This is a genomic window from Azospirillum oleiclasticum, from assembly GCF_013423485.1.
In the GTDB taxonomy this organism is placed as follows: Bacteria; Pseudomonadota; Alphaproteobacteria; order Azospirillales; family Azospirillaceae; genus Azospirillum; species Azospirillum oleiclasticum.
Genome location: NZ_JABFFR010000001.1, coordinates 112,270 through 339,761, shown reverse-complemented (window position 1 = coordinate 339,761; position 227,492 = coordinate 112,270). Strand labels below are relative to the sequence as shown.

The window sequence follows — 227,492 nt, the reverse complement described above, 5'->3', positions numbered from 1 at the left end:
TGAAGCTGTCCGGCGTCACCGAGGTGTGCCAGAAGGTCGAACAGGTCTTCCTGTCCAAGACGACGCTGGTCGGAGCCAACCCCTATAAGGAATACTCGCTCTACTCGATCATGGAATTGGCGTTGAATTTCATCAACGTCATCCGCTTCATCGAAGAGTTGCAGCGCGGCGAGTCCGGCGGCGGATCGGCCGAGACAAAACCCCCGATCACCCTGGAGGAGCTCGGCAAGCTCGAACGCTCCATGCAGATGTTCGACCTCTCACCCTTCCTCTTCAACCAAGCCATCTGCAACATCAGCGGCGAGGTCGAGGATGAGATGGAGTATTTCGAGCTCTACATCTCGATCAAGCTGTTGCAGGAACGCCTCTGCCCCGATTACGACATCACCGCGAATAAGTGGCTGTTCAACTATTTCACGGCGAACTTGGACCAGTCGGTGCTGCGGGCGCTGAACCACGGGCTGTCCTTCATGCGGGGACGGCGGATCGGCATCAACATCAACCTCTCCACCGTCATTTCCACCGGCTTCGTGAAGTTCGACGAGCGGCTGCCCATCGATTTCCGCGGACAGGTAGTGCTGGAGGTCGGCAAGGGCGACCTGATCGAGAATCTGTCCCTGTTCAACGAGGTGGTCGAGTTCGCGCAGGACCGCCGCTATCAGATCGCGGTGGACGGTTTGAACCCCTTCTGGGTCACCAACTTCGACCTGGAGTATCTGAACGCCAATTACGCGAAGATCTTCTGGTCCCCCGACATGCTGGAGATGGACCCGACCTTCGAGAAGTACTTCTTCGACCGGATCGCCGAGCAGGACCGTTGCAAGTTCATCCTGGCCCGCTGCGACACGGTGTCGAGCCTGGTCTACGCCCACAAGGCCGGCATCAAGCTGGTGCAGGGACGGGCGGTGGACAACATCCTGCGCAAGGGCGTCAGCGTCCGGGAGGCCATCGCCACCGCCAAGGGCATGACAGAGTAGCGGTCGGGCGCCGCGTTACACTCTGTTGCACAAAGGCGCGTCCCGGACATCCTGCGGTTACCCGGTGGAGCTATAGCTCGGCGGATCAGCATCGACCGATCCGGAGGCTCCCATGATCCCGACCCGCGACATCGTCACACCCGTCACCATCGTGACCTTCGTCGTTTCGACGGTGACCGGGGTCATGCTGCTGCTGCACTGGAACGCGGGGCTCGTCCGCTTCTCCCACGAATGGCTGAGCGTCGTCTTCTCCGCCGTGGCGCTGTGGCACCTCGCCCGCAACTGGAAGGCTTTCCTCGGCTATCTCCGGCGCAACGCGGCGCTCGCCGCCTTCGCGGTCAGCATGGTCACGAGCCTCGCCGTCACCGGCCTGACCGGCACCAGTTCCACCGCCAATCCGGCTGTCGTGTTCCGCAGCCTTTCCAACGCCACGCTCGAGTCGGCGGCACCCGCCTTCGGCATGACCGCGGATGGCGCCATCGCCGCCCTGCGCGGTGCCGGCATCGAGGCCGAGCCCGGCGAGACCCTGAACAGCATCGGCGGCCGCAGCGGCCGGGGTGGGGCCGGCATCGCCACCATCCTGGCCACCGGCGCCCGCCGCTGAACGGAACGCCCGCGCGTCAGCGCCCCGGCCCGACGATCCGCCCGCGGCGGTTGAGCGCCGCCGCCAATGCGTTCACCCGGCGCTCCACCACCTCCCCGGCCATCACGCTGCCGTCCTCCGGCAGCGTCAGCAGCAGGTCGTCCCCCGCGGGCTTCAGCGTCGTGCGGCTGAGCAGCGACGCAGCACCGCCGGTCAGCGTGTGGCCCAGCCGCAGCGCCAGCCCGAGGACCAGCGCCTTCGCCACCATCCCCTCCGACACCATCCCGCGCGCCGGCAGCAGCCCTGGGCTATCCAAGGATCCGGCGTAGCGGGCATGCCCCACCAGCGCCAGGAACGCCCGCTCGCCATGGTCCACACCCGGGAACGGGAAACGCAGGACGCGCAGGTAGGCCAGCTCGGCGCGATAATCGGGATGCTCCGCCCAGGCGATGTCGCTCAGATGGCAGGACGCCTCGCGCAGCCGCCGCATCGCCTCGTCCTCGCCGGCGAACAGCCCGCCAGTCCAGGAGAACAGCGCTTCCGTGCCACCCGATCGCCCCATCCGCTCCGCCAGATCGGTGCAGGCGGCGATCAGCGGGTCGCGCCGCTGTTCCTCCGGCGGCAGCAGCGAGAACATGTGCCCTTCCCGCAGGCCATAGGCCGAGAACACCACCCTCGCGGGGCCGGCGGCGCGCAGCAGCCGCTCGAACACCAGCGCGGCGTAGGGCAGCGTGTCGCTGCGCCGGCGCGATCCCCCCGGCATCTTCTCCAGCGACGACTTGCTCTGCGTCGCCAGGAACGCGGCGAAGTCCCGCGCGTCGACGGCGGCCATGGTGTAGTGATGGATGATGTGGACGGGGTGGTTCACATGTTCCATGTGCAGCTTGGCAAGCGCCCGCCAGCTCCCGCCCACCGGGTAGAAGGACTGGCCGCGGACCTGGGTCAGCCAGCCGCGCTCCTCCAGATGCTGGTCCACGTAGCGGACCAGCGCGTTGTGCCGGGTCGTCCCCTGCTCCATCAGCCGCAATGGTCCAAGCGGCAGCGTCACATGGTTGCGCATGCCGCCGGCGTCCACCTGGACCAGCTCCAGGCTGCCACCGCCCATGTCACCGACGAGGCCGACCGCCTCCGGGGTGCCGGACAGCACGCCCAGCGCCGCCAGCCGGGCCTCGTCCTCGCCGGCCACGATCCGGATGGTCAGGCCGGCGGTGCGCTCCACCTCGTCGATGAAGGCGGGACCGTCGGCGGCCTCGCGCACCGCCGCGGTCGCCAGCACGTCGATCCGCCCGACCCGCATCCCGTCGGCGAGCTGACGGAAGCGCGTCAAGTTCTCCACCGCCTGGCGCTTGCCGTCGGGGTGGAGCTGACCGGTGCGCGCCACGCCGCGGCCAAGGCCACACAGCACCTTCTCGTTGAACACCGGCAGCGGCGCGCGCTTCACCCCGTCGTACACCACGAGCCGGATCGAGTTGGAGCCGATGTCGATCACCGCGATTCGCTCGCTGGGGCTTTCCCCGACGACCGCCCGCTGCTGGGCCAAGGGCATGCCGATCGCTTTCCGTGCGTCTACGATATCGTCGTGAGCTTCAGCCTGGGCGGCGTCCGCTTGCTGGACAGCGCGCTGCCGCGTCCGGACAGGCTCGGGTTCGTCATGAAGTAGTTGTGTGCGCTGAACGCATCCGGAGCGGCGGTGTTCCGGTGATAGACTCCATCCGACTCGAGCTTCCAGGTGCTGGCCTCGTCCTTCAGGTTGGCGACCATGATCTGGTCGAGCACCTGCTCATGCACGGTGGGGTTCTCCACCGGCACCAGCGTCTCGATTCGCCGGTCGAGGTTGCGTGGCATCCAGTCGGCCGAGGAGATGAAGACCTTCGTGTGCGGGCTCGGGATGGGATGGCCGTTGCCGAAGCAGATGACCCGGCCATGCTCCAGAAAGCGGCCGATGATGCTTTTTACCCGGATGTTTTCCGACAGCCCTTTGATGCCCGGACGCAGGCAGCAGATGCCGCGGATGACGAGGTCGATCTGCACCCCCTTCTGCGAAGCGGCGTAGAGGCGGTCGATGATGTCCGGGTCCACCAGGGAGTTCAGCTTCACCCAGATCTGCGCCGGCCTGCCCGCCTCGGCGTGCGCCGCCTCCGCGTCGATCATCTCGCCCAGCCGCTGGCGCAGCGTCATCGGGGCGATGGCCAGTTTCTCCAACGACTTGGGCGTGGCATAGCCGGTCATGAAGTTGAACATGACGGCGGCGTCGTGGCACAGCGCCGGATCGCACGTGAAGAAGGACAGGTCCGTGTAGATCTTCGCGGTGATCGGGTGGTAGTTGCCGGTGCCGAAATGCACGTAGGAACGCAGCGCCTTGTTCTCGCGGCGCACCACCAGCGACACCTTGGCGTGGGTCTTGAGATCGACGAAGCCGTAGACCACCTGGGCGCCGGCGCGCTCCAGATCACGGGCCCAGCGGATGTTCGCTTCCTCGTCGAAGCGCGCCTTCAGCTCGACCAGCGCGGTGACCGACTTGCCGGCCTCCGCCGCCTCGATCAGGGCGGCGACGATGGGGCTGTCCTTGCTGGTGCGGTAGAGCGTTTGTTTGATGGCGACCACCTGCGGGTCTCGCGCCGCCTGCCGCAGGAACTGCACCACCACGTCGAAGCTCTCGTACGGGTGGTGGACCACGATGTCCTTGTGGCGGATCGCGGCGAAGCAGTCGCCGCCGAAATCGCGGATGCGCTCGGGAAAGCGCGCGATGAAGGGGCGGAACACCAGATCAGGCCGCTCGTCCACGATGAGCTGCTTGGTGTCCGACAGGCCGATCAGCCCGTCGAGGATGAACACGTCGTCGCTGGAGACGTGCAGTTCGTTGCGCAGGAACTCCCGCAGGTCCACCGCCATGCCGCTGTCGGTGGCGAGCCGGATGACGCTGCCCCGGCGGCGGCGCTTCAGCGCGCTTTCGAAGGTGCGGACGAGATCCTCCGCCTCCTCCTCGATCTCGATCTCGCTGTCGCGCAGCACCCGGAACACGCCGTGCCCCTTCACCTGGAAGGGCGGGAACAGCCGGTCGATGAACAGCCGCACGACCTTCTCCAGCTGGATGAAGCGGATGTCCGATCCCGGCAGGCGGATGAAGCGGTCGAGCTGGCTCGGCAGCGGCACCAGCGCGTCCAGATGCGTGCCCTTCACCGGATCGTGGAGCTGCAGCGCCAGCGAGAAGCCCAGGTTTGGCAGGAAGGGGAAGGGATGGGCCGGATCGACGGCGATCGGGGTGAGGATCGGGAAGATGTCGTCGAGGAACTTGGCCTCCAGCCAGTCCGTCTCGCCGTCGGTCAGCTCGTCGGGATCGACGACGGCGATCCCGGCTTCCCGCAGTTCGCCCTTGAGCTGGCGCCACACGATCTGCTGGTCGCGCATCAGCTCGGCGATGCGCAGCGTCAGCGCGGCCAGCTGCTGGGCCGGCGTCAGCCCCTCGGCGCTGGTCGAGGTGACGCCTGCGGCCACCTGTCCCTTCAGGCCCGCCACCCGGACCATGTAGAACTCATCGAGGTTGCTGGCGGAGATCGACAGGAAGCGAAGCCGCTCCAGCAGCGGGTGGTTTGGGTTGTTCGCCTCCTCGAGGACCCGCTGGTTGAAGGCCAGCCACGAAATCTCGCGGTTGATGAAGCGGTCGGGGGAATCGGCCTCGATCAGGATGGGGGCGACGTCGTGAGCGCTGGACACGGGGTGCCTCGATTCGCGTCAATGGGGGGTGCAACGGGTGACTCAAACCCAGGTTAGACCATCTGCGTTACGGTTTCAGGTTGGGCTTCGCACTTTCTGTACTATGGCACGCCGCCCACCGGATCAAGGGGCGGGCCGTGCGATGGAAGGGCACACCATGAAGACGCTGTTGCTGCTGCGCCATGGAAAATCCGCGTGGGACGATCCCGCCCTGGACGATCACGACCGTCCGCTCGCCCCGCGCGGCACACGGGCGGCCGGCCTCGTCGGGCGCCATCTGCGCGGACGGGGGGTGAGGCTCGACCTCGTCCTCTGCTCCACCGCCCGCCGCGCCGCCGACACCGCCGCGCTGACGCTGGCCGAATGCGCCCCCGACGCGCCCGTCGAACATGAACGCGGGCTGTATCTCTGCGGCACGCCGGTGCTGCTGCAACGGCTGCACGACGCGCCCGACAGCGCCACAAGCCTGATGCTGGTGGCCCACAACCCGGACATGGGCGCACTCGCCAACCTGTTGGTGGGCGAAGGCGATCCGCCCGAACTGACGGCGCTGGCCGAGAAGTTTCCGACCGGGGCCTGCGCCGTCCTGCTGTTCGGCGTCGCCCGCTGGCGCGACCTGGAACCGGGCAGCGGCCGGCTGGTCGAATTCGTCCGCCCGCGCAAACTCGCTTAACCGGAGCCGCGCCATGGGTTATCTCCACAGCGGTTCCCCCGGTCCAGCGAGGCTCCATTCCGTGACGACCGCCCCGCCGACCCCACCCCCGCCCGCCGCCGCCGCGCGGGAAGTCGAACTGAAGCTGCAGCTCGACCCGCGCGACCTGCCCCGCGTCGCCGCCCTGCCCGTCCTGCGCTCCTTGTGCGACGAACCGCCGCGGACGCGACGCCTGCGCACCGTCTACCACGACACACCCGACCTGCGGCTGGCGTCGGCCGGGGTGGCGCTGCGGGTGCGGCAATCCGGCGAGGGGCACATCCAGGCGCTGAAGACCATGGCCGGCGAAAGCACGGACGATTCGGCCGGTGTCGCCGTCCGCCGGGAATGGGAATGGCCCCTGCCCGGCGACCGTCCCGACCTGTCGCTGCTGGAGGGCTCCGGTGCCGGCGGCATGATCCCGGACGAGGCCCGCGCGCGGCTGCGCCCGCTCTTCGTCACCGACTTCATGCGAACCGTGCTTGTGGTGCGTCCCGACTCCGGCACGGTGATCGAGGTGGCGATCGACGACGGAGCCATCACCGCCGGCGACCGCACCGAGCGGATCAGCGAGGTGGAGCTGGAGCTGAAGGCCGGCCGGGTCGTCCGGCTGTTCGAGCTGGCGCTGGCGCTCCAGCGCTTCGTGCCCATGCGCATCGGCACGGAGAACAAGGCGGAGGTCGGCTACCGGCTGGTCACCGGGCGCAAGCCGCGGCCCGTGTTGCCGGAGCCGACGGCCCTGTCCCCGGTCGCCACCATGGCGGAGGCGTTCCGCCACGTGGTGCGGCAGGGCATCCGCCACACGCTGGCCAACGAGCCCTGCGCGCTCGCCGACGGCGATCCGGAGGGGCTGCACCAAATCCGGGTGGCGCTGCGCCGGCTGCGCATCGCCCTGAAACTCTTCCACCCCGTCACCCAGTCGGCGGAGACGGCCGAACTGCGGGCGGAGATCGGCTGGCTCTCCGACCGGCTCGCCCCCGCCCGCGGCTGGGACGCGCTGTCCGCCCTCCTGGACGGCGCCGACGCTGGATTGGTCGGCGCTGTGGCGGCGGCGCGGCAGGGCCCGCTGGAGGACGCCGTGGCGGCCCTGGGCTCGGCGCGCGCCAGCCGGCTGGTGCTGGCGCTCGGCACGTGGCTGGAGGATGGCGGCTGGCACGCCCGCGCCGCGGCGGAGACGCGCGCCCTGCTCGACCGGCCGATGAAGGACAGTGCCGGCCCCTGGCTGACCGCCTTGCACGCCAAAGCGCGACGCGCCGGGAAGACGGTGGGACCGTCGTCGGCCAAGGACGCGGAGAAGCTGCGGCGGCGCCTGCGCCGGCTCGGCTACGCCGCCGACTTCTTCCGCGGCCTCTACCCGCCGGCGGCGGCGCGCCCCTTCCTGGACGCCCTCCACCCGGTGCTGGCGACGCTCGACGCCCTGCACGACGCCGACACCGGACAGCACCTGCTGGCATCCCTGGCGGACGGCGAGCCCGCCTTGCGCAAACCCGCATCGGCCGCCGCCCGCCACCTCGACCGCCTCGCCGACACCCACCGCAAGGCCCTCCCCGACGTGTGGCGCGCTTGGCGCGACACGCCGGTGTTCTGGGGGTGAGCGAAGCGGCGGGCACCGGTGTGCCGGCCGGCCGTCAGACCACCGCCGGGAAGGCGCCGCCGTCCAGCAGGATGTTCTGGCCGGTGATGTAGCCGGCCTGGGTGGAGCAGAGGAAGGCGCACATGGCGCCGAACTCGGCCGGGTCGCCGAAGCGGCCGGTCGGGTTCTCGGCGCGACGGTCGGCCATCACGTCCTCGACGCTGCGGCCGCTGGCCTTGGACGCGCCGGTCATGGTGGCGCGCAGCCGGTCGGTGTCGAAGGGGCCGGGGAGCAGGCCGTTGATGGTGACGTTGTGCTTCGCCACCTGCCGCGCCACCACGGCGGAGAAGCCGGTCAGGCCGGCGCGCGCACCGGTGGACAGGCCCAGCGTGCCGATGGTCGCCGCCTTCACCTGGGCCGAGGTGATGTTCACGATGCGGCCGAACTTGCGGCCGATCATGCCGTCCACCGTCGCCTTGATCAGGAAGACGGCGGTCAGCATGTTGGCGTCCAGCGCCTTGATCCAGTCGTCGCGGTCCCAGTCGCGGAAGTTGCCGGGCGGCGGGCCGCCGGCGTTGTTGACAAGGATGTCGGGGTCCGGACAGGCGGCGAGTGCGGCGGCACGCCCCTCCTCCGTGGTGATGTCGCCGGCGACGGCGGTGACGCTCACACCCGTTTCCTTGCGGATCTCCTCCGCGGTCGCCTCCAGCGAGTCGACGCCGCGGGCGGTGATGGTGAGGTGCACGCCCTCACGCGCCAGCGCCAGCGCCGACGCCTTGCCCAAACCCTTGCTGGCCGCGCAGACCAGCGCGCGGCGCCCGGCGATTCCGAGATCCATGGTCCCGTCCTTCCCTTCTTGGTGTCATGTCCGGTCGAGGTCCGCCAGCACCTCCCGCACCAGCGGGACGGTGATGGCGCGGCGGGCGGCGAGCGACAGCCGGTCGGTCGCCGCCACGATGCGGCCCGCGGCGTCGAGCGAACGCTCCATGCGCGCGAGCAGATAGGTGATGACATCCAGTCCCGGGCGGAGCTGGCGGTCGGCGAACAGCTTGACCAGCACGGCGGCGAGCAGCGCGTCGTCCGGCGCCTCCACCCCCACGGCCGGGGCCGCCTTGACGCGGGAGCGCAGGTCGGCCAGCCGCATCCGCCAGCGCGACGGCGGCCTGCCCGACAGCAGCAGCAGATGGCCGCCGGCGTCGCGGGCGAGGTTGTAGAGGTGGAACAGCGCCTCCTCCCGCGCCCTGCGACCGGCCACGCGGTCGGCGTCGTCCACCGCGACGGCGCGGGCATTGCCCAACAGCCCCGGCAGGTCGGCGCGGTCGAGATCCTCCCCCGACACCAGCGTCGCGTGGCTGCGCGCGCGCCAGACATGGGCGAGGTGGGTCTTGCCGCAGCCGGCCGGGCCGAACAGCGTCAGCGCCGGGGCCGGCCAAGCCGGCCAGGCGTCGAGCCAGGCAATGGCCTCGGCGTTGCTGGGGGCCACCAGGAAGTCGTCCCGCCCGCTCGCCGGTCGGTGGCCGAGATCGAGGGGGAGCTGGGCGGGAAGGCTCATGGCAGGGGCGGACCGGCGTTCGTCCCCCGGTAGTAGGGGCTTTGCAGATATTGCCCCAGGGCGAAGCGCGTGAGAACACCGATGACGGCGGCCACCGGCACCGCCAGCAGCACGCCCACGAATCCGAACAGGCTGCCGCCGGCCAGCAGGGCGAAGATCATCCACACCGGGTGCAGCCCGACCTTGTCGCCGACCACCTTGGGCGTCAGCACATTGCCTTCGACCGCCTGCCCGAACAGGAAGATCGCGGCGACGACCACCACGCGCCAGGGGTCTTCGAACTGCATCAGTGCCAGCCCCACCGCCGACGCGAAGCCGAACAGCGATCCCACATAGGGAATGAAGGACAGGAAGCCCGACAGCAGCCCGATCACCAGCCCGAAGGTCAGCCCCGCCGACGACAGCGCGACCGCGTAGAAGCTGCCGAGCACCACGCACACCAGCGCCTGCCCGCGCAGGAACCCGGCCAGCGTGTCGTCCACCTGCCGGGCCTGCTCACGGATGGTGGATGCGTGCATGCGCGGCAGCCATTGGTCGACCTTCGCGACCAGCAGGTCCCAGTCGCGCAGCAGGTAGAAGGCGACGACCGGCGTGATGAACAGGACCGACAGCACATCGAAGAAGGCGAGCCCGCCCGACAGCACGCTGCGCAGCACCTTGGCCACCCAGCCGACCACGTCCATCGCGTGCTGCCCCGCGGCACCACGCAGACGCTCCACATCCTCCGGCGACAGGTTCTCCACGAAGCGCATGATCAGCGGCTCGACCCGCGCGCGGAAGGCGGCGGCGTAGCCGGGCAGCACCTCGATGAGTTGGGCGGTCTGCGCCTGGATCAGCGGCACCAGCAGCAGCGCGAAGGTGACCAGCACCACCACGAAGGACAGCAGCGACAGCGTGGTGCCGAGCCAGCGCGGCAGGCCCCAGTTCTCGAAGCGGTCGACCAGCGGATCGAGCAGATAGGCGATGGCGAGACCGGCCACGAAGGGCAGCAGCATGCCGGCCAGCACCCACAGCACCGCCACGAAGAGCAGGAAGCCGATCAGCCAGAACCGGATCTGCCGCGCCTGACTCATTCCAACCCTCCGTGCCGGCTGAACAGCAGGCCGCCGCGGGCCACATAGGCGATGCCGGAGGCGACGGTCGTCGCCGCGCACAGCCAGACCAGGGTGCGCACCCCGTCCACCCCGAACAGCTCCGGCTCCGGCAGGCCGAGCCCGGCCGGGGCCAGCACCGCGGCGGCCAAGGCGATCTGCATGGCGGTGTTCACCTTGCTGATGCCCAGCGGCTGCATCGCCAGGGATTCCTTCAGCGTGTAGAGCAGCATCACCCCGCCCACGATCATCACGTCGCGGAACACCACGAGGATGACCAGCCACAGCGGCAGTTCACCGATCGAGGCCAGGGCGACATAGACGCTGACCAGCAGAGCCTTGTCGGCGATCGGGTCGAGGTAGGCGCCGAGCACCGTGCGGGCCCGGAACATGCGGGCGATGGCCCCGTCCAGCGCGTCGGACACCCCGGCCGCGAAGAACACCCAGAAGGCGGTCGCCAGATCGCGCTGCAGGATGAAATAGACGGCCACCGGCACCGCCAGCAGCCGCGCGAATGTGATGATGTTCGGAATGCTCAAAACGCCCTCTCCCCAGCACCGGGCACGCTCACAGCCGCGTCGGCGTGCCGACGCCGGGCCCCGGAACCGCGGGCGACGGGGTGACCGGCACGCTGCCGGCACCGGTCAGCGGCGCGATCTGCCAGAGCTCCTCGACCGGCGGGGGCGGCGGCTGGATCTGGCCGGGGGGCACCGGCTGGTTGACCAGCGGCGGACGCGGCGGGGTGGGAAGCTGTTCCAGGCTGAGGTCGCGGCGGGCCAGCAACTGCTTCAGCCGCGGAATGTCGCCGCGGTAGGTCAGCGCGATGCGCGCCTCGTAGCGCGACAGGCCGAGCACATCGGTGCGGGTGATGGCGTTCACCCCGGTCAGGCGCTTGCGCACCTCCATCCATTCCGACAGGCCGCCGATCGGCACGCTCACCAGCAACCGCTGCTCGGGGCCGGCCACCGTGGTGTTCTCGCGGCGCCACGCCTCGTCGATGGCGGCGGAGGTCTGGATCACCGCGCGCGTCATCAGATCCTCGGGCCGGTCGGCGGCGTCGGCCTTCACGGTGATGGTCTGCTGTTCGCGCGGCTGATCGGCGGTGTAGCGGCTGATCTCGACCGAGAGCTGGCCAGCCGGCACGGCGCCGCCTTCGGCGAGGTCCGTTCGCACGACGATCGCGCCGGCGGCGTTGTATTTCTGGGTGATCCGCCGCATCGCCTCCGCATCGCCCTGCATGGCGGACTCGACGTTGATGGCGGCGATGTCGTCCAGTTCCCCATAGGGCACCAGCAGCGGAACCAGGGACCCGCCCTCCGGCCGCGCCTCCCACGCGTTGCGCCAGGCGCTGCGGTCCTCCCACAGCATCGGCCGGCCGCCGATCACGGTGACGGGCAGCAGCACGAAGGGCCGCGTCGGCGGCTCGGCGTATTGGGCGCCGGTGCCGGCGAGCACGTCGCGCACCGCGGCCGGGCGGAAGCGCACGGTCATGGAGCCGAGATAGCGGGTGGCCGACACCCGCTCCTCGTCGATGGAAAAGCCTTGCACCAGCCGGGAAAGGTCCACGTCCGACATGCGCGGGGCGTTGCCGCCGCCGGGCGCGATCCGGCGGTACAGTTCGTCCCACGCCTTCCGCTGGGCCTGGTTGATGGCCTCGTCGCGGGCGGCGTTGGCGTTGGCGGCGCTGACGTCCACGGCGATCCCGGACACGGTGAAGGCCTCCGTTCCGGCCGGGGCCGCCGGGGCCTGCGCCATCGCGGCGGGCACGGCCGCAAGGACCAGGAGCAGGGCGAGAAGACCCGTGAAAAGCCGGGGAACGCTGCGGTGGAGCATTGCAATGCCTTCCGGTTGGTATATGGTGCGGCCGTTTCGTTCGGCCCGGTATATAGCCCAGCCCAAGCGAGGATACCATCGGCACCCATCCCTATAACACGCCGGACGCCTACAAGCAGGCGGGCGTGGACATCGATGCGGGCAACGCGCTGGTCGATGCGATCAAGCCGCTCGCCAAATCCACCGCGCGCCCAGGGTCGGACGCCGGTCTGGGCGGGTTCGGCGCCTTCTTCGACCTGCGCGCGGCCGGCTTCACCGACCCGCTTCTGGTGTCCACCACCGACGGCGTCGGCACCAAGCTGAAGGTGGCGATCGAGAGCGGCCGGCACGACACCGTCGGCATCGACCTCGTCGCCATGTGCGTGAACGATCTCGTGGTGCAGGGGGCGGAGCCGCTGCTCTTCCTCGATTACTACGCCACCGGCAAGCTGGAGGTGGAGGCGGGCCGCGCCATCGTCGCCGGCATCGCCGAGGGCTGCCGGCAGGCCGGCTGCGCGCTGGTGGGCGGCGAGACGGCGGAGATGCCGGGCATGTACGCCCACGGCGACTACGACCTCGCCGGTTTCGCCGTGGGTGCGGTGGAACGCGACCGGGTGCTGACCGGTGCGGACGTGGCCGACGGCGACGTGGTGCTGGGCCTCGCCTCGGCGGGCGTGCACTCCAACGGCTACTCGCTGGTGCGCAAGCTGGTGGCGGACTCCGGCCTCGCCTACGACAGCCCCTGCCCGTTCGAGACGGGTACCACGCTGGGCGAGGCGCTGCTGACCCCGACCCGCATCTATGTGAAGAGCGTGCTGGCCGCCACCCGAGCCGGCACGGTGAAGGCGCTGGCCCACATCACCGGCGGCGGCCTGATCGAGAACATCCCGCGCGTGCTGCCCGACGGGCTGGGCGTGACCTTGGACGCGTCCTCCTGGCCGCTGCCGCCGGTCTTCGACTGGCTGATGCGCACCGGCGCCATCGCCCCCTTCGACGTGGCCCGCACCTTCAACTGCGGCCTCGGCATGGTGGTGGTGGCCGCTGCCGACAAGGCGCAGGAAGCGGCGGAGATCCTGGCCGAGGGCGGGGAGACGGTGTTCATCGTCGGTCGCGTCCACGCGGTGGCCGAGGGTGGCGCGCGCGTGACGGTCGAGGGAATGGACCGGGCATGGCGCGTCTGAAGGTCGGCGTCCTGATCTCCGGCCGCGGCAGCAACCTCCAGGCCCTGCTGGACGCCGCGGGCGATCCGTCCTTCCCGGCGGAGATCGCGCTGGTCCTGTCGAACAAGGCCGACGCCTTCGGGCTGGAGCGTGCGGCGCGCGCCGGGGTGGCGACCGCGGTGATCGACCACCGCGCCTTCCCCAAGGACAAGCCGGGCTTCGAGGCGGCGATGACCGCGGCGCTGGATGGCGCCGGCGTCGAACTGGTCTGCCTGGCCGGCTTCATGCGGCTGCTGTCGCCATCGTTCGTGGAGCGCTGGCACGACCGGCTGATCAACATCCACCCGTCGCTCCTGCCCTCCTTCAAGGGGCTGGACACGCACGAGCGGGCGCTGGCCGCGGGGGTGCGGCTGCACGGCTGCACCGTGCATTTCGTCCGCGCCGAGATGGACGACGGCCCGATCATCGTGCAGGCCGCCGTCCCCGTCCTGCCCGGCGACGACGCCCACAGCCTCGCCGACCGCGTGCTCGGCGCCGAACACCGCATCTACCCGCTGGCGCTCCGCCTGATCGCCGAGGGCCGGGTGACGGTGGAGGGCCAGCGGGCAACCGTGACCGGCCACCCGTTGCCGGACATTCCGGCGCTGGTCAACCCGGCCCCGTGACCGACGGCGCGCCGCCGCCCCCCTCCGCCCGCACCCGCACCAGCACCTCCACCCGCCCCGGCGGTGGGTCGCCCAGATGGCGCAGAAGCTCCTTCAGCCCCGGCGTGTCGGGCGGCAGATGCTCCATGCGGCCGCTGTCTTCGCAATAGAGGCGGCCGATGTGGGCGGTGTCGGTGTCGAACCAGGTCCGCTCGGAATCGATGGTGATGGCGCGCAGCAGCCCGTGCCGCACCAGCGCGTGCAGCGTGTTGTAGACGGTGGCGCGGGAAACCGGGATGCCGGCCTCCAGCGCCTGCTGGAACAGCTCGTCGGCGGTGACCGGCCGGTTGCCGCGGCCGAGCAGCAGGCCAAGCAGCATGAGACGCTGGCGGGTGGCCTTCAACCCCACGCCGCGCAGGCAGCGCACCGTGGCGCCCAGCGGGCGCGGCGGCGTCAGCATCGGTGTGTCTCCTCCCTCCCTGGACCGCGCCGTCTGACTTTGTGCCTAGGTCCCTACCCGCTGGTACCGGTCGCGATCCTTCTGGAACTGTTCTAAGCTAACGCACGGACACCATGTCCTGGAAATCGATTGGTTCGATCATGACCATCGACGCGCTCTATCGCCGGTCCACCATCACCCTGACCGATCTGCGCTATCTGGTCGCCGTTGCGGACCATGGGCATTTCGGCCAGGCCGCCGACGCCTGCGCCGTGACGCAGCCGACGCTCAGCATGCAGATCGCCAAGCTCGAGCGTTGCCTGGGCGTCGACCTGTTCCGGCGCACACACCGGCAGGTCCGTCCGACGCCGGCCGGCGAACCCCTGATCGACCAGGCGCGGCGCGTCCTGAAGGAAGCCGATTCCTTCCGCCGTCTCGCCGACCGTGCGGCGGAGCGGGCGGACGGATCCCTGCGGCTGGGGACGACGGCGACACTGACCGCCGCACTTCTGAGCTGGCTGGTGCCCGTGGCGCGGCGCTGCTGGCCCGACATGACATTGGCACTGCGCGAGGATTCGCGCCCCGCCCTGCTCGAACAGCTCGCCGGCGCGGATCTCGATGCCTGCCTGCTGGGGCTGCCGGTGGAGGCGGAGGGCTGTGCGGTCGTGCCGCTGTTCGACGAGCCGTTCCTGGTGATCCTGCCCGAGGCGCACCCGCTGGCCGCATCCGCGGCGCTGGATGCCGGCAGCCTTCCGCCGGAACCGCTGCTGATGCTGCCCAAGGGCCACGGGCTGCGCGCGCAGGCGATGGATGCCTGCCGCCGCTGGCTCCGCGGCATCGAGCCCGACGAGGACCAGCGGGCGACCAGCCTGGAAACGATCCGCGCCATGGTCGCCGCCGGGGTCGGCTGGAGCCTGTTCCCCGCCACCGCGCTGCACGGGCTGCCGCTGTCCGGCATCGCCGTGCGGCCCTTCCGCCACCCGGGGCCGACACGCCGCGTGGCGCTGCTCCACCGCGCCGACAGCCCGCAGGTGGACCGGCTGATACGGCTGGCCGACGCCGTCCGTGCGACCCTGCCGCCGGGCGTCCTGCCGGTCGGCGGGAGTGATGGCGACGGGCCGGCTCAGTCCGCGGCTGCTTCCTCCACCACCACGGCCGATGCGGGAGCCTCCTCCGCCCTGCGTTCCAGCACGGCGGCGAAGAAGCCGTCGGTGTTGTGGCGGCCGGGGGTCAGGCGCAGGTAGGGACCTTCCACCGGGGCGCGGCCCCAGCCGGCCTCGTCCCACACCGTCGAGGCTGGCATCACCGTGAACTCCGGATGAGTGGCGACGAAGCCTTCGATCTGGCGCTCGTTCTCCTCCGGCAGCAGGGAGCAGGTGGCGTAGATCAGCCGCCCGCCAGGCCGCACCAGCCGCGCCGCGCTGTCGAGGATGTTGGCCTGGAGCGGCACCAGTTCCGACAGACCCGGGCCGAGCGGGCGCCAGCGGCTGTCGGGGTTCCGGCGCCAGGTGCCGGTGCCGCTGCACGGGGCGTCCACCAGCACGCGGTCGAACTTGCGCTTGTGCCGCTTCACCCATGGGTCGCGCTCGCTGGTCAGCGGGTGCGGCTCGATGTTGTGGAGGCCGGCGCGGCGGAAACGCTCTGCCGCCCGCTTCAGGCGTCCCTCCAACACATCGCAGGCGACGACGCGTCCCTTGTTGTTCATCAGCGCCGCGATGGCCAGGGTCTTGCCGCCGGCCCCGGCGCAGAAATCCACCACCTGCATGCCCGGCTTCGGCGCCACCGCCAGCGCCACCAGCTGCGAGCCCTCGTCCTGGATCTCCACCAGCCCCTTCTTGAAGGCGTCCACCGCCGCCAGCGGCGGGCGGCCCTTCACACGCAGCCCCAGCGGCGACAGGCGGGTCGGCTCCGCCTGGATCTGGGCGGTGGCGAGCGCGCGGACGGCGGCCTCCCGGTCGGTCTTCAGCGGATTGATGCGCAGGTCGAGCGGCGCCGGTTCCAGCAGCGCCTGCATCTCCACCGCGAACCGGTCGCCCAGAGCGGCGCGCAGCGGCGCCTCCGCCCAGTCCGGACACTCCCCGCGCACCGTATCGGACATCGCCGGGTGTTCCAGGGTGTGGGTGTCGAGCGCCCGGGCCAGCTTCGCCTCCGCCTCGTCCCACGGCTCCGGCGCGAATTTGCCGCCGCTGAAGAGCTGGCCCACCTCGGCGGCGCGGCGCCCATCGCCGACGATGGCGTTGGCGATGACGCGGGCCCGCGGGTCGGCATTGTGCCCTTCCCGTTCCAACCACCAGGACAGCCGGGCGTGCCGGCGCAGGATGGCGTAGGCCGTCTCCGCCACCGCGTTGCGGTCCTTGGAGCCGATGTAGCGACGGGAGCGGAAATAGGCGCTCATCACCGCGTCGGCCGGACGCGGGGTGGCCTCGATTTCGGTCAGCAGGTCGATCACCGCCTGCAGGCGGGCTGCGGGAGTCATCCGGGATCCTCGGGAATGCAGCCGCGAAATCGGGCCGGAGGTGCGTGGAATTTGTCGATAACCCGTTTCGCTCCACCTTGTCACCGGCCGACTTGCGGACGCGGGGCTGCTCTGTGCCGATGGGCTGTACCCTGCGGCGCCGATCTCCCCCTGCGCGCGGCCGTGACAACGCGGCCGGATTACCCATTTCGATCGATGACGCGTTGACGCACCCCGTTCGGAGACAGCATGATGCCGGCCGGAACGTCCGCTCGCGCCCAAGTGGCGCCGATGCAGGGCGACTCCGCGTCTTGGCGAATCCTCGGGGACGGTATGGCGAGGCAGGCGATGGCGGCGTGCGTCGGCGGTGGCGTGATGCGTGCGCTCGGTCTTTGTGCAACCCTTGTGCTCGGCGCCTGCGCCGGTCAGCCCACCGTCAGCGGTATGCGCGATCCGGCGCACCGGCCCTCACTGGACCAGGTCGCACCCGATTTCCGCAGCCTCGCCGGCTGGGTCGACGACGACCATTCGCAGGCGGTGCCCGCGCTGCACCGCACCTGCTGGTGGGTGGACCGCCAGCCCGCCGAAAAGCCGATGGGCGACCACCCGGCCGCCGGTATCGTCGGCGACTGGAAGCCAGTCTGCACCGCCGCCCGCGCCCTGCCATCCGGCGACCCGGAGACAGCCCGCGTCTTCTTCGAGACGCATTTCCGCCCGGTCGCCCTGACCGCGGCGGAGGACGGGCTGTTCACCGGCTATTACGAGCCGATGCTGCGCGGAAGCTGGACGCGCACCGAACGCTACAACGTGCCCATCTACCGCATGCCACCGCGTGGCAAGAACGGTCTGCCCAGCCGCGCGCGCATCGCCGCCGGGGCTCTCGCCGGGCGCGGGCTGGAGCTTCTGTGGGTGGACGACGCGATCGACGCCTTCTTCCTTGAAATCCAGGGGTCCGGCCGGGTCCTGATGGCGGATGGCAGCGTCATCGGGCTGAGCTACGCCGGGCAGAACGGACACAGCTACTTCCCCATCGGCCGCCACCTGATCGACGAGGGCTACGCCACGCGGGAGGAGATGTCGCTGCAGTTCATCCGCCAGTGGCTGCACGCCCACCCTGGCGAGGCACGGCGCGTCACCAACCTCAACCCCAGCTACGTCTTCTTCAAGGTCCGAACCGAGGGTGAGCCGCGCGGCGCCCGCGGGATGGAGCTGACGGCCGGCCGCAGCCTGGCCGTCGATCCCGATTTCGTTCCCATCGGCCCGCCCCTGTGGTTGGAGTTGAAGGAGGCCCCGGTGCCCGGCGGCGCCATCCGCCGCCTCGTCCTGGCGCAGGACACCGGCGGGGCGATCAAGGGCGCGGTGCGCGGCGACCTCTTCTGGGGCAGCGGAACCGAAGCGGAGGCCGGAGCCGGCACCATGAAGGCGCGCGGCCGCTACACGCTGTTGGTGCCGCGCGCCACCACGGTGCAGACGGCGCAGCGCCGGTGATCCTCCGCCTGACCGACATGCCGGACCGCCCTGCGGCGCTCGATGCGCTGGCGGCGATCTTCTTCGCCTCGGCGCTGCGCCAACGCTTCGCCGACGACGCCGAACGGGCCGCGTTCCTGGACACCTGGACCGGCTGGTACGTGCGGGAAGCGCCGGGGGACGTGCTGCTCTGGGTCGATCCCGACGGCCGCATCGCCGGCTATCTGACCGGCTGCCGGGACAGCGCGGGTGCGGCGGCCCTGTTCGACACGATCCTGGGCTATGGGGTCTTCGCCGACCGGTTCGCCCGCTTTCCAGCCCACCTGCACGTCAACGTCCGTCCCGACCGCCGCGACGCCGGCATCGGGGCGCGGCTGATCGAGGCCTTCGCCCGACACTGCGGTACCGGACTGCACATCGTGACCGGTGCCGGCGCGCGGAATGCCGGCTTCTACCGGCGCAACGGATTCACCGAGGAGGAGACGCGCGGCCCGCTGCATTTCATGGGACGCGACGCATGACACGCCTTTTCGTCGCCGCCGCCCTGCTGCTGGCAGCCTGGCCGCTGCGCGCGGAGGAGGTGGGCTGGGTCGCCTCCCACGGGCGGGCCGGCTTCGTCACCGCGCATCTCTATCCGGGGGCCGCGATCACGCTGGCACCCCAGCATCTGGCGGCCCCGATTGTGGCGCTGACCTTCGACGACGGGCCGCACGGCACAAACGACCCGGCGATCCTGGAGATCCTGCGCCAGCACAAGGCCGCTGCCACCTTCTTCCTGATCGGCCGCAACGCCGCACACCATCCCGATCTGGTGCGGGCCATGGTCGCCGACGGTCACGAGGTGGGCAACCACACGAACGATCACATCCGCCTGTCCCAACACACCGCCGTCGAACAGGCCGCCACCATCGCGCAGGCCAACGCCGCGCTGGTGCTGGGCGGGGCGCAGCCGCGCTGGTTCCGTCCGCCCTTCGGCTCGCTGGACAGCGACACCGTCGCCATCGCCCGCGCTCAGGGGCTGGAGACCATGCTGTGGACCGTGGATTCCAAGGATTACCGCAACATCCCCGCGGCGACGGTGGAGGAGCGCGTCATGGCCGGCCTGACACCCGGCGCCGTCGTTCTGCTGCACAGCAACCACCACAACACGGTGGAGGCCCTGCCCAACATCCTGGCCCGCGGAGGGGCGCTGGGGTACCGGTTCGTCACGCTGACGGAATGGAAGGCTTGGATGGAGCGGGCAAGCTTCGTGGCGGCGGCGGTCAAGGCGCCGGGTCCGTAGGGTACGGACATGTTACAGCTCGCGAAGCGCGCACGCCGGTTCGCCGCGACGTTCTGGCGGGGCCTCCCCATCGACGGATGCGGGCTCCTGTGTGGCGGCGGTCCCACGGAGATGGCCCGGGTCCACCGTCGGGTCGCGGGGACGACATGGCGCCGGCTTCCCTGGTGGATCCGGCCCGTCGCAACGATCACGGCACGCGCGGCGTGGCTCGTCGCCTGCCCGATCAGGGCTTGGACAGTGGTGCGGCGGGAACCCGCCGATGCGGCCGGAACTCTGGTCGATCTGACACTCGTCGGCTGGACGCGCGGCAAGGATCCGGCGACGACGCTCCTGCATCGCAAGGCCGCGGGCGACCATCGGCGGTTGGCCGACTCCTGCCTCGATGACCGGCAATCGGTGCGGATCTGGTCCGTGCTGGCCGATCCGTCGGATCGGGCCGTGGCCAACGACAAGGCCGCCACGGCGCAGAGACTGGGCGCACTCGGCATCGCCACCCCGCGGACATTGGCGATCATCGCCGCCGGGTCCACGCCCGACCTCCGTCACGCCCCATGGGCCAGCGGGGATCCGCTCTTCGTGAAGCCGCGCGACGGGATGGGTGGGTTCGGAACCCTGTTGATCCGGCCGGCCGGGGCTGGGCAATTCAGCGTCGACGGCGCGCCCGCCCAGCCGGGGGCGACGGTCTCACGGCGGCTGGCCGGCGCGGCGCGGCGGTGGGATCTCCTGGTTCAGCCGTTCCTGCCGCCGCACGACGAGCACGCGGATCTCAGCCCGCATGCGCCGCTGGGTCTGCGGGTCAATGTGGTCCGCGGGGCGGACGGAGCGGCGCGCGTCTTCTCGACGAATCTCCGCGTCCAGCCCCCGGGACGGTTCGCGCTGACCGCCCAGCGGGGAGCCCTGATGGTCCCGTTCGAGCCGGCGGGGGACCGGCTTCTCGACGGCATGCTCTTCGTTCCGGGGTTTTCACGCGGCGGCACCGTTCCTTGGAACGGTGCCGCGCTGCGGGGGCGGCGGATCGGGGATGTGACCGAAGCCTGGGAGATGGCGTTGACGGCAGCTGCCGCATTTCCCGGCCTACCCGTCATCGGGTTCGACCTGCTGCTGACACGGGCCGGGCCGGTGATGTTGGAAGCCAACTGGGGGCTTGCCTGGAGCGGGATGCATCTCATGCATTTCCAGACCGGTCTGGAATCCGCTTTGCCACACGCCATCTGCGCTTGGCTCGACCGCGTGGAGCGGTCCTCCATCACCCCCCGGACTGCCCCGGCGTGATCACCGCGGGCGGCGGCACCGCCATCGGCTGGACCGGCAGGCGCGGGTCCTCGCGGACGGTCTGGGCGGCATCACGGTTGCGCTCGCGGACCCGCCGCAGGCTCTCGATGTCGGCTTGACGCTCCGTCAGGGAGCGGATGTCGGTGGGACGCGGCGGCACCGTGCCGAGGTTTGGGTATTCCCGGTTCTCACCGGTCATCGAGCGGATCAGGCCCGGCTCGTCCGGGGGTGGACCATCACCGGTCACATAACCGATGGGGCCGGCGTCGAGCATGCGGTCGCTGCAGCCGGCGAGCGGTCCGGCTGCCAGTGCCACGGCCAGGGCCAACGCGGCCGACCGCCACGCCCGCCCGATCATCCCCTGCCCTGCCCCGTCGATGCAGCGTGCCATGACCATCCTTGCCCGCATAGCGGCCGTGCCCTTGATGCCGCGACCGTTAAGCGAAATCTTAAGATCACAGGTTTACCACGCGCCCTGGGCACCTTTGTGTCGCGCCACGAACGCGTGAAAATCCGTCACAGGCTCTGTATAACCTCCGCCGGTGCCCCAACTAAAGTCCAAATCACAACAAGGACCAGCCCCATGGCCGAACCGCAGGCCCCCGACGTGAAGCTTCCCGATCCGGTGGAAATGTCGCGCGCCATGACGCGCATCGCCGAGCAGAGCCAGCGGCTCGTCACCGACTTCCTGTCGCGCCAAGCGGCGGACGGGAAGAGCGTGCCGTCGTCGCTCGATCCAATGGGCGTCGGGCACGCCTTCCTGGAGATGACGGCCCGCATGATGGCGGACCCGGCCAAGCTGATGAAGGCGCAGATCACGCTGTGGCAGGATTACATGACCCTGTGGCAGCACACCACCCAGCGCCTTATGGGGCAGGACCCGAACCCGGTGATCGCGCCGGCCAAGGACGACCGCCGTTTCAAGGACAGCGCCTGGGACGAGAACACGCTGTTCGACTTCATCAAGCAGTCCTACCTGCTGACCGCCCGCTGGATGCAGTCCACCGTGCAGGGTGTCGACGGGTTGGACGACCACACCGCCAAGAAGGTGGATTTCTACACCCGCCAGTTCGTGGACGCGATGGCACCGTCCAACTTCGTCGTGACCAACCCGGAGGTGCTGCGCACCACCATCGAGACGGGCGGCGAAAACCTGGTGAAGGGGCTCGAGCATCTGCTGAAGGACCTGGAGCGCGGCAAGGGCGAGCTGCGCATCTCCATGACCGATTACGACGCCTTCCAGGTCGGCAAGAACATCGCGGTCACGCCGGGCACGGTGGTCTTCCAGAACGACCTGATCCAGCTCATCCAGTACACGCCGACCACGGCCGAGGTGGCGAAACGGCCGCTGATGATCGTGCCGCCCTGGATCAACAAGTTCTACATCCTCGACCTGCGCGCCAAGAACAGCTTCATCAAGTGGGCGGTGGACCAGGGCCACACGCTGTTCATGCTGTCCTGGGTGAACCCGGACGAGCGGCTGGCCGCCAAGTCCTTCGAAGACTACATGATCGAGGGCGTGCTGGCGGCACTGGACGCCATCGAGAAGCAGACCGGCGAGCGCGAGGTGAACGCCATCGGCTACTGCCTGGGTGGCACGCTGCTGGGCTCCACACTGGCCTACATGGCGACCAAGGGCGACGACCGCATCAAGTCCGCCACCTTCTTCACGACCATGCTGGACTTCACCGAGGCCGGCGAGCTGTCCGTCTTCATCGACGAGGAGCAGCTCACCCACATCGAGAAGATGATGGGCGAGAAGGGCTATCTCGACGGTTCGCAGATGGCCACCAGCTTCAACATGCTGCGGGCCAACGACCTGATCTGGTCGTTCGTCGTGAACAACTATCTGCTCGGCAAGGACCCCTTCCCCTTCGACCTGCTGTACTGGAACAGCGATTCGACCCGCATGCCGGCGGCGATGCACAGCTTCTACCTGCGCAACATGTACCAGCGGAACCTGCTGGCGCAGCCGGGCGGGGTGACGCTGGGCGGCGTGCCGATCGACCTGCGCGCGGTCAAGACGCCGACCTTCTTCCTGTCCACCCGCGAGGACCACATCGCGCCGTGGAAGTCCACCTACGCTGGCACCCAGCTCTTCTCCGGCAAGAACAAGTTCGTGCTGGCCGCCTCCGGCCACATCGCCGGTGTCGTCAACCCGCCGGCGGCCGAGAAATACTGTTACTGGACCAACGCCAAGCTGCCCAAGAACTCCGACGAGTGGCTGAAGGGCGCCCAGCAGACCCCCGGCTCCTGGTGGCCGGAGTGGCAGAAATGGGTGAGCGGCTTCGCCGGCGGCAAGGTCGAAGCCCGCGACCCGGCCAAGGGCGGCCTGCCGGTGATCGAGGAGGCGCCGGGCGCTTATGTGAAGACGCGCATCGGGTAATCGAGCAAGCTTTCCGCACCCGGCTCCCACCCAAACCCTCCCCCGCTTGGCGGGGGAGGGCTTTTTTGTCCCCTCCCCCCGTCGAAGATGGGGGGAGGTCGGGAGGGGGGCGCAATGCGGACACGCACCAAAGAAAAAAGGCCCGGAGCCGAAGCTCCGGGCCTTTTCCTGGTCCGGACCGCGGGTCGTCTTAGGACGACGGAGCGCTGGCGCTGCGGTTCAGGATCTGCGCACGGCGGTTGGACGGCTCGCGCACGTTCGGGCCGGTCTGCACCAGGAGCTGGGTCTCACCCTTGCCCTCGGTGGTGACGTTGGCGGCCGGCAGGCCCAGGGCCACCAGACGCTGCTTCACGGCCTCGGCGCGGCGCATGGACAGACGCTGGTTGTAGGCGGGCGAGCCCGACGTGTCGGTGTGGCCGACGACGTGGATCTTCGTGGTCGCGCCACGGCCCCAGGCGGTGACCGCGTCGCCGATGGTGCGCTCGGCGGCCGGGGTGATGTTGGCCCGATCCCAGTCGAAGAAGACCAGGTATTCGGTCTGCGGGCGCGCCGCCGACGGAGCCGCCGGGGCGGCCGCGGTCTGGCAGGCGTAGGAGCCGGCATGGATGACCGGCACGCCACCGGCGCTGGTGACGGACGTGTCGCCCCAGCCCTTGGACGTCATGACCGGGTTGCACCAGCCGTTGAAGCTCTTCTCCTGAGCGGCGGCCGGGACGGCGGTGAGGAGACCGCCCGCGACCAGAACGGCGGTGGCGGCCAAAGCAGAACGAATGTGCATATTCATGTAACGACTCCCTCCGAGATCCCTCGAATGCGGCGGTGCGTGCGAAGGTCGCACTCCGGCGCTGGCGCCGCAATCAACGAGCACCATACCTCACACTATTCCCAAACACGCTGGCAAAATCCATGTTCCGGGCGCCTTTCCGGTGGTCGCCGTTGCGTTTTTGCGGCATGAGCGACCGAAAAGCCACGGTCGGTTGGACCACGGCGAGTCGTCGTCGAGCTTACGCTTTCCTGTAGACCTGCGCCAGTTCCACATAACCGCCGGACAGCACCGAAAAGGGCGCCAGATCCTCTTCGGTGAGCTCGCGGATGGCCCGGGCGGGCGATCCGGCCCACAGTTGACCGGACTTCACCCGCTTGCCGGGGGTGACAAGGGCACCAGCGGCCACCATCGCCCCCGACTCGACAACGGCACCGTCCATCACGCAGGCCTTCATGCCGATGAAGCAGCCCGATTCGAGCGTGCAGGCATGGATCAGCGCCATGTGCCCGATGGTGATGTCGTCGCCGATGTAGGTGCCCTGCCCCCGCTTCGACACATGGACGACGGTGCCGTCCTGGATGTTGGTGCGGGCGCCGACGCGGATTTCGTTCACGTCGCCGCGCAGCGTGCAGCCATACCAAACGCTCGACTCCGGCCCGATCACCACATCGCCGATGACCGCCGCGGTGTGGGCGATGAAGGCCGTCGGGTCGATGGTCGGCAGCACGCCCTGGAAGGGCAGGATCACACCCGTCATGGAACCATCCTCACGGGAACATCCTCATGGGAACATGGCCACGCCGTCGATCCCGGTCGTCTCGCCGAGTCCCAGCATCACGTTCATGTTCTGCACCGCCTGGCCCGAGGCACCCTTGACGAGGTTGTCGATGACCGACACCAGGATCGCCCCGCGCGGCGTGCGGTCGGGGACCACGCCGATCAGGCAGTGGTTGGAGCCGCGGACGTGCCGGGTCGCCGGCACCACGCCGGCCGGGGTGACACCGACGAACGCCTCGCCCTCGTAGCGGGCGGTCAGCGCGGCACGCAGGTCGTCGGCGGTCACGCCGTCGGCCATCTTCACGTAGATGGTCGCCAGCATGCCGCGGTTCATCGGCACCAGATGCGGCGTGAAGGACACGGTGACCGGGCGGCCGGCGGCCAGCCGCAGCTCCTGCTCGATCTCCGGCATGTGGCGGTGGTGGCCGACGCCATAGGCGTTGAAGCCCTCCGACACCTCGGTGAAGAGGTTGGCCTGCTTGGCGTCGCGGCCGGCGCCGGATACACCGGACTTGGCGTCGATGATGATCCCACCCGGCTCGATCAGGTTGTCGAGCAGCAGCGGCATCAGCGGCAGCAGCGCGGAGGTCGGGTAGCAGCCGGGATTGGCGACCACGCGCGCCTTGCGCACGCCCTGCCGGTTCAGTTCGGTGAGACCGTAGGCGACCTCCTTCTGGAGATCCTGCGCCCGGTGCTCATGCCCGTACCAGGTCTTGTACTCCTCCGGCTCGGTCAGCCGGAAATCGGCGGACAGGTCCACCACCCGCAAATTGCGCGGCAACCCGGCCACGATCTCCTGCGTGGTGCCATGCGGCAGGGCGCAGAAGACGAGGTCGAGCTTGTCCCACGACACATCCTCGATCTTCACGAGGTCGGGCAGACCCAGCCGGCCGAGATGGGGGAAGACCTCGCCCATCGGCTTGCCGGCCTGACGCTCGGCGGTCAGCGCGCCGATCTCCACCGCGGGGTGGCGCAGCAGGAGGCGCAGCAGTTCCGCGCCGGTGTAGCCGGAGGCGCCGAGGATGCCGGTGCGGATCTTGGTCGTGACGTCGGCCATGGACGGATTTCCCCAAAAAGGCGTGTCGGACAAGCGGAGGTGTGCACAAACGAAAGGGGCGCCCCTTGCGGGACGCCCCTTCCATACTCGAAGAACGATACGGGGTCGACCGCGGGTCAGCGCTTGGAGAACTGGAAGCTGCGGCGCGCCTTGGCGCGGCCGTACTTCTTGCGCTCCACGACGCGGGCGTCGCGGGTCAGGAACCCGGCGGCCTTCAGCGGCGGACGCAGGGTCGGCTCGAAGTAGGTCAGCGCCTTGGAGATGCCGTGACGGACCGCACCCGCCTGACCGGACAGGCCACCGCCGTTGACGGTGACCAGCACGTCGTACTGGTTCTCGCGCGCCGCGATCTCAAAGGGCTGGTTGATCATCATGCGCAGCACGGGGCGCGCAAAATAGACCTCGATGGCGCGGTCGTTCACGGTGATCTTGCCGGAACCCGGCTTGATCCACACGCGGGCGACCGCGTCCTTGCGCTTGCCGGTGGCGTAGGCGCGCCCGTCGGCACCGATCTTCGGCTGCGCCACGGCCTCCGACGCCGGAGCAGTCCCGGCGGTGGCCGCACCCGGCAGGTCCTTCAGGCTGGTGAGGGTGGTGGTGACCTGGGCCATGGGTTAGGCGCTCCGCTTGTTCTTCGGGTTCAGGGCGGCGAAGTCCAGCACGGAGGGCTGCTGCGCCTCGTGCGGGTGGGCCGGGCCCTTGTAGACCTTGAGGTGGGTCATCTGCTTGCGGCCGAGCGGACCGCGCGGAACCATGCGCTCCACGGCCTTCATGATGACCCGCTCCGGGAAGCGGCCGTCGAGGATCTGGCCCTTCGACCGCTCCTTGATGCCGCCGGGATAGCCGGTGTGCCAGTAGAACTTGTCGTCGCGGCGCTTGTTGCCGGTGAGCTTCACCTTCTCCGCGTTCACGACGATCACATGATCGCCGCAATCCATGTGCGGGGTGAAGGTCGGCTTGTTCTTGCCGCGCAGGATGTTCGCCAGCGTGGCGGCAAGGCGGCCGAGCACCACACCGTCGGCATCGACGAGAATCCACTTCTTGTCGATGTCGGTCGGCTTCAGATTGAAGGTCTTCATCGCCATACTCGTTCAGGTCAATACGGATCGGCCGGCCGCCGAATCCGCGGCACCGAAGCGGCGGTTCTTGTACGGTGCACCGGACGGTCTGTCAACGGAAATAATGCCCTTTGAAATCAATTGCTTATATGAGCGGTAAAATTATACCGCACAGGAATACGCATTGATTTCATTGGATTTTTTCTGGCGCATCCGATTCATGGTATCCGGATACCGCGATGGTGACAGGGGCATGCTGCGGAATCGAATAGGTGCCGGTGGCGTGCGCCACCGGCTCGTCGGAGCCGTCGGAGAAGATCAGCACCTCACCATAGGCCAGCCGCTTGCCGCATTTCAGCAGCCGCCCCTCGGCCCGCAGGTCGCGGGGCGGCGGCTTGGTCAGGAAGTTGATGGTCATGCTGGTGGTGACGGCCAGTTCCACCCGCCCGATGACCGACAGCACGGCGGCGTAGAGCGCCACGTCGGCCAGCGCGAACATGGCCGGCCCGGTCACCGTGCCGCCCGGCCGCACGAAATCCGCCTTGTAGGGCAGGCGCAGCGTGGCCCTCCCCACCCCCAGCTCGGTCACCGCCACCCCGAATCCGCCGGCCAGCGGCACCCCCTCGCGGATCAGCGTCTCCATCTCCGCGGCGGTCATAGCGGGGCTGTCGGCCTGGGTCATTCTTCCTCCCGGTTGGCGATTCGTTGGTTGGAAGGACAGTATACCGACGGTCGCGGAGGAGGCACAGCCGGCCAATCGCCCGGCTCCGGTGGCCGGCTATGCCGCCCGCAGCAGGTCGGCGAAGCGTCGGGCGGCGCGGATGTCGTCGCGCAACGCCGCCCGGCGTTTGGTGGCCTCGGCGTCCTCGCCCCACTGCTCGATCTGGAACGTCTCGTCCAGTTGCGAGACCTCGAAGGCCTCCGCCGCGTCCAGCCTGCGCTCGATCAGCGCCAGCGCCACCACCAGCGACCCGCTGGCGGCGGTGGCCGACTGCAGGGCCGTGAGCATCCAGTTGTCATACCGCTCCACCGCGCGGCGCAGGGCGCGGGTGGCGTGGGCCGGCTGCGGGTGCGGCATCAGCCCGACGCGGACCAACAGCGCCGCGTCGTACTGCAGGGTCGCCCAATCCAGCAGAGGCTGCCACTGCGCGGCCTGCCGCTCCGCCAGCTCGCGCGGGTGGTCGGCGCGGTAGCAGAGCAGGTCCGTGCCGCCATAGGCGGCGACGCCATCGACAAAGGCCTCCCTGCTCTTCGCCACCAGATCGACCGCGGTGCTGGCGAGTTGCATCATCGGCATGGTGTTGGGGTTCACGTCCACCGCCTGGGCGTCCCATTCCGCCGCGATGGCGGCGGCCAGCTCCCACGTCGGCAGCGACAGGCCGTTCTTGCCGGGGCTGCGCAGCGAGCGGCCGTCCAGCCGCACCTCGAAACCATCGTTATCGGCGACCTGCACGGTCACCGTCTTGTAGACACGCTTCATCGTCCGCCCGCCCGATCCTCAATGCCCATCCAGAATCGCCAGCACCGCGGTGGCGACATCCGTGCCGTGATGCACGATGCGGTCGGCCCCGGCCGCCAGCAGCTCCGGCACCTCGTGATAACCCCACGAGACGCCCACCGACGCCACCCGCGCGTTGCGCGCCATCTGGATGTCGTAGGTGGTGTCTCCGATCATCACCGTGGAGCGGCGATCGACGCCAGCCTCCTCCAACGCGCGGTGCACCATTGCCGGGTCCGGCTTGCCCGGTCCGCGGTCGGCGGTCTGGAGCGTGACGAAGCGCCCGGTCAGCCCGTGCCGCTCCAGCACGCCCTGCAGGCCGCGCATGGTCTTGCCGGTGGCGACGCCGAGCAGCACGCCGGCCGCGTCCAGCGCGTCCAGCGTCTCGCGGATGCCGCGGTACAGAGGCTCCTGCAACAGCCCCTGCGTCCGCATGGCGGCGAAGGCGTCCCGGTAGCTCTCGGCCACCCGGATCTGCATGGCGCGGTCGAGATCCGGGCGCAGCAGCGCCACCCCCTCCACCAGCGGCAACCCGACCATCCGCCGCACCTCCAGCGGATCGGGCACGCCCAGCCCGTGCGCCTCCCAAGCGGCCGTCATGCAGGCGACGATGCTGTGCTGGCTGTCCACCAGCGTGCCGTCACAGTCGAACAGGGCCAATTTCAACTGGTTAGGGTCGCCCACGTGTCCCGCCTTGGTCGATTATGTGCGAAATATGTGCGTTCCAGCCTACGCGCTCCACTCGAACGCGCCTAATCCGGGGCGCAAGGTAGATCGCGGCGCTTGTGCGGTCCAGCGCGACCAACGCCGACCCGGTATTCACTCTCAACGAGAGGCGAAACGGCTTCTCGGTCGCCTCGCCCGAGTCGTTATAGCTTTCACTGAGAGGACGGAAAGCCGAACCGAGCGGTACGGTTTGCCGCAAATGGTCCACATGCCCCACCGACGTGGCGTCGATCCGGGTATGTCGTCTTGTGATTATGGAAAATCACGCCGCTCAAACCGCCGGCGAAGGACGGCTCCGGCTCCAGCGCCACCGGCGAAGGGCGGCTCCAGGCCGGCGACGGAGGACGGAGGACGGCTCCGGCTTCAGGCCACCGCCGGAGGGCGGCTCCAGGCCGGCGACGGAGGACGGAGGACGGCTCCGGCTTCAGGCCACCGCCGGAGGGCGGCTCCAGGCCGGCGACGGAGGACGGCTCCGGCTTCAGGCCACCGACGGAGGGCGCTCCGGCTCCAGGCTGGTGACGGAGGACGGCAGCGGCTCCAGCGCCACCGGCGGAGGACGGCTCCGGCTTCAGGGTGGCGACGGAGGGCGGCTCCAGGCCGGCGACGGAGGACGGAGGACGGCTCCGGCTTCAGGCTGGTGACGGAGGGCGCTCCGGCTCCAGGCCAGCGCCGGAGGGCGCTCCGGCTCCAGGCCCCCGACGGAGGACGGCTCCGGCTTCAGGGTGGCGACGGAGGACGGCAGCGGCTCCAGGCTGGTGACGGAGGACGGCTCCGGCTCCAGCGCCACCGACGGAGGACGGCTCCAGGCCAGCGACGGAGGACGGCTCCGGCTTCAGGGTGGCGACGGAGGGCGGCAGCAGCTCCAGCGCCACCGACGGAGGACGGCTCCAGGCTGGCGACGGAGGGCGCTCCGGCTCCAGGCCAGCGCCGGAGGGCGCTCCGGCTCCAGGCTGGTGACGTAGGACGGCTCCGGCTTCAGGGTGGCGACGGAGGACGGCTCCGGCTTCAGGGTGGCGACGGAGGACTGGAGCGGCTTCAGGCTGGTGACGGAGGGCGGCAGCGGCTTCAGGCCAGCGCCGGAGGGCGGCAGCAGCTCCAGCGCCACCGACGGAGGACGGCTCCGGCTTCAGGGTGGCGACGGAGGACTGGAGCGGCTTCAGGCCAGCGCCGGAGGGCGCTCCGGCTCCAGGCTGGCGACGGAGGGCGGCAGCGGCGCCAGCGCCACCGACGGAGGACGGCTCCGGCTCCAGGGTGGCGACGGGAGGGCGGCTCCGGCTCCAGGGTGGCGACGGAGGGCGGCAGCGGCTTCAGGCCAGCGCCGGAGGGCGGCAGCAGCTCCAGCGCCACCGACGGAGGACTGGAGCGGCTTCAGGCCACCGACGGAGGACGGCTCCGGCTTCAGGCCAGCGCCGGAGGACGGCTCCGGCTCCAGGGTGGCGACGGAGGGCGGCAGCGGCTCCAGCGCCACCGACGGAGGGCGGCAGCGGCTCCAGCGCCACCGACGGAGGACTGGAGCGGCTTCAGGCCACCGACGGCGGACGGCTCCGGCTTCAGGCTGGTGACGGAGGGCGGCAGCGGCTTCAGGCCAGCGCCGGAGGACGGCTCCGGCTCCAGGGTGGCGACGGAGGACGGCTCCAGGCTGGCGACGGAGGGCGCTCCGGCTCCAGCGCCACCGACGGAGGACGGCTCCGGCTTCAGGCTGGTGACGGAGGGCGGCAGCGGCTCCAGCGCCACCGACGGAGGGCGGCAGCGGCTTCAGGCCACCGACGGAGGACGGCTCCGGCTTCGGGGTGGCGACGGAGGACGGCTCCGGCTTCGGGGTGGCGACGGAGGACGGCTCCGGCTCCAGGCCAGCGCCGGAGGGGCGCGGAAATGTACTGTGATCGCAATATAGACTTCTATTGGGGGAACAGTACATTTCCCCCCGCCCCCAGATGCACGGTGAAGACGGGGTGCCCCGCCGCCGGTGGCGCGCTATTTCACGCCGCTGCCCGCTCCCCGCCGGAGCACGTTGCGGACGGACGACGCATTCCAAGCCCCGCCCCGAGCCGCTTTCACGCCGCGCGCGTTGAGCGCCGTAGCGATGTCCCGAAGGCTGGTCGCGCCCGCCGCCTGGATTTCCCGGACGATGGGGAGCACGTTCGCGGCCATGCGATTGGCGTCGGCTTTGAGCGCCCCGACTGCTGCGGATCGCGCTTCCCCCAAGCGGGGGTTGCCCAGCACCACCCCGCGCGCCTTGGCCGCTGCCAGGGCCGCTTTCGTGCGGGCACCGATCTGGTCCCGTTCGTGCTCCGCGAACGCGGCCAGCATGTGAACCATGAGCTTGTTGGCGTGCGGGTTATCGACCGCGACGAACTCGACGCCGCTCTCCATCAAGGCCGACAGGAACGCGACGGATCGCGACAGCCGATCGAGTTTCGCCACCACGAGGGTGGCGCGGTGCCGCTTGCACGCGGCCAGAGCGCGCACCAGCTCCGGCCGATCGGCGCGGCGGCCCGACTCGACTTCGATGTGCTCAGCGACAAGTTGCCACTCCCCACCGTTCAGGTAGCCGGCGACGGCGGCCCGTTGGGCTTCGAGCCCGAGCCCGGATCGCCCCTGTTGATCGGTGGACACCCGCAGGTAGCTGACGAACTTTCCGGTTGCCATGGCGATTTCCTCCCCGTGAGGGCCGCTGTACAAAATCTAAACGAGCGTTTGGGGATTGAACACGAAGGCCGCGCGAAGCCCGCGCGCGCCAGGACCCGCTACCGCGGGGGCTTCCCGGCTTGCCTGATCCGCCGTTTGACGAGGAAACGCGCTATCCAGCGGCTCGCGTGGAGTTCAGCTTGTCGAAGCTTCTCCGCGTCGCTCAGGGGCTCGGGTTCCGGAGGTGGCGGTTTGCGCCCCTTTCCTTTCGCCTTCAGCTCCTCGATCTGGTCGCGTCCGAAACGAGCATGCCCGCCGGGAGTGCGCCAGGCAGGGGAGACCAGACCTTGCGACACCCACCGTTCAACGGATCGGGTGGACACGCCGAGTGCAGCCGCGAATTCGGCGATGGTGAGAAACGGCTTTTCGTCCATGACGCGCCCTCATGGGGAGAGAGGGGGTAAGCATGCGCACCGGCCGGCGCAGCGATGCACCGGCCAGCGTCCGCGCGTCCGCGCCGCGCTTCACGCGGGGCAGGTATAGGCGTGAAGCCCGTCCAGCTCATGCGCATCGAGCCGCGCAACGAGCTTCAGGACCCGCCGGGTGAGCGCAGCGCTCGCCCGGTCGAAGTCGGCATAGACGCGATTGTGAACCGTCCGCCCGTTCACGCCGACAAGCACCCGGTGCGGGCGCGCGGCGCGCGCTTCATAGCGCCGGGCCGCTTCGTCGGAGAGAAGCGCCATGTAGGCGAATTCGGTGCCTCGAACCGGCGACACGGTGCTTTGGATTTGGGCGCACGGTGAGGTATGCTGAACGACGTCCGCGATCATAGGTCACCTCTTTGGTCGGGATATGGCCCGCCGTGGTGTTACAGCACCCGGCGGGCCGCTTCGTGTTTAGACATTGAACAGCGCAGACGACGCTTCGTCAAATAGAAAATAGAACTCAGTCGAAAAAGATCGATGTAGAGTTGTCGGAGACTGCGGATCAACAACGCCCGACAACAGACACTTGACCCTACATGCCTTCGACTACGCACCCGGCCCCACCCCCGGGTAGGGGGGCGCCGCGTTCTGGCGAAACGCCCGCAACCCCCTCTCCTAAATTTTCGGATTTTGAAAACTTCGACCAGACGCAGATTTGACGAGACTAATTGGAGGGGTATTCCCCTCGCAGCAGGCGGAATATATCATGCCGCGTCCACTGTAACTCCATTATCAGGTATTCAACTCGCCACGCCAACGCGCCGCCAGCGATGGCGCCGATCCACGGATTGTTTGGCAAAGCGTACCAACCAGCGCACGCACAAACCCCCGTGACGGCGGCTGAAATAGCCAAGCCGACCGCAGCGTGCCCCGGACTCCTCGTGATCATGGCTGCACCTTCTATTCGTCTTCTCGTAGTGGCAATTCACCATTTCGACGAAAGCGGCGCATTCGTACAATCGAAAACCGTCTGTGCGTCGCGACGGGGCACAAGCCCCACCTCGATAGCGGAGCAACGTCACAACGGATTGCGTCAGCACCCCCCACCAGCCAACCGCCCAACCGCCGCCCGGAACCTCTCGGCTCCGACCCGGCCGGCCATCCATTGCACCATGGCTTTCTCCCGTGCGGCCCAGCCGAGCGTTCGCATTTCCTTCGCACCGAACGCCCGCCGGAACGTGTCGGGGTGGATGCCGAGCTCATCGCGGATTTCCGACAAGGTGAACGCCCGGGGCTGCGCGGCGGGCTTCTCCAGCTCCGCGGGGGCTCCACGAACCGGCTCCAGCCGCTCCATCATCGTGAGCGGCGCACCGTGCCCGTCCCACGCCCAATGGTGCACGCGCAGCCGATCGCCTACCCGGCACACCAGCTCGCCCGACGGGAGCACCGGGGGTGCCCCGGGCGCCCTGTGGTCCGTGCCCAGGATGGCGCGGAACACGGTCGGGGCGGGCTGCAACGCCCGCCAATGGGCCGCGGGGGCGGCACCCGACGCGAACAGCATCCGCCTCCGACCGGCGTATCCCAGCTCCGTGACAGGCGTGCCTAGAAGCGCCTCCAGCGCATCGCGGGTCTCGACGATCGTGCGATGCCGCGCCGGATCGACCCGCGCCGGGCTCGCCTGCCCTCGCTGCCCGGCGGCCCGGAACAGGACGTCGCGACCGCCGTGGAAATGTACTGTTGTCCCAATAGGAGTCCCGGCTTCAGGACGCTTATTGGAGGAACCGTACTTTTCCAGCAGCCAATCCGCCTTGGCCGGGGCGATGTCCAGCACCTCCGCCAACCGCCGCGCGCCGGTCGGGACGACACCCCAAGTGCGCCACAGCGTCGTGATCGCGTCTTCTTCGGCCATGCGGTCGCGCCACTCGATCACTTCGTCCACAACGATGTCGAGCGGGATCGCCGTCAGCACGAAAACACGTTTCGGAGCCGGGTTGTGGATCAAGCGCAGCCGGTCTAGGGCTTGCTCGATCTCGCGTTCCCGGGATTGTTCAAGGACGCGCTGGACCCGGGGATCGGGGTGCACGGGGGTCTCCACGACTTCCACCGAGCCGTCGCGCATCCTGTAGCGCCGCGACTGCAACACCGGTTCGCCTTCCCAAGCCGTCAGCGGCTCGGGATCGCGCGCGAAGACGGCGCGGGCGGCGTGCTCCGCATCCCGCGCCGGCTGTTCACGGCCGATGATGAACGCCATCGAACACGCCTGCGCGCCATTCTGCCCCCGCAGCTTTCCGAAGTGGAGCCCGATGGCGGGCACGCCGGCCGCGGTGAGTGCATCCGCCGCTTCTTCGGCATAGCCTTTGTACGACACCACGAGTACCGGGCCGTTCGCCCCCGCCGCGCGGGCAACCATGAACTCCAGGATTTGGCGGCGCAGCGTCGCCGCGTTCTGGTCCGCGGTTTGATTGGTGCTGCCGAGCACTTGCCCACGGCTCATGGTGCGCGATGAAATTTGCGTGAAATGGGCGTTGCGCGCGATCCGCCATGTGCGGCAGTCGAGCCCCCCAAGCCCCAGCGCGCGCGAAGCCAGCTCCGGGTCGCCGGAAGCATCGAGCAACAGGACCGGGGTGTCGTCGCGAACCGCCTGCGGACGCGCGAGATGGTGGCACCGGACACACGCGATCCGCCCGGCCGTGTCGCCGGGCTCGAACTCGACGCCGTTGAACGACGCGCGGGGCATGTCCAGTTCGGCCGCGACGGCGGCCAGCACCCGCCCCGCTCTCCGCAACATCCCGAGTTCCGGGGCGAGCTTCCGCGCCGCGGCGAGGTCGCGCCGGGCCAGCGCCTCCTCGACGTCGGCCCGCAGAGCCGATTTGCGGGCCGCCAGCAGCTCGCGGGCAGCGGCCAGCCTCTCGCCCCCGACGTCCCGCCGCACGGCCTCCAGCGCCCGCGGAGACGCCAGAGCGCACCCGAGGCGCGTCATCGTCTCCCGCCACTCCGGCCGGTCCAGAGCACCCACCAGGGCCTCCAGCTCCACGCGGGTGTCGCGGACGGCTCGGGGCCAGACGGCTTCGTCGATGATCAGCAGGTCCGGCTGCGGGACACCGGCTTGCCGTCCGGGCCTAGCCGCCACGTCTTCGTTGCGATCCTGCGCTTGCCCGCGGCGTCTGCGGGCGCGGACAGGACGGTGATATGCGTCGGTGTGCTCATCCAACACCCCCGGCATCGGTGAGCCCCCACAACCGATAGCCGCGCGCCGCGAACGTCGCTTCCCGGCTCGTCAACCTTCGGTAATCGGCCAGGGCTTCGCACGCGAAGATCAATCCGCCTCTACGGGATACGTAGCCTTCGAGCAGGGGACTGTTCAGCGTGTCGTCAGCGCATTTGCGTTCGACCGTGAAGGTGCCGATCTGGCGCGGAGTGGTGAAGAGGTCCTCGGGCAACTCGCCCCCGGGCACTCCCACCACGATGAAAGGAAAGTCGGCCTTCAGATCCGCGATGTGTTGGAAGACGGCGTTGCGCAACGCCTCGCCCCGAACGCGCAACGGATCGGTCGGCTGCGTGGCGATGATAGTCACGTTCTGCCCGGCCAGCAGCCAGGGCTCGATCATCTCCCGTGCCCCCGGTACGCCCGCCGGCCGGCAGCACATGAGGCTCGGGGGGCGCTTGCACACCTCCAGCACCCGCGCCAGCCACGGATCGGTCTGGGGCGGCTGCGTGGCGATGATGGCCACGTTCTGCCCGGCCAGCAGCCAGGGCTCGATCATCTCCCGTGCCCCCGGTGCGACGGCTTCGCCCGCCCACAGGACCACGCGGTCCGACGTTTCCAGAGCCCATTTGAGCGAAGCGGTGTCGAAGCCTGTCGGCCCGGCCGCGGTGGTGAAGCGGGGGTGCGCCGGGTCATCTTCTACGACGAGGAGACGCGGATTGATGCAGCCGAGCCGTCGCCGCACCCGCTCCGGGATCGAGGGATAGCGCGCCTGCGCCTCCAACCGGCTGCGCACCAGCTTCGGGGGCGACAAGTACACCATAAGGCGCGCGATGGTGCCAGGGCTCCCGGGCCGCAACCAACTGCCTTCCGTCAAGGCATCGAAATCGCTGATGGCCGCACTGGCATGATTAGGCGTCGTTGTTTGTTGACCAATCGGCGTGAAATGGATAGCCTTCATTTGCAAACCTCGCATTGATGGCGCACCTTGCCGATCCCGCCGATCGGCAGGGTGCGTATTTCTCGTTGATGTGTTGAAAAGTTCTGCGAGCGTTTCGGGCGCTACGCAGAACGGCGCCGGTCAGCCGACGAGATCGCCGCTCTTACGACGCGGCGCCCGGCTCTGCGTCCAGGCCAGGAACTCGGTTTCCCGCCACCCGTGAGCCCGCGCACCGATTTGAACCCGGCGCGGGAACTTCCCGGCCTTTTCGAGCCGCCACCGCGTGGAGCGCGACAACCCGCTGCGTGCCACCATTTCCTCTTCGCGGATGATCCGCTCTCCGGACGTCGGTCCGCCGGCTTCCGTTGCGTTGTGGGGGCGGCAATCCGCCCCGATGTCCAATGCTCTCATGGACCAAGGCCTCTCGTGATGAGTTAATGATGGTCACTGTGCGTCAGAGGCGGCCGCTTGTCCAGTAGTTCTGCGCGCGGATGGTCCTTTTTACCATCGTTGACGAGCATTTTACTACGACAACGAACTGAGTTCACTGTATGACGACAACGAATTGAGTTCACTGTATGACGACAACGCACTGAGTTCATGAATGCGAAGAAACACTACGAAGATTGATTACGCCCCACGATTGCTCACCGACCCCCACCGAAACGACACGGCGCAACGAGACGCTACGCACGGAGTGCGCAGCGTCCGCATAGACGAACTGATTTTGAAAGGTCGGGGTGACGCTATCGACGCAACGTCACAACGTTGGTCGTCTCGGTGTCGTCAATATCACCGACGACGCGAAGCAAGTGATCGGCCCAACGGCTCAACGCCTCGCGCTTCTCTGCAAGGTAGTCGTGACGGTCGTAGACCTTCACCAGCCCGCCGGCCGCGTGGCCGATCACCAGCTCCGCGACGTGGGGCGGCACGTTGATCCGCGACAGACCGGTACGGACGGTGCGGCGAAGGTCGTGCACCCGCCATCCCGGCCAGCCCGGAAGGAGTTCGTCCAGCTTCACCTTGGCGTTGGCGACCATCGATCGCGTGGGCAACCCGCCCTTGTCGCCGCGACGCTTGCCCCGGAAGACGGTCGCCGTGGTGCCTGTTGCCTCGTGGAGCGCCCCGAGGATGTCGACAACCGACTCGGACAGCGGAACCACGTGCGGTGCCCCGCGCTTGCTCCGCCCCGGCGCATCGGCCGGCAGCGTCCAGACACCCGCCGCGAAGTCGATTTCCGACCAGCGGGCGCCCACCACCTCCATCTCGCGTTGGCCGGTCAGCAACAGCAGCTTGAACGCCGCGCCGGATTGCGGGCTGATCCGCCCCAGCGTGCCCCACAGGGCTTTCAGTTCCGCATCGGTCAGCGCCCGCGCCCGGGGCTTCTCAACGGCCGGCTTCGCGATCCCCGCGGCGGGGTTCACCTCGATCCACCCTTGATCGACGGACCATGCCAGCATCTTCCGAACGATCTCCAGGGTCCGGTTCGCCATGATCGGGGCGCCGCGATCAAGCGCGCGGCGGAGCACCGCCTGGACGTCTCGCCGGGTGATGTCCACCAGCTTCCGGTCACCCAGGATCGGCGCGACGTCCTGTCGAAGCGCCAAGGCGTCCATGTTGCAGGTCACCTTCCGCGATGCGTAGGCGGACAGGTATTGGTCGATCGTGTCGCCAACGGTCGGGGAAGCCCGATAGGTGCGCTTGGCGGCTTGGGGGTCCGCGCCCTTGCGCGCGTCGGATCGCACCGTCTCCGCGGCCCTGCGCGCGTCGGCCAGCCCGGTTTCGGGGTAACGGCCCAGCGACACCCGCCGACGCTGACCGGCCGCGGTCGTGTAGGTCAGCGACCACGTGCGCGTCGTGGCGCCGATGATCAGGGACAACCCCGGCACCCGGCTGTCCCGATACTCGGTCTGCGCCTTCTCGGGATCGGGCTTCAGCGCCCGGATTTGCACATCGGTCGGGGGAAGCGCAGGCATGGGGGGACCACCTCGGGCCAGGGGCTGGTGCGCCCGAGCCTGCGCTATGTGCGCGTTATGTGCAAGCTATGTGCGGCACAACGAGGAACATACCGACCGCACAAGAGCCGACAGAACCGCCATTTTCCTGTGTTCTCAGTGAGATATGAGCTTACCGCGCGTGTCAGCACGTTTCGTCCGGTTCCAATCTCATTGGCTGTCCACCAGCGTGCCGTCGCAGTCGAAGAGAGCCAATTTCAATGACTTAGGCATGTTCACTTCGGCCATTTGACGGTTTCAGGTGTGCTCTGGGTGGGTTCATCGGATGAGATTAACAGACCGTCCAGAGCCTGTGCAGCCCATGTGCGGAGCGAAACGGGCGGAAACGCAACGGTCGCTCCCGGGGAGAGTGGTTGTCGAGGGGGATGCGTTGGTCGACCGGCCGTGACGCTCACGATTGACGCGCCCTCTGCGAATGGGCACGTTATTCCCATGGCGTCACCTGCACCCAAGCCCCCGGCTGGCAACACCCCCGACAACGCTGCGGTTCTCGCGGCCATCGGTGAACTTGGCGACCGGATGGAGCGGCGGTTCGAGAAGCTGGACGAGCGGATGCGGAGGCTGGAGACCGATGGGGCCGAGATGAAAGGCCGCGTCTCGCAGCTCCCCACCCTGTGGCAGGTTGCCGCGCTGATCTTCGCGATCTTCGGCGCGGCGTTTACCCTGATCCGGTTCGCGCCCCCGCACTGACGGGCAAGCCTTTGCCCTTCGGGCGAACCAGGCTTTTCCGACAGTCACCGGGGGCGCCGATCCTTCCTTTCCCCCCCTCCGGCCACCACGATCAGGACGGCTGGGCCGCGGCCTCCTCTCTCGCCGGGGTGGCTCGCCGCCGCCGCGCCCGCCAGTCGCCGAGGAACAGCAGGATCGGGGCGGCGATGAAGACGGAGGAGGAGGCGGCGATGACGATGCCGAACACCATCGGCACCGCGAAGCTCTCCACCGCGCTGCCGCCCCAGACCGCCATCGGCAGCAGCGCCAGGAATGCCGTGATCGAGGTGTAGAGGCTGCGGGCCAGCGTCTCGTTGATCGACAGGTCGATCATCGCGCGCAGCCCCATGCTCTTGTAGAGGCGCATGTTCTCGCGCATGCGGTCGTAGACGACCACCTTGTCGTTGACCGAATAGCCGATCAGCGTCAGCAGCGCCGCGATGGCGGTCAGGTTGAAGTCGATGCCGGTCAGCGCGAAGAAGCCCACCGTCTTGGTCACGTCCAGCACCAGCGTGGCGATGGCGCCGACCGCGAAGGGCCAGTCGAAGCGCACCCAGATGTAGGCCAGCATGGCGAGGCTGGCGAGGACCACCGACAGCATGCCGGCGGTCGCCAGCTCGCCGCTGACCTTCGGCCCGACCACCTCCGTCCGCTCGATGGTCGAGCCGGGTGCGATGGTGGCGAGCTCGGCGCGGATGCGCTCGACAGCCTTGCTCTGCGCCTCCTCCCCGCCGGGCTGGCGCTCGGCGCGGATCAGCACGCTGGACGGACCACCGAACTGCTGCAGGGCGATCTCGCCGAGCCCCATCCGATCGAGCCCGTCGCGCAGGGCGCCGAGGTCGGCCGGGCCGGCGGTGGAGAGCTCCATCTGGATGCCGCCGCGGAAATCCACGCCGTAGTTCAGGCCCGGGCTGATGAACAGGCCGATCGAAGCCAGCGACAGCAGCGCGGAGACGCCGATGCCCGCGAAGCGGCCCCGCATGAAGGGAATGCTGGTGCCGTCCGGGATCAGCTTCAGGCCGAACGGCGGCTCGATCCGCAGCACCGCAAGCCGGCGGCGGCGCACGATCTCCGTCATCACCACCCGCACGATGGAGACGGCGGTGAACATCGAGATGGCGATGCCGATGCCCATGGTCACCGCGAAGCCGCGCACCGGGCCGGTGCCGAACAGGAACAGCAGTGCGGTGGCGATCAGGGCCGTGACGTTGGAGTCGATGATGGTGGAGTAGGCGCGGCGGAAGCCGGCGTCGAGTGCGGGAAAGGCGCTGCGGCCCTTGCGCGTCTCCTCGCGGATCCGCTCGTTGATCAGCACGTTGGCGTCGACCGCCAATCCGATGCCCAGCACGATGCCCGCGATGCCCGGCAGGGTCAGCGTCGCCCCCATCAGGCTGAGCGCGCTGAGCGTCAGGACCACGTTGAGGGCCAGCGCCACGTTGGCCAGCAGCCCCCAGCGCCCGTAGAGCAGCAGCATGAAGCCGAACACCAGCGCGAAGCCGACGGCGCCGGTGACGATGCCCATCCGCACCGCGTCGCCGCCGAGGTCCGCACCCACCGTCCGCTCCTCGATGACGGTGAGCGGCGCCGGCAGGGCGCCAGCGCGCAGCAGGGCCGCGAGGTCGGATGCCTGCTGCACCGTGAAGCTGCCGCTGATCTGGCCGGAACCACCGGTGATCGGCTCGCGGATCACCGGGGCGCTCAGCACCTTGCCGTCGAGCACGATGGCGAAGGGCTTGCCGACATTCTGGGTGGTGATGTCGGCGAAGCGGCGGGTGCCGGAAGCGTCCAGCCGGAAGGAGACGATCGGCTCTCCGGTCCGCTGGTCGAAGGAGGCACTGGCGTCGCTCAACCGCTCGCCGGCCAGCGCGATGCGGTTCTCGATCGGGTATTGGCGGCCGTCGTCGGCCCCCGGCAGCAGGCGCACGCCGCGCCCGAGCTGCCCCGGGTCGCCCGACGCCAGCATGTGGAAGGTCAGCTTGGCCGTGCTGCCCAGCAGCCCGCGGATGCGCGACGGGTCCTGAAGGCCCGGAAGCTGCACCAGGATGCGGTCGGCACCGACCCGCTGGATGGTGGGCTCGGCGACGCCGACCTGGTCGATGCGCCGGCGGATGATCTCCAGGCTCTGCTCCACCGCGGCATCGACGCGGCTTCGGATGCCGCCGTCGGTCAGCGTCACCGCCAGGGCGCCCGGCCCCTCCGACGTGATGGCAAGGTCGCTCGGGGCACCCATGCCGGCGGGGGCGGCCAGCGCCTGCAGCGCGCGGGCGGCGTCGGAACGCCGTTCCATGTCGCGCAGGACGACGGTGATCCCGTGCTCGCGGGCGTCGATGCGCTGGATCGCGATGTCGGCCTCGCGCAGGCGCTGGCGGGCGTCGGCCGCCAGCAGCTCGGCGCGCTCGCGGATCAGCTCCTTGGCGTCCACCTCCAGCACGAGGTGGGAGCCTCCGCGCAGGTCGAGGCCAAGGGTGATGCGCTGTTTCGGAAACCAGTCGGGCAGACCCGCGAGTGTGGGCTGCGGGATGATGTTCGGCAATGCGGTGACGATGCCCGTCAGAATGATGAGGGCATAGGTCACGAGCAGCCAGCGTGGCGTGCGCATGGGCGAATTCCAGGATGCGCCACGGCCCGTCGCCACCACATCGGGCGGCGTCCGGGCGGGCGTCGGTTCGTCGGTTCTGGCGGAAGGCCGCCCGGCCGGGCGGAGGACTCAGGCCATCAACCGCGGCGGTGCCCTGGCGTCGAAGGCATGCGCCGGCACATCCGGTGCGGAATGATCGACCATGGCACGGTGCCGAAGCGGCTGGCCAACCGGTGGATCACACGGATGCGGCGCCGCGACGATGGCGGACGCGCCGTCGCCCCGGAGACCGGCGGGCCGCGCATCCCCCGCCGGCCGACCGAACACGGCCCGGAACGGATCGCGCGCCGCGAGCAGGTCCGGAGCGCCGCCGCCCACCCCTGCCAGTCCTGCAGGACTTCCAGCGGAGGGAGAGGACGGCTGTCCGGACGGGGTGCCATGCAGGCCGAGCAGCCCACACAGCAGCCACAGCGCGAGCGCGGCGGCTGTGCGGTGGGCGGCCGGCGGCATGGTCATGCGGCGCTGTCCGGTCTACGCCGGCACGCGCCTGTTCCGGCCGCGTCGGAGGTGAACATAGTCACGGCCGCTCACTCCAGCTCCGCGAACGGATCGCCGCCGAGCGACGGGTCGAAGCCCAGGTAGCTCCAGGTGGTCCGCATATGGTCCGGCAGGGGTGCCGTCACGTCGATGGGGCGCGGGTTGCGGGGGTGCGGGATGATGATGCGGCGGGCGTGCAGGTGCAGCTTCTTCGGCAGCTCGGCGCCGGGCAGGAAGGCGCCCTGCCCGCCATACTTGCCATCACCCAGGATCGGCGTGCCGATGGCGTTCATGTGGACGCGGAGCTGGTGGGTGCGGCCGGTGCGCGGCCACAGCGCCACGAAGGCCGCCTGCTTGCCCAGATTCTCCAGAACCGAATAGACGGTCAGCGCGCGCTTGCCTTCGTCCTCGTCCTCCGCCACACGCTCGCCACGGGCGCTGCCCTCCTTCGCCAGCGCGAGGTCGATCTTGCCCTGGAAGGGCTTCGGCACGCCCACCGTGACGGCCCAGTAGATCTTCTTGGTGTCGCGGCTGCGGAAGGCCTCCGCCAGCTTGGTGGCGGCCAGCGGGTTGCGGGCCAGCAGCAGCACGCCGGAGGTGTCCTTGTCCAGCCGGTGCACCAGCCGCGGCCGCTCGTTGGAGCCGAAGCGCAGCGCGTCCAGCATGGCGTCGAGGTGCTTGGTGGTGCCGGTGCCACCCTGCACCGCCAGCCCGGCCGGCTTGTCGAAGGCGATCACGTCGTTGTCGCGGTAGAGGACGCGGGCCTGGAGCGCCTCCTCCTCCTTCTTCGAAGGGGCGGGGGCGGCGCGCGGCATGTCGCGCACCGGACTGTCGGCGACGCCCAGCGGCGGCACGCGCACCGCCTGCCCGGCCTCCAGCCGCGTCGCGGCCTTGGCACGCTTACCGTCCACACGCACTTGGCCGGTGCGCAGCAGCCGCTCCAGATGGCCGTGGGTGACCAGGGGGTAATGGCGCCGGAACCAGCGGTCGAGACGGATGTCCGCCTCGTCCTCGGCCACGGTCTTGGTTTCGACGCTGCTCATGTCGGGACGCTCACCAGGGCTCGCACGATGGAAAGGCCGGCGAAGAAGCCGCCGACCGTCAGAATCAGGGTGCCCAGCGCATAGGCCGCGGCCTCCCCCAGCGCACCACGCCCGGTGAGGAAGCCGACGTCAAGCGCAAAGGACGAAAAGGTGGTGAATCCGCCGAGCACGCCGACCATGACCAGCGCCCGTATCTCCACCGGCGGCGACCACACATGCACGGCAAGCTCCGCCAGCACGCCCATCGTGAAGCAGCCGAGCGCGTTGACGATCATCGTCCCCCACGGGAAGCCAGTGCCGAACAGCCGCACCGCCGCGGTCGCCACCGCATAGCGCGCGACCGATCCCAGCGCCCCGCCGACGGCGACGGCAAGGATGGTGGACGGGGTCATGGTGCGGCAAAGCTCCCGGCGGATTCAGGTCGCCGGGATTAGAGCGGAGGATGGGGGGATTGTCACGGGGAGTTGCGGCGCGGTGCCCCCACCCCGGCCCTCCCCCATCTTCGACGGGGGAGGGAGAAACAGAAAGCCCTCCCCCGCCCAGCGGGAGAAGGTTGGGTGGGGGCCCTATACGAGAACGCCGCCTCAGTGCCCGCCGCCGCCGTCGAAGGACGGGGCCGCAATGCCGGACTTTTCGAGCTGGGCGATGACCATGCCCTTCAACCGCTCCAGCCCTTCGGTGGAGAAGGCCTCGGCGCGAGCGACCAGCACGTCCTGCGTGTTGGAGGCGCGCAGCAGCCACCAGCCGTCGGGGGTGTTCACCCGCACGCCGTCGATGTCGTTGACGTTGGCCCCCTCGGCCTTCAGCCGCTCCTTCACCTCGTCCACGATGGCGAACTTGCGGATCTCGTCCACCTGGAAGCGGGTCTCCGGCGTGTTGACCATGTCGGGCAGCCCGTCGCGCAGGTCGGCCAGCGAGCCGCCGGACTTGCTGACCAGCCCGATCAGCCGGACGCCGCAATAGAGCGCGTCGTCGAAACCGTACCACTTGTCGGCGAAGAAGATGTGGCCCGACATCTCGCCCGCCAGTGGCGAGCCGGTCTCCGCCATCTTGGCCTTCAGCAGCGAGTGGCCGGTCTTCCACATCAGCGGCTTGCCGCCGTGCTTGGCGATCTCGTCGAACAGGGCCTGGCTGGCCTTCACGTCGGCGATGATGGTGGCACCGGGGTGCGACTTCAGCACATCGGCGGCGTAGATGGCGACGAGCTGGTCGCCCCACACCACCCGGCCCTTGTGGTCGATGGCACCGATGCGGTCGCCGTCGCCGTCGAAGCCGATGCCGATGTCGGCCCCCGTCTCCGCCACCACGCGCTTCAGGTCGACCAGGTTCTTCTCGACCGTCGGGTCCGGGTGGTGGTTGGGGAAGGTGCCGTCGATCTCGTCGAACAGCAGGGTATGCTGGCCGGGCAGCTTGGCGGTCAGGCGGCGCAGGATCTCGCCGGTGGCGCCGTTTCCGGCGTCCCACACGACCTTGAGGTCGCGAACACCGTCATAGTCCTTGAGCAAGCGGGTGACATACTCGTCCTTGACGTCCACAGTCTCCGACGAGCCCTGGCCGGTGGCGAAGTCGCCGGCCTTGGCGATGGTGCCCAGCTCCTGGATCATCGCGCCATAGACCGGCCCCTTGCCCAGCATCATCTTGATGCCGTTGTATTCGGGCGGGTTGTGCGAGCCGGTGATCATGATGCCGGCCGCCGCCTCACGGTCGCGGGTGGCGAAGTACAGCATCGGGGTGGGGCCCAGCCCGATGCGCAGCACATGCAGCCCGGTCGACTCCAGCCCCCCGACCAGCGCCGCTTCCAGCTCCGGCGAGCTGGTGCGGCCATCGTAGCCGACGCAGACGGTCTTGCCGCCCTTGCGGACGACGACCGTGCCGAAGGCGCGCCCGACGGCGCGCGCATCGGCGGCGGTCAGCGTCTTGCCCACGATTCCGCGGATGTCGTACTCGCGCAGCACCGTCGGGTCGAACGTGTGGGCGTTGCTCATGATCGCTTCTTTCCTCTCCTGATCGTTCGTTGCCGCGCGACGGGTTGCGTCACTCCGCATCCGCCGGCCCGGACGGCCGCCCGATGGAGCTGTAGGCGAAGCCGGCCGCCGCCATTTCATCCGGAGAGTAGACGTTGCGCAAGTCGACCATGACCGGACGCTTCATCAGCTCCTTCACGCGGGTCAGGTTGAGCGCCCGGAACTCGTTCCACTCCGTCACGATGGCGACACAGTCGGCTCCTGACAGCGCGGCGTAGGCGTCCTTCGTCCACTCCACGCCCGGCAGCAGCTTTTCCGCCTCGTGCGCGCCGGCGGGGTCGAAGGCGCGGACATGGGCACCGGCCTTCTGCAGCGCCGGCACGATGTCCAGCGACGGGGCGTCGCGCATGTCGTCGGTGTTGGGCTTGAAGGTCACGCCGAGCACGGCCACCGTCTTGCCGTCCACCACACCGCCGCAGGCGGCAATGATGCGGTCGGCCATCGCCTTCTTGCGCCGGTCGTTGATGTCCACGACCGTCTCGACGATGCGCAGCGGGCTGCCCACCTGCTGTGCCGTGCGGACCAGCGCCAGCGTGTCCTTGGGAAAGCAGGAGCCGCCGTAGCCGGGGCCGGGGTGCAGGAACTTCTTGCCGATGCGGCCGTCCAGCCCGATGCCGCGGGCGACGTCGTGCACGTCCGCCCCGACCTTCTCGCAGAGGTCGGCGATCTCGTTGATGAAGGTGATCTTGGTGGCGAGGAAGGTGTTGGCCGCGTATTTCGTCAGCTCCGCCGTCTCCAGCGAGGTCATGACGATCGGCGTCTCGATCAGGTAGAGCGGCCGGTAGAGGCGGCGCATCATTTCGCGCGCCAGCTCCGACTCGGTGCCGATCACCACCCGGTCGGGCCGCATGAAATCGGCGATGGCCGAACCCTCGCGCAGGAACTCCGGGTTGGACGCGACGTCGAAATCGGCGTCGGGGCGGACTCGGCGGATGATCCGTTCCACCTCGCGCCCGGTGCCGACCGGCACCGTCGATTTGGTGACGATGACCGTGTAGCCCTCGATGTTCTGGGCGATCTCCTCCGCCGCGCCGTAGACGTAGGACAGGTCGGCGTGGCCGTCGCCGCGGCGGGATGGCGTGCCGACCGCGATGAACACGGCGTTGGCCCCGCGCATGCCTTCCGCCAGGTCGGTGGTGAAGGACAGGCGCCCGGCGGCGACATTGCGCGTCACCAGTTCGTCGAGTCCCGGCTCGTAGATGGGAATCTCGCCCTTCCGCAGCCGTTCGATCTTGCCCGCGTCCTTATCGACGCAGCAGACCTGGACGCCGAATTCCGAGAAACAGGCGCCGGACACCAGTCCGACATAGCCCGTCCCGATCATCGCGATGCGCATGGAGCTGTCTCCTCGTCGGTCCTGCCCCGGCCGCCGGTCCCGGACGCACCGCCGCCCGCCGGGGCGTGTGGCGCGACCGGGCGGGCGGACGGGGCCGGCATGGCGTGATGGTCAGAGGTACTTGCGAAGCGCGTCGCGCACCTTGTCGCCCATGTCGGGGCGGCTCAGTGCGTGGGCGATGGTGGCCTCGATGAAGCCGATCTTGTCACCGCAGTCGTAGCGGGTGCCCTCGAACCGGAGGCCATGGAACGGCTGGTTGCCGATCAGCTTGGCCATGCCGTCGGTGAGTTGGATCTCGCCGCCGGCACCCCGCTGGCCCTTCTCCAGATGGTCGAACACCTCTGGCTGGAGGATGTAGCGGCCGATGATGGAGAGGGTGGAGGGCGCCTCCTCCGGCTTCGGCTTCTCCACGAGGCCGCGGACGGTGGCGAGGCGGCCGTCGTCCTTCTCCACGTCGAGGATGCCGTAGCGGCGGGTGTGCTCGCGCGGCACGTCAACGACGGCCACCACGTTGCCGCCGACCTCCTCGTAGGCCTCGACCATCTGCTTCAGGCAGGGCTTGTCGGCCAGGACGAAGTCGTCGGGCAGGATGATGGCGAAGGGGTCGTTGCCGATCACCGCGCGCGCACACCACACCGCATGGCCAAGACCCAGCGGCTGCTGCTGGCGGGTGTAGAAGCAGCGACCGGGGGCCAGCTCGCTGTGACGCACCTCGTCCAGGGCCGCGGTGTTGCCGCGCTCCTCCAGCGTGCGGTTCAGCTCGGTGTCGGCGTCGAAGTGATCCTCGATCGCGCGCTTGGAACGGCCGGTCACGAACACGAAGTCCTCGATCCCGGCGGCGCGCGCCTCTTCGACGGCGTGCTGCAACAGAGGGCGGTCGACCAGCGGCAGCATTTCCTTCGGAATCGCCTTGGTGGCGGGAAGGAAGCGCGTGCCGAGTCCGGCGACGGGGAACACCACCTTGCGCACGGGTTTTCGCATCGGGGTCTCTGTGTGTTTGGTGTGGCGACGAACAACGGGCACGGGGACGGTACCATAGGGACCGGAGCCCGTGACCTTCCGGCTTTCTGCCACAGCCCTCCGCGACCGCGCAACATACCCTTCCGCCGCATCGCGCGTGCGATTCCGGCGTAATGGCCGGATCGCGAAGGAATGCCCTATCCTTTCAGCAACACATCCTTCGCCTGATTGATCTTCGCGGCGAGATAGGTGGATCCGCCATGGTCGGGATGGACCTTCATCATCAGGCGGCGGTGGGCCTCCTTGACCTGGACGGGTGTGGCGCCGGACGGCACGCCGAGGATCTCGCGCGCCTCCTCCGCCGTCATCGGGCCGCCGCCGGAGTGGGTGCGGGCGTTGCCGGCGGCCTCGGCCCGTTCGCGCCAGTCGGGATGGGCGCGGTCCAGCCACGCCTCCAGCAGCGTGGCCGACTGCGGGTCGTTGCCGCGGCACTCGTCCAGCAGCGCCAGCAGGTCCGGAAAACCCAGACTTTCGAGCGACCGGCCGCGGAAGGCGCCGTGCAGCACCTCCCCGGTCATGGTGCCGGTGTCGTGGTTGAGCACCATGCGGAGGTAGAGCGTCTCGACCTGCGACGTTTGGCCGCCCGCCGGACCCATCGCCGCCCGCATCCGGTTGCGCAGGCCGCGCCACTGCGTGAACAGCGGGACAGCGAAGGCGATCAGCGCCGTGGCGATCCCCAGCCGCCCGGTGACCAGCAGCACGCCGACCACGATCACGGCGAGAACGATGCCGACCCAGCGCAGCACCTTCGCCAGCGTGCGCGGCTCCGCCGTGACGAACACCTGCACCAGCAGGTACAGGCCGACCACCAGACCGATGCCCAGCAGGAAGAGCCCCAGCATGGCCGGCGCGCCCCCGTCAGGCCCCGCCGCCCGGCCGTCCGACCTGGCTGGTCAGAAGGCGAACCGACTCGCCACGGCCGCGGCTGAAAGTCTCCAGCGCCACACGCCCGCCCGCCGCGAAGACGGCGACCGCGCTCAGCAGGTCGCGGAGCTGCTGCGCCGAAGAAGCATCGAAGGGGCAATAGGCGCCGCCGGTCAGCCGCGCGACAGTCTGGAAGGCCCGTTTGGCGATCGGGTCGGCGCCCTCGTGGAACACGAAGACGGGCACGCCCAGCAAGCCAAGCTCTCCGGCGCGGTGCGCAACGTCGTCGATGTCCTCCTCGAAACTGTCGCCGACGAAGACCAGGGCGTTCACCTTCTCCTGCCGCGTCTGCTTCTGACAGTGGGACAGCACCCGCCCGAGCTGCGTCTGCCCGGCGTGGCAGCGCACCGCCGTCATCCGGCGCAGCAATTCCGCCGAGTTGGCGACCCACGGGCTCGCTTGGCATTCCCGGAAGCCGCGGTAATAGACCAGCGAGACGTCCAGCCCGCCCAGCGCCGCCGTCTGCTCGAACATCTCGCCCTGGAGTTGGCAGGCACGGTCCCAGCTCGGCTCCCGGCTGGCGGTGGCGTCCATCGCGAACATCAGCCGGCCGCGCTTGCCGCCGGCCGGCCGCGCGCCAGGGATCGCGGCGACGCGCCGCAGGAACGCATCGACGTCCGCTTGCGAGGATTTCTGCGCCGGAAGCTGTCCGTTGTCCGCCATCGGCCCGCACCCCCTGCCGTTGCCGCCCTGAAACTGTCACATGGGAGGCGGATCCGCACCCGTCCAGTGCATCGGAGGGGGAGTTCGGAGCCGAGCCCCGTCCCTATCGCAGCCAGTGCCAAAGCATCGGCCACTGAATCCAGCCCGTCAACGTCACCGGGCGTTCATGCTTGCTCCCCAGGCATCTCCGTGGTTGGTAACGGCCATGACCCCCGACGACCTCCGCGCCCGCCTGCTCCACACCGATCCGGAGGTGTTCGTCATCGACAAGCCCGCCGGGCTGGCGGTGCACAAGGCGGGGCAGATCACCGACCATCTCGACCTTTACCTGCCTCTCCTGGTGGAGGGGGACGGGCCGCCGCCGCGGCTGGCGCACCGGTTGGACCGCGACACCGCCGGCTGCCTCGTGCTCGGGCGGACGGGCTGGGCGCTGAAGCGGCTGGGGCAGATGTTCGCCATGGGGCATGTGGCGAAAACCTACTGGGCGGTCAGCGAGGGGGTTCCCCCGAAGCCCGAGGGCACCATCGACCTGCCGCTGCTGAAGCGCGTGCAGCCGGGATCCTGGACCATCCTGCCGGACCCGGACGGGCAACCGGCCGTCACCGACTACCGTGTGCTGGGAACCGACGGGGCCGGGCGAGCGTGGCTGGAGCTGACGCCGCGCACCGGGCGCACCCACCAGCTCCGTGTGCACTGCGCCGCCATCGGCTGCCCCCTGGCGGGGGAGCCCTTCTACGGGCCGGAGCGGCGCCCGCAGGGCAGCCTGCACCTGCTGGCGCGCTCCGTGACCTTCCGGCTGTCGCTGGAACGGGCGACGGTGACCGCCACCGCCCCGCCACCACCCCACATGCGCGATGCGCTGGGTGCCTGCGGCTGGGACGGGGCGTGAACGGTGACCGCCGCGCTCACTTCAGGTTCATGCAGTTGGCGTAGAAGGTCACGGTCGCCGGCCAGTCCGAGAAGATGCCCTCGATGCCCACCTGCTGCGTCAGCACGTCCAGAAGCTCGTAGATGACCCCGTCGTTGGTCACGATGCTGTTGATCGACTTGTAGTAATAGCCGCCGCCCTTGTGCAGGGGACCCGACCGTTCGAGCGACCAGGTGATGATCTTCAGGCCGGCGGCCTTCGCCTCGCGGGCGTAGGTGGAGGGGGCGATCTTGCCGCCCTGCACCGTCACCAGCAGCGGCATGGACGGGGCGATGTAATTCACGCCCATCGCCTTCAGCTCCGCCATGGAGGGCTTGAAGGTCGCGGCGTTCATGTAGTCGAAATTCGTGTCGGTCTCGTCCCGCTCGTCGAGGAAGACCGCCTGTTTGCCGAATTCCGGCTCGGCCTTGATCCAGTAAAGGATGTCGGCGAGATTGAAGGACTGGGGAAAGACGTCCTGCGGCGGCACCCCGGCGGCCTTGTACTCGTCGATCATGGCCTGGGCGTACTGCTCCTGCGTCCAGCCCTCATAAGGCATGGCGACGGCCGGCGACTTCAGCTCCGGGGTGAACTTCAGGCCCTGCTTCCTGACCAGCGCGATGTACTCGACATGGGTCATCAGTGTGCCGCCGCCAGCGGCGTAGAGATCGGTGCGCCAGTTGGCGGTGCCCTTCATGTAGGCATCCGCCGTGGTGGCCTTGGTGTTCGCCGCGTCCATCTTGCCGGTCAGCGTCTTGAACTCGGCCAGGGTGATGTCGCTGGTGCGGCACTCGGCGGAGGCGGGCTTGTCGCCCTCGGCCGGCTGGAACGGCTTGGTGCAGTTCTTCGCGAGATCGGTCGCCAGGATGTTGGTGGTGGTGTGCAGGTCGTTCTGGGCGTGGCGGCAGACGAGCTGCTTGTCCTTGGTGAAGGCGACGTCGCATTCCTGGATGCCGGCCCCCATCCGGTACGCCGCCATGTAGGATTCCGCGGTGTGTTCCGGGAATTGCAGCGGCGCACCACGGTGCGCGATGGAGAATTGCTTGCGCTCCTGCGGCTTGTCCAGGCACGCCTCGAGCCGCGCCTTCAGCTCGGGATTGGCGATCCGGCTGATCAGGTACTGGGGCCGCACCCCGACCTCCACCGGCGCGGCGGACGCCACACCGGCGGCGAGAGCGCACGTGAACAGACAGGCGGACGCGAGTGACCGGCGCATGGAGGGCTTCCCCGTTTCGAGTGGTTCGTCCCACCTGACCAGCCGGCCGTATCAGCGCCGTGACGTTTGCTTGATCGTTCCGTGAATTCCACCCACGGCACCGCAGGGGCCGGTCAGCGGATGCCGACCTCGACCCTGTGCTCGGCCTTCAACGCCGCGACGGTCGCGGACTCCCGCTTCATCCAGTCGTTGAACGCGGCGATCAGAGCCGGGTGCTTGATGGTGGACAGGTGATAATGGCTGCTGACGTGCGGCAGCCCCGGATCGAAGACCAGCGTGCCCGGCCGCTCCAGCCCCGACCGCAGCAGATGCTGCACCACGGCGACGTTGCCATAGGCACCATCGACACGGCCGACCAGCGCCTGTTCCAAGAGGGCCGGAAAGCTGCTGTTGCCCTGTACGGTCACCGCGCCAGCGGCGATGCGGTCGAGCCAGCCCCAGGCGGTGAAGCCACGCATGACGCCCAATGTCCGCACCGCGTCCACACCTTGCCCAAGCCGCTCCGGCCGGACATTCACCCCGTCCACATAGGCGATCACCGGGTCGCTGTAGATCACCCGGCGTCCAGCCTTGCCATCGGTCGCCCAATTGGGGTTGTCGGGGTATTTCAGGTCCACCTCCCCATCGAGGAACTTGGCGTAGAGGCGGGCGACGGGAAAGGCCTGGTACACCAGCGTGTGGCCCGACGCCTTGGCGAAGGCGTCGAACAGAGCGCGCGCGAAGCCGCTGTAGCCCTGATCGCTCCAACGGTACTGCGGCAGGTAGTCGATGTTCTCGACACCGACGATGTAGGTGTCGGCCAACGTTGGCGATGCCAGCCCGATGCCGGCGATCACCGTCAGGGAACGGAAGGCTTGGCTCAGGCGCATCGGTGACTCCACCGACCGCCCCGGCGGCGGTCAGTCCTTGCGGAACAGGAACTCGCGGCCGACCTTCACCCGTTTCTCGCCATCATACTCGATGATGTCCGCGGTTGCGTAGGTCTCCGTCCAACGTTCGGGAAGGTAGCTGCCGGTCCCGATGATGTCGATGGGTGCGTTCGCCTCAGCCATCACGTGGCATTTGGCCGGGTTGAAGCCGGAAGAGACGACGATCTTCACCGCCGGGAAGCCGGCATCGTCCAGCTTCTCGCGCATGTGGTAGACGGCCGCCGCCGACACGCCGGTGCCGATCAGGTAACGGAGCTGCGTCTCGTCCCGGTAGCCGCGGATGGAATGCGGCGCGTGCCGCTCCAGCACCGCGTAGGAACCCGGCGGGTCCAGCCCTTCCACGAAGCGTCCACCAGGCGTGTCGAGCCGCACGCTGAGCTTGCCGCCGGCCGCCAGCTCGGGGAAGCGGCGGCAGACCTCCAGCCCGTCGGTGACCTCGCGGCCGAAGTAATCCACCAGCACCGTCAAGGGCAGGGTCGGGAAGGTCTCGTGGAACATCTCCGCCGCGCGCACGGTGGAGCCGGCGTAGCCGATCAGCGCGTGCGGCATGGTGCCCATGCCGCGGTGCTGGCCGAAGAAATGCGCGGTGCTGTCGGTGGCGTTACCGATGAAGCCCTTCGCCCCGACCTTGCGCTTGGCCCGCTCCGACCCCACGGCGGCGGCGTACGCCATCAGCTCCTGCATCTCGGTGCCGGCGCAGTGCCGGGCGTCCATGGCGAGGAAGGCGACCTTGGGCAGGTCGGCGCACATGGTGAAGGCGTTCCAGGCGGCCACGCAAGGCGGCCCCAGCTTGCCCAGCAGCAGCGTCTCCAGGTCCACCAGATGATAGAAGGGGCCGGTGATGTAGAGGATGGGCTCGCCGGCGCCCACCCACTTGCCCTCCGGGTAGATCAGGTCGACATCGACCTGGATGCCGCGTTCCGCCGCAACGGCGTGCAGCCAGTCGATGGCGAGGCGCGGGGCGGAGATGACCGGGCGGCGCATGAACACGGCGTAGGTGACGCGCTTGTCGCCGAACCTCCCGACCGCCTCCTTCGTGCGGTTGAAGTAGGTGTCGGTCCAGGCGGTGACGGACTCGGCGGTCGGGTGGCAAGGAGTCTGCCAGCGCGTCGTGTCGTCCATGATGGTCCTCCCGTCACGCCGTTGCCCGGCGCCGTTGTCGCCTAACGCGTCATTCCGCCGCAGCAGCCCGCCGCTCCGCCTCGCGCTGGCTGCGTGCGTGCTTCAGCTGCTCGGCCAGCAGGAAGGCCAGTTCCAGCGACTGGCTGGCGTTCAGACGCGGGTCGCAGGCGGTGTGGTAGCGCAGCGCCAGCTTGTGGTCGGTGATGGCCTGGGCGCCGCCGGTGCATTCCGTCACGTCCTGGCCGGTCAGCTCGAAATGCACGCCGCCGGCGTGCGTCCCCTCGGCGTGGTGGACTTGGAAGAAGGTGCGCGCCTCGTGCAGCACCTTCTCGAACGGCCGGGTCTTGTAGCCCGACGGTGACTTGACGGTGTTGCCGTGCATCGGGTCGCTGGACCAAACGACCTTGCGCCCCTCCCGCGTCACCTTGCGCAGCAGGGACGGGAACTTCGCCTCCACATGCTCCGCACCCATGCGGACGATCAGCGTCAGGCGGCCCGGCTCGTTGGCGGGGTTCAGGATGTCGATCAGGCGGATCAGCTCGTCCGGATCGAGCGACGGGCCGCACTTCAGCCCGATCGGGTTCTTCACGCCGCGCAGGAACTCCACATGCGCGCCGTCCGGCTGGCGGGTGCGGTCGCCGATCCACAGCATGTGGGCCGACACGTCGTACCAGTCGCCGGTGGTGCTGTCGACGCGGGTCAGCGCCTGCTCGAAGGGTAGCAGCAACGCCTCATGGCTGGTGAAGAAGTCGGTCTCGCGGATCTGCGGGGTGGTCTCCGCCGTGATGCCGCAGGCGGCCATGAAGGCCAGCGTCTCGTCGATGCGCGTGGACAGGTCGCGCATCCGCTCGCCGGCTGGCGAGCGCTCCACGAAGCCCAGCGTCCACTGGTGCACCTTGTGCAGGTCGGCGTAGCCGCCCTGGGCGAAGGCGCGCAGCAGGTTCAGCGTGGCGGCGGCCTGGGTGTAGGCCTGCATCATCCGCTCGGGATCGGGCACGCGCGCGTCGGGCGTGAAATCGAAGCCGTTGATGATGTCGCCGCGGTAGGAGGGCAGCTCCACCCCGTCGATCGTCTCGTTGTCGGCCGAGCGCGGCTTGGCGAACTGGCCGGCCATGCGGCCGACCTTGATCACCGGGATGGCGGCGCCGAAGGTCAGCACCACGGCCATCTGCAGCAGCACGCGGAAGGTGTCGCGGATGTTGTTGGGGTGGAACTCGGCGAAGCTCTCCGCGCAGTCGCCGCCCTGGAGCAGGAAGGCTCGCCCCTCGGCGGCGAGCGCCAGCTTGTCCTTCAGCCGGCGCGCCTCGCCGGCGAAGACGAGCGGCGGATAGCTGGCGAGGCGCTGCTGCACCGCCGCCACCTTCTCGGGATCCGGATAGGCCGGCAACTGCTTCACCGGCCGCTGCCTCCAGCTCTCGGGCGCCCAACGCTCCGCCATGACACGCTCTTTCCCAAATGCACGAACACTGAGAGGGTTAGCCTATACCGGGAAACCGCGTGGCTTTCCACCCATTCGATTCGGTGCGTTGCGCAACGCTGGCACGCAGGAATCATGCGCGAACAGCGGCATGATCCTCCGTTCCGTGCGTGCGGCCGGTTGTCACGCCCCGCGCGCCGCCACCGCGTCGATCTCCACCTTCCACTCCGGCCGCGCCAGGGCCGCGGCGACGATCAGGGTGGAGGCCGGCTTGTGGTTGCCGAGGTAGCGGTTGCGGACGGTGGCGAAGACCGGCAGGTCGGCGGCGCTGGTCAGGTAGACGGTGGTCTTGACGAGGTTCTCCACCCCCATGCCGGCGGCGCGCAGCACCGCCAGCAAATTCTCCCAGCACAGCCGGGCCTGCGCCTCGAACGCCTCGGGCACCGTGCCGTCGACGGCGGCCCCGACCTGGCCGGCGACGTGCAGCGTGTCGGTGCCGGCCGGCACCAGGATGGCGTGGGAATAGTGGCCCAGCGGGGCGGTGATGTCGGTCGGGGTGATGGTCTGCATTGGTGGAATCCTCACGTGCGGCCGAGCATGGACAGGATGGCGGCGAAGGTGGGGGAGGCCGGGTCGGCCAGGGCGTCGAGCACGGTGAAGTGCGTCGTTCCCGGCGCGTGGGTGATGGCGGCGGCACCGCCGCGGGCCGTCCAGGCGTCGCGGAAGTCGCGGCTCTGCTGCTTGAAGCCGTCCGTCTCGTCGCCACCGACCAGCAGGCTGAGCGGGAAGGACGGCGGCTCCGGCAGGCGGTCGAGCAGCCACAGCGGGCTGAGGCTGCGGGCGTCCTCCGCGCTCATGCGCACGTCGCGGTTGACGGTGGTGCGCAGCAAGGGCTCCAGCGCGAACAGCCCGCTGACCGGGGCGAGGCCGCGCACCACGTCAGTCGGGCCGGTCAGCGCCGCCATGGCCGCCAGATGGCCGCCGGCGGAATGGCCGGACAGCACGATGCGGCCGGGATCGGCGCCGAAGGCGGGGGCGTCCTCCACCAGCCGTGACAGCATCCCCTGCACCTGCGCGGTGATGGCGCCCAGGGTAGCCTTCGGGGCAAGGTCGTAGTTGGGCATGACCACCGTCACCCCGGCGGCGACATAGGCGGCGGCGATGAAGGAGAAGATGTCCTTGTCGAGCGTGCGCCAGTAGCCGCCATGGATGAAGACGAGGATCGGCGCCCCCTGCCCCGCCGGGAACACGTCCATCACCGCGCGCGCGCCGGGTCCGTAGGGGCGGTTCAGCAGCGCGCCGGGGCAGGCGTCGCGAAAGGCGGCGCTGCGCCGGGAATGGTCGGCGTAGACCGACAGCCGCTCCGGATGACGCAGGCGGAGGTTGAACTGCCGCTCCGTCGCCTCGTCGATCGGCAACATGTCGGCCGGTGCCGCGCCGTCAAACACCAAGATAGGCCTCCTGCACCATGGGATCGCGCTGCAAGGTTCCGCTGTCGGCCGCCAGCACGATGCGCCCCTCCGCCACCACATAGCCGCGCGCGGCGGTGCGCAGCGCCATGCGGGCGTTCTGTTCGGCCAGCAGGATGGACATGCCCCGCTCGTTCAGGCGGCGGATGGTGGCGAAGATCTCCTTCACCACCAGCGGCGCCAAGCCCATCGACGGCTCGTCCAGAAGCAGCAGCTTCGGCCGCGCCATAAGAGCCCGGGCGATGGCGAGCATCTGCTGCTCCCCGCCCGACAGGGTGCCGGCGGTCTGCAACAGCCGCTCGCGCAGGCGCGGGAACAGCGTCAGCACGAACTCCAGATCCTCGTCCACCCCGTCCTGCCTGCGCGGCCAGGAGCGGTGGAAGGCGCCGATCTCCAGATTCTCGCGCACCGTCATCGGGCCGAGCACGCGGCGGCCCTCCGGCACCAGGGCGATGCCGGCGCGCACCACGTCGTGCGCCGCGGTGCGGGCGAGGTCGCGGCCCTGGAAGCGGATGGCGCCCTGCACCGGCCGCAGCAGGCCGGACAGGCTGCGCATCAGCGTGGTCTTGCCGGCCCCGTTGGCGCCGACGAGGCACACGCATTCCCCCGGCTCCACGGTGAGGGCGAGGTCGTGCAGCACCCGCACCTCGCCGTAGCCGGCCGACAGGCCCGACACCTCAAGCATCGTCGTCCTCCCCCAGATAGGCCTGGAGCACGGCCGGGTCGCGGCGCACCGCCTCGGCGGTGCCCTCGGCGATCTTGCGGCCGTAGTTCAGCACCAGGATGCTGTCGCAGAGCCGCATGACCATGCGCATGTTGTGCTCCACCAGAAGCACGGTGACGCCCTCGGCGTTCAGCGCACGGACGGTGTCGGCGACCCGCTCCGTCTCCGCGTGCGGCACCCCGGCGATGGGTTCGTCGAGCAGCAGGAGGGAGGGCTCGGCGGCCAGCGCGCGGGCGATCTCCAGGATCTTGCATTCGCCGAAGCTCAGCGACCCGGCCTTCTCCTCCGCCCGGTGGGCGAGGCCGAGGCGGTCGAGCTGGGCGAACGCCGCGTCGCGTATCCCCTCTTCCTCGCGCCGCGCTGCCGGGGATCGGAAGATGGCGTGCAGCACGTCGCAGCGGGTGCGCGCGTGGCGCCCCACCATGACGTTCTCCAGCACCGTCAGATCCTTGAAGATCTGGAGGTTCTGGAAAGTGCGGGCGATGCCGCGCTCGACCCGCTGGTAGGGCTTCAGATGCTCGATCCGCTGCCCGTCCAGCGCGATGCTGCCGGTGCTGGGTGCGGTCACCCCGGCGATCATGTTGAACAGGGTGGTCTTGCCCGCCCCGTTGGGGCCGATCACGCCCTTGATCTCGCCCTTCGCGACGGTGAAGGACAGATCGCTCACCGCGCGCAAACCGCCGAAGCTGCGGCCGACGTCGGCCACCTCGAGGATGGTCATGACCGCCCTCCCCGCTTGAAGCGCCCGGCCAGGGCTTCCAACCCGCCGGCCACGCCACCGGGCATGAACAGCATCACCAGGATCATGCTGAGGCCGAACAGGAACAGCTCCAGATCGCCGAAGGAGCGCAGCAGCTCCGGCACCACGGTGAAGATGAGCGCGCCGAACAGCGGCCCCCAGTAGCGACCCCAGCCGCCGAGCGCCACCATGACCACCAGCATGACGGAGGTGAAGAAGCCGAAGGTCTCGGGCGAGGCGAACTGGTTGTAGTGGACGTAAAGCCCGCCGGCGAGACCGGCCATGGCCGCGGTCAGCACGAACACCACCAGCTTGTAGCGGAACACGTTCACGCCCAGCGCGTCGGCGCCGATCTCGCTGGTCGCCAGCGCCCGCAGCGCCCGGCCCACCCGCGAGCGGATCAGGTTCAGGATCGCCAGCATGACGAGGCCCGCGGCGACCCACACCACCCAGTACATGGATTCCAGCGCGAACAGCGCGTTGCCGGCAAGGCTGAAGGGGCCGACACCCAGCAACCCGTTCGGCCCGCCGGTCAGGCCCACCAGCTCGTTGAACAGCACGAAGACGATGGCGTTGAAGCCGAGCGTCGCCATGGCGAGGTAGTGGCCGCGCAGGCGCAGCGCCGGCAGCCCGATCACCACGGCCGACAAGGCCGCCACCGCCATCCCCAGCGGAATGCCGATCCACGGCTCCACCGCCAGCTTCGCCGACAGGGTGCCGCTGGTGTAGGCCCCCAGCCCGTAGAAGGCGCCGTGGCTGAGCGAGATCTGGCCGCAGAAGCCCATGATGGTGTTCAGGCTCGCGATCAGGATCAGGTTGATGCAGAACATGATCCCCAGCGACACCACGAATTCGTTGCCGGCGACGAAGGGAAAGGCGGCCAGCAGGATCCACACGGCGCCGAGCGTCGCGTGATCGCGGGTGAGGCCGCCGGCGGCGGGCTTCCGGCGCGGGCCGGCGGCCGTGGCACCGGTGGCGGGGCGGGTCATGACGTCGTCCATGTTGGCCATGTCCGTCACACCTTCTCCACCGCCGGCGTGCCCATCAGGCCGGTCGGGCGCCAGAACAGGATGACCAGCAGCACCAGGAAGGCGACCGCGTCCTTGAAGTGGGAGGAGATGTAGCCGCTGGCGAAAGCCTCCAGCAGCCCCAGCAGCAGCCCGCCCAGCAGCGAGCCGTAGAGGTTGCCCAGCCCCCCCAGCATGGCCGCGCTGAAGCCCTTGAAGCCGAGCATCGTGCCGTGGTCGTAGGAGGTGAAGGTCAGCGGCGTGATGATGGCGCCGGCCACCGCCCCGGCCATGGCGGCGATGCCGAAGGACCACAGGACGGTGGAGCGCACGCGGATGCCGGCCAGCTCGGCCGCGTCGCGGTCGGCCGCGGCGGCGCGCAGCGCCTTGCCCAGCAGGGTCTTTTCGAAGAACAGGTGGGCCAGCACCATGAAGGCGATGGTGATGGCGATGATCGACAGGGTCTGCGAATGGATGCTGGCCCCGGCCAGATGGACCGCCGTGTCGCCGGCGAAGCCCGGATAGCCGGCCGGGTTCTTGCCCAGCACCAGCATCACCGCACTCTTGGTGCAGATGGCGAGCCCGATGCTGATCAGGGTGATCAGCAGCGGCGTCGGCTTGGCGATCGGGAAGACGACAAGCCGCTCCGACGCCATGCCGACGCCCGTGACCACCAGCACCGCGAACAGGCAGGCGAGCCACACCGGCGAGGCCGTGGCCGTCACTGTGGCGGCGGCGACCATGCCGCCCATCATCACCCATTCGCCCTGGGAGAAGTTGATGGCGTCGGTGCTCTTGAAGATAACGTTGAAGCCGACGGCCACCAGCGCGTAGATGCTGCCGGTGCCGATGCCGGCGAACAGGAGCTGCAACACCGTTCCGGCGCTGTCCATCGCGGATCTCCTTGCAAGGCGGATGACGGGTGGGCGTGCGCCGCTAGAACGACCCCACCAGCGGGTGGTCGAAGCGGGGAATGTCGATCCCCAGCGTGGCGAGCTTCTCGCGCACCGAACCGGTGTAGGCGCGCAGCACGGCGGCTTCCTCGTCCGCGGTCGCGGCACCCAGCCCGGCGGCGGCGCTGATGGCATCGGCGGCGGCCTCGGCCGACGACGCGTTGGACAGCCACGCGCAGTGGAAGCCGGCCAGCTCGACCGTGCGCATGTGCTCGACCACCTCGTCGCGGATGGTCCGCCGCTCCTCCGCGCTCCAGCCCGGTGCGCGCTCCTCGGAGTAGAGCCAGCCGAAGGCGGCGTGCCGCTCCTTGTCGCCGATGCAGCGGTCGAGCAGCGCTGCGACCGCGGGGTTGGTCGCGTTGGCCCGGTGGGCGCGGAACAGCTCCAGCTCCAGCCCGTCCTCCACCGCGCAGTGCGTCACGACATAGGAATCAAGCGAGCGGGTGGCGTTCAGCGCGCGGGTGTGGAGGTTGCGGTTGAACAGCGCTTCGTAGGCGCGGGTCGCCGGCCGGGCGAAACGCCCGCCGAAGGCGCGGGCCATCCGGTCGAAACAGTCGCTGTGCCACGCCTCCTCCGTCCCGCGGACGGGCAGGAAGAATTTCGGGTCGGATTCCCGCCCGTCCTCCATGCAGAAGCGGACGAGGAGCGCCGCCGTCTCCTTCAGCCCGATGGATTCGATCCACAGCCGGCGGCTCCAGGTCAGGCGCGCCGCCTCGCGTTCCGCGACCCCGTAGGTCTCGGCCTTCAGCGTGGCCCAGGGGATGTCGCGCTCGGGCTGCCAGCGGTTGTCCTTGCCGGACTGGTAGAGGTCGCGGATGCCGTCGATGTGCGGCGCCAGCCGCAGCGGGAACCGCTTTTCGACGAAGAGCGGCGTCGGCCCGTCTATCGCGGTCGGCTCGATGGTGGCGGTCTGCATGGTCCGGTCCCGCTCAGAAATGGCCGATCTTGGGGTGATGGAAGGTCGGCAGATCGATGCCCAGCGCCTTCATGCGGTCGCGGATGCGCACCACGCTGTCCACGAAGACCGGCTTCTCCAGCTCCTCCACCGTGGAGCCCAGCCCGGCCTCCCAGGTCAGGCGGTCGGCCTCCACCTCGGCTATCGAGGCGGGATTCTCGGGGGCGAGCCAGGCGCTGTGGTAGCCGTTCAGCTCCACCTTCTCGATCATGGCGATGACCGCCTCCTCCACCACGCGGACCTGCTCCGGCGTCATGGAGGCGACCTGATGCTCCAGGAAGTACCAGCCGAATGCGCAGTGCCGCACCTCGTCGCGCATGATCAGACGGCAGATCTGCTGGGCGACCGGATCGCGCGTCACCTCGGTCAGGTGGCGGAAGACGTCGAAGGCGATCTCCTCCGCCGCGCAGACGAGTGCCGCGATGATCGCCTCCAGCGGCACCTCGGGGTCGAGGGCGGCCTTGCGCACGCCGTGGGTGGCGACGGAGCCCTGGAACAGGTCCTGCACCGGCTTTTCCAGATAGCCGCCCAGCTTCTCCGCCATGGTGAAGCAGACCTCGGCGTGGCGCGCCTCCTCCTGCGAACGGATGGTGAAGAAGAGCTGCATGTCGGACGGCCGGTCCTCCGTCACGAAACGCACCTGCAGGGCCGGGCTCTCCGAGATGGCGCCATACTCGCTCCACGCCCGCCGGCTCCAGTACTGGCGGGCGGCGAAAAGCTGCTCCTCGCTGTATTTGGACAGGTCGAGCTGGTCCCAGGCGATGTCGGTGCGCGGATCCCACTGGTTCTTGGTGGCGGCGTGGAACAGCTCGCGGATGCGGGGGATCTCGCTGTCGAAATTGACCGGAAACCGGTTCTCCGGCTGGTCGAGCAGCGTGTGGACGGCCATCATGGCCTGTTCCGGGGTCATCTGGCGGGTCAAGGGCATGGCACGGGTCCTTTGCCGGGGTGCGCGGACGGGAATGACGGAGCCGGGGGCCGGCACCGGAACGGTCCGGTGCCGGCCGTAACGCTCACTTGTAGTCGGCGAGGTTGAAGCGCCCGTCCTTCCAGTTCAGCATCACGATGTCGTCCTTGGTCAGGCCGGAGTGGCGGGCGGGCGTGAAGTTGAAGACGCCGCCGGCACCGTGCACGCCCTGGAGCGTTTCCAGCGTCTCGCGAACCTTCTTCTTGTCGCCCTTGCCGGTCTCCAGCGCCATGCGGGCGAGCTGGATGGCGTCGTAGGTCTGGGCGACATACTGGTTGGGGGCGCGGTTGTAGCGCTTCTGGAACTTCTCCATCAGCGTGGTGATGGCGGGCTTGGTGGGATCGTCGGCCGGAAGCTGGTCGCCAGCCGGGAACTTCACGCTGACCAGCAGCAGGTCCTTGGCCGCGTCGCCGGCGAGCTGCATGTAGCGCTGCGAGACGAAGCCGTAGCTGTGCACCAGCTTGCGGTCGCCGAGGCCGAGCTGCTGCGCCTGCTTCAGGAACACCACGCCGGCCGGGGTGACGGTCCAGCAGATGATCGCCTGCGCGCCGCTGTCGCGGATGCGGGTGAGCTGGGCGGTCATGTCCGTGTCGCTGGGGTTGAACGACTCGTAGACCGCCTCCAGCTTGCGCTTCGGCGCCAGCAGCTTCATCTGCTCCACCGCACTCTGGCCGAAGCCGCTGGAGTCGGCGAGGAGCGCCACCTTGGTGATGCCCGTCTTGGCGAAATAGTCGAACACGCGGTCGAGCACCGCGTCGTCGTCCACCGTGCTCTTGAAGGTCCACTGGCGCTCGGCGACCGGGGTGACGATGCCCATGGCGCCCTCGGTGCTGATGAAGGGCACGCCGGCCTGTTCGGCCATGGGCGCCATGCCCAGCGCGATGCCGCTCATGCTGCCGCCGCCGACGATGATGTCGACCTTGTCCTGGCCAAGCAGGCGGCGGGTGGCGCTCAGCGCCTTCTGGGTCTGGCTCTCCGCGTCGTAGAAGATCCACTCCACCTTGCGGCCGTTGATGCCGCCGGCGGCGTTGATCTCGTCCACCGCGATCTCCATGCCGGCCTTCATGTCCTCGCCCAGGAAGGCGGCAGGGCCGGTGACGGAGAGGATGCTGCCGATGCGGATGGGGTCCGCGGCCTGGACCGTACCGCCCCCGACTGCGAGGGCGAGGACGGCCGCCACGGCGGCCAGCGGGCCGCGGGCGGCGCGTTTGCGGAACAGCAGGTCGACGATACCGGTCATTGTTGCCTCTCCCTGTTCATGTCGGATCGTGTGGCGGGGATGATGCCCCGCGGAACTCAGCGGACCTTGGGCCGGGCGGGGGCCGGCTCGTGGCCGGCGGTGACCAGCCGAAGCTCGGACGACAGTTCGGTGATCCCGCCGGCGCCCTTGGCGACCGGGACGGTGACCACATAACGCGACTGGTCCGCGCGGTAGATGGAGTAGCCGGCCATCACCGGCCGCCCGGCCGTGTCGAGATAGACGAGGTGGCGGACCAGCACCGGGTCGCCCGGCAGGATCTGAAGGATTTCGGCAATCTCTCCGTCGGCCGAAGCCGCCTCGATCCGCATGACGCCGCGGTCCAGTTCGACGCGGGTCCGCAGCAGGTCGAGCAGCGAGCAATGCTCGACGCTGTCACGGTCGAAGGCGTCCTCGAAGTCCGTCAGGATGTAACGGTAATCGATGGAGATCGGGATGCCGCCGCTGCTGCGCAGCCGCTCCAGATGCAGCACCGGCGCGTCCTCCGCCAGACCCAGCGAGGCGGCGTAGCGCGGCGGGCACGGCGCCCGCTCGAAGCGGCGCAGGCTCAGCACCAGCGGCCGGCCGCGGTCGGCCCACTGGGTGATGAAGTCCATCTCCGGCGTGAAGCTCTCGTCCATCTTCTCGGCACCGACAAAGGTGCCGACGCCGCGCATGCGGGTCAGGTGCCCCTCGTTCACCAGCTCCTGCACCGCCTGACGGACGGTCATCCGGCTGACCTTGAAGATGCGGACCAGCTCGTCGTCGGTGTGGAAGCGCAGGTCGGAGCGGTCCCAGGCCGCGATCATCTGGATCAGCCGCCGCTTGATCTGCACGTAGAGCGGCAGGGGCGAGGACCGGTCGATGACCTCCACGGCGTCCGCGGCTGCTATGGTCGGTTGGCGCAGGGTCATGGTGTCGGACGCTCGGCCGTACAGTTGTATGGATGACTAGATAACATATCATCGCACGCCGGTTGGCAAGGGCAAAATGACCGTCCGGTGACAGAGTGGTTCGACATTTGCGATTGAGACGTATTTGCATTAGCGTCGGGATATGCCGCTCCTCTCACCGCCCTCCCCGCCGTGTCGCCGCCTCGCCGGCATCGCGTTCGCCGTTGCCTGTTTGTGGTCCGCCGGCGCGGGCGCGGAACCCGGCCATGGCTTTTCGCCGCTGGGTGCCCTGCGCTACCCGGCGCATTTTCCGCATTTCGCCTACGTGAATCCCGCGGCGCCCAAGGGCGGCGCATTGCGGATGGCCCGCATCGGCGGCTTCGACAGCACCAACACGCTTCGCTTTCCCGGCACGACGCCGGCGGAGCTTCGGACCATGGTGTACGACCGGCTCCTGATTCCGGCGGAGGACGAGCCGGCCTCCTACTACGGGCTGCTGGCGGAAACCGTGGATGTGTCCGACGATCTGCGCCGCGTCGCCTTCCGGCTGCGGCCGGAGGCGCGGTGGCACGATGGTGTGCCGGTGACCGCCCGCGACGTCGTCTTCACCTTCGACACGTTGAAGGCGCAGGGCGCGCCCTTCTACCGGCAGAGCTACCGGGCCGTCACGGCCGAGGCACCGGACGGGCGCACCGTGGTCTTCACCGCGGACGCGGCCGGCGACCGGGAGCTGGCCGGGCTGGTGGGCACCATGCCCGTCCACCCCGCCCATGTCTGGCGGGACGGCGCGGCGCAGGCGGCGACGCTCGCCCCACCGCTGGGCAGCGGCCCCTACCGCGTGGCGCGGCTCGACGCCGGGCGGACGGTGGTGCTGGAGCGGGTGGAGGATTACTGGGGCCGCGACCTGCCGGTGAACCGCGGGCGCTGGAATTTCGGCACGGTGAGTTTCGACTACTACCGCGACGACGGGGTGGCGCTCCAGGCGCTGATCGCCGACCGCATCGACCTGCGGGTCGAGGATGACGCCACCCGCTGGCTCACCGCCTACGACAGCCCGCCGCTCGCCGACGGGCGGCTCCGGAAGACGGTGCAGCGCACCGGCGGGCCGGGTGCCGTCACCGGCCTCGTCTTCAACCTGCGCCAGCCGCGTTTCCAGGACCCGCGCGTGCGGGAGGCCATCGCGCTGGCCTACGATTTCGACCGCGCCAACCAGCTTCTGTTCGGCGGGCTTTACGAGCGCGCCGACAGCCTGTTCGGCGGCCCCCGCTCCGAGCCGCCGCCCGCCGGTGACCGCCGCGGCGCTCTCCGCCGTGCGGCGGCGCTGCTGGACGAGGCGGGGTTCCCGGTGCGCGACGGCCGGCGGGTGGACGCCGCGATGGGCGCGCCCTTCACCGTCGAGGTCGCCTATCTCGACCACAGTCTGGTCCGGGTGCTCGGCCTGTTCGAGGCGGAGCTGGCGCGGTTGGGCATCGCGCTGGCCTACCCGTCGCTGGAACCGAGCGCCGCGCGGCAGCGCTTGCTCGACCACCGCTACGACATGGCGGCCTTGTCCTGGAGCCCGTCGCGCCTGCCCGGCCGCGCCGAGCGCCTGTTGTGGGGCAGCGCGCTCGCCGACCGGCCGGGCAGCTACGCGCTGGCCGGTGCCCGCGACGCCGAGCTCGATTCCGCCATCGACGCCATGCTGTCAGCCCGCAGCGAGGAGGCCGTCACCGGCGCCGCCACCGCCTTCGACCGCCTGCTGACGGCGCGCCGCTACATGGTGCCGTTCTGGCGCACGAACGCCGTCTGGATCGCACATTGGGACCGGTTCGGCCGGCCGGATTCCGACACGGCCACATCGCCGATCGAAAGCTGGTGGCGACAGCCGGAGTGACCGCGCGCGCGGCCCCAGGGTCCACGCCCGTTCAGAACCGCATCGTGGCGCCGACGATCGGCCCGCTCAGATCGATGTCCTGGCGAAGGATGCGTTCGTCGTGACGGAAGCTGAGATGGCGGTAGCCGGCTCGCAGGGTCGTGGACTGGGACACCTGGTAATCGACCGTTCCGAAGGCCTGCCACGTCAGATCATCGTCGCTTCCACCCCCGACGTCGCCATAGAGGCTGAGGCTCCACTCCGGGGTGAACCGGTAACGGTAGCGGGCACCGACGATCGCGTTCACCCAATTCATGTCCGGCTCGAAGCTGAGGCTCGGAAACAGGGCGCCATCAATCGTGAAGTCCGTCGAAAGACTGAACGCCCGGAAACCGATGCCGACATCGAGCATATGGGTGTCCGTTTCGACGGCGCGGTAGGTGCCCAGCGCCGACCCGATGATCTGTCCGACCTTGACGTTGCCGCCGGAGTAGAGACGGCCATCGGTCTTGACGCTCGATTTGACGGAAATCGCCATCAGGTCGGCGGTGATCCCGAACGCCCCATAGCGAACCTCGCCGGCGAGCATCACCGGAATCTTGTTCAGTTTCGTCAGCACGTCCCCGAAGTCGGCGCTCGCCTCCAGCGGTGGCGCGTTCGGTATCGGTCCCGTCACCGTGCCGCTGATCCCCGCAACCCAGACGTAGGGCGTGATCGCCACCGACCATGGAGACTCGTCAGCGGCGAAAGCCGGCGTCGTCGCCATGGCCGCGATCGGAAGCATCCGGCCAACCCAGCGAAGGCCGGCCGTCACCCGTTGCCACACATTGTTCATTCTTCGCTCCAGAAGGGCACGTTCAGTAAAAGGAAGCGGAGTGGCGATCAGGCAAAGCGTCAGTATCCCGGCGGCGCCGTAACCACCACGTAGGCGACGTTGCCATTCACATAGCTGCGGTTGTACCAGATCGTGTCACACCGGTAGTAGCTGACCCCGGTCGACACCACGACAACGGGCGTGCAGGGAAGGACCGTCACATAGGTCGGCGCTGCGGCCTGGGCGGTGGCGGCACCGGCCACGAAACCGACCGCGGCACCGACCGCAGCCCCCGCGATCGCGTAGCCCCACTCGTCGTCATCGTCGTCGTAGTAATAATTCCGCCCATCCCAATTGTTGGCGACGCTCTGGGCGGCATCGGTGCGTGCCTGCGTGCGTTCGGTCTGTCCGTCCTGGCGGGATTCCGTGCGTTCGGTCCGCTCGCCCTGGCGGATTTCCGTCCGCTCGGTTCGCTCCGCGGCGTTGGACGTGCGCGTGTCGGACCGTTCCTGCGCGCGGACCTGCTGGGTTTCCGCTCGCTGCTGCGACCGTTCCGTGGCACCGCTCTGGCGGCTCTCGGTTCGCGCGGTCGCCGCACGCTGCCCCGAACGCTGCGTCGCCCCGGCCTGACGCGCCGCCGTCTGCCGCGAGCTTCGCGGCGCGGAGAAACCACCGCTCGCTCCCGGACCGGATCGCGCGAAGCCGGCCTGACCGGACCGGCCACCGCCGCGCTCACGCGCAGCCGCGTCGTTCAGGAGCGGTCCCGCCACCAGCGCGATGGACGCAGCCGCGGCAACAACGATACGGGCCATACGGATCTTCATTTTCCGGCTCCTTCGGCGCTTCCGGGAGTCTTCGACGGAGCACCGGCCTCATCGCGGCGGACACGAAGCAGGAAGGGGATCCGCTCGGCATCGGCCGGCGGGTTGAAAGCCAACCCCGCGGTCGATGGATCGGGGTCGATGATCCAGTCCGTCAAATCCGCCCGGAACTGGGGCTGACCGTCCTCGGTCTTGTAGGTGATGGTCACCCGCTGGGGCAGTGCTGGTCCTTCGACGGGAACCCAGACCTGGAAGTCCACGCCTTCCGTCCGCCCCACCAGATGATCGGTCGGGACCGCCGTCAGGACGTCCGTTTCGACCCGCTCCACCTCGATCACCCGCCGGGCCAGTTCATCGGGCAGCGTGGTCACGAACAGGAGCGCGAGCGGGAGCCGCACGTCGAGGTCCTGGATCAGCGTGCGCACCGCGTCGTCGATCGTACCCGGCCGATCGAAGCGGCCATACACGTTCTCCTTCGGGTCATAGACGGTGATCGCCGTCCCGTCGAACGACACGGTGGAGCGCGCTCCATTGCTCTCCTGGACCTCCATGCGCAGACGGTCGGGGCGGACGAGCGCGATCGAGCGATGCTCGCGGTAGGAGATCTTCTCGCCCGACTCCTGAAGCACGTCGTAGTCCGCGCGAATCGTGAGCTTCAGTCCCTTCGCCCGGGCGAGCGTGTCGGCCATGCGCATGAGCGTGGCCGACGCCCCGTCATCGGCGGGGATGGCCGCCGGGGCATCGGTGCCCCGGTCGGATCCCGCCGCGTTGGCCGCCGACACCGTTATCACCGCCGTGCAGACCACCGCGCACAGAGACCACATCCAGCGCTTCATCGTTGCCCCTCGATCCCTTGATCCGCCCTTCCCATGCCCCACCCTTGATCACTTCCTGGGCAACACCACGATCGACAAGGCTTCCATGTACACGGCCTGGACGAGCTCGCCGACGCGGAAATCCTTCATGGTCTGGCGGAAGGGCTCGTCGGTCGTGACCAGGGAGAAGGCGTTGCCGAGCGGGCCGACGAAGGTGATCTCGCCAGAGTCGGCATTGATCCGCGTGATGCTGACGACCGCGGAAACCTTCATTTCCACGAACAGGCCGGGCTTGTCACCGGGCGCAGCACGGCTGGCAACCTCCTCGATCTGCAGGGTCGGGGTATCGCCGGAGGGCCGCTTCAGATCGAGCATCCCGGCCACCTGGCTGTTCAACTCGACCCTGTCGCCGACGGCGATCTGATCGAAGTTGCGCACCTCGGCGCTGGCCTTGATGACCCGGCTGTTGCCGTTCGGCGCCTTGACGGTGACGGTGCGGGCCGCCTTGTCGATCGCGGTCACAACCGCCTCGATCTTCATCGACTCGATCTGGCTCTGGACCGTGGCCGCCTCCGCCATGGTCCCGGGGACGGCCAGGAACGGCGCGATCGTCAAAGCACCAAGGAGTACGCCACGCGCCGCAATTGGAAACATCATCTCGATTCCTCGTCCGTGTTTTGTGGATGCAACCCCGGTGAGACGCCGGCACACCGGTGCATCCTCGTGCGATAACGACGGTAGTTTGATACTCCAGCCTCGTCAGCCACCATCCATGCGGGTGATCTTCGAGCCATTCAGCCCCATTCCGGCCATCAGGCCGGACTGGTCGAAGACGAAGGCGTAGACATCCTCCATCAGGGTGGTGGTCGAGGCGGATCGCGCGAACCCCTGATCCACGATCACGACGCTCGGACCGACGCCCACTTCCCAGCCGTCCGACCGCTCCAGGTACCGCAGCCCCTCCTCCTTCATGAAGAAGAGGGCGTAGCCGTATTTCTGGACGCCGGCCTGCAGGCCGTAGGAGGCGGCGGCCAGGCGATACCGGCCCGCGGTCTTTCCCGAACGGAGCAGCACGCCCGTTCCCGTCTGCCCGCCGATCAGGAGCCCGGCCTTGACGATTTCCGGGAAGACCAGCACGGCAACGGCCTTGCGTCCCATTTACTTCGCAACGGCGTTGCTCCGGTAAAGCGACTGGAGGGCGTCCCGTGCGTCGCGCTCCAACTGCGCATCGGCCAGCGCCGCTGCCGGCAGGGCCATGGTCAAGACGGATGCCGAAAGGAGAATGAGTGAATCGCGGCGCGTGATCATGATATCGACCCCTTCCCAATCCCTGTTCCGATACCGCCCCTCGATCCGCGCGTGGGCGGTGCGCCTTACATGTCCACCCGGTCGATGGCCCAATCCACCGTGGGGATGTTCGGCAGCTCCCGACCGTCGTCCACGCCGATTTCCGCCGCGATGATCGTGTTGAGCTTGGCGTTCATCGCCATGGTCAATTCGGCATTCACCGACTTGTCCTTGCTCAGATTGACCATCTCCGTCGGATCCTTTTCGAGGTCGAACAGCTCCACGTCGTTGAACTTGTAGAGCTGGTCGATCGTCTCCGGCGTGTTGTGCTCGATGGGGGCGAAATAGCGGCTGAACTTGTACCGGCCATCGAAGACGGTGCGGAGGCTGCCGCGCTTCTTCAGGTCCGGCAGGTATCGCTGCTTCGCCAATTCGAAGAAGACGTTCTTGCCGGCGGCCTTTGCCTTCGCGTTCCGCTCGATGATGGTGGCGTCGTTGAGCGCCAAGCCGCTGTAGGTGAACAGGATCGAGTCGCGGGCGGCGTGGACACCCGCCGCGCTCGGGTTGGTCATCACCCCCGACAAATCCTTGCCCGGCAGTTCCGCACCCGCCAACTCCGCCATGCGGCCTGCGGGAACCCCCGCCATCGACAGCAGGGTCGGGACGACATCGATGTGCGAGGTCAGTGCCTTGCAGTCCTGGCCGCCCTTGACGTCGGGGTGGACCATGTAGAACGGAAGGTGGGTCACCTCCTCATAGGCGAAGGGTCCCTTGCCGCGCATCCCGTGGGCGCCCGCGGCCTCGCCATGGTCGGTCGTGTAGATGATGATCGTATCATCGGCGAGGCCGAGATCTTCGAGTTCCGTGAGGATCCGCGCGAGTTGCGCGTCCACGCTGCGCGTGCAGTTGATGTAGTAGTCGATGAAGCGGCGCCAGCGGTCCTGGTCCGGCGGGATGTTGCCCAGCACATACCCCCAGGCCTTCATGAACTCGCCGTGCGCTTTCGGGCGGCCCGGCGCGTCCAGCGGCTCCGTCAGGTTCGCCGGCACCGGCTCGTCCCAGGTCGCCTTGTAGATGGGATGGTTCGGAGCACGCGCGGCATGCATCATCAGGGCGCCGGTGTCCTGCTGCTGCTCGCCCGGCGCATCGGCGTTGTAGTACATGATGTCGTGGGGGTTGACGAGGCTCACGAACAGGCACCACGGCTTTCCGCTGTCGGACAGCGGGCGCCCGTTGCGGCGCAGCCAGGTCACCGCGCTTCCGGATATCAGATGGTCGAACTGGTATCCGCCCAGCGTGTGGCCGATGATGTCGCCCGGCCCGTGATAGTCGGAGAACCCGAGCTTATCCATCTCCGTGGTGAAGAGACGGTCGGGGTCCTGACTGTCGAACGCCTTGGTGAGGTGCCATTTTCCCTTGTACGCCGTGTAGTAGCCGGCCTTGCGCAGCATGTGCCCGATGGTCGACACGCCCGGACGCAGCCCCTTGATCCAGGGAACGTCGCAGTTCTCGAACATCCCGTTGTTCGGCGTCGTCAGGCCCGTCATCACCACGCTGCGCGACGACGTGCACATGGTCGCCGGGCAGTAATGCGAATGGAATGTGGTGCCGGAACGCATCATGCGTTCCTGTCCTGGCATGCTCAGGCCCGTCGGCCATGTCTTCCGGTAGCGTTCCTGATCGGAGAAGACGAACAGGACGTTCAGCTTGCGCGCGGCCGGCGCGGCCTTCACCGGCGCGGGCGCACCCTGCGCCATCGCCCCACGCCCCATGGTGGCGGAGGCTGCCGCCGCTCCGATGCCGAGACCGAGAAGCCCCCGCCGTGACAGGGCCGGCGCCTCCGTCAACGCCGCGCCGAGAGTGTCGGCGACCGTATCCGTTGCCCGGCGGGACGAGTCGTCGGTATCGGCGGAATGGATCATGTGGTGTCTCCCCCTGAGCCCGCGCGGTACAGCCGCATGGCGAATCGACATCCATATTCCGGACCCCCACCCATTCGGGCTATCCGAAATTAGCATGCTCCATCATCCGAATGATACCAATTGAAGAAAATGTTCGATTGAAAGGGATCGGGAGCTGCCGTAGGAGATATGCGCAAGAGCAGCAAGGAGCGGCCGATCGGATCGTCGGCTTCGCGAAATAACCGGTGTGACCACACAGGGAGCGGTCTCGTGAACGACCGGAACGGGCGCTGATGACGTTGGTGTTTCGCGCAGGCAACGCCGGCGGTGAACAGTTTCTGGACGTTCAGAGCATGATGGCGTCGATTCTGCGGGGCTGGCCGCACCAAACGGTCCAGACATCGCCGGGTCCCGGCAGAGGCCATCAAGTCTTCATCGAAACCGAAGCCGTGCGTTTGGATACGGGAGTTTGGTCCACCGGGCACGTGATCAACGGAACGGTCGCCCCGAACACGATCGGCATCGGATTAGTCGATGGCGACCCATCGCAGGTCCGGTTTTGCGGACGGTCGCTCACACCGTTTCGAATCCCCCTCGTCCAACCCGGTGTGGAGTTCGAGTTTGCCGCACCGCCATCGATCGCGGCCATGGTGTTGACGATCGATCGTGCCGTTTTCGAGCGTCATGCCGAAGCGCTCGTCCGCACGGACATGACGCCCGGTTCCTCCTATGAATTGTGCCTGCCCAGCCCCGAACACGGGATGAATGTCGTGCTTCGCCTGAAAGCGATTCTTTCGGAGCTGCGCCGGCTACCCGCGAGCGTTCAATCTCCGCAAGTCTCCAAACTGGTCACCGATGATATCCTCTCCTTGCTGCTGACCTCCACAACGCCGATGTTGCAGAGAATTGATCCGCCGCATCGGCAGCACCTGGCCAGGAAGGCGGCGTCCATGCTGCGCCAGGAGGCGAATTCTCCCCTCTCGATCCGGGAATTGTGTGAGCGCCTGGGAATCAATTGGCGGACGCTGAACATGGGGTTCCGCGAACTCTACGGTGTTCCGCCGAAAACCTACATGCGCCTGTCCCGGCTGCACCATGTCCGGCGCGTTCTGTCCGAGGCCGATCCGGCCACGACCAACGTGACAGCCGTGGCCGTGTCCTGGGGATTCTTCCAACTCGGCCGCTTCGCGGTCGAATACCGTCAACTCTTCGGCGAGAAGCCCAGCGACACCTTGTGGAAGTACGACCGACTCCAGCCGGTTCAAACACTCCGCCGGGCGGTGTGACGCCCAAACGAAGGCCACATCGCAGGGATCGGCATTATCCTCGTCGCTTCCGCGATTTGTGGGCATGCCGCGCGCCTGATGAGGATCAACCACGGAACGCCCACGCCACAAGAAGGGGGGCTGGCGGACCCGATACGATTCGAACGTACGACCTCTGCCTTCGGAGGGCAGCGCTCTATCCAGCTGAGCTACGGGTCCTCGCTGGTTCGGAGCGCACCATAGGGCAGACGGTTGGCAAAGGCAAACACTCAGTTCACGGTCGCTGCCGAAACGCGCGGAGTCCACTCAGCCATTGCTTGCCAGACGGAACATCCGCTGCCAGCATGATCGCCGTCAGGGATCAGGGCCTCGGGCATGGGACACATCCGCTTCACCGCGAATCTGCAACGCCACGTGCCATGCCCGGATCAGCCGGTCCGCGGCTCCACGGTGCGGGCGGCGTTGGACGCGGTGTTCACGGAGAACCCGCGGCTCCGCTCCTACATACTCGACGAGCAGGGGCGGCTGCGTCGGCACGTCAATGTCCACATCAACCAGCGCGCCGTCACCGACCGGACCCATCTTTCGGATCCGCTGGCGGACGCGGACGACCTGTACGTGTTCCAAGCGCTTTCGGGAGGGTGAGGCATGGGTGCGGTCCTCCACGTGGCCAGCCGCAAGGGGCTTCTGCAATTCGGCAACCGGGGCCCCGGTTGGAGTCTGGACCGGGAATCCTTCCTTGGTGACCCGGTGACCGCCGTGCTGGCCGATGGCCGTGACGGCACGCTCTACGCCGCGCTCCGCCACGGCCATTTCGGGGCGAAGCTGCACCGTTCCGACGATGGCGGGCGGCGCTGGACCGAGCTGCCCGCCCCCGCCTTCCCGCCGGCCGAATCGTCCGACCACCAGGCGCCGGCGGTGGACATGGTGTGGACTCTGGCCGCCGGCACCGCCGACGAACCCGGTGTGCTGTGGGCCGGCACGCTGCCGGCGGCGCTGTTCCGCAGCGACGACCGCGGGGCGAGCTGGTCGCTCGTGGAAAGCCTGTGGGCCGTGCCGGAGCGGGCACAATGGTTCGGCGGCGGCTACGACCTGCCGGGTCTCCACTCCATCCACGCCGACCCGCGGGACGGGCGGCGGTTGACCGTCGGCATTTCCTGCGGCGGCGTGTGGACGAGCGTGGACGGCGGCGCTGGTTGGACGCTCGGCGGCCACGGGCTGCGGGCGGCGTACATGCCGCCGGACAGCGCCGACGACCGCGCGGTCCAGGACCCGCACCGCCTCGCCCACTGCGCGGCGGCACCCGACACCGTGTGGTGCCAGCACCACAACGGCATCTTCCGGTCGGAGGACGGCGGCCATCACTTCACCGAACTGGCGGAGGTGCCGCCGTCGGCCTTCGGATTCGCGGTGGCCGCCCACCCGCGGGACCCCGCAACCGCGTGGTTCGTGCCGGCGGTGAAGGACGAGTGCCGGGTGCCGGTGGGCGGACGGCTGGTGGTCACCCGCACCATCGATGGCGGCCGCAGTTTTGAGCCGCTTGGCAACGGACTGCCGGACACGGGCTGCTACGATCTCGTCTACCGCCACGCGCTGGATGTGGACGCCGCGGGGCAGCGGTTGGCGCTGGGTTCCACAACCGGGAATTTGTGGGTGGGGGAGGAAGGCGGCGAACAGTGGGTGCCGGTCAGCACCCACCTGCCGCCCATCGCCCAGGTGGCTTTTGCCCCGGCGGCGTTCGGCTGATCGTCACTCCGCCGCGACGGCGCCCAAGGGGGCGGCGACCGGCGGGGTGCGCACCGCCGCGTCGTAGGCCTTGACCAGCGCCTCGCTGATGCGGCCGGGGGTGAAACGGTGCTCGCCGATCTCGCCGACGGGGGTGACCTCGGCGGCGGTCCCGGTCAGGAACACCTCCTGCGCGGTCGCCAGCTCCTCCGGCCGGATGGCCCGCTCAACCACCTCGATTCCCAGATCGCGGGCCAGACCGACCACCGTCTGCCGGGTGATGCCGTCCAGGAAGCTGTCGGGCTTCGGCGTGTGCAGCCTGCCGTCGATGACGAGGAACAGGTTGGCGCCGGTGGCCTCGGCCAGCAGACCGCGGTGGTCGAGCATCAGCGCGTCCTGGAAACCTTGGGCCTCCGCCTGATGCTTGGACAGGGTGCAGATCATGTAGAGGCCGGCGGCCTTCGCCTCGGTCGGCGCGCATTCCGGGGCCGGGCGGCGGTAGGGCGCCCACATCAGCCGGATGCCCTTCATCTTCGCCTCGGGGCTGAAGTAGCTGGGCCACTGCCACACGGCGATGGCGACATGGATGCGGCTGGCCTGCGCCGACACGCCCATCATCTCGCTGCCGCGCCACGCCACCGGGCGCACATAGGCGTCGGCAAAGCCCATCTCCTTCACCACGAGACGGGTGGCCGCGTCGATCTCCGCCACCGAATAAGGGAGCTGGAAGCCCAGCACCTCGGCCGAGCGGGCGAGGCGCGCCGAATGTTCGGTCAGCTTGAAGACGTTGCCGCCGTAAACCCGCTCGCCTTCGAACACGCTGCTCCCGTAATGTAGCGCGTGCGAGAGCACATGCAGCTTGGCGTCGCGCCAGGGCACCAGCGCGCCGTCGTACCAGATCACGCCGTCGCGGTCGTCGAAAGGAAGGATGGACATGGTACCAGTGACCTCGGGTTAGCCTTGTCGTGGCGTTGTTGTACGTTTATGTCCCTCTGAACGCTTCCAACGTAACAAACCGCATCGAACACGTCAACATGGCTGACATAAAAGCGGGCGTGAACCAGCTATTCCTCCGCGAGGAGGAGCTGCGAACCGGCATGGAGCTGCTGTTCTACGCCTACCGCGAGTTCACCGCGGAACCTGACGACATCCTGGCGCGAATCGGCTTCGGCCGGGCGCACCACCGCGTCATCTACTTCGTCGGCCGCTACCCGGCGATCACGGTGTCGGAGCTGCTGGCGATCCTGAAGATCACCAAGCAGAGCCTGAGCCGCGTGCTGGGTGAGCTGGTGCGCGAAGGCTACATCAGCCAGGCCACCGGCCAGCGCGACCGCCGGCAACGCCTGCTGGAGCTGACCGAGAAGGGGACGGAGCTGGAGCGCCAGCTTTCCGAGACCCAGCGCCAGCGCATCGCCCGCGCCTACCGCATGGCCGGGGCCGAGGCGGTGGAGGGCTTCCGCAAGGTCATGATGGGCATGCTCGACGACGACGACCGCGCCAAATTCGCCCCGCCGGTGCCGCCGCGGCTGGCGGCGGTGAAGCGGTAGGGACGGGCCCTCCCCCACCCCACAACGGACACTCGACAAACGCCCCGCCGCGTTGCACCAAGGCGGCCGTCTCTCCGCACCCGCCGGTGTCCCATGCTCACCCCGCAGCCGCTCCATCCGCCCGTGTTCTCGCCGGAGGGGATCCCGACGACGCCGTGGGGGTTGCTGTGGCTGTTCGTGCGGCGGCGGTATCTCGGCCGCACCATCCTGCTGAACCTGACGGCGGCCGGCGGCATCCTGTTGATGGGGCTGGAGCCGGTGGCGCTGAAGGCGCTGGTGGACGGGCTCGCCCGCGGCGGCGGGTGGAGTGCCGAGGTGACCTGGTGGGTGGTGGCGCTGGGCGGGCTGTGGGTCGCCTCGGCGGCGTTCAACCGGGCCCGCGAGGTGGTCGACCTGTACACCTCCCCGGCGCTGCGCCACGAGGTGCAGTTCTACCTGTTCGCCCACCTGATCGACCACTCCCCCCGCTACTTCCAGGACAATTTCGCCGGCAAGCTGGGGCAGAAGATCAAGCAGGCCGGGCAGAGCATCATCCAGCTTCTCGACATCCTGTCGAACGACATCGTGCGCATCCTGGTCATCCTGACCATGAGCATGGTGCTGCTCTACACCGCGCACCCGCTCTTCGCGTGGCTGCTGATCGGCTGGACGGTGATTCAGACGGTGGTTTCGGCGAAGCTCGCCAGGCACTGCCTGAAGCTCAGCCACGCCTATTCGGACGAGGTGTCCGCCTCCACCGGCAAGATCGTCGACGTGATCACCAACGTGGAGCTGGTGCGCGCCTTCGCCCGCAAGCGGCACGAGTTCGGGCTGCTGTCCGACGCGCTGCTGACGGAGTTCGAGGCGTCGAAGCGGCTGCGCTGGTTCTACGTCAAGATGTGGTTCGTGCTGTTCAACGGGCTGCTGGTCTTCCAGATCGCGCTGATCGCGCTGGCGGTGACGGAGGCGGCGGCCGGGCGGATGAGCGTCGGCGATGTCGCCATGGTCTTCTCGCTGTCGAGCATCGTCGGCTACAACGTCTACGGCCTGTCGACACGGTTCCTGAACTTCTTCGAACAGCTCGGCACCCTGTCCGGGGCGCTGGAGATCGTGGTCCGCCCGCACGAGATCCAGGACCCGCCCGGCGCCCCGGCGCTGCGCGTGGACCGGGGCGCCATCGAGTTCCGCGACCTGCGCTTCGCGCATATGGACGGCACCACCGTGTTCGACGGGCTGTCGCTGACCATCCGGCCGGGGGAGAAGGTGGGGCTGGTCGGCCCGTCGGGTGCGGGCAAGAGCACGCTGATCAAGCTGCTGCGCCGGCAGTTCGAAGCGCAGCACGGGCTGGTGCTGATCGACGGGCAGGACGTCGCCGCGGTGACGCTGGAGTCGGTCAACCGCGCGGTGGCGGAGGTGCCGCAGTCCCCCGCCCTGTTCCACCGCAGCATCCGCGAGAACATCGCCTACGCCCGCCCCGACGCCGACGAGGCCGCCGTGCGTGAGGCGGCACGCAAGGCGCACTGCCACGGCTTTATCCTGGAGCGGACGCAGGGCTACGATTCGGTGGTGGGGGAACAGGGGGTGCGGCTGTCCGGCGGCGAGCGGCAGCGCATCGCCATCGCCCGCGCCTTCCTGAAGGACGCCCCCATCCTGGTGCTGGACGAGGCCACCAGCGCGTTGGACAGCGAGACCGAGCACCTGATCCAGGACGCGCTGTGGGAGCTGTTCCAGGGCCGCACGGTGATCGCCATCGCCCACCGCCTTTCCACCGTCACCGGCATGGACCGCATCGTCTATCTGGAGAAGGGCCGCATCCTGGAAACCGGCAGCCATGCGGAACTGGTGGCCCGCAACGGCGCTTACGCGCGGCTGTGGGCGCGGCAGGTCGGGGGCTTCCTCCCGGCATAGGCGGGTATGTCCGGTCCGGACTATCGTCCGCGGCGCGCGCGAAATGATATGGTATGCCAAATATCCGTGAAGGCAACCATGGCCGACCGTGCCCCCGTCACCGCCTTTCCCACCCACGCCGTCACCAACCAGCCGACGGAGTATCTGCCCTGCGACCTCTGGGCCACCGATGCGCCGCTGCGGGATGCGGTGCGGCGGGAGGGGGCCGCCTGGGCGGAGCCGGCGCTGGCCTCGCTGGGGACCGCGGCGGGAAGTGAGGCGGTGATGGCGCTGGGGGAGCTTGCCAACCGGCACCCGCCTCGGCTGCGCGCCTTCGACGCGCGCGGGCGGCGGCTCGACGAGGTGGAGTTCCACCCGGCCTATCATGAGCTGATGACGCTGGCGTTCGGGCGGCGGCTGCACGCGATCGCCTGGGCCCACCCGCGGCCGGGCGGGCATGTGGCGCACGCCGCACTCGGCTATCTGCTGACGCAAGCGGAGGCCGGCGTTCTGTGCCCGGTCGCCATGACCTACGCCGCGGTGCCGGTGCTGCGCGCGCAGCCCGATCTGGCGGCGGCGTGGCTGCCGCGCCTGCTGTCCGACCGCTACGACGGCCGCGCCCTGCCGGTGTCGGAGAAGACCGGTGCCACCATCGGCATGGCAATGACGGAGAAACAGGGCGGCTCCGACGTGCGCGCCAACAGCACCCGCGCAGCACCACTCGGCTCTGCCGCCGGACCGGGGGCGGAGCACGCGCTGACCGGGCACAAATGGTTCTGCTCCGCCCCCATGTCGGACGCCTTTCTGACTTTGGCCCACACGGACAAGGGGCTGTCCTGCTTCCTGGTGCCCCGATGGCGGCCGGACGGGACACGCAACGCCATCCGCCTCCAGCGGCTGAAGGACAAGCTGGGCAACCGCTCCAACGCCTCGGCCGAGATCGAGTACGATAAAGCCTGGGCCGTCATGGTGGGAGAGGATGGGCGCGGCATTGCCACCATCCTGGACATGGTGCACCACACACGGCTCGATTGCGCCATGGCGGCGGCCGGGCTGATGCGCGCGGCGCTGGCCCGCGCGCTCCACCACGCCACCCACCGCACCGCCTTCGGCCGCAACCTGCGGCGCCACCCGCTCATGGGCGCGGTGTTGGCCGATCTGGCGCTGGAGGTGGAGGCGGCGACCGCCCTGGTGATGCGCGTCGCCCGCGCCTTCGACGAGGCGGAGGCCGACACCGCGCCCCATCCCTTTGCCCGCCCCTTCGCCCGGCTGGCGGTCGCCGTCGCCAAATACTGGATCACCAAGCGCTGCCCGGCGGTCGTCGGCGAGGCGCTGGAGTGTCACGGCGGGAACGGCTACGTCGAGGAGGGCGGCATGCCCCGGCTTTACCGCGAGGCGCCGCTGAACGCCATCTGGGAAGGCTCGGGCAACGTCATCGCGCTCGACGTGCTGCGCACGCTGGAGCGCGAGCCGGGCGCGCGTGACGCGCTGGAGGACGAGCTGGCCGTGATCCGCGGGATGGACGGGCGGCTCGACGCCCGGATCGCCGACATCCGGGCGATGCTGTCCAACCGCAACGCGCTGGAGTTGCAGGGACGGCGGCTGGTCGAGCGGCTGGCGCTGGCGCTCCAGGCCGGGCTGCTGCTGCGCCACGCGCCGGGGGCGGTGGCCGACGCCTTCTGCGCGAGCCGGCTGGGTGGCGACTGGGGGCTTGTGTTCGGCACCCTGCCGCCGGGCGTGGACGTGGTGGCGATCCTGGCGCGGGCAGAAGGGTGAGCGGGGCGTGGCGGCGGCGGATCGCCCCCCGCGCCACACCCTTGCCGGCGCTCAAGGAATCAGGGACAGCACCCGGTCGAGCACCCCCACGATCTTTGCCGCAAGCCCGACCGCCTTGACGATGCGGTCGATCTCCCTCTTGACCTGCTCCAAACGCTTGGCCGCCGCCTTGAACGAGGGCGTCAGCGCTTGGTAGTCGGCGCTTCTGGCCTCCAACGACAGGCGTAGGATCGCGGCCATCTCCTCGTAGATGACCGTCATCGCGGAGAACACCAGATCCTTGTCCTCGGCCGTGTTCGCCGCCGCGTGGGCGTAGGCCAGGAGCTTGTGGGCCTCCTCAAGAGCCGCATAGGCGTCGTCGTACGACATTGCCGTCAGGGTATCGCTGGGCATGGCGTGTCACCTGTGGTCAGGGTCTGGCTGGTCAGGGTTTGGCGTATTGATAGATCGCGGCGATGGCCGTGACCTGATCTGCGAACGCCTGGACGGCGGCCCTCACACGGGTCTCCTCGGCCCCCTCCGCAAGCGTGCGGTGCGCCGTGACCATGGCCCGCAACGCGTCCTGGACACCGGCGAGCGCATCGCCCCACACGGCGTACCGACCCAGCCGCTGGTTTGCGGTGTCGTACAGCCCGGCAAGGTCCGCATCCCCTCGCGGCGTCTTCGACAGCTTGTTCAGCAGGGTCTCCCACGCCGCTGTTTCCTGCACGAGGCTTGTCTTCATGAAATTTTTCAGGTTGTTCGGCGTGTCCGGCGTGCCGATGTCGCGGGTCAGCAGCTCGCTGATCCTGACGACGTTCTCGTGCTGTTGCTTGGCGACCTCGGTGATCGCGGTCTTCTGCTTGTAGACGATGATGAATTCACCGATCGCGCGGACTGCCGCGGCGCCGACCTGGAGTGCCTGCGGGTTGTCGGCGAACAGGCCGCCCCCCTGGAAGGCCTTCAGCTTGTCCGCCAGAGCCCGCGTGTTGGCGTCGAGCTCGCTGATCGGGGCGGCTCCGGCGACTTCGGTGAGGCGGTCCGCGTAGAGCGCCAGAGCGGCCAGAGCGGTGAAGCGGCTGTCCCGCGCCTCGGCGGACATCAGCGGCTTGAGCTGGAGCGTCGCGCCCCGCCCGCTGTACAGATCGTTGATCTTGGTGGCACCCTGAACCTGACGATAGGCATCGTCGGTCAGGATGAACGCGTTCTTTGCGTTCGTCGCGGTGGCCTTGGCGGCGACGCCGAACGCCGCCACCGGCTCGCGGTAGGTCGGCGCACACGCCGACACCATGAGCAGGACAAGAAATGCCCTTGCCGAAAATGCTTTCATCGCACCCCTCTCTTCCCCGCATCCGACGATGCGGCGTGCCGATTTGTCCGGTTCTTCGAGGCCAAGAGACAACACGATACACGGCCGGACCCAGCTGGGTCCGACGAGGCCATCCGTCGGCGGATGGCCGGAAATCAATCCTTGCGGTACGACATTCCGGGCGGACTCCCGACCGGCGATTCACACCATGCACAGCTTGGCATGGAAATACCTCCGCCAATTGGCGGCTAATGGAGCAAAAACAATCTTATTTCCATACCAACTCTACCGTCAAGATGATTGTTTCGAAAATATTCGACCCACGAGGGTATGCACCTGTCGCCGGGCGTGTCGTGGAACGGCGCCCGCCCTCACGTCGCCAGCGGCAGGGCCACGGTCATCCGGAAGCCGCCGGTCTCGCGGTTCTCCGCCTTGATGCGGCCGCCCACCGCTTCGACGTGGCGGCGCACGATCCACAGGCCGATGCCGAAGTGGGTGGCGCCCGCGGTGCCGCTCGCCTTGGCGTCGGCGGGAAGGCCGCGGCCGGGCTCGCGGTTGGAGAAGTAGCGTTCGAAGATGCGCGGCAGGTTGCCGGGATCCACCCCCGGCCCCTCGTCCTCCACCACCAGCAGGGCGAAGCCGTCCTTGCGCGTCAGGCGGACGCTCACCGCACCACGGTCGGGGGAGAAGCTGACGGCGTTCTCGACCAGATTCTCGACCACCGTCTCCAGCATCTCCTCGCCCGCCCGCACCACGAGGCCCGGCGCGATCCGGGTGTCGAGCCGCAGGCTGCGGTCGGCGAGCAGGCCGGCGTAGCTGCCGGTCATCCGTTCCACCAGCCCGGACAGGTCGATGCGGCGGCGTGGCGGGGCCAGCGTGTCGGCCGCCGTCTCGTCCATGCGGCGGGCGAAGGAGACGAGACCGTCCAGCTTGTCGATGGATGCCTCGATCATCGCCAGCGCGCGGCGGCAGCGGGTGTCCTCCGGCGGCAGGGTGCGGCGCAGGGGCTCCGTGGACTGGCGGATCACCGCGATCGGCGTCTTGAAGGCGTGGGCATTGTCCTCCGCCGCGCGGCGCAGCGTGTCGGCGGAACTGCGCAGCGTCTCGACCAGCCGGTCGAAATCCTCCGCCACGCCGGACAGCTCCGGCACCGTGTTGCCGGCGGCGAAGCTGCTCTGCCCGGCGTCGCCGTTCACGATTTCCCGCGCCAGGTCGCGGAAGCGCCGCAGGCTGTGCCAGACACCGGTCAGCACCGCCAGCACCAGCGCCGCCATGCCGATGTAGATGAAGGCCGCCGCCTGCACCGACGCCGTGGCCCAATAGGGACGGCCGACCGAGGACGCGAGGTAGCCCGCGGTGGAATGGCTGGTGACCAGCGCCCAGCAACCAAAGGTCGTGTTGATGGGCGTGATGGAGGTCAGCACCTCGACGTCGCCCGACCGGCGCGGCACGCGGAGCGCCAGTGGCGCGTTCCAGGCGCAGCGCTCGCCCAGCCGCTCCAGCACGCCCTGCTCCAGCAGATGGTGCCGCTCGTAGTCGAGATCGTAGGTGGTGACGGCGGGAGCGGCCCCCACATAGAAGAAGCCGTCTCCGCCGGAAATCGCGCGGGGCCGCACCAGCAGCTTGAGGCCGGTGCGGTGGTCCACGAAGCGGTTCAGCGCCTGACCGATGCGCGGCAGCGACGCCCGGTCGGCGCGGGCCAGTTCCGGCTCCAGAGCGCGGGCGATCAGTTCCCCCTGCTGCTGCGCGCTTTGCAGCAGCAGCGACTGGCTCACCTCGTCCGCGCGGCGGAACTGGTCGTAGATGAGGATCGGGACGGCCAGGAACACCAGGGTCAGCAGGACCAGGCGGCTGGCCAGCGAATGCAGAAGCCAGGGGCCGAGCCGGTCACTCGGCGGCAGCCTGAGCGCCATCGGCCAGACCGCCCTCACCCTCGTCTCCGCGGCCGGCGTTGCCGGTGCCGTCGCCCCAGCGATAACCGAAGCCGGGGTAGTTCTCGATGCAGTCGAAGGCGGCGTCGACGGCCCGGAACTTCTGGCGGATGCGCTTGATGAAGGCACGGACATTCGCGCGATACCCCGACGGGCCATAGCCGGCCATGAAGCCCTTGCCGTGCACGAGGTCGTAGATCTCGCGGTAGGACACGTCCTCCTCCGGACGCGTGGCCATCAGCTTCACGATGTTGAATTCGGTCAGCGTCAGGTCGATCCGCTTGCCCTGCCAGAGGGCCCGGCTGTTGTCGAGCCGCAGTTCCAGATCACCCAGACGATGGACGCTCTGAGGAGCCTCGGTCTCCTCGGTGCCACCCTTGACGCCGTCGATGATCAGCTTCATGCGCTTGATCAGGATCGGCAGCGAGCGCGACTTCTCCACGAAGTCCAGGGCACCGCCGGACAGCGCCGCCTCCTCGTAGATCTGGTCGGACAGCACGGTCAGGAAGATGACCGGCAGGTCGACCCCGCGGGAACGCATCTGGCGCAGCACGCCGATCCCGTCCAGCTCCGGCATCCGCCAGTCGAGCAGCACGATGTCGACCTGTCCGCCCTTGGCGAAGAAGTCGAGCGCCGGCTCCCCGCGGTCGAAGGTCACGACCTCGTAACCCTCGTCGGAGAGGTTGAGCGACAGCGACTCGCGGAAAAGGTCGTCGTCGTCGACCAGGGCCACGCGACCGAGCGGCGCGTTAGTCACGGCGGTCATCCCATGCTTGGGCGACGAGGTGAGCGAAGCATCGTTGATCGTCATCTGGGACATTGTGGCTGCTCGTCATGTCGTAGGAGAGGGCACGGAAGTCCTGGGAGGTCATGTCCATGAAGAAGAAGACCTTGAGCGTGCAGCCGCCGCGGGCGTACCGCCAAACCCTGGCGGGGGCCTCCTCTTCGGTGGCGGCGGGTGCTCCCAGGAGGCGGGTCGTCTGCGTCTGGTCGAGACCAACCAGCGCTTCCGGCTCCAGGCGCTCCGTCGGCAACGACGCGACCTGGTCCGGCATGGCGGTCGGGGCGGCCGGCACGGTGCCGCCCGATGGCCGGTTCAACGGGTTGGCTGCCTTGTCCGCGACCAGTTGGATGGCCGGGGACACACCCTGCGCCGCCGTGGCGGACAGCGTGGACACCGTGGTCGCGGGGCAGCCGGTGAGCAGGAGCATGGCAAGGACGAGGCCCACGCCGCTGCGCTGGATCGACCGCCAGGTTCCTGCCGTTGGATGCAGGTTTCCGGTCATGGTCATCATCATCGCCAGGGCCTTTCGAAGCATCGTGGTTGAATTCGCGGGGTGGTCCTTGCCTTGGCGCACCCTCACGTCCCCGCTCGGATGCGTATAGATCAATCCAGTCTGGTTAATGTGCCGTTAAACGCACAGCAACTACCACTTTATTGCAGCCTGTCTTCCAGCTTTTTCTGAGGAGTGCACGGTGATGACCCGGATTTCAATTGAAATTCCGGGGCGTGCGATCAGCCGTATGAACAGCAGCGCTCAAGCTCGCCCCGACAATCCTAGGCGCAGGCAAGGGAAAAGGGCTGCGATTTCCGTGGGCAAGCGCGCAACGGCGCGGCCCGCAGGGCCAACGCCGCTGCGGGATCATTTGCGCCTTTGCGGCGCATCGGAAACGACGCGGTGGTTCAGGCGGTCAGATCGACGGTGACCGGTGCGGCCACCGTGATCGGCGCCGTTCCGGACGGAGCGGCGGTGGCCGCCAGCGCCTCGGCGCCGGTGACCAGAGCGGCGCTGGTGCCGAACGCGGCGGCCCGCAGGTCGTTCACCGCCTCCTGCGACTCACCGATGGCCTTGTCGTAGTCATCGAGCTCCTTGCGGCGCTCGCGGCGGCGGTCGTAGTCCTCGTCCGTCTCGTTGGCGATCTTCGCCTCGCTGATGACGGACTTCGCCTGATAAAGCACGGATTCGACCCGCCGGCCGAACTCGTCGGCCTCCTTCCAGCGGGCCAGACCGAGCCGGTGATCCTCGGCGGCGCGCGCGGCAAAGGCCCGCATGTCCATGCCGCCCGACGCGGCGCCGGGCAGGACGGAGCCGAGCGCCGCCAGCGTGTCCTCCGCGAATGCGGCCAGATCCTCCGGCGACATATCCTCGGGCGACATATCCTCGGGCGACATATCCGGGAGCTCGCCCTCCCCACCCGGACCGGGAGCGGCCGGCATCGGAGGTGCCGTCACCGGAGCGGTCGCGGCCGGATCGGCCGCGACCTGCGCGGCAAGCGCCGCCGCCGCGTCGCCGGACAGCGTGACCTGCACCACCGTCTCCGTCTGGGTCAGGGACACGGTGGTCTGCGACTGCCGGATGGTGGTGGTGATCTCCGTTCCGGTCCCGGCACCCTTGCCCATGGCGGCGGCGTTCGACACACCGACGGAGAATTCACTGGCGGCCTTTCCCGCCTTGCGGGCGAGCTGGGCCGCCTCGCGCGCGAGCTGTGCCAGCTTTTCACGGTCGCCGCGGGCGGCGGCGAGGCGCGCTTCCTGCCGCAACTCCTTCATCCGCTGCTCGACCTCCTGGAGCCGCTGCTCGGCCATCGCCTTGGGCGCGGCAATCTTGCGCGCCTCCTCCATCGCCGTGATGGCGGCGTTGGCGTTGCGCGCGAAATCCGGGTCGAGGCTGAAGGCGAGAGCGGCGTCCTTCGCCTTGTCGGTCAGGCTGTTGCGCTTCTCGTCCGGATCGGCCCAGCGCGACGCCTGCTTCAGCCGGAACATCCCAGCCTGGCTGTCGTTGAGCACGGTGTAGATCCCGCTCATGCAACCCCCCACCGATAGCGGCGCAACAATCATGCACGGGTGGGTTTACAAAACAATTAACTCCACCATCGCGATCGGGGCTCCGGAACTCCCAAGGCTACGGTGCTGTTTTAACAGCCGAACGCGAACCGCCACGCGCGGCGACATCGCCGCATGCCGCGGATGAACGAACCTGGAGGGATATAGGATGGAAAACCGCGACGCATCGGGCATTGGCGAACCGCACCGCAGCAAGACGATCGAGGATGTGAAGACCTCGGCCAACCGCATCGGAGAGACCGCGGCCGAGTCGGGCCGGGAGCAGTTGGGCGCCGCCAAAGGACGGGTGCGCGCCGTGTTCGAGCAGCAGACGCACCGGGCCGCCGATCAGCTCGCCGGAGTCGCGCACGCGCTCCATTCCGCCGCGGACCAGCTCAAGGACGAGAACAACGGGACCGCCGCCCGCTACGCCGATCAGGCGGCCGAGCGTGTGGAGGAGGTGGCGAACCTCATCCGCAACTCGACGGTGGACGATGTGGTGGATCGGGTGGAGAGCTTCGCGCGCCGCCAGCCGGAGATTTTCCTGGGCGCCGCCTTCGCCGCCGGCTTCCTGTTCGCGCGCTTCATCAAGAGCAGCGGCGAACGCCGCCACCGCTCGGGGGCTTACGGGTCATCCGCCTACGGCGGGTCGGCCCGCTACAGCACGCCCGACCGTTACCGGCCCGACGTTGCCGGCGCCTACCCGCCGGCGGGAACGGGCCATGAGTACGAGCGCGGCGGCTATCGCACCTCTACCGGCGGCGCCACCGGCACCGGTGTGCCCGGCACCACCGGCACGCGGACGGGCGGAAGCCCCGGCGCGGTGTCCCGTAACAGCGCCACGGATCTGGGCATGACCGGCGACATGCGGGGTTCGACGGGTGCGGCCAGCGGCCGGACAGGCGGCGTGTCCGGCACCGCCAGCACCGCGGCGACCGGGGCCGGCACCTCGCGCATGGGGTCGACCGGCATGGGCATGACGGGCTCGTCACCGGCCGCTGCCGGATCGGCCGGCGTCGGAACGGCCGGTGTCGGGTCCGCAGGGATGGGCATGGGCGGCACCACAACCCGCCTGTCGCAGACCTCGACCGCCGCGTCCACGCCCAAGCCCAAGGAGACGTTGCGATGAGTTCGGCCGAGGACCGCGACCACAACCCGGGCGCCCACGCCCGGGGTTTCGACGCGGAGCCGCGTGTGCGCGTGGATCCGCGCGTGCAGGACCGCTCGATCGGCAGCCTGTTCGCCGAGCTCGCCCGCGAGGCCGCCAATCTCGCACGCACCGAAATCGAGCTGGCCAAAGCCGAGCTGTCGGAGAAGGCGGGGTCGGCGGCGGGCGGGGTGGCGATGCTGGCCGTGGGTGGCCTGATCGCGTTCGCCGGGCTGCTGTTCCTGCTGGGTTCGGCGACACTGGCCCTGGCCCGCGTCGTGGAGCCGTGGCTGGCGGCGCTGATCGTCGGTGCCGTGGTCCTCGCCATCGGCGGTATCCTGGCTCTGATCGGAAAATCCCGTCTCAAGGCCCGCAACCTGCAGCCGGAGAGGACGATGGAGACGTTGCGCGAAGACAAGCGCTGGGCGCAGTCCCAGCTCGGCCGATGAGCGCCGGCGACCGCGAGTCCGCCGCCCCCGGGACCGGGCGGACCGATTATGCCGCCATGCAGCGGGACATCCGCGACAGCCGCGCGCACATCGGCGAGGCCTTCGGCGAGCTGAAGCAGCGTCTCAATCCCCGGCACATCAAGGAGAACACCATGAACCGTATGACCCACAGCGCGAACCGCGCGTCCTCGTCGGTCGGGGGCGTCGTCCGCAACAACCCGGTGCCGATCGCCATGATCGGGTTGGGGCTCGGCTGGCTGCTGCTGACGCAGAGCGGCTACGACCGCCGCCTCGCCAACAGCCGCACCGTCGGCCGCATGTCCGACCGTGCCGAACGCTACGGCCAGAGCATCCGCGAGTCGCTTCACGACGCGACCGACAGCGTGCGCGAGGGGGCCAGCCACCTCTACGGCCGCGCCAACCGGTCCGTCCGCCAGGCGGCGGAGCGGGTGAGCGGCCAGGGCGGCACCCCCAGCCAGGACAACTCCGTCTATCCGGAGGGAACCCACGCCGCGTACGGCTCGACCACGGGCACCGGCGGCCGCAGCGTGTCCGGCAGCACCGGCTCTTCCATGGGCCGCCGTGTCGGCAAGATGACGCACGGCTTCTGGGACATGGTCGATGACCACCCGCTGGTCGCCGGCGTGATGGGCGTGGCGCTGGGTGCCGCGCTCGGCGCCAGCATCCCCAACACCCGGTATGAGAACGAATGGATGGGTGAGTACGCCGACGAGGCGTACGACCGGGTGAAGACCGTCGCCAGCGACACGCTGGAGCGCGGCACCCGCGCTGCGACCGCCGCCTACGAGACCGCGCGCGAGGATCTGGCCGAGGCGGTGGGCGATGCCAAGGACGCCGCCCGCGAGGAGTTGAAGAAGAGCTGATCCGCGTCCTGTCCACGCCTGTTCCCGTCTCTCCCCTCCCCCCTTCCGCCACCCGGTGGAAGGGGGTTTTTTCATGCCTGCGACGACCCGCCGCAGGGCGGTGTCTTACCCAACCGTTTTAATAGGTCTTGCCGGCCAAGCCGACGCTTGACATTCGAAATGGTTCGCCCAATTAATCCGTACCAGTTTGGTACAGATTAAAGGGCTGTCATGATCCGGCTGAGCAAGCTGACCGATTACGCCATTGTCGTGATGAGCGCCATGGCGAATCACGGCAGCGCGGTGCACACCGTGCCGCAGCTCGCCGAGCGTACGGGCGTGCCGGCCCCCACCGTGTCCAAGCTGATGAAGGCGCTGGTGCCCGCCGGCCTGATGACCTCGCAGCGCGGGGCCACGGGCGGCTACACGCTGGCACGGGAACCGGGCGACATCTCCATCGCCGCCATCATCACCGCGCTGGAAGGGCCGATCGCGCTGACCGCCTGCGTCGAGGGCGCCCATGACAGCCAGTGCGGGGTGGAAAGCCTCTGCCCCATGCGCGGCGGTTGGGAGAAGGTCAACCGGGCCATCCGCACGGCGCTGGAGGAGGTGACGCTGTCGGACATGATGACGCCTCCCTGGCTACCGTCCGACCACAGTGCCTCAAAGCCGCAACCGGCCCCCCATCCCGCCGGTTGATCCAGACCAAGACCGCACCCGTTCCACCGAATCAGCGAGAGATCGTCATGTCAGGCACGCAGGAAACCGTCGATCAGGTCCGCGCCGTCACGGAGCAGTCGTACAAGTACGGCTTCACCACGGACATCGAGGCCGACCTCGCGCCCAAGGGCCTGAACGAGGACATCGTCCGCTTCATCTCCGCCAAGAAGGAGGAGCCGGAGTGGCTGCTGGAGTGGCGGCTGAAGGCGTTCCGCGCCTGGCAGGCCATGGAGGAGCCGCGCTACTGGGCGAAGCTCTCCTACCCGCCGATCGACTACCAGGACGCCCACTACTACGCCGCGCCGAAGACCAGCAACCGGCCGAAGTCGCTGGACGAGGTCGATCCGGAGCTGCTGCGCACCTACGAGAAGCTGGGCATCCCCCTGCGTGAACAGGAAATCCTGGCCGGGGTCGAGGGCACCGAGACGAAGATGCCGGCCATCGCCGTGGACGCGGTGTTCGACAGCGTGTCGGTGGCGACCACCTTCAAGGCGAAGCTGGAGGAGATGGGCATCATCTTCTGTTCCATCTCCGAGGCGGTGCGCGAGCACCCCGACCTCGTGCGCCAGTATCTCGGCACCGTGGTGCCCTACACCGACAACTTCTACGCCACGTTGAACTGCGCGGTGTTCACCGACGGGTCCTTCGTGTATGTGCCCAAGGGCGTGCGCTGCCCGATGGAGCTGTCCACCTATTTCCGCATCAACCAGGCCAACACCGGCCAGTTCGAGCGCACGCTGATCATCGCCGACGAGGGAGCGTATGTCTCCTACCTCGAAGGCTGCACGGCGCCCAAGCGTGACGAGAATCAGCTCCACGCCGCGGTGGTCGAACTGGTGGCGCTCGACAACGCCACCATCAAATACTCGACCGTGCAGAATTGGTACCCCGGCAACGAGGACGGTGTCGGCGGCATCTACAACTTCGTCACCAAGCGCGGCGCCTGCCGCGGTGTGAACTCGAAGATCTCCTGGACCCAGGTGGAGACCGGTTCGGCCATCACCTGGAAATATCCGAGCTGCATCCTGCAGGGCGACAACTCGGTCGGCGAGTTCTATTCGGTGGCGATCACCAACAACCGCCAGCAGGCGGACACCGGCACCAAGATGATCCACATCGGCAAGAACACGAAATCCACCATCGTGTCGAAGGGCATCTCGGCCGGCCGCTCCAACAACACCTACCGCGGGCTGGTCAAGATCCTGCCGAAGGCGGACGGGGCGCGCAACCACACCCAGTGCGACAGCCTGCTGATCGGCGACCAGTGCGGCGCCCACACCGTGCCCTACATCGAGAGCCGGAACCGCTCGGCCCGGGTGGAGCACGAGGCGACGACCGCCAAGATCAGCGAGGACCAGCTCTTCTACTGCCGCCAGCGCGGCCTCGATCCCGAGGACGCCGTGTCGCTGATCGTCAACGGCTTCTGCAAGGAGGTCCTCAAGGAACTCCCCATGGAGTTCGCGGTGGAGGCGCAGAAGCTGGTGGGCATCAGCCTGGAAGGCAGCGTGGGTTGACGGAACGCCTCGACGAGACGGTATGAGAAGGACGAACGAGAATGCTTGAGATCAAGAACCTGCACGCCACCGTCGATGGCAAGGAAATCCTGAAGGGCATCGACCTGACCATCGGGTCGGGCGAGGTGCACGCGATCATGGGTCCGAACGGGTCGGGCAAGAGCACGCTGAGCTATGTGCTGGCCGGGCGCGAGGGCTACGAGGTGACCGAGGGCTCGGTGACTTACAACGGCATGGACCTGCTGACGCTGGAGCCGGAGGAACGGGCCGCCGAGGGCGTGTTCCTGGCCTTCCAGTACCCGGTGGAGATCCCCGGCGTCGCCAACACCACCTTCCTGAAATACGCGCTGAACGCCATGCGCAAGCGCCGCGGCGAGCCGGAGCTGGATGCGCTCCAGTTCCTCAAGCTGATCCGCGAAAAGACCAAGGCGCTCAACATGTCGGACGACATGCTGAAGCGCGCGGTCAATGTCGGCTTCTCCGGCGGCGAGAAGAAGCGGAACGAGACGTTGCAGATGGCCGTGCTGCAACCCAGGTTCGCCATCCTCGACGAAACGGACAGCGGCCTCGACATCGACGCCCTGCGCATCGTCGCGGACGGCGTGAACGCGTTGCGCGGGGCCGACCGCTCCATGCTGGTCATCACCCACTACCAGCGCCTGCTGGAGTACATCGTGCCCGACCGCGTGCATGTGCTGGCGCACGGCCGCATCCAGCGTTCCGGCGGCAAGGAGCTGGCTCTGGAGCTGGAGGAGAAGGGCTATCGCGAGTTCGGCGTGGACGAGGCGGCCTGACCCATGAGCACCCCCACACCCATCCGGGGCGCAACCCCACAGACCGCCCTGCCCTACACGGAACAGTTCGAGCGCCTGAAAGCCGGGCTGCCGGGTTCGGGGCTCGACTGGGTCGACGCGTTGCGCGAAGGCGGTGCCTCCGCCTTCGCCGTCAATGGCTTCCCCACCGTGAAGAACGAAGCGTGGCGCTACACCAACCTGCGCCCGCTGGAAAAGGTTGTCTTCGAGCCGGCGGAGCCGCGCAGCGACGCGCCGGGCTTCGACGTGCTGCCCACCGTGCGCGCGGCCGGGACCAGCGCCACGCGGCTGGTCTTCGTGGATGGCCGCTTCCGGCACGACCTGTCGTCCGCCGCCGGGCTGCCGAACGGGGTCGAGGTGGCCGGGCTGGCCGACCGGCTGGCGGGCGATCCCGACTGGATCGCCGGACGTCTGGGCCGGCTGGTGGATGTGGACGCCAACCCGCTGGCGGCGCTGAACACCGCCTTCCTCGGCGATGGTGCGGTGCTGCGCATCGGCCGCGGCGTCGAGGTGGCGGAGCCCATCGAGCTGGTGTACGTCACGCTGGGCCGCGAGGACCGCGCCACCGTGTTCCACCCGCGCACGCTGATCGTCGCCGAGCCGATGAGCCGCGCCGTGGTGGTCGAGCACCATGTCGGCTACGGCAGCGGCGTGACGCTGGCGAACCATGTGGTGGAGGTCGATGTGGCCGAGGGTGCCACGCTGCACCACTACAAGGTCCAGCGTGAAAGCGGAACGGCGTTCCATCTTTCCCATGGTGCCGTGCGCATCGGCAAGGACGCCTGCTACGACAGCTTCATCCTGACCGTCGGCGCGCGGCTGTCGCGCAACGAGGTGCGGGCCGAGCTGGCGGGCACCGGCGGCACTTGCCGCCTGAACGGCGCCTACATGGTGCGCGGCCAGCAGCATGTGGACACCAGCACCTTTATCGACCACGCGCAGCCCCATTGCGGCAGCCGCGAGGTCTACAAGGGCGCCATCGACGACTCCGCGCGCGCGGTGTTCCAGGGCAAGATCCTGGTGCGGCGCGGGGCGCAGAAGACGGACGGGCACCAGCTCAACCGCGCCCTCCTGCTGTCCGACACGGCGGAGATCGACAGCAAGCCGGAGCTGGAGATCTACGCCGACGACGTGAAATGCAGCCACGGCGCGACGGCGGGCGAGCTCGCCGACGAGCAGCTCTTCTACCTGCGCGCCCGCGGCATCCCGAAGGACGAGGCGCGCGGTCTGCTGATCGGCGCCTTCCTGGCCGAGGCCATCGAGGAGATCCCCGAGGACACCGTGCGGGAGAATTTCCAGGCGCTCGTGGCCGGCTGGCTGGCCGCACGGTGAGGAGCCTACGCGCATGCCCGACATGATCACCACCGCCACCACGATGGGTACCGCCTTCGACGTCGAGGCCGTGCGCGCCGATTTCCCGATCCTGGCGCGCAGCGTGCACGCAGTGAAAGGACGCCCCGGCAAGCCGCTGGTCTTCCTGGACAGCGCCGCCAGCGCCCAGAAGCCGCGCGCCGTGATCGACGCCATGAGCCGCTTCATGGAGGAGGAATACGCCAACGTGCACCGCGGCGTGCACTACCTCTCCCAGCGCGCGACCGACCGGTTCGAGGAGGCGCGGCGCAAGGTGGCGCGCTTCCTGAACGCGCCCGGCGACCAGTGCATCGTCTTCACCCGCAACGCCACCGAGGCGTTCAACCTGATCGCGTCCAGCTATGGCCGGACCTTTCTGGAGCGCGGTGACGAGGTGGTGGTGTCGGTCATGGAGCACCACGCCAACATCGTGCCGTGGCAGCTTCTCCAGGCCGCCAAGGGCATCGTGATCCGGGTGGTGCCGGTGGGCGAGGACGGGTCCTTCGATCTGGACGCCTACGCCGGGCTGCTGAACGACCGCACCAAGCTGGTGTCGATCACCCACTGCTCCAACGTGCTGGGCACCGTGACCCCGGCGAAGGAGATCGCCCGTCTCGCGCACGAGCGTGGCATCCCCGTGGCGTTCGACGGCAGCCAGGCGGTGGTGCACGGGCCGGTGGACGTGCAGGACATCGACGCCGACTTCTACGCCTTCACCGCGCACAAGCTGTACGGGCCCACGGGCCTGGGCGTGCTGTACGGCAAGCGCGAGATCCTGAAGCGCATGCCCCCCTACCAGGGCGGCGGCGAGATGATCCAGACCGTCAGTTTCGAGGGGACCACCTTCAAGGAGCCGCCGATGCGGTTCGAGGCAGGCACGCCCCCGATCACCGAGACGGTCGGCCTGTCCGCCGCCATCGACTATGTCGAGGCGCTCGGCCGGGAGGCCATCGCCGCGCACGAGCACGACCTGCTGGCGTACGCCACCGAACGCCTCCAGGCCATCGACGGCGTGCGCATCTACGGCACGGCGCCAGGCAAGGGGCCGATCCTGTCCTTCACCGTGGACGGGCTGCACCCGCACGACCTCGGCACCATCGTGGACCAGTACGGCGTCGCCGTGCGCGTCGGGCGCCACTGCGCGGAGCCGCTGATGGACCGCTTCGGCGTCGGTGCGACCGCGCGCGCGTCCTTCGCGCTTTACAACACGCGGGCCGAGGCCGACGCTCTCGCGGAATCGGTGATCGCGGCGAAGGAGTTTTTCGGGGCATGATGGACGACCTGCGCGAGCTCTACCAGGAAGTCATCCTGGACCACGGCAAGAACCCGCGGAATTTCCGCCACCCGGCCGACGCCAACCGCGAGGCGCGCGGCGACAACCCCATGTGCGGCGACAAGCTCTCCGTCTACATGACCTTGAGCGACGACGGGATCATCCAGGATTGCGCCTTCGAGGGGCGCGGCTGCGCCATCTCCACCGCGTCGGCCTCGATGATGACCGAGGTGCTCCGCGGCAAGACGGAGGCCGAGGCCCAGGCGCTGTTCGAGACCTTCCACGACCTCTGCACCAAGGACGACCATCTGCACACCGACCACGGCCCTGTGGATGAAGAGGCCATGGAGAAGCTGATGGTGCTGTCCGGCGTGCGTCAGTTCCCGATGCGCGTCAAATGCGCCACGTTGGCGTGGCACACCATGAACGCGGCCATCAAGGGCGATCAGAAAGCGTCCAGCGAGTGAGCGACGAGAAGGTGAAGACGAGATGCCCGACGACGCGACCCAGTTGACCCGCCAGTTGGCCGGAACGGATGCCCCGGCCTCCGACCGGAAATCCGCGCTGATGGACGAGATCGTCGCGGCGCTGAAGCGCTGCTACGACCCCGAGATCCCCGTGGATATCTGGGAACTCGGCCTGATCTACCGCGTCGATGTGGACGACGACGGTGTGGTGGCGGTGGACATGACACTGACCAGCCCCATGTGCCCGGTGGCCGGCGAACTGCCGGTTCAGGTCGGCAACATGGTGGAGACGGTGGAGGGTGTCACCGCCTGCAAGGTCGAGCTGGTGTGGGAACCGCCCTGGCGCCCGGACATGATGTCCGAAGTCGCCAAGGTCGAACTCGACATGTTCTGATAGCCCAGGAGACGTGGAGCCATGGCCCTCCCAACCGCCATCACCCTGACCGACCGTGCGGCCGAGCGCGTGCGCGCCCTGATGTCGAAGGCGTCCGACGACATGATCGGCATCCGTCTCAGCGTCAAGTCCCGCGGCTGCTCCGGCCTCAGCTACGACGTACAGTACGCCAAGGAGAAGATGAAGTTCGACGAGGTGATCGAGGACAAGGGTGTCACCGTCCTCATCGACCCTGCCGCCGTGATGTTCCTGATCGGCAGCGAGATGGACTATGTCGACGACAAGTTCCAGACCGGCTTCGTCTTCAAGAACCCGAACGAGAAGGGCCGCTGCGGCTGCGGCGAGAGCTTCCACGTGTGAGCCTACCGTCCGGCCGGTCCCGCTCTGTGATGGAGCGGGACCGGCCGGATGCGCCGTTGATCAGGATTTCGCCGCCAGCCGCTTCATCAGGCTCGACGTGTCCAGCCGGTTGCCGCCCATCGCCTGAACGTCGCCGTAGAACTGATCGACCAGCGCCGTGACCGGCAGCAGGGAACCGTTGCGGCGCGCCTCCTCCAGGCAGATCGACAGGTCCTTGCGCATCCAGTCGACCGCGAAGCCGAAGTCGAACTTGTCGTCCAACATGGTGCGGGCGCGGTTTTCCATCTGCCAGGACTGCGCCGCCCCCTTGGAAATCACGTCCACCACCCGGTGGCCGTCGAGCCCGGCCTTCTGCGCGAAGGCCATGCCCTCCGCCAGCGCCTGGACCAGCCCGGCGATGCAGATCTGGTTGACCATCTTGGTGAGCTGCCCGGCCCCGGCGTCGCCCATGCGCACGACCGAGCGGCCGTAGCAGTCCATCAGCGGCTTCACGCGGGCGAACACGTCCTCCGCCCCGCCGACCATGATGGTCAGCACGCCGTTCTCCGCCCCGGCCTGACCGCCGGACACCGGCGCATCGAGGAAATGCAACCCCTTGGCGCGGGCGGCCTCGTCCATCTCGCGGGCGACGCCGGCCGACGCGGTGGTGTGATCGACCAGCACGGCCCCGGCCTTCAGCCCCGACAGCACCGCACCGCCGACCGCGCGCACGTCGTCGTCGTTGCCGACGCACATGAAAACGGCGTCCGCACCGTCGGCCGCCTCCTCCGGCGTGGCCGCCGCGCGTCCGCCATGCTTTTCCACCCAGGCCTTCGCCTTGGCGGCGGTGCGGTTGTAGACGGTGACGTCGTGCCCCTTCGACGCCAGATGCCCCGCCATGGGGAAACCCATGACGCCCAGCCCAAGGAAGGCGACCCTGGATGGCGTGGCGGCGGTATCGGACATGGTGACCCTCCTTCTTGTACCGGACATTCGGCCCAGCGCACCTTACGGGCCGGGCGTGCGGCGATCAAATGCCGCATGGGCGGGCGGGCCATCGGCCGCTCCCGTGAACCCCGACGCTTGTTCCTGCCCGCCGATGTGTTAAGACGTGGGTCGGCCGGCCGCGCCGCAGCGCGGAATCTCACGGTCCGGAGCGCCTCAGAAGAAGGGAAGGAAGCCGCAATGACGAAGGACTCGGGTTTCCAGGACGTGCCCCCCGACGATAAGACGGGCATGAGCACGGACCAGGAAAGCGCCATCCGCATGCTGGCGAACAGCCTGCACCGCCTGAACGAAGCGGTCGTGAAATGCGTGAACGCCGGCGTCACCGTCGAGCTGATGCGCACCGCCCGCTACCACAACGAGTCCGGAAGCTGGGGCGATCAGTTCACCCCGATCATCCGCACGAAGTGACCCGTCACCGGCCGCCATCCGGCGCGCCGCACGGAGCACCCAGCACGACGGCCCGCCGGCCTCCCGGCGGGCCGTTTCGTATTTCATGACAAACCGACACGATTTGCAGCATTTTAGACGTCTGCCGTGAATATCCACTGCGCTATGCTGTTCGACCGAGGGCGAACTTCGCCGGCGTTCGGCAACCGGGGCAATACATGACATCGCGGACCGTGGAGGAGGTGCAGGAGATCAACCGCGAGCTGGTCCTGCACAATCAGTGGCTGACCCGCAAGGGCGGGCGCAAGGCCGACCTGTCCTTCCGCGACCTGTCCGGTATGGAAATCCGCAACATCCGCCTGTCCAGCGCCAAGCTGGTCGGCGCCAATCTGGCCAATGCCAAACTGTCCGGCTGCGACCTTGCCGGTGCCGAGCTGTTCGGTGCGGATCTGGAAGGGGCCGACCTGACCGGCGCCAACCTGATGGGTGCCGATTTCCGGGGCGCCAACCTGCACCGCGCGGTGCTGACGGACTGCGTGCTGCGCGGGGCGGATTTCCGCACCGACCGCGCCACCACCGACACACTGCCCAAGGCCGCGCACAAGGGCCCCACCGTGATGACGGAGGCGCGGCTGGAGCGCGCCGTGCTGTGCGAGGCCAATCTGACCGGCTGCGACCTGTCCGGGGCCGACCTCGACGAGGCGGACCTCACCGGCGCCGATCTGTCGCAGGCGGTGCTGTTGGGGGTGGAACTGTCCGGCGCCGTGCTGTCCAACGTGAAGCTGGGAAACACCGTTCTGGAGCTGTCGCGGCTGTCGGCGGATCAGCAGCAGTATGTGCGCACCCGCGGCGGTGTGGTGGAGCCGGCCTACCGCCCGCTTCCCCCCATCGAGGCGGCGAAGCTTCTCGAATCGCACGAGCGCTGGATCGAGACGAACGGCGCCGACGGGCGCCGTCTGGACCTGGAGTTCCGGCGGATCGAGGGGGCGCTGCTGGCCGCCCGCGACCTGTCGGGCGCGCGGCTGCGCCGCTGCTGCCTGAAGGGCGCCGATCTCGCCCGCGTCCGGCTGGACATGGCCGATCTCTCCTACTGCGACCTCGGCGGGGCCAACCTGGAGCAGGCCAGCCTGCGCGGTGCCAACCTGCGCCGCGCCAACCTGTCCCGCGCCCTGATGGCGTCCTGCTGCCTGGACGCCATGCCGATGGTGGGCGGGCGCGAGTGGCCCACCAATCTGGACGGCGCACTGCTGCACGACGCCGACCTGACCAACGCCAGCTTCGTGTCGGCGGTGCTGCGCAACGCCGACATCGGCGGCAGCATGACCCAGGGCGCCTGCTTCCGCGGCGTGGATCTCGGCACTGTCCGGCGCACCCAGCCGGGCGAAGGCGTCGTCGGCCCGCGGGAACGGCGGCGCATGCGCCGCTTCACCACCCCGGTGCTTCAGGTGAAGACCCAGTTCGGTCAGTTCCCGACCTGCGACTGGTCCTTCGGCGGCCTCAGCCTCGACCTGCGCAAGGGGCGGGTGACCGGCGAGGTGCCGCGCCGCTCCGCCACCGTGACACTGCTGGTGGGGGTGGACGGCCATCCCGGCGGCGACGTTCCGGTGTCGGCCATCCTGTCGGGCGCCAGCACCGACCGCGGTACCATCTCCTTCCGCTTCGTCAAGCTGGAGGACGAACTGAAGGGTACGCTCAATCTGCTGATCCCGCCCCGCTATCGCTTGAAGTAGCCCGCCGTTCCCCGCCGTGATCCGGGAACGGCATGGACGGCGGTGCCGTTGCTGTTCCATCCATTGATGCGAACAGGGAGGAGCCGGCGGGCCATGGCCCAGATCGTGACACACCGCGTGGATCACCTCGCCAACGCCGCCTTCGGCGCCTTGGCGCTGGCCATCGTCGTCGCCACGCTGCATCTCCTCGGCATCGCCCCGGCCGGAAGCCCCACCGGCGGTGCCAAGACCGCCACGATTCCCCCGGCCGCCGGCCAGCTCCACACGCCGGCCGCCACCCCCAAGGAGATGGCCGCGCGCGACGAGAGCGTCGTGCAGGTGCCGGCCGGACGGCTCGGCGTCTCGTGGCAGGTGCCGGCGGCCGTCAGCCGTCCGGCCCCTCCTCCTGCACGACCAGCCGCGCCCTGACCAGCCCGTAGAAGACCGCCGGCTCCAGGCTGCCCTCGTAGCGCCAGCCGAGATGCACACCGCAGGACCGGCACAGCCCGATGGTCCAAGCGTAGCCGCGGAACCAGGTGAACTCGGTGCTGGAGGCTCCGAACTCCGCCACGCCCGGCGCTTCGCGGAAGCAGGCGATGCGGAACACGAGCCCGGCCGGGTTGAACACCGAGCGCTCGTGCGCCCCGTCCATCGCCATCTCCCAGCGGCCGCGCGTGACCAGGACCCGGCAGCGGGCGCACCGGTAGACACGCTCGCGCTCCGCCGCGGCGCTTTCCTTCTCCGGCCGGTCGCTCAGGCGCGGCGCATCACGCGGCACGCATCACCCTCCCGTCATCGAAACCTCCCCACGATAGCATGCCTCGGTCACCGGCGCGCCAGCGCCGCGGCACCGAAGGCAAGGCCGGCGACCAGAGCCGCCCCCGCCCCGGCGATGATGCCGCGCGCCATGGTGCCGCTGAGCCGGCGACCGGACAGAGACTCCTCGTGCACGAAGCGGCCCTTCACCGCGTGCGGCCCGTGCACCGGGGCGAACAGGTTGTCGCGGTAGTCGGCCGGCAGCGGCTCGTCGCCGATCTGGGCGTCGTAGGCCATGCGCGCCATCATCCGGTCCATCAGGGCGGGGGCGACCATCTGGCCCAGAATGGTCTGCACGGTGGTGGCACCCACCCACAGCTCCCGCGGCGCGCGGCGCGCGGCGTCGAGCACGGCGTCGGCCGCCCGCTCCGGCGCCATGATCGCGCCGACCGGCCGCGGCCGCCGGCCGAAACGGGTGCGCGCCCACTGGAACTGCGGCGTGTCCATGGCCGGCAGATGCACCACGCTGACCCGGACCTTGCTGCCGTCGTGCAGCAGCTCGGAGCGCAGGCTGTCGGTGAAGCCGACCATGGCGTGCTTGGCCCCGCAATAGGCGGCCTGAAGCGGGATCCCGCGGAAGGCCAGCGCCGAGCCGACCTGGACGATCGTCCCGCGGTCACGCGGCAGCATCCGCCGCAGGGCGGCGATGGTGCCGTGCACGGTGCCAAGGTAGGTGACCTCCGTCACCCGCCGCAACTCATGCGGCTGGAGCGACCGGATGGGGGAGAAGACGGTCGCCATGGCGTTGTTGACCCACACATCGATGGGGCCGAAACGCTCTTCCACCGCCCAGGCGGCACCGTCCACCGCGCCGAACACCGACACGTCGGTGACCAGCGGCAGCGCCTCGCCCCCCAGTCGCCGCACCTCCCGCGCGGTGTCGTCGAGCGCGTCCGCGTCGCGCGCCAGCAGGGCGACACGCGCTCCCCGCCGGGCGAAGGCGTGGGCGACCGCCCGCCCCACCCCCGCGCTGGCACCGGTGACGACGACGGTCTGGCGATCGGAGGCGGCGGGGGCGGACATGGCGGCGGGCTCCTTGGGTTCGGTCTTCCCTCCTTAACGGACGGAACCGCCCGCCGGTGCCCTTACAGACGCACGACCTTGCCGGGATTCATCAGGTTGTCCGGGTCGAAGGCGCGCTTGAGCTCGCCCATGACGGCGTAGGCGTTGCCGGCCTCCTTCGCCAGGAACTCGATCTTGCCGTAGCCGACGCCGTGCTCCCCGGTGCAGGTGCCGCCCATGGCCAGCGCCCGGTCGACCATCCGGTCGTTGAGCCGCTTGGCCTCGGCCATCTCCTCCGGCCGGTCGGGATCGATGACGTAGACGAGGTGGAAGTTGCCGTCGCCGACATGCCCGACCAGCGGCGCCAGCAGGGTCGATTGGGCCAGATCCCGCTTGGTCTCGATGATGCAATCGGCCAGCCGCGAGATCGGCACGCACACGTCGGTCGGCCAGCCGCGCGAGCCGGGGCGGAGCGCCAGCGCCGCGTAATAGGCGTTGTGCCGCGCCGTCCACAGCGCGTTGCGCTCCTCCGCCCGCGTCGCCCACTGGAAGTCCATCCCGCCGTTCTCGGCGGCCAGGGCCGACACCATCTCCGCCTGCTCCTGCACGCCGGCGGATGTGCCGTGGAACTCGAAGAACAGCGTGGGCGCCTCGGCATAGGACAGTTTGGAGTAGCGGTTGACCGCCCCCATCTGCACCTCGTCCAGCAGCTCGATGCGGGCGACGGGGATGCCGGCCTGGATGGTCTGGATCACGGTGTCCACCGCACCCCGGATGTCCGTGAAGGCGCAGACAGCGGACGAGATCGCCTCCGGAATGCCGTAGAGCCGCAGCGTCACCTCGGTGATGACGCCCAGCGTCCCCTCCGATCCGACGAACAGCCGGGTCAGGTCGTAGCCGGCGGCGGACTTGCGGGCACGGCCGCCGGTGCGGATGATCCGCCCGTCCGCCAGCACCACCGTCAGGCCCAGCACGTTCTCGCGCATGGTGCCGTAGCGCACGGCGTTGGTGCCGCTCGCCCGCGTCGCCGACATGCCGCCGAGCGACGCGTCGGCGCCGGGGTCGATGGGGAAGAACAGGCCGGTGTCGCGCAGATGCTCGTTGAGCTGCTTGCGGGTCACCCCCGCCTGCACCGTCACGTCCAGATCGTCGGTGGAGACGCGCAGCACCTCCTTCATTCCCGACACGTCGATGCAGACGCCACCTGCCAGCGCCCCGACCCCGCCTTCCAGCGAGGTGCCGGTGCCGAAGGGCACGACCGGCAGCTTGTGGCGGGCGCAGACCTTGACGACGGCGCTGACCTCCTCGGTGGACAGCGCGAAGGCCACGGCGTCCGGCGCCTCGACGGCGTGGTAGGACTCGTCCTTGCCGTGCTGCTCGCGCACGGCCGCGGCGGTGCTGAGCCGGTCACCCAGCAGGGCCTTCAACTCGGCGAGCGCCTGCTCGGACATGGCGGCCCGCGGACGGGCGGCGACGGCGGTCATGGTGTTCCCTCCCGGAACTGTCGGTGTGTCACACACCGGTCATACCAGAAGTCCCCACCCTGTGGCATCCCCCCGTGGCGGCGGGCCGGGGGTGCGTCAGCCACGCGGGATGGCGGACACCAGCCGGGCGGTCACGCCTCCCCGTACCCTCCTCCTCCCGGCGTCTCCACGACGATCACGTCGCCGGGCTCCATCGCCGTGCGGTCCTGGGAGGCCAGATCCTCCATGCGACCGTCGGCACGGCGCACCCAGGTGCGGCCGACCATGCCGGGCTCGCCGCCGTGCAGGCCGAAGGGCGGGACGCGGCGGTGGTTGGCGAGGATGGCGGCGGTCATGGGTTCGAGGAAGCGCAGCCGGCGCACCGTGCCGTCGCCGCCGCGCCAGCGCCCCGCCCCGCCGGAGCCGCGGCGGATCGCGAAGCTCTCCAGCAACACGGGGAAGCGCCATTCCAGCACCTCCGGATCGGTCAGGCGGGAGTTGGTCATGTGGGTGTGCACGGCGTCGGTCCCGTCGAAGCCGGGGCCGGCGCCGCTGCCGCCGCAGATCGTCTCGTAATACTGGTAGCGCTGGTTGCCGAAGGTCAGGTTGTTCATGGTCCCCTGGGCCGAGGCCATCACGCCCAGCGCGCCGTAGAGCGCGTCGGTCACGCACTGGCTGGTCTCCACATTGCCGGCGACCACCGCCGCCGGGTAGGCGGGTGATAGCAGGGTGCCTGGCGGGATCACCATGCGGATGGGCTTCAGGCAGCCCTCGTTCATCGGGATCGCGTCGTCCACCAGCGTGCGGAAGACATACAGCACCGCGGCCCGGCACACCGCCGTCGGCGCGTTGAAGTTGCTGGCGAGCTGTGCGCTGGTGCCGGTGAAATCGACGGTGGCGGAACGGTTGTTGGCGTCGATGGAGATGCGCACGCGGATGACGGCGCCGTTGTCCAGCTCCTGCTCGAACGCCCCGTCGGACAGGCGGTCGATGGCGCGGCGGATCTGCTCCTCCGCGTTGTCCTGCACGTGGCGCATGTAGGCGCGCACGGTCTTCAGCCCGAACTGGGCGACCATGCGGCGCAGCTCGGCCGCTCCCTTCTCGTTCGCGGCCACCTGCGCCTTCAGGTCGCCGATGTTCTGCGCCACGTTGCGGGCCGGATAACGGGCGGTGGTGAAGCGGGTGACCACGTCGGCTTCCAGGAAGACGCCGCCCTCCACCAGCGGCACGGCGTCGAACAGCACACCCTCCTCCTCGATGCTGGTGCTGTCGGGCGGCATGGAGCCGGGAGTGATGCCGCCGATGTCGGCGTGGTGGCCGCGCGAGGCGACGTAGAACAGCACTTCGGCCCCGGCCTCGTCCCACACCGGGGTGACGACGGTGATGTCGGGCAGATGGGTGCCGCCGTGGTAGGGATCGTTCAGCATGCACACGTCGCCCGGCCCCATCGCGGCGCCGCGCCGCTCGATGACGGCGCGCACACTTTCGCCCATGGAGCCCAGATGCACCGGCATGTGCGGCGCGTTGGCGATCAGCCCGCCGGCGCTGTCGAAGATGGCGCAGGAGAAGTCCAGCCGCTCCTTGATGTTCACGGAATAGGCGGTCTTCTCCAACGTGAAGCCCATCTGCTCGGCGATCGCCATGAACAGGTTGCCGAACACCTCCAGCATCACCGGATCGGGCGTCTCCGCCGCTACGGTCCCCGCGGCGTGCCGCACCGGCGGCCCGGCCAGCCGGGTCAGCACCAGATGGTCGCGCCGCGTCACCTCGGCCACCCAGCCGGGATCGACCACGGTGGTGCCCGTGCGCTCGGCGATGATGGCGGGGCCGACCACTCGGTTGCCGGGCAGCAACCGGTCGCGGTCGAAGACGGGGGCGTCGTGCTCCTCCCCGCCCGCGTGCATCCGCACGGTGGCGAGGCGGCGCGGCAGGGCGCTGGTGGAGGGATCCGCGTGCTCGGGATCCTCCACCGTGTCGGTGCGCCCCACCACCTCGACCGACACCGCCTCCACCACCAGGGCCCGGCCCGCCATCATGAAGCCGAAGCGGCGGCGGTGCGCCTCCTCGAAGGCGGCGGTCATGGCGGCCACGCTGCCGAACTCCACCACCAGCGCGGCGTCGCTGCCCTCCACCTTCAGGTGTGCCTTGCGCCGTGCCTCGACCCGCGCCGCCGGCACGCCCTGGCGCGCCAGCTCGGCGCGTCCCTCCGCCTCCAGCGTGTCGAGCGCGCGGGCAAGGGCGTCGGCCAGTTCCTCGCCAAGCCGCGCCTCCACCGCCCGCTCGCGCATGGCGATCACGTCGGCCAGCCCGATGCCGTAAGCCGACAACACGCCCGCGTGCGGGTGCAGGAACACCCGCCGGATGCCCAACGCCTCCGCCACCCGGCAGACATGCTGGCCGGCGGCCCCGCCGAAACCGTTCAGCGTGTAGTCCGCCACGTCATGCCCGCGCTGGACGGAGACGGTCTTGATGGCGTTCGCCATGTTCTCCACGGCGATGCGCAGGAATCCCTCCGCCACGTCGGCGGGGCTGCGCACCATGCCGGTGGCGTCCGCCACCTCGGCGGCCAGCACAGTGAACTTGTCGCGCACCACCCCGGCGTCGAGCGGCTCGTCGCCGCCGGGGCCGAAGACGGGCGGGAAGAAGCGGGGCTGGATGCGCCCCAGCATGACGTTGCAGTCGGTGACCGTCAGCGGCCCGCCGCGGCGGTAGCAGGCCGGGCCGGGGTTGGCCCCGGCGCTCTCCGGCCCGACGCGGAAGCGCGCGCCGTCGAAGACGCAGAGCGAGCCGCCGCCGGCCGCCACCGTGTGGATGTGCATCATCGGCGCCTGGAGACGCACCCCGGCCACCACCGTGTCGAAGGCGCGCTCGTACTCCCCGGCGAAGTGCGACACGTCGGTCGAGGTGCCGCCCATGTCGAAGCCGATCACCCGGTCGAAGCCGGCCATGGCCGCGGTGCGCACGGCACCCACCACGCCGCCGGCGGGGCCGGACAGGATGGCGTCCTTGCCCTGGAACAGCCGGGCGTCGGTCAGCCCGCCGTTGGACTGCATGAACATCAGCCGCACGCCGGCCAGATCCTCCGCCACCCGGTCCACATAGCGGCGCAGGATCGGCGACAGGTAGGCGTCGAGCACCGTGGTGTCGCCGCGCGCCACGATCTTCATCAGCGGGCTGACCTGATGGCTGACCGACACCTGCGCGAAGCCGATGGAGCGGGCGAGTGCGGCGACCTGCCGCTCATGCTCGGGAAAGCGGTAGCCGTGCATCAGCACCACGGCGGCGGCGCGGAAGCCGTCCGCCCATGCCTTCTCCAGCCCGATCCGGACGGTGCGCAGGTCCACCGGCTTCAGCACCGTGCCGTCCGCCCGCACCCGCTCCGGCACCTCGACCACGCGGCCGTGCAGAAGCTCCGGCAGGACGATGCGGCGGGCGAAGATGGAGGGTCGCGCCTGATATCCGATGCGGAGCTGGTCGGCGAAGCCCTCCGTGATCAGCAGCACCGTCGGCTCGCCCTTGCGCTCCAGCAGCGCGTTGGTGGCGACCGTGGTGCCCATCTTCACCGACGAGATGGCCTCGGCCGGGATCGGTTCGCCAGGTTCAAGACCCAGGATCCGGCGGATCCCCTCGACCGCCGCGTCCTGGTAGCGCTCCGGATTGTCGGACAGCAGCTTGTGGGTGACGACATGGCCATCGGGCCGGCGGGCGACGATGTCGGTGAAGGTGCCGCCGCGATCGATCCAGAATTGCCACCGCCCGTCCATGCCCCGCCCTCCCCGACCCGCACCGTGGGGTGGCAGTGTGACGGACGCAGCCGCAGGGTCAACCGCCCCGGACGAACCGCGTCATTGCGCCCGCTTCTTCGCCATGCGCTCCAGCGCGTCGTGGCCGATCAGGGCCAGCTTGACCGTCTTGGGAATCGGGCTTGCCCCCGACTCGTAGCGGCGCACCGCCGCCAGCCCGATCCCCAGGGCCTCGGCGAATCCAGGCTGGGTCAGGCCGCGGGCGGTGCGCCAGCGGGCGAGGCGGGCGCCGTCCTGCGCCAGCGCCATGTCCCACAGCACCCCGGCGGCAAGGGCGGAGCCGTCCGGCCACGCCACCAGGACGCCCGCCTCCTCCACCGCGGGCTGGCGGAACAGCGCCTCGTCGACGGGGGCATGCACCGAAACGTCGATGGTGTGATCGACGCCGTCGGCCCAGGTCACGACGACGGCCCGGCCCTCCACGGCCCGGACGGCCGCCACCCTTCGTTCCTTCATCGAGCCCCCGGGCTTCCGTCGTTCCAAGGATGCCGCGATATGGGGCCGGAGTGCCCGCCGCACAACCGCTCGACCGGCTCCCTTGCCGCGGGTTTCAGGCCGAGCCGCCCGACAGCAGCTCGCGGATCGCCTTGATCAGCATGTGCGGGCGATAGGGCTTGGTGATCACGCGGTCCACGCCGAGCTTGTCGAAGGCCATGGTCGTCATGTCCTGCGGCACCCGGTCGCCGATGGCGGACACCACGATCACCTTGATGCCGGGCTGGAGCTGACGGGCGAGCTGGACCACCGAGAAGCCATCGATATCCGGCATCATGATGTCGGTCAGCACCAGATCGACCTCGTGGATGCGCAGATCGCGCATGGCGACGCGGCCGTCCTCCGCGCGGATGACGTCGTGCCCGTCCTGCTCGCAGACAAGAGCGGCGAGTTCCAGCGACGTGATGTCGTCATCGACAACAAGGATCCGTGCCATGCCATGCCAGAAAATGAACCGACACCGAGCGGGGATGTGCGCACACCCGGCCGCGTTGCGTCAACAACTCCGGAACCCGCGACACGCGCATTCTTGCCTGAGGTTCAGGCGAGCTGACTGTGCGCAGGTTCCATCGGATCCTGGTTGGCGGCGTGGATGCGCAGCACATCCTCCCACCGGTTCAGGAAGGCATCGACGCAATCGGGGTCGAACATGGTCCCCCGCCCCGCTTCGAGGAAGCTGCGGGCACGGTCGAGCGACCATGCCTCCTTGTAGGGCCTTGCGCTGGTGAGCGCGTCGAACACGTCGGCGACGGTGACGATCCGGCTTTCCAGCGGGATGTCGGTTCCGGAGAGTCCGCGGGGATAGCCGGTCCCGTCCCACCGTTCGTGGTGGCAATGCGCGATGACGGCGCCGAGCTGCATCAGCGGCACCCGGCTGCCGGACAGGATGGAATGGCCGATGGCGGCGTGCTGCCGCATCAACTGGAACTCGGTCTCGCTCAACCGCCCAGGCTTCAGCAGGATCATGTCGGGAATGCCGATCTTGCCGATGTCGTGCATGGGGGCGGCGATGCGGATGTCGCGGCAACGCTCCCGCCCCAGCCCCAGCCGCTCGGCGATCACCTCCGCGTACTGGGCCATGCGGTCGATGTGCAGGCCCGTCTCCGGATCGCGGAACTCCGCCGCCCGGCACAGGCGCACAATCAGTTCCATCTCGCGGTCGCGGATGTCGGCGGTGGCGCGCGCCACCTCGTCCGCCAGAAGTGCTGCCCGGTCGCGCAGCAGGCGCTGGCTGCGCCGCAGGGCCAGCAGGTTGCGCGCACGCGCCCTGAGTTCCCCGACACGGACCGGCTTCTCGATGAAGTCGGTGGCCCCGCGCTCCAGCGCCTCGACCCTCAGGTCGTCGAAGCGGTTCGCGGTCACCATGACGATGGGGACATCGGCGAAGCGCGGGTCGTCGCGAAGGATGCCGATCATCGTCACGCCGTCCAACTCCGGCATCATGTGGTCGATCAGCATCAGGTCCGGAACGCGGGTGCCGAGCCAGGCGAGCGCCGCCAGCGGGTCGGAGAAACGCACGGACGAGCAGTCATCGAGGCGGTCGATCAGGGCGCCCATCACATCGAGGTTGGTCGGATCGTCATCGACGATCAGCACGCGCATGTCGGTCGTCACCATTTCCTCACGCGACACGGGTCATGGCCCTGCGGGCCTCGGCAAGCTGTTCGGGAAGACCAGCGGCGGTCCGCCGCAGGGCATCCCCATCCTCCTCGGCGATGCCGCGGCGGATCTCCTCGAAGGCGGCGCTCAGTGCGGACAGACCCAGCGCGCCCGACGCGCCTTTCAGCCGGTGGGCGATGCTGTCCGCCTTCTGAAGGGCGGCTTCCGGCGGTTGGTCGCCCTCGCCCAGGCTGGCGAGCAGGTCGGGCACCCGGCGGTCCGCGTCGTTGAAGAAGACCTCGACCATGGAGCGCAGCCGGTCCTGGCCGATCATCTCGATGAGTTCGCGCACCTGCTCGCCGTCCATCACCTTGCCATCCGGCGGCGGGATGTCCGTTGCCGGTTCCGCCGCCGGTTTGGCGTCCGGTTCCGGCGGCGGGATGTCCGCCGCCGGTTCCGCCGCCGGTTTGGCGTCCGGTTCCGGCGGCGGGATGTCCGCCGCCGGTTCCGCCGCCGGTTTGGCGTCCGGTTCCGGCGGCGGGATGTCCGCCGCCGGTTCCGCCGCCGGTTTGGCGTCCGGTTCCGGCGGCGGGGCGACCGAGGCGATGGCCTTCAGCAGCGCCGCGCGCGACACCGGCTTGGCGACGTGGGCGTTCATGCCGGCGGCGAAGCAGCGTTCGACATCGTCGGCCATGGCGTTGGCGGTCATGGCGATGACCGGAACCGCCGCCCGCGGCCCGCCGAGCCGGCGGATCGCCCGCGTGGCCTCCAGCCCGTCCATGTCCGGCATCTGCATGTCCATGAAGACGATGTCGTGCTCACCCGCGGCGACCGCCTCCACCGCCTCCCGCCCGCCGGAGACGACATCGACGCTGTGCCCCAGCATGATGAGCAGTCCCTGCGCGACCTGCTGGTTGATCAGGTTGTCGTCGACCACCAGCATGCGCAGCGACCGCCGCGGGCCGGCGGCGGGCGGCGTTGCCACGGCCGGGCCCGGCTCCGCGACCGGCTCGGGCGCCCGTGCGGCGGGGGCGGCGGCGAGCGGCAGCTCGAACCAGAAGGTGCTGCCCCGGCCGGGGCTGCTGTCCACGCCGATCGCGCCGCCCATCGCCTCGACCAGCCGGCGGCAGATGGCGAGCCCCAGACCGGTGCTGCCGCGCCGTCCGGCGTCACGCCCGACCTGGCTGAAGGGCTGGAACAGCCGGGCCTGTTCGTCCGGCGCGATGCCGATGCCGGTGTCGCGCACCTCGAAGCGGAAGCGGCCGGCGTCACCGGAGCGGTGCAACGAGACCTGTACGTCGCCGGTGTCGGTGTATTTCACGGCGTTGCCGACGAGGTTCGTCAGAACCTGACGGAGACGTCCGGCGTCCGCGTCGACCGCCGGCGGAAGATCGTCGGCGATGCGGCGCACCAGCCGCAGCCCCTTGGCCGCGGCAAGCGGCGCCTGGCAATCCACGACGTTGCCGACCAATGCCCCGAGATCCACCCGCGACGGGCGCAGTGTGATGCCGACCTGCTGCATACGCGCCAGATCGAGGATGTCGTCGATCAGGTCGACCAGCGCCCGCGCCGAATCGCCGATGGCGACCGCACGCTCCCGCTGGTCGGGAGTCAGCCGGCTGTCGAGCAGCAGGTCGACCATGCCGATGACGCCGTTCATCGGGGTGCGGATCTCATGGCTGACGGTGGCGAGGAAGCGCGATTTCGCCTCGTCCGCGGCCTCGGCCCGCTCGCGCGCCGCGACGTTCCCGGCCAGCCGGGCGCCGAGGTCCCGGTTGGCCGCCGCAAGTTCCGCATGCTGGTGACGGGCGGCACGCTCGATGCGCCGCAGGACCGCCAGCAGCAGCCCGTACACGGCCGCGAACACCGGGATCAGGAGCAGGGCGATACGGTCGACCAGCGCCTCCGTCCGGTCCAGCACATCGGTGCGGTCGGTGTAGATTTCGACCACGGCCAGCACCCGTCCGCCATCCATCACCGGGACGTAGCTCGACACCACGTCGCGCCCGAACACCTCGCCATCGAAGCTCTGCATCCAGTCGCGGTGGATGAGCTGCCCGGTCCCGGTGCCGGACAGCGCCATGCGGACGCCGGGATTCGCCGCCTGCGGCTCGCCGATCTGCGCGCTGGTGGTCGAATAGAGCGTCGTGCCGTCCGTATCGTAGACCTTGACCTTCAGAATGTCGGTTCCCGCCACGAAGGCCGCGACGATGGCATCGGCCTGCGCGATCTCCGACCGCCGCCCCGACGTGTCCAGCGCCCCATCCGCAGGCCGGGACAGCAGCGACGCGACGCGCGGCCACACGGTGTTCGCGAAGCTCAGGGCGACCGTCCGGTTGCCGGCCAGAGTCGCCTCCGCCGTCGTCTCGCGCGCGACCTTGCCGATCGCCAGCACCGTCGCCCCATAGACGAGCGCGGTCAGCAGAAGGCCCCCAGCGGCAACGATGATGGCGATGCTGGGCCGTGCCATGCTGGCCTCCATGGGAAGGGCGGTGAGAGCGGGCGGCGGTTCGCCCACGCCGGTCTCCGTGGTCGCCGGCTCGTCCGGGTGGCGCTGCTCCGGTCCGGTCGGCGCCGGCCCCTCGTCCGGGAAGGCCGCGGCGGCGGTCGCGGCGAACAGCGCGACCGCATCGGTCAGGGCTTCGGCGACGAACGGCTTGGTGACGCGGGCGGAAAATCCCATGCGCCGGCACTCGACCGACGTCGGGCCGCCGCTGCCGACCAGCGCGATGAAAGCCGGCAGGGGTGCCGACGCTCCCGGCGGCAGTGTCCCCGCCACGCCGTGACCGCCGCCGTCGAACAGGCCGACATCGGCGAACACGACGTCGAAGTTCCGGGCGGCAAGCGCCGCCGTCAGCGCGTCCCGATCCGGAACCGTCTCCACCCGATGGCCCTTGCGGCGCAACAGCTCCTCGGCCAGCCGGCGTTCCAGGGCTTTCGGCTCGGCCACCAGCACGCTCAGGCCGCCGGCGGGCGGCCGGTCCTGGTCGGATGCCGCCGATTCCGCTCCTTCGGCCGGCTGCAGCGGGAGATCGACGAGGAAGCTGCTTCCCCGCCCCGGCTCGCTCTCCACACCGATCGAGCCGCCCATGACCTGGACGAGCCGCTGTGCGATGGCCAGCCCAAGGCCGGTGCCGCCGTAGCGGCGGGTGCTGGACTGGTCGATCTGGCTGAAGGCGCCGAACAGCCGCTCGCGGTCCTCCGCACGGATGCCGATGCCGGTGTCGCTCACCCCGAAGCGCAGCAGCGGGTGCGCCGGCTCGACGCCCGGAGCCCGCCCGACGGTGATGTCGATCCGCCCCGCATCGGTGAACTTCACGGCGTTGGAGACCAGATTCTCGAGAACCCGCCGCAGCCGCCCCTCGTCGCCGATCACCGTCGTCTCCGCGGTGACGTCGGCCGTCACCGTCAGGGCCAGCCTCTTGTGCCCGGCTTGGTCGCGGAAGGTGTCCGCCACCGACCGGGCGAGAACCGCCGGCACGAAGGGCCCCCGGCTGGCGTGCCCCGACTCACCGTCGATGCGCGAGAAGTCGAGGATGTCGGAGATGATCCGGTCGAGCGCCTCGGCCGAGCGCAGCACCGTGTCCGCGAAGCGGCGCTGCGGCGGATCGAGCGGCGTGTCGAGCAGCAGCCCGGTCATGCCGATCACCCCGTTGAGCGGCGTGCGCAGCTCATGGCTGACGGTCGCAAGGAAGTCCGACTTGGCGCGGTTGGCCGCCTCCGCCGCGTTGCGGGCGCGGTGCAGGCTTTCGGTCAGGTCCTCCAGCGCCCGGCGGGAGCGGGCTTCGCGCAGCAACAGCCGGGTGAGGGCCGCGAAGAGCAGCGCGAAGCTCACCACCAACGCGGTGATCAGCCACTTGAACCCGGCGAAACCCTCCACCAGGTCGCTGCGGTCGGCGACCACCCGGTCGCTGGTGGTGCGCAGAACGTCGAGGATGAAGCGCTGCGCGTCTCGCCCGACGGCTTCGATACCATCGAGCAGGCCGCCCGCGACCGCCGCGGCGAGCCGCGCTTCGTCGCCGACCTCCGGCTCCCACCCCCGCACCGCGGCGTCCACCGCCCGCAGCGCCAGCACCGCGTCCGCACTGTCCTTCACGATCTCGCCCACCTCGCCGCTCTCCAGGGTCGGAAAGCGGCTGAGCAGGATCTCGTACCGGAGCGCCACGTCGTCGGCGGTGTCACGACCGAGGGCGTATCCCATCACCGCACCCTGGAACCGGTACAACTCGGCCTGGAGCTGATAGGCGGCCCAGACCGTGTTCTCGGTCGCCTTGGACGAATGGCGCCGCGCCTCCTCGACGATGGCCAGCAGCCGAACCGCCACCAGGGCGACCAGCGCCAGGGCCACCAGCGCCAGCAGCGCGACGCCGACGTTGAAAAGCGGCCGTCTCATCGGACCTCGATCCGGTTCACCTGCCAGATCGCCTGATAGTAGTGACGGTCGTTGCGCAGCTCGGCGTGATCGTCGAAGGGGAACATCAGCCAGTAAGGACCACGGTCGCGCACCGACAGCGGGCGTCCATCCTGACGCATCGCCAGGATGGCGCCGTAGCGTTCCAGGAGACCCCTCGGCAGCGTCACGCTGTAGCCGTCAAGGGCGGACAGCACGACCTCGCCGCCGCGCGCGCCGAGCGCGGTCAGCAGCGCGTCGAGCCGCGGCCCTTCGAAGCGCGAGGCCGGCACGCTCCAGGGTGTGGCGGTGACGATCGCCGTCACGCCCGCGGCCTCCAGGTCCGACGGTGCCAGGCGCACCTCCGGTCCACGGTCGGTCGCGCCGGTGACGATCAGCATCCCGCGACCCGAAGGCTCCGCGGCCGATGCCGGAATAGGCGCACCCAGCAGGCCGGCGAGAACGGCTGTCAGGGCGAGGACGCTTGCGGGTGTCATGCTCATCGCTTTGGAGCGCTCCCCCCCGGCCGGTCCGTCATTTCACCTCGATGCGGCGGACCTGCCAGACCGAGCGTGTGTAGATCGCCTCGTTCCGGAGCTCCGGAATGCGGTCGAACGGATAGATCACGAACAGCGGCCCCTTGCTGCGGATCGTCAACGCCTCCCCGTTCTGGCGGAAGGCGAGGATCGGGCCGTACTGGCCGGCATCCTCGACCGGCAGTTCGGCGGCGTAGTCGTTGAGCGCCGACACCTTCAACGTCTTCCCGTTGGCGCCGACCTTCGCCAGAAGGCGGCTGAGGAGCACGCCTTCGAATTTCGGCCGCCCTTCGTGCCAGGGGGTGGCGGTTTCGATGGTGGTCACGCCCAGCGCTTCAAGATCCGCACGGGTGAAATCGACACCGCCCGCACGGCCGTCGCCGATCAGGCCCGTCACCGTCAGGATCACCGGTTCCCCCGCCGCGCGTGCCGGGGGCGGTGCGCCCATGGACAGGGCCAACAACAACATGAATCCGGCGAACCACCGGGTAAGTGCGCCGGTCGAGTGTCCCAGGAAGCGCATGGACGCGTCACCTCGCGAGAATGGAAGGCCATGGACCGGTGTCGTCCACGTCGCGCCGGTTTCAGCGCGGTCCAGGATTCAAGCAAGCGGCGCGCCACCCGCGTGCGTTGAGAAACCATTGATTCCTCGCGGAAACGTTCGGTGCCGTTGCGGCCAAATTTCGCATTCTGCAACTGCGGCCTTGCAAAACGGGAAATTCCGGGCGTCCGTGCGGTCCCGAATGGCGAAACGCGGGAGCCCGAAACACCGGCCGGACGAGTGCTGTCGTCGTCGGAGCGACGATCCGGAACCTATACCGGGCCAGCGTCGATTGCCCGCACGCAATCGGTTTCCGATTGCATATCCACCTGCAGGATACTCGATAAAGGAGAACTGGCACCCCGCTTGCACTCATCCCTTCGGCTGGGCCCGCAAGGCAACGCGTCGGCCCACCGGATGCGACGGAGAGAGCCATGAAGCGATTGGAGAAATGGGTCCACCGCGCCTCGCGCGTCGGCGCGGCGTTCGGGCTGGCCCTGTTGCCCGCGGCGGCGGTCGCCGAGGACAGCCCGGCCCTGGCGCTTCTGCCCGAGATGCGGCGGATGCTGGAGAAGCCCGTCGCGATCATCGCGATCCGTGCGCAGAACGAGCGCCATGCCACCATCGATCAGGCCACCATCGACCGGCTCGACAAGCAGTGGCGGGCGGAGACCAAGTCCGGCGACCAGCCGCTCATCGCGCAGCTCATGGGCAGCCCCTTCTCCGCCTACCTGGTCCGCATCAAAGCGGAGAGCCAGGGGCTCTTCTCCGAGGTGTTCGTGACCGACAACGTCGGCCTGAATGTCGGCCAGAGCAGCCTGACCACCGACTATTGGCAGGGTGACGAGGCGAAGTACCAGAAGACCTTCCTGATCGGCCCGGACGCGGTGAACGTGTCCAAGGTCGAGATCGACGGGAAGACCGGCTCCCGCCGCCAGCAGATCGACTTCACGATCCTCGATCCCGACACGCGCAAGCCGATCGGTGCCGCCACCATGGAGGTCGATCTCGACGAACTCGCCCGGCGCACCGCCCACCGGACGGCCGGCTGACACAGGGTGAAGACGAGGACATGACCATGCTGAAACTCATCGACGACCTCCCCATCGGCCGCAAGATGGCCGCGGCCTTCACCCTGATGTTCCTGTGCACCGTGACCATCGCCGCCGTTGCCTACGTCAAGATGGACTCCATACGGTCGCAGGTCATCGCCACCGAGGCGACGTTGCACAGGATCGATCTCGTCGAGACCCTGGCCACCCAGCTGGTGGAGCAGCAGACCGGCGTGCGCGGCTTCCTGATCAGCGGCGATCCGGTCTTTCTCGCCCCCTTCAAGGAGGGCGTGCAGGGGTTGGCCGAAACGTCGGAGAAGCTGCGGGCCTTCGATGACGGCGATGCCGAGTTCCGCCGAGCCACGGAGGCTCTCATCACGCTCGCGGGGCGCTACCGCACCGAGGTCGCGGATCGGCAAATCCGCCTCATGCGGCACCCCGATACGGTGGAGGAGGCCCGCATGCTGGAAGCGGCCGGCCTGGGCAAGCGGATCGTGGATGAAATGCATGCCACCGCCGACCGCCTGGTCGCTGCCGACAAGCACCGCCTGGAACAGCTGATTGTCGAGGAGCAGTCCGCAATCAGGACGGCGTTCCTGGTGATCGAGATCGGGCTGCCCGTCTGCCTCTTGCTGACGGTGGCGCTCGCCGTCCTCGCGACGCGTGGAATCGCCGTGCCGATCAACGGCATGACCGTCCTGATGAAGCGTCTGGCCGGTGGCGACCGGGATGTCACCGTCGATGCGCTGGGGCGCGGCGACGAGATCGGCACGATGGCCGATGCCGTGGAGGTTTTCCGCCGCAACGCCATCGAGGCCGACCGGCTCGCCGCCGAGCAGGCGGCGGAGCACGCGGCGAAAACGCGACGGGCCGAGAACCTGGACGGCCTGCTGCGCCGCTTCCAGGCCGAGGTGACGCGCGCCCTCTCCACCGTCGAGTCCTCCGCCCGCGAGCTGAACGGCACCGCCAGCGCCATGGCGTCGGTCGCCGAGCAGACCCGGAGCCAGGCGTTGGCCTCCGCCACCGCCGCCGAACAGACCACCGCCAATGTGCAGACCGTCGCGACCGCGACCGAGGAGATGTCCGCGACCCTGCAGGAGATCGCCTCGCAGGTCGCCAAGTCCAACGCCATCACCGCCCGCGCCGTGCGCGAGGCGGAGGAGACCGACCGCGAGGTGCGCGGACTGAACGATGCCGCCGCCCGCATCGGCGAGGTGGTCGGCCTGATCAACCAGATCGCGTCGCAGACCAACCTGCTGGCGCTGAACGCCACCATCGAGGCGGCGCGCGCCGGCGAGGCGGGCAAGGGCTTCGCCGTGGTCGCCGGCGAGGTGAAGGGGCTGGCCGGGCAGACCGCCAGGGCCACCGACGACATCGCCGCCCAGGTCAACGCCATGCAGCAGGCGACCAGCGGCGTGGTCGGCGCGATCCGGCGGATCGGCGAAACCATCCTGTCGATCAACGACATCTCGACGGCCATCGCCGCCGCCGTGGAGGAGCAGACGGCCGCGACCCAGGAGATCGCGCGGAACGTCCATGGTGCGGCGCAAGGCACGGAACAGGTGTCGGCGAACGTCGCCCAGGTCAACGCGGCCGCCGGCCGGACCGGAGACGCCGCGCGGCTCGTCCTCGGTGCGGCGGGTCAGCTGTCACGGGAATCGGATGCGTTGCGCGGCGAGGTCGACCGCTTCATGGAAGGGATCCGTGCCGCCTGAGCCCTCAGCCGGCACGCCGGACCATCGGCCGGACCTTGCGAGGGGGCTAGGTCCGGCCTCGCTTCGCAACATGACGCATGGCATATATCCGCCCGATCGATTAGGGTACGACACGTTGCCATGGGGTGTCCGTCCTTGCTCCGTTGCCTTGCTCTCGTGACGTTGTTGCTGTGCTGCGGACCACTGTCCGCGACTGCCCGTCCGCTGCTGCTGATCTCCACCGAGAACGGCCCCGAGCATGTGCAGACCATCATCGTGCAGCGCTTCGTGGACCGGGTGCGCGCCTGCTGCGCCGGCCGCGTCGATGTGGATTTCCGCAACGACGGCACGCTCTACCGTGACCGCGACGTGCTGTCGGCGCTCGCCCAGGGCAAGGTCGCCATGGCGGTGGCGGGAACCTGGCAGCTCGACCGTCAGGCGCCCGGGGTCGGCGTCTTCATGCTCCCCGTCCTCTACGGGCGGACGGAGGAGCAGGTTCAGCGCATCGACGACAGCCCGGTGCTGGACCTGATGAACCGTGAACTGGAACGGAGCCTCGGCGCCGTCGTTCTCGGCCGCTGGGTCGGGCTCGGCTTCGTGCACAGCTTCACCCTGCGCCAGCCGATCGAGGGTGTCGGCAGCCTCAAGGGCCTGCGCATGCGTTCGCCGGGCGGGATCGCCAATGCGTGGCGCCTGTCGGCGCTCGGGGCGGAACCGGTGCCGATCGCCTGGACCGACCTGCCCTTCGCACTGTCCGACGGGCGCGTGGATGGACTGATCACCACCTTCGCGTCGCTCGACAGCGCCGGCCTCTGGCAGAGCGGCATCCGCTACGCGCTGGAGGACCGCCAGAGCTATTCCATGTATGTGCCGCTGGTGTCGGGTTATTTCTGGCGGTCGCTCGACGGGGCGACGCGCGCCGACCTGCGGACAGCGTGGGAAGCGGGGGTGGAGGACGCCCGGGCCCTGACCCGGGAGAGCCAGGTGAAGGCGAGGGAGCGGGCGATCGCCGCCGGCGTCCGCGTCATCACCATCGACCAGGCCGAAAGCCACCGCGTGCGTGCCAAGCTGGCCGTCGACCAACCAGTGATCGCCCAGCGGGTCGGGGTCGACGACGGGATATTGGCCGCCATGACGGCGGCGCTGGGGACCACCCCATGACCGCAACGGGGCTCCGAGCGCCCTCCGACGCGGCGTCGCCGACCCTGCTGCGCGGCGTGTCGGCCCTGGCCGTCGCCGCGCTGGCTGCTGTCATTCTGCTGCTGGGATCGGAGATCTGGCGGGAACGCAACGACCGCCTCGAAAACCTGCGCTCGCAGGCGGAGCGCCGCGCCATCCTGATGGCGCAGCACGCCGACAGCGTGATCGGCCAGGCCGACGTGGCGCTCGTCACCTACGCCTTCCTGATCGAATCCTTCGACGAGCGGGCCGCGGACGACGGGCTGCAGCGGGTGATGACCCGGCAGCTTCCACCGGGCGGCTGCATCACCACCGTCGACGCGCGCAACGAAACCGTCGGCTCCACCTGCCTGCGCCCCCGCCAGCGGACCATCCCGCCGGAGGAGTTCTCGGCGCACGCGACCGGCCGCGCGACGCTGACCCTGGGCCACGACCCGGAACTGGCCACCGTGGCCCTGCGCCGGTCGGTGGTCCGTCCGGACGGCCGTTTCGCCGGCGCCATACAGGCGATCTTCGACGCCTCCGTCCTGCTCGGCTATGAACGGTCGCTGGGCGGACGCGACGTGGACGCGCTGGCGACCCGGTCCGGCGAGATCGTCGCCGGACCGGGCATGCTCTACGCCGGTCATGCGGCCGGCATCGCCCGGCAGGCGGTGGCGCTGGCGGCGGCCCGGACCGGCGGGCCGGCCGGCGCGGGGGTGGTCGACGGACCGACCATGGTCGTCGCCACCTCGCAGCTGCGCACGCTCCCCCTCCAGGCCGTCGCGGCGTCCCCCAAGGGCGAGTTGCTGGCGGAGTGGACGACGATCGCCGTGAGCGCCGGGCTGATCGCCCTGATCATCGGCGGCGGCGGCGCCCTGCTCGTCGCGGCGATGGTCCGTACCGAACGGGCGCGGGCGGCGACGCTGACCGAGCTCCGCCTGCGCAACCAGGCGCTGGACCAGGCGACCAACGGCGTGATCCTCTGCCGGGCCGGCGGCGGGAACCCCATCGTCTACGTCAACGCGGCCTTCGAGCGGACCACCGGTTACGCCGCCCACGAGGTGATCGGCCGCAATCCCCGCTTCCTGCAGGGCGACGAGAGCCGCCAGCCCGAGCTGTTCACGATCCGCAACGCCTTGAAGGAGGGGCTTCCCGTCCAGGTGACCGTGCGCAATTACCGCAAGTCGGGCGCCTTCTACTACAACGACGTCAGCATCGCGCCGGTGCACGACCCCGACGGCCGCATCACCCATTTCATCGGCATCCAGCAGGACGTGACCGCCCGCGTGCTGGCCGAACAGGCCATGGAGGATCGCCTGCGCTTCGAGCACACGCTGCTCGACACCATCCCCCTGCCGGTGTTCTCCGTGGATCTGGACGGCGTCTTCATCGCCGCCAACCGCGCCTTCGAGGAGGTCCTGGGACAGCCGCGCGGCAGTCTGCAGGGCCGCCGGGTGCGCGACGTGATCCCCGACGATCCCGACGGCCTGCATGCCGACGCGGACCGGCGTTTGATCGAACGTGGGGGATCCATCACCTACGAGACGCGCATCCAACTCGCCGACGGAACATTGCACGACATCATCGTCAAGAAGGCGGCCTTCCTCAACGCCTCGTCGCGCACGGCGGGGCTGGTCGGGGTGTTCAGCGACATCACCGACATGAAACGCCGGGAGACGGAGCTGGCCCGGCTGGTCGAGCAGCGCGACCACGAGCGCATCCGCGCGGAGGAGGCGAGCCGCGCCAAATCCAACTTCCTCGCCTGCATGAGCCATGAGTTGCGCACGCCGCTGAACGCCATCCTCGGCTTCTCGGAGATCATCCGCGAGCGGGTGTTCGGCGACGACTGGACGCGATACGCCGAGTATGCCGGCGACATCCACGACAGCGGCAGCCACCTGCTGGCGCTGATCAACGACATCCTCGATCTGTCGAAGATCGAGGCGGGGAAGCTCGATCTGGCGCCGGTCCCGCTGGGTGTCGAGCCGGTGGTCGAATCGGTGGTGCGCCTGGTCCGCCAGCGGGCGGCCGACCACGGCCATACGATGAGCGTGGATTACGGCGACACCGCCGGCCTGATGCTGTTCGCCGACGACCGGGCGGTGCGCCAGATCCTGTTCAACCTGTTGTCCAACGCCATCAAGTTCACACCGGACAAGGGCCACATCGCGGTGATCTGCTGCAGTGCCGGCCCCGATGCCGTGGCGCTCGCCGTGTCCGACAACGGCATCGGCATTCCGGCCGACCGCATCCAGATGGTGCTGAAGCCGTTCGAGCGGATCGGCGACGCCTACACCCGCAAGCAGGAGGGCACCGGCCTCGGCCTGTCGCTGGTGGATTCCCTGGTGAGCGCGCTGCATGGTAGCCTGCACATCGACAGCACGTTGGGCGCCGGAACGACGGTCACCGTCACCCTTCCCAGCGTGCGCAAGGCGGGGGTGAAGGCGGCCTGAACACCGCGCCCGGCCCGCCACATGGAAGGAGCCCATGGAAACACCCGTCAACCCGCTGAGACAGCCGGTGGGATTCCCGCTGCCGGACTGGACGCCCCGCCCGCTGCCGCCGCGCACATCGATGGGCGGCCGCTTCTGCCGGGTGGAGCCGCTGGACACCGACCGCCACGCGGCGCAGCTCTTCGATGCCTGCGCGCTCGACGCCGAAGGGCGGAACTGGACCTATCTCGGCTACGGCCCCTTTGCGGATTTCGACTCCTACCGGACCTGGATGGCGGGTGTGGTCGCCGGCAGCGACCCGCTGTTCCACGCCGTGGTCGATGCCGCCACCGGACGGGCGGTCGGGGTGGCCGCCTATCTGCGCATCGACCGGGGGTCCGGCGTCATCGAGGTCGGGCACCTCAACTTCTCCCCCCTGATGCAGCGCAGCCCGGTCGCCACCGAGGCGATGGCGCTGATGATGCGCCGCGCCTTCGACGAGCTGGGCTACCGCCGCTACGAGTGGAAGTGCGACAGCCTGAACGCCCCCTCCCGCGCCGCGGCGGAGCGGCTGGGGTTCACCTACGAGGGAACGTTCCGGCAGGCCATCGTCTACAAGGGCCGCAACCGCGACACCGCCTGGTACTCCATCACCGACCGCGAATGGCCGGCCATCCGCGCCGCCTTCGGCGCGTGGCTGGATCCGGCCAACTTCGACGCGGACGGGCGGCAGATCCGGCGGCTGTCGGACCTGCGGCTCAGCCCGTCGCCAGAGCCGCGCTGATCGAGGCCGCCAGCGGCGTGGTCGGGCGCCCGATCAGCCGGCCGAGCGCGCCGCCGTCGTCGAACAGGGCACCGCCGGCCGCCGCCGCGTCGGACTGGGCGATCAGGTCGGCGAGCCCCTCCGGCAGGCCGGCGTGCAGCAGGATCCCCCGGTACTCCGCCTCCGGCAGGTTGTTGTAGGGGATCGCGCGGCCGGTCTGGCGCGACAGTTCGGCCGCGAACTCCGCCAGCGTGAAGGCGCCGTCTCCGGCCAGCTCGTAGACACGGCCCGCCGGCAGCTCCGCCGCGGTCAGCACCGCGGCGGCGGCCTCGGCGTAGTCGGCGCGGGCGGCGGACGCGATCCGCCCCTCCCCGGCACTGCCCAGCACCACCCCGTGCTGAAGGGCCACGGGGACGGAGGCCGTGTAATTCTCCGTGTACCAGCCGTTGCGCAACAGCGCGTGCGGAATGCCGCTCGCCGCCAGCAGCTCCTCCGTCGCGCGGTGTTCCACGGCGACGCCGAGGGCGGAGCTGTCGGCACGAAGGACGCTGGTGTAGGCGATGAAGGGAACCCCGGCGGCCTTGGCGGCCTCGATCACCGCGCGGTGCTGTGGCAGGCGGCGGCCGATGGCGTTGCCGGAGATCAGCAGCAGCCGGTCGATGCCGGCGAGTGCGGTGGCCAGCGTGTCCGGCTCGTCATAGTCGGCGCGGCGGACGGTGACACCCTTGGCCGCGAGGTCCGCCGCCTTGGCGGGGTCGCGAACGAGGGCGACGATGTCCCCGGCGGCAACCCGGCGCAACAGAGCGTCGATGACGAGCCGGCCAAGCTGGCCGGTGGCTCCGGTGACGGCGATCATGATGGGCATCCTCGGCTTGTGTGGAACGAAGCCGCAAGTTAAACTCGTACCGTCCATCCTGGAAGTACGCACAAAAAAGTTAGTGTCCAATGACCGATCCGCACCCGCGTGAAAGCCTCTCCGACCAGATCCGCCGCGGCGCGCTTCTCAGCACCGACTGTCCGTCGCGCGAGGTGCTGAAGCGCATGACCAGTCTGTGGGGCCTGCTGGTTCTGATGATCCTGCGCGACGGCACCCGCCGATTCAGCGACCTGCGCCGGGCGGCCGCCGGGGTCAGCGAGAAGATGCTGGCCCAGACCCTGCAGGGGCTGGAGGCCGACGGCCTGATCGACCGCCACGCCTTCCCCGTCATCCCGCCGCACGTCGAATACAGCCTGACACCCCTGGGGATCGAGGCGGCGGAGCGCGTGGCGGCGCTGGCCGACTGGGTCGAGGTGAACCTGCCGCGGGTGATGGAGGCCCGCGCGACGCGGCTCGCGGCGGAGTAGGACGGAACTCACCGCACGCCCCCCCGTTGCCTTGGACATGGCCGCAACCCGCCCCATCGCCGCACTCGCCACCGCGCTGACGATCGCTGTCCCGGCCCTCGTCACCGGCGCCCCGCAGGCCGCCACCATCACCGTCGCCTGCTCGGCCCTCGGCATCGGCCAGCGGCTGTGCCGGGAGGGGGCGGAGGCCTGGGCCGCGGGGTCGGGCAACACCGTGCGCTTCGTCGCCATGCCCAAGGCGGCCGGCGACCAGTTGGCGCTCTACCAGCAGCTTCTGGCCGCCGGGTCCGGCGACATCGACGTGTTGCAGATCGACGTGGTGTGGCCGGGCCTGCTGGCCGGCTATCTCGCGGACCTGTCGGGGCGGGTGCCGCCGGGCACGCTGGACGCCCATCTCAAACCGCTGGCCGACAACGCGACCGTCAAAGGCCGGCTGGTCGCCCTGCCCTGGTTCACCGACGTGGGTCTGCTCTACCACCGCACCGACTTGCTCGCCCGCTATGGCCGCGCCGTGCCGAAGAGCTGGGCCGAGTTGGAGGAAACCGCCCGCATCGTGCAGCGGGGGGAGCGTGCCGCCGGCCGCGACCGGCTGTGGGGCTATGTCTGGCAGGGCCGCGCCTATGAGGGGCTGACCGTCAACGCGCTGGAATGGGTGGACAGTTTCGGCGGCGGCTTCATCGCGCCCGACGGGCGGGTGACCGTCACCGAGCCGCCAGTGGTGGACGCCATCGCCATGGCCGCCGGCTGGGTCGGGACCATCAGCCCGGTCGGCGTGCTCAACTACACCGAGGAGGAGGCGCGCGGCGTCTTCCAGTCCGGCAACGCGGTGTTCATGCGCAACTGGCCCTACGCCTGGCCGCTCGCCAACGCCGCCGACAGCCCGGTGCGCGGCGTGGTCGGCGTCTCCCCCCTGCCCGCCGGCCCCGGCGGCCGGGCGAGCGGCGCGCTGGGAGGGCAGATGCTGGCGGTCAACGACAACTCCCCGAACCGTGACGCGGCGGCCGATCTGGTGGTCGCCCTGACCGGCCCGACCGAGCAGAAACGGCGCGCCATCGCCGGCGGCTACAACCCCACCATCCGCGCCCTGTACGACGACCCGGAGATCCTGGCCGCCCAGCCCTTCGTCGCGGAGGTGCGGCGCGCGGTCGACACCGCCATTGCGCGGCCGGCGCGCGCCGCCGGCATGCGCTACACCCAGGCGTCCGCCGCCATCCGGGACGCCGTGCACGGGGCGCTGTCCGGCCGGCAGCCGGCGCAGGACGCCATGGAGGAGTTGGACCGCACGCTCTGGCGGATCAGCCGCGGCGGTCGCTGGTGAGCGGCGGGACGGGCACCGACGGTCCTGTGGAGCGCATGCGCCGGCGCGCCGTTCCGCTGTTCGTCCTTCCCATGGCGGCGGTGCTGGCGCTGGTGGCCGGCTGGCCGCTGGCCCGCACCTTGTGGTTCTCGCTGACCGACGCCACGCTGGCGACGCTGGACGACCACGCCGTCATCGGGCTGGAGAATTATTACTGGCTGGGGCTGGATCCGGTGTGGTGGCGCGCGGTCGGCAACACGCTGCTCTTCGCCGGCGTGTCGGTGACGCTGGAGACGGCGCTGGGCTTCGCCCTGGCGCTGGTGCTGAACCGCCGGCTGCCGCTGCGCGGCGTGCTGCGCGCCGTCGTGCTGATCCCCTGGGCCATTCCCACCGTGGTGTCGGCGCAGATGTGGGCGTGGATGCTGCACGACCTCTACGGCGTGGTGAACACGATCCTGCTGGCGCTCGGCCTGATCGCCGCCCCCTTGGCCTGGACGGCCGACCCGGCGCTCGCCCTGCCCGCGGTGATCGCGGTGGATGTGTGGAAGTCCACCCCCTTCATGACGCTGCTGATCCTGGCGGCACTCCAGCTCGTCCCCGGCGAGCTTTACGAGGCTGCGCGGGTGGACGGGGTGCCGGCGCATCGGGTCTTCCTGGACATCACCCTGCCGCTGGTCTGGCCGGCGGTCATGGTGGCGGTGATCTTCCGCACGTTGGACGCACTGCGCGTCTTCGACCTGATGTACGTCCTCACCGGCAACAGCCGGGAGACCATGTCCATGTCCGTCTATGCCCGGCAGCACCTGATCGAGTTCCAGGACGTGGGCTACGGCTCCGCCGCATCCTCCGCGCTGGTGCTGGTGGTGGCGCTGGTCACCGCACTCGCCATCACCGCCGGACGGCTGCGGCTGGGCGACGGGGAGCCGGAGCGGTGAGGGCCGTGCGGCTGATCGGCCGGGCGGGGCTGTGGCTTCTGGTCACGCTCATCGTGGCCTACAGCGCCTTTCCGCTGCTGTGGGCGACCGTGTCGTCGCTGAAGACCGGCAGCGCCCTGTTCGAGCCGTCGCTGTGGCCCGGTCATGCGAGCCTCACCAACTACCGCGACATCTTCACCGTGCAGCCCTTCGGGCGGAACATCCTGAACTCGCTCGCCGTCGCCACCGGGGTGGTCACCGTGTCGCTGGGCCTGTCGGTCACCGCAGCCTACGCGCTGGGGCGCGCTGCGTTCCGCGGGCGGCGCCTGCTGCTGCTGACGGTGCTGTCGGTGTCGATGTTCCCGCAGGTGGCGGTGCTGTCGGGGCTGTTCGAGGTGATCCGCTGGCTGGGGCTCTACAACAGCCTGACCGGCCTCGGCCTCACCTACCTGATCTTCACCCTGCCCTTCACGGTGTGGGTGCTGACCGCCTTCATGCGCTCCATGCCGCGGGAGCTGGAGGAGTCCGCCCTGGTGGACGGGGCCGGACCCTGGCGGATCGTGTTCGGCATCTTCCTGCCGCTGCTCGGACCGGCGCTGGTATCGACAGGGCTGCTGGCCTTCATCGCCGCCTGGAACGAGTTCCTGTTCGCTCTGACCTTCACCCTGACCGCCGACCGCCGCACCGTGCCCCCGGCCATCGCCTCGATGTCGGGCGCCAGCGCGTACGAGCTGCCCTGGGGCCACATCATGGCGGCGTCGGTGGTGGTGACGGTGCCGCTGATCGCGCTCGTCCTGGCCTTCCAGCGGCGCATTGTCGCAGGGCTCACCGCGGGCGCGGTCAAAGGCTGACTTGGGACACCCGTTCTGACGCATCGGCTGGAATAATTTTCGGCGCCCGTTGTTCTTGGCGTTGTCGAGTGGCCGCGCCACTCCCGTCCGAACAACCTCCCTGATCCGCACCCATGAGCACTCCGAAGCGTTCGAAGCGATCCCTCGTGATCGCCGCCGCCCTGCTGGCCGTGACCGCCGGGCACGTGTCCTTCTGGTCCTGGCGCAACGCACCCGTGCCCGTCGAGGCGGCACCGGGGAGGATCGAATCCGTCTCCTATTCGCCGTCGGGCCGCGACTACGACCCGAACGAGAATCCCATCGTGCCGACCATCGAGATCGAGCGGGACATGTCCGCCATCTCCGGTTTCGCCAACGGGGTGCGTACCTACTCCTCGCTGGGGTCCCAGGGCGAGGTGCCGGAGATCGCCGCCCGTCAGGGGCTGGACGTGACGCTCGGCCTGTGGATCAGTGACGACAAGGCCCGCAACGAGCGCGAGATCGCCCGCGCGATCGAGTTGGCTTACAGCGTCCGCGGCATCGACCGGGTGGTGGTCGGCAACGAGGCGCTGCTGCGCGCCGAAGTGACCGACGCGGAGCTGGCCGCCTACATCAAGCGCGTCCGCGCCGCCCTGCCCGCCCGCATCCAGGTCGGCACCGCCGACGTCTGGTCGGAGATCGTCAAGGCGAAGGAGACCATCGACGCCTCCGACTTCATGGGCGTCCACGTGCTGCCCTACTGGGAAGGCGTGCCCGTCCAGAACGCGCTCACCTGGATCCGCGACCGCCTGGACACCGTGCGCAAGGCGCACCCCGGCAAGCCCCTGTTCGTGGGCGAGGTGGGCTGGCCCAGCGGCGGCAACAACTTCCACGACGCCTACCCCTCGCGCGAGGCGCAGGCCGAGGTGGTCCGCAACTTCGCCATGGAAGCCGGCATGCTCGGCATCGCCTACAACGTGGTAGAGGCCTTCGACGGGGTGTGGAAGACCACCATCGAAGGCGCGCCGGGCCCGAGCTGGGGCGTGCTCGACGCCGATCGCGCGCCGAAATGGCCGCTCGCGGGTGCGGTCCCGGCGTCCCAGGGCGAGCGCATGGGGGCCGCCGTGGCGGTCGTGCTGGGCGCTCTGCTGGCCGGTTTCGTCGCCTTCCGCCGCCGCACCGGCGTGAGCTTCGCGCTGGCCGCCGGCATCGGCGCCAACCTGATCGGTGCCGCGGTCGGCATCGCGGTGATCGGGGCCTCGGGTGAATACCTCACCTTCGGCGCCGCCACCACCTGGGGTTCCGCCTTCCTGCTGGGCGCCCTGATGCTGAGCGTCGCCTTCGCCGACCTGACCGAGGTGGTGCGCCGCCTGTTCACCGGCCGCGCGCCGCAGCTTCTGGCCCTCAACGACGCCCCGATCGTGCCTGACGAGGCGCCGATGGTGTCGGTCCACATCGCCGCCTGCCGCGAGCAGCCGGACGTGCTGGCCGCCACGCTGAACGCGCTCGCCCGCCTCGACTACCCGAACTTCGAGGTGGTGGTGCTGATCAACAACACCGAGGACGAGTCCCTCGTCCGCCCGGTGGAGGAGCACTGCGCCCAGCTCGGCCCGCGCTTCAAGTTCCACTGGTACCCGACGATCGCGGGCTACAAGGCCGGTGCGCTGAACGCCGCGCTCCGCCACACGTCGCCCGAGGCCGAGATCGTCGCCGTGCTGGACGCCGACTACACGGTCGCCCGCGACTGGTTGCGCAAGCTGGTGCCGGCCTTCCGCGATCCGTCGGTCGGCATCGTGCAGGCCCCGCAGGAGCACCGCGACGGCCATGAATCGGCCCTGAAGGCCGCCATGACCGCCGAATACCGCGCCTTCTTCGACGTCGGTATGCAGGAGGGTCTGGCGTCGCAGGCCTTCATCTGCCACGGCACCATGATCATGCTGCGCCGCGCCGCCATGGACCGCGTCGGCGGCTGGTCGGAGCATGGCATCTGCGAGGACACGGAGCTGGGCATCCGCATCCTGTCCGCCGGCTACCGCGCCGCCTACACCGACGAGCGGTTGGGCGCCGGGCTGGCTCCCGACAACTTCATGCAGTTCCGCAAGCAGCGCGACCGTTGGGTGTTCGGCTCCACGCAGATCATGCGCGCCCACTGGCGCAAGTTCCTGCCCGGCTCGACCGCGCTGACCCTGCGCCAGAAGGTCGGCTACCTGACCAACTGGGGCCGCTGGTGGTCCGACGCGGTGGGCCTGTTCGCCGCCGCCGCCGCCATCGTCTGGACCTTCGCGTCGCTGGTGTTCCCGCTGCACCTGCCGCCGGTGGAGGCCACCGCGGGCGTGCTCGCCGCCCTGCTGCTGCGCGCCGGCTCCAGCCTCGCCGCCTCGCGCTTCGCGTCGGGCAACACGTGGAAGGAATCGCTGGGCGCCTGCGCCGTCGGCATGGCGCTGTCCACCACGGTGGCGCTCGCCGCCCTACGTGGCCTCGTCCGCCGGCGCGACGCCTTCCGCGTCACCGCCAAGGGCGGCAAGCGGGCCCCCGGCCGCTTCTCGGCCCGGCCGGAAGCGATCCTCTCCGGTGCGCTGCTGGCGTCGGCGGTGACCGCCTCGCTCGCCAACCCGCTGGGCACCCTGTCCCTGGAGCTGTGGTCGTTCCTGCTGGCCGCCATGGCCCTGCCGAACCTGATCGCGGTGGCGCTCGCCGTCGGCGACATGCTCCCGGCCCGCGAGGCGCAGGTCCCGCTGCCGGCCCCGGCCGCGACCGTCGAGTCCGCCCCGGCCGGCCAGCCGTCTCAGGCCCGCCAGCCGATCGCGGCGTAACCACCGGCCTTGCAACGAACCCTCCCCCGTCCGACGATGGGGGAGGGTTTTTTTTTCGTCAGGCCGCGTCCATCGGCGGGTAGTCGATGTAGCCTTTGGCGTCGCCGCCGTAGAAGGTCGCCTGATCGGACTCGGCAAGCGGCGCGTCGCGGCGCAGCCGTTCCACCAGATCGGGGTTGCCGATGAAGGGACGGCCGAAGGCGACCATGTCGGCGTGCCCGCTCCCCACCGCTTCGATCGCCAGCGCGCGGGTGTAGCTGTTGTTGGCGATGTAGGGCCCGCGCCATTTGGCGCGAAGTTCGGCCAGCAGACCGCCGAAGCCCGGATGCGGGCTGCGGGTCACGCCCTCGATCATGTGCAGATAGGCGAGCCCGTGGTCGTTCAGCCGCTCGATGACCGGTCCGAAGATCGCGGGCGGATTGCTCTCCTGCGCGTCGTTGCTGGGGCTGAGCGGCGACAGGCGGATGCCGGTGCGGGCCGCCCCGATCTCGGCCGTGATGGCCTCGACCACCTCGAACAGGAAGCGCATGCGATTGTCGATGCTGCCGCCATAGGCGTCGGTGCGGGTGTTGGTGCCGTCGCGCAGGAACTGGTCGATCAGATAGCCGTTGGCCGCGTGGATCTCCACCATGGCGAAGCCGGCCTCGATCGCGTTGCGGGCGGCGCGGCGGTAATCCTCGACGATGCCGGGAATCTCGCCGATGTCGAGCGGGCGCGGTGCGGGGATGTCCTTGAAGCCGTCGGCGGTGAACGCCTTCATGTTGGGCTTCACGGCGGACGGGGCGACCGGAAGCCCGCCGCCCGGCTGCAGGTCGGGATGCGAGATGCGCCCGACGTGCCAGAGCTGCATGGACATGCGACCGCCCTTGGCACGCACGGCCTCGGTCACCAGCCGCCAGCCGGCGATCTGCTCCTGGCTGTAGATGCCCGGCGTGAAGGCGTAGCCCTGCCCCTGCCGCGAGATCTGCGTCGCCTCGCTGATGATCAGCCCGGCGGTGGCGCGCTGGGCGTAGTAGGTGGCGTTCATCGCCGTGGGCGCCAGCGTCGTGTGGTCGGCGCGGCTGCGCGTCAACGGCGCCATGGCGACCCGGTTGGGCAGGGTGAGCCCGCCGATGGTGACCGTGTCGAACAGCGTTCTGGTCTGCGTCATATCGAACCCTTCCGTGTCGGGACCGTCCGGTCCCCCGCTCGCACCAACAGATAGCGCGTCCGGGGGTGTGGTCGACAAGCCCGACTCCCGGCAGGGCTCCCCGGCGTCAAGGAGCGGGCGTCAAATCCCGGACGTCCCGACACGGACCTTGGCCATGAAGCCGCCGAGGTTGCCGCTCATAGTCCGGGTCAGGGTTTCCAGCTCCTGCGCCGCCTCCAGCACCTGCCCCGCCATGGTGCCGTTGTCGGCGGCGGCTCCCGCCAGCTCATCGACCCCGGTCGCCACGGTCCCGGCCCCGGCGGCGATCTGCTGGATGGTCGCGGCGATCCGCCCGGTTGCCGCCTGCTGCTGGGTCAGAGCCGAGGCGACCCGGCCGATGGTGTCGTCCATGCTGGCGACGATGCCGCGGATGGTGCCGATGGTCCCCACCACGGCCGACGACGCGGACTGGATGCTTTCCACCTGCCGGACGATGTCGCCGGTGGCCTGCGCGGTCTGATTGGCCAACGCCTTCACCTCACCGGCCACCACCGCGAATCCCCGGCCCGCCTCTCCGGCGCGGGCGGCCTCGATGGTGGCGTTCAGCGCCAGGAGGTTGGTGCGGCTGGCGATCGACTGGATCAGGCCGACCACCTCGCCGATCCGGTCGGCCGCCGCGCGCAGCCCCTCGGTCGCCTCGTTCGTCCGGGAGACCTCGGTGACGGCGTCGGCGGTGATGCGCAGGCTCTGGTCGGCTTGCCGGTTCAGGTCCCCGATGGAGACGGCCAGCTCCTCCGCCGCCCGCGCGACCGTGTGCACGCCGGCCAGCGAGTCACGTGACGCCTCGGCCATGCTGGAGGCGCGGCGGTTGACGGCACCGGCGTTCTCCGTCATCCGCGCCGCGTTCTCGTTCATGCGGTGCGCCATCCCGGCCAGCGACGCGACGACCGATTCGCTGGTCGCCCCGAAGTCGTGCACCGCGTCCTCCAGCGTCTGCCGCCGCTCCTCCTCAAGGCGCCGCTCCTCCCGCTGCTGGGCGGCCAGCGTTTCCACATCGTCGGCCCCGCCCCGGTGCAGCCGGATCGCGGTGGCGACCCAGGCCGGGGCCCCCGGCGCGAGCCCGGTCATGGCGCGCATGCCGACCGCGAGGCTGCGGTCACGGCGCGCTTGGGCGACCAGCCGGCGGCGGTCGATGGACACCGCGATCCGCACCCGCAGGCCGCCCGGCACCGGTGCCCGGAAATCGGCCTCCGCCTCCGTCAGGCGCAGCGCGCAGAGGCGGCGGAGATCGACAGCGATGTGATCCTCCACCCCCTTCATGGCGTTGATGCGCTGCGTGGCGAGGTCGAACCAGGCCGGGCCGGTGACCGCGTCCAAGGGACCGGTGAGTCCGACGTCGCGCGCGGTCCGCCGCATCCGGTCGAACGACGTGGCCCAAGGACCGTCCATCGCCGTGCGGTGCGCGGCGAGAAGGTCGGCGGGCGCGTGGTCGGCGAAAATCTGGAAGGCGCGGTTCTGCGCCGAGATCAGGCTGAGGAAGCGCCGGTGCTGGGTGGTGTCGAAACGCCCGGCCGAGAAGGCGGCGACGCCGGTCGCCCGCTCCTGCCCCGCGAACTCCTTGCCCTGCATGTAGTTGAACAGCGCGATCAGCCGCTGCGAGATGTCGGCGTCGGCGGTCACGTCGTTGGCCTCCGACACCACCGCCAGCAGGTTGCCGATGATCAGGGAGAAGGCGGCGATGGTGTCGCGGGTGGTCAATCTCAGGGCACGTCCGTCCCGGCGGAGGGCCGGCAGGCTGTCCAGATCGCGCAGGATCACCCCGATGCGCGAAAAGATGGCAGCCCGGTGCGGCGAGCTGTCCAGCGCCTCGAAACAGGCGCGCACGGCCTGCTCACGCTCCGTGCACAGTTCACCCTGGCGGGCGATCTCGTCGCCGAACATGCGGCCGCCGCTGCCCAGATAGACGTTCCAGGCGCCGCGCTCCTTCTGCAAGTCATGGATCAGGCCACTGATGGCCGCCACGAGGTCGGAGACCACGTGCAGGCGTTCCAGGTTCATCAGTCGACGGTGCTTCGCGCTGACCAGATAGCGCGCGGCGAGGAGCAGTTCCTTGTTCGACACGGGGGCACCCCCTGCACAAGCGTGGGTTCGGACAAGCCGCGCCACCGTCAGGATGAAACCACCCCCGCGGCGCGCATGGACCACCGGCCGGCGTGTGAACGAACCGGCCCGAACGGATCCCCACGATGGGATTTTTAAGGTCCCGACGACGTTGCCGGACCTTACCGCACTGCAATGCAAGGATCGCACCATCCATGAAACCCAACGGTCATGGGCAGCATGGTGCGTTGGAAGTGCGGGATTGCATAAAATCGTACCGAAAGCCGGCGAAAAGTTAGGCTTCGAATGACCCGCTGCTGCACGCCGTCCCGGCAACCTTCCGCAGTGTCCGCGGTTGTCCCCTGGAACAGGACACGACAGGGAGCGTCGCCGTGATGACCGAGGGCCGTATCGTCGAGGAGCAGGGAAGTTTCCGGTCGGTCGAGCGGCAGGGGCGCTTCGCCGTCCTGGAAACCCGCGACGACCGCACAGACGGCAGCGAGTCCCGCCGTGATGTCCAGTGGACGGACGAGGTGGAGGCACGGCGGGTTTTCGGGGAACTGGTGCGCGGCGGCGAACGGCTGGCGCGCACCATCTGGTGATGGGGGCTGGTGACGGGAAAGGATGCCGGCCGTCAGCCCGCCGCTTCGGCCGCGCGCTGGATTTGCAGCACGCTGAACAGGCCGAAGGGCGGCACGGTGGCGATGGTGCGGGCGGTCACGCCGGTGCCGGCGAGCAGGTTGTCGAGCGTGAAGTCGGGGTGCCAGCCAAGCTTGGGCGCGAAGCGCGCCAGCCAGCGCTCCACGGTGCGGCGCGGGCCGGGTTCGGTCGCGGCGAAGTGGTTGACGATCAGGATCTCGCCGTCGGGCCGGCAGACGCGCTCCAGCTCCGCCATGGTGCCCTGCGGGTCGGGAACCACGGTCATGACGTACATCGCCACCACCACGTCGAAGCTGTTGTCGGCGAAGGCGAGCTTGCCGGCGTCCATCTCCAGCAGCGCATCGACGTTGTCGAGCCGCTCGCGCTCCACCCGCCCGCGCGCCACCTCCAGCATGTCGTGGGAGAGATCGATGCCGACGACGCGGTTGTCGGCGCGGTGGGCCGGAAGCGACACGCCGGTGCCGACGCCCACCTCCAGGATGCGCCGGCCGCCGCGCTTGTTGATGTGCGCGATGGCGGCCTGCCGTCCGGAGGCCAGCAGCGGCCCGAACACGCCGTCGTAGATGCCGGCGTAGCGCTTGTAGGCTCGCTTGATCGATTCCGCGTCCATGACCCTCGCCACCTCGTCGCCTATCCCGAACGCCGCAGAATTGCGCCGTTCGCACCCGCGGGGCAACAGCCAGTTTTCGTCCACGTTCCGATGAACCTTCGCCGCTGCCTTGCGTTGTCAAATGGCATGCCCCGGCGGGAGGGAGGTTCCGGCCGGGTGTTTGGTGTTGTTGGAGACGGTTCGGGAGACGAATGATGTGCGGATTGTGCGGTGAAATCCACTTCGGCGGCGGAGCGGCGTCGGCAACGGCCGTCGGCGCGATGGCCGAGGCGCTGGCGCCGCGCGGTCCGGACGGCAACGGCCTGTTCGCGCAGGGACGGGTCGCCTTCGGCCACCGGCGGCTGCGCATCATCGACCTGTCCGACGCCGCCCAGCAGCCGATGGTGGATGCGGAGCTGGGACTCGGGATCGTCTTCAACGGCTGCATCTACAACTACCCACAGTTGCGGACGGAGCTGGAGGGCAAGGGCTACCGGTTCTTCTCCCACGGCGACACGGAGGTCCTGGTCAAGGCCTATCACGCCTGGGGACCGCGCTTCGTGGAGCGGCTCTACGGCATGTTCGCCTTCGCCATCTGGGAGCGCGAGAGCGGCCGGGTGGTGCTGGGGCGCGACCGGCTGGGCATCAAGCCGCTCTACCTCGCGGAGACCCCGGGCCGCCTGCGCTTCGCCTCCACCCTGCCGGCCCTGCTGGCGGCGGGCGATGTGGACACGTCCATCGACCCGGTAGCGCTGCACCATTACATGAGCTTCCACGCCGTGGTGCCGGCGCCGCTGACCATCCTGAAGGGCGTGCGCAAGCTCCCCCCGGCGACTCTGCTGACCATCGAGGCCGACGGCACCCGGCGGGAGGAGACCTACTGGACCCTGAACTTCGGCCCGGCGCCCGGCGACGAGCGGATGAGCGAGGCCGACTGGCAGGACGCGGTGCTGTCCACCCTGCGCCTGTCGGTGGAGCGGCGGCTGGTCGCCGACGTGCCGGTGGGCGTGCTGCTGTCGGGCGGGCTGGACAGCTCGGTCATCGTGGCGCTGCTGGCAGAAGCTGGGCAGACCGGGCTGAAGACCTTCTCCATCGGCTTCGAGACGGTGGGTGGCGAGGCCGGCGACGAGTTCCAATATTCCGACATCGTCGCCCGCCGCTTCGAGACCGACCACACCAAGCTGTTCATCGACAGCAACCGCGCCCTGCCGGCGCTGGAAGGCTGCGTGCGCTCCATGGCGGAGCCGATGGTCAGCCACGACGCGATCGGCTTCTACCTGCTGTCGCAGGAGGTGTCGCGCCATGTGAAGGTGGTGCAGTCCGGCCAGGGGGCCGACGAGATCTTCGCCGGCTACCACTGGTACCCACCGCTGATGGAGGTGGCCGACCCGGTTAGCGCCTACGCCCGCGTCTTCTTCGACCGCGACCAAGCGGAGATGGACCGGATCGTCGGCCCTGCATACCGGGCCGGCAGCGACGTCAGCCGAGCCTTCGTGGAGCGCCACTTCGCCCGCCCCGGCGCCGACCGCGGGGTGGACAAGGCGCTGCGGCTCGACAGCACGGTCATGCTGGTGGACGACCCGGTGAAGCGGGTGGACAACATGACCATGGCCTGGGGGCTGGAGGGCCGCGTGCCCTTCCTCGACCATGATCTGGTCGAGCTGGCCGCCCGCGTCCCGCCGGAGCTGAAGATCCGCGGCGGCGGCAAGCATGTGCTGAAGGAGGCCGCGCGCAAGGTTGTGCCGTGGGAGGTGATCGACCGCCCCAAGGGCTATTTCCCCGTGCCGGCGCTGAAGTACCTGCGCGGCCCCTACCTGGACCTGGTCCGCGACGTGCTGCACGCCCCCGCGGCGAAGGCGCGCGGCCTGTTCGAGCCGGCGGAGGTGGAACGGCTGCTGGCCGAACCGGACCGGCACATCACCCCGCTGCGCGGCTCCAAGCTCTGGCAGGTCGCCCTTCTCGAATATTGGTTGCAGACCCATGGCATCTGAGGCCCCGACGATGACCCGCCGCGCGTTCCGCCTCGACCGCGACCGCCTGGGCTCGCTCCCCGCCCCGCCGCCACAGGCGCCCGGTGCGCGCAAGACCAACGCCGCCATCGAATGCGGCTGGGGCCGGCTGCTCTTCGCTCACACCTTCGCGTCCTCGGCCGACCTGATCGAGGCGATGCGGCAGGAGAAGCCGGGCCGCCGCGACATCGCCATGTATCTGGAGGACCCGCACGTCGTCCTCTCACAGGCGCCGCACGAGCTGTTCCTCGACCCGTCCCACACCTTCCGCCTGCGGCTGGCCGGCTGGCGCGCCCGCCGCCACCCGCGCGGCTTCGACGTGCACCGGCTCCGCCGCCGTGCCGACGTCGACGCCGTGAACCGCATCTACGGCGCCCGCGGCATGGTGCAGGTCGACCCGGAGTTCGTCTGGTCGCAGCGGGAGAGCGACGCGCTGACCCATCTGGTGGCGACCGACGTCGTGACGTCTGAGGTGATCGGCTCCGTGACCGGGGTGGACCATGCGGCCGCTTTCCACGATCCGGAGAACGGCTCCTCGCTGTGGTGCCTCGCGGTCGATCCGCAGGCCGCCTACCCAGGAGTGGGCGAGGCTCTGGTCGGCGCGCTGGCAGAGCGCTTCCGGTCGCGCGGGCGGAGCTTCATGGATTTGTCCGTGCTGCACGACAACGCCAGCGCCATCGCGCTGTACGAGAAGCTGGGTTTCCAACGGGTTCCGGTGTTCGCCTTGAAAACGAAGAACTCCATCAACGAGAAGCTGTTCGCCGGTCCGCCGACCGACACGCCGCTCAACCCCTACGCCATGATCATCATCAACGAGGCGCGCCGCCGCGGCATCGGGGTGGAGGTGCTGGACGCCGAGGCGAACTACTTCCGCCTCAGCCTCGGCGGGCGAAGCGTTGTGTGCCGGGAAAGCCTGAGCGAGCTCACCTCGGCCATCGCCATGAGCCGCTGCGACGACAAGGCGGTGAGCCGCCGCGTCCTGGCCGCCGCCGGCCTGTCGGTGCCCGACCAGACGACGGCCGGGACGCCGGAGGAGGACCGCGCCTTCCTGGACCGGCACGGGCGCGTGGTCGTGAAGCCCCTGCGCGGCGAACAGGGCCACGGCATCACCGTGGACGTGCGCGACCCCGACACGCTGGCCGAGGCGGTGGAGCGGGCGCGCCGCGTCTGCGACACGGTCCTGCTGGAACAGCTCGTCGAGGGGCAGGATCTGCGGGTGCTGGTCATCAATCATCGCGTGGTCGCCGCCGCCATCCGCCGCCCGGCAGAGATCACCGGTACCGGCGATCGCAGCATCGCCGAACTGATCGAGGCGCAGAGCCGCCGCCGCGCCGCCGCCACCGGCGGTGAGAGCACCATCCCCATGGACGCGGAGACGGAGCGCTGCGTGCGCACCGCCGGCTACGCCATGGACGACGTGCTGCCGGAGGGACAGGTGCTGGCCGTGCGCAAGACCGCGAATCTTCACACCGGTGGCACGCTGCACGACGTCACGGACCAGCTCCACCCGGCGCTGGTGGAGGCCTCGGTCAAGGCGGCGCAGGCGCTCGACATCCCGGTCACCGGGCTGGACCTGCTGGTGCCGGACGTCGGCGGCCCCGACTACGCCATCATCGAAGCCAACGAGCGGCCGGGCCTCGCCAACCACGAACCGCAGCCCACCGCCGAGCGCTTCATCGACCTGCTGTTCCCCTATTCGGCCGTACAGCCGGGGCGGGACTGAGCGCGGGCCAAACGATCGCGGAGAGCATGTCATGTCATCCACCACACACACCGAACCGCACCGTTCCCTGTGCATCGGCGACGAGCGCCCGCGCGTCGAATGCCCGTCCATCGACATGGACTATCTGACCGGCTTCCTGCGCCGCCTGCTGGAGATCCCCAGCCCCACCGGCTACACCGACGAGATCGTACACTTCTGCGGACAGGAGCTGCGGCGCCTCGGCATCCCCTTCGAGCTGACGCGGCGCGGCGCCATCCGCGCCGACATCCCCGGCCAGCAGAGCCGGCCCGACCGCGCCATCGTCGCCCATGTGGACACGCTGGGCGCCATGGTGAAGATGCTGAAGCCGAACGGACGGCTGGAGCTGGTCTCGATCGGCACCTGGTCGGCGCGCTTCGCGGAAGGTGCCCGTTGCACCATCTTCACCGACCGCGGCAGCTACCGCGGCACCATCCTGCCGCTGAAGGCGTCGGGCCACACCTTCAACACCGAGATCGACACCCAGCCGGTGGCCTGGGACAACGTCGAACTGCGGGTGGACGCCGTGTGCTCCAGCGAGGTCGATCTGGTCCGGCACGGCTTCAACATCGGCGATTTCGTCGCCATCGACCCGCAGCCGGAATTCACCGGCACCGGCTTCATCAACTCCCGCCATCTCGACGACAAGGCCGGCGTCGCGGTGATGTTCGCCGCGGCCAAGGCGGTGCTGGACGCCCGCGTGCCGCTTCCGGTCGACTGCCACCTGCTGCTGACCATCTCCGAGGAGGTCGGGTCCGGCGCGTCGGCCGTGCTGCACCAGGATGTGACGGAGATGGTCACCATCGACAACGCCACCCCCGCCCCCGGCCAGAACAGCCGGGAATCCGGCGTGACGGTGGCGATGGCGGACAGCACCGGTCCCTTCGACTACCACCTGACGCAGAAGCTGCTGCGGCTGTGCCGGGAGCATGACATCCGCCACCAGCGCGACATTTTCCGCTACTACCGCTGCGACAGCGCCGCGGCGATCGAGGCCGGCAACGACATCCGCACAGCCCTCGTCTGCTTCGGCGTCGACAGCTCGCACGGCTACGAACGCACCCATGTCAACGCCCTGCGCTCCCTGGCCGAGCTGATCGCGCTGTACATGCAGAGCGAACCCGCGGTGGAGCGTGACCGGATGGGCATGGGCCCCCTGGCCGGCTTCCCGCACCAGCCCGTGCACCCGGCCGACAGCGGGGAGTAGGCCGGCGGCGCTGCGCGCCTGCGGCGTTTTGGCCGATCTGTTTCAACTTTTTGTAAAGATCGGCGACATTACCTTCCGCCTGTTTGTAATACGGCCGGTCCTATGCATCCACAAGACGCATAGCCGGCCGTTCCAGCGGTCGGGATGGACAGCCATGCGGGTTCTGCAGCAGCTATCACGTGCGGGCGCGCCGGCGGCCGATGCCCTGACGCCACTCCAGGCCATCGAACCGGATCTGGTGCTGGTGTTCGGCTCGGTCGTGGCGCTGACGGAACCGGGCTTCGCCGAAGCGCTGCGCACCATCTTTCCCAAGGCCGGTCTCGCCGGCTGCACGACCGCGGGCGAGATCACCGCGGACGGTGTGCTCGATGGAAGCTGCGTGGTCACGGCCATCGCCTTCGGTGACACCACCGTGCGGGTGGCGGAGGCGGAGCTGACCGGGCTGTCGGGCTCCCGGGCGGCCGGCGACGAGCTGGGCGCGGCGCTGGCGGATCCGGGCCTCGCCGGCGTGCTGCTGTTCGGGCGCGGCACCGACATCAACGGCAGCGCGCTGATCGAGGGCTTGGTCGGACGGGTCGGTTCGGGCATCCCGGTGTCCGGCGGCCTGGCCGGCGATGACGGGGCGTTCGTGCGCACCTTCGTGCTGTCGCCGTCCGGCGTCTCCGACAACCGCGTGGTGGCGGTCGGGCTCTACGGCGACCGGCTGCGCTTCGGCCACGGATCCTTCGGCGGCTGGGAGCCGTTCGGCCCCGCGCGCAAGGTCACGCGCTGCGATGGCAACATCCTGTACGAGCTGGACGGCGAGCCGGCGCTGAACGTCTACAAGCGCTATCTCGGCGACTACGCGAAGGACCTGCCGGCGTCGGGCCTTCTCTTCCCGTTCGAGCTGTTGAACGAGAACCACTCGGCGGTCGGCCTGATCCGCACCATCCTCGGCATCGACGAGGCCGCTGGCAGCCTGACGCTGGCGGGCACGGTGGCGGACGGCTTCTACCTGCGCCTGATGCACGCCAGCACCGACGCGCTGATCCACGGGGCGGAATCCGCCGCTCGCAGCAGCACGCGCGACCTCGTTCCGACCGGCCCGTCGCTGGGCCTGCTGGTGAGCTGCGTCGGCCGCAAGCTGGTGATGGGCGATCAGGTGGACGAGGAGGTGCAGGCCGTCGCCGACCATCTGGGCGGTGATTGCACGCTGGCCGGCTTCTACTCCTACGGTGAGATCAGCCCGATGCAAGGGCTGAGCGACTGCAAGCTCCACAACCAGACCATGACGGTCGCCGTCCTTTCGGAATCCTGACCGGCATGCACAGGCTTCTGCAAAGCCAGCTCAAGCGGGTGGCTGGCCTGCGCACGCCCGAGGAGCTGGCGGGCGTGCTGGACGTGGTGAAGACGCTCGCGGCCCGCGACGGGGTGAGCCCGGAGGCCGCGCGCTTCCTGGCGGAAGCCGGCACGCTGCTGGGCCGCATCGACCAGAGCTACGAGCAGCACGACCGCGACCTCAGCCTGCGCGCCCGCAGCCTGCAGATCAGCTCTCAGGAGCTGGCCGACGCGAACGAGCGGCTGCGACGCGACGCGGCGGTGCAGACCGAGGCCATCGGCCGGCTGCGCGCAACGGCCAACAGCCTACTGCGCGCCGACGGCCTGCCGGAGATGGGCGACGACGCGACCGGGCTGGACGAGCTGTCGCAGGTTATGGAAACGCTGGTCCGCGACCGGGCGGCGGCACAGCGCGAGCTGGAGCGGCAGAAATTCGCGCTGGACCAGCACGCCATCGTCAGCATCACCGATGTTTCCGGGCGGATCATCTACGCCAACGACAAGTTCTGCCAGATCAGCGGCTTCGACCGCGACGAACTGATCGGGCGCGACCACCGCATCGTCAACTCCGGCCTGCACCCGTCCGGCTTCTTCGAGGAGATGTGGCACACCATCATGGGCGGCCAGGTCTGGCACGGGGAGATCTGCAACCGCGCCAAGGACGGGTCGAACTATTGGGTCGCCGCCACGATCGTGCCGCTGCTCGACGGCAACGGCAACATCGTCCAGTACATCGCCATCCGCACCGACATCACGCTGCAGAAGCTGATGGAGGAGAAGCTGACGGAAAGCCGCCGCTTCCTCCAGAGCATCACCGACGCCATGGGCGAGGGGGTCTTCTCGCTGGATCGCGACGGCCACTGCACCTTCATGAACCCGGAGGCCGAGCGTCTGCTGGGCTGGTCGCTGGCCGACATGCGCGGCATCAGCTTCCACGACGCTGTGCATTTCGAGACCGTCAGCGGCGAGCGCGTCGCCCAGGCCGATTGCGAGGTGCTGAAGACGCTGCGCCGGGGCGAGATCCACCGCTCCGAATCCGATCATTTCGTGCGGCGCGACGGCACGCTGTTCCCCATCTCCATCGTCTCGGTGCCGCTGCGCGAGAACGGGCGGATCACCGGCTCGGTCGGGGTGTTCCAGGACATCACCGAGCGCAAGCGCATCCTGCACGCCCTTCAGGAGAGCGAAGAGCGGCTGCAGATCGCCCTCGACGCCTCCACCACCGGCCTGTGGGACTGGAACCCGAAGACCGACCGCGCCTTCTTCTCCGACCACTGGCTGGGCATGCTGGGCTACCGGCAGGGGGAGATCCCCCAGTGCGGCAAGACCTGGCTGGCCCTGCTGCACCCGGACGACCGCGGCTTCGTGCAGGCGGCGCTCGACGACCACATCGCCGGGCGCACCCCCGTCTACGAGATCGAGTTCCGCATGCGCCACAAGTCCGGCGGCTGGACCTGGGTGCTCGCGGCCGGCAAGGTGATGGCGCGCGACGAGGACGGACTGCCCGTGCGCATCGCCGGCATCCACAAGGACATCAGCGACCGCAAGCAGGCGGAGGTGGAACTGGCCCGCGCCAAGGAGGAGGCCGACCGCGCCAACCGCCTGAAGAGCGATTTCCTCGCCAACATGAGCCACGAGATCCGCACGCCGATGAACGCGGTGATCGGGCTCAGCCATCTGGCGCTCCAGACCGAGCTGTCGCCGCGCCAGCATGATTACCTGACCAAGATCCAGGCGGCGTCGCGCAACCTGCTGGGCATCATCAACGACATCCTGGACTTCTCCAAGATCGAAGCCGGCAAGCTGTCGGTGGAGCGCATCCCCTTCCACATCGCTGACGTCCTCCAGGAGGTCAGCGCGGTGGTGCAGCCGAAGGTGCGCGAGAAGGGGCTGGAGCTGGTGGTGGATCTCGCCGCCCATGTGCCGGCCACCATGATCGGCGACCCGCTGCGCATCGGACAGGTGCTGCTGAACCTCGTCTCGAACGCGGTGAAGTTCACCGAGCAGGGGGAGGTGATGGTGCGCGTCTCCGGCATGCCGGCGGAGGGGGAGGAGCGCGCCTTCCAGCTGTCCGTCTATGTCCGCGACACCGGCATCGGCATGTCGGAGGAACAGGTCGCCAACCTTTTCCGGCCCTTCACCCAGGCCGACAGCTCCATGACCCGGCGGTTCGGCGGCACCGGTCTGGGGCTGGCGATCTCGCGCCAGCTGGTGGAACTGATGGGCGGGAACATCGGCGTGGACAGCACCGTGGGCGCCGGCAGCACCTTCCACTTCGCCATCCCCTGCCCGGTCGTCGAGCACGACGCCCTGCCCGGCCAGCTTCCGGTCGACCTTCAGGAACGCCGCGCGCTGGTGGTGGACGACAGCGACGCCGTGCGATCGATCATCACCGACATGCTCGAACGCTTCGGGCTTTCGGTGGAATCGGTGCCCGGCGGCTGGCCGGCGCTGGCCCGGCTGGAGGCCGCACGCGCCGGAACCTCGGCCCCCATCGACCTGATGGTGCTGGACTGGCGCATGCCCGACCTGGACGGCGTGGAGACGCTGCGCCGCCTGCGCGCCGTGGAGATGGGGCACGAACCGCGGGTGATCATGACCACCGCCTACGGCCAGGACGGCGTTCAGCAGGCGCTGGGGCCGGAACCGGTCGCCGCGATCCTGGAAAAGCCGGTCACCCCGTCCACCATGCTCGACGCCATCATGGTGGCGCTGGGCCGCAACGCCCCTGCGTCCCCGGTGCCACCGCGCCGGCGCACCGACGACGAGCCGGCGGTGGACATGTCGGCCCTGGTCGGGCGGCGCGTGCTCCTGGTCGAGGACAACCCGATCAACCAGCAGGTCGCCTGCGGGCTGCTGGAGCTGGTCGGCGTTGCCGCCATGGTCGCCGGCAGCGGCGAGGACGCCTTGCAGATGCTGCGCGAGCGCAGTTTCGACGCGGTGCTGATGGACATCCAGATGCCGGGGCTCGACGGCTACCAGACGACCGGGGTGGTGCGCGGCGAGCTGGGTCTGGCCGACCTGCCGATCATCGCCATGACCGCGCACGCCATGACGGGCGATCGGGAGCGCTGTCTGGAGGCCGGCATGAACGACCATGTCGCCAAGCCCATCGACCCGCATGAGCTGCACGCGGCGCTGACCCGCTGGCTGGCGCCGCGGCGGTCGCTGGGTGCGCGCAGCGCCACCCCCACCGCCGGCGGCGGCAAGGGGCGCTGCGCCCCCGCACCGGCCGGGCACGCCGAGCCGCCACCCTTCCCCACCGAGCTGCCCGGCATCGACCTCGCCGCGGCGGACCGGGCGGTGAACGGGAATCGCACGCTGCTGCGGCGCATCCTGGTGGATTTCGCCTCCCATCATGGCGACGACGCCACGCTGCTCGCCACTGCCGTCGAGGAGGGGCAATGGCCCGATGCCAACCGCATCGCGCACACGTTGAAGGGCACCGCCGCCACCATCGGCGCGCACGAGGTGTCGATGCTGGCGGGGGTGGCGGAGCAGGCCGCCGCGGGCGGCAACCCACTGCCGCTCGATCTGATGCCGCGGCTGGCCGCGGCCCTGGCGATCGTGGTGGACGGGCTGTCGGTGCTTGCGGCCGAGCCCGCCGCATCCCCGCTGCCGCCGTCGGTGGACACCGCGGCCGCACTCGCCAGGCTGGAGGAGCTCGCGTCCCTGCTCGACGCAGCCGACCCCATGGCCGGCGACCTGGCGGAGGAGCTGGCCGACCTGCTGGATGGCACGCCCGCCGCCGCCCCGGCCGCGGCGTTGGCGCGCTACGCCGCCGCCTTCGACTTCAACGACGCGGAGACCGCGCTCGGCACCGTCGCGGCGGCGGTCCACGCGATGAGGGAGGCGCGCTCATGACCGGTACGGCCGCGGAGAAGCCGCGCATCCTCATCGTCGATGACGAGCCGATCAACCTGAAGATCCTGGCCGACCTGCTGCGCGACCGCTACGCCCTGCAGGTGGCCAAGGACGGGCCGCAGACGCTGGCCCGGATGGCCGGCACTCCCATGCCCGACCTCGTGCTGCTCGATGTGATGATGCCGGGCATGGACGGGATGGAGGTGTGCCGCCGCCTGAAGGCGGACGAACGCACGCGCGACGTGCCCATCATCTTCATCACCGCCATGGGCCAGCCGGTGGACGAGACGCGCGGCTTCGAGGCGGGGGCGGTGGACTACATCACCAAGCCCATCTCGCCGCCGGTGGTGGAGGCGCGCGTGCGCACCCATGTGGCGTTGCGCGACGCCCGGCGCCGGTTGAGCGACCAGAACCGCGAACTGGAGCGCCGCGTCGCCGAGCGCACCCGCGAGCTGGTGCAGGCCCAGGACGTGGCGATCCGCGCGCTGGCCTCCCTGGCCGAGACCCGCGACAACGAGACCGGCAACCACATCCGCCGCACCCAGCATTATGTCCGCGCGCTCGCTCTGAAGCTGCGGGAGGACGCCCGCTTCGCCGGTGCCCTGGACGACGCCACCGTGGACATGCTGTTCAAATCCGCCCCGCTGCACGACATCGGCAAGGTCGGCATTCCCGACTCCATCCTGCTGAAGCCCGGGAAGCTGACCGACGACGAATTCACGGTGATGCGCACCCACGCGGCCATGGGCCACGACGCGCTGGTCGCCGCGGAGAAGGAGCTGGAGATCCCCGAAAGCTCCTTCCTGCGGCTGGCCCGCGAAATCGCCGTCGGCCACCACGAGCGCTGGGACGGCACCGGCTATCCCCGCGGCCTGAGCGGCGACCGCATCCCGCTGTCGGCCCGCCTGATGGCGGTCGCCGACGTGTACGACGCCCTGATCAGCCAGCGCTGCTACAAGCCACCCTTCCCGCACGGCGAGGCCGTCGCCATCATCGTCAAGGGCCGCGGCACCCACTTCGACCCCGACGTGGTCGACGCCTTCACCGCCATCGCCGACGACTTCGCCACCATCGCACAGGAGTTCCGGGACAAGGAGGCGGAGGCGTAACGTCCATCCCCCTTGCGCACGCCCGAAACTGTGTCACCATGACCACTTGACGGCCTTGGCAAGGGACGGACATGGAACACCGGCGCAACCAGCCGCCACGCCACATCGTTCTCACCTCGCACCCCGGGGGGTCCCGGCCACGGCATCCGCCGGTGAAATGGGGGGCGGCGACGGCCGGGGAGCGCGGGCCGGTCATTGCCTCGCTTTCCGATATCGGGCATCGCAACGCCATCGGGGCGCACGCCGGCAGCTACGCGGTGTACCGGGCGCTCGCGGTGGCCGCCGGACAGCTCAGCGCCTACCACGTGCCGGACCTGACCAACACCGCCCCCGCACAGGCCATCGGCCCGCACCCGCAGTGGTTCGATGCGGACAAGATCGTCTCCATGGACCCCTTCGGGCATGTCGTGTCCGAGGTGTTCGCGGAGCATCTGGAGCGCGGCATGGACGTGCGCCCGACCATCGCGGTCACCAAGGCGCGCATCAAGATGCCGGAGCTGGTGGACGCCATGCGCGCCGGCCGGCTGAAGGCCGACGGGAATGTCCTGCTGGAGAGCGGCGACGCTCGGGTCACCAAGGTCGCCATCGAGCCGGTGTGGTACCTGCCCGGCATCGCCAAGCGCTTTGGCATCACCGAGCACGAGCTGCGCCGCGGCCTGTTCGAGCACACCGGCGGCATGTTCCCGGAGCTGGTGACCCGCCACGACCTCAAGGTCTTCCTGCCCCCGATCAACGGGCAGACGGTGTATCTGCTGGGCGATCCGGCGGCGCTGACCGATCCCGACCGCAAGGTCGCCTGCCGGGTGCATGACGAGTGCAACGGCTCCGACGTCTTCGGCTCCGACATCTGTACGTGCCGTCCGTACCTGACGCACGGCGTCGAGGAATGCATCCGCACGGCGCAGGACAACGGCGTCGGGCTGGTCATCTACAACCGCAAGGAAGGTCGGGCGCTGGGCGAGGTGACCAAGTTCCTGGTCTACAACGCGCGCAAGCGGCAGCCCGGCGGCGACCGGGCCGACTCGTACTTCGAGCGGACGGAGTGCGTGGCCGGCGTCCAGGATATGCGCTTCCAGGAGCTGATGCCCGACGTGTTCCACTGGCTGGGCGTCACCCGCATCGACCGCATGGTGTCGATGAGCAACATGAAGTCCGACGCCATCCGCCGCGCCGGGGTCGAGATCGTCGAGCAGATCCCCATCCCCGACGAGCTGATCCCCGACGACGCCAAGGTGGAGATGGACGCCAAGAAGGCCGCCGGCTACTTCACCCCGGTCGTGCCGACGGCGGAGGAGCTGGGCGTCGCCAAGGGGCGGGGGTTGACCGATTGACCACCGATCGCGCCGAGGACGTGGCCTGGCTGCTGACCGCGGACGCGGTGCGGCGGCGGGCGCACGACCTGCTTGAGGAGGCGGAGGCCGGGCGGCTGACCCATTTCGCCGTCGATCCCGACAAGCTGGACGAGGCGGCGGCGCTGGTGGCTGAGGTGACCCGCGCCGCCTACCCGGATCTGGATGTGCCGTATCACAGCCGCTGGCGGCATTTCGTGGTCGGAGCGAACGACCGCTGGGCGGCTCTGTCCGCCACGCTGGGTGCCGATGCGGACGAACGGGCGCGCGTACGCTTCGACCTCGCCGTCACCAGTGTGCTTCTGGACGCGGGCGCCGGGGAACGCTGGCGTTACCGGGATGCGGGCGGCGCGGTGCTGGCGCGGTCGGAGGGACTGGCCATCGCCAGCTTCGACCTGTTCCGCAGCGGCGCCTTCTCGTCCGATCCCGGCAGCCCCTTGCGGGCCGACGCCGCGGCACTGGCGCGCTTCACCGCCGACGACCTCGCCCGCGGTTTCCAGGTGACGGCCGACAACCCGCTGGTCGGGCTGGACGGGCGCGCCGGGTTGCTGCGCCGGCTGGGCGGGGCGCTGGAGGCGTCGCCGGCGCTGTTCGGGTCGCCCGGCCGCATCGGCGGGCTGTACGACGCGCTGAAGGGCGAGGCGGTGGATGGCGCGCTCCCGGCCGAGGCCATCCTGGGCGCGGTGCTGCGCGGGCTGGGCTCGATCTGGCCCGGACGCATTACGCTGGACGGTGTCAATCTGGGCGACGCGTGGCGGCATCCGGCGGCCGGCATCCTGCCGTTCCACAAGCTGTCGCAGTGGCTCAGCTACTCGCTGGTGGAGCCGCTGGAGGAGGCGGGGATCGCGGTCACCGGGCTCGACCGGCTGACCGGCCTGCCGGAATACCGCAACGGCGGGCTGCTGATCGACACCGGCGTCCTGGTGCCCAGGCACGACGGCATCCTCGACGGCACGCTGGAGGTTGGGAACGAGGCCGTGGTCGAATGGCGGGCGCTGACGGTGGCGCTGCTCGACCGGCTGGCCGAGCGCGTGCGCGCACGGCTGGGCGTACGGCCGGAGGATTTCCCGCTCGCCAAGGTGCTCCAGGGTGGAAGCTGGTCGGCCGGCCGCGCCATCGCCCGGCAGCGGCGCGCGGACGGTGGCCCCCCCATCCGCATTCTCAGCGACGGCACCGTTTTCTAGCTCCCTTTCCTCCTGCCCCGAACGACCCGCCCATGCCGATCCCCACCCTGACCGTCGTCGATCACCCGCTCGTCCAGCACAAGCTGACCCTGCTGCGCAAGAAGGACACCCCCACCGGCCGTTTCCGGGAGGTGATGCGCGAGCTGTCCACGCTGATGGCGTACGAGCTGACGCGCGACCTGCCGCTGGAAAGCTTCTCGGTGGAGACGCCGATGGCGCGCTTCGACGCGCCGATCCTGTCGGGCAAGAAGCTGTGCATCGTGTCGATCATGCGCGCGGGCCAGGGCATCCTCGACGGCTTCATCACACTGCTGCCGTCCGCCCGCGTCGGCCATGTCGGCCTGTACCGCGAGCAGGAGACGCTGACCCCCGTCGAGTATTACTTCAAGGTGCCGGAGGACATCGAGGAGCGGCTGGTGCTGCTGATCGACCCCATGCTGGCGACCGGCCGGTCGGCGGTTGCCGCCGTCCATCGGCTGAAGGAGGCCGGGGCCGCCAGCATCAAGCTGGCGGTGCTGGTCGCCGCACCGGAAGGGCTGCGCACCTTCCACGACTCGCACCCCGACGTGCCGGTGTACGCCGCCGCGGTCGACGAGCGGCTGGACGAGCAGGGCTACATCCTGCCGGGCCTCGGCGACGCCGGTGACCGCCTGTACGGCACACGCTGACGGGCCTGCACGACTTTTCGGCATCTTCGGTCCCGTGCGCGGTTGCGGCGCATCACGGGGGCGCTTGGCATTCGCCTTGCAGTTCTGCGAAACTCCCGACGGCTTAGACCGAACGGGCGAAGCCGGCCGGAACAAGGAGGACTGGGATCATGATGGGTTGGGGTGCGTGGGGGAAAGTGGCGCGGCGTACGGTGCTGGGCGGGGCCGCGGCGCTCGCCGTCGGCATGGCGCTGCCGGCCATGGCGCAGACGAAGCTGAAGGTCGCCGGCATCTACACCGTTCCCATCGAGCAGCAGTGGGTCAGCCGCATCCATCTGGCGCTCAAGGCCGCCGAATCGCGGGGCGAGGTGGAGTATGTGTGGGCGGAGTCGGTCGCCAACACCGACTATGAGCGCGTCATGCGCCAGTACGCCGAGGGCGGCCAGCAGCTCATCGTCGGCGAGGTGTTCGGGGTGGAGCGCGCCGCGCGCGCGGTCGCCAAGGATTACCCGAAGACCGCCTTCCTGATGGGCTCCAGCTTCCCGGCCCAGGCACCGAACTTCTCGGTCTTCGACAACTTCATCCAGGAGCCGGCCTACCTCACCGGCATGATCGCGGGCGCCATGACCAAGTCGAACGTGATCGGCATGGTCGGCGGCTACCCGATCCCGGAGGTCAACCGGCTGATGAACGCCTTCATGGAGGGCGCCAAGGAGATCAACCCCAAGGTGAAGTTCATGGTGAGCTTCATCGGCTCCTGGTTCGACCCGCCCAAGGCCAAGGAAGCCGCCTTCGCCATGATCGACCGCGGCGCCGACGTGATGTACGCCGAGCGTTTCGGCGTCTCCGACGCCGCCAAGGAGCGCAAGGTGCTGGCGATCGGCAACGTCATCAACACGCAGCCGCAGTACCCGGACACCGTGGTCGCCAGCGCCCTCTGGCACATGGAGCCGAGCATCGACCGCGCCATCGCCCAGGTGAAGGCCGGGAGCTTCAAGGCCGAGGATTACGGCCCCTACAGCATGATGAAGGTCGGCGGCTCCAGCCTCGCCCCGCTCGGCACCTTCGAGGGCAAGGTGCCCGCCGACGTGATGGGCAAGGTGAAGCAGCGCGAGCAGGACCTGCGCGACGGCAAGGTGACCGTGAAGGTCAACGACGGCGAGCCGAAGTCGACGATGTAAGGTTCCGGCACCCGGCCCCCACCCACCCCTCCCCCGCTGGACGGGGAAGGGCTTTCCTCTCCCTCCCCCGTCGCAAGATGGGGGAGGGTCTGGGTGGGGGCACCACGCGTACACTTCCCCCCACGAAAGCCCCCATGCCCCCCACCCCACCCGGCCAGCCGGTCCTGCGCCTTGCCGGCATCACCAAGCGTTTCGGCCCGCTCGTCGCCAACGACGCGGTGTCGCTGGAGCTGCACGCCGGCGAGATGCTGGCGTTGCTCGGCGAGAACGGTGCCGGCAAGACGACGCTGATGAACATCCTGTTCGGCCATTACGTGGCCGACGAGGGCACGGTGGAGGCGTTCGGCAAGCCGTTGCCGCCGGGATCGCCACGGGCGGCGTTGGACGCCGGCATCGGCATGGTCCACCAGCACTTCACGCTGGCCGACAATCTGTCGGTGCTCGACAATGTGATGGTGGGGACGGAGCCGCTGTTCCGCCTGTGGTCCGACCGCGGGGCGGCGAAGCGGCGGCTCCTCGACCTGTCCGAGCGGTTCGGGCTGGCCGTACGCCCCGACGCGACGGTGGCGTCCCTGTCGGTGGGCGAGCGGCAACGGGTGGAGATCCTGAAGGCGCTCTACCGCAACACCCGCATCCTGATCCTGGACGAGCCGACGGCGGTGCTGACCCCGCAGGAGGCGGCCGGCCTGTTCGAGACGCTGCGACGGCTGACCGCGGACGGGCTGGCGGTGGTCTTCATCAGCCACAAGATGAACGAGGTGTTCGCGGCCAGCGACCGTGTGGCGGTGCTGCGCGGCGGCCGGCTGGTGGCGACGCGCCGGACCGCCGCATCGACGCCGGAGGAGCTGGCCGAACTGATGGTCGGCCGCAGCGTGAAGCCCCCGACCCCCGCCGCCATGGAACCGGGGGAGCCGGTGCTGGCCCTGACCCGCGTCACCGTCGCCTCCGGTCACGGCCGGCCGCTGCTGGACGCCGCGTCGCTCACCGTGCGCCGGCATCAGGTGGTCGGCATCGCCGGGGTGTCCGGCAACGGTCAATCGGCGCTGGCCGATCTGGTCAGCGGCCTGATCCACCCCGACGACGGGCGGCTGACCCTGTGCGGGGCGGAGGTCGGGCGGGCCGACCCGGCGGACATGATCCGCCGCGGCGTCGCCCGCATCCCGGAGGACCGGCACGCCACGGGCCTCGTCGGCGCCATGAGCGTGTGGGAGAACCTGATCGCCGAGCGGCACCGCGATCCTGCCTTCTCCCGCTTCGGCGTCCTGCGCCGCAGGGCCGCGCGGGCGCACGCCGAGACGGTGATCCGCGAGTTCGACGTGCGCTGCCCGGGTCCGGACGCGCGCACGCAGCTCCTGTCCGGCGGCAACATGCAGAAGCTGATCCTCGGCCGTACGCTGGCGCACGGGCCGCAGCTCATCCTCGCCAGCCAGCCGACGCGCGGGCTGGATGTGGGCGCCGTCTCATACGTCCACGGGCGGCTGCTGGAGGCGCGGGCGCAGGGCGCCGGCGTGCTGCTGATTTCCGAGGATCTGGACGAGATCCTGGCGGTGTCGGACTGCATCGCCGTCATGTATCACGGCCGCATCACGCCCCTTCTGCCGCACGACCGCGTCGGCGTCGGCCAGCTCGGCCTGCTGATGGCCGGGCATTGGGACATACTGCCCGACATTATTGGAGAGTCCGCCCATGCGTCTTGAAGCGCGCCCGCATGTGCCGCTGGCGCTGAGCCTGCTGGCGCCGGCTGGAGCCGTGGCGGCGGCGCTGCTGCTGTGCGCCCTTCTGGTCGCCTGGAGCGGCGCCTCCGTGCCGCGCGCGTACGCCCTGATGGCGGAGGGGGCGCTGGGATCCCGCTTCGCGCTGACGGAGACGCTGACGCGGGCGACACCTCTGATCCTGACCGGGCTCGCCGCCGCCGTCGCCTTCCGCGCCAAGCTGTGGAACATCGGGGCGGAGGGGCAGCTCTACATGGGCGCGCTGGTCGCCGTGGTGCTGGGCGGCGGGCTGTTCGACCTGCCATCCTGGCTGCTGCTGCCGCTGGTGCTGATCGCCGGAGCGGCGGCCGGCGGCGCCACCCTCCTCGGCCCCGCGGTGCTGAAGGTGCGCTTCGGGGTGGACGAGGTGGTCACCACGCTTCTTCTGAACTTCATCGTGCTGCTGTTCGTCTCCATGCTGCTGGAAGGCGCCTTGAAGGACCCGATGGGGATGGGCTGGCCGCAGTCGGCCCCCGTGATCGAGGCGGCGGAGCTGCCCAAGCTGGTGGAGCGCACGCGGCTGCACGCCGGCCTGCTCCTGGCGCTGGGGCTGGCGGCGCTGCTGTGGTTCGTGGACACGCGCACGGTCTGGGGTTACGAGAACCGCGCCGTCGGCGCCAACCCGCGCGCCGCCCAGTTCGCCGGCATGCCGGTGACGCGCATCATGCTGCGCACCGCGCTCGTCTCCGGCGGGCTGGCGGGGCTGGCGGGGGCGGCGGAGGTGACGGGGCTGAAGGGCTATCTGACGCTCGACCTGTCGCCGGGCTTTGGCTACAGCGGCATCGTTGTCGCCATGCTGGCGCAGCTCCACCCCATCGGGGTCGTCGGTGCCGCGGTCTTCATCGCCGCCGTCTTCGTGGGTGCGGACGCCATGAGCCGGGCGACCGCCGTGCCCAACTACATCGCCGATGTGCTGGTCGCGCTGTCGCTGCTGTGCATGATGGTGGCGGGCCTGCTGGCGCGCTACCGGCTGCGGCGGGGCTGAGCCATGGCGGAGATCCTCGACATCCTCGTGTCCGCCGCCTTCTGGACGGCCGTGCTGCGCATCGCCAGCCCCTACATCCTCGGCACGCTGGGCGAGCTGGTGTGCGAGCGCGCGGGCGTGCTCAACCTGGGCATCGAGGGGATCATGGTGCTGGGCGCCATGACCGGCTGGATGACCGTGTACCAGGGCGGCGGGTTGTGGGTCGGCGTGTTGGCGGCCTGCACGGCGGGCGCCCTGCTGGGATTGCTCCACGCATTGCTGACGGTGCCGCTCGGCCTGTCGCAGCATGTGGCGGGGATCGGCGTGACGCTGCTGGGATCCAGCCTGTCCTACTTCACCTATCGCCTCGTCCTGCCACAGGCCAGCACGCCGCCGACCATCGAGCCGTTCCAGCCGCTTCCCCTGCCCGGCCTTCTGGCGCAGACGCCGCTGACCTATCTGGCGGTGGCGCTGGTCGGTTTGGTGGCGTATGTGCTCTACCGTACGCCCCTGGGGCTGGCCGTGCGTACGGTGGGGGAGAACCCGGCGGCGGTGGAGGCGCAGGGGCTGAGCGTCACCGGGTTGCGCATCGGCGCGGTGGTGGCGGGCAGCGCGCTGATGGGGCTGGCCGGCGCCTTCCTGACGCTGTCGGCCTTCAACGCCTTCTTCTTCAACATGATCAACGGGCGCGGCTGGATCTGCATCGCGCTGGTGGTGTTCGCGTCCTGGCGGCCGGGCAAGGCGTTGCTGGGCGCGGTGCTGTTCGCCGCCTTCGACGCCTTCCAGCTCCGCCTGCAGCAGGTTGCCGGCGGCGCCCTGCCCTACCAGCTCTTCCTGATGCTGCCGTATCTATTGAGCATCGCGGCGCTGGTGCTCATGTCCCGCCGGGCGGCCTACCCCCGCGCCCTGATGATCCCCTACCGCAAGGGAGAGCGGTGATGTTCGACCTGATCCTGCGCCGGGCCAACCTGCCCGACGGCCGCACCGCCATCGACATCGCCGTCAAGGACGGCCGGATCGCGGCGCTGGGCGTCGCGCTGGAGGGCGAAGCGGGCGAGGAGATCGACGCCACCGGGCGGCTGGTCACCCCGCCCTTCGTGGACGCGCATTTCCACATGGACTCGACCCTCACCTACGGCATCCCGCGGGTGAACCGCAGCGGCACGCTGCTGGAGGGCATCGCGCTGTGGGGCGAGCTGAAGCCGCAGCTCGTACAGGACGCCATCGTCGAGCGGGCGTTGGCCTATTGCGACTGGGCGGTGGCGCGCGGGCTGTTGGCGATCCGCAGCCATGTCGACATCTGCGACCCGCGGCTGCTGGCGGTGGAGGCGCTGCTGGAGGTGAAGCGGCGCGTCGCCCCCTACCTCGACCTGCAACTCGTCGCCTTCCCGCAAGACGGGGTTCTCCGCTCCCCCGGCGCGCTGGAGCAGCTGACGCGCGCGTTGGACCTGGGCGTGGACGTGGTGGGCGGGATACCGCATTTCGAGCGGACCATGGCCGATGGCGCGGAGTCCGTGCGCATCCTCTGCGAGCTGGGAGCCGAGCGGGGGCTACTGGTGGACATGCATTGCGACGAGAGCGACGACCCGCTGTCACGCCATGTGGAGTCGCTGGCGTACCAGACGCAGCGGTTGGGGCTGCACGGGCGGGTCACCGGCTCGCACCTCACCTCCATGCACAGCATGGACAACTACTACGTCTCCAAACTGATCCCGCTGATGGCGGAGGCGCGGCTGGGGGTGATCGCCAACCCGCTGATCAACATCACGCTCCAGGGCCGCCACGACACCTACCCCAAGCGCCGCGGCATGACCCGCGTGCCGGAGCTGATGGCCGCCGGGCTGACCGTCGCCTTCGGCCACGACTGCGTGATGGACCCCTGGTACCCCTTGGGGTCCGGCGACATGCTGGAGGTGGCGCACATGGGGCTGCATGTGGCGCAGATGACGGGCTACGACGCCATGGCCGCGACCTTCCGCGCGGTGACGGAGAACCCGGCCCGCCTGCTGCATCTGGACGGCTACGGGCTGGAGCCGGGCTGCCACGCGGATCTGGTGATGCTCCAGGCGCCCGACCCGGTGGAGGCCATCCGCACCCGCGCCGCCCGCCTCGCCGTGCTGCGCCGCGGCCGGGTGATCAGCCGGACGGAACCGGTCGAAGCGCACCTGTCGCTCGACGGACGGCCCGCCACTGTGGACTTCCTGCGCCGGCCGGGCTGACCCCCACCGCTCCTGATCCCGCCCCTCCGGTCCATCGGTAGCGTCGGAGGAACCGGCCGCGGCGGGGTGGCGTTGATCCGGTATCGAAACGCGTTCGTTACCGGAGAGACCACGATGAGCATCGAACACACCCTGCACGACACCTACGACCGCGTCTTCGGCGGCGAGGCGAACCTCGGCACCGTGGAGCGGGTGGTCTCCACCGGCTTCGGCTTGGCGCTGGCCGCGGCCGGCGTCAACCGGGGGGCCAGCTGGTCCGGCGCGCTGATGGGGCTGGCCGGGGCCGCCCTGATCACCCGCGGCATGACCGGCCATTGCGCCCTCAAGGCAAGCCTGGAGGACGGCCAGCACGAACACCGGTCGATCGCCGACCGGCCCGACACCGGCAGCCACGCCGACACCACGCCCGTGACCGCACCCACCCTGTAACGCGCCGGGCACGGCCCTTGCGTGCCTCACCCGGCGGGGTAAGGGCCGGAGCCCGTCACGGTTTCCATATGGATGGGAACCACCCCTTTCAGAGTAATGCCACAAGCATCGGGGACCCTATCGCACGTTCGGCGCGTTTCTGTCATCGAAATACAATCCAACAGCGCGTGACGGCAAAGGAAACCCGATCATGGATTTCGGACTTCTGGCGATACCGGCGATGGCCTTTGCGGGTCTGTTCGGATACTCGGTCATGGCGGGCCCCGAAATCATCGTGGAACCGATCCGCGTACCGCATGCTGTGGAAACCCAGGGCTTCACGTCCGAGGTGGTCTCCCGGCGCGTGGTGGACGAGATCGCCACGGCCATCCGCCGGCAGAGCGAAGCGGTGCGCGACATGGAGGTCGAGAAGCATCCGCTGGAGAAGGACATCGACGCGGTCGGTCATCGCTTCGATGTGTCCTGGCTGGTCGGCATGACCCGCTATTCGCTGGGCCTGGTGCCCCATTACTTCACCGGCGAGATGGTGATGGAGGGCAACGAGGTCGAATTGCGGCTGCGCGCCTTCCTGGCCGACCATCAACGCGCCCTGATCGTCACCCGGGGTCCCGTGCACAATCTCGGTCCGATGATTCAGGAGGCCGGGCGCGAAGCCGCCCGTCGCATGGACCCGGCAGCCCGCCCGGACGCGCCCGCGGCTGTGGCGAGCACCGACGACGAGGGTGGCTGAGCCTTCCGCTCCAACCCGCCGGTGAACCGGAACTCCGCCGGTGATCCCCCTGTTTTCGGGGCTCGATGGAACGGGATGACCAGGAAGGAAATTCATCATGTCCAAGCCGATGCCGCCGGTTCCACCGGCCGGGCGCAGCGACAAGGGGCCGAATTCGGCCAAGCATCAAACCCCGGCGGATGACACCCCGCAGGGCCGGAGCGCCCCGGAAAACCTCGGCGAGCAGGATCGCCAGGGAAACATCAAGCAGAACACCACACACCAGGGTCACCAGCAGGACCGCTGAACTCCTGCCGGGCCGCGGCCGGCGTCAGTCGGCGCTCACCCCGGCCTGCGCGGCCACGATGGCCAGATGGGTGCGGTTGCGCACCTTCAGCTTCATCATGATGGAGCGCAGGTGCACCTTGATGGTGCCTTCCAGCACGCCGAGGGCGCGTGCGATCTCCTTGTTGGATCGACCCGCCATCAACAGGCGGAGGACATCGCGCTGGCGGCTGGTCAGTTCGCCGAGGATGGCGTACGGTTGAGGATCGCCCACATTGGATGCGGGAATGGCGGGGGCGTAGATGCCTCCGGCCAGCACCAGCGCCAGCGCGTGATCGAGCACATCGGCCTGACTACCCTTCGGAAGATAGCCGCGGGCACCCGCCATGATGCATTGGGACATGGTGTTGGAGTCCGTCTGTCCGGACACCACGATCACCGGTGTTCTTCCCACAGCCTTCATCATCGCGGTAAGGCCGGGCAGGCCGCTGCTGTCCGCAAGGGTGAGGTCGTAGAGCACGGCGGACAGATTGCCGGCCGATCGGGCCACGCGCAGACCTTCAGCCAAGGTTCCCGCCTCATGCACCGCAATATCCGGGCGATTGGCCTTGATCACAAGGGCAAGGCCATGACGGACGAGCGCATGGTCGTCCACGACGAGAATGGCATCCGGATGGGTAGGCGGTTGATTGTGCAACACCTGACTCCTTCGGTTATTGCCGGAAGGTTCAAACGGGGAATTCCCGCTTCCCCGTTGGGGGCATTGCGATGGGTACGGGACCGGCACGCAATCAACACACGAAACGGCGGAAGTGCGCCATGCGCATCCCCCGCCTTGCACTTCAGGGTGTGTCCACGCGTGCCAAACCCGCCCCCTGTGGGCGTGCGCGCACGGTCATGTGTCGCCGGTGACCGGCGGCGCCAGGGCACCACCCTGCCGTAGTTCCGCCGAGGCGGCGACACTTCCCGACAGAAGACTTCGCCGCCGCAGCACCGCACCCGGAAGCGCCGCGGTGTCCGCCCCCGCGCCGGGCACCGGGCGGCCGTCGCGGAACACCTCGAACTCCGGCGCGCGCGTTGCCGCGGCGACGGCGACCGCCAGATGCGCGGACGGCCAGTCCTGCCCCGGTTCAAGCGGCGCCACCAACTCTCCCCACGCCGCCGCGGGGGCAGCGCGGGACGCCGGGTCCTTCCCCGGCTCCACGATCACGGTGCGGATGGGAAGAGCCCGCCGACGGACGGGATCGCGCCCATCGCTCCAGCCGGCGTCGGCCGGACCGCCCACCCCCAGGATCTCGATGTTCGGGTAACTCTGGCGCTCCACCACCGGAAGAACGGCATCCAGCGTCGCGGCGAGGCTTCGCCCGCTGTCCGCGCGGGCGAGAACCGTCACCAGCGGCAAGGCATAGCCTTCCGTCGCCAGCGCCTTCCAACCGGCACGGCGACGGCGGGCATCCAGCGGCACCAGCCGGCCGTCGGCGGGCCGCCCCGTCCCGATCATCGAAAGGACCGCGGCCTCCACCTCGTCCACCGTCAGGCCGCGCATGCAATAATGCGGGCCGCAGCGGTCGAGCTGGCAGGGGGCGCAGGGGACGATCCGGCGCAGCGCGATGGCCGGCCCTGGCCCCAGCGGGTGCGGTCCCCACAGCTTGTCGTTTTCCGGCCCCAGGAGGGCCACCAGCGGCGTGCCGCGGGACCGGCCGAGATGCATGACGCCGGTGTCGTTGCTGAGCAACGCCGCGGACCGGTCGAGCACCGCCACCAGCCCCAGCAGGTCCGTCGCCCCGGCGGCGTCGCGCACGCGGCCCCGCAGCCCGTCCGGAATGCCGGCGAGGATGGTGCCGGTCAGCTCCTTCTCGCCGCCACCACCGGTCAGGACGACGGTCAGGTCGTCCATGCGGGTGAGCAGGCGCGTGGCGACCTCCGCCAATCGCTCCAGAGGCCAGCGGCGGCTGGCGCGCTTGGAGCCGGGATGGATCGTCAGCACCCGCCCGCCGACGGGCAGGTCGAGCGCGCTCCCGATCACGGCGGCGCGCTCGGCGATGACAGGCTCGGGCAGCGGCAGGACCGGCGCCCTCTGTTCCTCCGTCGCCGGGACGCCGGTGATCGCCTCGACCAGCGCCAGGTTGTTGTCGGCCTCGTGGCGGAAGCCGTCGCGGGTCATCAGGCGACCCTGGAGCTCCTGGTCCGGATAGCCGTCGTAGAGACCGTAGTAACGCGGCGCCCCGGTCTGGTGCCCTTCCGGCAGCGCGTTCGGCTCACCGCCGGCGATCACCAGATCGAAGCCGCGGGCGAACAGTCCGGCCATCCCGCGGAGCTGCGCGGCCCGGCTGCCCTTGTGCTTGAGGAAGTCGATGCCGATGACCTCATCGACGTAGGGATTGCCGTCGAAAAGCGGCGCGCTGGTCATGTCGTGCTGCACGCCCAGCACGATCCGCGCCTCCGGATATCGCCGGCGCAGATGCGCCAGCGCCGGCATCATCACCACGAAGTCGCCGAGAAAGCCGTGGCGGACGACCAGGATGTTGCGCACCGGCGCCGGATCGCCCGACACGGCGCGGGCCGCAAGCCGCGCCGCGTACCACGTCTTGCCCAGCGCTCCGGTGCCGAGCCGCGCCACGCGCTGGACGCGGCCGACATAGGGCTCCCGCGGCAGGCCATGCTCGGAGATGTAGGGCAGCCGGCGGGAGCGCGCGGCCATGCGTCGGGCCGGCACCAGGGCGCGCGCCTCCGGCCGGCCGCGGGCCGCCGCGATCCCGACCGCGCGCTCCAGAAAGGCCTCCAGCCGGTCGACACGGTCGTACCAGTCGTTGGCGGCGGTGGCGGCCAGCCGCTCCCCCCTGCCCTTCGCCGGGTCGGCGATGGCTGCGGTCAGCGCGGCGTCGAAGCCATCGACACCGCTGGCGAGGTCCACATAGTCGCGGGTGCTGCGGATGCCGTCCAGCGGGGTCGCCACCACCGGCTTGCCGGTCGCCAGATACTCGAACAGCTTCAGCGGGTTGCAGGCGTTGGTCAGCTCGCTCTGCACATAGGGCAGCCACCAGACATCCACCGCCTTGGCAAAGTTCGGCAGCACCTCGTAGGGCTGGAAGCCGAGCAGCCGGATGTTCGGTTCCGCCTGCAGCCGCGCCGGATCGATGCCGCGGACGCGACCGGCCATGGCGAAGGTCCAATCGCCGTGGCGGCGCGCCAACTCGATCACGAGATCCTGGTCGATGCGGTCGTCGATCTGCCCGAACAGCCCGACCACCGGCCCGGAGAGGTCCGCCATGGCGGGGTGCACGGCGATGCGGTCGAGGCGGTCGGGATGGTAGTGCTCGGCGTCGGACCCGTTCTCCAGCAAATGGCTTTCCGGGTTGGTCCTGGCGAAGCGCTCGTGCAGGCGTGGGGAGACCGCCAGCACCAGCTCCGCCCGCTCCAGGATGCTGTTCTCCTGATCGCGGATGATGCGGCGCTCCCACTCCGGCGTCTCGCCATAGGCGGTGTATTCGTCGACGGCGTAATAGACCCAGGCCCGGCAGCCCGACCGTTCCATGACGGGAAGCTGCATCGGGTGCAGGCACAGCCCGACCGGAGCTCGGAAGCCGATCTCCCCCAGAACCCGCGGCGCCATGCGGTGGAAGCGCATGCGGTTGAGCCGCCAGCGCAGCCCCGGAACGTGCAGGTAGCTGTAGACCCAGAGGTCGCGCGGGCCGATGCGGCGCAGGCCGGGGACCCCGTATTCGGGCGATCGGGCGAGGCGTTCGGCGTCTTCCGGTTCGGCCGGCATCGGATCGACATAGAGCACCCGATGACCCCGCTCCGCCAGCCGGGTCATCAACTGCTGCTTCGCGGTCCAGCAGATGTTCCAGTTCTGCTGACCGAAGCACACGATGTCCATTCGTCTCGACCCTCCATGTCCCGGCACCGCACGCGGGCCGCCACGGCCCGTGGCAACAACGCGTCCGGAGGGAGGATCGGCCCGTCAGGCATCCGAGGTACCGCAGCGCAACAATCCCACCCGTGGACGGATGGGACGGTGGCACAAGCGGGGGATGAACGGAAACCGCGATTAAGGGGGGCGGGGACCCACAGGTTGTGACCCGGAAGGCAGGGGCCGGACCGGCGTCAGTGCAGGACCATCCCCAGGGGGCGCCCGGTCTCCCCGTTGCGCGCGCGCAGGTGGACGGTCAGGGGCCGGTCCTCCTTCAGCGTGTGCTCCAGGATCAGGATGGCGAGCGCCGGCATCTCGGTTCGGAACGCCGCCCGTCCGCTCTCCGCCACGCGGCTGATCAGCTGGGCGATGCTGTCCATGATTTCCCGGTGCTGGCGCCGATGCCGGGCGGCGTCGGGAAACTTCGACCGCTCCATCTGCGCCTCTTCCGTCGCAAAGGTCCGGCCGATCTGAACCTCCAGCCGCCGCAGATCCTCAAGGGTTCCGGTGTCCACGGGACTGAAGAGACATTTTCGATAAAGCCGTTGCACCATATCGAATATGGTGTCGGGTCCGTCGTCACAGCCCTGAGGCTTCGAGACGATCATGTGTCCTTTTCCCTGATCCTGCGTCGATGACGGTCTTATGCCCTCACCCCCTCTCGTGATGATGCATGCCCGAGTATGGAACGCAACCATGAAAGCATGGTCATATGACGGTTCGCTGCTCAGCGCCCGCTCAATTTCGCGGCCTTCTGTCCGTCATACCACCACCAGGCAGGGAACCAGTTGTTCTTGAATCCCAAATCGAATTTCGGTCCGCGCGCCGGGGCGCCGAAGCGGTCCCACCACGCCAGCCAGTTTTCGTCGTTGTACCATTGGGGGATCATGTAGAACCCCCAGAGCAGGACCCGGTCGAGCGCGCGGGTCGCCGCCTTCACCCCCGCCTCGTCGCGAGCCGACAGCGCCTTGGCGATGAGGTCGTCGGCCACCGGGTCCTTGATCCCGGAATAGTTGGCGGACCCTTTCGTCCCTGCCGCCTCCGACCCGAAATAGGACCACAGCTCCTGTCCCGGCGGCGGGAAGAAGTTGAAGTTCACGATGGTGCTGTCGAAGTCGAACTCGTCGGCGCGCACCTGCATCTGCGCGCTGTCCACGATGCGGATGGCGGCGTCGATGCCGGCGCGGCGCAGGCTGGCGACGAAGGGCTCGATGATGCGGTTCATCGCCGGGCTCTCGTCCACGAATTCGAGGCGGAAGGGCTCGCCGCTGCGGGCGTTGACCAGCTTGCCGTCCTTCAGCTCCCACCCCGCCGCCTTGAACAGCGCCAGCGCCTTGCGCAGGTTGCCGCGCTGGTCGCCGTCGTTGCCCGGCGGCTCGAAGGGCTGGGTGAGCACACGGGGGTCGAGCCGGTCCCGGTGGGGTTCCAGCAACGCCAGCTCCTCCGGCTGCGGCGGGCCCGACGCGCCGTAGTCGGAGTTGGGGAAGTTGCTGCGGGTGCGGGTGTACTGCCCGTACAGGATGTTCTTGTGGATCCAGGGGAAATCGAACAGGTGGTTCAGCGCCTCGCGCACCCGCGGGTCGGCGAACTGGGCCCGGCGGGTGTTGAGGCGGAAGCCCTGGGCGCCCAGCGGCAGCTCGGTCTTCTCCGCCCGCCGCTGCACGCGGCCGTCCTTGGCGGCCGGAAAGTCGTAGCCGATGGACCAGCGCTGCGCCCGGTTCTCGACCCGGAAATCATAGGCCCCGGCTTTGAACGCCTCGAACAGCACGTCGTCGTCGCGGTAGTAGTCGACGCGCACGGTGTCGAAATTGTTGAGGCCGCGGTTGATCGGCAGGTCGCGCCCCCACCAGTCCGCCACCCGCTCGTAGGTGATGGAGCGGCCGGCGTCCACCGCCTTGATGCGGTAGGGGCCGTTGCCCAGCGGCGGCTCCAGCGTGGTCTTGGAGATGTCGCGGCCTTCGGCCGTCCACCAGTGCTTGGGCAGCGGCGACAGGGTGGTGGCGAAATCGATGACCGGCTTCATCTCCCCGGTCGTGGCGAAGCTCGCCCTGAGCCGCCGCTCGTCCAGCGCCTCGACGCCGGTGGTCTGGCGCAGGAAGGACTTCACGAAGGGGGCGCCGTGCTCCTGGATCGAGTTCCAGGCGAACACCACGTCGTCGGCGGTGACCGGCTTGCCGTCGTGCCAGCGGGCTTCCGCGCGCAGCGTGAAGATGGCCCAGCTCTTGTCATCGGCCAGTTCCACGCTTTCCGCAATGTCGCCGTAGGCGGCGTCCAGCTCGTCGCCGGAGCCGGTCATCAGCGCGGCACCGGTGAGCCCCAGCGTGCGGGGCGTCATGCCGCGCAGGATGATGGGGTTCAGGCTGTCGAAGCTGCCGGGGGAACCGATGACGATGCCGCCGCCCTTCGGCGCGTCGGGATTGACGTAGGGCAGATGGGCGAAATCGGCCGGCAGCTTCGGCTCCCCCCACAGGGCCAGCGCGTGATGGCTGGTGGCCGCCGCGGCCGGGGCGGTCAGCAGGGGCGCGGACAGCAGGGACAGGGCGAGGAAGGCCGGGATCGCGAACCGCATGGTGGCTCCGCCGTGACGGGGTGAAAGGGATGGACGTTCGGCCCGCGCTCAGCCGGGCAAGGACTCCGGCCCTTCGCTGGCCTTGACCAGCGTGGATACCGAATCGAACAGATGCTTGAACCGCCGGTCATGGCGGATCAGCTTGCGCATCGCCTTGGCGTTGCGCGGGTTGGCCTGCGACCAGTCCACGGCCGCCTGGTTGTGGGCGGGATGGATCGACAGGGCGTAGACCATCGCCTGCTCGGCCGAGCGGACCTCCGTCTCCCCCAACGTTTCCAGCACGCCGCCGCAATAGAGCAGGATCAGCATGGCGGGAGGCGGCGCGGCCGTTTCCTCTCCGCCCTCCGCGGCCTCCGCCGCATCATCGGCGGTGGTCACCGGCACCTCGTCCGGCTCGGCCTCCTCGCCCATGCGGCGCCGCAGCACGTCCAGGACCTCGACGCGGTCCGCCTCGCTCATCAACGCGAGCTGCTCGACGGCGACCAGCGCGTCCAGCAAAATCTTCTTGCGCACCATCCAGTTGGAACCGCCGCGCACCCGCTCCGCCAGTTCCGAGAGGAAGGTGGTCAGGCCCTCATCGAGCTCCGGCATGACGGGGTGCTCGACCGTTGGAATGGGCGTCCCGCTCATGACCCGCCTCCCCCGCTCAGAGCCGCCAACGCCGCCCGATGGGTGGCGGGGTCGCCGGCGGCGATCACCCGGCCGGGCGACCGCGCGTCGAGCGCGCGGCCATCCCAGTCGGTCATGATCCCTCCGGCCCCGGTCACCACGGGCACGAGAGCGGCGAAGTCGTAGAGCTTCAGCCCGGACTCGACGACGAGGTCGTAATAGCCGCTGGCGAGCAGGCCGTAGCTGTAGCAGTCCCCGCCATAGACCGTCACCTTGGCCGCCGCAGCCACCCGCCGGAACCCGACGAGATCGTCACCGGCGAACAGGTCCGGGGACGTGGTGCCCAACATGGCCCCGGCAAGGCCCACCGGGCAGGCGCGCACCCGCGCCGGTTGCCCGTTCAGCGTGGTCGGCCGCCCGGCAGCTCCGACCCAGCGGTCGCCGACGATCGGCTGGTCGATGACGCCCAGCACCGGCACGCCCCGATGCAGCAGGGCGATCAACGTGCCGAAGATGGGCCGGCCGGTGATGAAGGACTTGGTGCCGTCGATGGGGTCGATCACCCACACCCACTCGGCGTCGGGTGCCTTGGTTCCGTGTTCCTCCCCCACGATGCCGTCGTCCGGCCGTTCCGCCTCGATGATGGCGCGGACGGCGCGCTCGGCCTCGCGGTCGGCGATGGTCACGGGGGACAGGTCGGCCTTGTCGTCCACCACCACCGGTGTCCGGTAGTAGCGTCGCACCACGGCACCCGCCGCGTCGGCCATGCACCCGGCGAGCGCGACCAGGGGCTCGGGACAGGGGGCGGTCATCGGCGGGCTCCGGGTTGTCTTGTGTCTGGAGCCGCCCATCCTAACCAGGGTCGCCCGCGGCGCAACCGCGAATGCGGCCAACCGCAAGGCTGCCGTACGCTGACGGCGTTTGCCCGGACCCGCCGACTGTGGCAGGAATCGTTGCCATGACCGACCGTCCGACCATCTACACGCCGAACATCTACGCCGGTGTCCCGCTCGACCGTGCGGCGCACCTCCGCAAGGACCCCTCCTGGCTGGCCGGCGCGCTGGCCTCCTCCACCGCACGGGTGGTGCCGGTCTGGCGAACGCGCAACCTCGTGACCGGCCCGGCGGAGGAGCCGCGGGCGGTGCTGCGCCCCGGCCCGGCCGCGTGGACGGACCCGATCTTCCTCGGGCTGATGGACGACGCGCCGGTCTTCGCCGCCGATGTCGGCGACCTGGAACAGCCCGACGAGCATCCGGAGCTGGCGGGGCTCGGCCGGTTCGAGGATCTGCGTGCCGTCGGTCCGCTGATGGAGCGGGGGGAGGCGGCGCTGCTCGCCTACGCCCGCGGCATCGTGTGGTGGAACGTGCGCCACCGCCATTGCGGCGTCTGCGGATCGCCGGCCGCCAGCGTGCAGGCCGGCCATTCCCGCCGCTGCACCAACCCGGCCTGCGAGACCCAGCATTTCCCCCGCACCGACCCGGCGGTGATCATGCTGGTGCACGACGGTGCCGGCAACGTGCTGCTCGGCCGGCAGAAGGCGTGGATGCCCGGCATGCACTCGGTGCTCGCCGGCTTCGTCGAGCCCGGCGAGAGCCTGGAGGAGGCGGTCGCCCGCGAGGTGTTCGAGGAGACGGGCGTGCGCGTGACGGATGTCCGCTACCGATCCTCCCAGCCCTGGCCTTTTCCGGCCTCCATCATGCTGGGCTTCACCGCGCGCGCGGTGAACACCGACCTGACGATCGATCCGGACGAGCTGGAAACCGCGCTGTGGGTGGCGTCCGACCGGCTGCGCACGCTCACCCCCGACGACCCGCTGCGCCTGCCCCGCAAGGACAGCATCGCGCGGCGTCTGATCGAGGAGTGGCTGGCGGAGGGTTGAGGTCTTTCCTCAGCCCCGCCACTCCTCGCGCAGGATGGCGTAGAGCACGTGGTCGCGCCACGCGCCGTCGATGCGCAGATAGCCGCGGGCGTAGCCCTCGTGCGTGAAGCCGACCTTTTCCAGAAGGCCGCGGCTGGCGGCGTTGGTCGGCAGGCAGGCCGCCTCGATCCGGTGCAGGCCGAGCTGCCCGAAGGCGAAGTCGAGCACCAGCCGGGTCGCCGCCGACAGGTAGCCGCGCCGGGCGTGCGACTGCCCGGCCCAATAGCCGAGCGTCGCCATCTGCGCCACGCCGCGGCGCACGTTGCTGAGGCCGAGCCCGCCCACCAGCGCGTCCGTCGGACGGTCGAAGACGAGGAAGCTGTAACCCTCGTCGTCGCGCCATTCCTGCGCCTGCCGCCGCAGGCGGCGGGCGAAGGCCGCGCGGGTGAGCGCGTCGGCTGGCCAGGTCGGCTCCCATGGGGTGAGGAAATCGCGGCTGGCGGCGCGCAGGTCCGACCACTCCCGCCAGTCGCGCGGCAGCGGCGGCCTGATGTAGCAGTGCGAGCCGTCGATGCGCATGGCCGGCGGGCCGATCAGGCCGGTGCCGAGAAGGCGGATCATGGACGTCCCTGCCCGCGGCGCGACCGCCGGTTACGACAGCCGGGCGGCGATGCGGTCATAGCTCTCCAGCCCGCCGGTGGGACCGAGTGCGGCCACCGTCGGCCGCGACTGCCGCAGGCGCCGCGCCGCGCGCACGACGGCCTCGCGATCCACGCCGGCGATCTTCGCCACGGTCTCCTCCACCGGCACCGGCCGGCCATAGGTCAGCAGGTGCTGGCCGAGCTGCTCGCACCGCGACATGGTGCTTTCCATCGCCATCAGGGTGCTCGCCTTCAATTGCGCACGGGCGCGGGCGACCTCGTCCTCGGTCACACTGTCGGCGACCGCGGCCACCTCGTCGCAGACGACGGGGATCAGCTCGGCCACCTCGTCCTCGCCGGTGCCGGCGTAGATGCCGAACAGCCCGCCGTCCCGGTAGCCGCCGGTGAAGGAGTAGATGGAATAGACCAGCCCCCGCTTCTCCCGCACCTCCTGGAACAGGCGGGACGACATGCCGCCGCCGAGCAGGGTCGAGAAGACGGAATGGGCGTAATAGTCCGGATCATGGACGCCGACACCGTCGAAGCCGAGCACGACGTGGAGCTGCTCCAGATCCCGCTCCTCCCGGAAATCGCCGCCGATGTAGCGCGCGGCCTCGGCCTCGGCGGGTGCGGCGGCGGGCAGCGTCGCGAAGGCTCGCGCCGCCATCTCCACGAAACGCTCGTGCTCGATCCGCCCGGCGGCCACCACCACCATGGAGCCGCCGCCGTAATGCCGGCCGATGTAATCGACCAGCGCCCCGCGCGGCAGTGCCCCCACGATCTCGGCCACGCCCAGCACCGGCCGGCCGATCGCCTGTCCGGGGAAGGCGGTTTCCTGGAAATGGTCGAAGATGATGTCGTCGGGCGTGTCGGCCGCCTGCCCGATCTCCTGCAGGACCACGGTGCGCTCGCGCGCCAGCTCCTCCTCGTCCAGGAGCGAGTTCTGGATCATGTCGGCGATCAGGTCGAGCGCGAGGCCGGAATCCTCGTGCAGCACCTTGGCGTAATAGGCCGTGTGCTCGCGCGTGGTGTAGGCGTTGAGCTGGCCGCCGACGTTCTCGATCTCCTCGGAGATGCGGAAGGCGCTGCGCCGCTCCGTCCCCTTGAACAGCATGTGCTCGACGAGGTGGGCGACGCCGTTGACCGGCGCCGCCTCGTTGCGGGTGCCGACGCCGACCCAGCAGCCGAGCGAAACCGTCTGCACGTCCGGCATGGTGTCGGTGGCGACGCGCAGCCCGTTCGGCAGCGTGGTGACGCGGATCATGCCCGCCCCCCGGCCGCACGCGAGCGCTCCGTGACGAAGGCCTGCACGGTGGCGAGGTCGTTGGGCAGCACCGTCAACCGCTCCTCCCGCTCGTACAGGTCGGCCAGACGCGGCGGCAGGGCCGGGCGGCGGCCGGTCGCCTTCTCCACCGCGTCGGGGAACTTGGCGGGATGGGCGGTCGCCAGCACCACCAGCGGCAGCGCCGGATCGACGCCCGACGCGGCGGCCGAGGCCACGCCGACCGCGGTGTGCGGATCGACGGTGTAGGCGCAGGTGCGCGCGGTGTCGGCGATGGTCGCCATGGTCCCCGCCTCGTCCACCCGGTGGCCGGAGAAGAGGGCCAGCGCTTCGGCGAGCTGGGCGTCGGTGACGGCGAAGCTCCCTTCGCTGCGGAAGCGGCGCATCGCGGCTTCCACCGCAGCGCCATCGCGTCCCAGCAGGTCGAAGAGGAGGCGTTCGAAGTTGCTCGAGATCTGGATGTCCATGCTGGGACTCAAGGTGGGCATCACGTCCCGTGCCGTCATGGCCCCGCTCTCGAAAAATCGGGCCAGGATGTCGTTGGAGTTGGAGCCCACCACCAGCCGCTCGATCGGCACGCCCATGCGCACGGCACCATAGGCCGCGTAGACGTTGCCGAAGTTGCCGGTGGGAACCACGAAGGCGAGCTTGCGGTCGGGCGCCCCCAGCGCCACCGCCGACGCCACGTAATAGACGATCTGGGCCATGATGCGGGCCCAGTTGATCGAGTTGACCGCCGACAGGTTCACCCGGTCACGGAAGGCGGTGTCGTTGAACATCCCCTTCACGAGATCCTGGCAATCGTCGAAGGTGCCCTCCAGCGCCACATTGTGGACGTTGGACGACAGCACCGTCGTCATCTGCCGGCGCTGCACCTCCGACGTGCGGCCCTTCGGGTGCAGGATGACGATGTCGACGTTCTCGCGGTCGCGGCAGGCCTCGATGGCGGCCGAGCCGGTGTCGCCGGAGGTGGCGCCGACGATGGTGACCCGCTCCCCCCGCTTCGCCAGCACATGGTCGAACAGGCGCCCCAGCAGTTGCAGCGCCACGTCCTTGAAGGCCAGCGTCGGGCCGTGGAACAGCTCCAGCACCCAGGTGCGCCGGTCGAGCTGGACCAGCGGCGTCACCGCCCGGTGGCCGAAGGTGCCGTAGGCATCCTCGACCATGGCACGGAAATCATCCTCGGCGATCGAGCCACCCAGGAACGGCAGCATCACCCGCACCGCGATCTCGCTGTACGACAGCCCGCGCATGGCGCGCAGGTCCTCCGGGCTCAGTGTCGGCCAGGTCTCCGGCACATAGAGCCCGCCGTCGCGGGCAAGCCCCGCCAGGAGCACATCCTCGAAACCCAGAACCGGGGCCGCGCCCCGCGTGCTGATGTAGCGCACCGCTGCCGTCACTCCGCTCGCGAACCAGTCCGCGACATTAACGACGACGAACAGCGGGACGCAAGCGGCAGCGATCGGGATTCGCGTTGTCACCCCGGGCGCGGCAAACCGCCCCGCCCGGGGCCGGCGGTCAGCGCGCCGCCACAAGCGCCGTTGTCAGGCGGCGGACGATGGGCAGCGCCACAAGCAACGTCGGGAAGGCCACCACCCAGGACAGGACCCAGGCGTTGAGCCACAGCGACACCGAGGCGTTGCCGAAACCCACACCGCGCAGCGTGCGGATGAAGGAGACAATGGCCGTCATCAGCACCGACAACAGGAAGGGCATGACGATGCCGGCGTAGCGCGCCGGCAATTTGGGAAAACGAACAAGGGATTTGGTGGTCTGCGCGTTCATGCGCGTTCACTCCGCAAGGCACCGGTCCGAACATGCGCCGCGCCCGGCTGAACAACCGGGCAAGCACCGGTGTTGGCCGGCACTGATTGGCGCGTTGCATGACGGTAACGCTTACGGTGACATCCATTCGGATGACACGGACGTCACCGTAAGCCCGTCCCACGGCCCTCGCAAGAGCAAACTGCCTGTCATACGGCGGAGCCAGGGATCACCCCAACAGCTTCCGGTACTGCACGAAGCCCGACCGCTCCGCGATCCGGTCGTAGAGCTGCATGGCGTCGGTGTTGGTTTCGTGGGTCAGCCAATAGACGCGGGAACAGCCGGCCTCCGCTGCGGTTGTATAGACATGCATGATCAGGTTACGTCCGAGTCCCGCGCCACGACGCGCTTCCGCTACGAAAAGATCCTGAAGATAGGCATAGTCTCCCACCGTCCAGCAGGATCTGTGGCGGATCCAGTGCACCAGACCGACCGCCTCCGCCCCGTCCCAGGCGAGCGCGCCGGACACCGGCTCGGCCGGGTCGAGCAGGCGGCTCCAGGTGACGTCCGTCGTCGTTTCCGGGATGTCCACGCGGTAGAAGGCTTGATATCCGCGCCACAGCGGGTGCCACGCCTCCCGGTCGCCGGGGCCGATGGGGCGGATCTGGATGTCGGTTGCGGTCGTCATGGCTCCTCCGTACGGCGAAAAACCCGGCCGACACTATCGGATCGCACGCCGACGTGAACAGGAAAGGCTGGTCGGCACCGGGAGCCATCGCTACGCTTTGTGGCAGAGACATTGAACGGCGCGAACAAGGCGCCAAGACAGGGAGCGCGGAGCATGGATACCACCTATTCCCGGCGATCCGTCCTGCGGACCGGCGCCATTCTGGGCGGTGCCGCCGCCCTGCCCTTCGGCTTCACCGGTCAAGCCTTCGCGGCGCGCGACCGGCTGACCGTGCGCGTGGTGCGCGACATCCAGAACCTGGACCCGGCGAACCGCGTCAGCTTCATCGAAGGCAACGTCATCCGCGCGGTGTGCCAGCGGCTGATCTCCTTCAAGCCCGGCACGTTCGAGTGGGAGCCGGACGCGGCGAAGACGATCACCCAGGTCTCCCCGACCCTGATCGAGTTCGAGCTGAAGCCCGGCCAGATGTTCCACGGCGGCTATGGCGAGCTGACGGCCGAGGACGTGAAGTTCTCCTTCGAGCGCTTCCGTCAGCCGGGCCCCGACGGCAAGCCGCACCAGTACGCCAAGGACTGGGAGGCGCTGGACCGTGTCGAGGTGACCGGCACCCACACCGGCCGCATCCATCTGAAGACCCCGGCCCCGGCCATCTGGCTGGTCACGCTGCCCGACGGCTCCGGCGCGCTGGTGTCGAAGAAGGCGTTCGAGGCGCTGGGCGACAAGGTCAAGAACACGCTGATCGGCTCCGGTCCCTACACCTTCGCGGAGTGGCAGCCGAACCAGCGCATCGTGCTCAAGGCCAATCCGGACTGGAAGGGTCCGAAGATGGCGTTCAACGAGATCGTGCTGCGGCCGGTGCAGGACCCGAAGACGGCCGAGCTCGCCTACCGCTCCGGCGAGCTGGACTTCACGGTGATCGAGCCGACCGGCGCCAAGGACATGGCGCGGGTCGCCAACACCAAGGTGATCTCGCAGGATTCGATCAACTTCGTGTGGATCGGCATCAACGTCGAGAAGCCTCCCTTCGACAACCCCAAGGTCCGCGAGGCGATCCGCAAGGCGATCGACGTGGATCAGGTGATCCTGGCCGCCTACAACGGCGCGGTCGGCCGCGCCAAGGCGCTGGTGGCCCCCGGCCTGCTCGGCCATTGGGCGGACGCCCCCGTCCACAAGCGCGACGTCGCCGGAGCCAAGGCGCTGCTGGCCGAGGCCGGGCATGGCGGCGGCTTCAAGGCGAAGCTGACCCTGCTCAACCGTCCCGCCTACCAGACCGCGGGCGTGGTGGTGCAGGCGCTGCTGGCCGAGGTCGGCATCGACCTCCAGCTTGAAGTGCTCGACGGCGGCAGCTTCTGGTCGGCCGGCAACGGCGACGCCGGAAAGAACCTGGATCTGTCGATCCAGCGCTTCGGTGGCAAGGCCGATCCGGCCTTCCAGACACAGTGGTTCGTGTCCGAGCAGGTCGGCGTGTGGAACTGGCAGCGCTGGAAGAATCCCGAGTTCGACCGGCTCTACGCGGCCGCCGCCTCCACCATCGACAGCAACGAGCGGGCGCGCCTGTACATCGAGATGCAGAAATTGATGGACCAGTCGGCGGCCTACATCTGGCTGACGCACGAGGTGAATGTCTTCGCCAGCCGCAGCTGGCTGAAGCCGGCCATCCTGCCCAACGGCGACGACCTGCAGTTCGACAAGTTCACCGACGCCTGACGGCCGCCCGACGGATGCACCCCACCCTGCGCTACCTGTCGGGCCGGCTGCTCACCACCGCGCTGGTGGTTGTCGGCGCGGTGACTCTGCTCTTCGCGCTGACGCTGCTTGTGCCCGGCAACCCCGCCTCCGTGCTGCTCGGCCCCCGCGCCACGCCGGAGGCGGTGGCGGCGCTGGCCGAGCGGATGGGCCTCGACCGCCCGCTGCACGAGCGGCTGCTGATGTTCTTCGGTCAGGTGGCCACCGGCAACCTGGGCACCGACGTGATCAGCGGCCGGCCGATCCTGACCATGGTGATGGAGGTCCTGCCCTTCACCGTCACGCTGACCATCGCCGCCATCGGGCTGGCGGTGCTGGTCGGCGTGCCGCTGGGTTGCTACGCCGCCACCAACCCCGGCAGCCGCGGCGACCGCGTCGCGGCGGTGCTCAGCGTGTCCTTCATCGCCATGCCCAACTTCGTGGTGGCGATCTTCCTGCTGCTGATCTTCTCCATCTGGCTGGATTGGCTGCCGGTGCTGGGTGCCGGCGAGCCGGGGGATGTGCTGGACCAGCTCGTACGCCTGATCCTGCCGTCGGTGTCGCTGGCGCTGGGCTGGGTCGGCTACATCGCGCGGCTCATGCGCTCCTCCCTGCTGGAGGTGCTGGGCGAGCCCTACATCCGCACGGCGCGGGCCTTCGGCATCCCGGACCGGAAAATCGTCTACAAATACGCGCTGAAGAACGCCGCCATCCCCACCGTGGCGATCCTCGGCCTGGGTGTCGGGCGGCTGCTGGGTGGGGCGATCTTCGCGGAGATCATCTTCGCCCGGCCCGGCATCGGCACGCTGGTCTACGACGCCATCCTCACTCGCAATTACCCGGTCGTGCAGGCCGGAGTGCTGGTGGTGGTGCTGCTGTTCGTGCTGACCAACCTGCTGGTTGACCTGTCCTACGCCTGGCTCGACCCGCGGCTGCGCCCGCAGAAGGGGGTGGCATGAGGGATGTTTTCGCCCGCGTCTGGTCCAGCCCGACCGGACGGCTCGGCCTGATCCTGGTGGCGCTGATCGTCCTGCTGGGCGCCGGAGCGCAGGTGCTGTCGCCCTACGACCCGCAGAAGCTCGACGTGCTCAACCGCTTCGCCGCGCCCAGCCTCGCCCACCCCATGGGCACGGACCAGTTGGGGCGCGACCTGTTCAGCCGCATCCTGCACGGGACCCAGGTGGCGCTGCTGGTGGCGCTGTCCACCATCGCCATCGCGCTGGCGGTCGGCACCCTGCTGGGCATCGCCGCCGCCTACGCCCCGCCGCAGGGGGAGCGGCTGATCCTGGTGCTGTTCGACATCATCAGCTCCTTCCCCAGCCTGGTCTTTGCTCTGGCGGTGGTGGCGCTGCTCGGCCCCGGCCTGTCGAAGGTGGTGCTGATCGTGTCGGTCACGCTGGTCCCGCATTTCGGTCGGGTGGCGCGTGCCCAGGTGCTGTCGCTGAAGAACGCCCCGTTTCTGGAAGCCGAGCGGGTGCTGGGCGCCGGGCCGGTGCGGCTGGTGCTCGTCCACATCCTCCCCAACATCATGGGGCCGCTCGTGGTGCTCGCCAGCATGGACATTCCCGTGGTCATCACCATCGAGGCGGGGCTGAGCTTCCTTGGCGTCGGCGTGCCGCCGCCGCTGCCGAGCTGGGGCACGCTGCTGAACGACGGCTACGCCAACCTGAACCAGTCGCCCTGGCCGGTGGTGTCGTCCGGCGTGATGCTGACGCTCGCCACGCTGGGCTTCACCCTGTTCGGGGAGGCGCTGCGCGACGCCATCGACCCCAAGCTGCGGACCACACCATGACCGCTCCTCCGCTGGCCGCCCCCCTTCTCGACGTGCAGGGCCTAAGCCTGTCTTTCGCCACCGCGCGGGGTGTGGCGCGGGTGCTGCGCGACGTCACGCTTGCCATCCCCCGCGGCCGCATCGTCGGCGTGGTGGGGGAGAGCGGCAGCGGCAAGTCCACCATGGCGTCCGCCGTCATGCGGTTGCTACCACCCAACCTGCACGCGGTGACGGGGAGCATCACGCTGGACGGCACCGACCTGCTGGCCCTGCCGCCGGACGCCATGCGCCGCATGCGCGGGCGCCGCGTCGCCATGGTGTTCCAGGACCCGATGACCGCGCTCAACCCGGTCTTCCGGGTGGAGACGCAGATGGTGGACGTGCAGCGCAACGCCTTTCCCGACCGCTCGCGGCGGGAGCTGCACGCCCGCGCCGTGGAGATGCTGCGCACCGTCGGCATCCCCGCTCCGGAGAAGCGCATCCGCGACTACCCGCACCAGTTCTCCGGCGGCATGCGCCAGCGCATCGTCATCGCCATGGCGCTGCTGTGCGAGCCGGAGCTGCTGATCGCCGACGAGCCGACCACCGCGCTCGACGTCACCATCGAGGCGCAGATCCTGCGGCTGTTCGAGGATCTGCGGGCCGGCTTCGACGGCTCGATCCTGTTCATCTCGCACAGCCTGGGCGTGGTGTCGTCGCTGTGCGACGAGGTGGTGGTGATGTACGCGGGCACGGTGGTGGAGTCCGCCAGCGCGCGCGACCTGTTCACCAACCCCCGCCACCCCTACACCCGCCTGCTGCTGGAATGCGAGATCGGCGAGGGCGACGGGCGCGGCGAACGGCTGCGCTCTATCCCCGGCGGGGTTCCAGACCTGTTCGACGTGCCCGACGCCTGCATCTTCGCCGGCCGCTGCCCACAGGCGCACGACCGCTGCCTGCAGGGCGTGCCGGCCCTGAGGGAGGTGGCGCCGGGGCACCGCGCCGCCTGCGTGCTGGCATGACGGCGCCGCTCGCGTCCATCGAGAACGTCACCGTGCTCTACGGCGGCGTGCTGCGCGCGGTCGACAGCGTGTCCTTCGCCATCCATCCCGGCGAGACGCTGGGGCTGGTGGGGGAGAGCGGATCCGGCAAGACCACCGTCTCCAAACTGATCCTCGGGCTGCTCCGGCCGACGGAAGGGCGCGTGCTGTTCGACGGGCGCGACGTGCACGCGCTGCCGGCCGGCGAGCGCCGCTGGTTCCGGCGGCAGGCGCAGATGATCTTCCAGGATCCCGTCTCCTCCCTCTCCCCGCGCCTGACCATCCGGACGCTGCTGGAGGAGCCGCTGCGCATCCACGGCCTGCCCCTCAAGGAGCATTGGCCGCGCATGCGCGAGCTGATGGACGCCATCGGCATCAAGGAGGCGCTGCTCGACAAGCACCCGCACCAGGTCTCCGGCGGGCAGGCACGGCGGGTGGGCATCGCCCGCGCGCTGGTGCTGAACCCGCGGCTGGTGGTGGCGGACGAGCCGACCGCCGGGCTCGACGTGTCGATCCAGGGCGACCTGCTGAACCTGATGCACGACCTCCAGGGCCGCTTCGGCCTGACCTACCTGCTGGTCAGCCACAACCTGAGCGTCGTGCGCACGGTGACCGACGAAGTGGCGGTGATGTATCTGGGCCGGCTGGTCGAGCATGGGCCGACGCGCACGGTCTTCGCCCGGCCGGCGCACCCCTACACCCGCGCGCTGATCGCCGCCAACCCGGTGATCGACCCCGAACGGCTCCACCCCCGCGCCACAATCGCCGGCGAGATCCCCAGCCCCACGGCGCTGCCGCCCGGCTGCCGGTTCCAGACCCGCTGCCCCAAGGCCCAGCCCCGCTGTCGGGAGCAGGACCCGGCCCTTGTGCCGGTGGCCGGACCGGACCGGCTGGGCCAGTCTGCCGCCTGCCATTTCCCCAACGATGCCCCGGAACGCCCGTGACCGACGCCGTACGCCTGGACGGCCCCGCCGACCTGACCGCCGACGCGTACGAGCGGGTGGCATACGGTGGCGCCGCGCTCGTGCTGGGCGATGCGGCCCTGGAGCGGGTGGCGGAGAGCCGGGGGCTGTTTCTCAAGCATCTGGCGACTGGCGTGATCTGCTACGGCGTCAACACCGGGTTGGGCGCGCTGTCCAAGACCGACCTGACGCCGGAGGAGATGGCGCTGCTGCCCCGCCAGATCCTGATGGGACGCGCCGCCGCCACCGGCGCGCCCTACCCCGCCGCGGTCGCGCGCGGCATGCTGCTGGTGCGCCTCGCGCAGTTCCTGGGCGGTGCTCCGGCGGTGACGCCGGCGCTATGCCGGGTGATGGCGGAGCGGCTGAACGACGGCATGGCGCCGTATGTGCCCAGCCAGGGGCACGGCATGGCGGGGGAGATCATCCCGCTGACGCACATGGCCCAGCCGCTGATCGGCGAGGGATTCGTGCTCGACGGCGAGGGGCATCGGCAATCCGCCGCCGACTGGCACACCGCACGCGGCCTCGCCCCCTACGACCCGCAGCCCAAGGAGGGGATCGCCCTGATCAACGGCGTGGCTGCGGCCCCCGCCGTGGCGTGGCATGCGCTGCGCCGGCTGCGGGCGACGCGCCGTCTCGCCGGACAGGTGGCGGCCATGGCGGTGGACGGGCTGGCGGCGCCGCTGGAGCCCTTCCACCCCGCCGTGGCCGACCTCCGGCCCGATCCGGGGCTGGGAGAAGCGGCGGCGGAGATCATGGCCCTGGTCGCCGGCAGCGCGATCGAGCGAGCGGGCCGGCAGGCGCCGGTATCCTTCCGAGTCATCCCGCAGATCCACGGGGTGCTCTCCGACGCGCTGGACGGGCTGGAGACGGCAACTCTGCGGGAAATGACCAGCGTCGGCGATAACCCGGCCTTCCTGGCCGACGCGGAGGATGCGGCCGGCGGGCGGCTGCTGCACGCCGGCAACTTCCACGCCGCGGCGCTGACCCACGCGGTGGAAGGGGCGGCGCTGGCGCTGGCCCAGGCCGGGCTGCTGTCGGAGCGGCGGCTGCACCGGCTGCTCGACCCGCGCTTTTCCGGCCTGTCACCACAACTCGCCAAGCGGCCGGGGCTGGATGCCGGGCTGGTCACGCTGCACAAGGCGGTGCTGGGTTACGCCGCGCGGCTGCGGTCGCTGGCGGTGCCGCCCTCGCTCCAGCACGGCGACAGCTCCTTCGGGCAGGAGGACGTGATGACCATGACGCTGCCGGCGCTCGACCGGCTGGCCGAGATCGACGGACTCGTCCGCATCATCCTGGTGCACGAGGCCTACGCCGCCGCCGTGGCGCTGGACCAGCGCGCGCAGGCGCCGGGTGAGGGGGTGGACGCCTGCCGGGCCGCCGTCCGTGCCGTCGTGCCCCCCTACGAGGGCGACCGCAGCTATGGGCCGGAAATCGAGGCGTTGCTCGACCGGATCGGCGACGATTCGATCCCCCGCTGAGCGGTCCCGCAAGGACTGACTCCAGCACAGGCTGCATCACCGCATCCACAGGTGTGCGGACGCGCCGTGCCTGCCTACGGGCATATGCGGAACCGCCGATGCACGACGGAGGCAACGCGAAACTCTGGAATCCCCTCGATTGCCACATCAGTCTCAACCACGGGAGCAACCGTCCCGCCGTGCACGCATGCCGCGCAAGGGCACAGGTTGCCGGATCGGGCAGAACGGGGGATGCGATGGGTTCGTTCAGGCGGGTGTTGCTGGGCTCGGCGCTGGGCGCCGCCGCCCTGGCGCTGACGGGGTGCGTGCCGGAGGCGCCGACGCTTCCGAAATACGACACGCCGAAAAGGACGGTGTGGCTGGACCAGGGCTGGGCCGACCCCAAGGCGGCGCCGAAGCCGGATCCCAAGGCGTACGACCGCGACTGGTATTATCACGCCTCCCAGGGGACGCTGACCTTCGGCATTCCCTACGAGTGGTTCCTGGCGCTGGAACAGCCGGACTTCACCCTGTGGGAGACGGGTCTGCTGAGCGATCCGGCCTACCTCAACCGGGTCGGCTTCATCATCCCGCCCGACAACAGGAACGCCTACAACCCGGACGGGCTGCCGGTTGGCTTTTCCAAGGGCGCGCCGATCGTCGATCCGACCACCGGCCAGCCCTTCCCGAACCCGGCAACGGGCAAGCCGTTCAGCGCCATCGGCCTGTCCTGCGCCGCCTGCCACACCGGGCAGTTGGAATACAAGGGCACCCGCTTCATCGTGGACGGCGGTGCTGCGCTGACGGACCTCGGCAAGTTCCGCACGGCGCTCGGCATTTCCATCGGCCTGACCGCCTCGGCGCTGGTGCCCGGCCGCTTCGACCGCTTCGCGGAGCGCGTGCTGGGCGCCAACCCGTCGGCGGATGCGAAAACGGCGCTGAAGGTCCAGCTCCAGGCCATCCTCGCCAAGGGCGAGCAGCTCATGCTGCTCGATCAGAAGGTGGGACCGCAGAGCGTGGCGGAGGGCTTCGGCCGGCTGGACGCGCTGAACCGCATCGGCAACCAAGTCTTCGCCATCGATCTGGCCGTCCCGCAGAACTACGCGCCGACCAACGCGCCGGTGAGCTACCCGCACATCTGGGCGACCTCCTGGTACGACTGGGTGCAGTACAACGGCTCCATCGAGCAGCCGATGGTGCGCAACGCCGGCGAGGCGATGGGTGTCGCCGCCATGGTCAACATGACCGGCCTGAAGACGCCGCTCTTCACCTCCAGCATCCCGGTGCGCGAGGTCTACGAGATGGAGGAGTTCCTGGCCGGGCCGGAGCAGCCCTTTACCGCCAAAGGCTTCACCGGCCTGCGGGCACCCGCCTGGCCGAAGGAGATGCCGGCCGTCAACGCCGACCTCGCGAAGAAGGGCGAGACGCTGTACGGCGAGCTGTGCCAGGGCTGCCACCTGCCGCCGCCGAACACGGAAGCCTTCTGGAACCCGGCCCTGTGGAGCGACCCGAAGGCCAACGCCGCCGGCTGGCGCTACCTGAAGATGAAGATGGTGGACGTCTCCTATGTCGGCACCGACCCGGCCCAGGCCAACGCGCTGGCCGAGCGCAAGGTGGCCGTGCCCGACTACATCGGCCTGACCAAGGACGCCAAGACGCCCGACGAGCAGGGCCGCTACTGGTTCGGCCCGGCGCTGGGCGAGGTGGTGGAGAAGGTGGTCACCCAGGCCTACAACGACGCCAAGGTCCCCACGCCCGAGCGGCCGAAGCTGGACGGCTACCGCCCCAACGGCATCCGGGCACCGCTCCAGTACAAGGCCCGCCCGCTGGACGGCGTGTGGGCGACGGCACCCTACCTGCACAACGGCTCGGTGCCCACTCTGTACGCGCTGCTGTCGCCGGTGGCCGAACGGCCGGCGAGCTTCTGGCTCGGCAACCGCGAGTACGACCCGAAGGATGTCGGCTATGTGAACCGGGAGCTGGAGGGCGGCTTCAAGGTCCGCACCGACCTTCCCGGCAACCGGAACACCGGGCACGAGTTCAAGGACGGCCCGCTCGGCAACGGCGTGATCGGCCGCTACCTGTCGCCCGAGGAGCGGCGCGCGCTGGTGGAGTATCTGAAGACGCTGTGACGGGCTAGGCAAGCTCCGCGTAGCCGAGCCGGGCCGCCTCGTCGGCCAGCTCGGTCACGCGGGCGTACGCTTCTTGCGGCAGACAGTCGAAGCCGCTCAGGAACAGTGTGGCCCGCGCGTCCGCCAGCGCCGGATCGCCGGCGACCACGGCGAGAGCGTCGCGCAACGCGCCAACCGTCGCGTCGTCCGTGGCCGCCGCGGTGACCAGCGGCAGGCCGGGGGTGGCGGGTGTCTCGGCCAGCACGCGCACGGCCTCCGCCCAGGCCGGACGCCAGCGGCGGAGGTGGGCGAAGGTCACGCAATCGATGGCGGCGGCGTCCGCCCGCCCCTCCGCCACCGCCCGCAGGCTTTCGGCGTGGGCGCCCGTCTCGATCACGCGCGCGAAGACGGGCCGGCCCTCGGCCACGGGGGCCAGGGCGGCGCGGAACAGGTTCATGCCGGTGTTGCTGTCGCGCGCGTTGATCGCCGCCACCCGGCCACGCAGGTCGGCGAGCCCATCTGCCGGGTCATTCCGGCGGACCACGATCACGCTGCCATGCCACGCGCCCGCGCAGCCGGCGGCCGCGTACCGCGGTGTCGCCACCACGCGCACGGCACCTTCGAGGGCGGTGGTCAGCGGGTAGCCGCAGGTCTGGGCGAGCAGCAGGTCCGGCGTGCGCCAGAAGGCGTGCAGGTCGTCCGGCCGTGTCAGCGCGTCGGGCACCGCGGCCACCCCGGCGGCGCGCAGGTGCCGGGCGATTCCACCCCACAGCGCCTCGTTGGCGGGCCGCAGCTCCGGCAGGTCGTACATGGGCAAGGCGGCGGGCCGGAGCGGGGTCATCGGATGTCCTTCAACAGGTCGCGCAGGAAGGCCGGAACCTCCGTCGGCTGTACGACGGCGGCGCGGATCAGGTCGTCGAAATGGCGGGTCAGGGTGCGGATGTTGTCGGTCGAGGTGAAGACGAAATACATCTGGCCCATGTAGACGGCGGCCCGCAGCGGCCCGAAGATGGTCACCGGCGCCGAAAACACCCGCCGGCCATCATAGAGGAACCAGCGGAAGGTCGGGTACAGCTCCTCGCACAGCGCGATGAGATGCTCGATCTGGGCGCGGCGCAGGCGGGCGTCGAGCCCCTGCCATATGCCCTCGGCGCGGGCGAAGCCCTCCAGCACATGCAGGGCGTTGCACGCCTCCATGTCGGTTTCCGGCCGGCGGAGATAGGCGAGCCGCGCCTGCGCGGTCTCGATGCCGCGCTGCGGATCGCGGGTGGCGAAGGCCGCGTACTGGAAGCGGATGACCTCCTCCGTCTTCAGCAGGTCGGGGAAGGTCGACGGGACATGGCGAATCTTGTAGCCCGCGGCCTCCGCGTGCCAGCGCATCAGCCGGTCGTCGACCGGCGATGGCGCGTCGCGCTCCACCTGCAACGCCTCCTGCATGGTGTCGGCGCCGAGATGGCGGCGCTGGCTCAACCCCAGCAGCCAGTCGACCGAGGTTTGGCAGTGCGCGGCGATGCCGACCACCGACTCCACCCGCGGCAGCCGGTCGTTCGCCGCCGACAGGAGCTGCGACAGGGTGGAGCGGTCCATGCCGACGGCCTGCGCAAAGGCCGTCTGGCTCAGCCGCGACTCCTCGATCACCTGGATCAGGCGTTCGCGGAACAGGCGTACGGTGTCGCGGCGGTCCATCGGCGGGTGTGGTGCTTTCACAGCGGATGATGTGGATTATCACCATACGCCGGTGTCTGTCCACAATGCTGACGCAGCTTGCGCGTATGCCGCGGAACGTGCGCATTCCCTCGTGGAAGTGCCGCCGGATGCATGGTTGAAATGGGGAACTTCAACGCCCCACCATCCGAATACGACATGCCGTCACACACGCGTCCATGTGGAGCGCGCCACCGCGCCCGCGACCGGCGGAGCTTTGCCCGCCGCCTCGAACTGCCGACCTGGGCGCTCGCCGTCGCCGTCTATGGCGGCTGGGGCCTGCTCACCTGGCACGCCGCGACGCTGCCCTGGTGGCTGCTGCTGCCGGCGGGCGCCTGGATGATCGCGTGGCACATGTCCCTGCAGCACGAGGTGATCCACGGCCACCCGACGCGGAGTCGGCGGATCAACGACGCCATCGGCTTCCCGCCGCTCAGCCTGTGGCTGCCCTACGCGGTCTACCGCGAGAGCCACCTCGCCCATCACCGCGACCAGCACCTCACCGACCCGCTGGAGGATCCGGAGTCCCGCTATCTGACCGCGGAGCAATGGGCCGCCCTGGGACCCGTGCGGCGCGCGCTCACCCAGGCAAACGCCACGCTTGCCGGCCGCGTGACGCTGGGGCCGGCGCTTGCCATCGGCGGATTCCTGCGGGATCAGGCGGCACGGCTCGCCGGCCGCGACCGTCCGGTCTGGCGCGTCTGGCTGACGCACGGCATCGGGGTCGCCGCCGTGGTCGGCTGGGTGTCCGGCGTGTGCGGGTTGCCGCTGTGGGAGTACGCGCTGCTGTTCGTCTATCCCGGCTGCGGTCTGGCCCTGGTGCGCTCCTTCGCCGAGCACCGCGCCGCCGACCGCGTGGAGCACCGCACCGCCATCGTCGAAGGGGCTCCGCTCCTGAGCCTGCTGTTCCTCAACAACAACCTGCACGTGGTGCATCACCAGCGGCCCGGCCTGCCCTGGTACGCGATCCCTGCCGTCTACCGGCAGCGCCGGGATGCGCTGATCGCCGGCAATGGCGGTCTGGTCTACCGTGGTTATGCCGACGTCGCGCGGCGCTTCCTGCTGACCCCGCACGACAGTCTGTTGCACCCGGAACACCATTCGCGCACGAAGTCGAAGGTCGTGGCGAGCCGCGCGCAAGAACCTGAATTTTCCGATGCCCATGCCGGCCTTGTGGGTTAGTATGCCGCACAAAACAGGCTTGGGGAGGGCGGTTCATGCATCGTATCGAAGGTGTCTCCGACGCGGGTGAGGAGATCTGCCGCTGCCCGCAATGCTCCTTCGATTATGCGGAAACCATGAACACAAAGGGTGTCGCGGCCATCGTCTACGGCATGGTCGCCCTGCTGATGTCCTACGTGATGAAGCCGATCGACGAGATCGCCAGCTTCGCCCTGCTGCTGACGGCGATCTTCGCCTTCTTCTATTTCGGGATGAGCCAGATCGAGGTGCGCCAGCGCCGCGGCACGGGCGAGGCCCGGCCGGCGCACAGGTCGTAACGACGCCGTTCACCCTGTGTGAACAGGCGACACTACCCGCGTTTCCGCCCGGCGCCCTGCGGCATCCGCCGGCCCTTGCCGGCGTGCTGGGTCAGGAAGGTCTGGGTGCCGTGCTTGCGCCCGGTGCGGCTGCCCTCGCCGCCAGCCAGCCCGGTGCCGGCGGGCTGCCAGGGCGGCACGAGATGGTGCTTGGACGGGCCGATCAGATCCTCCCGCCCCATGCGCTTCAGCGCCTCGCGCAGGAGCGGCCAGTTCTCGGCGTCGTGGTAGCGCAGGAAGGCCTTGTGCAGCCGGCGCTGCTTCAGCCCCTTGGCGGCGAACACTGCCTCCCCACCCGCACGGCGGATCGGGCGCAGCGGGTTGCGGCCGGAATGGTACATGGCGGTCGCGGTCGCCATCGGCGAGGGCAGGAAGGTCTGCACCTGATCGGCACGGAAGCCGTGCGACTTCAGCCAGATGGCGAGGTTCATCATGTCCTCGTCCGTGGTGCCGGGGTGCGCGGCAATGAAGTACGGGATCAGGTACAGCTCCTTCCCCGCCTTCTTCGCGTACTTGTCGAACAGCTCCTTGAAGCGGTCGTAGGCGCCCATGCCCGGCTTCATCATCTTGGAGAGCGGCCCCTCCTCGGTGTGCTCGGGCGCGATCTTCAGGTAACCGCCGACATGGTGGGTGACCAGCTCCTTCACGTATTCCGGGCTCTTGACCGCGAGGTCGTAGCGCAGGCCGGACGCGATGTTGATCTTCTTCACGCCCTTGATGTCGCGCGCCTTGCGGTAGAGGTTGATCAGTGGCGTGTGGTCGGTGTTCAGGTTCTTGCAGATGTCGGGATAGACGCAGGACGGCCGGCGGCAGACCTTCTCGATCGCCTTGTCCTTGCAGGCGAGGCGGTACATGTTGGCGGTCGGGCCGCCCATGTCGGAGATGACGCCGGTGAAGCCCTTGGTGCGGTCGCGGATCTCCTCGATCTCGCGCAGGATCGACTGTTCCGACCGGCTCTGGATGATGCGCCCCTCATGCTCGGTGATCGAGCAGAAGGTGCAGCCGCCGAAACAGCCGCGCATGATGTTGACGGAGAAGCGGATCATCTCCCACGCCGGGATGCGGGCGTCGCCATAGATCGGGTGCGGCCCGCGCGCGTAGGGCAGACCGTAGACCGCGTCCATCTCCGGCGTGGTCAGCGGAATGGGCGGCGGGTTCAGCCACACATCCTTGTCGCCATGCCGCTGCACCAGCGCCCGCGCGTTGCCGGGGTTGGATTCCAGATGCAGCAGGCGGGAACCGTGGGCGTAGAGCGTTGAATCGTCACGCACCCGCTCGTAGGACGGCAGGCGGATGACGGTGGTCTCGCGCGGCGCGGTGGCGCGCGGGCTGCGGCCCTCGTCGTCCAGCTCGCTGCTGTCGATCTCGGTCCAGCCCTCCGGAACCGCGTCGCGCATGAAGGCGGTGCCGCGGATGTCCTGCATCTCGCGCGGCGCCTCGCCCCGGCCGGCGCGGTGCGCGATCTCCACGATGGCGCGCTCGGCGTTGCCGTAGACCAGCAGATCGGCGCGGCTGTCCACCAGGACGGAGCGACGCACCTTGTCCGACCAGTAATCGTAATGCGCGATGCGGCGCAGGCTGGCCTCGATGCCGCCGATGACGATGGGGATGTCCCTGTACGCCTCGCGCACGCGCTGGGAATACACGATCACCGCACGGTCGGGCCGTTTGCCGCCCTCGTCCCCCGGCGTGTAGCTGTCGTTGTGGCGCAGCCGCCGGTCGGACGTGTAGCGGTTGACCATGCTGTCCATGTTCCCGGCGGTCACGCCGAAGAACAGGTTGGGCTTGCCCAGCGCCTTGAACGGTTCGGCACTCTGCCAGTCCGGCTGGGCGATGATGCCGACGCGGAAACCCTGCGCCTCCAGCAGGCGCCCGATGATCGCCATGCCGAAGCTGGGGTGGTCGACGTACGCGTCACCGGTCACGACGATGACGTCGCAACTGTCCCAGCCCAGAAGATCCATCTCCTCCCGCGAGGTCGGCAGGAACGGCGCGGTGCCGAACCGCTGCGCCCAGTACGGGCGGTGGGAGAAGATGTCCTTCGCTTCCAACATGACCAAAACACCCCGGCGACCAAGCGCGTCTGCACACGGGCGAACGCGCCCGCGCGCCATAGCTTGGTCAGACCGGCCAGAAAATCAACCGAAGGATTTCTAGGGTTTTCGCCGGAACCGCTCAGTGCGACCTCAGATCGGCGCGCGCGACGAAGCCCTGCCCGCCGCCGAGATCCAGCCGGTACCAGCCCTGATCGATCCCCGCCACGACGACACGGGCGCCCTTGGGCAGACGGCCGATGACCGCACCGTCGGGGGCGGGCGTGGCACGGATCGCGGCACCGTCGGTGACGACGGTCGTCCGCGTCGTGCTTTCGGCGCCAGCGGCCGTGCTTTGCAGGCGCTCGCGGGTCTGCTCCTGCGTGGCGCGGTTCAGTGTCCGCGTCTCCGACCGCAGGATGGCACCGGAGCCTGCCGGCGGAGCGGTCTGCGCCAGGATGGGCGCCGTCACGGCCAGCGTCGCCGCGACGGCCGACAGGATGGTGATCATGGAACGATGCACGTCGCTTTGCCCTTCGCGTTTCGGTGGCACAGGACCTGGATATGGTGCGCTGTGACAACGCCGCAACGGCCGGACGGTGGGCATACAACCATCGATGCATGGTTGCGGCCCGTTGTGTGCATCTTGTAGGGTTTTCGTGACCGCGCTCCGGGCCGTCCGCAGCGCGCCGTCCCACGCGACATGGGCATCATGGCTGAGCCGCCTCTCGACGACGACCGCACCCTGATCACCAGCTCGGGCCTGACCGGCCGCGGAACTGGAGCGCCCCGTCCCGAGAACGCCGGCGACGACGTTCCGGTTCCCGACGAAGGTGCGACGCAGGTGAACACGGCCGCCCCGGTGCAGCCGGTCCCCACCGCCGCCGAGCCGACCGCCATCAACGGGACACCGGCCGCGCGGGAGGCGACGGCGCCGCCGCAGGATGCCGCGGCGACCGCGGTCAACACGGGTGCCGCCACACAGCCCGCAACCTCCACCGCCGCACCGGCCGCCTCCACAGGTGGCGAATCCAGCACAATCCAGCCCGGCTCCATCCTCGGCCACACCTACGAGATCGAGGCGGTGGTCGCGCGCGGCGGCATGGGCCGTGTCTACCGCGCCCGCCATGTGGAGCTCGGCACCGCCCACGCCATCAAAGTGATCCTGCCCGAATACGCCGCCGACCCGGCGGTCGTGGAGCTGTTCCGGCGCGAGGCGTCGGTGCTGCGGCAGGTGCGGCACGACGCCGTCGTGGCCTACGACGGCATCAACCGCGACGCCCACAGCCGTCTCTACCTGGTGATGGAGTTCGTGGAGGGACCGTCGCTCGGCAAGATCCTGCGCGACGGACCACTGTCCGAGGAGGACGGCATCACCCTGCTGGAGCGCATGGCGGCCGGCCTGTCGGCGGCGCACGCCAAGGGCGTGGTCCACCGCGACCTGTCGCCCGACAACATCATCCTGCCCGGCGCGCAGGTGGGTGCGGCCAAAATCATCGATTTCGGCATCTCCAAGCAGCTCGCCAACGAGGCGGGGACGATCATCGGCGATGCCTTCGCCGGCAAATACTCCTACGCCTCGCCCGAGCAGTTCGGCATGTATGGCGGCTCGGTCGACGCGCGCTCCGACATCTACAGCATCGGGCTGGTGCTGGTGGAGGCGGTCCGCGGCAAGCGGCTGGACATGGGAGCCAACCCGTCCACCGCCATCCAGGCCCGCATGGCGGCCCCCGACCTGTCGGACCTGCCCGCCCGCATCCGGCCGGCCCTGGCCGCCATGCTGGCCCCCGACCCCAAGGACCGCCCCACCGACTTCGCCGGCATCCTGGCGCTTCTGCCCAAGGCCGCCACCCTGCCGCCCACGCCGCTGCCGGCCAACGACAAGGGCGAGGAGCGGCCGGGCAAGACCGGCGGCATGCCGGTCGGCAAGATCGCCGCCGCGGCTGTCGTCGCGCTGGCGGTGGCCGGCGGCGCCTTCGTCGCGCTGAAGCCCGGCGAGTCGACACAACAGGCGCAGGCTCCACAGCCACCGGTCACACAGACGGTGCAGCCCGCGCAACCCGCGGCGACGGCCACGGCCGAGACCTCCACACCCACCGCACCGCCTGCGGTGCCTGCAAACACGCCGTCCTCCACCGCCGCCGCTCCGACCACACCGGCCGCGGCAATCGAACCGGCACCGACGCCGCCGGCGATCCCGGCCGTCGCCACCCCGACCGCACCGCCACCGCCCCAGCCCGCGGCGGTGGTTGCCGAGCCGTCGCCCGCACCGACACCGACGCCGACGACGCCCACCGCACCCGCCAACACCGAGCCGCCGCGCACCGAGCCCGCCAGGCCGGAGACAGCGGCGGTCCAACCCCAGCTCCTGACCCCGCCGCGGACGGAGCCTCCAGCCGCCCAGCCGGCACCCACCCCGTCCCCAGCCCCGCCGGCGGCCACCCAGGCACCGCAGCCGGCGCCCCAGCCGGCACCTGCCCCCGCCCCGCCCGCCCCGGCGCCGGAGCAGGTGGCGGTGGTGCGACCGCCCTCGCTGGAGGATGTGCGCGCCGCGGCGAAGGACGTGAACCGCAACGTCGGCTGTTCCGGCATCGACATCCGTGAGACGTCGGGCGGCTATCTGCTGGCCGGCTATGCGGGGTCGGAGGCGGACGCGGCCACGCTGCGCGACCGTATCGGGCGGCTGCCGGTCTCCGCCAAGCTGACGCCGCAGATCGCCGTCCGCCCCTGGCCCTTCTGCGACCTGTTGTCGATGGTGCAGCCGGTGTCGGCCGAAGCCGTGCCCGCGAATGACCGCATCCGGATCGAGATGAACCGGCCGTCGCTGGTCTACCGCGACGGCGAGGTGCTGACGCTCACCGTGAAGGCCGGGGCGCGTGGCGGCTTCCTGACGGTCGACTACTACGACCTGGAAGGCAACGCCGTGCACATGCTGCCAATGCCGTTGCGCCGGAACGACAAGCTGGCCGCCGGCGGCTCCCTCACGCTGGGTGCCGACCACGCGTCGGCAACGACGGAGGAGCGGGTCTACACCATCTCCCCGCCCTATGGGCCGGGGATGATCGTCGCGGTGTTGACGCAGTCGCCGCTGTTCCGGTCGGACCGGGCGGAGGTGGAGCCGGTGCGCGACTATGTCGGCAGCTTCCGGGGCGCCTTGGCCCGCGCCCACGGCGCCGGACAGGTGGTCGCCGCGCACAGTGTGTTCTTCGAGACGCGGAGCCGCTGACCATGCCCCCCGGAGCGCCGGCCGGCGGTGCCCGCCGCTGGCCGCTCGTCGCCGGTGCCGGGCTGGCGGTCCTGGCCCTCGCGGCGGGCGGCGTCGTGATGCTGCGCGACGGATCGAGGGACGCTCCCCCAGCGGTGACGGCGGCGGTGGCACCACCCCCCGCCGCTGCGCCGCCAACAACGTCCCCCACCGGAACGCCCGCGGCCCCGACGCCCGCGGCAATGGCGCCACCGCCCGTCCCGTCCGAGCCGGTCAGGCCAGCCGTCGGGCGTCTGACTCCGGCCGATTGCCCGCCCCTTCCCCTGCCCGGCCCCGCCGCGCGCTGCGCGCATCTGCACGCGGCGCTGGACTGGCAGCGGCCGGACGGCACCGCGATCACGATGTTCGTCACGGTGCTGCCGTCGCTCGCCCCCGCCCCCGTGGCCGACCCGCTTCTGGTGCTGAGCGGCGGCCCCGGCCAGGCCGGCAGCGCGGAGGCGGCTGTCATGGGCAAGGTTCTGGAGCCGGTGCGCCGTTCCCGCGATGTGATCCTGGTGGACCAGCGCGGCACCGGCCGCTCGACGCCCGCTTTGCGCTGCGACCGCATCGGCCCGGCGACCTTCTGGTACGGCGGCCTGACGGCCGACGCGGTGCGGGAGTGCTTCGCGCCGCTCCGCGCGGCCGGCATCGACCTGTCGCATTTCGACACCCGGCAGAGCGCCCGCGACCTGCTGGCGCTGCGTCACGCCCTGGGCATCGAGCGCTGGAACCTGCTCGCCACCTCCTACGGGGCGGTGCTGGCGCAGGCGCTGCTGCGCATCGACGCGGCGGCAGTGCGCAGCCTCGTGCTCAATTCGCCGAGCACGGTCGACGCCACCTGGCTCGACCTCGACCGCTTCCGCGACACCCGCCGCGCCTTCGACATGATGGCGGAGGATTGCGCCGCGCAGCCGGACTGCGCGCGCGCCTACCCCAACATCCGCAACAGCGTGGCGCAGCTCGCCAAGACCCTGACGGACCGGCCGCTCCTGCTGCGCACCAGCGACGCCGGGGGGGACGCGGCGCGCACTGTCGGCTGGGACGCGGTGGCCCCGGTGGTCGGGTTCCGGCTCGGCGCCGGGGCCGGCATGACGGCCGTGCCCGCCCTGCTCGACCGGCTCGATCGCATGGCGACGGGGCGGCTGCCGAACGATGCGACGGCGGTGCGGCGGGTGTTGCTGCCCGACGACATCGCCAAGCCACTGGACGAGTTGGCCTATGGCCTCAACCTCGTGATCGGCTGCCGCGAGAACCGGCCGCGCGTGGACGCCGGCCGGGCGCGCGCCGAGGCGGCGGCGCTGCATCCCTTCGTGGCGCCGGACCACGTGGAGACCGACTATGACGTGGCCTGCCCGGTGCTGGGGCTGCCGCCGGTCGATCCGTCCTTCTACGACCCGGTGGTCAGCGACGCCCCGGCCCTGATCCTGACCGGCGCCTACGACACGCTGGTGGCGCGGTCGCGCGTCGACGGGCTGCGGCGGACGCTGACACGGTCGGTCGCCGTCAGCTTCCGGGGCGTCGGGCACGACGTGCTGGGGGCCAGCGCCTGCGCCGGCGGGATCCTGGCGGCTTTCGTCGAGGCGCCGGGCTCCTCCGCCCCACCGAAGGAGTGCGCCGAACGCTTCCTCCCCCCCGCTTTCGACCTTCCCTCGGCCGCACCGTGAACGCCGGCCGACATGACGGGTGTGCGCCCATGATGTACAATCCAGGGATCGGTGATCGTCCAGGATCGGCGGCCGGAGGTGATCCGGCAGCGAGGAGATGGAACGTGACGACGCATCGCCGCCGCACCGCGGCGCTTTTGCCGGCCATCGGCATGCTGGCGGCCCTGTTGGGTGTGGCCGCCGTGTCGGCGCCGGAGCCGGCCTCGGCCCAGGCCATGCTGCGCAATCAGACACGCATCACCAACGACGCGATCCGGCGGCAGGTGCAGAACGCGCTGCGCCCGTTGCTGGTGGTCCGCAACACCATCGGCCCGGTGCTGGCGATGGAGACGTCGGCCGACGGGCGGCGCGCGGCCTTCGCGTTCGCCGATGGCGTACGCGTGTGGGATCTGGAAAACGGCCTGCAGATCGGCGTCGTACCGGCGACCGGGCTGCGCGCCCTGGCCATCGCCGGCGGCACGCGCACCCTGGCGACCGCCGACGCGACCGGCACCGTGACGCTGTGGGACGCCGGCACCGGCACCGCGCTGCGCCGGCTGACCGGAGCGGGCGCTGTCGATACGCTGACCCTGTCGGCGGACGGCTCGCTGGTCGCCGCGGCGGGGGCGGACGGCCGGGTGCGGCTGTGGAACACCGCGGACGGCCGCTCCCTCCCCACGCCCGCCGGCGCCGGGGCGGTGGCGGCCCTGGCCTTCAGCCCGTCGGGCGCCCGGCTGGCCGCCGGCGGCGCCGACGGCACGGTGCGGCTGATCGACACCGCCAACGGGGCCGTGGCCGGCACGCTGTCCACCGACGGCGCCGCACTCACCCGGCTGGCCTTCGCCGACGAGGCGACGCTGGCCGGCGGTGGCGCCGATGGCCGCGTCCGCGTTTGGCGCGGCGGCCGGGCCTCGCCCGAGCGGACGATGCGGGCGGGCGACGGCCCGGTCCGCACCCTGGCGGTGCGGCCGGACGGAACGGTCGCGGCCGGCAGCGCCGGACAGCCGGTGACGGTGTGGGACGCGCGCGGCGCGCGGTTGAGTTCCGCCGGCGCCGCGGACTTCGCCGGGTTCCCGGCCGTTGGCGAGCGGCTGCTGACCGCGGGGGCGGACGGGCGCGGGCGGCTGTGGGACGCGCGCAGCGGTGCGGCGGTCGGGCAGATGATCATGACGCGCGGCGGCTGGTCGGTGGTGGACGGCGCCGGGCGCTACGACGGATCGGACGGCGGCGTCGCCGACATCGCGCGGCAGGCCGACCAGGAACTCTACGAGATGCCCAGCTTCGCCGAGCCCTATTACGAGCCGGGGTTGCTGGCGAAGCTGTTGCGGGCGCCCAACCAGATGCTGACCGCCAACGCCCCGCCGGTGGAGGCCGGGATCGCGCCGCCGCCGGTGGTCGAGCTTGCGGCGCCGTCCGGCGGAGCCGTCGGCCCCGCGCAGGTCACCGTCACCGCGACGGACCGCGGCGGCGGGCTGGAGACGGTGATCCTCTACCTGAACGGCAAGGCGGTCGGGCCGGCGCGGCTGACGGCCAGCCGGGACGAGACGCGGGGCGGCCAGCCGGTGCGGGTGCTGACCTACACCGTCGATCTGGTAGCGGGCACCAACCGCCTGCGCGCGATGGCGCTGGGCGGCAACCGCATCGAGAGCCTGCCGGCGGAAGCGACCGTGCCGGTCAGCGCGCCGCCGGGTGCGCCGCCGCCGACGCTGCACCTCGTGGTCGTCGGCATCAACCAGTACGCCAACCCGGCGCTCGCGCTGAACTACGCCGTCGCCGACGCGCGTGGCCTGACCGGGTGGGGCAAGGCCGGGGCCAAGCCGATCTTCGGCGCCGTCAAGCTGTACGAGCTGTACGACCGGCAGGCGACCCGGCCGAACATCCAGCGGCTCTTCGCACAGCTCGAGTCCACCCGTCCGGAGGACGTGGTGATGGTCTATTACGCCGGCCATGGCGAGACGGCGAACGACACGTGGCATATGCTGCCCACCGAGTTCGGCCGCGGTGTACCGTTCGAGCTGGCGGCGTCCGACGGCCGCAGCGTCACCGCATTCCGCGACGCGCTGGTGAAGTCGGTCACGGCCGACGGCATTCCGGCGAGCGAGCTGCGCGACCAAATCCTCAGGATCGGGGCGCAGCGCGTGCTGGTCCTCATCGACGCCTGCAAGTCGGGTGCCCTGAACCGCGCCTTCGACGGCTTCGCCGACCGCAAGCACCTGCAGACGCTGAGCCAACAGTCCGGCATCCACATCCTCGCCGCCACCGCCAAGGAGCAGCTGGCGGTGGAGATCGAGCAGCTCGGCCATGGCGCCTTCACCTACGCCGTGCTCCAGGCGCTGCAGGGTGCGGCCGACCGCAGCCCGGCGGACGGGGTGGTGACGGCGCGTGAGCTGCTGGACAACGCGGTGGCCCAGGTGCCGATCTTCGCCTTCCGCTACGCCAACAGCGAACAGTTCCCGACCGTCTTCTCCCGCGGGGCCGACTTCGCGGTCGGTCCCGCCACGAAGAAGCCGGTCAAAGCCAAGAAGTAGCCGCCGCCGGCGCAAGCCGCGCGGCCCATGATCAGGATCGAGGGGGTTCACGTCATGAAGCGCAGCACGTTTGTCGCGTTGTTCATGGGCGCATCGCTGGCGCTCGGATCGGTCACCGCCATGGCGGCCGACGCACCACCGGCGGCGACCACCGCCGACGAGTTCATCCGCGGCCTGGTCGCACCGCCCCCGGCTCCGGGCGCCGGGGTGCGCACCCGCGGCATCGCGCTCGGCACCGGGGCGGCTCCGGCCGCACCGGCCACCGCCACGGCACCGGCGGCCACCGCGCCGGCCGCCCGCCCGCGGGTGCGGTTCCAGGTGGAGTTCGCCTTCAACTCCGCCGAGCTGTCGCCCAGGGCGACGCAGATCCTGAACGAGCTGGGTCGCGCGCTGTCCTCGCCGGATCTCAGCCCGTTCCGCTTCCAGCTCTCCGGTCACACCGACGCGACCGGCCGCGCCGACTACAACGTCGACCTGTCGCGCCGGCGGGCGCAGGCCGTGCGCGACTATCTCGTGCAGAACTTCTCGATCCCCGCCGCGCGGCTGGACACCATCGGGCTGGGGTCGCAGATGCTGCTGGACACGGCCAACCCCGCGAGCGGCGTCAACCGTCGGGTCGAGATCACCAACCTCGGCTCCTGACGCACCGTCCCGACGTCCAATTCCCGGTTTCGCCACGCCGCCGCCCCATGCAAGGGGCGGCGGCGCTTTTGTGTGTGCCCGCCGACCCGTGGACCGGGATGATCGTCGGGGCCGGCGGCTCCGACGCTGAGGATGGTGCGTCGCCCCAGATGGCTGGCTACGCGCGACCGACTCCGCTCCTGCATGCAGGATTCTTGCAACAGTCCCGCAAAATCCGCATGCCGGACCCACCGCGACCATCGGTGATGGCTTGACGCAATCCCGATTGCGCCGGTAGCGGTTAAGTGGATGCGGTCGATTACTTGCCAAGTGGAAGCAACACTTTCGGATGAAACGGTCACGATGCAATCGTTATGGTACGTACTTCCAGCATCGGCTGGTCAGGTCATAGATAATTGGTTCGATGCATAAATCGTTACTTGCCACGATCGGGGGATGGCATGCGGATCGGGATAAAGGGGTTGATCGCGCTGGGTGCGTTGCTGGGGACAACCGCCCTGACGACGGAACCGGTGCACGCGCAGGCGATGCGCGACACAAGCGGCTTCTCCCTGTCGACCCTGCCGCGCAACGACGACAGCTTCTCCGACGCTACGCCGCTGGGTTTCAGCGCCAATTTCTTCGGAACCAGCACGACGTCGCTGTACGTCAACAACAACGGCAACCTGACCTTCCGATCCGGCCTGTCGGCCTTCACGCCGACCACGCTGTCGGCGCAGGCGCAGCCGATCATCGCCGGCTTCTGGTCCGATGTGGACACCCGCCCGGCCAACGGCGGCACTGTCCAGTACGGCACCGGTTCAGTGAACGGCCGCTCCGCCTTCGTCGCCAACTGGAACGGCGTCGGCTATTTCCCCAACGGGACCGACCGCACCAACAGCTTCCAGATCATGCTGATCGACCGCGCCGACACCGGGGCCGGCAATTTCGATATCGAGCTGAACTACCAGCAGATCCAGTGGGATCTGAACGCCGCACGAGCCGGCTATGCCAACGGAGTGGAGGGTGGCGCCACCTTCGAGCTTCCGGGCTCCGGCGAAGCCGGCGCCTTCCTCGACAGCAACACCGTGACGGCGCTGATCCAGCAGACCAACACCGGCGTGCCAGGCCGCTACCTGTTCCTGGTGCGCGACGGCGTGGTGGTGGAGGTCGTGCCGATCGACCCCACCACCGTCTCGGCAGCCGCCCAGGAGGCCTCGGTCGAGGACACCGCCCCGGCCGAGGTGCGCGCCGCGGTCCGTACCGTGGTGTCCACCATCAACAACCGGCTGCGCCAGCTCCGCGGCGCGGACGGTACCTACCGCGCCGCCAACGCCGACGGCGGCAACGCGGCCATGATCGCCTTGAGCGGCCTGTCCGGCGGCAACGGCGCCAACGCCATCGGCATGTGGGTGGACTACACCTACGGCAACCTGCGCGGTTACGGCGACAGCAACCGGTACAAGGCGCACACCAACACCGTCTTCGTCGGCGCCGACTACGCAATCTCGCCGAAGCTCGTGGTCGGGCTCGCGGTCGGTTACGACCAGGCCCATCTCAGCAGTTCAAGCACCAACAACCTGCGTCAGACCCGCGGCGGCTCCGCCACGCTCTACGCCGGCTACCTGATCACCGACTGGCTGCAGGCGTCGGTCCAGGGCACCTGGAGCCGTCTGCAGAACGACATCGAGCAGACGACGCTGGCCGGCACCATCGCCGACGGCGACAGCCGCTCCGACCGCTATGTGCTGGGTGCCGCCCTGGCGGCCTTCAAGTCCTACGACGCGGTGACGCTGACCGGCACCGTCGGCTACAACCGGGCCCGCGAGGGCTTCGACAGCTACGTCAGCTCCGACGGCGCGCGGGTCAGCCCGGACGCCACCCGGCTCGGCCAGATCCAGTTGGGCGGCGAGGCCGCCTACAATTTGGAGAAGGGGCAGGCCTATGTCAGCGCGACGTGGGAGTGGGACGTCGTCCGCTCCGACGACGGCGACCGCAACGGTGCCGTGCTCGGCGCCGGCTTCCGTTACAGCGCCATGGAGAACCTTCAACTTGGCCTCGCCGCGACTGCCCAGGTGGCGCGAAGCGACGAGCGCCAGTTCACGCTGGGCGCCAACCTCCGCTATTCCTTCTGAGTGGTTGCGGGCTGAATGGCTGTGCGACGCGCGCGCATGGTCGGACGGACAGCGATCGCCCCGCTCCTGGTGGTCGTCGTCCTCGCCGCCTGCGCGGCTACGCCGGCCGAACGGCGGGCGTTGGCGCGGCGGATCGCGACGGACGCCGGGTTGGAGTCGCGGCGTTACACGGCCGGCGCCTTCACCCTGGCGGGATGGCTGCGGCGGGGCGACCGCGGCCCGCTGGTGGTGGTGATCGAATCCGACGGTTACGCCTGGGCCAGCCGCAACCAGCCATCGGCGGACCCGACGCCACGCGACCCGATGGGGCTGCGTCTGGCCGTGGCGGACCCGGCTCCGCGCCTCCTCTATCTCGCCCGGCCCTGCCAGTACGCGGACGCCGCCCTTGATGCGGCGTGCCCGTCACGCCTGTGGACCAGCCACAGGTTCGCGCCGGAGGTCATCGACGCGCTCGGATCGGCGATCGACGCCGCCAAACGGGAAACCGGTGCGGCGCGGGTGCTGCTCGGCGGGGTTTCGGGTGGCGGTGTCGCGGCAGCCCTGCTCGCCGGACGCCGCGAGGATGTGGACGGCCTGATCACCATGGCCGCACCGCTCGACCACGCCGCCTGGACGGCGCACCATGGCGTCAGCCCGTTGTCCGGGTCGCTCGACCCGACCGTCTGGGGGGACCGGCTGCGCCGGCTGCCCCAGCTTCACGCCGCCGGAGCGGACGACTCGGTGGTGCCGCCCGCGCTCGTCATCCGGTTCACGGAACGTGTCGGATTGCCGCAGCCGATGGTCGTGTCCGGCCAGGGGCACGAGGATGATTGGACCGGTGTCTGGGGCCACCTCCGGCGAACCCTGGACGCACCCAGTCGTTGAGCCCCCCCTGTGGCAACGCCGACACCGCTCGATTTGCGTCAGGCAATGACCGCCCGGTGTGTTGTGACAAGCCCACGACAAACCGAATCGGGAACCGTCGCAGACCCGAATTGGAAGCAGCCGTCGCCTTAAGAACGCGCAACATGGTGTTGAATGATCCGAATATCTTAGCCAGACTACGCGGGCTGCCGCGGGCGGCATCCTTCCACAATGCGGTCATCCGCCGATGAACTCCGACCCGACGTCCGACGACTATGAAGGTACGGTCATAGTACCGACCCCCGGTGGACGGGCATCGCCGGCGCCGGGCGTCGCCCCCGCCGCGAGCGCACCGGCACCGCTTCCGCCGGCCGCGATGTCGGAGACCGGTATCAACCCGCTGGTTGCGGCGGCCACGCCGGTGCTGGCGCTCGCCACCCGGTTGCGGGGCCAGACCGAGTCGCCTGATCCGGAAGCGCTGCGCGAGCGTGCGGTGCGCGCCATCAAGGAATTCAATGGCCGCGCCAAGGACGCCGGGATCACCGGCGACACGCTGCGCTACGCCAACTACCTGCTGTGCGCCACGGTGGACGACGTGGTGCTGAACACGCCCTGGGGCAGCAACAGCTCCTGGGCGACCCACAACCTCGTGCCCATCTTCCACAAGGAGGTGATCGGCGGCGATCAGGTCTTCGTGCTGCTCGACCGCCTGCAGCAGGATCCGGCCAGTCGCCGCGACCTGCTGGAGCTGGGCTATCTCTGCCTGTCGCTGGGGTTCGAGGGGCGCACGCGCATCACGAACCGAGGCCAGTCGGAACTGTCGAGCCACCGGTCCAAGCTCTACGGCACCATCCGGAAGCTGCGCGGCGCCTTCGATCCCGACCTGTCGCCCAACTGGCGGGGGCTGGACGTGCCGGCGGTGGTCCGCCGCCGTGCCCTGCCCGTGTGGGCCGGGGCGGTGGCGGCGCTGGCCCTGGTGACCTTCCTGTTCCTCGGATTCAGCTATCTCTTGAACGGGCGTTCCGACGCGGTGTACGCCCAGGCAGCCACGCTGCCGCCGACCGGCGCCGTGGCGCTCGACCTGCCGGCCCCACCGCCGCCGCCCGCCCCCATCATCGCCGTCATGCCCCCGCCGCCCGATCCGCCGCGCCCCAGCGGCGGCGAGCGGGTGCGCAAGTTCCTGGAGCGCGAGATCGCCGAGGGGCTGGTGCAGGTGACCGAGACGCAGAGCGAGATCGTCGTCCGGCTTCGGGGCCAGGGCATGTTCGCGTCGGGCAGCGCCGCGCTGGAGACGGGCATCCTGCCCGTGCTCAAGCGCGTGGCCGAGGCCATCGACGACGAGCCGGGGCGCGTGCTGGTCACCGGCCACACCGACAATGTGCCCATCCAGGGCGGCATGAAGCTGCGCTTCCCGTCCAACTTCCACCTGTCCAAGGCGCGGGCGGACGAGGTGCTGAAGATCGTCGCCGGGGCGTTGAAGGACCGCGGTAGGATCACCGCCGAGGGCCGCGCCGACACCGAGCCGGTGGCCAGCAACGCCACCGCCGACGGGCGGTCGGCCAACCGCCGCATCGACCTGATCCTGATGAAGACGGGGGCATCCCCCACCTGAGCGCGGGCGCGGGACACGCCGTCCCGCACCCGCACCGGTCCTGTTCAAAGCGCAAGGATGCTTCCCGTGAACCCGGCCCTCGCCTTCCTTCTGTCGCTTCCCGTTCTCGCCTTCGCCGGTGCCGCGGCACTGGGGGCGGTGCTGTGGTTCACCGGCCCGCTGATCGGGCTGGAGAGCGAGCTGCTGCGTCTGGCCGCCGTCGCCGGCCTGTTCATCATCGCCGGGGCCGCCGTCGTCTGGCAGGTCCTGCGCCGCAAGAAGGTGGAGAAGGCACTCGCCGACGGCATGACCGGCGCCGCCGATCCGACGCTTGCCAGCCGCGAGGAGCAGGCCGCCCTGCACGACCGCTTCGTCAAGGCGCTCGACCTCCTGAAGAAGGCCAAGGGCGGCAAGCTGGACGAGGCCAGCCTGTACGAGCTGCCCTGGTACGTCATCATCGGCCCGCCCGGCTCCGGCAAGACGACCGCGCTCGCCCACAGCGGCCTGCGCTTCCCGCTGGCCGGCGAGGGCGGGCAGAAGCCGCTGAAGGGCATCGGCGGCACCCGGCAGTGCGACTGGTGGTTCACCGACGAGGCGGTGATGATCGACACCGCCGGGCGCTACACCACCCAGGACAGCGACGCCGGCGTCGATCAGGCGGGGTGGAAACGGTTCCTCGAACTGCTCAAGGAGAACCGGCCGCGCCAGCCGATCAACGGCGCGCTGGTCGCGATCAGCATCGCCGATCTCGCCACACGCGATTCCGCCGAACGCCTGTCGCACGCCCGTGCGGTGCGCCAGCGCCTGCGCGAGCTGGCCGACGTGTTCGGCGTGCGCTTCCCGATCTATGTGCTGTTCACCAAGACCGACCTCGTCGCTGGCTTCACCGAGTTCTTCGACCCGCTGTCGGCGGAGGAGCGGCGGCAGGTCTTCGGCATGACCTTCCCGCTCGACGACGGTTCGTCGGAAGGCGGCGTGGTCGGGCAGTTCGGGCCGGAGTTCGACCGGCTGTTGCTGCGCCTGAACGACCGTGTCATCGACCGCGTGAACGACGAGCGCGACCATGAGCGGCGCGGCCTCGTCTTCGCGTTCCCGACGCAGTTCGCCTCGCTGAAGGAGCCGGCGTCCGAATTCCTGACCGAGGTCTTCCTGCCCTCCCGCTTCGAGGCGCGGCCGCTGCTGCGCGGCGTGTACTTCACCTCCGGCACGCAGGAGGGCACGCCCTTCGACCGGCTGATGGGCGCGCTGGTGCAGACCTTCGGCCTGCGCCGGACGGCGCTGCGCGCCTTCAGCGGCCAAGGCCGCAGCTTCTTCCTGGAGCGGCTGCTGCGCGAGGTGGCCTTCCGCGAGGCCGGAATCGTCGGCACCGATCCGAAGGTGGAGGGCCAGCGCAAGGCGCTGCGCCGCGCCGCCTTCGCTACGCTGGCGATCATCGTGGCGGGAGCCGCCGGTGTGTGGGGCTGGAGCTACCTGCAGAACGAACGGCTGGTGGCCGCCTTCGATGAGGCGATCGCCGATTACCGCAAGACCGCCGAGGCGCTGCCCGCACGCGTTGCGGATGGCGACCTGCGCCCGGTCCTGCCGGTGCTGGAGACGCTGCGCACGCTGCCGGCCGGCTACGAGACGCTTGCCAGGGGCGGGGCGCTGGCCCCGGATTTCGGCCTCTACCAGGGTGAGAAGCTGGCCGCCGCCGGCGACACGGCCTACCGCCGGGCGCTCGCCGGACTGCTGGCCCCGCGTCTGGTCCACCGCGCGCACACCGCACTGGCCGCCCTGCTCGACGGCCCGACCCCGACGGGAGAGGAGGCCGAGCGGCTGCTGGCGGTCTATCTCGGCCTGTCCGGCAACGGCCAGGCCGACGCCGATCTCGCCCGGCTGTGGCTCGGCGGGCAGCTGGTGCGCGAAGGCTTCGGCCCGGAAGACGTCAAGCGCGCGGATGCCCACCTGACCGCGCTGCTGGAGCGCCCGATCCCGCGCATGGAGCTGTCGCAGCCGCTCATCGAACGGGCCCGCGCCCTGGTGCGGGAGCAGACCCCGGCCGCTCGCGCCTACGCCCGGCTGAAGCGGAACGCCACGGCGGCGCAGCTCGCCGCGTGGCGCCCGATCGACCATGGCGGCCCGGAGATGGCGCGGGTCTTCCAGCGCCCGTCCGGCGGCAAGCTCACCGACGGGGTGCCCGGCCTCTACACCTATCAGGGCTTCCACACGCATGTGCTTCCCAAGCATGGCGCCGCCACCCAGGCCGTGCGCGACTCCGCCTGGCTGCTCGGCGAGCAGCCGGCCGCGGACGGCAAGGACGCGCTTGATACGGAGCTGATGACCCTGTACCTGCGCGACTACGCCGCAGCGTGGGACGAGCTGCTGGGCGACATGGCGCTGGTGCCGACCAACGACCTGCGGCAGGTCGCCGCGCAGGTCAACCTGTTGGCCGGCGGCAGCTCGCCGATGAAGCAGCTCCTGCAGGCGGTGGCGCAGCAGACGACCCTGGCGCGGCTTCCGCAGGTGCCGGGCGCGCCGGCGGCCCCGGCGACGGGGGCGGCCGCGGCGCTCGCCCAGGCGGCCGTGTCGACCGGCCCTCTGGCGCTCGCCGCGCAGATCGTGGACAGCCGCTTCCGCCTCCTCAACGACTTCTCGTCGCCCGCCGCCGGCGCGCCGGCGCGCATCGACGATCTGTCCAAGTCGCTGGAGATGGTCTTCACCGACCTGAGCCGTCTGCTCGGCAGCCGCGACCAGGGCCAGGGGCTGCTCGACGCCACCCAGGGCGGCAGCGACGCCTTCCTCCGCCTGAACACGGAGGCCGCGTCGGTCCCCTACCCGGTCAAGGGCTGGGTGGAGCAGATCCTGCGCAGCCACTCCACCCACGCGGTGGGTGGTGCGCGGGCCCGGCTGAACGCGGAGTGGCAGACCAACGTCCTTCCCTGGTGCCGCCGGTCGCTCGACAACCGCTACCCCTTCGCGCGCGGTGCGGCGACCGAGGTGGCGCTGGACGACTTCGTCCGGCTGTTCGCACCGGGCGGCCTGATCGACGGCTTCTTCGAAACGCGGCTGCGGCCCTATGTCGACACCTCCGCCGATCCCTGGCGCTGGCAGCGGGTGGACGGGGTTGATCTCGGCATCTCCCCCTCGGTGCTGGTTCAGTTCCAGAAGGCCACGCGCATCCGCGACGCCTTCTTCACCACCGGCGGCAAGGAGCCGGGCGCGCGCTTCGACCTGAAGGCGGTGTCCATCGACCCCGGCCTCGACCAGGTGGCGATGACGGTGGACGGGCAGGCGCTGGCTTTCGCGAACGGCTCGCCTCAGGCTTTCTCGGTGCAGTGGCCGGGCTCGTCGGGCGCGCGGCAGGTGCTGATGACCTTCGTGCAGCCGCAGCCGGCGATCCCGCTGACGGTGAATCGCGACGGCCCATGGGCTTTCCTGCGGCTGCTCGACGGATCCGGCCTGCGGGCGACCAAGGATCCCACGCGCTACCATTTCGGCGTCAGCGACGGGGTGCACCGCGCGATCTTCGAGGTCCGGGCCGGCAGCGCGCTGAACCCGCTCAACCTCCCCGACCTGAAGGACTTCCGGTGTCCGCCCCAGCTCTGACGGAGGCGGCCCCGACCGGCCCCGGCTTCCACGGCAAGATGCCGGCCAACGGCGACTTCGTCGCCCGCCGGCTGCCACGGTCCTTCGTCGATCCGTGGCATGGCTGGCTGGAGGACGGGCTGGAGGCGAGCCGCAACACCCTCGGACCCGGCTGGCTGGACCTCTACCTGAACGCCCCCGTCTGGCGCTTCGCGCTGAGCGGCGGCGCCTGCGGGGCGGACGCGGTCGCCGGCGTGATGATCCCCAGCGTCGATAAGGTGGGCCGCTACTTCCCGATGGTGGTCGCCCGCCCACTGCCGGAGGACACCGCCCCGGCCCTTCTGCCCCTCGCCGCGGCGGAGCCCTGGTTCGCGGCGGCCGAAGCGCTGGCCCTGTCGGCGCTCGACCGCGCCACGACGGTGGAGGGTCTCGAACGCGGGCTGGACGGGCTGCCGCCACTGGATGTGCCGGCACCGGTTCCCGGCACGGTGCCGGAACCCGACCCGCTGCTCGGCACGCGCTTCGCCGGCCGGATCCTGGAGTCGCTGAACGATGATTCCGGAGCCCTGTACGGCGGGCTCGTGCACGGCATGCTGCGCCGCTCGTCCGGCCAGTATACAGTCTGGTGGACCGACGGATCGGACCGGGTGGCGGCCGGAATGCTGGTGGCCGCCGGGATGCCGGAGGCCGATGCCTTCGCCAGCCTCCTCGATGGTGACTGGTCGCGTTGGTCGGCGGCGATGCCCATGCCGGGTGCGTCCGCCGCGGATGACGGGATGGACGGATTTCCGCCGGCCGCCGAATCGTCGGAGTGGGACTGATGAGCGAGTTCAAGCAGGCGACGCGCCTTCTGACGATCACCACGCCGCTCGGCCCCGACGCCCTGCTCCTGCAGTCGCTGGAGGGCGAGGACGCCATCTCGCAGCCCTTCCACTTCACGCTCCAGTGCCTCAGCACGCGCGAGGAGATCAAGCCGCAGGAACTGGTCGGGCTGCCGGTCACCGTCACCATCGACGTGCAGGGTGACGAAGTCCGTTACATCAACGGCATCGTCCGCCACATGGTGCGCGGCCTGCCGGTCTCCCGCGATTTCCGGCTCTACACGCTGGAGATCGTGCCCTGGTTCTGGTTCCTGCGCTACACCCGCGACCACCGCATCTTCCAGAAGAAGACCGTACCCGCGATCATCAAGGAAATCTTCGACGAGCTGAGCTTCGATCACTACGACACCAAGAAGCTGACCGGCAGCTACGGCGAACGAGACTATTGCGTCCAGTATGGCGAGTCCTATTTCGATTTCGTGTCACGGCTGATGGAAGAAGAGGGAATCTTCTATTACTTCTCCCATGTGAACGGCCGGCACACGATGGTGCTAGGGGATGGCGCCACCGCCTACAGCAAATGCGCGCAGTCCGAGATCGTCTTTTCCGCCAATGGCGCCTACGCGCAGAGCATCCAGACCTGGGACCACGGCTTCTCCTATCTGACCGGCCGGACGGTGCGGAAGGACTATGATTTCGAGACACCCAAGCAGCACCTGATCGCCGAGACACCCAGCCGCATCGACCTTCCCGGCATGAAGCGGCTGGAGAACTACGAGTATCCCGGCCGCTTCGTGAAGAAGCCGGAGGGTGACGGCATCGCCAAGCGCCAGATGGAGATCGACGAGGCCGGGCACGAGACGGCCATCGGCAGCAGCGACTGCCGCACTATGTTCGCCGGCGGCAGCTTCACGCTGAGCCGCCACGACTGCCCGTCGGAGCAGGGCAAGGCCTGGGCGATCACCAGCGTCCGCCATGCCGCGATGAACACACCCTTCCTGGCCGGCCAGACCGGCAAGGAATCCTACACGAACAGCTTCACCTGCATCCCCAGCTCGGTCGGCTTCCGGCCGGAACGGGTGACGCCCAAGCCCGGCATCGACGGCATCCAGACCGCCTTCGTCGTCGGCCCCGAGGGCGAGGAGATCCACACCGACAAGTACGGCCGCGTGAAGGTGCAGTTCCACTGGGACCGCCGCGGCCAGTACGACGACAAGAGCTCCTGCTGGATCCGCACCAGCCAGAGCTGGGCCGGGCGCAACTGGGGCGGCATGACCATCCCGCGCGTCGGAATGGAGGTCGTGGTGTCCTTCGTGGACGGCAACCCCGACCGGCCGCTGATCACCGGCTTCGTCAACAACGCCGACAACATGCCGCCCTACCCGCTCCCCGACGAGCGGACCAAGAGCAGCCTGAAGACCCGGTCCACGCCCGGCGGCAAGGGATTCAACGAGCTGCGCTTCGAGGACAAGAAGGGCAAGGAGCAGATCTTCATCCACGCCGAGCGCGACCTGCACAGCCGCACCAAGCGCGAAGTGCGGGAGTGGATCGGCGCGGACCGCCACCTGATCGTCAAAGGCGCGCAGTTCGAGCTGGTGGACAAGAACCTGCACGGTCACGTCAAGGGCGACCGGCTGGAGAAGGTCGCCGGCGGCACCTCGCTCGACGTCGGCATGGATGTGCACGAGAAGGTCGGCATGAACTTCGTGCACAAGTCCGGCATGAACGTGATGATCGAGGCCGGTATCTCGATCAACCTGAAGGTCGGCGGCAACTTCATCACCATCAACCCGGCCGGCATCTTCATCCAGGGCAACCTCGTCTTCATCAACTCCGGCGGTTCGCCGGCCGGGCTGTCGGCGTCGCCGGAAGCACCGGAGGAGGCGCAGCCGGCGGTGGACGCCAAGCCCGGCGAGGTCGAGAAGCCGCCTCCGCCGAAGGTCCTGCCCAAGCCGCCCGCATTCCGCCTGCCGGTGGTGGAGGCGCAGGTGGAGACGCTGAAGAAGGCGTCGGAGGCCGGCACCCCCTTCTGTGAAGTCTGCGCCGCCGCGGCGGCCAAGGCCGCGGGGTTGTAAGCGGCCATGCCCACCCGCCTTTCCCCCGCCCGCATGGCCGCCCTGTCCGCCCTGGTGTGGCCGCAGGAAACCGCCCCTCCGGATGCCGAGGGGCAGCACACCTACATGCTGATCGACGCCGCGCGCCGGCCGGGCATCCACCGGTCGCTGGCCGAGCATCAGGCGGAGCTGCCCATCCGCTCGCTCTACCAGGGGGAGACGGCGGAGCAGTTCGCCGACGTCAGCCCCTACGTCGCCCGGCTCGACCCCGGTGTGGACTACGCCCATTACCTCGTGGATCAGGGCTGGGGCGATTCCTGGGGACTGTTCGTGCATTCCACGCTCGACATCGACGGGGTGCGGCGACATTTCCGCAAATTCACCATCGTCAACACTGAGGACGGCAAGACCCTGCTGTTCCGCTTCTACGACCCCCGCGTGCTGTGCGGCTTCCTGCCGACCTGCGACGACGGGCAGCTCGGCGCGCTGTTCGGCGGTGTGCTGCGCTATCTGGCGGAGGACGAGGGGGGCGCCTGCCTGCGCCATTTCGAGCTGACCGACGGTGGCCTGCGGGCCATCCGCCACCCGATCCGGGAGTGATCCGATGCCGCCCGCCGCCCGCATCACCGACATGCATGTCTGCCCGATGGTCACCGGCGTGGTGCCGCATGTCGGCGGTCCGATCGTCAGCCCCGGCGTGCCCACGGTGATGGTGCAGTATCTGCCGGCCTCCGTTGTGACGGACATGTGCGTCTGCGTCGGCCCGCCGGACGTGATCGTGCAGGGCTCGACCACCGTCATCATCGGCGGGCGCCCCGCCGCGCGGCTGGGCGACACCACCGCCCATGGTGGCAAGATCGTCACCGGGGCGATGACCGTGATGGTGGGGTGACGACCGTGAAACTCCCCTTCCCTCCCATCGGTGCCGACTGGTCGCTTCCGGAGCCGGGAGCGTTGCCCACGCGCAACCCGCTGGCGGTCGGCAATGCCCTGGCCGCCAGCCCGAACGCGGCCGGACTGGCCAAGCTGTCGTCCGGCAGCGGCTCGGCCCTGGCGGACGAGATCGCGGACCTGATCGCCAAGGGAGGGCCGGAGTTGACGCCGGACGCCATAGCTGCCCTTCAGAAGGGATCGGTGGGGCAACTGCTGGGCTCGATCGCGGGGGCCGGCCCCGCGGGCGGGACCGGTGCCGCCGCCTATGGCCCGACCAGCCGCTTCCTGGGCCAGGCGCTGGGCCGGATGGCCGGACCGGGCGCGCCAAACCCGGTCGATGTGGCCGCCCGCCTGCTCGGCCGCCAGCCTCAGGTCGCCGAGCTCGGCATGCTGGCGAACGGGGCGGAGGGGTTGCTGCCGCAGGCGGCCCGCGACGCGCTCGCCCCGCTGGTCTGATCCCTTCCCGCCGGAGTCCTCCCCCATGCTGATCCTCCGCCTCGTCTCCATCGAAGGCCGGCCGCAACGGCCGGCGGAGGAACGGCGCCTGACCGCGGGCCGCATGACGCTGGGCCGCGGGTCCGAGAACAGTTGGGTGCTGGACGATCCGACACGCGCGCTGTCCAAGCAGCATTGCCAGATCGTCGACCATGACGGTGGCTACGAGGTGCTGGACACCAGCACCAACGGCGTCTACCTCAACGACGGTCCCGCTCCGCTCGGCCGCGGACACGCGGCCATGCTGGCGGATGGCGACACGCTCCGCCTCGGGCGCTACGTCTTCCAGGTGGCGGTTGAACGGGCCGACGCGGCGCTGTCGCAATTCGACGCCCTGTTCGACGACGGCCACGCCGCCACCCCGGACAGGCCGGCACCCGACCCGCTGTGGCCGGCGGAGCCGATGCAGGGCCGCAGCTTCGGCGACGAGTTCGATCTGCCCGAAGCGCCCCCGCCGCGCGGTGCCGGCACGGAATGGGGTACGCAGGACTGGGGCGGAAAGGGCGACGGCGAAGACCTGCTGGGCGGGCGCAAGCTGCCGGCCTGGGACGAGCGCTCCTACCAGATCGACCGCTCGGCGAGCGAGAACGACGCCTTCCTCCTTCCGGAGGTTGGGTTGGACGACCTGATGCCGGAACCGGCGGTGGCACCGGTGGCCCCCACCCGCCCCGAGCCCGATCCCATCCCCGATGAGGCCCCCCGGCCGGCGCCCGCGCCCACGGCGGGCGGCATGATCCCCGATGACTGGGATTTCGATACGCAGGACGCCGGATCGGCCGTCGCGACACCGGAAGCGGTTCCGGTGACCGCGCCGGTCCACGCGCCGATTCCGGCGGACGACGACTTCCTGGCTCCGCCCGAACCGCCACGGCAGCCCGCCGTGGCCCCGCCGCGCGCGGAAGCGCCGCCGCCACGGTCGGAACCACAGCTGCCCGCCGCCGGTGCCGACCGGCTGATCCAGGCGTTCCTGGAGGGGGTCGGCGCGCCGGCGCTCGGTGACGGGCGGGCGATGGACGAGGCGGCGATGCGGGAGGCCGGGCGCATCCTGCGCGAGGCGCTGGTCGGCTTGCAGGACATACTGAGCGCGCGCCGCAAGGTGAAGGGGGAGTTCGGGGTCGAGCGGACCGCCTTCGGCCGGCAGGACAACAATCCGCTGAAATTCACCGCCACCACCGACGGCATGCTGACGCGGGTGCTGGGCCCGCCGGAGCCGGGCTACATGGCGGGGCTTGCCGCCGTGCAGGAGGCGGTGAACGACGTCCGCGCCCACGAGCTGGCCATGCTCGCGGGCCAGCAGGTCGCGCTGAAGAGCCTGATCGAGAAGTTCGACCCCGGCCGGCTGAAGGGTCGGCTGGAAAGCTCCAGCTTCCTCGACAGCCTGATCCCCGGCGCACGCAAGGCGCGCTATTGGGAGGTGTACGAGATGATGTACGGCAGCATCGCCCGCGATGTGGAGGACGACTTCCAGCGCGCCTACTCCACCGCCGTCTCGGATGCCTACGAGGCCCGGCTGCTGGAGTTGGAGAACGAGGTGAAAGCCGCGCGGGACTGATACCAAGTCCCGTCGAGTGAAACCCATCGGGCTTGGTTGGGCCGTTGGGGCCCCGCGGGCCCATGCCCGCGAAGGCAAGCGGCCGGATGGCCGACTTCGACATACAAGGGGCCCATTGATCGGTTGCGATCAATGATACTTGGTAGGACACGTGCGCCGACGTCGCAGGGCGGCGGGGACGTGTTGAGCGGCGGAGAGGACGCCGCTATGGTGCCGCCGGTTCGGCAACACCGGAGGCGATGACCATGAGCGCGCGTGCGAAGCCCCGCGGCAATCCGGTGAACGAACTGGCGACGGAGCGCTGGATCAGCGGCCTGCTCGCCGGTGCCTGCCAGGGGTTGGCGCTGCTGCTGCCGGTCTTGACCGTCTGGTATTGGGCCACCGTGACACCGGCGGCTCTGGCGGCCGGGCTGACGCCGGACGTGTCCGCGCACGACCTGTTTCCGGCGGGGCTGGCCGACTGGCAGCGGATCGCGGGGGGACTGGTCAGCATGGCGAGCGTGGCGCTGCTGGTCTACGGGCTGCTGCGCATGCGGGCCTGCTTCCTTCTGTTCCGCGCCGGACGCTTCTTCGATTCGACCGCCGCGCGCGGGGTGCGCGGCTTCGCCGCCGCGGTGCTGGGGGCGGTGGTCGCGCGCCTGTTGTCCACGCCCGCGTTGACCGGGCTGTTGACCATGCACAACCCGCCAGGCCTGCGTTTCCTGTCGGTGCGGGTCGGCACTGACGAGCTGTTGGCCCTGCTGGTCGCCGGAGCTTTCTGGGTGATCGCCTCCCTGCTGGTGCGGGCGGGAGACATCGTGAAGCGGGACGCGTCCATCGTGTGACCGATGCCGGCGCCGGACGGCGGCCCCGGCATATGGCCCATGGTCAGCTCTTGTCGCCGTAGATTTGCTCCTGCGTGTAGCCCTGCAGGCCGACGCGGCCGATCAGGTCGAGCTGGGTCTCGATCCAATCGACATGCTCCTCGGTGTCCTCCAGCAGTTCGCCCAGCATGTGGCGCGTCTCGTAATCGCGGACCTCCTCGCAGACGGCGATCGCATCGATCAGCGTGTTGCGGGCGAGATGCTCGACCTTGAGGTCGCTGCTGAGGACCTCCTGCACATCCTCGCCGATGTTCAGCTTGTGCAGATCCTGGAGGTTGGGCAGGCCTTCGAGGAACAGGATCCGCTCGATGACCTTGTCCGCGTGCTTCATCTCGTCGATGGATTCCTCAAAGATCTTTCCGGCGATGCGCTTCAATCCCCAGTTCTTGAGGATGCGCGCGTGCAGAAAATACTGATTTATCGCGGTCAGCTCATTCGTGAGAATGGCATTCAACTGTGCGATGACCTTGGCGTCGCCCTTCATCCTGATCTCCCTGCAAATCACTATCAACATCAAAAGGCCGAATACTTGCCGCGGGCACTTTAGGAGGAAGGGCCGGTAGCAGCAACACGGCCCCCGCCGCGAACGGCCGAGGTCATGCGCGCGAAATGTCGCAGCACCGCCTTGCAACTGAGAATGATTTGCATTATTAAAGGTGGGTGGACACCCGTGAACCAGCCGAGGAGGTTTGGGTATGTGCGACCGGTGCGACGAGGGCGGAACGGAGCGTGCGGGCGGGCAGCAGCGCCGCAAACTGTGGGTCGTACCGCGGCAATACCATTGCGCGGTCATCGGCACCTGCCTGACCCCCGATGACCTCGCCTGGATGTGCCGGCGTCTGTCGCTCACCCTGTCGCCGGACGCCGGCGAGTACGACGTGCACCGCTATTTCGTCGAGCAGGCCGGGACCCTGAACCCGGTCGCCAAGCTGATGAACAAGCGGCTGGACGAGAAGTACTCCGGCGAAATCCGTCGCTTCGCACGCGAACGTACGGAGGAGGGCTGGAACGCCCTGTGGGATGCGGCGCTCGCCACCGGCAACATCGCGCCCGCCTTCTGGGCGCTGGTCAGCCACGCCACCCTGCCGGACAGCCTCCGGGTGCGCGCCTACGGCGACGTGCACATGCTGTCGCACCTCATGGGCGGGGCGAACCGGCGCCAGATCAAGGAGAACCAGGAGCTGACCCGCCGCTGCGCCGAGTTGGAGGCGCGCGTCGCCCGCACCGAACGCGCCGCCATCGAGCGCGCGGCCGAAAAGGACGCGCGGATCCAGGCGCTGGAAGCGGAGGTGATCCGCCTGCGCGTGGCCGGCACCGTCACCGCGACGCCCGCCCCCGTGCGGGACGCGGCACTCCGGGCCAAGCGCCGGCAGCGGGAGATGGACACGCTCGCCCGCCGCGTGGCGGTGGAGCGGCTGCGCGCCCGTCATGCAGAGGCGGAGGTGGAGCGCCTGCGCCGTTTGATCGACGCGCCTACGACGGTGTCGAAGCGGCCAACCACGCCGCGGGAAGCGCCTTGCGGGGCCGAGGCGCCCTGCGCACCGGCGAACCTCGACGGGCAGGCGATCCTGTATGTGGGCGGTCGCCCCAGCCTGCTGCCACATCTGCGCGCCGCCGTGGAGTCGCGCAACGGCAGCCTGCTGCACCATGACGGCGGCTTCGAGCAGGCGGCCGGCAAGCTGGAAGGGCTGGTGGAGCGGGCGGACGTGGTGGTCTGCCCCATCGACTGCGTCAGCCATGACGCCTGCCTGCGGGTGAAGGGCCTCTGTCGCCGCATGCAGAAGCCCTTCGTGCCGATCCGCAGCGCCGGCGCCTCGTCCTTCCGCAAGATGCTGGGGGAAATCGGCGCGGTGGCCGGCGAGGGCTGACGCCGGAGGCGTCACCGCACCGGGCCCCCACCCACCCCTCCCCCCGTCGAAGATGGGGGGAGGTCGGGAGGGGGGGCTCAACGCCCGGACCAAGCCAAAAACAAAAGGGCGCCCGGAGGCGCCCTTTTTCATGCCCTGCGGCCGAGCGTCACGCCCCCGCGGGGGAGGCGTCGCTGCGGCGGTCGGCGTGTACGTAGAGCGGCTTGGCGCGGCCCTCCACCACTTCCTTGTTGACGACGATGCTCTCCACCCCAGACAAGCCGGGAAGGTCGAACATCGGGTCGAGCAGGATGGCCTCCATGATGGACCGCAGGCCGCGGGCGCCGGTCTTGCGCTGGATCGCCTTGTGGGCGATCCCCTTCAGCGCGTCGTCCGCGAAGTCCAGACGCACATCCTCCATCTCGAACAGCCGCTGGTACTGCTTGACCAGCGCGTTCTTCGGCTTGGTCAGGATGTCGATCAGCGCGCTCTCGTCCAGGTCCGACAGGGTCGCGACCACCGGCAGGCGGCCGACGAACTCCGGGATCAGGCCGAACTTCAGCAGATCCTCCGGCTCGACCTCGCGCAGGATCTGGCCGGTGGAGCGCTCCTCCGGACTGCGCACATCGGCACCGAAGCCGATCGAGGTGCCCTTGCCGCGCTGCGCGATGATCTTCTCCAACCCGGCGAAGGCGCCGCCGCAGATGAAGAGTATGTTGGTGGTATCGACCTGCAGGAACTCCTGCTGCGGGTGCTTGCGCCCGCCCTGCGGCGGCACGGAGGCGACCGTGCCTTCCATGATCTTCAGCAGGGCCTGCTGCACGCCCTCGCCCGACACGTCGCGAGTGATCGACGGGTTGTCCGACTTGCGGGAAATCTTGTCGACCTCGTCGATGTAGACGATGCCGCGCTGCGCCCGCTCGACGTTGTAGTCGGCAGCCTGGAGCAGCTTCAGGATGATGTTCTCGACGTCCTCGCCGACATAGCCCGCCTCGGTCAAGGTCGTGGCGTCGGCCATGGTGAAGGGCACGTCGATGATGCGGGCAAGGGTCTGGGCGAGCAGGGTCTTGCCGCAACCGGTCGGACCGACGAGCAGGATGTTGGACTTCGCCAGCTCGACGTCGTTGTGCTTGGTCCCGTGCGCCAACCGCTTGTAGTGGTTGTGCACGGCGACCGACAGGACGCGCTTGGCGTAATCCTGGCCGATCACGTAGTCATCGAGCACCGCATGGATGTCACGCGGGGTTGGCACCCCATCGCGCGACTTCACGAGGGTGGTCTTGTTCTCCTCGCGAATGATGTCCATGCACAGCTCGACGCATTCATCGCAGATGAACACCGTCGGACCGGCGATCAGCTTGCGGACCTCGTGCTGGCTCTTGCCGCAGAACGAGCAGTAGAGCGTATTCTTCGAATCGCCGCTGCTGGACTTGGTCATCGGTACTCCGTCATGCTCCAGGGGGACGGCGGGCTCTCCATCCCGACCGGCATCCCCCGACGCCGATCCTTGCTGAGGTTGTCGCGGCTAGGGGTCTTGACAAGCTGAACTCGCCGCGCCGCAACCCTGCCATTCAACAACAGGGGTGCGGCGCGATCAATACTTACTTCGCGCTCACGCCGCGTCGCTGCCCGAACCCGGGCGCTTTTCCACGACCTCGTCGATCAATCCGAAGGCCTTGGCCTCTTCCGGCGACATGAACTTGTCGCGTTCCATGGCCGCCTCGATCACGTCGAGCGACTGCCCGGTGTGCTTGGCGTAGATGTCGTTCAGACGGGCACGGAGCTTCAGGATCTCCTGCGCCTGGATCTCGATGTCCGCGGCCTGACCCTGGGCGCCGCCGGACGGCTGGTGCACCATGATGCGGCTGTTGGGCAGGGAGAAGCGCTTGCCCGGCGCGCCTGCCGCCAGAAGCAGCGAGCCCATGGAGGCCGCCTGGCCGATGCACACGGTCGACACCTGCGGCCGGATGTACTGGATGGTGTCGTAGATCGCGAGGCCCGCCGACACGTAGCCGCCCGGCGAGTTGATGTAGAAGGCGATGTCCTTGTTCGGGTTCTCCGACTCAAGGAACAGCAGCTGCGCGCAGATCACGCTGGCGACGGCATCGTTGACCCCGCCGATCAGGAAGATGATGCGCTCCTTCAGCAGCCGCGAGTAGATGTCGTAGGCCCGCTCGCCACGGTTGGTCTGTTCCACGACCATCGGGATCAGAGCGTTCATCGTCGGTTCGAAGCTGTGCATGCTGTCCTCACCCTGTTCCCACAGACCCTATATAGGAACGGAAAAGGCGACCGTCAGGCCGCCTTCGCCTCCGCCTCGTCCGGATCGCGCATCAGTTCCTCGACGGGGACCTTGCGGTCGCTGACCTTGGCGAGTTCCAGGATGAAGTCCACCACCTTGTCCTCGAAGATCGGGGCGCGCAGGTTCTCCACGGCGTTCGGGTTCGCCTTGAAGAAGTCGAACACCTGACGCTCCTGGCCGGGCCAACGGCGGGCTTCCGCGATCAGCGCGCGGTTCAGCTCGTCCTGGCTGACCTGGATGTTGTTGCGGCGGCCGACCTCGGACAACAGCAGGCCCAGGCGCACGCGGCGCTCGGCGATACCGCGGTACTCGGCCCGCAACTCGTCCTCGCTCTTGTTCGCGTCCTCGCCGGCGTCGCCCTTCTTCAGCTCGTCCTGAAGGCGCTGCCAGATGCTCTCGAACTCGATGTCGACCATGCCGGCCGGCACGTCGAAGCTGTGCGCTTCCGCCAGCTTGTCGAGGAGCTGGCGCTTCACCCGCAGGCGGGCGAGGTCCTTGTATTCCTGCTCCATCCGCTCGCGGACCAGCTTGCGCAGCTCCTCGGCGCTCTCCAGCCCGAACTGCTTGGCGAGATCGTCGTTGATCTCCGCCGGGACGCTGCTGCGCAGCTCCTTCACGTCGACCTCGAACACGGCCTCCTTACCGGCCAGCTCGGCGGCGTGGTAACCCTCGGGGAAGGTCACGGTGACGGTGCGGTGCTCACCGGTCTTGGCGCCGACCAGCTGCTCCTCGAAGCCGGGGATGAACTGCCCCGAACCGAGCTTGAGCGCGAAGTCCTCGCCCTTCATGCCGTCGCGGCGCTCGCCGTCCACCGAACCGTCGAAGTCGATGACGGTGGTGTCGCCCATCTCGGCCGCGCGGTCGTCGGTGACCGGCTCCGTCGTCTCCTGCGAGGAGGCGAGGCGCTTCAGCGATTCGTCGACCTGGACGTCGTCCACGTCGGCGACCAGCCGCTCCAGCTCGATCCCGCCGAACTCGCCCGGCTCGATGTCGGGCAGCAGCTCAACGCCCATGGTGTAGGCGAGGTCGCCGCCCTGCTCGTACTTCTCGATCTCGATCTTGGGCTGCAGGGCCACGCGCAGGCCACGGTCGTTGACCACCTGCCGCGAGGTTTCGGAGACGGCGTTCTCGAGCACCTCGGCGAGCACGCTGCCGCCATAACGCTGCTTGATCACGGCAACCGGCACCTTGCCCGGGCGGAAGCCCGGAAGCTGCACGGTCTGCCGCAGCTCGTCGAGGCGGCCCTTCACCTTCTCTTCGATGTCCTGGGCGGTGATGACGACCCGGTACTCGCGCTTGAGGCCGTCGGTGCTGGTCTCGGTGATGTTCATCGGAAAGGACGCCTGTCTCGTTGGTCGACCCGGCGGCGCCCGCGCTGGGCGGCCCGGAGCCGCGTTGTCACCTGCGGTTCAAGGGGTTGCCATGGTGCGGGCGAAGGGACTCGAACCCCCACGACCGAAGTCACCGGAACCTAAATCCGGCGCGTCTACCAGTTCCGCCACGCCCGCAATGGCATAGACGACGAGGGGTGGCGGCCTGCGCTTCCACCCCTCTCCGCCCGTGATTGCCGGTCTATAGCACAAGGTTTCCCGATCAGACACACGGAAAAGCTCCGTCCGGCGTCATCATGATCACCCCGCCGCCCGCGCCGCGGAGCGGATGGCGGAGGACGCGATCACCTTCCCCTCGCCGCGATAGGCCTCGTGGTTGCTGTCGATCTCGCTCAGCCGGTACTTGTAGTTGATCATCATCCCGCAGGACTGCCGCAGCCCGCGCTCCGACAGGTCCGCCAGCCAGTTCAGCCGCTCCATCCGCGCCCCGTTGGACAGGTGGAAGTGCGCCACGGGGTCGCGGGCGCGCGGCCGTCCCTCCCGGCCATGCGGCTCGACGCCGGTCAGATAGACGGCCCCCAGCCGCATCAGCGGCCCCTTCAGCGCGCGGGCAATGCGCTCGTCGCGGTGCCAGCCGGCCAGCGCCAGCGCCGCGGCCAGCCGGCCAGCCGGTTCCGCCCCGTCCTCGCCGGAGTCGGCGTAGCCCAGCGCCTCGGACAGTGCGGTGCGCTCGGCCTCCGTCAGCACGCCGTCGCCGTCCTCCTTGATCCGGCGGTCCAGCCAGCGGCGGAAGCCGGGGATGGGGGACAGGGTCGCGAAGGTCTTCAGGTTCGGGAACTCGGCCGCCAGGCTGTCCACCACCCGCTTGATCAGGAAGTTGCCGAAGCTGATCCCGGCCAGCCCCTTCTGGGCGTTGGAGATGGAGTAGAAGATCGCGGTGTCCGCCGCACTCGGATCGCGCACCGGGGCGGTGGGGTCGAGCAGCGACTGCACGTCCGCCGACAGTCCCTGCACCAGCGCCACCTCCACGAAGATCAGCGGCTCGTTGGGCATGCGGGGATGGAAGAAGGCGAAGCAGCGCCGGTCGCTGTCCAGCCGGTCCTTTAGGTCCTGCCAGCCGCGGATCTCGTGCACAGCCTCGTACTTGATCAGCTTCTCCAGAAGCGAGGCGGGGCTGTCCCAGGTGATGCGCGTCAGCTCCAGGAAGCCCACGTCGAACCACGACTTCAGCAGGCTCTTCAGGTCGTCGCCCAGCGCTTCCAGCAGCGGTTCGTCGCGCCCGGCCTCCATCAGCTCGGCGCGCAGGTCGACCAGGAACTTCACCCCGTCCGGCAGCCCGTTGAACTGGGTCAGCAGGCGGAGCCGTGGCGGCTCCAGCGCTTCACGCAGCGCGCGTTCGGCATGGCCACGCCCGACCGGGTCGCCGGCCGCCAGAAAAGTCGCCATGGCCCGGTCGACGGCCGCGCGGTCCACGTCGAAGTCGCGGGCGAGCATCACCAGGAAGTTGCGCCGCCCGGCGGGATCCAGCGACAGATAGGTGCGGCCGAGCTGGGCGGCGCGGGCGCGGGCCGACACCTCCCCGCCCCGTCCCTCCAGACAGGCCTCCATCTGGAGCTTCAGCCGCTCGGCGTCTTCCTTGGGCAGGTAGGAGCGCGGCGGGGCGCCGACGGCGCCGCGGGCCGACGCGGCGATCTCACGCCAGCGGCTGCGCAGGTTGTCGAGAGCGCGGTCCCACAGGCCGGGCTGCGGCACGGTGGCAGGGACGGCGGGCGGCGGGGCCGCGGGAGGCGCAGTCGCCTCGTGCGGCGCGGTCAACTGTGTCTCGCTCATGGCGCCCGATTCTGGCCTCCCCCCGGTGTCGCGGCAACCCTGCCGTACGTACGCAGCCGTTTGGGCCAGCGCCGCCGTGGTCGCCTTTGTTCCAGAAGGTTGGGATTGCGCGGCGGATGCCAAGCCCCGTCGGAACGGCTATCGCGATCAACGCACCGTTGACGGCGTGCAGGAGGGCAACGAGACGATCTCCGTCACCAGCTTGCGCTTCAGCGCATCCACGAAGCTGTCCTTGTCCGTGGCGGTGTGCACGAAGGCGCCGGGGCCGCCGATCACGGACTCGGCGTAGTAGCCCTCCAGCCAGGGATACTCGTCGAGGATGGCGAGCGCGTTCACCGTGATGCCGCGCTTCACCGCCCGGTCGCGGGCGATGGCGGGGTCGAGGCCGGCGTTGCTGAAGCCGTTGGACACGATGTCGATGACCCGGCGCGGCGCTTCGATCCCGTTGCCGTCGAACAGCCGGGCGGCCTCTTCGATGGCGCTGCCCAGCGCGGTGGCTCCGGCGAGCTCCTCGCGGGGGGCGGCCAGGATGGCGGCGGCAAAGGCCTCCGCCTCCGCCTCGCCGCGGATGATCGTCCAGGGAACCAGCACCTTGAGGCTGTGCGGGCCGGAGAAGACGGCGAGCGTGGCGGCGATCACCGTGCTGCGCGCCGCCTGCACCACCACCGGATCGCGCATGGCGGCGGCGTGGCCGCGCAGCTCGAACTCCAGCGCGCCGCCGCTGATGCTGGCCGACGCGTCCACCGCGAGCACCAGTTCCAGCCCCACCGGCTGCCCCGTTGGTTCGGCCCGCAGCGGCAGGGCGCCGGCAAGAAGCAGCACCGCGCTCAGCAGCACCCTCATCATGCGCCATCTCCATCGTTCGCGTGCGCCAGCGCGTGCCGCACCACCTTGCGCATGACCGACGGCAGCGCCTCGCCGCCCAGGCGGTCCACCGGCACCCAGAAGCCGTCCGCCGCTTGCCACCCTGCCCCGGCGCGCGCCGCCATGACACCGAGTTCCAGATGGAAGTGGCTGAAGGTGTGGCGCACCATACCCGGAAGCCGCCGCCACCGCGCCGGCAGCGGTGCCGCACCCATTGCTGCATCCTCGTCCGGCACCGGCCCCGCGGCCCAGCCGGTGGACGGCACCTCGGTCATGCCGCCGAGCAGCCCGTCCTCCGCCCGCCGGCGCAGCAGCACCGCGCCCTCCGGATTGAGCAGCCAGAAAGCCATGCCGCGGCGGGTCGGCTTGTCGGCCTTGGCGGCGCGGCGCGGCAGCTCCTCCTGGGTGCCGGCCTCGCGCGCGGCGCAGCCCTCGGCCAGCGGGCAGAGCATGCAGCGCGGCTTGCGCGGGGTGCAGACGGTGGCCCCCAGATCCATCATCGCCTGCGCGAAGTCGCCGGGCCGGCGCTGCGGTGTCAGTGTCGCGGCCAGCCGGCGCAGCGTGGGCTTCACGTTCGGCAGCGGCTCCTCCACCGCGAACAGGCGGGCGACGACGCGCTCGACGTTGCCATCGACCACCGTCGCCACCCGGTCGAAGGCGATGGAGGCGATGGCGGCGGCCGTGTAGGTGCCGATGCCGGGCAGCTCCAGCAGCGCCTCCTCCGTGTCGGGAAAACGCCCGCCGTGCCGCTCCGCCACCACCCGCGCGCATTTGTGAAGGTTGCGCGCCCGCGCGTAGTAGCCGAGCCCCGCCCAGGCCACCAGCACGTCGTCCAGCGGCGACTCGGCGAGGTCGCGCACGGTCGGCCAGCGCTCGGTGAAGGCCCGGAAATAGGGGGCCGCCGCCGGTACCGTGGTCTGCTGGAGCATGATCTCCGACAGCCAGACGCGGTAGGGATCGGCCGTCACGCCCGGCGGTGCCCGCCAGGGCAGGTCGCGGCGGTGGCGGTCGTACCAGGGGAGCAGGCGGTCGGCGACGGCTGGGGTCATCGGCATGGCACAGACAAATAGGTCATGCATCCCCTGCGCGAAAGGGTCGCGGCCCCTGCTGGAATCCGGGCGCGTGCCGCGCTAGGCTCCGGGCGCCGCCCGACCGGCGGCCACCAATCAGGGAGAGCGCCGTGACCGAGACCGCACAGCCCGCCTTTCCGCCCGTGTCCGTCCATATGGTCGTCAAGGACGCCGCCGCGGCGATCGACTTCTACAAGGCCGCCTTCGGCGCCGAGGAGATGTTCCGCCTGGCCGGGTCGGACGGTCGCATCGTCCACGCCAGCCTCGGCGTCTGTGGTGGCGTGATCATGCTGTGCGACGATTTCCCGGAGTTCTTCGGCGGCAAGTCGCGTGATCCCAAGACGCTCGGCGCCTCCCCCGTCACCATACACCTGCATGTGCCGGACGTGGACGCGCTGTGGGCGCGGGCGGTGGAGGCCGGCTGCACGGTCGCGGCGCCGCTGGCCGACCAGTTCTGGGGCGATCGCTATGGCAAGCTGACCGATCCCTTCGGTCACGAGTGGTCGCTGGCGACCACCATCGCCACACCGTCGCCGGAGGAGATGCAGGCGGCCTGGAAAGCGATGGAAGCCAAGATGGCCGAAGGCTGCGGCCAGCCGTCGTGAGCGGACCACGCCCGATCGGCCGCGCGGTGCCGGAGGTGGCCGGAAAGGCGCTGGGCAAGCGCGGGCTGGCCTTCGGCACGCTCATCACCGATTGGGCGTCCATCGTCGGCCACCAGCTTTCGCTGCGCACGTCCCCGGACCGGCTCGCCTTCCCCCGCGGCAAGCGGGAGGAGGCGACGCTGCACATCCGCGCCACCGGCGCCTTCGCGCTCGAGCTCCAGCATCTGGAGCCGCAGATCATCGAGCGGATCAACGGCTTCTTCGGCTATCGCGCGGTGGCGCGCATCCGGATGGTGCACGCGGCCCCGCTGGCTCCCGCCACCAAGCCGCGCCCGCGGCCCCGCACGCTGACGCTGGACGAGGAGCTGCGCCTTCACACCGCCACACAGACCATCGAAGATCCCGAGCTGCGGGCGACGCTGGAGAGCTTCGGCCGGGCGCTGATCGGCCGGAAGCCGCCATGAACCACCCGTCCGTCGCAATGGAATAAAGCGGTCGCAGCGGGGTCCATGACAGCGACTCCCCGCGACCGGCCGACCAGCCCGTTGCGGGCCATCGGGCTTGCCGCGGACGCGAACGCCGCCGTATAGTCCCCAACATCTGGTAGCCAGGAGGCGAAGTTGCGCCGATACATTGAAGCATTGATGGGTCTGACCCTGGCGATCGCGGTCTTCGCCGTCGCCCCCATGGCGCACGCCGCCCCCTCGACGGAAGAGGCGCTGTCCGAGCGCGTGCTGGGCAAGGCCGACGCGCCGGTCACCATCATCGATTATTCCTCGCTCACCTGCCCGCACTGCGCCGCGTTCCACACCCAGACGCTGCCGCAGCTCAAGGAGAAGTACATCGACACCGGCAAGGTGAAGATCGTCTTCCGCGACTTCCCCTTCGACCAGTGGGCGCTGCGCGCCAGCATGATGGCGCGCTGCGCCCCGCAGGAGCGCTACTGGGCCATCCTCGACATCCTGTTCAAGCAGCAGTCCCAGTGGGCGCGTGCCGCCGATCCGGCCAAGGCGCTGGCGCAGGTCGGCAAGCTGGCCGGCATGACGCAGGAGACCATCGACGCCTGCTGGGCCGACCAGAAGCTGGCCGACGGCATCCTCAACATGCGCATGAACGGTCAGAACACCCACAAGATCGAGGCGACGCCGACCTTCGTGCTCAACGACGGCAAGGGCCGCGTGGAAGGCTCGCAGTCCATCGAGGTCTTCTCCGCCGCCATCGACAAGCTGCTGAAGTAAGTCTGTCAGGGATCGTCCGCGTTGCTGTTCACCCGCCTCCGCCTGTCCGGCTTCAAGTCCTTCGTCGATCCAACGGACCTCGTCATCGAACCCGGTATGACCGGGATCGTCGGCCCGAACGGATGCGGCAAGTCGAACCTGGTGGAGGCGCTGCGCTGGGTGATGGGCGAGACCTCCGCCAAGAAGATGCGCGGCGACGACATGGACGACGTCATCTTCGGCGGCACGTCCCATCGCCCGCAGCGCAATCTGGCGGAGGTGGCGCTCGTCATCGACAACCGCGGGCGCACCGCGCCGGCCGGGCTGAACGAAGCGGACGAGCTGGAGGTGTCGCGGCGGATCGAGCGTGGCTCCGGCTCCGACTACCGCGTCAACGGCAAGCTGGTGCGGGCGCGCGACGTGCAGTTGCTGTTCGCCGACAACGCGTCGGGCGCCAATTCCCCCGCCCTGGTCAGCCAGGGCAAGGTCGGCCAGATCATCAACGCCAAACCGCAGGACCGCCGCATGCTGCTGGAGGAGGCGGCCGGCATCACCGGCCTGCACTCCCGCCGGCATGAGGCGGAGCTGCGGCTGCGCGCGGCCGAGAACAACCTGACCCGCCTCGACGACGTGATCGGGGCGATGGACACCCAGCTCCAGAGCCTCAGGAAGCAGGCGCGGCAGGCCAGCCGCTACCGCAACCTGTCCGAACAGATCCGACGGGCCGAGGCGGTGCTGTGGCACCTGCGCTGGATCGCCTGCGAAGCCGAGCAGGAGCGCTCCCGCACGGCCTTCGCCGCGGCGGAAGGCATGGTGCGCGAGCTGATGCTGGCGGTCTCCCGGCTGACAGCGAAGCGCGGGGAGGACGCCGCCGGCCTGCCCGACCGCCGCCGCGACGAGCAGGCCGCCGCAGCCACGCTGCAACGTCTGACCATCGCCCGCGATCAGCTCGACGGCGAGGAGAGGCGGGTCGCCGAGCAGCAGGCGGCGCTGCGCCGCCGGCTCCAGCAGATTGCCGGCGATCTCGGCCGTGAGGAGGCGCTGGCCGCCGACGCCGGCGACGCGCTGGGCCGGCTCGACGCCGAGCGGGAACGCTTGGCAGCCGCCCAGTCCGACGAGGAGATGCTGGAGGAAGCCGCGCGCGAGGCGCTGGCCGACGCGCGGGAGGGGGTGGACGATCTGGACCGCCAGCTCACCCGCCTGACCGAGCAGGTTGCCGCCGACGAGGCGCGCCGCGGCTCCGCACAGCGGCAGATGGCGGAACTGGAGGGCCGAGCCGCCACGCTCGCCCGCCGCCTGTCCGAGCAGCAGGCGCAGCGCGCGGCGCTGGAAGCCGAGATCGCCGGCCGCGCCGACATCGCCGAGTCGGAGATGGCGGTGGAGGTGGCCGAGCAGCGCCTCGAGGACGCGCGGGAGGCGGCCGAGGCGGCCGAGCGCGCCCGCCACGACGCCGAACCCGCCCAGGCCCGTGCCCGCGACGCGATGCAGGCGGCCGACGCCGCCCGCACCCGGTTGAAGGCCGAGGAGAAGGCATTGCGCGACCTGCTGGCGGTCGATGGCGGTGACCTGTTCCCGCCGCTGGTGGACGCCGTGACCGTCGCCTCCGGCTACGAGGTCGCGCTGGCCGCGGCGTTGCGCGACGACCTGACCGCACCGCTGAACGAGGCGGCGCCGGTGCATTGGCGCGGCCTGCCGCCCCTGCCCGCCGTCGCGCCGCTGCCCGAGGGGGCGGAGCCGTTGCCGTGGTTCGTGCAGGGACCTGAGGCCGCCGCCCGCGCGCTGGCCCATGTGGGGGTGGTGGCCGATGCGGGCGTCGGCGCCGCCCTCGCCGCCTCGCTGGCTCCGGGCCAGACGCTGGTCAGCCGCGACGGCGGAGCATGGCGCTGGGACGGGCTGACCGTCGCCGCCGGTGCGCCGACCGCCGCCGCCGTCCGTCTGAAACAGCGCAACCGGCTGCGCGAGCTGGACATCGAGATCGAGGCCGCCGACGAGAAGGTCGAGCAGGCCCGCTCGGCACTCGATGCCGCCAGACGCGGCGTGGAGGAGGCGGTCGCCCGCGACCGGCAGGCGCGCGATGCCGTCCGTATCGCCGTCGATGCCGTCGGTTCCGCCCGCGACCGTCACGCGCGTCTGGCCAAGGAGGCCGCCGCCGCCCAGTCGCGGCTGGCCGCCCTGACCGAGGCGGTGGAGCGGCTGACCGCCGACCGGCAGGACGCCGACGCCCAGCTTGCCGCCGCACGCGAGGCGCTGGGCGCCCTGCCCGACGCGCGCGAGGGGCGGGAACGGGTCAACGAGCTGCGCGCCGCGCTGGCCGAGCGGCGCACCGTGCTCGCCGAGAAGCAGAACGCGCTGGACCGCCTGACCCGCGAGGCGCAGGCCCGGCGCCAGCGTCTCGCCGCCATCGAGCAGGAGAAGGCGTCCTGGGGTACGCGCTCGCAGGGCGCCGGCGGACGCGTGGCCGAGCTGAAGGAACGCGCCGCCGCCGCGGAGGCGGAGCTCTCCGCCCTGGAAGACCGCCCGGCGCGGATCTCCGCCGACCGGCAGGAGCTTCTGGGTCGCATCGCCGACGCCGACCGTGCCCGCCGCCGCGCCGCCGACGCGCTGGCCGCGGAGGAGGCCAAGCTGGCCGGCACCGAAACCGAGCTGCGGCAGGCCGAGGCCGGACTGGCCGACGCCCGCGAGGCCCGCGCCCGCGCCGAGGCCGCGGTCGGAGCCGCCGTCCAGCAGGCCGCGACCCTGACCGAACGCATCGCCGAACGGCTGGATTGCCGGCCGGAAGACACCCGGGCCGCCGCCGAACTCGGCCCCGACGATGAGCTTCCGGAAGCGGCGGCGGTGGAAGCCCGGCTGGAAAAGCTGGTGCGTGAACGCGAGAACATGGGGCCGGTGAACCTGCGCGCCGAGATCGAGGCGGCGGAGCTGGAGGCGCAGATCACCTCGCTGCAGACCGAGCGGCAGGATCTGGTGGATGCCATCGCCCGCCTGCGCCACGGCATCGCCAGCCTGAACCGCGAGGCGCGGGAGCGGCTGGTCGCCGCCTTCGAGGTGGTGAACCGCCATTTCCAGGAGCTGTTCACCCGCCTGTTCGGCGGCGGCAAGGCGCATCTGGAGCTCGTCAACGCCGACGACCCGCTGGAGGCGGGGCTGGAGATCTACGCCAGCCCGCCGGGCAAGAAGCTGCAGGTTCTGTCGCTGCTGTCGGGCGGCGAGCAGGCGCTGACCGCCCTGTCCCTGCTGTTCGCCGTCTTCCGCTCCAACCCCGCCCCCATCTGCGTGCTGGACGAGGTGGACGCGCCGCTGGACGAGGCCAACGTCGGCCGCTTCTGCGATCTGGTCGAGGACATCGCGCGGGAGGGCAACACCCGCTTCCTGATCATCACCCATCACCGGCTGACCATGGCGCGTGTGGATCGGCTGTTCGGCGTGACCATGGCCGAGCGTGGGGTTTCCCAGCTCGTCAGCGTCGATCTCAGCCGGGCGGTGGAGCTGCGCGGGGCGGCGGTGGCCTGACGGCTCAGGCGGCGGGGCCGGGCTTGCGGCTGAGCACCGCGGACAGGGTGCGTTCGAGGATGGACAGGACGGACGACGGCTGCATCTCCGCCGTACCCTTGTCCTTCTTGTCGTCGTCCCCGGCCAGCCGGGTCAGGCCGCCGAAGCCGGCGTCGAGAAGCTGGTCCATGGTCATCTCGCCCTTCTTCATGCGGTCGGTCAGGCCGAGCTTGTCCAGCTCGTCGGTCAGGGCGCTCAAGGTGGATTGGTATTCCGCCTTGAGGGCGGCGAGCTTCTCCGTGTCGGCGGCAGGGTCCTTCGCCAACTCGCCGATCTCCCGGCGCAGCGAGACCGCCTCCCGCATCAGCTTGCCGGCCTTGCGCAGGTGCGGCGGCAGCATGTTGAGCTCCATGGCCGCTTCCAGCGAGATGTTTCCATTCTCGTCCCGCAACGCGCGGAAGGGATCGGAAGCCTTGGGGTTTTCAGCTTTCTCCCCGGCCATCGCGGCGCCCAGCTGGCTGATGGTCACCTGATCGCGCGGGCCACCCGCGGGCGAGGATGGCACCTCGGCCGGCTGGGTCGCGGACAGTGCTGCACCGCGGCGGTAGCTCGCCACGGCGGCCGTTCCGCGCAGCGCGTCCAAGTGCCGTTCGATCTGCATGCGACCTCCCCGACAACCTTCGGCAAAGGCGAAGCAAGATTCGCGCCGCATCGGCGACAGGAAGAATGCTGGATTTCCCGGTGCTTGCTCGGGGAGATCAGGCGTCGCGCGAGTCTCCGGCATTTCTTGCCGGGCAAGGTCAGCCGGTTGCCTCCCCTCGCGCCGGCGCGGTAATCAAGCCTTGGCCCGGATGGATGAAGCCGGGGCGGTCGCATGTTCGTGCCTGTGGCTGGGCGCTTCGGAGAGGTCGGGATGCAGCGCGTGATCCTGTGCGCGGACGATTACGGGCTGGCACCCGGCGTGGGGGAATCGATCCGCGAACTGATCGGCAAGGGGCGGCTGTCCGCCACTTCCTGCATGACCGTCTGTCCGTTCTGGCCGGAGGAGGCGGAGCGGCTGAAGCCGCTGGCCGACCGCGCCGACATCGGCCTCCATCTCACCCTGACCGACCACAGCCCGCTCGGCGCGATGCCGGGCCTCGCCCCCTCCGGCCGGCTGCCGCCGCTCAAGGCGCTGATGGGCCGCGCCTTCGCCGGCCAGCTCGACGCGCGCGAGGTCGCGGGCGAGGTGGAGCGACAAGTCGCCGCCTTCACCGCGGCCTTCGGCCGTCCACCCGACTATATCGACGGGCACCAGCACGTGCACCAGCTCCCCACCGTCCGGGAGGCGGTGGCGACGGCGCTCGCCCGCCTGCCCGGCGCCTATGTCCGGCTGTGCGGGGAGCCGCGGCGGGCGATCCTGCGCCGCGGCGTGTCGGTGCCGAAGGCGCTGCTGATCAGCGAGCTCGGCGGCGGGCTGGCCGCGCTGGCCAGGGCGGCCGGCATCCCGGCCAACGACGGGTTCCGGGGGGTGTACGACTTTTCCGGCAGCATTCCCTTCGGCGCGCTGATGCCACGGTTTCTCGATCCGCCCGCCGCCCGGCCGCTCGTGATGGTGCACCCCGGCATCCCCGACGACGCCCTGCGCCGGGCCGATCCGGTGGTCGACCAGAGGCTCGTCGAGCACGAGTACCTGCGCGGTGACGCGTTCGGAACCCTGCTGACCGCACGCGGCCTGCGCCCCGCGCGCTTCCGGGAGTTCACCGCACCGCGATCCGCGCTCCGTGGCACTTGACGGCCCCGCCCATGCACCCCTAGCGTTCGATCACGAGAAAAGCCGGCGAACCAGACCGGCGTCCGGGAGTGGAGGCGGATGATGGCGGCGGAGAGCGGTTGGATCGAGTTCTGGAACCGTCCGAACGCGATCTATGTCAATCAGCGCAACCTCGACGCTCATTTCGAGTGCCTGAAGGACGACCTGCTGCCGCACATTCCCGTTGGTGGCATGGTGGTCGACTACGGCTGTGGCGATGCCCTGGCGGCCGAAGCGCTGGCGGAGCGTGCCGGCACTCTGATGCTTTACGACGCCGCACCGGCGGTGCGCGAACGCCTGCGCCATCGCTTCGCGGGACATCCCCGCATCCGGGTGCTCGACGATCCGGACCTCGCGGCACTGCCGGCCGACACGGTCGATCTGGTGCTGGTGGTCTCGGTGCTGCAGTACATCCCGCCCGCCGACCTGCCACGGCTGATCGGTCTGTGGCGCTCGCTTCTGAAGCCGGGCGGGCGCTTGCTGATCGGGGACGTGGTGCAGCCGGACACCCCGCTCTACCGCGACGTGGCCAGCCAGCTCCGCATGGCGGCGCGGCATGGCTTCCTGCTCCCGGCCATGGTCGGGATCGGGCGGCTGGCCCTGTCCGACTACCGCCAGCTCCGGCAGCGGGCGGGATTCGCCACCTACCGGCCGGATCAGGTGATCACGCTGCTGGCCGATGGCGGCCTGACTCCGGAACGGCTGCCCGACAACATCGGCCCCACCGCGCACCGCGCGTCCTTCGTCGGGCGGAAGCCTCAGCCTGCGGCGGAGCCGGCGAAGGTCCAATAGCGGTTGGCGGTGTAGCTCCAGACCATGACGATCAGCGTGGCCGCCACCTGCGACAGCAGGTAATGCAGACCCGCCTCGTGCGCCAGCACCCACATGACCACGCTGTTGAAGGCCAGCCCGGTCAACGCGACCGCCACGAACTTGCCGGCGGTCGGCAGATGCTTCTGGTCGCTGTGGAAGACGTGGCCGTAGTTGAGGACGTAGCTGATCACACCGCCGACGACGAAGCCCGCGGCGGATGCAGCGACCGGGGCGACCGCGAACGCCTCGCTCAGCAGGATCAGCACCCCGTAATGGCCGACGGCCGCGGCGCAGCCGACCAGGGCGAACAGAAGGAACTGGAGCATCCGGCATCCGGATCAGGGGCGACGACGCGCCATGCTTAGCGCAGGCGCACCGGGGACGGAAGGCGCCCCTTCGTCACTCCCCATCCGCATCGCCGCCCCGGCGCTCCATTTCCCGCAGCTTGTAGCGCTGCACCTTCCCGGTCTCGGTGCGGGGCAACTGCTCCAGGAACTCCACCGCGCGCGGGTATTTGTAGGGGGCGATGCGGGTCTTCACGTAATCCTGGAGATCGCGGGCCAGATCATTGGTCAGCGCCACCCCGTCGCGGACTACGACGAAGGCCTTCGGCACCGTGCCACGCAGCGGGTCGGGGGAGGCGATCACCGCGCATTCCTCAACCAGATCATGGTGGAGCAGCACATCCTCCACCTCCAGTCCGGAGATCTTGTAGCCACCGGACACGATCAGGTCGTCGGTGCGGGCGTGGTACCAGAAGAAACCATCGCCATCGACGTGAAAAGCGTCGCCGGTCAGGTTCCAGCCGCGCTGCACGTAGTTCGCCTGCCGCGGGTCGTCCAGATAACGGCAGCCGGTCGGGCCGCGCACCGCCAGACGCCCGACCTGCCCCGGCGGCACCGGGTTGAACTGGTCGTCCACCACCATCGCCTCGTAGCCCGGCACCGGCTTGCCGGTGGCACCGGGGCGCAGGTCGGCGGGATCGGCGTGGATGACGGCGTTCAGCAGCTCCGTCGTGCCCAGGCTGTCGAGGATGATGCAGCCCGTCGCGGCCTTCCAGGCTTCGAAGGTGGAGGCCGGCAACGGTTCCCCGGCCGACACGCACAGCCGCAGGGACGGCAGCGCGTCGCCGGTGCTCCCCTGCTCCTCGATCAGGGCGGTCAGGGCGCGGTAGGCGGTGGGCACGGTGAAGAGGAGTGTGGCCCGATGACGCCGGATGCCGTCGAGCAGACATTCCGGCGTCGTCCGCTCCAGCAGGACCACCGAGGCGCCGACCCGCAGCGGAAACAGCAGCAGCCCACCCAGCCCGTAGGCGAAGGCGATCGACGGCGTGCCACAGAACACGTCATCCGGCCTAGTGCGCAGGATGGCGCGCGGCGACAGGTCGGCGACCGACAGCAGGTCGCGGTGGAAATGCGCCGTCGCCTTCGGCCGCCCGGTGGTGCCGGAGGTGAAGGCGATCACCGCCACGTCGGTAGCCGCCGTGTCCGCCGCCGTGAAGCCGTCCGGCTTGCGCGCGATGCGCGCCTCCAGCCTGTCCGGAGCCGTCCCGTTGAAGGTGAGGACGGGAAGCTCCGCCGGGGCACCGGCCAACAGGTCGTTGGCGAAGCGCTCGTCGCACAGCGCCACATCCACCTGCGCCCGGTCGATGATCTGCGCCAGCTCGGCCGCACGCAGCAACGGCATGGTCGCCACGGCGACGCCGCCCGCCTTGACTACGGCCAGCCAGCAGGCGACCAGCATCGGCGTGTTGGGGCCACGCAACAGCACCCGGTTGCCGGGCACCAGCCCGCAATCCTCGGTCAGCACCCGGGCGATGCGGTCCACGGTGGCGGCGACGCGGGCATAGCTCCAGATGCCGCCGGCACCGATCAGACAGTCACGGTCGCCATGCCCCTGCCCGACCCACCGGTCGATCAGCTCGGACGCCACGTTCAGGCGCGCCGGGTAGGTCAGGCCGCCGCCGACGCACCTCAGATCCGGCCATTGCGCCGGCTCCGGCAGGCGATCGACGGTAAAACGGTCGACATGCCCGGTGATGCCGCCCGGATCGGCGATGCTGTCCGACGCATCGCTGCACGGGGGGCAAAGCGTTTCGATCCGATCCATCGTCACCGTGCCCTGGCGATGTCGCACACGCACCGCGTCCCCTGGCCGCGGGAAATCTCAAGCTCTGCCGGTACGGGCCGCAAGCTGCCGGCCACCGTGTCCGGATCGATGGGCGCATGGCCGCGCACCAGGGCCGTTTCACAGGCCATGGCGGTGACGGAACCTCTCAAGGCCAGTCTCCCCTCTCCCGCTCGGGTCGTCGTCAAGCCCGGCGTGGTTGCTTTGACGGCCACTGTAGCGGTGGGAGCGCCGCACGAGGCATGCGCAGAATGAATGGTGGGACCACCATCAATCCACATTCACGCCGGGGCTCCGGCTCACGCGGTGCCGAGATACAGGTCGATGTCGCCCTGTTCCATCACATGGGCGGTGCCGTGGATGATGCCGATGGCAACCTGGATGATGCGGTGGATCATCGCCACGGAGGTGCCACAGTCCACCCGCAGCCGCTCCATGTCGCCCTCGTCCAGCCCGGCCCGGATGCGGTCGAGCGTGGTGTGGACCACCTGCCCCATCAGCCCGACCGTCTCCTCGAACGGCTTGCGGAACTTGGACGGCACGTGGTCGTACGCTTCGATCGCCAGCTCCCGGTCGGAGAAGCCGCTGTCCCGGAAATGCTCCTGATAGGTCTTCGGCTGCCAGGCCAGACACTCCTCGAACATGTCGGGCATGTCCGGAACCATCTCGATCAGCATCACGATTTCGTTGAAGTGATTGAGATAATCGGTCGCAAGAAGAGTCTTGTCGGAGATGTTCGTGCCATGCACCCGGCTGCGCCACTCGGTGAAATCCGCCAGTTCCTCCGGCGGAATGCCGTCGGTCACGGCGGGATCCAACGCTTGTTCTTCCATGGGCGTCCGGAGGTGTTCGACAGGTCGATCGTAGGCAGATGATCGCTGGCGGTTCCAATCGACGCCGACGATGATGTCAGTGTGTAACCTTCTCCCCGTCACCATGCAAGCGGATGACGGAGGCCGCGGCGGGTATGGGCGAAGACAAAAAAAACCGCCGGTGTCAGCACCGGCGGCTTGCAAGGGACTGGCGGTTCAGGGAGGAATCACACCATTGCCGACACGAACACGCTCCCGGTACGGGTTGTTCCCGCCGAACCGTTGCATACATCGATAGGAGAGCCGCGCCATGAGGTGCCGGCCACTGGCGGAGCGACACCAGCGTGTTAAATCGTTTGAGCAGTGGGCGGCGCCTTCCTGAGCGCGGCTGTTCGCGCCATATCACCGCTATCCTTGCGGATCATCGTCGGCTGGACGGGCCGGAAATCGCTGGCAGGCCATAGCAGCGCCTGCGTTTGACATGGGACGGGGAGAGACATGGAGGAACGGACCCGGCACCTGATGGAGCATCTGCCCTATCTGCGCCGATACGCCCGGGCACTGGGCGGTTCGCCGGCGCGGGGCGATGCCCTGGTGACGCGCGCTCTGGAAAGCGTTTTGGAGGACGACGACGCGACGGACGTGACCCGCCCCGCCCTCTACCGGCGTTTGAACGCGCTCTACGACGAGGAGGGAGGCGACGCCCGCCGGTCCGAGCATCCCGTCGAAGCGGCGCTCTACGCGCTGGGCGAAGCGGACCGGCGCCTGTATCTGCTCGTCAACCTGGAGGATGTGGCGCTTCCCGACGCCGCCGACATCCTGGGCATGGCGCCCGAGGATGCCGTCGATCGCCTCTCCGCGGCGCGCGAGGCGGTGCGGGCGCGGCTGACCGCCGTGATCATGATTGTCGAGGATGATGCGATCATCGCCTTCGATCTGGCGGAAACGGTGCGCGGCATGGGCCACATCGTCTGCGGCACCGCCGCGACCATGGACGAGGCGCTGTCGGTGGCGGCGGAGCACACCCCTACCCTGGCGCTGATGGACATCCGGCTGGCCGAGGGCGACAACGGCATCGAGGTGGCGCGCGAGCTGCGGCGCCAGCGCTTCCTGCCGGTGATCTTCGTCACCGCCTTCCCCGACGAGTTGACCAAGCGGGGGCTGGAGCATCTGGGGCCGGTGATCCCGAAGCCCTTCACCCGCGAGCACATCGAGCAGGCGATCACCCGCGCCGTCTTCATGCCCCAGCCGCAGGAGGCGCCGGAACCCGTGCCGCCCGCCTGACGCCGGCGGCACTCCGTCAGCGGTCCGCCGTCATCGGAAAACCACCGTCTTGCTGCCATTGAGCAGGACGCGGTGCTCGATGTGCGACTTCACCGCGCGGGCCAGCACCACGTTCTCGATGTCGCGCCCGATGGCCACGAGGTCGTCGGGCGTCGCCGTGTGGTCGACCCGCTCCGCCTCCTGCTCGATGATCGGTCCTTCGTCCAGGTTCGATGTCACGTAGTGGGCGGTGGCGCCGATCAGCTTCACGCCGCGGGTGTGCGCCTGATGGTAGGGCTTGGCGCCCTTGAAGCTGGGCAGGAACGAGTGGTGGATGTTGATGGCCCGGCCGGCCAGCCGGCCGCACAGCTCCGGCGACAGCACCTGCATGTAACGGGCGAGGACCACCAGATCGACCCGCTCCTCCTCGGCAATCTCCAGCAGCCGGCGCTCCTGCTGCGCCTTTGTCTCGGGCGTCACCGGCAGGTAATGGAACGGGATGTTGTGCCACGCGGCGAGCTGGTAGAAGTCGCGGTGATTGGAGACGATGGCCGGGATCTCGATCGGCAGCCCACCCGCCTGATAGCGGTAGAGCAGATCGTTCAGGCAGTGGCCGAACTTCGACACCAGGATGAGCACGCGCTGGCGCCGCTGCGCGTCGTGCAGCTTCCACTCCATGCGGAAGGGACCGGCGACATGCTCGGCGAAGTCACGCTCCAGTTCGGCGTGACCGGGCGCGCCCTCGGTGGCCGAAAAATGCACCCGCATGAAGAACAGACCGGACAGCCGGTCGCCGAACTGCGCGCTCTCGATGATGTTGCAGTGCCGTCCGGCCAGGAAGCCCGCCACGGCGAAGACGATGCCGACGGTGTCGGGGCACGAGACGGTGAGGATGTATTCGGCGTTCGGCGAGGTCATGGAGCGGCGATCCGTCGGGTGAGGTGCATCGGACGGCGCCTCCCCTAGCACGATCCCGGCCGTATTTCACGTGTGCATCGCGCCCGCCGCTCCCGCGCGGGTCGCGGCAATGGCGGGCGCGGGAGCGGCGGAGGCGTCGGGTCAGGCGTTCATGCCGGGATGGCGGTACACCATCGGCCCGCCGTCCTCCTTCTCCTCGCCGCCCTTCTCGGGCATCTTAGGCTGCGGCAGGGCGTAGAACATGGGCTTGTCGGGATCGTTCGACTTCTCGAACGGCAGGTTCATGGCAAGGCCGGACTTGTTCTTGTCGGCTTCCTTCATCGCCTCCTGGAGCTGCTTGGCCAGCTCCTGGTCCCAGGGCAGCTTGTAATAGCGCGGCTCGGCCGCACCTTCCATCATCAGCCACAGATAGATGCCCGCGTTCTCCTTGATCTGGGCGCCCAGCACGGTGGCCCGGTCGGTGGTGGCGCGGGCCCATTCCAGCCGCACCGGCTTCGGCTTGGACAGCAGGTCGGTCATGCCGGCATAGGCGACCGGCATGAAGCCGACCGACACCAGCACCGCGACCAGCTTGATCCAGACCCGGCGCGGCGACCAGATGGCGATGGTCGCCAGCGCGGCGGCAAGGGCGACGGCGACGGACTGCATCTCGATCAGATGGGACATCACGACTTCCTCCAGGTGCGCAGCGGGGTGGGCAGGCTGTGCACGCTGCCGGCCGTGAGTTCGCCAGTTTCCCCCAGCTTGAAACGATAGACGGTCAGCTCCTGCCCCTCGCGGTCCAGATCCACGGTGGTGGCCAGCACCTGCCGGGCCGTCTCGCCGTCCGGCCGCTTGACGCTGGTGACCACGGTCACCGGGATCGGCGTCACCATCGCCTTGTTGCGGTAGAGGTGGATGTTCACCGCATATTCGCCGGGCGGGATGCCGCGGCTGTAGGCCACCTCGTAGTTCAGCCTGGTGGGATCGGCGTTGCGGCCGAGGTCGTCACGCAGCAGGTTGAAGATGACGCCGGACTTGTTGGAATAGCCGACCGGAACGTCGCCCGGCGCGCGCACCCACAGATCCACGTCGGCGTCCAGCTCGTCGGGCCAGCGCACCTCCACCATGACGTTGCCGGGGCTGGTCATCCCCTCCGCCTGGGCGGCCGCCTTGGCCTCCGGCCGGATGTGCGGCAGGAGCAGGATGACGATCGCGACGAACCCGCACAGCGCCAGGGTGATCACATCGCGGAAGACGGTTCCCGCGTCGTCCTCGTCGAACTGGTCAAGGGCCTGCATGGCGCTCACCGACGGCGACGATCTCGGTGATCAGATTGACGGTGGCGCCCGCCAGCATGTTCACGTTGATGTTGAGCCAGATGTTGAGCACGCCGCCGACCAGCGTCGTGTAAAGCGCCACCGCCATGCCGTCGATCAGCTTGGACACCATGGGGCCGATGGCGGCCACGTCGCCGGCCTTCTCCGGATCGACGCCGGACAGCGCCATGATGAAGCCGATCACCGTGCCGATCAGGCCGAGGATGACCAGGGTGGAGGATATCTGCCGGGGCACGCCGATCCGGCTGGACAGCTTGAACTTCAGCGACGACGCGGCGATGGCGCGC

At 69.7% G+C, this 227,492-nt stretch carries 204 protein-coding genes, 2 tRNA genes and 1 pseudogene (2 of these 207 only partly in view); 96 read left to right on the top strand and 111 right to left on the bottom strand.

Annotated elements, in window-relative coordinates; all coding sequences use genetic code 11:
• Both HL658_RS01560 and HL658_RS01555 read left to right on the top strand, forming a co-directional pair.
• Positions 1-977, top strand: the 3' portion of a protein-coding gene (locus HL658_RS01560) for an EAL domain-containing protein (protein ID WP_180280130.1). The gene continues 319 nt to the left of window position 1, outside the view; only the last 977 of its 1,296 coding nucleotides appear in the window; its start codon lies beyond the left edge, outside the window; its stop codon occupies positions 975-977.
• A 112-nt stretch (positions 978-1,089) separates the two neighbouring features.
• Positions 1,090-1,581: a DUF4405 domain-containing protein gene (locus HL658_RS01555; protein ID WP_180280129.1), complete on the top strand. Its 492-nt coding sequence runs from the start codon at positions 1,090-1,092 to the stop codon at positions 1,579-1,581.
• 16 nt (positions 1,582-1,597) lie between these two features.
• Here the strand turns inward: HL658_RS01555 and HL658_RS01550 are convergent, their stop codons facing one another.
• Positions 1,598-3,106 carry a Ppx/GppA family phosphatase gene (locus tag HL658_RS01550; protein ID WP_180280128.1) on the bottom strand — a complete coding sequence of 503 codons (1,509 nt, stop codon included), beginning with the start codon at positions 3,104-3,106 and terminating at the stop codon, positions 1,598-1,600.
• 20 nt (positions 3,107-3,126) lie between these two features.
• Positions 3,127-5,274: an RNA degradosome polyphosphate kinase gene (locus tag HL658_RS01545; RefSeq protein WP_180280127.1), complete on the bottom strand. Its 2,148-nt coding sequence runs from the start codon at positions 5,272-5,274 to the stop codon at positions 3,127-3,129.
• A 157-nt stretch (positions 5,275-5,431) separates the two neighbouring features.
• Here HL658_RS01545 and HL658_RS01540 point away from each other — a divergent pair, with 157 nt between their 5' ends.
• Positions 5,432-5,947: a SixA phosphatase family protein gene (locus tag HL658_RS01540; RefSeq protein ID WP_180280126.1), complete on the top strand. Its 516-nt coding sequence runs from the start codon at positions 5,432-5,434 to the stop codon at positions 5,945-5,947.
• Positions 5,948-6,008: 61 nt separating this feature from the next.
• Positions 6,009-7,559, top strand: a complete 1,551-nt coding sequence (locus HL658_RS01535; RefSeq protein ID WP_180280125.1) for a CHAD domain-containing protein — start codon at positions 6,009-6,011, stop codon at positions 7,557-7,559.
• 34 nt (positions 7,560-7,593) lie between these two features.
• Here the strand turns inward: HL658_RS01535 and HL658_RS01530 are convergent, their stop codons facing one another.
• The 5 genes from HL658_RS01530 to HL658_RS01510 are packed head-to-tail and all read right to left on the bottom strand — an operon-like array spanning position 7,594 to position 12,014.
• Positions 7,594-8,376, bottom strand: a complete 783-nt coding sequence (locus HL658_RS01530) for an SDR family oxidoreductase (protein ID WP_180280124.1) — start codon at positions 8,374-8,376, stop codon at positions 7,594-7,596.
• A gap of 24 nt (positions 8,377-8,400) precedes the next feature.
• Positions 8,401-9,090 (bottom strand): HdaA/DnaA family protein, encoded by a 690-nt coding sequence (locus HL658_RS01525; protein WP_180280123.1) that lies wholly within the window; start codon positions 9,088-9,090, stop codon positions 8,401-8,403.
• Positions 9,087-10,163, bottom strand: coding sequence for an AI-2E family transporter (locus tag HL658_RS01520; RefSeq protein WP_180280122.1), 1,077 nt, complete (start codon positions 10,161-10,163; stop codon positions 9,087-9,089). Before HL658_RS01520 ends, HL658_RS01525 begins: the two co-directional genes overlap by 4 nt.
• Positions 10,160-10,720, bottom strand: a complete 561-nt coding sequence (locus HL658_RS01515; RefSeq protein WP_180280121.1) for a CDP-alcohol phosphatidyltransferase family protein — start codon at positions 10,718-10,720, stop codon at positions 10,160-10,162. The genes HL658_RS01520 and HL658_RS01515 overlap by 4 nt, the downstream gene beginning before the upstream one ends.
• Before the next feature lie 28 nt (positions 10,721-10,748).
• Positions 10,749-12,014 (bottom strand): DUF2066 domain-containing protein, encoded by a 1,266-nt coding sequence (locus tag HL658_RS01510; protein WP_180280120.1) that lies wholly within the window; start codon positions 12,012-12,014, stop codon positions 10,749-10,751.
• A gap of 77 nt (positions 12,015-12,091) precedes the next feature.
• On the opposite strand from HL658_RS01510, the gene purM reads away from it, so the two are divergent.
• Together purM and purN are read left to right on the top strand one after the other, a co-directional pair.
• Entirely contained in the window at positions 12,092-13,174 is a 1,083-nt protein-coding gene (gene purM / locus HL658_RS01505) for a phosphoribosylformylglycinamidine cyclo-ligase (protein ID WP_180280782.1), read from the top strand.
• Entirely contained in the window at positions 13,162-13,818 is a 657-nt protein-coding gene (purN, locus tag HL658_RS01500; RefSeq protein ID WP_180280119.1) for a phosphoribosylglycinamide formyltransferase, read from the top strand. Before purM ends, purN begins: the two co-directional genes overlap by 13 nt.
• Here the strand turns inward: purN and HL658_RS01495 are convergent.
• Positions 13,802-14,257 (bottom strand): transcriptional repressor, encoded by a 456-nt coding sequence (locus tag HL658_RS01495; protein ID WP_180280118.1) that lies wholly within the window; start codon positions 14,255-14,257, stop codon positions 13,802-13,804. The two genes, purN and HL658_RS01495, sit on opposite strands and share 17 nt — an antisense overlap.
• A gap of 113 nt (positions 14,258-14,370) precedes the next feature.
• Here HL658_RS01495 and HL658_RS01490 point away from each other — a divergent pair.
• A pseudogene (locus HL658_RS01490) lies at positions 14,371-15,294 on the top strand (LysR substrate-binding domain-containing protein); the annotation flags it as partial.
• A gap of 65 nt (positions 15,295-15,359) precedes the next feature.
• Here the strand turns inward: HL658_RS01490 and HL658_RS36815 are convergent.
• A complete protein-coding gene (locus HL658_RS36815; protein WP_246337231.1) occupies positions 15,360-16,712 on the bottom strand; it encodes an RsmB/NOP family class I SAM-dependent RNA methyltransferase in 1,353 nt (450 codons plus the stop codon).
• Positions 16,713-17,039: 327 nt separating this feature from the next.
• Here HL658_RS36815 and mltA point away from each other — a divergent pair, with 327 nt between their 5' ends.
• The 4 genes from mltA to HL658_RS01470 are packed head-to-tail and all read left to right on the top strand — an operon-like array spanning position 17,040 to position 20,712.
• Positions 17,040-18,179, top strand: coding sequence for a murein transglycosylase A (gene mltA / locus HL658_RS01485; RefSeq protein ID WP_180280116.1), 1,140 nt, complete (start codon positions 17,040-17,042; stop codon positions 18,177-18,179).
• A complete protein-coding gene (locus HL658_RS01480) occupies positions 18,176-18,679 on the top strand; it encodes a GNAT family N-acetyltransferase (RefSeq protein WP_180280115.1) in 504 nt (167 codons plus the stop codon). The genes mltA and HL658_RS01480 overlap by 4 nt, the downstream gene beginning before the upstream one ends.
• A complete protein-coding gene (locus HL658_RS01475; protein ID WP_180280114.1) occupies positions 18,676-19,440 on the top strand; it encodes a polysaccharide deacetylase family protein in 765 nt (254 codons plus the stop codon). The genes HL658_RS01480 and HL658_RS01475 overlap by 4 nt, the downstream gene beginning before the upstream one ends.
• 9 nt (positions 19,441-19,449) lie before the next feature.
• A complete protein-coding gene (locus tag HL658_RS01470) occupies positions 19,450-20,712 on the top strand; it encodes a sugar-transfer associated ATP-grasp domain-containing protein (protein WP_180280113.1) in 1,263 nt (420 codons plus the stop codon).
• Here HL658_RS01470 and HL658_RS01465 read toward each other — a convergent pair.
• Positions 20,687-21,103 (bottom strand): hypothetical protein, encoded by a 417-nt coding sequence (locus tag HL658_RS01465; RefSeq protein ID WP_180280112.1) that lies wholly within the window; start codon positions 21,101-21,103, stop codon positions 20,687-20,689. The genes HL658_RS01470 and HL658_RS01465 overlap by 26 nt on opposite strands.
• Before the next feature lie 192 nt (positions 21,104-21,295).
• Here HL658_RS01465 and HL658_RS01460 point away from each other — a divergent pair, with 192 nt between their 5' ends.
• Positions 21,296-23,098, top strand: a complete 1,803-nt coding sequence (locus HL658_RS01460) for a PHA/PHB synthase family protein (protein WP_180280111.1) — start codon at positions 21,296-21,298, stop codon at positions 23,096-23,098.
• A gap of 190 nt (positions 23,099-23,288) precedes the next feature.
• Here HL658_RS01460 and HL658_RS01455 read toward each other — a convergent pair whose 3' ends face one another.
• The 17 genes from HL658_RS01455 to HL658_RS01375 form a co-directional block, all read right to left on the bottom strand.
• Positions 23,289-23,882, bottom strand: coding sequence for an OmpA family protein (locus tag HL658_RS01455; RefSeq protein WP_180280110.1), 594 nt, complete (start codon positions 23,880-23,882; stop codon positions 23,289-23,291).
• Positions 23,883-24,102: 220 nt separating this feature from the next.
• Positions 24,103-24,621, bottom strand: a complete 519-nt coding sequence (locus HL658_RS01450) for a gamma carbonic anhydrase family protein (protein ID WP_180280109.1) — start codon at positions 24,619-24,621, stop codon at positions 24,103-24,105.
• A gap of 24 nt (positions 24,622-24,645) precedes the next feature.
• Complete coding sequence (argC, locus tag HL658_RS01445; protein ID WP_180280108.1) at positions 24,646-25,698, bottom strand: N-acetyl-gamma-glutamyl-phosphate reductase; 1,053 nt, start codon at positions 25,696-25,698, stop codon at positions 24,646-24,648.
• A 116-nt stretch (positions 25,699-25,814) separates the two neighbouring features.
• Positions 25,815-26,309, bottom strand: coding sequence for a 30S ribosomal protein S9 (gene rpsI / locus HL658_RS01440; protein ID WP_180280107.1), 495 nt, complete (start codon positions 26,307-26,309; stop codon positions 25,815-25,817).
• A 3-nt stretch (positions 26,310-26,312) separates the two neighbouring features.
• Positions 26,313-26,777, bottom strand: coding sequence for a 50S ribosomal protein L13 (rplM, locus tag HL658_RS01435; RefSeq protein ID WP_180280106.1), 465 nt, complete (start codon positions 26,775-26,777; stop codon positions 26,313-26,315).
• Between the two features lie 169 nt (positions 26,778-26,946).
• Positions 26,947-27,438, bottom strand: a complete 492-nt coding sequence (locus HL658_RS01430; RefSeq protein WP_246337230.1) for a PaaI family thioesterase — start codon at positions 27,436-27,438, stop codon at positions 26,947-26,949.
• Between the two features lie 96 nt (positions 27,439-27,534).
• The gene (locus HL658_RS01425) at positions 27,535-28,236 is read right to left on the bottom strand and encodes an ATP12 family chaperone protein (RefSeq protein WP_180280105.1); all 702 of its coding nucleotides are present in this window, start codon (positions 28,234-28,236) and stop codon (positions 27,535-27,537) included.
• 18 nt (positions 28,237-28,254) lie between these two features.
• Entirely contained in the window at positions 28,255-28,938 is a 684-nt protein-coding gene (locus HL658_RS01420; protein ID WP_343054979.1) for an HAD-IA family hydrolase, read from the bottom strand.
• Between the two features lie 874 nt (positions 28,939-29,812).
• The gene (locus tag HL658_RS01415) at positions 29,813-30,085 is read right to left on the bottom strand and encodes a hypothetical protein (protein ID WP_180287618.1); all 273 of its coding nucleotides are present in this window, start codon (positions 30,083-30,085) and stop codon (positions 29,813-29,815) included.
• A gap of 293 nt (positions 30,086-30,378) precedes the next feature.
• Positions 30,379-30,714, bottom strand: a complete 336-nt coding sequence (locus tag HL658_RS01410) for a hypothetical protein (protein WP_180287617.1) — start codon at positions 30,712-30,714, stop codon at positions 30,379-30,381.
• Between the two features lie 240 nt (positions 30,715-30,954).
• Positions 30,955-31,629 carry a recombinase family protein gene (locus HL658_RS01405; protein WP_180280103.1) on the bottom strand — a complete coding sequence of 225 codons (675 nt, stop codon included), beginning with the start codon at positions 31,627-31,629 and terminating at the stop codon, positions 30,955-30,957.
• Between the two features lie 98 nt (positions 31,630-31,727).
• On the bottom strand, positions 31,728-32,042 hold the full coding sequence (locus HL658_RS01400) for a helix-turn-helix domain-containing protein (RefSeq protein ID WP_180280102.1): 315 nt from the start codon (positions 32,040-32,042) through the stop codon (positions 31,728-31,730).
• 90 nt (positions 32,043-32,132) lie between these two features.
• Positions 32,133-32,438 (bottom strand): hypothetical protein, encoded by a 306-nt coding sequence (locus HL658_RS01395; protein ID WP_180280101.1) that lies wholly within the window; start codon positions 32,436-32,438, stop codon positions 32,133-32,135.
• 688 nt (positions 32,439-33,126) lie between these two features.
• Positions 33,127-35,256 carry a hypothetical protein gene (locus tag HL658_RS01390; RefSeq protein ID WP_180280100.1) on the bottom strand — a complete coding sequence of 710 codons (2,130 nt, stop codon included), beginning with the start codon at positions 35,254-35,256 and terminating at the stop codon, positions 33,127-33,129.
• Positions 35,237-36,199 (bottom strand): hypothetical protein, encoded by a 963-nt coding sequence (locus tag HL658_RS01385; RefSeq protein ID WP_180280099.1) that lies wholly within the window; start codon positions 36,197-36,199, stop codon positions 35,237-35,239. The genes HL658_RS01390 and HL658_RS01385 overlap by 20 nt, the downstream gene beginning before the upstream one ends.
• A 120-nt stretch (positions 36,200-36,319) precedes the next feature.
• Positions 36,320-36,589, bottom strand: a complete 270-nt coding sequence (locus HL658_RS38125; protein WP_180280098.1) for a helix-turn-helix transcriptional regulator — start codon at positions 36,587-36,589, stop codon at positions 36,320-36,322.
• Positions 36,590-36,924: 335 nt separating this feature from the next.
• Complete coding sequence (locus HL658_RS01375; protein WP_180280097.1) at positions 36,925-38,154, bottom strand: tyrosine-type recombinase/integrase; 1,230 nt, start codon at positions 38,152-38,154, stop codon at positions 36,925-36,927.
• 423 nt (positions 38,155-38,577) lie between these two features.
• On the opposite strand from HL658_RS01375, the gene HL658_RS01370 reads away from it, so the two are divergent.
• Positions 38,578-38,883 carry a hypothetical protein gene (locus HL658_RS01370; RefSeq protein WP_180280096.1) on the top strand — a complete coding sequence of 102 codons (306 nt, stop codon included), beginning with the start codon at positions 38,578-38,580 and terminating at the stop codon, positions 38,881-38,883.
• A 91-nt stretch (positions 38,884-38,974) separates the two neighbouring features.
• On the opposite strand, the gene secD is transcribed toward HL658_RS01370, so the two are convergent.
• The 9 genes from secD to HL658_RS01325 all read right to left on the bottom strand — a co-directional run bounded on the left by secD (position 38,975) and on the right by HL658_RS01325 (position 49,026).
• Positions 38,975-41,500, bottom strand: a complete 2,526-nt coding sequence (gene secD / locus HL658_RS01365) for a protein translocase subunit SecD (protein ID WP_180280095.1) — start codon at positions 41,498-41,500, stop codon at positions 38,975-38,977.
• A 108-nt stretch (positions 41,501-41,608) separates the two neighbouring features.
• Positions 41,609-41,995, bottom strand: a complete 387-nt coding sequence (locus tag HL658_RS01360; RefSeq protein ID WP_180280094.1) for a hypothetical protein — start codon at positions 41,993-41,995, stop codon at positions 41,609-41,611.
• 71 nt (positions 41,996-42,066) lie between these two features.
• Positions 42,067-43,059 (bottom strand): RluA family pseudouridine synthase, encoded by a 993-nt coding sequence (locus tag HL658_RS01355; protein WP_180280093.1) that lies wholly within the window; start codon positions 43,057-43,059, stop codon positions 42,067-42,069.
• A complete protein-coding gene (gene crcB / locus HL658_RS01350; RefSeq protein ID WP_180280092.1) occupies positions 43,056-43,451 on the bottom strand; it encodes a fluoride efflux transporter CrcB in 396 nt (131 codons plus the stop codon). The genes HL658_RS01355 and crcB overlap by 4 nt, the downstream gene beginning before the upstream one ends.
• A 192-nt stretch (positions 43,452-43,643) precedes the next feature.
• Positions 43,644-45,044: a phosphoglucomutase/phosphomannomutase PgmG gene (pgmG, locus tag HL658_RS01345; protein ID WP_180280091.1), complete on the bottom strand. Its 1,401-nt coding sequence runs from the start codon at positions 45,042-45,044 to the stop codon at positions 43,644-43,646.
• A gap of 49 nt (positions 45,045-45,093) precedes the next feature.
• Positions 45,094-46,419 (bottom strand): UDP-glucose dehydrogenase family protein, encoded by a 1,326-nt coding sequence (locus HL658_RS01340; protein ID WP_180280090.1) that lies wholly within the window; start codon positions 46,417-46,419, stop codon positions 45,094-45,096.
• Between the two features lie 111 nt (positions 46,420-46,530).
• Entirely contained in the window at positions 46,531-47,400 is an 870-nt protein-coding gene (gene galU / locus HL658_RS01335) for a UTP--glucose-1-phosphate uridylyltransferase GalU (protein ID WP_180280089.1), read from the bottom strand.
• A 176-nt stretch (positions 47,401-47,576) separates the two neighbouring features.
• On the bottom strand, positions 47,577-48,281 hold the full coding sequence (locus tag HL658_RS01330) for a DnaJ domain-containing protein (RefSeq protein WP_180280088.1): 705 nt from the start codon (positions 48,279-48,281) through the stop codon (positions 47,577-47,579).
• A 16-nt stretch (positions 48,282-48,297) separates the two neighbouring features.
• The gene (locus HL658_RS01325; RefSeq protein WP_180280087.1) at positions 48,298-49,026 is read right to left on the bottom strand and encodes a vWA domain-containing protein; all 729 of its coding nucleotides are present in this window, start codon (positions 49,024-49,026) and stop codon (positions 48,298-48,300) included.
• Positions 49,027-49,231: 205 nt separating this feature from the next.
• Here HL658_RS01325 and HL658_RS01320 point away from each other — a divergent pair, with 205 nt between their 5' ends.
• Entirely contained in the window at positions 49,232-49,915 is a 684-nt protein-coding gene (locus HL658_RS01320) for an RluA family pseudouridine synthase (RefSeq protein ID WP_180280086.1), read from the top strand.
• A gap of 16 nt (positions 49,916-49,931) precedes the next feature.
• Here HL658_RS01320 and HL658_RS01315 read toward each other — a convergent pair whose 3' ends face one another.
• The 14 genes from HL658_RS01315 to HL658_RS01250 form a co-directional block, all read right to left on the bottom strand.
• Complete coding sequence (locus tag HL658_RS01315) at positions 49,932-51,149, bottom strand: glycerophosphodiester phosphodiesterase family protein (RefSeq protein WP_180280085.1); 1,218 nt, start codon at positions 51,147-51,149, stop codon at positions 49,932-49,934.
• Between the two features lie 113 nt (positions 51,150-51,262).
• A complete protein-coding gene (locus HL658_RS01310) occupies positions 51,263-52,018 on the bottom strand; it encodes a substrate-binding periplasmic protein (RefSeq protein ID WP_180280084.1) in 756 nt (251 codons plus the stop codon).
• 30 nt (positions 52,019-52,048) lie between these two features.
• Positions 52,049-53,200 (bottom strand): nicotinate phosphoribosyltransferase, encoded by a 1,152-nt coding sequence (locus HL658_RS01305; protein WP_180280083.1) that lies wholly within the window; start codon positions 53,198-53,200, stop codon positions 52,049-52,051.
• A 49-nt stretch (positions 53,201-53,249) separates the two neighbouring features.
• Positions 53,250-54,638 carry a class II 3-deoxy-7-phosphoheptulonate synthase gene (locus HL658_RS01300; RefSeq protein WP_180280082.1) on the bottom strand — a complete coding sequence of 463 codons (1,389 nt, stop codon included), beginning with the start codon at positions 54,636-54,638 and terminating at the stop codon, positions 53,250-53,252.
• Between the two features lie 162 nt (positions 54,639-54,800).
• Complete coding sequence (locus HL658_RS01295) at positions 54,801-55,187, bottom strand: RidA family protein (RefSeq protein ID WP_180280081.1); 387 nt, start codon at positions 55,185-55,187, stop codon at positions 54,801-54,803.
• A gap of 11 nt (positions 55,188-55,198) precedes the next feature.
• Positions 55,199-56,065 carry an alpha/beta hydrolase gene (locus HL658_RS01290; RefSeq protein WP_343054999.1) on the bottom strand — a complete coding sequence of 289 codons (867 nt, stop codon included), beginning with the start codon at positions 56,063-56,065 and terminating at the stop codon, positions 55,199-55,201.
• Positions 56,058-56,771: an ABC transporter ATP-binding protein gene (locus HL658_RS01285; protein ID WP_180280079.1), complete on the bottom strand. Its 714-nt coding sequence runs from the start codon at positions 56,769-56,771 to the stop codon at positions 56,058-56,060. The genes HL658_RS01290 and HL658_RS01285 overlap by 8 nt, the downstream gene beginning before the upstream one ends.
• Positions 56,764-57,531, bottom strand: a complete 768-nt coding sequence (locus HL658_RS01280; protein WP_180280078.1) for an ABC transporter ATP-binding protein — start codon at positions 57,529-57,531, stop codon at positions 56,764-56,766. Before HL658_RS01280 ends, HL658_RS01285 begins: the two co-directional genes overlap by 8 nt.
• Complete coding sequence (locus HL658_RS01275) at positions 57,528-58,559, bottom strand: branched-chain amino acid ABC transporter permease (RefSeq protein WP_246337276.1); 1,032 nt, start codon at positions 58,557-58,559, stop codon at positions 57,528-57,530. The genes HL658_RS01280 and HL658_RS01275 overlap by 4 nt, the downstream gene beginning before the upstream one ends.
• A 5-nt stretch (positions 58,560-58,564) precedes the next feature.
• Entirely contained in the window at positions 58,565-59,449 is an 885-nt protein-coding gene (locus HL658_RS01270; RefSeq protein ID WP_180280076.1) for a branched-chain amino acid ABC transporter permease, read from the bottom strand.
• 43 nt (positions 59,450-59,492) lie between these two features.
• A complete protein-coding gene (locus HL658_RS01265) occupies positions 59,493-60,425 on the bottom strand; it encodes a hypothetical protein (protein WP_180280075.1) in 933 nt (310 codons plus the stop codon).
• Between the two features lie 13 nt (positions 60,426-60,438).
• Complete coding sequence (locus HL658_RS01260) at positions 60,439-61,392, bottom strand: ferritin-like domain-containing protein (protein ID WP_180280074.1); 954 nt, start codon at positions 61,390-61,392, stop codon at positions 60,439-60,441.
• A gap of 85 nt (positions 61,393-61,477) precedes the next feature.
• Positions 61,478-62,671 carry an ABC transporter substrate-binding protein gene (locus HL658_RS01255; RefSeq protein ID WP_180280073.1) on the bottom strand — a complete coding sequence of 398 codons (1,194 nt, stop codon included), beginning with the start codon at positions 62,669-62,671 and terminating at the stop codon, positions 61,478-61,480.
• A 56-nt stretch (positions 62,672-62,727) separates the two neighbouring features.
• Positions 62,728-63,582 (bottom strand): GntR family transcriptional regulator, encoded by an 855-nt coding sequence (locus HL658_RS01250; protein WP_180280072.1) that lies wholly within the window; start codon positions 63,580-63,582, stop codon positions 62,728-62,730.
• Between the two features lie 340 nt (positions 63,583-63,922).
• Here HL658_RS01250 and HL658_RS01245 point away from each other — a divergent pair, with 340 nt between their 5' ends.
• Positions 63,923-65,434: an extracellular solute-binding protein gene (locus HL658_RS01245; protein ID WP_180280071.1), complete on the top strand. Its 1,512-nt coding sequence runs from the start codon at positions 63,923-63,925 to the stop codon at positions 65,432-65,434.
• A 31-nt stretch (positions 65,435-65,465) separates the two neighbouring features.
• Here HL658_RS01245 and HL658_RS01240 read toward each other — a convergent pair whose 3' ends face one another.
• From HL658_RS01240 to HL658_RS01215, 7 genes are all read right to left on the bottom strand, one after another.
• Complete coding sequence (locus HL658_RS01240) at positions 65,466-66,248, bottom strand: hypothetical protein (RefSeq protein ID WP_180280070.1); 783 nt, start codon at positions 66,246-66,248, stop codon at positions 65,466-65,468.
• Positions 66,249-66,307: 59 nt separating this feature from the next.
• The gene (locus HL658_RS01235; RefSeq protein WP_180280069.1) at positions 66,308-67,051 is read right to left on the bottom strand and encodes a hypothetical protein; all 744 of its coding nucleotides are present in this window, start codon (positions 67,049-67,051) and stop codon (positions 66,308-66,310) included.
• Complete coding sequence (locus tag HL658_RS01230; RefSeq protein ID WP_180280068.1) at positions 67,048-67,884, bottom strand: DUF2092 domain-containing protein; 837 nt, start codon at positions 67,882-67,884, stop codon at positions 67,048-67,050. Before HL658_RS01230 ends, HL658_RS01235 begins: the two co-directional genes overlap by 4 nt.
• 48 nt (positions 67,885-67,932) lie before the next feature.
• Positions 67,933-68,520: a hypothetical protein gene (locus HL658_RS01225; protein ID WP_180280067.1), complete on the bottom strand. Its 588-nt coding sequence runs from the start codon at positions 68,518-68,520 to the stop codon at positions 67,933-67,935.
• A gap of 102 nt (positions 68,521-68,622) precedes the next feature.
• A complete protein-coding gene (locus HL658_RS01220; RefSeq protein ID WP_211109636.1) occupies positions 68,623-69,021 on the bottom strand; it encodes a lipid-binding SYLF domain-containing protein in 399 nt (132 codons plus the stop codon).
• On the bottom strand, positions 69,022-69,171 hold the full coding sequence (locus tag HL658_RS36585) for a hypothetical protein (RefSeq protein ID WP_211109635.1): 150 nt from the start codon (positions 69,169-69,171) through the stop codon (positions 69,022-69,024).
• A gap of 65 nt (positions 69,172-69,236) precedes the next feature.
• Entirely contained in the window at positions 69,237-71,072 is a 1,836-nt protein-coding gene (locus HL658_RS01215; RefSeq protein WP_211109634.1) for a sulfatase family protein, read from the bottom strand.
• Between the two features lie 272 nt (positions 71,073-71,344).
• On the opposite strand from HL658_RS01215, the gene HL658_RS01210 reads away from it, so the two are divergent.
• Positions 71,345-72,337 carry a helix-turn-helix domain-containing protein gene (locus tag HL658_RS01210; protein WP_180280066.1) on the top strand — a complete coding sequence of 331 codons (993 nt, stop codon included), beginning with the start codon at positions 71,345-71,347 and terminating at the stop codon, positions 72,335-72,337.
• 121 nt (positions 72,338-72,458) lie between these two features.
• Here the strand turns inward: HL658_RS01210 and HL658_RS01205 are convergent.
• Positions 72,459-72,535, bottom strand: a tRNA-Arg gene (locus tag HL658_RS01205).
• A 156-nt stretch (positions 72,536-72,691) separates the two neighbouring features.
• On the opposite strand from HL658_RS01205, the gene HL658_RS01200 reads away from it, so the two are divergent.
• Complete coding sequence (locus HL658_RS01200) at positions 72,692-72,961, top strand: MoaD/ThiS family protein (protein ID WP_180280065.1); 270 nt, start codon at positions 72,692-72,694, stop codon at positions 72,959-72,961.
• Between the two features lie 3 nt (positions 72,962-72,964).
• Positions 72,965-74,062 (top strand): WD40/YVTN/BNR-like repeat-containing protein, encoded by a 1,098-nt coding sequence (locus tag HL658_RS01195; RefSeq protein ID WP_180280064.1) that lies wholly within the window; start codon positions 72,965-72,967, stop codon positions 74,060-74,062.
• A 3-nt stretch (positions 74,063-74,065) separates the two neighbouring features.
• Here the strand turns inward: HL658_RS01195 and HL658_RS01190 are convergent, their stop codons facing one another.
• Positions 74,066-74,977: a branched-chain amino acid aminotransferase gene (locus tag HL658_RS01190; protein WP_180280063.1), complete on the bottom strand. Its 912-nt coding sequence runs from the start codon at positions 74,975-74,977 to the stop codon at positions 74,066-74,068.
• Between the two features lie 98 nt (positions 74,978-75,075).
• On the opposite strand from HL658_RS01190, the gene HL658_RS01185 reads away from it, so the two are divergent.
• From HL658_RS01185 to HL658_RS01175, 3 genes are all read left to right on the top strand, one after another.
• On the top strand, positions 75,076-75,588 hold the full coding sequence (locus HL658_RS01185) for a MarR family winged helix-turn-helix transcriptional regulator (protein ID WP_180280062.1): 513 nt from the start codon (positions 75,076-75,078) through the stop codon (positions 75,586-75,588).
• Positions 75,589-75,681: 93 nt separating this feature from the next.
• On the top strand, positions 75,682-77,475 hold the full coding sequence (locus HL658_RS01180) for an ABC transporter ATP-binding protein (protein ID WP_180280061.1): 1,794 nt from the start codon (positions 75,682-75,684) through the stop codon (positions 77,473-77,475).
• Positions 77,476-77,553: 78 nt separating this feature from the next.
• Positions 77,554-79,230, top strand: coding sequence for an isovaleryl-CoA dehydrogenase (locus tag HL658_RS01175; protein WP_180280060.1), 1,677 nt, complete (start codon positions 77,554-77,556; stop codon positions 79,228-79,230).
• A gap of 51 nt (positions 79,231-79,281) precedes the next feature.
• Here HL658_RS01175 and HL658_RS01170 read toward each other — a convergent pair whose 3' ends face one another.
• The 6 genes from HL658_RS01170 to HL658_RS01145 form a co-directional block, all read right to left on the bottom strand.
• Positions 79,282-79,623, bottom strand: a complete 342-nt coding sequence (locus HL658_RS01170) for a hypothetical protein (RefSeq protein WP_180280059.1) — start codon at positions 79,621-79,623, stop codon at positions 79,282-79,284.
• 31 nt (positions 79,624-79,654) lie between these two features.
• Positions 79,655-80,539: a hypothetical protein gene (locus HL658_RS01165; RefSeq protein WP_180280058.1), complete on the bottom strand. Its 885-nt coding sequence runs from the start codon at positions 80,537-80,539 to the stop codon at positions 79,655-79,657.
• 350 nt (positions 80,540-80,889) lie between these two features.
• The gene (locus tag HL658_RS01160) at positions 80,890-82,449 is read right to left on the bottom strand and encodes a sensor histidine kinase (protein WP_343054978.1); all 1,560 of its coding nucleotides are present in this window, start codon (positions 82,447-82,449) and stop codon (positions 80,890-80,892) included.
• Positions 82,406-83,215: a response regulator transcription factor gene (locus HL658_RS01155; protein WP_246337229.1), complete on the bottom strand. Its 810-nt coding sequence runs from the start codon at positions 83,213-83,215 to the stop codon at positions 82,406-82,408. The genes HL658_RS01160 and HL658_RS01155 overlap by 44 nt, the downstream gene beginning before the upstream one ends.
• Positions 83,199-83,747, bottom strand: a complete 549-nt coding sequence (locus HL658_RS01150; protein ID WP_246337228.1) for a hypothetical protein — start codon at positions 83,745-83,747, stop codon at positions 83,199-83,201. The genes HL658_RS01155 and HL658_RS01150 overlap by 17 nt, the downstream gene beginning before the upstream one ends.
• Positions 83,748-84,133: 386 nt before the next feature.
• A complete protein-coding gene (locus tag HL658_RS01145) occupies positions 84,134-85,255 on the bottom strand; it encodes a hypothetical protein (RefSeq protein WP_180280056.1) in 1,122 nt (373 codons plus the stop codon).
• Between the two features lie 187 nt (positions 85,256-85,442).
• On the opposite strand from HL658_RS01145, the gene HL658_RS01140 reads away from it, so the two are divergent.
• The 11 genes from HL658_RS01140 (at position 85,443) to HL658_RS01090 (ending at position 94,622) form a co-directional block, all read left to right on the top strand.
• Positions 85,443-86,402 carry a hypothetical protein gene (locus HL658_RS01140; protein WP_180280055.1) on the top strand — a complete coding sequence of 320 codons (960 nt, stop codon included), beginning with the start codon at positions 85,443-85,445 and terminating at the stop codon, positions 86,400-86,402.
• Positions 86,399-86,869, top strand: coding sequence for a phage holin family protein (locus HL658_RS01135; protein ID WP_180280054.1), 471 nt, complete (start codon positions 86,399-86,401; stop codon positions 86,867-86,869). The genes HL658_RS01140 and HL658_RS01135 overlap by 4 nt, the downstream gene beginning before the upstream one ends.
• 56 nt (positions 86,870-86,925) lie before the next feature.
• On the top strand, positions 86,926-87,753 hold the full coding sequence (locus HL658_RS01130; RefSeq protein ID WP_246337227.1) for a hypothetical protein: 828 nt from the start codon (positions 86,926-86,928) through the stop codon (positions 87,751-87,753).
• Between the two features lie 210 nt (positions 87,754-87,963).
• Positions 87,964-88,431 (top strand): SUF system Fe-S cluster assembly regulator, encoded by a 468-nt coding sequence (locus HL658_RS01125; RefSeq protein ID WP_180280052.1) that lies wholly within the window; start codon positions 87,964-87,966, stop codon positions 88,429-88,431.
• A 47-nt stretch (positions 88,432-88,478) separates the two neighbouring features.
• Positions 88,479-89,966: a Fe-S cluster assembly protein SufB gene (gene sufB / locus HL658_RS01120; RefSeq protein ID WP_180280051.1), complete on the top strand. Its 1,488-nt coding sequence runs from the start codon at positions 88,479-88,481 to the stop codon at positions 89,964-89,966.
• 41 nt (positions 89,967-90,007) lie between these two features.
• Positions 90,008-90,760: a Fe-S cluster assembly ATPase SufC gene (gene sufC, locus HL658_RS01115; protein WP_180280050.1), complete on the top strand. Its 753-nt coding sequence runs from the start codon at positions 90,008-90,010 to the stop codon at positions 90,758-90,760.
• 3 nt (positions 90,761-90,763) lie between these two features.
• Complete coding sequence (sufD, locus tag HL658_RS01110; protein WP_180280049.1) at positions 90,764-92,110, top strand: Fe-S cluster assembly protein SufD; 1,347 nt, start codon at positions 90,764-90,766, stop codon at positions 92,108-92,110.
• Positions 92,111-92,123: 13 nt separating this feature from the next.
• Positions 92,124-93,401: a cysteine desulfurase gene (locus HL658_RS01105; RefSeq protein ID WP_246337226.1), complete on the top strand. Its 1,278-nt coding sequence runs from the start codon at positions 92,124-92,126 to the stop codon at positions 93,399-93,401.
• A complete protein-coding gene (gene sufU, locus HL658_RS01100) occupies positions 93,398-93,868 on the top strand; it encodes a Fe-S cluster assembly sulfur transfer protein SufU (protein ID WP_180280048.1) in 471 nt (156 codons plus the stop codon). The genes HL658_RS01105 and sufU overlap by 4 nt, the downstream gene beginning before the upstream one ends.
• A 22-nt stretch (positions 93,869-93,890) precedes the next feature.
• Entirely contained in the window at positions 93,891-94,262 is a 372-nt protein-coding gene (locus HL658_RS01095) for an SUF system Fe-S cluster assembly protein (RefSeq protein WP_180280047.1), read from the top strand.
• Positions 94,263-94,283: 21 nt separating this feature from the next.
• A complete protein-coding gene (locus HL658_RS01090; RefSeq protein WP_180280046.1) occupies positions 94,284-94,622 on the top strand; it encodes a HesB/IscA family protein in 339 nt (112 codons plus the stop codon).
• Between the two features lie 60 nt (positions 94,623-94,682).
• Here HL658_RS01090 and HL658_RS01085 read toward each other — a convergent pair whose 3' ends face one another.
• Positions 94,683-95,567 carry an NAD(P)-dependent oxidoreductase gene (locus HL658_RS01085; protein WP_180280045.1) on the bottom strand — a complete coding sequence of 295 codons (885 nt, stop codon included), beginning with the start codon at positions 95,565-95,567 and terminating at the stop codon, positions 94,683-94,685.
• A gap of 219 nt (positions 95,568-95,786) precedes the next feature.
• Here HL658_RS01085 and HL658_RS01080 point away from each other — a divergent pair, with 219 nt between their 5' ends.
• The 3 genes from HL658_RS01080 (at position 95,787) to HL658_RS01070 (ending at position 98,134) form a co-directional block, all read left to right on the top strand.
• Positions 95,787-96,017, top strand: a complete 231-nt coding sequence (locus HL658_RS01080; RefSeq protein ID WP_180280044.1) for an SMc00767 family acetate metabolism repressor — start codon at positions 95,787-95,789, stop codon at positions 96,015-96,017.
• Positions 96,018-96,214: 197 nt separating this feature from the next.
• Positions 96,215-97,726 (top strand): pentapeptide repeat-containing protein, encoded by a 1,512-nt coding sequence (locus tag HL658_RS01075; protein WP_180280043.1) that lies wholly within the window; start codon positions 96,215-96,217, stop codon positions 97,724-97,726.
• Positions 97,727-97,819: 93 nt separating this feature from the next.
• A complete protein-coding gene (locus HL658_RS01070; protein WP_180280042.1) occupies positions 97,820-98,134 on the top strand; it encodes a hypothetical protein in 315 nt (104 codons plus the stop codon).
• Here HL658_RS01070 and HL658_RS01065 read toward each other — a convergent pair.
• The 10 genes from HL658_RS01065 to HL658_RS01020 all read right to left on the bottom strand — a co-directional run bounded on the left by HL658_RS01065 (position 98,091) and on the right by HL658_RS01020 (position 112,332).
• A complete protein-coding gene (locus tag HL658_RS01065) occupies positions 98,091-98,483 on the bottom strand; it encodes a yippee-like protein (RefSeq protein WP_180280041.1) in 393 nt (130 codons plus the stop codon). The genes HL658_RS01070 and HL658_RS01065 overlap by 44 nt on opposite strands.
• Positions 98,484-98,530: 47 nt before the next feature.
• Entirely contained in the window at positions 98,531-99,544 is a 1,014-nt protein-coding gene (locus HL658_RS01060; protein WP_180280040.1) for an SDR family oxidoreductase, read from the bottom strand.
• Positions 99,545-99,606: 62 nt separating this feature from the next.
• Positions 99,607-101,007 (bottom strand): FAD-linked oxidase C-terminal domain-containing protein, encoded by a 1,401-nt coding sequence (locus tag HL658_RS01055; RefSeq protein WP_180280039.1) that lies wholly within the window; start codon positions 101,005-101,007, stop codon positions 99,607-99,609.
• Positions 101,008-101,138: 131 nt separating this feature from the next.
• Positions 101,139-104,750: a hydantoinase B/oxoprolinase family protein gene (locus tag HL658_RS01050; RefSeq protein WP_180280038.1), complete on the bottom strand. Its 3,612-nt coding sequence runs from the start codon at positions 104,748-104,750 to the stop codon at positions 101,139-101,141.
• An 81-nt stretch (positions 104,751-104,831) separates the two neighbouring features.
• The gene (locus HL658_RS37935) at positions 104,832-105,230 is read right to left on the bottom strand and encodes a helix-turn-helix domain-containing protein (protein WP_180280037.1); all 399 of its coding nucleotides are present in this window, start codon (positions 105,228-105,230) and stop codon (positions 104,832-104,834) included.
• A gap of 109 nt (positions 105,231-105,339) precedes the next feature.
• Entirely contained in the window at positions 105,340-105,720 is a 381-nt protein-coding gene (locus HL658_RS01040; RefSeq protein WP_180280036.1) for a response regulator, read from the bottom strand.
• Positions 105,721-105,824: 104 nt separating this feature from the next.
• The gene (locus HL658_RS01035; RefSeq protein ID WP_246337224.1) at positions 105,825-106,901 is read right to left on the bottom strand and encodes an HD-GYP domain-containing protein; all 1,077 of its coding nucleotides are present in this window, start codon (positions 106,899-106,901) and stop codon (positions 105,825-105,827) included.
• Between the two features lie 4 nt (positions 106,902-106,905).
• Positions 106,906-111,276 carry an ATP-binding protein gene (locus HL658_RS01030; RefSeq protein ID WP_180280035.1) on the bottom strand — a complete coding sequence of 1,457 codons (4,371 nt, stop codon included), beginning with the start codon at positions 111,274-111,276 and terminating at the stop codon, positions 106,906-106,908.
• Entirely contained in the window at positions 111,273-111,776 is a 504-nt protein-coding gene (locus HL658_RS01025; RefSeq protein ID WP_180280034.1) for a putative pterin-binding protein, read from the bottom strand. Before HL658_RS01025 ends, HL658_RS01030 begins: the two co-directional genes overlap by 4 nt.
• A gap of 31 nt (positions 111,777-111,807) precedes the next feature.
• The gene (locus tag HL658_RS01020) at positions 111,808-112,332 is read right to left on the bottom strand and encodes a putative pterin-binding protein (RefSeq protein ID WP_211109632.1); all 525 of its coding nucleotides are present in this window, start codon (positions 112,330-112,332) and stop codon (positions 111,808-111,810) included.
• A gap of 452 nt (positions 112,333-112,784) precedes the next feature.
• Between HL658_RS01020 and HL658_RS01015 the strand changes: the two genes are divergently transcribed.
• The 5 genes from HL658_RS01015 to HL658_RS00990 all read left to right on the top strand — a co-directional run bounded on the left by HL658_RS01015 (position 112,785) and on the right by HL658_RS00990 (position 119,473).
• The gene (locus HL658_RS01015; protein WP_180280033.1) at positions 112,785-113,402 is read left to right on the top strand and encodes a hypothetical protein; all 618 of its coding nucleotides are present in this window, start codon (positions 112,785-112,787) and stop codon (positions 113,400-113,402) included.
• Positions 113,403-113,422: 20 nt separating this feature from the next.
• A complete protein-coding gene (locus tag HL658_RS01005; RefSeq protein WP_246337223.1) occupies positions 113,423-115,117 on the top strand; it encodes a methyl-accepting chemotaxis protein in 1,695 nt (564 codons plus the stop codon).
• Positions 115,118-115,273: 156 nt separating this feature from the next.
• Positions 115,274-116,257, top strand: coding sequence for a TRAP transporter substrate-binding protein DctP (gene dctP / locus HL658_RS01000; protein WP_180287615.1), 984 nt, complete (start codon positions 115,274-115,276; stop codon positions 116,255-116,257).
• Positions 116,254-118,710 carry a PAS domain S-box protein gene (locus tag HL658_RS00995; protein ID WP_180280031.1) on the top strand — a complete coding sequence of 819 codons (2,457 nt, stop codon included), beginning with the start codon at positions 116,254-116,256 and terminating at the stop codon, positions 118,708-118,710. Before dctP ends, HL658_RS00995 begins: the two co-directional genes overlap by 4 nt.
• Positions 118,711-118,744: 34 nt before the next feature.
• Positions 118,745-119,473, top strand: a complete 729-nt coding sequence (locus HL658_RS00990; RefSeq protein WP_180280030.1) for a GNAT family N-acetyltransferase — start codon at positions 118,745-118,747, stop codon at positions 119,471-119,473.
• Here HL658_RS00990 and HL658_RS00985 read toward each other — a convergent pair.
• Complete coding sequence (locus HL658_RS00985; protein ID WP_180280029.1) at positions 119,448-120,308, bottom strand: SDR family oxidoreductase; 861 nt, start codon at positions 120,306-120,308, stop codon at positions 119,448-119,450. The genes HL658_RS00990 and HL658_RS00985 overlap by 26 nt on opposite strands.
• 89 nt (positions 120,309-120,397) lie before the next feature.
• Here HL658_RS00985 and HL658_RS00980 point away from each other — a divergent pair, with 89 nt between their 5' ends.
• The 5 genes from HL658_RS00980 to HL658_RS00960 all read left to right on the top strand — a co-directional run bounded on the left by HL658_RS00980 (position 120,398) and on the right by HL658_RS00960 (position 126,629).
• A complete protein-coding gene (locus tag HL658_RS00980; RefSeq protein ID WP_180280028.1) occupies positions 120,398-120,796 on the top strand; it encodes a winged helix-turn-helix transcriptional regulator in 399 nt (132 codons plus the stop codon).
• A 37-nt stretch (positions 120,797-120,833) separates the two neighbouring features.
• Positions 120,834-122,114 carry an ABC transporter substrate-binding protein gene (locus tag HL658_RS00975; RefSeq protein WP_180280027.1) on the top strand — a complete coding sequence of 427 codons (1,281 nt, stop codon included), beginning with the start codon at positions 120,834-120,836 and terminating at the stop codon, positions 122,112-122,114.
• Entirely contained in the window at positions 122,111-123,028 is a 918-nt protein-coding gene (locus tag HL658_RS00970) for a carbohydrate ABC transporter permease (RefSeq protein WP_343054977.1), read from the top strand. Before HL658_RS00975 ends, HL658_RS00970 begins: the two co-directional genes overlap by 4 nt.
• Positions 123,025-123,858, top strand: a complete 834-nt coding sequence (locus HL658_RS00965; protein ID WP_343054976.1) for a carbohydrate ABC transporter permease — start codon at positions 123,025-123,027, stop codon at positions 123,856-123,858. The genes HL658_RS00970 and HL658_RS00965 overlap by 4 nt, the downstream gene beginning before the upstream one ends.
• A 113-nt stretch (positions 123,859-123,971) precedes the next feature.
• Positions 123,972-126,629, top strand: coding sequence for a glycosyltransferase (locus HL658_RS00960; protein ID WP_180280026.1), 2,658 nt, complete (start codon positions 123,972-123,974; stop codon positions 126,627-126,629).
• 58 nt (positions 126,630-126,687) lie between these two features.
• On the opposite strand, the gene HL658_RS00955 is transcribed toward HL658_RS00960, so the two are convergent.
• Both HL658_RS00955 and HL658_RS00950 read right to left on the bottom strand, forming a co-directional pair.
• Positions 126,688-127,779: an alkene reductase gene (locus HL658_RS00955; RefSeq protein WP_180280025.1), complete on the bottom strand. Its 1,092-nt coding sequence runs from the start codon at positions 127,777-127,779 to the stop codon at positions 126,688-126,690.
• Between the two features lie 120 nt (positions 127,780-127,899).
• Positions 127,900-129,879 carry a nitrate- and nitrite sensing domain-containing protein gene (locus HL658_RS00950; RefSeq protein WP_180280024.1) on the bottom strand — a complete coding sequence of 660 codons (1,980 nt, stop codon included), beginning with the start codon at positions 129,877-129,879 and terminating at the stop codon, positions 127,900-127,902.
• 374 nt (positions 129,880-130,253) lie between these two features.
• Between HL658_RS00950 and HL658_RS00945 the strand changes: the two genes are divergently transcribed.
• Entirely contained in the window at positions 130,254-130,460 is a 207-nt protein-coding gene (locus HL658_RS00945) for a hypothetical protein (protein ID WP_180280023.1), read from the top strand.
• Positions 130,461-130,492: 32 nt separating this feature from the next.
• Here HL658_RS00945 and HL658_RS00940 read toward each other — a convergent pair whose 3' ends face one another.
• The gene (locus tag HL658_RS00940) at positions 130,493-131,128 is read right to left on the bottom strand and encodes a class I SAM-dependent methyltransferase (RefSeq protein WP_180280022.1); all 636 of its coding nucleotides are present in this window, start codon (positions 131,126-131,128) and stop codon (positions 130,493-130,495) included.
• Between the two features lie 194 nt (positions 131,129-131,322).
• On the opposite strand from HL658_RS00940, the gene HL658_RS00935 reads away from it, so the two are divergent.
• The 17 genes from HL658_RS00935 (at position 131,323) to HL658_RS00855 (ending at position 153,094) form a co-directional block, all read left to right on the top strand.
• Complete coding sequence (locus tag HL658_RS00935) at positions 131,323-133,098, top strand: N-acetylglutaminylglutamine amidotransferase (protein ID WP_180280021.1); 1,776 nt, start codon at positions 131,323-131,325, stop codon at positions 133,096-133,098.
• Positions 133,088-134,839, top strand: coding sequence for an N-acetylglutaminylglutamine synthetase (gene ngg / locus HL658_RS00930; RefSeq protein WP_211109631.1), 1,752 nt, complete (start codon positions 133,088-133,090; stop codon positions 134,837-134,839). The genes HL658_RS00935 and ngg overlap by 11 nt, the downstream gene beginning before the upstream one ends.
• A gap of 31 nt (positions 134,840-134,870) precedes the next feature.
• Positions 134,871-136,064, top strand: coding sequence for an osmoprotectant NAGGN system M42 family peptidase (locus HL658_RS00925; protein ID WP_180280020.1), 1,194 nt, complete (start codon positions 134,871-134,873; stop codon positions 136,062-136,064).
• A gap of 154 nt (positions 136,065-136,218) precedes the next feature.
• Positions 136,219-137,361, top strand: coding sequence for an FIST signal transduction protein (locus tag HL658_RS00920; RefSeq protein ID WP_180280019.1), 1,143 nt, complete (start codon positions 136,219-136,221; stop codon positions 137,359-137,361).
• A gap of 5 nt (positions 137,362-137,366) precedes the next feature.
• Positions 137,367-141,245, top strand: a complete 3,879-nt coding sequence (locus HL658_RS00915; protein WP_180280018.1) for a PAS domain S-box protein — start codon at positions 137,367-137,369, stop codon at positions 141,243-141,245.
• Positions 141,242-142,354 (top strand): response regulator, encoded by a 1,113-nt coding sequence (locus HL658_RS00910; protein ID WP_180280017.1) that lies wholly within the window; start codon positions 141,242-141,244, stop codon positions 142,352-142,354. Before HL658_RS00915 ends, HL658_RS00910 begins: the two co-directional genes overlap by 4 nt.
• 71 nt (positions 142,355-142,425) lie before the next feature.
• Entirely contained in the window at positions 142,426-143,685 is a 1,260-nt protein-coding gene (locus HL658_RS00905; protein WP_180280016.1) for a GTP cyclohydrolase II, read from the top strand.
• The gene (locus HL658_RS00900) at positions 143,682-144,887 is read left to right on the top strand and encodes a URC4/urg3 family protein (RefSeq protein ID WP_180280015.1); all 1,206 of its coding nucleotides are present in this window, start codon (positions 143,682-143,684) and stop codon (positions 144,885-144,887) included. Before HL658_RS00905 ends, HL658_RS00900 begins: the two co-directional genes overlap by 4 nt.
• 32 nt (positions 144,888-144,919) lie before the next feature.
• Positions 144,920-145,555 carry a uracil phosphoribosyltransferase gene (gene upp / locus HL658_RS00895; RefSeq protein WP_180280014.1) on the top strand — a complete coding sequence of 212 codons (636 nt, stop codon included), beginning with the start codon at positions 144,920-144,922 and terminating at the stop codon, positions 145,553-145,555.
• A 149-nt stretch (positions 145,556-145,704) separates the two neighbouring features.
• Positions 145,705-146,715 carry a BMP family protein gene (locus HL658_RS00890; protein ID WP_343054975.1) on the top strand — a complete coding sequence of 337 codons (1,011 nt, stop codon included), beginning with the start codon at positions 145,705-145,707 and terminating at the stop codon, positions 146,713-146,715.
• Between the two features lie 134 nt (positions 146,716-146,849).
• On the top strand, positions 146,850-148,412 hold the full coding sequence (locus HL658_RS00885; protein ID WP_180280013.1) for an ABC transporter ATP-binding protein: 1,563 nt from the start codon (positions 146,850-146,852) through the stop codon (positions 148,410-148,412).
• On the top strand, positions 148,402-149,451 hold the full coding sequence (locus HL658_RS00880) for an ABC transporter permease (protein WP_180280012.1): 1,050 nt from the start codon (positions 148,402-148,404) through the stop codon (positions 149,449-149,451). Before HL658_RS00885 ends, HL658_RS00880 begins: the two co-directional genes overlap by 11 nt.
• A 3-nt stretch (positions 149,452-149,454) precedes the next feature.
• Positions 149,455-150,369: an ABC transporter permease gene (locus HL658_RS00875; RefSeq protein WP_180280011.1), complete on the top strand. Its 915-nt coding sequence runs from the start codon at positions 149,455-149,457 to the stop codon at positions 150,367-150,369.
• Positions 150,369-151,649 carry an amidohydrolase family protein gene (locus tag HL658_RS00870; protein ID WP_180280010.1) on the top strand — a complete coding sequence of 427 codons (1,281 nt, stop codon included), beginning with the start codon at positions 150,369-150,371 and terminating at the stop codon, positions 151,647-151,649. Before HL658_RS00875 ends, HL658_RS00870 begins: the two co-directional genes overlap by 1 nt.
• A 114-nt stretch (positions 151,650-151,763) precedes the next feature.
• Complete coding sequence (locus HL658_RS00865) at positions 151,764-152,078, top strand: YgaP family membrane protein (RefSeq protein ID WP_180280009.1); 315 nt, start codon at positions 151,764-151,766, stop codon at positions 152,076-152,078.
• A gap of 190 nt (positions 152,079-152,268) precedes the next feature.
• A complete protein-coding gene (locus HL658_RS00860; protein ID WP_180280008.1) occupies positions 152,269-152,808 on the top strand; it encodes a hypothetical protein in 540 nt (179 codons plus the stop codon).
• A 97-nt stretch (positions 152,809-152,905) separates the two neighbouring features.
• Positions 152,906-153,094, top strand: a complete 189-nt coding sequence (locus tag HL658_RS00855; protein WP_180280007.1) for a hypothetical protein — start codon at positions 152,906-152,908, stop codon at positions 153,092-153,094.
• A gap of 24 nt (positions 153,095-153,118) precedes the next feature.
• Here the strand turns inward: HL658_RS00855 and HL658_RS00850 are convergent, their stop codons facing one another.
• The 6 genes from HL658_RS00850 to hisN all read right to left on the bottom strand — a co-directional run bounded on the left by HL658_RS00850 (position 153,119) and on the right by hisN (position 160,975).
• On the bottom strand, positions 153,119-153,727 hold the full coding sequence (locus HL658_RS00850) for a LuxR C-terminal-related transcriptional regulator (RefSeq protein ID WP_343054974.1): 609 nt from the start codon (positions 153,725-153,727) through the stop codon (positions 153,119-153,121).
• A 240-nt stretch (positions 153,728-153,967) separates the two neighbouring features.
• Positions 153,968-156,952 (bottom strand): glycosyltransferase family 9 protein, encoded by a 2,985-nt coding sequence (locus HL658_RS00845; RefSeq protein WP_180280005.1) that lies wholly within the window; start codon positions 156,950-156,952, stop codon positions 153,968-153,970.
• Between the two features lie 227 nt (positions 156,953-157,179).
• The gene (locus HL658_RS00840) at positions 157,180-157,593 is read right to left on the bottom strand and encodes a bacteriohemerythrin (protein ID WP_180280004.1); all 414 of its coding nucleotides are present in this window, start codon (positions 157,591-157,593) and stop codon (positions 157,180-157,182) included.
• 119 nt (positions 157,594-157,712) lie between these two features.
• Positions 157,713-159,554, bottom strand: a complete 1,842-nt coding sequence (locus tag HL658_RS00835) for an extracellular solute-binding protein (protein ID WP_180280003.1) — start codon at positions 159,552-159,554, stop codon at positions 157,713-157,715.
• A 48-nt stretch (positions 159,555-159,602) separates the two neighbouring features.
• Positions 159,603-160,184: a hypothetical protein gene (locus HL658_RS00830; protein WP_180280002.1), complete on the bottom strand. Its 582-nt coding sequence runs from the start codon at positions 160,182-160,184 to the stop codon at positions 159,603-159,605.
• Positions 160,181-160,975: a histidinol-phosphatase gene (gene hisN, locus HL658_RS00825; RefSeq protein ID WP_180280001.1), complete on the bottom strand. Its 795-nt coding sequence runs from the start codon at positions 160,973-160,975 to the stop codon at positions 160,181-160,183. The genes HL658_RS00830 and hisN overlap by 4 nt, the downstream gene beginning before the upstream one ends.
• A 146-nt stretch (positions 160,976-161,121) precedes the next feature.
• Here hisN and nudC point away from each other — a divergent pair, with 146 nt between their 5' ends.
• The gene (gene nudC, locus HL658_RS00820; protein WP_180280000.1) at positions 161,122-162,042 is read left to right on the top strand and encodes an NAD(+) diphosphatase; all 921 of its coding nucleotides are present in this window, start codon (positions 161,122-161,124) and stop codon (positions 162,040-162,042) included.
• 9 nt (positions 162,043-162,051) lie between these two features.
• Here the strand turns inward: nudC and HL658_RS00815 are convergent, their stop codons facing one another.
• From HL658_RS00815 to HL658_RS00795, 5 genes are all read right to left on the bottom strand, one after another.
• Positions 162,052-162,642: a GNAT family N-acetyltransferase gene (locus HL658_RS00815; protein ID WP_180279999.1), complete on the bottom strand. Its 591-nt coding sequence runs from the start codon at positions 162,640-162,642 to the stop codon at positions 162,052-162,054.
• A 30-nt stretch (positions 162,643-162,672) separates the two neighbouring features.
• A complete protein-coding gene (locus HL658_RS00810; RefSeq protein ID WP_180279998.1) occupies positions 162,673-163,926 on the bottom strand; it encodes a M16 family metallopeptidase in 1,254 nt (417 codons plus the stop codon).
• Positions 163,923-165,332: a threonine synthase gene (gene thrC / locus HL658_RS00805; protein ID WP_180279997.1), complete on the bottom strand. Its 1,410-nt coding sequence runs from the start codon at positions 165,330-165,332 to the stop codon at positions 163,923-163,925. The genes HL658_RS00810 and thrC overlap by 4 nt, the downstream gene beginning before the upstream one ends.
• A gap of 130 nt (positions 165,333-165,462) precedes the next feature.
• Positions 165,463-165,729, bottom strand: coding sequence for a DUF2798 domain-containing protein (locus HL658_RS00800; RefSeq protein WP_180279996.1), 267 nt, complete (start codon positions 165,727-165,729; stop codon positions 165,463-165,465).
• A gap of 208 nt (positions 165,730-165,937) precedes the next feature.
• Positions 165,938-166,396, bottom strand: a complete 459-nt coding sequence (locus HL658_RS00795; RefSeq protein WP_180279995.1) for a GNAT family N-acetyltransferase — start codon at positions 166,394-166,396, stop codon at positions 165,938-165,940.
• Positions 166,397-166,549: 153 nt separating this feature from the next.
• Between HL658_RS00795 and HL658_RS00790 the strand changes: the two genes are divergently transcribed.
• The 7 genes from HL658_RS00790 to HL658_RS00760 all read left to right on the top strand — a co-directional run bounded on the left by HL658_RS00790 (position 166,550) and on the right by HL658_RS00760 (position 175,465).
• On the top strand, positions 166,550-168,103 hold the full coding sequence (locus HL658_RS00790) for an ABC transporter substrate-binding protein (RefSeq protein ID WP_180279994.1): 1,554 nt from the start codon (positions 166,550-166,552) through the stop codon (positions 168,101-168,103).
• Positions 168,104-168,117: 14 nt separating this feature from the next.
• A complete protein-coding gene (locus HL658_RS00785; protein ID WP_180279993.1) occupies positions 168,118-169,080 on the top strand; it encodes an ABC transporter permease in 963 nt (320 codons plus the stop codon).
• Complete coding sequence (locus HL658_RS00780; protein WP_180279992.1) at positions 169,077-169,913, top strand: ABC transporter permease; 837 nt, start codon at positions 169,077-169,079, stop codon at positions 169,911-169,913. Before HL658_RS00785 ends, HL658_RS00780 begins: the two co-directional genes overlap by 4 nt.
• The gene (locus HL658_RS00775; protein WP_180279991.1) at positions 169,910-170,893 is read left to right on the top strand and encodes an ABC transporter ATP-binding protein; all 984 of its coding nucleotides are present in this window, start codon (positions 169,910-169,912) and stop codon (positions 170,891-170,893) included. Before HL658_RS00780 ends, HL658_RS00775 begins: the two co-directional genes overlap by 4 nt.
• Positions 170,890-171,855 (top strand): ABC transporter ATP-binding protein, encoded by a 966-nt coding sequence (locus HL658_RS00770; protein WP_180279990.1) that lies wholly within the window; start codon positions 170,890-170,892, stop codon positions 171,853-171,855. The genes HL658_RS00775 and HL658_RS00770 overlap by 4 nt, the downstream gene beginning before the upstream one ends.
• Positions 171,852-173,354, top strand: a complete 1,503-nt coding sequence (locus HL658_RS00765; RefSeq protein ID WP_180287614.1) for an aromatic amino acid lyase — start codon at positions 171,852-171,854, stop codon at positions 173,352-173,354. Before HL658_RS00770 ends, HL658_RS00765 begins: the two co-directional genes overlap by 4 nt.
• 236 nt (positions 173,355-173,590) lie before the next feature.
• Positions 173,591-175,465, top strand: a complete 1,875-nt coding sequence (locus tag HL658_RS00760) for a di-heme-cytochrome C peroxidase (protein WP_180279988.1) — start codon at positions 173,591-173,593, stop codon at positions 175,463-175,465.
• A gap of 4 nt (positions 175,466-175,469) precedes the next feature.
• Here HL658_RS00760 and HL658_RS00755 read toward each other — a convergent pair whose 3' ends face one another.
• Together HL658_RS00755 and HL658_RS00750 are read right to left on the bottom strand one after the other, a co-directional pair.
• Positions 175,470-176,285: a phosphate/phosphite/phosphonate ABC transporter substrate-binding protein gene (locus HL658_RS00755; RefSeq protein WP_180279987.1), complete on the bottom strand. Its 816-nt coding sequence runs from the start codon at positions 176,283-176,285 to the stop codon at positions 175,470-175,472.
• Complete coding sequence (locus HL658_RS00750; RefSeq protein ID WP_180279986.1) at positions 176,282-177,130, bottom strand: helix-turn-helix domain-containing protein; 849 nt, start codon at positions 177,128-177,130, stop codon at positions 176,282-176,284. Before HL658_RS00750 ends, HL658_RS00755 begins: the two co-directional genes overlap by 4 nt.
• Positions 177,131-177,307: 177 nt before the next feature.
• Here HL658_RS00750 and HL658_RS00745 point away from each other — a divergent pair, with 177 nt between their 5' ends.
• Together HL658_RS00745 and HL658_RS00740 are read left to right on the top strand one after the other, a co-directional pair.
• Positions 177,308-178,330, top strand: a complete 1,023-nt coding sequence (locus HL658_RS00745; RefSeq protein WP_180279985.1) for a fatty acid desaturase — start codon at positions 177,308-177,310, stop codon at positions 178,328-178,330.
• 35 nt (positions 178,331-178,365) lie between these two features.
• Entirely contained in the window at positions 178,366-178,647 is a 282-nt protein-coding gene (locus tag HL658_RS00740; protein ID WP_180279984.1) for a hypothetical protein, read from the top strand.
• 32 nt (positions 178,648-178,679) lie between these two features.
• Here the strand turns inward: HL658_RS00740 and HL658_RS00735 are convergent, their stop codons facing one another.
• Positions 178,680-180,740 carry a YgiQ family radical SAM protein gene (locus HL658_RS00735; protein ID WP_180279983.1) on the bottom strand — a complete coding sequence of 687 codons (2,061 nt, stop codon included), beginning with the start codon at positions 180,738-180,740 and terminating at the stop codon, positions 178,680-178,682.
• A 121-nt stretch (positions 180,741-180,861) separates the two neighbouring features.
• Positions 180,862-181,242 (bottom strand): SH3 domain-containing protein, encoded by a 381-nt coding sequence (locus tag HL658_RS00730; protein ID WP_180279982.1) that lies wholly within the window; start codon positions 181,240-181,242, stop codon positions 180,862-180,864.
• Positions 181,243-181,431: 189 nt separating this feature from the next.
• On the opposite strand from HL658_RS00730, the gene HL658_RS00725 reads away from it, so the two are divergent.
• From HL658_RS00725 to HL658_RS00655, 15 genes are all read left to right on the top strand, one after another.
• Positions 181,432-183,945 (top strand): serine/threonine-protein kinase, encoded by a 2,514-nt coding sequence (locus tag HL658_RS00725; RefSeq protein ID WP_180279981.1) that lies wholly within the window; start codon positions 181,432-181,434, stop codon positions 183,943-183,945.
• Positions 183,946-183,947: 2 nt separating this feature from the next.
• Positions 183,948-185,627, top strand: coding sequence for an alpha/beta fold hydrolase (locus tag HL658_RS00720; protein WP_180279980.1), 1,680 nt, complete (start codon positions 183,948-183,950; stop codon positions 185,625-185,627).
• Positions 185,628-185,731: 104 nt separating this feature from the next.
• Positions 185,732-188,134 carry a caspase family protein gene (locus HL658_RS37590; protein WP_180279979.1) on the top strand — a complete coding sequence of 801 codons (2,403 nt, stop codon included), beginning with the start codon at positions 185,732-185,734 and terminating at the stop codon, positions 188,132-188,134.
• Between the two features lie 54 nt (positions 188,135-188,188).
• The gene (locus tag HL658_RS00710) at positions 188,189-188,776 is read left to right on the top strand and encodes an OmpA family protein (protein ID WP_246337222.1); all 588 of its coding nucleotides are present in this window, start codon (positions 188,189-188,191) and stop codon (positions 188,774-188,776) included.
• Between the two features lie 440 nt (positions 188,777-189,216).
• Positions 189,217-190,890, top strand: a complete 1,674-nt coding sequence (locus HL658_RS00705; protein ID WP_180279977.1) for a nidogen-like domain-containing protein — start codon at positions 189,217-189,219, stop codon at positions 190,888-190,890.
• A gap of 36 nt (positions 190,891-190,926) precedes the next feature.
• Complete coding sequence (locus tag HL658_RS00700) at positions 190,927-191,754, top strand: alpha/beta hydrolase (RefSeq protein WP_180279976.1); 828 nt, start codon at positions 190,927-190,929, stop codon at positions 191,752-191,754.
• A 355-nt stretch (positions 191,755-192,109) separates the two neighbouring features.
• The gene (gene icmH / locus HL658_RS00695; protein ID WP_246337221.1) at positions 192,110-193,345 is read left to right on the top strand and encodes a type IVB secretion system protein IcmH/DotU; all 1,236 of its coding nucleotides are present in this window, start codon (positions 192,110-192,112) and stop codon (positions 193,343-193,345) included.
• A 66-nt stretch (positions 193,346-193,411) separates the two neighbouring features.
• The gene (gene tssM, locus HL658_RS00690) at positions 193,412-196,909 is read left to right on the top strand and encodes a type VI secretion system membrane subunit TssM (protein ID WP_180279974.1); all 3,498 of its coding nucleotides are present in this window, start codon (positions 193,412-193,414) and stop codon (positions 196,907-196,909) included.
• Positions 196,891-197,709: a type VI secretion system-associated protein TagF gene (tagF, locus tag HL658_RS00685; protein WP_180279973.1), complete on the top strand. Its 819-nt coding sequence runs from the start codon at positions 196,891-196,893 to the stop codon at positions 197,707-197,709. Before tssM ends, tagF begins: the two co-directional genes overlap by 19 nt.
• Positions 197,709-199,784, top strand: coding sequence for a type VI secretion system Vgr family protein (locus HL658_RS00680; RefSeq protein WP_180279972.1), 2,076 nt, complete (start codon positions 197,709-197,711; stop codon positions 199,782-199,784). Before tagF ends, HL658_RS00680 begins: the two co-directional genes overlap by 1 nt.
• Positions 199,785-199,790: 6 nt before the next feature.
• Positions 199,791-200,363: a DUF4123 domain-containing protein gene (locus HL658_RS00675; RefSeq protein WP_180279971.1), complete on the top strand. Its 573-nt coding sequence runs from the start codon at positions 199,791-199,793 to the stop codon at positions 200,361-200,363.
• 4 nt (positions 200,364-200,367) lie between these two features.
• Positions 200,368-200,655: a PAAR domain-containing protein gene (locus tag HL658_RS00670; protein WP_180279970.1), complete on the top strand. Its 288-nt coding sequence runs from the start codon at positions 200,368-200,370 to the stop codon at positions 200,653-200,655.
• Between the two features lie 5 nt (positions 200,656-200,660).
• Positions 200,661-201,152 carry a hypothetical protein gene (locus tag HL658_RS00665; RefSeq protein ID WP_180279969.1) on the top strand — a complete coding sequence of 164 codons (492 nt, stop codon included), beginning with the start codon at positions 200,661-200,663 and terminating at the stop codon, positions 201,150-201,152.
• A gap of 25 nt (positions 201,153-201,177) precedes the next feature.
• Positions 201,178-202,743: a type VI secretion system-associated FHA domain protein TagH gene (gene tagH / locus HL658_RS00660; RefSeq protein ID WP_180279968.1), complete on the top strand. Its 1,566-nt coding sequence runs from the start codon at positions 201,178-201,180 to the stop codon at positions 202,741-202,743.
• Positions 202,744-202,988: 245 nt separating this feature from the next.
• Positions 202,989-203,567 (top strand): hypothetical protein, encoded by a 579-nt coding sequence (locus HL658_RS00655; RefSeq protein WP_180279967.1) that lies wholly within the window; start codon positions 202,989-202,991, stop codon positions 203,565-203,567.
• 43 nt (positions 203,568-203,610) lie between these two features.
• Here the strand turns inward: HL658_RS00655 and bfr are convergent, their stop codons facing one another.
• Entirely contained in the window at positions 203,611-204,090 is a 480-nt protein-coding gene (gene bfr, locus HL658_RS00650) for a bacterioferritin (protein ID WP_180279966.1), read from the bottom strand.
• A 211-nt stretch (positions 204,091-204,301) separates the two neighbouring features.
• Here bfr and HL658_RS36790 point away from each other — a divergent pair, with 211 nt between their 5' ends.
• Positions 204,302-205,474: a DUF2325 domain-containing protein gene (locus tag HL658_RS36790; RefSeq protein WP_246337219.1), complete on the top strand. Its 1,173-nt coding sequence runs from the start codon at positions 204,302-204,304 to the stop codon at positions 205,472-205,474.
• A gap of 148 nt (positions 205,475-205,622) precedes the next feature.
• Here HL658_RS36790 and clpX read toward each other — a convergent pair whose 3' ends face one another.
• The 7 genes from clpX to mutY form a co-directional block, all read right to left on the bottom strand.
• Complete coding sequence (gene clpX, locus HL658_RS00640) at positions 205,623-206,891, bottom strand: ATP-dependent Clp protease ATP-binding subunit ClpX (protein ID WP_180279965.1); 1,269 nt, start codon at positions 206,889-206,891, stop codon at positions 205,623-205,625.
• Between the two features lie 174 nt (positions 206,892-207,065).
• Positions 207,066-207,695 carry an ATP-dependent Clp endopeptidase proteolytic subunit ClpP gene (gene clpP / locus HL658_RS00635; protein WP_180279964.1) on the bottom strand — a complete coding sequence of 210 codons (630 nt, stop codon included), beginning with the start codon at positions 207,693-207,695 and terminating at the stop codon, positions 207,066-207,068.
• A gap of 53 nt (positions 207,696-207,748) precedes the next feature.
• A complete protein-coding gene (gene tig / locus HL658_RS00630) occupies positions 207,749-209,086 on the bottom strand; it encodes a trigger factor (protein ID WP_180279963.1) in 1,338 nt (445 codons plus the stop codon).
• A 92-nt stretch (positions 209,087-209,178) separates the two neighbouring features.
• Positions 209,179-209,263 (bottom strand) — tRNA-Leu (locus HL658_RS00625).
• A gap of 123 nt (positions 209,264-209,386) precedes the next feature.
• Positions 209,387-210,916 (bottom strand): malonyl-CoA decarboxylase, encoded by a 1,530-nt coding sequence (locus tag HL658_RS00620; protein WP_180279962.1) that lies wholly within the window; start codon positions 210,914-210,916, stop codon positions 209,387-209,389.
• A 147-nt stretch (positions 210,917-211,063) separates the two neighbouring features.
• Positions 211,064-211,762 (bottom strand): DUF1194 domain-containing protein, encoded by a 699-nt coding sequence (locus HL658_RS00615; RefSeq protein ID WP_180279961.1) that lies wholly within the window; start codon positions 211,760-211,762, stop codon positions 211,064-211,066.
• The gene (gene mutY, locus HL658_RS00610) at positions 211,759-212,835 is read right to left on the bottom strand and encodes an A/G-specific adenine glycosylase (protein ID WP_180279960.1); all 1,077 of its coding nucleotides are present in this window, start codon (positions 212,833-212,835) and stop codon (positions 211,759-211,761) included. Before mutY ends, HL658_RS00615 begins: the two co-directional genes overlap by 4 nt.
• A 125-nt stretch (positions 212,836-212,960) precedes the next feature.
• On the opposite strand from mutY, the gene HL658_RS00605 reads away from it, so the two are divergent.
• From HL658_RS00605 to HL658_RS00590, 4 genes are all read left to right on the top strand, one after another.
• Entirely contained in the window at positions 212,961-213,455 is a 495-nt protein-coding gene (locus tag HL658_RS00605; RefSeq protein ID WP_343054972.1) for a VOC family protein, read from the top strand.
• The gene (locus tag HL658_RS00600; protein WP_180279959.1) at positions 213,452-213,919 is read left to right on the top strand and encodes a DciA family protein; all 468 of its coding nucleotides are present in this window, start codon (positions 213,452-213,454) and stop codon (positions 213,917-213,919) included. Before HL658_RS00605 ends, HL658_RS00600 begins: the two co-directional genes overlap by 4 nt.
• A gap of 180 nt (positions 213,920-214,099) precedes the next feature.
• Positions 214,100-214,693 carry a DsbA family protein gene (locus HL658_RS00595; RefSeq protein ID WP_180279958.1) on the top strand — a complete coding sequence of 198 codons (594 nt, stop codon included), beginning with the start codon at positions 214,100-214,102 and terminating at the stop codon, positions 214,691-214,693.
• A 21-nt stretch (positions 214,694-214,714) separates the two neighbouring features.
• A complete protein-coding gene (locus tag HL658_RS00590; protein WP_180279957.1) occupies positions 214,715-218,182 on the top strand; it encodes an AAA family ATPase in 3,468 nt (1,155 codons plus the stop codon).
• 4 nt (positions 218,183-218,186) lie between these two features.
• Here the strand turns inward: HL658_RS00590 and HL658_RS00585 are convergent, their stop codons facing one another.
• On the bottom strand, positions 218,187-218,822 hold the full coding sequence (locus tag HL658_RS00585) for a hypothetical protein (protein ID WP_180279956.1): 636 nt from the start codon (positions 218,820-218,822) through the stop codon (positions 218,187-218,189).
• A 252-nt stretch (positions 218,823-219,074) separates the two neighbouring features.
• On the opposite strand from HL658_RS00585, the gene HL658_RS00580 reads away from it, so the two are divergent.
• Together HL658_RS00580 and HL658_RS00575 are read left to right on the top strand one after the other, a co-directional pair.
• Entirely contained in the window at positions 219,075-219,935 is an 861-nt protein-coding gene (locus tag HL658_RS00580) for a ChbG/HpnK family deacetylase (RefSeq protein WP_246337217.1), read from the top strand.
• A gap of 78 nt (positions 219,936-220,013) precedes the next feature.
• On the top strand, positions 220,014-220,745 hold the full coding sequence (locus HL658_RS00575) for a methyltransferase domain-containing protein (RefSeq protein ID WP_180279954.1): 732 nt from the start codon (positions 220,014-220,016) through the stop codon (positions 220,743-220,745).
• On the opposite strand, the gene HL658_RS00570 is transcribed toward HL658_RS00575, so the two are convergent.
• From HL658_RS00570 to HL658_RS00560, 3 genes are all read right to left on the bottom strand, one after another.
• Positions 220,712-221,092: a GtrA family protein gene (locus HL658_RS00570; RefSeq protein ID WP_180279953.1), complete on the bottom strand. Its 381-nt coding sequence runs from the start codon at positions 221,090-221,092 to the stop codon at positions 220,712-220,714. The genes HL658_RS00575 and HL658_RS00570 overlap by 34 nt on opposite strands.
• Positions 221,093-221,165: 73 nt before the next feature.
• A complete protein-coding gene (locus HL658_RS00565; RefSeq protein ID WP_343054971.1) occupies positions 221,166-222,902 on the bottom strand; it encodes an AMP-binding protein in 1,737 nt (578 codons plus the stop codon).
• Between the two features lie 290 nt (positions 222,903-223,192).
• Positions 223,193-223,726, bottom strand: a complete 534-nt coding sequence (locus HL658_RS00560) for a hypothetical protein (RefSeq protein ID WP_180279952.1) — start codon at positions 223,724-223,726, stop codon at positions 223,193-223,195.
• A gap of 477 nt (positions 223,727-224,203) precedes the next feature.
• Between HL658_RS00560 and HL658_RS00555 the strand changes: the two genes are divergently transcribed.
• Positions 224,204-224,989: a PhyR family response regulator anti-anti-sigma factor gene (locus HL658_RS00555; RefSeq protein ID WP_180279951.1), complete on the top strand. Its 786-nt coding sequence runs from the start codon at positions 224,204-224,206 to the stop codon at positions 224,987-224,989.
• 30 nt (positions 224,990-225,019) lie between these two features.
• Here the strand turns inward: HL658_RS00555 and purU are convergent, their stop codons facing one another.
• The 4 genes from purU to HL658_RS36785 all read right to left on the bottom strand — a co-directional run.
• Positions 225,020-225,886: a formyltetrahydrofolate deformylase gene (purU, locus tag HL658_RS00550; protein ID WP_180279950.1), complete on the bottom strand. Its 867-nt coding sequence runs from the start codon at positions 225,884-225,886 to the stop codon at positions 225,020-225,022.
• Positions 225,887-226,027: 141 nt separating this feature from the next.
• On the bottom strand, positions 226,028-226,552 hold the full coding sequence (locus tag HL658_RS00545) for a hypothetical protein (RefSeq protein ID WP_180279949.1): 525 nt from the start codon (positions 226,550-226,552) through the stop codon (positions 226,028-226,030).
• Positions 226,552-227,166 carry a hypothetical protein gene (locus HL658_RS00540; protein ID WP_180279948.1) on the bottom strand — a complete coding sequence of 205 codons (615 nt, stop codon included), beginning with the start codon at positions 227,164-227,166 and terminating at the stop codon, positions 226,552-226,554. Before HL658_RS00540 ends, HL658_RS00545 begins: the two co-directional genes overlap by 1 nt.
• On the bottom strand, positions 227,153-227,492 hold the 3' portion of the coding sequence (locus tag HL658_RS36785; protein WP_246337216.1) for a MotA/TolQ/ExbB proton channel family protein. It continues 386 nt past the right edge of the window; 340 of the gene's 726 nt are visible here — the last part of the coding sequence; its start codon lies beyond the right edge, outside the window — the gene reads right to left on this strand; it ends in the stop codon at positions 227,153-227,155. The genes HL658_RS00540 and HL658_RS36785 overlap by 14 nt, the downstream gene beginning before the upstream one ends.

What these genes read in the sequence shown, in the direction of transcription:
- HL658_RS36815 (WP_246337231.1), bottom strand. Translation starts at nt 16,712, where the DNA reads ATGACTCCCGCAGCCCGCCTGCAGGCGGTGATCGACCTGCTGACCGAA.
- pgmG (WP_180280091.1), bottom strand. Translation starts at nt 45,044, where the DNA reads ATGAGCAACGCCCACACGTTCGACCCGACGGTGCTGCGCGAGTACGAC.
- HL658_RS00955 (WP_180280025.1), bottom strand. Translation starts at nt 127,779, where the DNA reads ATGACGCAGACCAGAACGCTGTTCGACACGGTCACCATCGGCGGGCTC.
- HL658_RS01195 (WP_180280064.1), top strand. Translation starts at nt 72,965, where the DNA reads ATGGGTGCGGTCCTCCACGTGGCCAGCCGCAAGGGGCTTCTGCAATTC.
- HL658_RS00575 (WP_180279954.1), top strand. Translation starts at nt 220,014, where the DNA reads ATGATGGCGGCGGAGAGCGGTTGGATCGAGTTCTGGAACCGTCCGAAC.
- HL658_RS01170 (WP_180280059.1), bottom strand. Translation starts at nt 79,623, where the DNA reads ATGCCCAGCGATACCCTGACGGCAATGTCGTACGACGACGCCTATGCG.
- HL658_RS00560 (WP_180279952.1), bottom strand. Translation starts at nt 223,726, where the DNA reads ATGGAAGAACAAGCGTTGGATCCCGCCGTGACCGACGGCATTCCGCCG.
- HL658_RS01080 (WP_180280044.1), top strand. Translation starts at nt 95,787, where the DNA reads ATGACGAAGGACTCGGGTTTCCAGGACGTGCCCCCCGACGATAAGACG.
- HL658_RS01260 (WP_180280074.1), bottom strand. Translation starts at nt 61,392, where the DNA reads ATGCCCTTGACCCGCCAGATGACCCCGGAACAGGCCATGATGGCCGTC.
- HL658_RS00870 (WP_180280010.1), top strand. Translation starts at nt 150,369, where the DNA reads ATGTTCGACCTGATCCTGCGCCGGGCCAACCTGCCCGACGGCCGCACC.
- clpX (WP_180279965.1), bottom strand. Translation starts at nt 206,891, where the DNA reads ATGACCAAGTCCAGCAGCGGCGATTCGAAGAATACGCTCTACTGCTCG.
- HL658_RS00545 (WP_180279949.1), bottom strand. Translation starts at nt 226,552, where the DNA reads ATGTCCCATCTGATCGAGATGCAGTCCGTCGCCGTCGCCCTTGCCGCC.
- HL658_RS01225 (WP_180280067.1), bottom strand. Translation starts at nt 68,520, where the DNA reads ATGATGTTTCCAATTGCGGCGCGTGGCGTACTCCTTGGTGCTTTGACG.
- HL658_RS01030 (WP_180280035.1), bottom strand. Translation starts at nt 111,276, where the DNA reads ATGAGACGGCCGCTTTTCAACGTCGGCGTCGCGCTGCTGGCGCTGGTG.
- HL658_RS01540 (WP_180280126.1), top strand. Translation starts at nt 5,432, where the DNA reads ATGAAGACGCTGTTGCTGCTGCGCCATGGAAAATCCGCGTGGGACGAT.
- HL658_RS36790 (WP_246337219.1), top strand. Translation starts at nt 204,302, where the DNA reads ATGTGCGACCGGTGCGACGAGGGCGGAACGGAGCGTGCGGGCGGGCAG.
- HL658_RS00915 (WP_180280018.1), top strand. Translation starts at nt 137,367, where the DNA reads ATGCACAGGCTTCTGCAAAGCCAGCTCAAGCGGGTGGCTGGCCTGCGC.
- HL658_RS00615 (WP_180279961.1), bottom strand. Translation starts at nt 211,762, where the DNA reads ATGATGAGGGTGCTGCTGAGCGCGGTGCTGCTTCTTGCCGGCGCCCTG.
- HL658_RS01355 (WP_180280093.1), bottom strand. Translation starts at nt 43,059, where the DNA reads ATGAGCAGCGTCGAAACCAAGACCGTGGCCGAGGACGAGGCGGACATC.
- galU (WP_180280089.1), bottom strand. Translation starts at nt 47,400, where the DNA reads ATGCGAAAACCCGTGCGCAAGGTGGTGTTCCCCGTCGCCGGACTCGGC.
- HL658_RS00750 (WP_180279986.1), bottom strand. Translation starts at nt 177,130, where the DNA reads ATGGACCGCCGCGACACCGTACGCCTGTTCCGCGAACGCCTGATCCAG.
- HL658_RS01325 (WP_180280087.1), bottom strand. Translation starts at nt 49,026, where the DNA reads ATGGCGGACAACGGACAGCTTCCGGCGCAGAAATCCTCGCAAGCGGAC.
- HL658_RS01300 (WP_180280082.1), bottom strand. Translation starts at nt 54,638, where the DNA reads ATGGCGGAGCGTTGGGCGCCCGAGAGCTGGAGGCAGCGGCCGGTGAAG.
- HL658_RS01055 (WP_180280039.1), bottom strand. Translation starts at nt 101,007, where the DNA reads ATGACCGCCGTCGCCGCCCGTCCGCGGGCCGCCATGTCCGAGCAGGCG.
- HL658_RS00755 (WP_180279987.1), bottom strand. Translation starts at nt 176,285, where the DNA reads ATGACCCCGCTCCGGCCCGCCGCCTTGCCCATGTACGACCTGCCGGAG.
- HL658_RS00735 (WP_180279983.1), bottom strand. Translation starts at nt 180,740, where the DNA reads ATGTTGGAAGCGAAGGACATCTTCTCCCACCGCCCGTACTGGGCGCAG.
- hisN (WP_180280001.1), bottom strand. Translation starts at nt 160,975, where the DNA reads ATGACCGCCCCCTGTCCCGAGCCCCTGGTCGCGCTCGCCGGGTGCATG.
- HL658_RS01140 (WP_180280055.1), top strand. Translation starts at nt 85,443, where the DNA reads ATGGAAAACCGCGACGCATCGGGCATTGGCGAACCGCACCGCAGCAAG.
- HL658_RS00975 (WP_180280027.1), top strand. Translation starts at nt 120,834, where the DNA reads ATGGCCGCAACCCGCCCCATCGCCGCACTCGCCACCGCGCTGACGATC.
- HL658_RS00655 (WP_180279967.1), top strand. Translation starts at nt 202,989, where the DNA reads ATGAGCGCGCGTGCGAAGCCCCGCGGCAATCCGGTGAACGAACTGGCG.
- HL658_RS00985 (WP_180280029.1), bottom strand. Translation starts at nt 120,308, where the DNA reads ATGATCGCCGTCACCGGAGCCACCGGCCAGCTTGGCCGGCTCGTCATC.
- HL658_RS00990 (WP_180280030.1), top strand. Translation starts at nt 118,745, where the DNA reads ATGGAAACACCCGTCAACCCGCTGAGACAGCCGGTGGGATTCCCGCTG.
- HL658_RS00920 (WP_180280019.1), top strand. Translation starts at nt 136,219, where the DNA reads ATGCGGGTTCTGCAGCAGCTATCACGTGCGGGCGCGCCGGCGGCCGAT.
- HL658_RS01035 (WP_246337224.1), bottom strand. Translation starts at nt 106,901, where the DNA reads ATGGTGACGACCGACATGCGCGTGCTGATCGTCGATGACGATCCGACC.
- HL658_RS01060 (WP_180280040.1), bottom strand. Translation starts at nt 99,544, where the DNA reads ATGTCCGCCCCCGCCGCCTCCGATCGCCAGACCGTCGTCGTCACCGGT.
- HL658_RS01375 (WP_180280097.1), bottom strand. Translation starts at nt 38,154, where the DNA reads ATGCCTGCGCTTCCCCCGACCGATGTGCAAATCCGGGCGCTGAAGCCC.
- HL658_RS00855 (WP_180280007.1), top strand. Translation starts at nt 152,906, where the DNA reads ATGTCCAAGCCGATGCCGCCGGTTCCACCGGCCGGGCGCAGCGACAAG.
- bfr (WP_180279966.1), bottom strand. Translation starts at nt 204,090, where the DNA reads ATGAAGGGCGACGCCAAGGTCATCGCACAGTTGAATGCCATTCTCACG.
- HL658_RS01265 (WP_180280075.1), bottom strand. Translation starts at nt 60,425, where the DNA reads ATGCAGACCGCCACCATCGAGCCGACCGCGATAGACGGGCCGACGCCG.
- HL658_RS00880 (WP_180280012.1), top strand. Translation starts at nt 148,402, where the DNA reads ATGCGTCTTGAAGCGCGCCCGCATGTGCCGCTGGCGCTGAGCCTGCTG.
- nudC (WP_180280000.1), top strand. Translation starts at nt 161,122, where the DNA reads ATGACCGACCGTCCGACCATCTACACGCCGAACATCTACGCCGGTGTC.
- HL658_RS38125 (WP_180280098.1), bottom strand. Translation starts at nt 36,589, where the DNA reads ATGAGAGCATTGGACATCGGGGCGGATTGCCGCCCCCACAACGCAACG.
- tig (WP_180279963.1), bottom strand. Translation starts at nt 209,086, where the DNA reads ATGAACATCACCGAGACCAGCACCGACGGCCTCAAGCGCGAGTACCGG.
- HL658_RS01200 (WP_180280065.1), top strand. Translation starts at nt 72,692, where the DNA reads ATGGGACACATCCGCTTCACCGCGAATCTGCAACGCCACGTGCCATGC.
- HL658_RS01250 (WP_180280072.1), bottom strand. Translation starts at nt 63,582, where the DNA reads ATGACCCTGCGCCAACCGACCATAGCAGCCGCGGACGCCGTGGAGGTC.
- HL658_RS00875 (WP_180280011.1), top strand. Translation starts at nt 149,455, where the DNA reads ATGGCGGAGATCCTCGACATCCTCGTGTCCGCCGCCTTCTGGACGGCC.
- HL658_RS00775 (WP_180279991.1), top strand. Translation starts at nt 169,910, where the DNA reads ATGACCGCTCCTCCGCTGGCCGCCCCCCTTCTCGACGTGCAGGGCCTA.
- HL658_RS01315 (WP_180280085.1), bottom strand. Translation starts at nt 51,149, where the DNA reads ATGCGCCGGTCACTCGCGTCCGCCTGTCTGTTCACGTGCGCTCTCGCC.
- HL658_RS01255 (WP_180280073.1), bottom strand. Translation starts at nt 62,671, where the DNA reads ATGACCGGTATCGTCGACCTGCTGTTCCGCAAACGCGCCGCCCGCGGC.
- HL658_RS00745 (WP_180279985.1), top strand. Translation starts at nt 177,308, where the DNA reads ATGCCGTCACACACGCGTCCATGTGGAGCGCGCCACCGCGCCCGCGAC.
- HL658_RS01275 (WP_246337276.1), bottom strand. Translation starts at nt 58,559, where the DNA reads ATGGCCAACATGGACGACGTCATGACCCGCCCCGCCACCGGTGCCACG.
- HL658_RS01555 (WP_180280129.1), top strand. Translation starts at nt 1,090, where the DNA reads ATGATCCCGACCCGCGACATCGTCACACCCGTCACCATCGTGACCTTC.
- HL658_RS01085 (WP_180280045.1), bottom strand. Translation starts at nt 95,567, where the DNA reads ATGTCCGATACCGCCGCCACGCCATCCAGGGTCGCCTTCCTTGGGCTG.
- HL658_RS00890 (WP_343054975.1), top strand. Translation starts at nt 145,705, where the DNA reads ATGATGGGTTGGGGTGCGTGGGGGAAAGTGGCGCGGCGTACGGTGCTG.
- HL658_RS01465 (WP_180280112.1), bottom strand. Translation starts at nt 21,103, where the DNA reads ATGGCACGCTGCATCGACGGGGCAGGGCAGGGGATGATCGGGCGGGCG.
- HL658_RS01295 (WP_180280081.1), bottom strand. Translation starts at nt 55,187, where the DNA reads ATGCAGACCATCACCCCGACCGACATCACCGCCCCGCTGGGCCACTAT.
- HL658_RS00810 (WP_180279998.1), bottom strand. Translation starts at nt 163,926, where the DNA reads ATGATCCGCGTCACCACGCTGCCGAACGGGCTGCGCGTCGCCACCGAC.
- HL658_RS00835 (WP_180280003.1), bottom strand. Translation starts at nt 159,554, where the DNA reads ATGCGGTTCGCGATCCCGGCCTTCCTCGCCCTGTCCCTGCTGTCCGCG.
- HL658_RS36585 (WP_211109635.1), bottom strand. Translation starts at nt 69,171, where the DNA reads ATGATCACGCGCCGCGATTCACTCATTCTCCTTTCGGCATCCGTCTTG.
- HL658_RS00815 (WP_180279999.1), bottom strand. Translation starts at nt 162,642, where the DNA reads ATGATCCGCCTTCTCGGCACCGGCCTGATCGGCCCGCCGGCCATGCGC.
- HL658_RS00910 (WP_180280017.1), top strand. Translation starts at nt 141,242, where the DNA reads ATGACCGGTACGGCCGCGGAGAAGCCGCGCATCCTCATCGTCGATGAC.
- sufC (WP_180280050.1), top strand. Translation starts at nt 90,008, where the DNA reads ATGCTTGAGATCAAGAACCTGCACGCCACCGTCGATGGCAAGGAAATC.
- HL658_RS01525 (WP_180280123.1), bottom strand. Translation starts at nt 9,090, where the DNA reads ATGAGCCTTCCCGCCCAGCTCCCCCTCGATCTCGGCCACCGACCGGCG.
- HL658_RS00780 (WP_180279992.1), top strand. Translation starts at nt 169,077, where the DNA reads ATGAGGGATGTTTTCGCCCGCGTCTGGTCCAGCCCGACCGGACGGCTC.
- HL658_RS01530 (WP_180280124.1), bottom strand. Translation starts at nt 8,376, where the DNA reads ATGGATCTCGGAATCGCCGGGCGCCGCGCGCTGGTCTGCGCGGCCAGC.
- HL658_RS01215 (WP_211109634.1), bottom strand. Translation starts at nt 71,072, where the DNA reads ATGATCCATTCCGCCGATACCGACGACTCGTCCCGCCGGGCAACGGAT.
- HL658_RS01095 (WP_180280047.1), top strand. Translation starts at nt 93,891, where the DNA reads ATGCCCGACGACGCGACCCAGTTGACCCGCCAGTTGGCCGGAACGGAT.
- mltA (WP_180280116.1), top strand. Translation starts at nt 17,040, where the DNA reads ATGGCGGCGTGCGTCGGCGGTGGCGTGATGCGTGCGCTCGGTCTTTGT.
- HL658_RS00785 (WP_180279993.1), top strand. Translation starts at nt 168,118, where the DNA reads ATGCACCCCACCCTGCGCTACCTGTCGGGCCGGCTGCTCACCACCGCG.
- HL658_RS00790 (WP_180279994.1), top strand. Translation starts at nt 166,550, where the DNA reads ATGGATACCACCTATTCCCGGCGATCCGTCCTGCGGACCGGCGCCATT.
- HL658_RS00860 (WP_180280008.1), top strand. Translation starts at nt 152,269, where the DNA reads ATGGATTTCGGACTTCTGGCGATACCGGCGATGGCCTTTGCGGGTCTG.
- HL658_RS01385 (WP_180280099.1), bottom strand. Translation starts at nt 36,199, where the DNA reads ATGAAGGCTATCCATTTCACGCCGATTGGTCAACAAACAACGACGCCT.
- HL658_RS01360 (WP_180280094.1), bottom strand. Translation starts at nt 41,995, where the DNA reads ATGACCATGCCGCCGGCCGCCCACCGCACAGCCGCCGCGCTCGCGCTG.
- HL658_RS01390 (WP_180280100.1), bottom strand. Translation starts at nt 35,256, where the DNA reads ATGCCGGGGGTGTTGGATGAGCACACCGACGCATATCACCGTCCTGTC.
- HL658_RS01130 (WP_246337227.1), top strand. Translation starts at nt 86,926, where the DNA reads ATGCAGCGGGACATCCGCGACAGCCGCGCGCACATCGGCGAGGCCTTC.
- HL658_RS00540 (WP_180279948.1), bottom strand. Translation starts at nt 227,166, where the DNA reads ATGCAGGCCCTTGACCAGTTCGACGAGGACGACGCGGGAACCGTCTTC.
- HL658_RS01165 (WP_180280058.1), bottom strand. Translation starts at nt 80,539, where the DNA reads ATGAAAGCATTTTCGGCAAGGGCATTTCTTGTCCTGCTCATGGTGTCG.
- HL658_RS01185 (WP_180280062.1), top strand. Translation starts at nt 75,076, where the DNA reads ATGGCTGACATAAAAGCGGGCGTGAACCAGCTATTCCTCCGCGAGGAG.
- HL658_RS00865 (WP_180280009.1), top strand. Translation starts at nt 151,764, where the DNA reads ATGAGCATCGAACACACCCTGCACGACACCTACGACCGCGTCTTCGGC.
- HL658_RS00720 (WP_180279980.1), top strand. Translation starts at nt 183,948, where the DNA reads ATGCCCCCCGGAGCGCCGGCCGGCGGTGCCCGCCGCTGGCCGCTCGTC.
- HL658_RS00710 (WP_246337222.1), top strand. Translation starts at nt 188,189, where the DNA reads ATGAAGCGCAGCACGTTTGTCGCGTTGTTCATGGGCGCATCGCTGGCG.
- clpP (WP_180279964.1), bottom strand. Translation starts at nt 207,695, where the DNA reads ATGCACAGCTTCGAACCGACGATGAACGCTCTGATCCCGATGGTCGTG.
- HL658_RS01180 (WP_180280061.1), top strand. Translation starts at nt 75,682, where the DNA reads ATGCTCACCCCGCAGCCGCTCCATCCGCCCGTGTTCTCGCCGGAGGGG.
- HL658_RS01450 (WP_180280109.1), bottom strand. Translation starts at nt 24,621, where the DNA reads ATGACGGGTGTGATCCTGCCCTTCCAGGGCGTGCTGCCGACCATCGAC.
- sufD (WP_180280049.1), top strand. Translation starts at nt 90,764, where the DNA reads ATGAGCACCCCCACACCCATCCGGGGCGCAACCCCACAGACCGCCCTG.
- HL658_RS01020 (WP_211109632.1), bottom strand. Translation starts at nt 112,332, where the DNA reads ATGCGCTTCCTGGGACACTCGACCGGCGCACTTACCCGGTGGTTCGCC.
- HL658_RS01405 (WP_180280103.1), bottom strand. Translation starts at nt 31,629, where the DNA reads ATGGCAACCGGAAAGTTCGTCAGCTACCTGCGGGTGTCCACCGATCAA.
- HL658_RS01125 (WP_180280052.1), top strand. Translation starts at nt 87,964, where the DNA reads ATGATCCGGCTGAGCAAGCTGACCGATTACGCCATTGTCGTGATGAGC.
- HL658_RS00740 (WP_180279984.1), top strand. Translation starts at nt 178,366, where the DNA reads ATGCATCGTATCGAAGGTGTCTCCGACGCGGGTGAGGAGATCTGCCGC.
- HL658_RS00845 (WP_180280005.1), bottom strand. Translation starts at nt 156,952, where the DNA reads ATGGACATCGTGTGCTTCGGTCAGCAGAACTGGAACATCTGCTGGACC.
- HL658_RS00675 (WP_180279971.1), top strand. Translation starts at nt 199,791, where the DNA reads ATGCCCACCCGCCTTTCCCCCGCCCGCATGGCCGCCCTGTCCGCCCTG.
- HL658_RS01150 (WP_246337228.1), bottom strand. Translation starts at nt 83,747, where the DNA reads ATGATGATGACCATGACCGGAAACCTGCATCCAACGGCAGGAACCTGG.
- HL658_RS00595 (WP_180279958.1), top strand. Translation starts at nt 214,100, where the DNA reads ATGGGTCTGACCCTGGCGATCGCGGTCTTCGCCGTCGCCCCCATGGCG.
- sufB (WP_180280051.1), top strand. Translation starts at nt 88,479, where the DNA reads ATGTCAGGCACGCAGGAAACCGTCGATCAGGTCCGCGCCGTCACGGAG.
- mutY (WP_180279960.1), bottom strand. Translation starts at nt 212,835, where the DNA reads ATGCCGATGACCCCAGCCGTCGCCGACCGCCTGCTCCCCTGGTACGAC.
- HL658_RS01040 (WP_180280036.1), bottom strand. Translation starts at nt 105,720, where the DNA reads ATGGCACGGATCCTTGTTGTCGATGACGACATCACGTCGCTGGAACTC.
- HL658_RS00940 (WP_180280022.1), bottom strand. Translation starts at nt 131,128, where the DNA reads ATGGACGCGGAATCGATCAAGCGAGCCTACAAGCGCTACGCCGGCATC.
- HL658_RS01105 (WP_246337226.1), top strand. Translation starts at nt 92,124, where the DNA reads ATGCCCGACATGATCACCACCGCCACCACGATGGGTACCGCCTTCGAC.
- HL658_RS00680 (WP_180279972.1), top strand. Translation starts at nt 197,709, where the DNA reads ATGAGCGAGTTCAAGCAGGCGACGCGCCTTCTGACGATCACCACGCCG.
- HL658_RS00670 (WP_180279970.1), top strand. Translation starts at nt 200,368, where the DNA reads ATGCCGCCCGCCGCCCGCATCACCGACATGCATGTCTGCCCGATGGTC.
- sufU (WP_180280048.1), top strand. Translation starts at nt 93,398, where the DNA reads ATGATGGACGACCTGCGCGAGCTCTACCAGGAAGTCATCCTGGACCAC.
- tagH (WP_180279968.1), top strand. Translation starts at nt 201,178, where the DNA reads ATGCTGATCCTCCGCCTCGTCTCCATCGAAGGCCGGCCGCAACGGCCG.
- HL658_RS00995 (WP_180280031.1), top strand. Translation starts at nt 116,254, where the DNA reads ATGACCGCAACGGGGCTCCGAGCGCCCTCCGACGCGGCGTCGCCGACC.
- HL658_RS01400 (WP_180280102.1), bottom strand. Translation starts at nt 32,042, where the DNA reads ATGGACGAAAAGCCGTTTCTCACCATCGCCGAATTCGCGGCTGCACTC.
- HL658_RS00585 (WP_180279956.1), bottom strand. Translation starts at nt 218,822, where the DNA reads ATGCAGATCGAACGGCACTTGGACGCGCTGCGCGGAACGGCCGCCGTG.
- upp (WP_180280014.1), top strand. Translation starts at nt 144,920, where the DNA reads ATGCCGATCCCCACCCTGACCGTCGTCGATCACCCGCTCGTCCAGCAC.
- HL658_RS01070 (WP_180280042.1), top strand. Translation starts at nt 97,820, where the DNA reads ATGGCCCAGATCGTGACACACCGCGTGGATCACCTCGCCAACGCCGCC.
- HL658_RS01495 (WP_180280118.1), bottom strand. Translation starts at nt 14,257, where the DNA reads ATGCTGACGCCGCCGCGCCCGCTGGGCGCCACGGTGCGCTGCCTGCGC.
- HL658_RS00570 (WP_180279953.1), bottom strand. Translation starts at nt 221,092, where the DNA reads ATGCTCCAGTTCCTTCTGTTCGCCCTGGTCGGCTGCGCCGCGGCCGTC.
- HL658_RS01075 (WP_180280043.1), top strand. Translation starts at nt 96,215, where the DNA reads ATGACATCGCGGACCGTGGAGGAGGTGCAGGAGATCAACCGCGAGCTG.
- HL658_RS01425 (WP_180280105.1), bottom strand. Translation starts at nt 28,236, where the DNA reads ATGAAGCGTGTCTACAAGACGGTGACCGTGCAGGTCGCCGATAACGAT.
- HL658_RS01285 (WP_180280079.1), bottom strand. Translation starts at nt 56,771, where the DNA reads ATGCTTGAGGTGTCGGGCCTGTCGGCCGGCTACGGCGAGGTGCGGGTG.
- HL658_RS01510 (WP_180280120.1), bottom strand. Translation starts at nt 12,014, where the DNA reads ATGCTCCACCGCAGCGTTCCCCGGCTTTTCACGGGTCTTCTCGCCCTG.
- HL658_RS00830 (WP_180280002.1), bottom strand. Translation starts at nt 160,184, where the DNA reads ATGAGCGGGACGCCCATTCCAACGGTCGAGCACCCCGTCATGCCGGAG.
- HL658_RS01395 (WP_180280101.1), bottom strand. Translation starts at nt 32,438, where the DNA reads ATGATCGCGGACGTCGTTCAGCATACCTCACCGTGCGCCCAAATCCAA.
- HL658_RS00925 (WP_180280020.1), top strand. Translation starts at nt 134,871, where the DNA reads ATGTCATCCACCACACACACCGAACCGCACCGTTCCCTGTGCATCGGC.
- HL658_RS00795 (WP_180279995.1), bottom strand. Translation starts at nt 166,396, where the DNA reads ATGACGACCGCAACCGACATCCAGATCCGCCCCATCGGCCCCGGCGAC.
- HL658_RS00935 (WP_180280021.1), top strand. Translation starts at nt 131,323, where the DNA reads ATGTGCGGATTGTGCGGTGAAATCCACTTCGGCGGCGGAGCGGCGTCG.
- ngg (WP_211109631.1), top strand. Translation starts at nt 133,088, where the DNA reads ATGGCATCTGAGGCCCCGACGATGACCCGCCGCGCGTTCCGCCTCGAC.
- HL658_RS01550 (WP_180280128.1), bottom strand. Translation starts at nt 3,106, where the DNA reads ATGCCCTTGGCCCAGCAGCGGGCGGTCGTCGGGGAAAGCCCCAGCGAG.
- HL658_RS00885 (WP_180280013.1), top strand. Translation starts at nt 146,850, where the DNA reads ATGCCCCCCACCCCACCCGGCCAGCCGGTCCTGCGCCTTGCCGGCATC.
- HL658_RS00770 (WP_180279990.1), top strand. Translation starts at nt 170,890, where the DNA reads ATGACGGCGCCGCTCGCGTCCATCGAGAACGTCACCGTGCTCTACGGC.
- HL658_RS00555 (WP_180279951.1), top strand. Translation starts at nt 224,204, where the DNA reads ATGGAGGAACGGACCCGGCACCTGATGGAGCATCTGCCCTATCTGCGC.
- HL658_RS01190 (WP_180280063.1), bottom strand. Translation starts at nt 74,977, where the DNA reads ATGTCCATCCTTCCTTTCGACGACCGCGACGGCGTGATCTGGTACGAC.
- HL658_RS01235 (WP_180280069.1), bottom strand. Translation starts at nt 67,051, where the DNA reads ATGAAGATCCGTATGGCCCGTATCGTTGTTGCCGCGGCTGCGTCCATC.
- HL658_RS00905 (WP_180280016.1), top strand. Translation starts at nt 142,426, where the DNA reads ATGGAACACCGGCGCAACCAGCCGCCACGCCACATCGTTCTCACCTCG.
- HL658_RS01240 (WP_180280070.1), bottom strand. Translation starts at nt 66,248, where the DNA reads ATGAACAATGTGTGGCAACGGGTGACGGCCGGCCTTCGCTGGGTTGGC.
- purN (WP_180280119.1), top strand. Translation starts at nt 13,162, where the DNA reads ATGGCGCGTCTGAAGGTCGGCGTCCTGATCTCCGGCCGCGGCAGCAAC.
- HL658_RS01475 (WP_180280114.1), top strand. Translation starts at nt 18,676, where the DNA reads ATGACACGCCTTTTCGTCGCCGCCGCCCTGCTGCTGGCAGCCTGGCCG.
- HL658_RS00705 (WP_180279977.1), top strand. Translation starts at nt 189,217, where the DNA reads ATGCGGATCGGGATAAAGGGGTTGATCGCGCTGGGTGCGTTGCTGGGG.
- HL658_RS00960 (WP_180280026.1), top strand. Translation starts at nt 123,972, where the DNA reads ATGAGCACTCCGAAGCGTTCGAAGCGATCCCTCGTGATCGCCGCCGCC.
- HL658_RS01025 (WP_180280034.1), bottom strand. Translation starts at nt 111,776, where the DNA reads ATGAGCATGACACCCGCAAGCGTCCTCGCCCTGACAGCCGTTCTCGCC.
- crcB (WP_180280092.1), bottom strand. Translation starts at nt 43,451, where the DNA reads ATGACCCCGTCCACCATCCTTGCCGTCGCCGTCGGCGGGGCGCTGGGA.
- HL658_RS01050 (WP_180280038.1), bottom strand. Translation starts at nt 104,750, where the DNA reads ATGGACGGGCGGTGGCAATTCTGGATCGATCGCGGCGGCACCTTCACC.
- HL658_RS01175 (WP_180280060.1), top strand. Translation starts at nt 77,554, where the DNA reads ATGGCCGACCGTGCCCCCGTCACCGCCTTTCCCACCCACGCCGTCACC.
- HL658_RS01305 (WP_180280083.1), bottom strand. Translation starts at nt 53,200, where the DNA reads ATGGACGACACGACGCGCTGGCAGACTCCTTGCCACCCGACCGCCGAG.
- HL658_RS01005 (WP_246337223.1), top strand. Translation starts at nt 113,423, where the DNA reads ATGACCATGCTGAAACTCATCGACGACCTCCCCATCGGCCGCAAGATG.
- HL658_RS00980 (WP_180280028.1), top strand. Translation starts at nt 120,398, where the DNA reads ATGACCGATCCGCACCCGCGTGAAAGCCTCTCCGACCAGATCCGCCGC.
- HL658_RS00945 (WP_180280023.1), top strand. Translation starts at nt 130,254, where the DNA reads ATGACCGAGGGCCGTATCGTCGAGGAGCAGGGAAGTTTCCGGTCGGTC.
- HL658_RS01270 (WP_180280076.1), bottom strand. Translation starts at nt 59,449, where the DNA reads ATGGACAGCGCCGGAACGGTGTTGCAGCTCCTGTTCGCCGGCATCGGC.
- HL658_RS01330 (WP_180280088.1), bottom strand. Translation starts at nt 48,281, where the DNA reads ATGCTGGGGCTCTTCCTGCTGGGCATCGGTCTGGTGGTCGGCCTGTAC.
- HL658_RS01320 (WP_180280086.1), top strand. Translation starts at nt 49,232, where the DNA reads ATGACCCCCGACGACCTCCGCGCCCGCCTGCTCCACACCGATCCGGAG.
- rplM (WP_180280106.1), bottom strand. Translation starts at nt 26,777, where the DNA reads ATGAAGACCTTCAATCTGAAGCCGACCGACATCGACAAGAAGTGGATT.
- HL658_RS01470 (WP_180280113.1), top strand. Translation starts at nt 19,450, where the DNA reads ATGTTACAGCTCGCGAAGCGCGCACGCCGGTTCGCCGCGACGTTCTGG.
- HL658_RS01015 (WP_180280033.1), top strand. Translation starts at nt 112,785, where the DNA reads ATGAAGCGATTGGAGAAATGGGTCCACCGCGCCTCGCGCGTCGGCGCG.
- HL658_RS00620 (WP_180279962.1), bottom strand. Translation starts at nt 210,916, where the DNA reads ATGAGCGAGACACAGTTGACCGCGCCGCACGAGGCGACTGCGCCTCCC.
- HL658_RS01520 (WP_180280122.1), bottom strand. Translation starts at nt 10,163, where the DNA reads ATGAGTCAGGCGCGGCAGATCCGGTTCTGGCTGATCGGCTTCCTGCTC.
- HL658_RS01090 (WP_180280046.1), top strand. Translation starts at nt 94,284, where the DNA reads ATGGCCCTCCCAACCGCCATCACCCTGACCGACCGTGCGGCCGAGCGC.
- HL658_RS01245 (WP_180280071.1), top strand. Translation starts at nt 63,923, where the DNA reads ATGGCCCGCATCGGCGGCTTCGACAGCACCAACACGCTTCGCTTTCCC.
- secD (WP_180280095.1), bottom strand. Translation starts at nt 41,500, where the DNA reads ATGCGCACGCCACGCTGGCTGCTCGTGACCTATGCCCTCATCATTCTG.
- HL658_RS01455 (WP_180280110.1), bottom strand. Translation starts at nt 23,882, where the DNA reads ATGAATATGCACATTCGTTCTGCTTTGGCCGCCACCGCCGTTCTGGTC.
- HL658_RS00580 (WP_246337217.1), top strand. Translation starts at nt 219,075, where the DNA reads ATGCAGCGCGTGATCCTGTGCGCGGACGATTACGGGCTGGCACCCGGC.
- HL658_RS00840 (WP_180280004.1), bottom strand. Translation starts at nt 157,593, where the DNA reads ATGATCGTCTCGAAGCCTCAGGGCTGTGACGACGGACCCGACACCATA.
- HL658_RS01210 (WP_180280066.1), top strand. Translation starts at nt 71,345, where the DNA reads ATGACGTTGGTGTTTCGCGCAGGCAACGCCGGCGGTGAACAGTTTCTG.
- HL658_RS01220 (WP_211109636.1), bottom strand. Translation starts at nt 69,021, where the DNA reads ATGGGACGCAAGGCCGTTGCCGTGCTGGTCTTCCCGGAAATCGTCAAG.
- HL658_RS00725 (WP_180279981.1), top strand. Translation starts at nt 181,432, where the DNA reads ATGGCTGAGCCGCCTCTCGACGACGACCGCACCCTGATCACCAGCTCG.
- rpsI (WP_180280107.1), bottom strand. Translation starts at nt 26,309, where the DNA reads ATGGCCCAGGTCACCACCACCCTCACCAGCCTGAAGGACCTGCCGGGT.
- HL658_RS00760 (WP_180279988.1), top strand. Translation starts at nt 173,591, where the DNA reads ATGGGTTCGTTCAGGCGGGTGTTGCTGGGCTCGGCGCTGGGCGCCGCC.
- HL658_RS01230 (WP_180280068.1), bottom strand. Translation starts at nt 67,884, where the DNA reads ATGAAGCGCTGGATGTGGTCTCTGTGCGCGGTGGTCTGCACGGCGGTG.
- HL658_RS00800 (WP_180279996.1), bottom strand. Translation starts at nt 165,729, where the DNA reads ATGAACGCGCAGACCACCAAATCCCTTGTTCGTTTTCCCAAATTGCCG.
- icmH (WP_246337221.1), top strand. Translation starts at nt 192,110, where the DNA reads ATGTCGGAGACCGGTATCAACCCGCTGGTTGCGGCGGCCACGCCGGTG.
- HL658_RS00700 (WP_180279976.1), top strand. Translation starts at nt 190,927, where the DNA reads ATGGTCGGACGGACAGCGATCGCCCCGCTCCTGGTGGTCGTCGTCCTC.
- purU (WP_180279950.1), bottom strand. Translation starts at nt 225,886, where the DNA reads ATGACCTCGCCGAACGCCGAATACATCCTCACCGTCTCGTGCCCCGAC.
- HL658_RS01460 (WP_180280111.1), top strand. Translation starts at nt 21,296, where the DNA reads ATGGCCGAACCGCAGGCCCCCGACGTGAAGCTTCCCGATCCGGTGGAA.
- HL658_RS01310 (WP_180280084.1), bottom strand. Translation starts at nt 52,018, where the DNA reads ATGCGCCTGAGCCAAGCCTTCCGTTCCCTGACGGTGATCGCCGGCATC.
- HL658_RS01430 (WP_246337230.1), bottom strand. Translation starts at nt 27,438, where the DNA reads ATGACCCAGGCCGACAGCCCCGCTATGACCGCCGCGGAGATGGAGACG.
- HL658_RS01135 (WP_180280054.1), top strand. Translation starts at nt 86,399, where the DNA reads ATGAGTTCGGCCGAGGACCGCGACCACAACCCGGGCGCCCACGCCCGG.
- HL658_RS01340 (WP_180280090.1), bottom strand. Translation starts at nt 46,419, where the DNA reads ATGCGCATCGCGATGATCGGGACGGGCTATGTCGGACTGGTGTCCGGC.
- argC (WP_180280108.1), bottom strand. Translation starts at nt 25,698, where the DNA reads ATGGCCGACGTCACGACCAAGATCCGCACCGGCATCCTCGGCGCCTCC.
- HL658_RS01155 (WP_246337229.1), bottom strand. Translation starts at nt 83,215, where the DNA reads ATGACCGCCGTGACTAACGCGCCGCTCGGTCGCGTGGCCCTGGTCGAC.
- HL658_RS01145 (WP_180280056.1), bottom strand. Translation starts at nt 85,255, where the DNA reads ATGAGCGGGATCTACACCGTGCTCAACGACAGCCAGGCTGGGATGTTC.
- HL658_RS01280 (WP_180280078.1), bottom strand. Translation starts at nt 57,531, where the DNA reads ATGACCATCCTCGAGGTGGCCGACGTCGGCCGCAGCTTCGGCGGTTTG.